The sequence below is a fragment of the Brevibacterium sp. NPDC056726 genome (assembly GCF_042790515.1).
In the GTDB taxonomy this organism is placed as follows: domain Bacteria; phylum Actinomycetota; class Actinomycetes; order Actinomycetales; family Brevibacteriaceae; genus Brevibacterium; species Brevibacterium sanguinis.
The window spans coordinates 55,964-286,649 of the sequence record NZ_JBHTYZ010000002.1 but is presented as its reverse complement, the minus strand read 5'-3'; the positions used below and the strand labels follow the sequence as shown (position 1 = coordinate 286,649).

General features: G+C 68.9%; 190 protein-coding genes and 1 pseudogene (2 of these 191 cut by a window edge). 89 read left to right on the top strand and 102 right to left on the bottom strand.

All coding sequences use genetic code 11. The annotated features are described in order from the left end of the window. Positions 1 to 252, top strand: the 3' end of a protein-coding gene (locus ACFQ91_RS04735; protein ID WP_376872427.1) for a DNA recombination protein RmuC. 915 nt of this gene lie to the left of the window's left edge; 252 of the gene's 1,167 nt are visible here — the last part of the coding sequence; its start codon lies off the left edge, out of view; its stop codon occupies positions 250 to 252. A gap of 114 nt (positions 253 to 366) precedes the next feature. On the opposite strand, the gene ACFQ91_RS04730 is transcribed toward ACFQ91_RS04735, so the two are convergent. Continuing rightward, on the bottom strand, positions 367 to 1,425 hold the full coding sequence (locus ACFQ91_RS04730; protein WP_198500938.1) for a 4-hydroxy-3-methylbut-2-enyl diphosphate reductase: 1,059 nt from the start codon (positions 1,423 to 1,425) through the stop codon (positions 367 to 369). 176 nt (positions 1,426 to 1,601) lie between these two features. On the opposite strand from ACFQ91_RS04730, the gene xseA reads away from it, so the two are divergent. Together xseA and ACFQ91_RS04720 are read left to right on the top strand one after the other, a co-directional pair. Continuing rightward, positions 1,602 to 2,903, top strand: coding sequence for an exodeoxyribonuclease VII large subunit (gene xseA, locus ACFQ91_RS04725; RefSeq protein ID WP_376872430.1), 1,302 nt, complete (start codon positions 1,602 to 1,604; stop codon positions 2,901 to 2,903). 2 nt (positions 2,904 to 2,905) lie between these two features. Further along, the gene (locus ACFQ91_RS04720; protein ID WP_344251250.1) at positions 2,906 to 3,142 is read left to right on the top strand and encodes an exodeoxyribonuclease VII small subunit; all 237 of its coding nucleotides are present in this window, start codon (positions 2,906 to 2,908) and stop codon (positions 3,140 to 3,142) included. A 28-nt stretch (positions 3,143 to 3,170) separates the two neighbouring features. Here ACFQ91_RS04720 and ACFQ91_RS04715 read toward each other — a convergent pair whose 3' ends face one another. Next, the gene (locus ACFQ91_RS04715) at positions 3,171 to 3,740 is read right to left on the bottom strand and encodes a DUF4245 family protein (RefSeq protein ID WP_137824712.1); all 570 of its coding nucleotides are present in this window, start codon (positions 3,738 to 3,740) and stop codon (positions 3,171 to 3,173) included. Positions 3,741 to 4,007: 267 nt separating this feature from the next. On the opposite strand from ACFQ91_RS04715, the gene glpX reads away from it, so the two are divergent. The 3 genes from glpX (at position 4,008) to ACFQ91_RS04700 (ending at position 7,351) form a co-directional block, all read left to right on the top strand. Further along, positions 4,008 to 5,132, top strand: a complete 1,125-nt coding sequence (glpX, locus tag ACFQ91_RS04710) for a class II fructose-bisphosphatase (RefSeq protein WP_137824713.1) — start codon at positions 4,008 to 4,010, stop codon at positions 5,130 to 5,132. Between the two features lie 108 nt (positions 5,133 to 5,240). Further along, positions 5,241 to 5,867 carry a carbonic anhydrase gene (locus tag ACFQ91_RS04705; RefSeq protein ID WP_137824714.1) on the top strand — a complete coding sequence of 209 codons (627 nt, stop codon included), beginning with the start codon at positions 5,241 to 5,243 and terminating at the stop codon, positions 5,865 to 5,867. Positions 5,868 to 5,947: 80 nt separating this feature from the next. Then, the gene (locus ACFQ91_RS04700; protein ID WP_137824715.1) at positions 5,948 to 7,351 is read left to right on the top strand and encodes a class II fumarate hydratase; all 1,404 of its coding nucleotides are present in this window, start codon (positions 5,948 to 5,950) and stop codon (positions 7,349 to 7,351) included. A gap of 77 nt (positions 7,352 to 7,428) precedes the next feature. On the opposite strand, the gene ACFQ91_RS04695 is transcribed toward ACFQ91_RS04700, so the two are convergent. Next, positions 7,429 to 8,736: a PhoH family protein gene (locus tag ACFQ91_RS04695; protein ID WP_344251252.1), complete on the bottom strand. Its 1,308-nt coding sequence runs from the start codon at positions 8,734 to 8,736 to the stop codon at positions 7,429 to 7,431. A 175-nt stretch (positions 8,737 to 8,911) separates the two neighbouring features. On the opposite strand from ACFQ91_RS04695, the gene ACFQ91_RS04690 reads away from it, so the two are divergent. After that, complete coding sequence (locus tag ACFQ91_RS04690) at positions 8,912 to 9,640, top strand: class I SAM-dependent methyltransferase (RefSeq protein ID WP_376872191.1); 729 nt, start codon at positions 8,912 to 8,914, stop codon at positions 9,638 to 9,640. A 43-nt stretch (positions 9,641 to 9,683) separates the two neighbouring features. On the opposite strand, the gene ACFQ91_RS04685 is transcribed toward ACFQ91_RS04690, so the two are convergent. After that, on the bottom strand, positions 9,684 to 10,445 hold the full coding sequence (locus ACFQ91_RS04685) for an isoprenyl transferase (RefSeq protein ID WP_269780020.1): 762 nt from the start codon (positions 10,443 to 10,445) through the stop codon (positions 9,684 to 9,686). Positions 10,446 to 10,621: 176 nt separating this feature from the next. Between ACFQ91_RS04685 and ACFQ91_RS04680 the strand changes: the two genes are divergently transcribed. Beyond that, positions 10,622 to 11,395, top strand: coding sequence for a hemolysin III family protein (locus tag ACFQ91_RS04680; protein ID WP_376872186.1), 774 nt, complete (start codon positions 10,622 to 10,624; stop codon positions 11,393 to 11,395). 149 nt (positions 11,396 to 11,544) lie between these two features. On the opposite strand, the gene ACFQ91_RS04675 is transcribed toward ACFQ91_RS04680, so the two are convergent. Together ACFQ91_RS04675 and mca are read right to left on the bottom strand one after the other, a co-directional pair. Then, positions 11,545 to 11,910: a hypothetical protein gene (locus ACFQ91_RS04675; protein ID WP_376872183.1), complete on the bottom strand. Its 366-nt coding sequence runs from the start codon at positions 11,908 to 11,910 to the stop codon at positions 11,545 to 11,547. Further along, positions 11,907 to 12,890, bottom strand: coding sequence for a mycothiol conjugate amidase Mca (mca, locus tag ACFQ91_RS04670; protein ID WP_376872180.1), 984 nt, complete (start codon positions 12,888 to 12,890; stop codon positions 11,907 to 11,909). The genes ACFQ91_RS04675 and mca overlap by 4 nt, the downstream gene beginning before the upstream one ends. 124 nt (positions 12,891 to 13,014) lie before the next feature. Here mca and ACFQ91_RS04665 point away from each other — a divergent pair, with 124 nt between their 5' ends. After that, entirely contained in the window at positions 13,015 to 13,437 is a 423-nt protein-coding gene (locus tag ACFQ91_RS04665) for a DUF4307 domain-containing protein (RefSeq protein ID WP_344251257.1), read from the top strand. A gap of 254 nt (positions 13,438 to 13,691) precedes the next feature. Next, complete coding sequence (gene greA, locus ACFQ91_RS04660) at positions 13,692 to 14,186, top strand: transcription elongation factor GreA (protein WP_137824722.1); 495 nt, start codon at positions 13,692 to 13,694, stop codon at positions 14,184 to 14,186. A 127-nt stretch (positions 14,187 to 14,313) separates the two neighbouring features. Here the strand turns inward: greA and ACFQ91_RS04655 are convergent, their stop codons facing one another. Continuing rightward, on the bottom strand, positions 14,314 to 15,726 hold the full coding sequence (locus ACFQ91_RS04655) for an AI-2E family transporter (protein WP_376872176.1): 1,413 nt from the start codon (positions 15,724 to 15,726) through the stop codon (positions 14,314 to 14,316). A gap of 66 nt (positions 15,727 to 15,792) precedes the next feature. On the opposite strand from ACFQ91_RS04655, the gene ACFQ91_RS04650 reads away from it, so the two are divergent. The 3 genes from ACFQ91_RS04650 (at position 15,793) to ACFQ91_RS04640 (ending at position 19,368) form a co-directional block, all read left to right on the top strand. Continuing rightward, positions 15,793 to 16,761, top strand: a complete 969-nt coding sequence (locus ACFQ91_RS04650) for an SGNH/GDSL hydrolase family protein (RefSeq protein WP_376872173.1) — start codon at positions 15,793 to 15,795, stop codon at positions 16,759 to 16,761. Beyond that, positions 16,758 to 17,435, top strand: a complete 678-nt coding sequence (locus tag ACFQ91_RS04645; RefSeq protein ID WP_376872170.1) for a Maf family protein — start codon at positions 16,758 to 16,760, stop codon at positions 17,433 to 17,435. The genes ACFQ91_RS04650 and ACFQ91_RS04645 overlap by 4 nt, the downstream gene beginning before the upstream one ends. Before the next feature lie 124 nt (positions 17,436 to 17,559). Continuing rightward, positions 17,560 to 19,368, top strand: a complete 1,809-nt coding sequence (locus tag ACFQ91_RS04640) for an acetyl/propionyl/methylcrotonyl-CoA carboxylase subunit alpha (RefSeq protein ID WP_376904046.1) — start codon at positions 17,560 to 17,562, stop codon at positions 19,366 to 19,368. Between the two features lie 27 nt (positions 19,369 to 19,395). On the opposite strand, the gene ACFQ91_RS04635 is transcribed toward ACFQ91_RS04640, so the two are convergent. From ACFQ91_RS04635 to ACFQ91_RS04620, 4 genes are all read right to left on the bottom strand, one after another. After that, positions 19,396 to 20,670 (bottom strand): RNA polymerase sigma factor, encoded by a 1,275-nt coding sequence (locus ACFQ91_RS04635; protein WP_376904044.1) that lies wholly within the window; start codon positions 20,668 to 20,670, stop codon positions 19,396 to 19,398. An 8-nt stretch (positions 20,671 to 20,678) separates the two neighbouring features. Then, complete coding sequence (locus ACFQ91_RS04630; RefSeq protein WP_137824726.1) at positions 20,679 to 21,020, bottom strand: YciI family protein; 342 nt, start codon at positions 21,018 to 21,020, stop codon at positions 20,679 to 20,681. A gap of 120 nt (positions 21,021 to 21,140) precedes the next feature. Continuing rightward, positions 21,141 to 22,574, bottom strand: coding sequence for an NAD(P)H-quinone dehydrogenase (locus ACFQ91_RS04625; RefSeq protein WP_198498414.1), 1,434 nt, complete (start codon positions 22,572 to 22,574; stop codon positions 21,141 to 21,143). A gap of 81 nt (positions 22,575 to 22,655) precedes the next feature. Next, positions 22,656 to 23,234 (bottom strand): gamma carbonic anhydrase family protein, encoded by a 579-nt coding sequence (locus ACFQ91_RS04620; RefSeq protein ID WP_376872160.1) that lies wholly within the window; start codon positions 23,232 to 23,234, stop codon positions 22,656 to 22,658. Positions 23,235 to 23,649: 415 nt separating this feature from the next. On the opposite strand from ACFQ91_RS04620, the gene ACFQ91_RS04615 reads away from it, so the two are divergent. Further along, a complete protein-coding gene (locus ACFQ91_RS04615; protein WP_009374875.1) occupies positions 23,650 to 23,898 on the top strand; it encodes a WhiB family transcriptional regulator in 249 nt (82 codons plus the stop codon). Positions 23,899 to 24,563: 665 nt separating this feature from the next. On the opposite strand, the gene ACFQ91_RS04610 is transcribed toward ACFQ91_RS04615, so the two are convergent. Continuing rightward, positions 24,564 to 26,078, bottom strand: coding sequence for a sensor histidine kinase (locus ACFQ91_RS04610; protein ID WP_198498412.1), 1,515 nt, complete (start codon positions 26,076 to 26,078; stop codon positions 24,564 to 24,566). 103 nt (positions 26,079 to 26,181) lie between these two features. Continuing rightward, the gene (locus ACFQ91_RS04605; RefSeq protein ID WP_198498411.1) at positions 26,182 to 31,065 is read right to left on the bottom strand and encodes an NAD-glutamate dehydrogenase; all 4,884 of its coding nucleotides are present in this window, start codon (positions 31,063 to 31,065) and stop codon (positions 26,182 to 26,184) included. Positions 31,066 to 31,208: 143 nt separating this feature from the next. On the opposite strand from ACFQ91_RS04605, the gene ACFQ91_RS04600 reads away from it, so the two are divergent. Continuing rightward, complete coding sequence (locus ACFQ91_RS04600; protein ID WP_198498410.1) at positions 31,209 to 31,673, top strand: DUF2505 domain-containing protein; 465 nt, start codon at positions 31,209 to 31,211, stop codon at positions 31,671 to 31,673. 12 nt (positions 31,674 to 31,685) lie between these two features. On the opposite strand, the gene ACFQ91_RS04595 is transcribed toward ACFQ91_RS04600, so the two are convergent. The 3 genes from ACFQ91_RS04595 to ACFQ91_RS04585 all read right to left on the bottom strand — a co-directional run bounded on the left by ACFQ91_RS04595 (position 31,686) and on the right by ACFQ91_RS04585 (position 34,097). Then, entirely contained in the window at positions 31,686 to 32,144 is a 459-nt protein-coding gene (locus ACFQ91_RS04595; RefSeq protein WP_198498409.1) for a DUF6912 family protein, read from the bottom strand. A gap of 67 nt (positions 32,145 to 32,211) precedes the next feature. Continuing rightward, entirely contained in the window at positions 32,212 to 33,462 is a 1,251-nt protein-coding gene (locus ACFQ91_RS04590) for a DNA-binding response regulator (protein ID WP_198498408.1), read from the bottom strand. 5 nt (positions 33,463 to 33,467) lie between these two features. Continuing rightward, on the bottom strand, positions 33,468 to 34,097 hold the full coding sequence (locus tag ACFQ91_RS04585; RefSeq protein WP_198498407.1) for a hypothetical protein: 630 nt from the start codon (positions 34,095 to 34,097) through the stop codon (positions 33,468 to 33,470). Between the two features lie 164 nt (positions 34,098 to 34,261). Here ACFQ91_RS04585 and ACFQ91_RS04580 point away from each other — a divergent pair, with 164 nt between their 5' ends. Continuing rightward, a complete protein-coding gene (locus ACFQ91_RS04580; RefSeq protein WP_137824735.1) occupies positions 34,262 to 34,483 on the top strand; it encodes a helix-turn-helix domain-containing protein in 222 nt (73 codons plus the stop codon). A gap of 16 nt (positions 34,484 to 34,499) precedes the next feature. Here ACFQ91_RS04580 and ACFQ91_RS04575 read toward each other — a convergent pair whose 3' ends face one another. Continuing rightward, positions 34,500 to 35,015, bottom strand: coding sequence for a hypothetical protein (locus ACFQ91_RS04575; RefSeq protein ID WP_198498406.1), 516 nt, complete (start codon positions 35,013 to 35,015; stop codon positions 34,500 to 34,502). A 138-nt stretch (positions 35,016 to 35,153) separates the two neighbouring features. Here ACFQ91_RS04575 and ACFQ91_RS04570 point away from each other — a divergent pair, with 138 nt between their 5' ends. Together ACFQ91_RS04570 and ACFQ91_RS04565 are read left to right on the top strand one after the other, a co-directional pair. Next, entirely contained in the window at positions 35,154 to 36,005 is an 852-nt protein-coding gene (locus tag ACFQ91_RS04570) for a LysM peptidoglycan-binding domain-containing protein (RefSeq protein WP_198498405.1), read from the top strand. Next, on the top strand, positions 36,002 to 36,460 hold the full coding sequence (locus ACFQ91_RS04565; RefSeq protein WP_198498404.1) for an Rv3235 family protein: 459 nt from the start codon (positions 36,002 to 36,004) through the stop codon (positions 36,458 to 36,460). The genes ACFQ91_RS04570 and ACFQ91_RS04565 overlap by 4 nt, the downstream gene beginning before the upstream one ends. Positions 36,461 to 36,466: 6 nt before the next feature. Here the strand turns inward: ACFQ91_RS04565 and secA are convergent, their stop codons facing one another. Further along, complete coding sequence (gene secA, locus ACFQ91_RS04560; protein ID WP_198498403.1) at positions 36,467 to 39,163, bottom strand: preprotein translocase subunit SecA; 2,697 nt, start codon at positions 39,161 to 39,163, stop codon at positions 36,467 to 36,469. Between the two features lie 55 nt (positions 39,164 to 39,218). Continuing rightward, positions 39,219 to 40,463, bottom strand: a complete 1,245-nt coding sequence (locus ACFQ91_RS04555; RefSeq protein ID WP_332839522.1) for a DNA glycosylase AlkZ-like family protein — start codon at positions 40,461 to 40,463, stop codon at positions 39,219 to 39,221. Positions 40,464 to 40,626: 163 nt separating this feature from the next. Here ACFQ91_RS04555 and ACFQ91_RS04550 point away from each other — a divergent pair, with 163 nt between their 5' ends. From ACFQ91_RS04550 to ACFQ91_RS04535, 4 genes are all read left to right on the top strand, one after another. After that, positions 40,627 to 41,190 carry a hypothetical protein gene (locus tag ACFQ91_RS04550; protein ID WP_198498402.1) on the top strand — a complete coding sequence of 188 codons (564 nt, stop codon included), beginning with the start codon at positions 40,627 to 40,629 and terminating at the stop codon, positions 41,188 to 41,190. A gap of 36 nt (positions 41,191 to 41,226) precedes the next feature. Beyond that, on the top strand, positions 41,227 to 42,411 hold the full coding sequence (locus ACFQ91_RS04545; protein WP_198498401.1) for a sensor histidine kinase: 1,185 nt from the start codon (positions 41,227 to 41,229) through the stop codon (positions 42,409 to 42,411). Next, positions 42,408 to 43,061, top strand: coding sequence for a response regulator transcription factor (locus ACFQ91_RS04540; protein WP_198498400.1), 654 nt, complete (start codon positions 42,408 to 42,410; stop codon positions 43,059 to 43,061). Before ACFQ91_RS04545 ends, ACFQ91_RS04540 begins: the two co-directional genes overlap by 4 nt. A gap of 67 nt (positions 43,062 to 43,128) precedes the next feature. Beyond that, positions 43,129 to 44,169 carry a DUF418 domain-containing protein gene (locus ACFQ91_RS04535; protein WP_198498399.1) on the top strand — a complete coding sequence of 347 codons (1,041 nt, stop codon included), beginning with the start codon at positions 43,129 to 43,131 and terminating at the stop codon, positions 44,167 to 44,169. A gap of 107 nt (positions 44,170 to 44,276) precedes the next feature. Here the strand turns inward: ACFQ91_RS04535 and hpf are convergent, their stop codons facing one another. The 5 genes from hpf to mtrA all read right to left on the bottom strand — a co-directional run bounded on the left by hpf (position 44,277) and on the right by mtrA (position 49,915). Then, on the bottom strand, positions 44,277 to 44,957 hold the full coding sequence (gene hpf / locus ACFQ91_RS04530) for a ribosome hibernation-promoting factor, HPF/YfiA family (protein WP_198498398.1): 681 nt from the start codon (positions 44,955 to 44,957) through the stop codon (positions 44,277 to 44,279). A 67-nt stretch (positions 44,958 to 45,024) separates the two neighbouring features. Further along, the gene (locus ACFQ91_RS04525) at positions 45,025 to 45,735 is read right to left on the bottom strand and encodes a ComF family protein (RefSeq protein WP_198498397.1); all 711 of its coding nucleotides are present in this window, start codon (positions 45,733 to 45,735) and stop codon (positions 45,025 to 45,027) included. A 9-nt stretch (positions 45,736 to 45,744) separates the two neighbouring features. Next, the gene (locus tag ACFQ91_RS04520; protein ID WP_198498396.1) at positions 45,745 to 47,469 is read right to left on the bottom strand and encodes an LpqB family beta-propeller domain-containing protein; all 1,725 of its coding nucleotides are present in this window, start codon (positions 47,467 to 47,469) and stop codon (positions 45,745 to 45,747) included. Continuing rightward, complete coding sequence (gene mtrB, locus ACFQ91_RS04515) at positions 47,466 to 49,238, bottom strand: MtrAB system histidine kinase MtrB (RefSeq protein WP_249120889.1); 1,773 nt, start codon at positions 49,236 to 49,238, stop codon at positions 47,466 to 47,468. The genes ACFQ91_RS04520 and mtrB overlap by 4 nt, the downstream gene beginning before the upstream one ends. After that, positions 49,235 to 49,915 (bottom strand): MtrAB system response regulator MtrA, encoded by a 681-nt coding sequence (gene mtrA, locus ACFQ91_RS04510; protein WP_198498395.1) that lies wholly within the window; start codon positions 49,913 to 49,915, stop codon positions 49,235 to 49,237. Before mtrA ends, mtrB begins: the two co-directional genes overlap by 4 nt. A 79-nt stretch (positions 49,916 to 49,994) precedes the next feature. Between mtrA and ACFQ91_RS04505 the strand changes: the two genes are divergently transcribed. From ACFQ91_RS04505 to ACFQ91_RS04485, 5 genes are read left to right on the top strand one after another with little or no spacing between them, the layout of a single operon-like run. Further along, positions 49,995 to 51,050, top strand: coding sequence for a hypothetical protein (locus ACFQ91_RS04505; protein ID WP_198498394.1), 1,056 nt, complete (start codon positions 49,995 to 49,997; stop codon positions 51,048 to 51,050). Next, positions 51,047 to 51,754: a DUF4129 domain-containing protein gene (locus ACFQ91_RS04500; RefSeq protein ID WP_198498393.1), complete on the top strand. Its 708-nt coding sequence runs from the start codon at positions 51,047 to 51,049 to the stop codon at positions 51,752 to 51,754. Before ACFQ91_RS04505 ends, ACFQ91_RS04500 begins: the two co-directional genes overlap by 4 nt. Continuing rightward, complete coding sequence (locus ACFQ91_RS04495; protein WP_198498392.1) at positions 51,751 to 52,986, top strand: DUF4350 domain-containing protein; 1,236 nt, start codon at positions 51,751 to 51,753, stop codon at positions 52,984 to 52,986. Before ACFQ91_RS04500 ends, ACFQ91_RS04495 begins: the two co-directional genes overlap by 4 nt. Beyond that, positions 52,983 to 54,095: a MoxR family ATPase gene (locus ACFQ91_RS04490; RefSeq protein ID WP_198498391.1), complete on the top strand. Its 1,113-nt coding sequence runs from the start codon at positions 52,983 to 52,985 to the stop codon at positions 54,093 to 54,095. The genes ACFQ91_RS04495 and ACFQ91_RS04490 overlap by 4 nt, the downstream gene beginning before the upstream one ends. Then, positions 54,096 to 55,382 (top strand): DUF58 domain-containing protein, encoded by a 1,287-nt coding sequence (locus ACFQ91_RS04485; protein WP_198498390.1) that lies wholly within the window; start codon positions 54,096 to 54,098, stop codon positions 55,380 to 55,382. Between the two features lie 108 nt (positions 55,383 to 55,490). Here ACFQ91_RS04485 and ACFQ91_RS04480 read toward each other — a convergent pair whose 3' ends face one another. Then, positions 55,491 to 56,489, bottom strand: a complete 999-nt coding sequence (locus ACFQ91_RS04480) for a stage II sporulation protein M (protein ID WP_198498389.1) — start codon at positions 56,487 to 56,489, stop codon at positions 55,491 to 55,493. Between the two features lie 75 nt (positions 56,490 to 56,564). Between ACFQ91_RS04480 and ACFQ91_RS04475 the strand changes: the two genes are divergently transcribed. Beyond that, positions 56,565 to 57,413: an RDD family protein gene (locus ACFQ91_RS04475; protein WP_198498388.1), complete on the top strand. Its 849-nt coding sequence runs from the start codon at positions 56,565 to 56,567 to the stop codon at positions 57,411 to 57,413. 80 nt (positions 57,414 to 57,493) lie between these two features. Here ACFQ91_RS04475 and ahcY read toward each other — a convergent pair whose 3' ends face one another. From ahcY to ACFQ91_RS04460, 3 genes are all read right to left on the bottom strand, one after another. Continuing rightward, a complete protein-coding gene (gene ahcY / locus ACFQ91_RS04470) occupies positions 57,494 to 58,954 on the bottom strand; it encodes an adenosylhomocysteinase (RefSeq protein ID WP_198498387.1) in 1,461 nt (486 codons plus the stop codon). A gap of 70 nt (positions 58,955 to 59,024) precedes the next feature. Further along, positions 59,025 to 60,458 (bottom strand): phosphomannomutase/phosphoglucomutase, encoded by a 1,434-nt coding sequence (gene manB, locus ACFQ91_RS04465; protein WP_198498386.1) that lies wholly within the window; start codon positions 60,456 to 60,458, stop codon positions 59,025 to 59,027. A gap of 32 nt (positions 60,459 to 60,490) precedes the next feature. Beyond that, complete coding sequence (locus ACFQ91_RS04460; protein WP_232623550.1) at positions 60,491 to 60,805, bottom strand: DUF3499 family protein; 315 nt, start codon at positions 60,803 to 60,805, stop codon at positions 60,491 to 60,493. A 163-nt stretch (positions 60,806 to 60,968) separates the two neighbouring features. On the opposite strand from ACFQ91_RS04460, the gene ACFQ91_RS04455 reads away from it, so the two are divergent. After that, a complete protein-coding gene (locus tag ACFQ91_RS04455; protein WP_198498384.1) occupies positions 60,969 to 61,337 on the top strand; it encodes a metallopeptidase family protein in 369 nt (122 codons plus the stop codon). Positions 61,338 to 61,395: 58 nt separating this feature from the next. Here ACFQ91_RS04455 and ACFQ91_RS04450 read toward each other — a convergent pair whose 3' ends face one another. From ACFQ91_RS04450 to ACFQ91_RS04440, 3 genes are read right to left on the bottom strand one after another with little or no spacing between them, the layout of a single operon-like run. Beyond that, a complete protein-coding gene (locus ACFQ91_RS04450) occupies positions 61,396 to 62,853 on the bottom strand; it encodes a DUF5719 family protein (RefSeq protein ID WP_198498383.1) in 1,458 nt (485 codons plus the stop codon). Next, positions 62,850 to 66,404, bottom strand: coding sequence for a glycosyl transferase (locus ACFQ91_RS04445; RefSeq protein ID WP_198498382.1), 3,555 nt, complete (start codon positions 66,402 to 66,404; stop codon positions 62,850 to 62,852). The genes ACFQ91_RS04450 and ACFQ91_RS04445 overlap by 4 nt, the downstream gene beginning before the upstream one ends. Then, complete coding sequence (locus tag ACFQ91_RS04440) at positions 66,401 to 66,661, bottom strand: WhiB family transcriptional regulator (RefSeq protein WP_332839545.1); 261 nt, start codon at positions 66,659 to 66,661, stop codon at positions 66,401 to 66,403. The genes ACFQ91_RS04445 and ACFQ91_RS04440 overlap by 4 nt, the downstream gene beginning before the upstream one ends. Positions 66,662 to 67,160: 499 nt before the next feature. Between ACFQ91_RS04440 and ACFQ91_RS04435 the strand changes: the two genes are divergently transcribed. From ACFQ91_RS04435 to ACFQ91_RS04420, 4 genes are read left to right on the top strand one after another with little or no spacing between them, the layout of a single operon-like run. Next, the gene (locus tag ACFQ91_RS04435) at positions 67,161 to 68,300 is read left to right on the top strand and encodes a coenzyme F420-0:L-glutamate ligase (protein ID WP_232623549.1); all 1,140 of its coding nucleotides are present in this window, start codon (positions 67,161 to 67,163) and stop codon (positions 68,298 to 68,300) included. A gap of 35 nt (positions 68,301 to 68,335) precedes the next feature. After that, on the top strand, positions 68,336 to 69,088 hold the full coding sequence (locus tag ACFQ91_RS04430) for a hypothetical protein (RefSeq protein WP_198498380.1): 753 nt from the start codon (positions 68,336 to 68,338) through the stop codon (positions 69,086 to 69,088). After that, positions 69,076 to 69,864, top strand: a complete 789-nt coding sequence (locus ACFQ91_RS04425) for a CoA transferase subunit A (protein WP_198498379.1) — start codon at positions 69,076 to 69,078, stop codon at positions 69,862 to 69,864. Before ACFQ91_RS04430 ends, ACFQ91_RS04425 begins: the two co-directional genes overlap by 13 nt. Before the next feature lie 12 nt (positions 69,865 to 69,876). Continuing rightward, positions 69,877 to 70,542, top strand: a complete 666-nt coding sequence (locus ACFQ91_RS04420) for a CoA transferase subunit B (protein WP_198498378.1) — start codon at positions 69,877 to 69,879, stop codon at positions 70,540 to 70,542. Between the two features lie 716 nt (positions 70,543 to 71,258). Here the strand turns inward: ACFQ91_RS04420 and manA are convergent. From manA to ACFQ91_RS04390, 6 genes are all read right to left on the bottom strand, one after another. Further along, on the bottom strand, positions 71,259 to 72,581 hold the full coding sequence (gene manA, locus ACFQ91_RS04415; RefSeq protein WP_232623548.1) for a mannose-6-phosphate isomerase, class I: 1,323 nt from the start codon (positions 72,579 to 72,581) through the stop codon (positions 71,259 to 71,261). Positions 72,582 to 72,796: 215 nt separating this feature from the next. Next, the gene (locus ACFQ91_RS04410) at positions 72,797 to 75,400 is read right to left on the bottom strand and encodes an NlpC/P60 family protein (protein WP_249120890.1); all 2,604 of its coding nucleotides are present in this window, start codon (positions 75,398 to 75,400) and stop codon (positions 72,797 to 72,799) included. 367 nt (positions 75,401 to 75,767) lie between these two features. Further along, positions 75,768 to 77,267 carry an LCP family protein gene (locus tag ACFQ91_RS04405; protein WP_198498376.1) on the bottom strand — a complete coding sequence of 500 codons (1,500 nt, stop codon included), beginning with the start codon at positions 77,265 to 77,267 and terminating at the stop codon, positions 75,768 to 75,770. Positions 77,268 to 77,517: 250 nt separating this feature from the next. Further along, positions 77,518 to 78,666: an acyl-CoA dehydrogenase family protein gene (locus tag ACFQ91_RS04400; RefSeq protein ID WP_198498375.1), complete on the bottom strand. Its 1,149-nt coding sequence runs from the start codon at positions 78,664 to 78,666 to the stop codon at positions 77,518 to 77,520. A 36-nt stretch (positions 78,667 to 78,702) separates the two neighbouring features. Then, positions 78,703 to 79,242, bottom strand: a complete 540-nt coding sequence (gene purE, locus ACFQ91_RS04395) for a 5-(carboxyamino)imidazole ribonucleotide mutase (RefSeq protein ID WP_198498374.1) — start codon at positions 79,240 to 79,242, stop codon at positions 78,703 to 78,705. A 1-nt stretch (position 79,243) separates the two neighbouring features. Next, entirely contained in the window at positions 79,244 to 80,419 is a 1,176-nt protein-coding gene (locus ACFQ91_RS04390; RefSeq protein WP_232623900.1) for a 5-(carboxyamino)imidazole ribonucleotide synthase, read from the bottom strand. A gap of 264 nt (positions 80,420 to 80,683) precedes the next feature. On the opposite strand from ACFQ91_RS04390, the gene ACFQ91_RS04385 reads away from it, so the two are divergent. Next, positions 80,684 to 81,277: a GtrA family protein gene (locus tag ACFQ91_RS04385; protein ID WP_198498372.1), complete on the top strand. Its 594-nt coding sequence runs from the start codon at positions 80,684 to 80,686 to the stop codon at positions 81,275 to 81,277. Here the strand turns inward: ACFQ91_RS04385 and ACFQ91_RS04380 are convergent. Together ACFQ91_RS04380 and ACFQ91_RS04375 are read right to left on the bottom strand one after the other, a co-directional pair. Further along, positions 81,237 to 82,415 (bottom strand): alkaline phosphatase family protein, encoded by a 1,179-nt coding sequence (locus ACFQ91_RS04380; protein ID WP_198498371.1) that lies wholly within the window; start codon positions 82,413 to 82,415, stop codon positions 81,237 to 81,239. The two genes, ACFQ91_RS04385 and ACFQ91_RS04380, sit on opposite strands and share 41 nt — an antisense overlap. Beyond that, positions 82,415 to 83,002, bottom strand: coding sequence for a DUF5998 family protein (locus tag ACFQ91_RS04375; protein WP_137824148.1), 588 nt, complete (start codon positions 83,000 to 83,002; stop codon positions 82,415 to 82,417). Before ACFQ91_RS04375 ends, ACFQ91_RS04380 begins: the two co-directional genes overlap by 1 nt. A gap of 73 nt (positions 83,003 to 83,075) precedes the next feature. On the opposite strand from ACFQ91_RS04375, the gene ACFQ91_RS04370 reads away from it, so the two are divergent. From ACFQ91_RS04370 to ACFQ91_RS04360, 3 genes are all read left to right on the top strand, one after another. Continuing rightward, the gene (locus ACFQ91_RS04370) at positions 83,076 to 85,748 is read left to right on the top strand and encodes a bifunctional GNAT family N-acetyltransferase/acetate--CoA ligase family protein (protein WP_198498370.1); all 2,673 of its coding nucleotides are present in this window, start codon (positions 83,076 to 83,078) and stop codon (positions 85,746 to 85,748) included. A 270-nt stretch (positions 85,749 to 86,018) separates the two neighbouring features. After that, entirely contained in the window at positions 86,019 to 86,573 is a 555-nt protein-coding gene (locus tag ACFQ91_RS04365) for a TetR/AcrR family transcriptional regulator (protein WP_198498369.1), read from the top strand. Between the two features lie 180 nt (positions 86,574 to 86,753). After that, on the top strand, positions 86,754 to 89,459 hold the full coding sequence (locus tag ACFQ91_RS04360; protein WP_198498368.1) for a DNA topoisomerase (ATP-hydrolyzing) subunit A: 2,706 nt from the start codon (positions 86,754 to 86,756) through the stop codon (positions 89,457 to 89,459). Positions 89,460 to 89,828: 369 nt separating this feature from the next. Here ACFQ91_RS04360 and ACFQ91_RS04355 read toward each other — a convergent pair whose 3' ends face one another. Together ACFQ91_RS04355 and ACFQ91_RS04350 are read right to left on the bottom strand one after the other, a co-directional pair. Next, the gene (locus tag ACFQ91_RS04355) at positions 89,829 to 91,559 is read right to left on the bottom strand and encodes an adenylate/guanylate cyclase domain-containing protein (RefSeq protein ID WP_269780018.1); all 1,731 of its coding nucleotides are present in this window, start codon (positions 91,557 to 91,559) and stop codon (positions 89,829 to 89,831) included. A gap of 458 nt (positions 91,560 to 92,017) precedes the next feature. After that, positions 92,018 to 93,031 (bottom strand): biotin--[acetyl-CoA-carboxylase] ligase, encoded by a 1,014-nt coding sequence (locus ACFQ91_RS04350; protein WP_198498367.1) that lies wholly within the window; start codon positions 93,029 to 93,031, stop codon positions 92,018 to 92,020. A 67-nt stretch (positions 93,032 to 93,098) separates the two neighbouring features. Here ACFQ91_RS04350 and ACFQ91_RS04345 point away from each other — a divergent pair, with 67 nt between their 5' ends. Both ACFQ91_RS04345 and ACFQ91_RS04340 read left to right on the top strand, forming a co-directional pair. Continuing rightward, positions 93,099 to 94,679 carry an acyl-CoA carboxylase subunit beta gene (locus tag ACFQ91_RS04345; RefSeq protein WP_198498366.1) on the top strand — a complete coding sequence of 527 codons (1,581 nt, stop codon included), beginning with the start codon at positions 93,099 to 93,101 and terminating at the stop codon, positions 94,677 to 94,679. Beyond that, positions 94,676 to 95,017 carry a hypothetical protein gene (locus ACFQ91_RS04340; RefSeq protein ID WP_232623547.1) on the top strand — a complete coding sequence of 114 codons (342 nt, stop codon included), beginning with the start codon at positions 94,676 to 94,678 and terminating at the stop codon, positions 95,015 to 95,017. Before ACFQ91_RS04345 ends, ACFQ91_RS04340 begins: the two co-directional genes overlap by 4 nt. Positions 95,018 to 95,138: 121 nt before the next feature. Here the strand turns inward: ACFQ91_RS04340 and ACFQ91_RS04335 are convergent, their stop codons facing one another. The 3 genes from ACFQ91_RS04335 to ACFQ91_RS04325 all read right to left on the bottom strand — a co-directional run bounded on the left by ACFQ91_RS04335 (position 95,139) and on the right by ACFQ91_RS04325 (position 98,121). Continuing rightward, entirely contained in the window at positions 95,139 to 95,915 is a 777-nt protein-coding gene (locus ACFQ91_RS04335; RefSeq protein ID WP_232623546.1) for a TetR/AcrR family transcriptional regulator, read from the bottom strand. 151 nt (positions 95,916 to 96,066) lie between these two features. Further along, entirely contained in the window at positions 96,067 to 96,864 is a 798-nt protein-coding gene (locus tag ACFQ91_RS04330) for a carbon-nitrogen hydrolase family protein (RefSeq protein ID WP_198498365.1), read from the bottom strand. A gap of 60 nt (positions 96,865 to 96,924) precedes the next feature. Then, entirely contained in the window at positions 96,925 to 98,121 is a 1,197-nt protein-coding gene (locus tag ACFQ91_RS04325) for an MFS transporter (protein WP_198498364.1), read from the bottom strand. Between the two features lie 161 nt (positions 98,122 to 98,282). Here ACFQ91_RS04325 and ACFQ91_RS04320 point away from each other — a divergent pair, with 161 nt between their 5' ends. Continuing rightward, positions 98,283 to 99,962 (top strand): DUF885 domain-containing protein, encoded by a 1,680-nt coding sequence (locus ACFQ91_RS04320; protein ID WP_198498363.1) that lies wholly within the window; start codon positions 98,283 to 98,285, stop codon positions 99,960 to 99,962. 93 nt (positions 99,963 to 100,055) lie between these two features. Continuing rightward, positions 100,056 to 100,751 (top strand): GntR family transcriptional regulator, encoded by a 696-nt coding sequence (locus ACFQ91_RS04315; RefSeq protein WP_198498362.1) that lies wholly within the window; start codon positions 100,056 to 100,058, stop codon positions 100,749 to 100,751. A 7-nt stretch (positions 100,752 to 100,758) separates the two neighbouring features. Here ACFQ91_RS04315 and ACFQ91_RS04310 read toward each other — a convergent pair whose 3' ends face one another. After that, positions 100,759 to 101,547 carry an aspartate/glutamate racemase family protein gene (locus ACFQ91_RS04310; protein ID WP_198498361.1) on the bottom strand — a complete coding sequence of 263 codons (789 nt, stop codon included), beginning with the start codon at positions 101,545 to 101,547 and terminating at the stop codon, positions 100,759 to 100,761. Between the two features lie 67 nt (positions 101,548 to 101,614). Then, a complete protein-coding gene (locus tag ACFQ91_RS04305; RefSeq protein WP_232623899.1) occupies positions 101,615 to 103,102 on the bottom strand; it encodes an NCS1 family nucleobase:cation symporter-1 in 1,488 nt (495 codons plus the stop codon). A gap of 368 nt (positions 103,103 to 103,470) precedes the next feature. On the opposite strand from ACFQ91_RS04305, the gene ACFQ91_RS04300 reads away from it, so the two are divergent. The 4 genes from ACFQ91_RS04300 to ACFQ91_RS04285 all read left to right on the top strand — a co-directional run bounded on the left by ACFQ91_RS04300 (position 103,471) and on the right by ACFQ91_RS04285 (position 106,971). Continuing rightward, complete coding sequence (locus tag ACFQ91_RS04300; RefSeq protein WP_232623545.1) at positions 103,471 to 104,523, top strand: Rv2578c family radical SAM protein; 1,053 nt, start codon at positions 103,471 to 103,473, stop codon at positions 104,521 to 104,523. Between the two features lie 191 nt (positions 104,524 to 104,714). Further along, positions 104,715 to 105,437, top strand: coding sequence for a DsbA family oxidoreductase (locus ACFQ91_RS04295; protein WP_198498359.1), 723 nt, complete (start codon positions 104,715 to 104,717; stop codon positions 105,435 to 105,437). A 49-nt stretch (positions 105,438 to 105,486) separates the two neighbouring features. Continuing rightward, on the top strand, positions 105,487 to 106,065 hold the full coding sequence (locus tag ACFQ91_RS04290; RefSeq protein WP_198498358.1) for an NADPH-dependent FMN reductase: 579 nt from the start codon (positions 105,487 to 105,489) through the stop codon (positions 106,063 to 106,065). A gap of 168 nt (positions 106,066 to 106,233) precedes the next feature. After that, positions 106,234 to 106,971 (top strand): MgtC/SapB family protein, encoded by a 738-nt coding sequence (locus ACFQ91_RS04285; protein ID WP_198498357.1) that lies wholly within the window; start codon positions 106,234 to 106,236, stop codon positions 106,969 to 106,971. Positions 106,972 to 107,014: 43 nt separating this feature from the next. Here ACFQ91_RS04285 and ACFQ91_RS04280 read toward each other — a convergent pair whose 3' ends face one another. The 4 genes from ACFQ91_RS04280 to ACFQ91_RS04265 all read right to left on the bottom strand — a co-directional run bounded on the left by ACFQ91_RS04280 (position 107,015) and on the right by ACFQ91_RS04265 (position 111,073). Then, positions 107,015 to 108,205 (bottom strand): M20 family metallopeptidase, encoded by a 1,191-nt coding sequence (locus tag ACFQ91_RS04280; protein WP_198498356.1) that lies wholly within the window; start codon positions 108,203 to 108,205, stop codon positions 107,015 to 107,017. Positions 108,206 to 108,317: 112 nt separating this feature from the next. Next, the gene (locus tag ACFQ91_RS04275) at positions 108,318 to 109,718 is read right to left on the bottom strand and encodes an amidohydrolase family protein (RefSeq protein ID WP_198498355.1); all 1,401 of its coding nucleotides are present in this window, start codon (positions 109,716 to 109,718) and stop codon (positions 108,318 to 108,320) included. 112 nt (positions 109,719 to 109,830) lie between these two features. Beyond that, entirely contained in the window at positions 109,831 to 110,427 is a 597-nt protein-coding gene (locus ACFQ91_RS04270; protein WP_198498354.1) for a TetR/AcrR family transcriptional regulator, read from the bottom strand. Between the two features lie 76 nt (positions 110,428 to 110,503). After that, entirely contained in the window at positions 110,504 to 111,073 is a 570-nt protein-coding gene (locus ACFQ91_RS04265; RefSeq protein ID WP_198498353.1) for a TetR/AcrR family transcriptional regulator, read from the bottom strand. Positions 111,074 to 111,196: 123 nt separating this feature from the next. Here ACFQ91_RS04265 and ACFQ91_RS04260 point away from each other — a divergent pair, with 123 nt between their 5' ends. Together ACFQ91_RS04260 and ACFQ91_RS04255 are read left to right on the top strand one after the other, a co-directional pair. Beyond that, entirely contained in the window at positions 111,197 to 112,519 is a 1,323-nt protein-coding gene (locus ACFQ91_RS04260) for an ABC transporter permease (RefSeq protein WP_232623544.1), read from the top strand. A 473-nt stretch (positions 112,520 to 112,992) separates the two neighbouring features. Further along, the gene (locus ACFQ91_RS04255; protein WP_198498352.1) at positions 112,993 to 113,694 is read left to right on the top strand and encodes a hydrolase; all 702 of its coding nucleotides are present in this window, start codon (positions 112,993 to 112,995) and stop codon (positions 113,692 to 113,694) included. A gap of 26 nt (positions 113,695 to 113,720) precedes the next feature. Here ACFQ91_RS04255 and ACFQ91_RS04250 read toward each other — a convergent pair whose 3' ends face one another. From ACFQ91_RS04250 to ACFQ91_RS04240, 3 genes are all read right to left on the bottom strand, one after another. After that, entirely contained in the window at positions 113,721 to 115,973 is a 2,253-nt protein-coding gene (locus tag ACFQ91_RS04250) for an HNH endonuclease signature motif containing protein (RefSeq protein WP_211977886.1), read from the bottom strand. A 660-nt stretch (positions 115,974 to 116,633) separates the two neighbouring features. After that, positions 116,634 to 118,022 carry a cytosine permease gene (locus tag ACFQ91_RS04245; protein ID WP_332839520.1) on the bottom strand — a complete coding sequence of 463 codons (1,389 nt, stop codon included), beginning with the start codon at positions 118,020 to 118,022 and terminating at the stop codon, positions 116,634 to 116,636. Beyond that, entirely contained in the window at positions 118,019 to 118,501 is a 483-nt protein-coding gene (locus ACFQ91_RS04240; protein WP_232623543.1) for a nuclear transport factor 2 family protein, read from the bottom strand. The genes ACFQ91_RS04245 and ACFQ91_RS04240 overlap by 4 nt, the downstream gene beginning before the upstream one ends. Before the next feature lie 323 nt (positions 118,502 to 118,824). On the opposite strand from ACFQ91_RS04240, the gene ACFQ91_RS04235 reads away from it, so the two are divergent. Then, positions 118,825 to 120,132 carry an ArgE/DapE family deacylase gene (locus ACFQ91_RS04235; RefSeq protein WP_198498349.1) on the top strand — a complete coding sequence of 436 codons (1,308 nt, stop codon included), beginning with the start codon at positions 118,825 to 118,827 and terminating at the stop codon, positions 120,130 to 120,132. On the opposite strand, the gene ACFQ91_RS04230 is transcribed toward ACFQ91_RS04235, so the two are convergent. The 6 genes from ACFQ91_RS04230 to ACFQ91_RS04205 form a co-directional block, all read right to left on the bottom strand. Next, a complete protein-coding gene (locus ACFQ91_RS04230; RefSeq protein WP_198498348.1) occupies positions 120,129 to 121,064 on the bottom strand; it encodes an SDR family oxidoreductase in 936 nt (311 codons plus the stop codon). The two genes, ACFQ91_RS04235 and ACFQ91_RS04230, sit on opposite strands and share 4 nt — an antisense overlap. A 145-nt stretch (positions 121,065 to 121,209) precedes the next feature. Continuing rightward, on the bottom strand, positions 121,210 to 122,202 hold the full coding sequence (locus tag ACFQ91_RS04225) for a hypothetical protein (protein ID WP_198498347.1): 993 nt from the start codon (positions 122,200 to 122,202) through the stop codon (positions 121,210 to 121,212). Positions 122,203 to 122,253: 51 nt separating this feature from the next. Further along, positions 122,254 to 123,228, bottom strand: a complete 975-nt coding sequence (locus ACFQ91_RS04220) for an alpha/beta hydrolase (RefSeq protein ID WP_198498346.1) — start codon at positions 123,226 to 123,228, stop codon at positions 122,254 to 122,256. A gap of 175 nt (positions 123,229 to 123,403) precedes the next feature. After that, positions 123,404 to 124,909 (bottom strand): succinate CoA transferase, encoded by a 1,506-nt coding sequence (locus tag ACFQ91_RS04215; RefSeq protein WP_198498345.1) that lies wholly within the window; start codon positions 124,907 to 124,909, stop codon positions 123,404 to 123,406. A gap of 55 nt (positions 124,910 to 124,964) precedes the next feature. Continuing rightward, entirely contained in the window at positions 124,965 to 126,284 is a 1,320-nt protein-coding gene (locus tag ACFQ91_RS04210) for an amidohydrolase (RefSeq protein WP_198498344.1), read from the bottom strand. 69 nt (positions 126,285 to 126,353) lie between these two features. Beyond that, positions 126,354 to 127,040 (bottom strand): FadR/GntR family transcriptional regulator, encoded by a 687-nt coding sequence (locus tag ACFQ91_RS04205; RefSeq protein WP_198498343.1) that lies wholly within the window; start codon positions 127,038 to 127,040, stop codon positions 126,354 to 126,356. A gap of 196 nt (positions 127,041 to 127,236) precedes the next feature. Between ACFQ91_RS04205 and ACFQ91_RS04200 the strand changes: the two genes are divergently transcribed. After that, positions 127,237 to 129,063, top strand: coding sequence for an FAD-dependent monooxygenase (locus ACFQ91_RS04200; RefSeq protein WP_198498342.1), 1,827 nt, complete (start codon positions 127,237 to 127,239; stop codon positions 129,061 to 129,063). 131 nt (positions 129,064 to 129,194) lie between these two features. Here ACFQ91_RS04200 and ACFQ91_RS04195 read toward each other — a convergent pair whose 3' ends face one another. Together ACFQ91_RS04195 and ACFQ91_RS04190 are read right to left on the bottom strand one after the other, a co-directional pair. Continuing rightward, a complete protein-coding gene (locus tag ACFQ91_RS04195; protein ID WP_009374756.1) occupies positions 129,195 to 129,341 on the bottom strand; it encodes a GPGG-motif small membrane protein in 147 nt (48 codons plus the stop codon). Between the two features lie 66 nt (positions 129,342 to 129,407). Beyond that, a complete protein-coding gene (locus ACFQ91_RS04190; protein WP_198498341.1) occupies positions 129,408 to 130,685 on the bottom strand; it encodes a hypothetical protein in 1,278 nt (425 codons plus the stop codon). 199 nt (positions 130,686 to 130,884) lie between these two features. On the opposite strand from ACFQ91_RS04190, the gene ACFQ91_RS04185 reads away from it, so the two are divergent. The 3 genes from ACFQ91_RS04185 to ACFQ91_RS04175 are packed head-to-tail and all read left to right on the top strand — an operon-like array spanning position 130,885 to position 133,137. Continuing rightward, complete coding sequence (locus ACFQ91_RS04185) at positions 130,885 to 131,787, top strand: macrolide 2'-phosphotransferase (protein WP_198498340.1); 903 nt, start codon at positions 130,885 to 130,887, stop codon at positions 131,785 to 131,787. Beyond that, complete coding sequence (locus tag ACFQ91_RS04180) at positions 131,784 to 132,317, top strand: GNAT family N-acetyltransferase (RefSeq protein WP_198498339.1); 534 nt, start codon at positions 131,784 to 131,786, stop codon at positions 132,315 to 132,317. Before ACFQ91_RS04185 ends, ACFQ91_RS04180 begins: the two co-directional genes overlap by 4 nt. A gap of 31 nt (positions 132,318 to 132,348) precedes the next feature. Next, positions 132,349 to 133,137, top strand: a complete 789-nt coding sequence (locus tag ACFQ91_RS04175) for a fructosamine kinase family protein (RefSeq protein ID WP_198498338.1) — start codon at positions 132,349 to 132,351, stop codon at positions 133,135 to 133,137. A gap of 113 nt (positions 133,138 to 133,250) precedes the next feature. Here ACFQ91_RS04175 and ACFQ91_RS04170 read toward each other — a convergent pair whose 3' ends face one another. Then, positions 133,251 to 134,168, bottom strand: coding sequence for a DUF4352 domain-containing protein (locus ACFQ91_RS04170; protein ID WP_198498337.1), 918 nt, complete (start codon positions 134,166 to 134,168; stop codon positions 133,251 to 133,253). Positions 134,169 to 134,854: 686 nt separating this feature from the next. Here ACFQ91_RS04170 and ACFQ91_RS04165 point away from each other — a divergent pair. Together ACFQ91_RS04165 and ACFQ91_RS04160 are read left to right on the top strand one after the other, a co-directional pair. Continuing rightward, a complete protein-coding gene (locus tag ACFQ91_RS04165) occupies positions 134,855 to 136,228 on the top strand; it encodes a sensor histidine kinase (protein WP_198498336.1) in 1,374 nt (457 codons plus the stop codon). A 69-nt stretch (positions 136,229 to 136,297) separates the two neighbouring features. After that, positions 136,298 to 137,002 carry a response regulator transcription factor gene (locus tag ACFQ91_RS04160; RefSeq protein ID WP_198498335.1) on the top strand — a complete coding sequence of 235 codons (705 nt, stop codon included), beginning with the start codon at positions 136,298 to 136,300 and terminating at the stop codon, positions 137,000 to 137,002. 47 nt (positions 137,003 to 137,049) lie between these two features. On the opposite strand, the gene ACFQ91_RS04155 is transcribed toward ACFQ91_RS04160, so the two are convergent. Both ACFQ91_RS04155 and ACFQ91_RS04150 read right to left on the bottom strand, forming a co-directional pair. Next, positions 137,050 to 138,402, bottom strand: a complete 1,353-nt coding sequence (locus ACFQ91_RS04155; protein WP_376870497.1) for an MFS transporter — start codon at positions 138,400 to 138,402, stop codon at positions 137,050 to 137,052. A 91-nt stretch (positions 138,403 to 138,493) separates the two neighbouring features. Beyond that, positions 138,494 to 141,547, bottom strand: coding sequence for a cytochrome P450 (locus ACFQ91_RS04150; protein WP_198498333.1), 3,054 nt, complete (start codon positions 141,545 to 141,547; stop codon positions 138,494 to 138,496). Between the two features lie 113 nt (positions 141,548 to 141,660). Here ACFQ91_RS04150 and ACFQ91_RS04145 point away from each other — a divergent pair, with 113 nt between their 5' ends. After that, positions 141,661 to 142,593: a LysR family transcriptional regulator gene (locus ACFQ91_RS04145; RefSeq protein WP_198498332.1), complete on the top strand. Its 933-nt coding sequence runs from the start codon at positions 141,661 to 141,663 to the stop codon at positions 142,591 to 142,593. A 73-nt stretch (positions 142,594 to 142,666) separates the two neighbouring features. Here the strand turns inward: ACFQ91_RS04145 and ACFQ91_RS04140 are convergent, their stop codons facing one another. The 3 genes from ACFQ91_RS04140 to ACFQ91_RS04130 are packed head-to-tail and all read right to left on the bottom strand — an operon-like array spanning position 142,667 to position 145,159. After that, entirely contained in the window at positions 142,667 to 144,133 is a 1,467-nt protein-coding gene (locus tag ACFQ91_RS04140; protein ID WP_232623542.1) for an MFS transporter, read from the bottom strand. Positions 144,134 to 144,138: 5 nt separating this feature from the next. Continuing rightward, entirely contained in the window at positions 144,139 to 144,771 is a 633-nt protein-coding gene (locus ACFQ91_RS04135; protein ID WP_344251326.1) for a hypothetical protein, read from the bottom strand. Beyond that, positions 144,728 to 145,159: an MBL fold metallo-hydrolase gene (locus tag ACFQ91_RS04130; protein ID WP_232623898.1), complete on the bottom strand. Its 432-nt coding sequence runs from the start codon at positions 145,157 to 145,159 to the stop codon at positions 144,728 to 144,730. The genes ACFQ91_RS04135 and ACFQ91_RS04130 overlap by 44 nt, the downstream gene beginning before the upstream one ends. Before the next feature lie 127 nt (positions 145,160 to 145,286). Between ACFQ91_RS04130 and ACFQ91_RS04125 the strand changes: the two genes are divergently transcribed. Together ACFQ91_RS04125 and ACFQ91_RS04120 are read left to right on the top strand one after the other, a co-directional pair. Further along, positions 145,287 to 146,231, top strand: a complete 945-nt coding sequence (locus ACFQ91_RS04125; RefSeq protein WP_198498331.1) for a LysR family transcriptional regulator — start codon at positions 145,287 to 145,289, stop codon at positions 146,229 to 146,231. Between the two features lie 112 nt (positions 146,232 to 146,343). Then, positions 146,344 to 147,957, top strand: coding sequence for a nuclease-related domain-containing DEAD/DEAH box helicase (locus ACFQ91_RS04120; RefSeq protein WP_198498330.1), 1,614 nt, complete (start codon positions 146,344 to 146,346; stop codon positions 147,955 to 147,957). 58 nt (positions 147,958 to 148,015) lie between these two features. Here the strand turns inward: ACFQ91_RS04120 and ACFQ91_RS04115 are convergent, their stop codons facing one another. The 3 genes from ACFQ91_RS04115 to ACFQ91_RS04105 all read right to left on the bottom strand — a co-directional run bounded on the left by ACFQ91_RS04115 (position 148,016) and on the right by ACFQ91_RS04105 (position 149,854). Next, positions 148,016 to 148,165: a hypothetical protein gene (locus ACFQ91_RS04115; RefSeq protein ID WP_171006942.1), complete on the bottom strand. Its 150-nt coding sequence runs from the start codon at positions 148,163 to 148,165 to the stop codon at positions 148,016 to 148,018. Positions 148,166 to 148,248: 83 nt separating this feature from the next. Next, positions 148,249 to 149,592, bottom strand: a complete 1,344-nt coding sequence (gene nhaA, locus ACFQ91_RS04110) for a Na+/H+ antiporter NhaA (RefSeq protein ID WP_198498329.1) — start codon at positions 149,590 to 149,592, stop codon at positions 148,249 to 148,251. A 100-nt stretch (positions 149,593 to 149,692) separates the two neighbouring features. After that, positions 149,693 to 149,854 (bottom strand): hypothetical protein, encoded by a 162-nt coding sequence (locus tag ACFQ91_RS04105; protein ID WP_198501040.1) that lies wholly within the window; start codon positions 149,852 to 149,854, stop codon positions 149,693 to 149,695. Positions 149,855 to 149,966: 112 nt separating this feature from the next. Between ACFQ91_RS04105 and rraA the strand changes: the two genes are divergently transcribed. From rraA to ACFQ91_RS04070, 7 genes are all read left to right on the top strand, one after another. Further along, the gene (rraA, locus tag ACFQ91_RS04100) at positions 149,967 to 150,434 is read left to right on the top strand and encodes a ribonuclease E activity regulator RraA (protein ID WP_198498328.1); all 468 of its coding nucleotides are present in this window, start codon (positions 149,967 to 149,969) and stop codon (positions 150,432 to 150,434) included. Between the two features lie 229 nt (positions 150,435 to 150,663). Continuing rightward, complete coding sequence (locus tag ACFQ91_RS04095; protein ID WP_198498327.1) at positions 150,664 to 152,004, top strand: enolase C-terminal domain-like protein; 1,341 nt, start codon at positions 150,664 to 150,666, stop codon at positions 152,002 to 152,004. A gap of 109 nt (positions 152,005 to 152,113) precedes the next feature. Then, a complete protein-coding gene (locus tag ACFQ91_RS04090) occupies positions 152,114 to 153,496 on the top strand; it encodes a sugar porter family MFS transporter (RefSeq protein WP_198498326.1) in 1,383 nt (460 codons plus the stop codon). Between the two features lie 26 nt (positions 153,497 to 153,522). Further along, the gene (locus ACFQ91_RS04085) at positions 153,523 to 153,939 is read left to right on the top strand and encodes an RbsD/FucU family protein (protein WP_198498325.1); all 417 of its coding nucleotides are present in this window, start codon (positions 153,523 to 153,525) and stop codon (positions 153,937 to 153,939) included. After that, positions 153,936 to 154,841, top strand: coding sequence for an amidohydrolase (locus ACFQ91_RS04080; protein ID WP_198498324.1), 906 nt, complete (start codon positions 153,936 to 153,938; stop codon positions 154,839 to 154,841). Before ACFQ91_RS04085 ends, ACFQ91_RS04080 begins: the two co-directional genes overlap by 4 nt. Next, on the top strand, positions 154,838 to 155,866 hold the full coding sequence (locus ACFQ91_RS04075) for an aldo/keto reductase (protein ID WP_198498323.1): 1,029 nt from the start codon (positions 154,838 to 154,840) through the stop codon (positions 155,864 to 155,866). The genes ACFQ91_RS04080 and ACFQ91_RS04075 overlap by 4 nt, the downstream gene beginning before the upstream one ends. A 60-nt stretch (positions 155,867 to 155,926) precedes the next feature. Beyond that, a complete protein-coding gene (locus ACFQ91_RS04070) occupies positions 155,927 to 156,688 on the top strand; it encodes an SDR family NAD(P)-dependent oxidoreductase (protein WP_198500928.1) in 762 nt (253 codons plus the stop codon). 3 nt (positions 156,689 to 156,691) lie between these two features. On the opposite strand, the gene ACFQ91_RS04065 is transcribed toward ACFQ91_RS04070, so the two are convergent. The 4 genes from ACFQ91_RS04065 to ACFQ91_RS04050 are packed head-to-tail and all read right to left on the bottom strand — an operon-like array spanning position 156,692 to position 161,045. Then, complete coding sequence (locus ACFQ91_RS04065) at positions 156,692 to 157,396, bottom strand: FadR/GntR family transcriptional regulator (RefSeq protein WP_198498322.1); 705 nt, start codon at positions 157,394 to 157,396, stop codon at positions 156,692 to 156,694. Positions 157,397 to 157,455: 59 nt separating this feature from the next. Next, complete coding sequence (locus tag ACFQ91_RS04060; RefSeq protein WP_198498321.1) at positions 157,456 to 158,427, bottom strand: ABC transporter substrate-binding protein; 972 nt, start codon at positions 158,425 to 158,427, stop codon at positions 157,456 to 157,458. A gap of 38 nt (positions 158,428 to 158,465) precedes the next feature. Then, positions 158,466 to 159,521 (bottom strand): ABC transporter permease, encoded by a 1,056-nt coding sequence (locus tag ACFQ91_RS04055; protein ID WP_198498320.1) that lies wholly within the window; start codon positions 159,519 to 159,521, stop codon positions 158,466 to 158,468. Then, positions 159,522 to 161,045: a sugar ABC transporter ATP-binding protein gene (locus tag ACFQ91_RS04050; RefSeq protein ID WP_198498319.1), complete on the bottom strand. Its 1,524-nt coding sequence runs from the start codon at positions 161,043 to 161,045 to the stop codon at positions 159,522 to 159,524. A gap of 288 nt (positions 161,046 to 161,333) precedes the next feature. On the opposite strand from ACFQ91_RS04050, the gene ACFQ91_RS04045 reads away from it, so the two are divergent. Continuing rightward, complete coding sequence (locus ACFQ91_RS04045; RefSeq protein ID WP_198498318.1) at positions 161,334 to 162,248, top strand: VOC family protein; 915 nt, start codon at positions 161,334 to 161,336, stop codon at positions 162,246 to 162,248. A gap of 4 nt (positions 162,249 to 162,252) precedes the next feature. On the opposite strand, the gene ACFQ91_RS04040 is transcribed toward ACFQ91_RS04045, so the two are convergent. Beyond that, complete coding sequence (locus ACFQ91_RS04040) at positions 162,253 to 164,310, bottom strand: heavy metal translocating P-type ATPase (protein ID WP_376904040.1); 2,058 nt, start codon at positions 164,308 to 164,310, stop codon at positions 162,253 to 162,255. Here ACFQ91_RS04040 and ACFQ91_RS04035 point away from each other — a divergent pair. From ACFQ91_RS04035 to ACFQ91_RS04015, 5 genes are all read left to right on the top strand, one after another. Beyond that, positions 164,302 to 164,541 (top strand): hypothetical protein, encoded by a 240-nt coding sequence (locus tag ACFQ91_RS04035; protein ID WP_376870658.1) that lies wholly within the window; start codon positions 164,302 to 164,304, stop codon positions 164,539 to 164,541. The genes ACFQ91_RS04040 and ACFQ91_RS04035 overlap by 9 nt on opposite strands. 157 nt (positions 164,542 to 164,698) lie before the next feature. Further along, positions 164,699 to 166,183 carry a GntP family permease gene (locus ACFQ91_RS04030; RefSeq protein WP_198498316.1) on the top strand — a complete coding sequence of 495 codons (1,485 nt, stop codon included), beginning with the start codon at positions 164,699 to 164,701 and terminating at the stop codon, positions 166,181 to 166,183. After that, positions 166,180 to 167,547 carry a four-carbon acid sugar kinase family protein gene (locus ACFQ91_RS04025; protein ID WP_198498315.1) on the top strand — a complete coding sequence of 456 codons (1,368 nt, stop codon included), beginning with the start codon at positions 166,180 to 166,182 and terminating at the stop codon, positions 167,545 to 167,547. Before ACFQ91_RS04030 ends, ACFQ91_RS04025 begins: the two co-directional genes overlap by 4 nt. Positions 167,548 to 167,591: 44 nt before the next feature. Then, positions 167,592 to 168,638, top strand: a complete 1,047-nt coding sequence (gene pdxA, locus ACFQ91_RS04020; RefSeq protein WP_344251329.1) for a 4-hydroxythreonine-4-phosphate dehydrogenase PdxA — start codon at positions 167,592 to 167,594, stop codon at positions 168,636 to 168,638. Beyond that, positions 168,638 to 169,360, top strand: a complete 723-nt coding sequence (locus ACFQ91_RS04015) for a DeoR/GlpR family DNA-binding transcription regulator (protein WP_198498313.1) — start codon at positions 168,638 to 168,640, stop codon at positions 169,358 to 169,360. Before pdxA ends, ACFQ91_RS04015 begins: the two co-directional genes overlap by 1 nt. Before the next feature lie 70 nt (positions 169,361 to 169,430). Here the strand turns inward: ACFQ91_RS04015 and ACFQ91_RS04010 are convergent, their stop codons facing one another. The 3 genes and pseudogenes from ACFQ91_RS04010 to ACFQ91_RS04000 form a co-directional block, all read right to left on the bottom strand. Then, positions 169,431 to 170,336 carry a dioxygenase gene (locus ACFQ91_RS04010; protein ID WP_198500927.1) on the bottom strand — a complete coding sequence of 302 codons (906 nt, stop codon included), beginning with the start codon at positions 170,334 to 170,336 and terminating at the stop codon, positions 169,431 to 169,433. Positions 170,337 to 170,429: 93 nt separating this feature from the next. Beyond that, positions 170,430 to 171,431: pseudogene (locus tag ACFQ91_RS04005) on the bottom strand (maleylacetate reductase); the annotation flags it as partial. Further along, entirely contained in the window at positions 171,428 to 173,257 is a 1,830-nt protein-coding gene (locus tag ACFQ91_RS04000) for an FAD-dependent monooxygenase (RefSeq protein ID WP_198498312.1), read from the bottom strand. The pseudogene ACFQ91_RS04005 and the gene ACFQ91_RS04000, both read right to left, overlap by 4 nt. 152 nt (positions 173,258 to 173,409) lie before the next feature. Between ACFQ91_RS04000 and ACFQ91_RS03995 the strand changes: the two genes are divergently transcribed. Next, the gene (locus ACFQ91_RS03995) at positions 173,410 to 174,381 is read left to right on the top strand and encodes a helix-turn-helix domain-containing protein (protein WP_198498311.1); all 972 of its coding nucleotides are present in this window, start codon (positions 173,410 to 173,412) and stop codon (positions 174,379 to 174,381) included. A 27-nt stretch (positions 174,382 to 174,408) separates the two neighbouring features. On the opposite strand, the gene ACFQ91_RS03990 is transcribed toward ACFQ91_RS03995, so the two are convergent. Continuing rightward, complete coding sequence (locus ACFQ91_RS03990; protein WP_198498310.1) at positions 174,409 to 175,128, bottom strand: FadR/GntR family transcriptional regulator; 720 nt, start codon at positions 175,126 to 175,128, stop codon at positions 174,409 to 174,411. Positions 175,129 to 175,225: 97 nt separating this feature from the next. On the opposite strand from ACFQ91_RS03990, the gene ACFQ91_RS03985 reads away from it, so the two are divergent. The 7 genes from ACFQ91_RS03985 (at position 175,226) to ACFQ91_RS03955 (ending at position 184,062) form a co-directional block, all read left to right on the top strand. Next, the gene (locus ACFQ91_RS03985; protein WP_198498309.1) at positions 175,226 to 176,104 is read left to right on the top strand and encodes a VOC family protein; all 879 of its coding nucleotides are present in this window, start codon (positions 175,226 to 175,228) and stop codon (positions 176,102 to 176,104) included. Between the two features lie 58 nt (positions 176,105 to 176,162). Continuing rightward, positions 176,163 to 177,005: a fumarylacetoacetate hydrolase family protein gene (locus ACFQ91_RS03980; protein WP_198498308.1), complete on the top strand. Its 843-nt coding sequence runs from the start codon at positions 176,163 to 176,165 to the stop codon at positions 177,003 to 177,005. Between the two features lie 331 nt (positions 177,006 to 177,336). After that, complete coding sequence (locus ACFQ91_RS03975) at positions 177,337 to 178,221, top strand: universal stress protein (protein ID WP_198498307.1); 885 nt, start codon at positions 177,337 to 177,339, stop codon at positions 178,219 to 178,221. A 1-nt stretch (position 178,222) separates the two neighbouring features. Further along, entirely contained in the window at positions 178,223 to 179,740 is a 1,518-nt protein-coding gene (locus tag ACFQ91_RS03970; RefSeq protein WP_198498306.1) for a PLP-dependent aminotransferase family protein, read from the top strand. A gap of 171 nt (positions 179,741 to 179,911) precedes the next feature. Further along, positions 179,912 to 181,285, top strand: coding sequence for an aspartate aminotransferase family protein (locus ACFQ91_RS03965; protein ID WP_232623541.1), 1,374 nt, complete (start codon positions 179,912 to 179,914; stop codon positions 181,283 to 181,285). A gap of 7 nt (positions 181,286 to 181,292) precedes the next feature. Then, a complete protein-coding gene (locus tag ACFQ91_RS03960; RefSeq protein ID WP_232623540.1) occupies positions 181,293 to 182,459 on the top strand; it encodes a phosphotransacetylase in 1,167 nt (388 codons plus the stop codon). Positions 182,460 to 182,475: 16 nt separating this feature from the next. Further along, on the top strand, positions 182,476 to 184,062 hold the full coding sequence (locus tag ACFQ91_RS03955) for an APC family permease (RefSeq protein WP_198498304.1): 1,587 nt from the start codon (positions 182,476 to 182,478) through the stop codon (positions 184,060 to 184,062). A gap of 53 nt (positions 184,063 to 184,115) precedes the next feature. On the opposite strand, the gene ACFQ91_RS03950 is transcribed toward ACFQ91_RS03955, so the two are convergent. The 3 genes from ACFQ91_RS03950 to ACFQ91_RS03940 all read right to left on the bottom strand — a co-directional run bounded on the left by ACFQ91_RS03950 (position 184,116) and on the right by ACFQ91_RS03940 (position 187,801). Next, positions 184,116 to 185,870: a cobalt chelatase gene (locus ACFQ91_RS03950; RefSeq protein WP_198498303.1), complete on the bottom strand. Its 1,755-nt coding sequence runs from the start codon at positions 185,868 to 185,870 to the stop codon at positions 184,116 to 184,118. 1 nt (position 185,871) lies between these two features. Then, positions 185,872 to 186,879: an AAA family ATPase gene (locus tag ACFQ91_RS03945; protein ID WP_376917324.1), complete on the bottom strand. Its 1,008-nt coding sequence runs from the start codon at positions 186,877 to 186,879 to the stop codon at positions 185,872 to 185,874. Between the two features lie 73 nt (positions 186,880 to 186,952). After that, the gene (locus tag ACFQ91_RS03940; RefSeq protein WP_232623539.1) at positions 186,953 to 187,801 is read right to left on the bottom strand and encodes an IclR family transcriptional regulator; all 849 of its coding nucleotides are present in this window, start codon (positions 187,799 to 187,801) and stop codon (positions 186,953 to 186,955) included. Positions 187,802 to 187,946: 145 nt separating this feature from the next. On the opposite strand from ACFQ91_RS03940, the gene xsc reads away from it, so the two are divergent. The 6 genes from xsc to ACFQ91_RS03910 all read left to right on the top strand — a co-directional run bounded on the left by xsc (position 187,947) and on the right by ACFQ91_RS03910 (position 197,118). Further along, entirely contained in the window at positions 187,947 to 189,767 is a 1,821-nt protein-coding gene (xsc, locus tag ACFQ91_RS03935; RefSeq protein WP_198498301.1) for a sulfoacetaldehyde acetyltransferase, read from the top strand. Between the two features lie 61 nt (positions 189,768 to 189,828). Next, positions 189,829 to 191,295 (top strand): sodium:solute symporter, encoded by a 1,467-nt coding sequence (locus ACFQ91_RS03930; RefSeq protein WP_198498300.1) that lies wholly within the window; start codon positions 189,829 to 189,831, stop codon positions 191,293 to 191,295. Next, complete coding sequence (locus ACFQ91_RS03925; RefSeq protein ID WP_198498299.1) at positions 191,285 to 192,961, top strand: amidohydrolase; 1,677 nt, start codon at positions 191,285 to 191,287, stop codon at positions 192,959 to 192,961. Before ACFQ91_RS03930 ends, ACFQ91_RS03925 begins: the two co-directional genes overlap by 11 nt. Beyond that, positions 192,961 to 193,887 carry a GTP-binding protein gene (locus ACFQ91_RS03920; protein WP_198498298.1) on the top strand — a complete coding sequence of 309 codons (927 nt, stop codon included), beginning with the start codon at positions 192,961 to 192,963 and terminating at the stop codon, positions 193,885 to 193,887. Before ACFQ91_RS03925 ends, ACFQ91_RS03920 begins: the two co-directional genes overlap by 1 nt. 144 nt (positions 193,888 to 194,031) lie before the next feature. Then, positions 194,032 to 195,198 (top strand): acyl-CoA dehydrogenase family protein, encoded by a 1,167-nt coding sequence (locus tag ACFQ91_RS03915; RefSeq protein WP_198498297.1) that lies wholly within the window; start codon positions 194,032 to 194,034, stop codon positions 195,196 to 195,198. 180 nt (positions 195,199 to 195,378) lie between these two features. Continuing rightward, on the top strand, positions 195,379 to 197,118 hold the full coding sequence (locus ACFQ91_RS03910) for a class I adenylate-forming enzyme family protein (protein WP_198498296.1): 1,740 nt from the start codon (positions 195,379 to 195,381) through the stop codon (positions 197,116 to 197,118). A 49-nt stretch (positions 197,119 to 197,167) separates the two neighbouring features. Here ACFQ91_RS03910 and ACFQ91_RS03905 read toward each other — a convergent pair whose 3' ends face one another. From ACFQ91_RS03905 to ACFQ91_RS03890, 4 genes are all read right to left on the bottom strand, one after another. After that, on the bottom strand, positions 197,168 to 199,810 hold the full coding sequence (locus ACFQ91_RS03905) for an AAA family ATPase (protein ID WP_198498295.1): 2,643 nt from the start codon (positions 199,808 to 199,810) through the stop codon (positions 197,168 to 197,170). After that, positions 199,807 to 200,940: a metallophosphoesterase gene (locus ACFQ91_RS03900; RefSeq protein ID WP_198498294.1), complete on the bottom strand. Its 1,134-nt coding sequence runs from the start codon at positions 200,938 to 200,940 to the stop codon at positions 199,807 to 199,809. The genes ACFQ91_RS03905 and ACFQ91_RS03900 overlap by 4 nt, the downstream gene beginning before the upstream one ends. Before the next feature lie 226 nt (positions 200,941 to 201,166). Continuing rightward, the gene (locus ACFQ91_RS03895; RefSeq protein WP_198498293.1) at positions 201,167 to 202,534 is read right to left on the bottom strand and encodes an SLC13 family permease; all 1,368 of its coding nucleotides are present in this window, start codon (positions 202,532 to 202,534) and stop codon (positions 201,167 to 201,169) included. A 183-nt stretch (positions 202,535 to 202,717) separates the two neighbouring features. Continuing rightward, entirely contained in the window at positions 202,718 to 203,881 is a 1,164-nt protein-coding gene (locus ACFQ91_RS03890; protein ID WP_344251333.1) for a PrpF domain-containing protein, read from the bottom strand. Positions 203,882 to 204,048: 167 nt separating this feature from the next. On the opposite strand from ACFQ91_RS03890, the gene ACFQ91_RS03885 reads away from it, so the two are divergent. Beyond that, positions 204,049 to 204,969 (top strand): LysR family transcriptional regulator, encoded by a 921-nt coding sequence (locus tag ACFQ91_RS03885; RefSeq protein ID WP_198498291.1) that lies wholly within the window; start codon positions 204,049 to 204,051, stop codon positions 204,967 to 204,969. Here ACFQ91_RS03885 and ACFQ91_RS03880 read toward each other — a convergent pair. Then, positions 204,966 to 205,886, bottom strand: a complete 921-nt coding sequence (locus ACFQ91_RS03880; protein ID WP_344251334.1) for a LysR family transcriptional regulator — start codon at positions 205,884 to 205,886, stop codon at positions 204,966 to 204,968. The two genes, ACFQ91_RS03885 and ACFQ91_RS03880, sit on opposite strands and share 4 nt — an antisense overlap. Positions 205,887 to 205,994: 108 nt before the next feature. Between ACFQ91_RS03880 and ACFQ91_RS03875 the strand changes: the two genes are divergently transcribed. Further along, a complete protein-coding gene (locus ACFQ91_RS03875) occupies positions 205,995 to 207,557 on the top strand; it encodes a malate:quinone oxidoreductase (RefSeq protein WP_198498289.1) in 1,563 nt (520 codons plus the stop codon). 2 nt (positions 207,558 to 207,559) lie between these two features. Here the strand turns inward: ACFQ91_RS03875 and ACFQ91_RS03870 are convergent, their stop codons facing one another. Next, the gene (locus ACFQ91_RS03870; RefSeq protein ID WP_232623538.1) at positions 207,560 to 208,396 is read right to left on the bottom strand and encodes a helix-turn-helix domain-containing protein; all 837 of its coding nucleotides are present in this window, start codon (positions 208,394 to 208,396) and stop codon (positions 207,560 to 207,562) included. 117 nt (positions 208,397 to 208,513) lie between these two features. On the opposite strand from ACFQ91_RS03870, the gene ACFQ91_RS03865 reads away from it, so the two are divergent. Then, positions 208,514 to 208,924 carry a VOC family protein gene (locus ACFQ91_RS03865; RefSeq protein WP_232623537.1) on the top strand — a complete coding sequence of 137 codons (411 nt, stop codon included), beginning with the start codon at positions 208,514 to 208,516 and terminating at the stop codon, positions 208,922 to 208,924. Positions 208,925 to 209,005: 81 nt separating this feature from the next. Here the strand turns inward: ACFQ91_RS03865 and ACFQ91_RS03860 are convergent, their stop codons facing one another. The 4 genes from ACFQ91_RS03860 to ACFQ91_RS03845 all read right to left on the bottom strand — a co-directional run bounded on the left by ACFQ91_RS03860 (position 209,006) and on the right by ACFQ91_RS03845 (position 212,774). Next, the gene (locus ACFQ91_RS03860) at positions 209,006 to 210,154 is read right to left on the bottom strand and encodes an ATP-binding protein (RefSeq protein WP_198498287.1); all 1,149 of its coding nucleotides are present in this window, start codon (positions 210,152 to 210,154) and stop codon (positions 209,006 to 209,008) included. A 157-nt stretch (positions 210,155 to 210,311) separates the two neighbouring features. After that, positions 210,312 to 210,749: a hypothetical protein gene (locus ACFQ91_RS03855; RefSeq protein WP_198498286.1), complete on the bottom strand. Its 438-nt coding sequence runs from the start codon at positions 210,747 to 210,749 to the stop codon at positions 210,312 to 210,314. A 205-nt stretch (positions 210,750 to 210,954) separates the two neighbouring features. Further along, complete coding sequence (locus ACFQ91_RS03850; protein ID WP_198498285.1) at positions 210,955 to 212,493, bottom strand: sodium/proline symporter; 1,539 nt, start codon at positions 212,491 to 212,493, stop codon at positions 210,955 to 210,957. Further along, complete coding sequence (locus ACFQ91_RS03845) at positions 212,490 to 212,774, bottom strand: hypothetical protein (protein ID WP_198501039.1); 285 nt, start codon at positions 212,772 to 212,774, stop codon at positions 212,490 to 212,492. Before ACFQ91_RS03845 ends, ACFQ91_RS03850 begins: the two co-directional genes overlap by 4 nt. Positions 212,775 to 212,906: 132 nt before the next feature. On the opposite strand from ACFQ91_RS03845, the gene ACFQ91_RS03840 reads away from it, so the two are divergent. Beyond that, positions 212,907 to 214,934 carry an acetoacetate--CoA ligase gene (locus ACFQ91_RS03840; RefSeq protein WP_198498284.1) on the top strand — a complete coding sequence of 676 codons (2,028 nt, stop codon included), beginning with the start codon at positions 212,907 to 212,909 and terminating at the stop codon, positions 214,932 to 214,934. Between the two features lie 4 nt (positions 214,935 to 214,938). Here ACFQ91_RS03840 and ACFQ91_RS03835 read toward each other — a convergent pair whose 3' ends face one another. From ACFQ91_RS03835 to ACFQ91_RS03810, 6 genes are all read right to left on the bottom strand, one after another. Beyond that, positions 214,939 to 216,561, bottom strand: coding sequence for a molybdopterin-dependent oxidoreductase (locus ACFQ91_RS03835; protein WP_198498283.1), 1,623 nt, complete (start codon positions 216,559 to 216,561; stop codon positions 214,939 to 214,941). A gap of 3 nt (positions 216,562 to 216,564) precedes the next feature. Next, the gene (locus tag ACFQ91_RS03830) at positions 216,565 to 216,894 is read right to left on the bottom strand and encodes a hypothetical protein (protein ID WP_198498282.1); all 330 of its coding nucleotides are present in this window, start codon (positions 216,892 to 216,894) and stop codon (positions 216,565 to 216,567) included. A 36-nt stretch (positions 216,895 to 216,930) separates the two neighbouring features. Beyond that, on the bottom strand, positions 216,931 to 217,728 hold the full coding sequence (locus tag ACFQ91_RS03825; RefSeq protein ID WP_376870695.1) for a Bax inhibitor-1/YccA family protein: 798 nt from the start codon (positions 217,726 to 217,728) through the stop codon (positions 216,931 to 216,933). A gap of 229 nt (positions 217,729 to 217,957) precedes the next feature. Beyond that, a complete protein-coding gene (locus ACFQ91_RS03820; RefSeq protein ID WP_198498281.1) occupies positions 217,958 to 219,541 on the bottom strand; it encodes an AbgT family transporter in 1,584 nt (527 codons plus the stop codon). Positions 219,542 to 219,907: 366 nt separating this feature from the next. Beyond that, positions 219,908 to 220,993: an inositol-3-phosphate synthase gene (locus ACFQ91_RS03815; protein ID WP_198498280.1), complete on the bottom strand. Its 1,086-nt coding sequence runs from the start codon at positions 220,991 to 220,993 to the stop codon at positions 219,908 to 219,910. 124 nt (positions 220,994 to 221,117) lie between these two features. Further along, positions 221,118 to 222,710, bottom strand: coding sequence for a peptide chain release factor 3 (locus ACFQ91_RS03810; protein WP_198498279.1), 1,593 nt, complete (start codon positions 222,708 to 222,710; stop codon positions 221,118 to 221,120). A 103-nt stretch (positions 222,711 to 222,813) separates the two neighbouring features. Between ACFQ91_RS03810 and ACFQ91_RS03805 the strand changes: the two genes are divergently transcribed. Continuing rightward, positions 222,814 to 223,194 (top strand): hypothetical protein, encoded by a 381-nt coding sequence (locus ACFQ91_RS03805; RefSeq protein ID WP_198498278.1) that lies wholly within the window; start codon positions 222,814 to 222,816, stop codon positions 223,192 to 223,194. 285 nt (positions 223,195 to 223,479) lie between these two features. Here the strand turns inward: ACFQ91_RS03805 and ACFQ91_RS03800 are convergent, their stop codons facing one another. The 4 genes from ACFQ91_RS03800 to ACFQ91_RS03785 form a co-directional block, all read right to left on the bottom strand. Continuing rightward, positions 223,480 to 224,517: a hypothetical protein gene (locus tag ACFQ91_RS03800; RefSeq protein WP_198498277.1), complete on the bottom strand. Its 1,038-nt coding sequence runs from the start codon at positions 224,515 to 224,517 to the stop codon at positions 223,480 to 223,482. A 239-nt stretch (positions 224,518 to 224,756) separates the two neighbouring features. Beyond that, entirely contained in the window at positions 224,757 to 229,085 is a 4,329-nt protein-coding gene (gene hrpA, locus ACFQ91_RS03795) for an ATP-dependent RNA helicase HrpA (protein ID WP_198498276.1), read from the bottom strand. Between the two features lie 100 nt (positions 229,086 to 229,185). Further along, a complete protein-coding gene (locus ACFQ91_RS03790) occupies positions 229,186 to 230,493 on the bottom strand; it encodes an Nramp family divalent metal transporter (protein WP_198498275.1) in 1,308 nt (435 codons plus the stop codon). 146 nt (positions 230,494 to 230,639) lie between these two features. Next, positions 230,640 to 230,686, bottom strand: the 3' end of a protein-coding gene (locus ACFQ91_RS03785) for a DUF4186 domain-containing protein (protein WP_198498274.1). 403 nt of this gene lie beyond the right edge of the window; 47 of the gene's 450 nt are visible here — the last part of the coding sequence; its start codon lies beyond the right edge, outside the window; the stop codon is at positions 230,640 to 230,642.

Below are 230,686 nucleotides of genomic sequence, written 5' to 3'. Positions count from 1 at the left end.
CATGTGTCGAAGTTGGGTTCGAGCCTCGACCGCTCCGTCGAGGACTACAACCGGTTCGTCTCCTCGTTCGAATCGCGCTTCCTCGTCACGGCCCGGAAGTTCCCGTCGACGGGCATCGTCAGCGAGGAACTCGACGCGGTCGCCGAACTCGACTCCCGAGCGCGTGGCGTCAGTGCTGCCGAACTCTCACGCCCGAGCTTCGGCACAGACGACCCGACACAGTTGAGAAGGAGGCACACCGGCACCGACTGAGACGAGCAGACAGTTGCGCGATTCGTCCGATCGGCGCGTCCGGAGAGGGGCGAACAGCTCACGCGTGCGGCTAAGGGTCGAACGGTGCACGCGTCGGGTGACGGGGCGAACAGCTCAGATGATGTCGTGCTGACGGTCAGCGCCGTCGCGCTTGTTCGACGTCTTCTTGCCTGCCGCCTTGAGGTCCTTGCGCAGTTCGCGCGGCAGCGAGAACATGAGATCCTCTTCGGCGGTGACGACTTCCTCGACGGACGCGAAGCCGTAGTCGGCGAGGAGTCCGAGCAGTTCCTGCACGAGGCCGTCGGGGACACTCGCACCCGAGGTGACGCCGACGGTGGCGACATCGTGGAACCACGTCTCATCGACCTCGCGGGCAAAGTCGATGCGGTGGGCCGCCTTCGCCCCGTGCTCAAGAGCGACCTCGACGAGGCGCACCGAGTTCGATGAGTTTGCCGACCCGACGACGAGCACGAGATCGGCCTGCGGGGCGATCTTCTTCACCGCGACCTGACGGTTCTGGGTGGCGTAGCAGATGTCATCGCTCGGCGGGTCCTGCAGCTGCGGGAAGCGCTGACGGAGGATGTCGACGGTCGCCATGGTCTCGTCGACGCTCAGCGTCGTCTGCGAGATCCACACGAGGTTCTCGGTGTCCTCGACCTCGACGGTCTTCGCTTCCTCCGGGTTCTGGATGAGCGTGATGTGGTCCGGAGCCTCACCCATCGTGCCTTCGACCTCTTCGTGACCGGCATGGCCGACGAGGAGGATGCGATAGCCGTCGCGAGCGAACCGGACTGCCTCCCGGTGGACCTTCGTCACCAGCGGGCACGTCGCATCGATCGTCGCGAGATCGCGGGCGGCCGCCTCGGCGTGCACGGCTGGGGAGACACCGTGAGCGGAGAACACGACTCGCGCGCCCTCGGGAACCTCATCGGTCTCATTGACGAAGATCGCGCCGCGCTCGGAGAGCGTTTCGACGACGTGCCGGTTGTGGACGATCTCCTTGCGCACATAGATGGGGGCCCCGTAGTGCTCGAGCGCGCGCTCGACCGCGATCACGGCGCGATCGACTCCGGCGCAGTAGCCGCGCGGAGCGGCGAGCAGCACCTTCTGGTCGCTGCCGGCCGGGGTCCGAATATCGTCCGGGGCGATGCGCTTGCGCGGGATCGTGGGCATGGGAACAGAAACGGCAGTCACAGGAACAGTCTAAGTGTCGCGGCTGAGCGTGAGCCACAAAGGTGAACCATTCCACAGGCAGGAGCCTTGCCCGACGGCTGCCTGGGACCCGCCTGGCGGCGCTGACCCTCCATGTCCGAGGCGTTCGTTAGGCTGGGTTGGGACAAGGAGATGACATGGCGCAACGAATATCCGGCACCCCGGGGACGCTCGGCGAGTCCGTCGACCCGCAGGAGCTGCCGGCGACGGCGGCGGAGACCACTGCGGAGAACCCGTGGCCGCTCAGTGTGCTGTCGAACAAGATGAAGTCCTACATCGACCGCATGTCGAGCGTGTGGATCGAAGGCCAGGTCGTCGAACTCAACCATCGCGGCAAGGCCAGTTACCTCACGCTGCGTGACACCGACGTCGAGATGTCTCTGCCCGTCCAGATCTGGAAGAACGTCCTCGACCGCACGGGAGCGCAGCTGTCCGAAGGCAGCCATGTCGTCGCGAACCTCAAGGCCGACTTCTGGACGAAGACCGGCCGCCTGACGATGCGCGCCAACGACATCCGCGCCGTCGGGCTCGGCGAGCTCCTCGCCCGTCTCGAACGGCTGAAGAAGCAGCTCGCCGCCGAAGGCCTGTTCGATCCCGCCCGCAAGAAGCGCCTGCCGTTCCTCCCGAATCGCATCGGGCTCATCACCGGACGCGACTCCGACGCCCAGAAGGACGTCGTGCGCAACGTCCACCTCCGCTGGCCCGCCGCCGAATTCGAGATCCGCAACACCGCAGTGCAGGGGCCCGACGCCGTGCCCGGAGTGATGAAGAACCTCGCCGAGCTCGACGCGGATCCGACGATCGACGTCATCGTCATCGCCCGCGGCGGCGGCAGCATGGAGGACCTCCTCCCGTTCTCCAACGAAGCGCTGGTGCGCGCCGTGTCCAATGCTCAGACACCGGTCGTCTCGGCGATCGGCCACGAAGCCGACCGTCCCATCCTCGACGAAGTCGCCGATCTCCGCGCCTCGACACCGACCGATGCCGCCAAGCGCATCGTCCCCGACGTCGCCGAGGAGGCCATGGGCATCCTCAATGCCCGGGCCATGCTCGATGCCGCAGTCAATCGCATCATCGACCGCGAGCAGGAGATGCTCACCGCCGTGCGCTCGCGGCCCGTCCTCGCCGAGCCCCAAACGATGGTCGATGCCCGGGAGGACGAACTCCTCATGCTCCGGCGCCGCAGCCTGCAGGCGATGTTCGGTCAGCTCAACCAGGGGCAGAACGAGATCAACCACCTGCGGTCGCAGGCCCGGTCGCTCTCGCCGCTGCGCACACTTGAACGCGGCTACGCGGTCGTGCAGACGGACAGCGGCCACGCGGTGCGCGATGCCGACGAAGTCCACACCGGATCGACCGTGCACATCAGAGTCGCCCGCGGACGCTTCGACGCCGAGGTGACGACCATCGACGATGCCACAGAAGAGACAAGGAGCTGACCATGACCGAACCCGCAACCCAGCAGAGCGAACCCGACATCAGCACGCTGAGCTACGAACAGGCACGTGAGGAGCTCGTCACCACGGTCAAGCGCCTCGAGGCCGGCAACCTGCCCCTCGAGGAGTCGCTGCGCCTCTGGGAACGCGGAGAGGCGCTGGCCGATCGGTGCCAGGCATGGCTCGACGGTGCGCGCGAACGCCTCGACAAGGCCCGCGAGGACAGCACCGACGACGAATGACGGTGCCCGCCTCAGCTGCTGTGCCGGCTCAGGCGAGGTCGGCTGACACTTGATCGGCGAAGTAGTTGACCGTGTCCGGAGTGGCGATGGCCGTGATGACGACGAAGACGTCGCCCTTCGACGTCACCCACTGCACCTTCGCATCATCGGTCCGGTACACCTGGTAGGTGTAGCCGCTGACATCGACGGTCTCGGCGGCAGTCGCATCCTTGACCCTGCCGTCGGCCCACGCCTGGGACGCCTGCGCCTGCTCGATGCTCACCCACTGGTCGTCGGGCCCGAGGAACGAGACGTACCACGAGGTGACACCGGTGTCGCCGATGCGATCGAGGTTGGCTTCATTCGACGTCCACCCCGAGGGCACATCGGGAACGACGAGGGGATAGTCCGTGTTCGACTGGGACACCTCGGCGATCGCACGGTAGTCGACGACCCGCTCGGAGTTGACCTCCGGCTGCGGGGCGAGGAGGAGGACACCGCCGACGAGAGCCAGGCAGGCCATGATCGCCACGGTCATGTTCACCCAGTTCGAGTTCTTCCGCAGCAGACGCATCTCTTCCCGCGACCCGGGAAGGACGACTCCGGACTGGTCGGACATGGAAACTCCCTCGCGGCCGGTCCCCTGCTGCTGCCGGGAACCCGTTTCGTCGGTGGTGGAACGGACATTCACTCCTCCATTGTCCCCGCGCGGCCCACCGGGGGCCAATCGGCGGTGCCCCTGACCCCGCGACGCAAGGGCGCACCGATCGGCACCTGGCGCTCAGCTGCCTGCCGCATTCCGCTGACACCTCCTCGCGCAAGGAGGTGTCAGCACTCACCGAGGAGGTGTCGGAGACCACCTGAGGAGGGTGGCACAATTGGAGGCATGAGTGACCCACAGGATTCAGTTGACGTGAAATCGCATCATGATCGGGGCCGAGTGGACGCGGAAGCGCCACCCGTCGCAGTCACCGACGCATGGTCCCAGCAGGCCCAGGTCGGAGCCGATGCTCCCGACCGCAACCTCGCCCTCGAACTCGTGCGCGTCACCGAAGCCGCCGCCATCGCCGCCGCCCCCTGGGTGGGCCGCGGGGACAAGAACGCCGCCGACGGCGCGGCCGTGGCCGCGATGCGCAATGTCATCTCCAGCGTCCGCATGGCCGGAACCGTCGTCATCGGCGAAGGCGAGAAGGACGAAGCGCCGATGCTCTTCAACGGCGAGCAGGTCGGCGACGGCGGCGGAGCCCGCTGCGATGTCGCCGTCGACCCGATCGACGGCACCCGCCTGACCGCGCTCGGCATGCCCAACGCGATCTCCGTCATGGCCGTGACCGAAGACGGCGCGATGTACGACCCGTCGGCCGTGTTCTACATGGAGAAGCTCGTCACCGGGCCAGCCGCCGCCGACGCCGTCGACCTGCGCCTGCCGATCGCGGAGAACATCCGCCGCGTCGCCAAGGCGAAGGGAACGAAGGATCCCGCCTCGGTGACGGTGATGATCCTCGACCGCCCCCGCCACGAGAAGACGATCGCGGAGATCCGCGCCGCCGGCGCGCGCATCCGCCTCATCACCGACGGCGACGTCGCCGGCGCCATCGCCGCCTGCCGACCCGACACGGGCGTCGACATGCTCATGGGCATCGGCGGCACCCCCGAGGGCATCATCACCGCGTGTGCGATCAAGGCCCTCGGCGGAGTCATCCAGGGCCGCCTGTGGCCGCAGGACGACAGCGAGCGCGAAGCCGCGGCGAAGGCCGGCCTCGACATCGACCAGGTGCTCGGCACCGATGACCTCGTGACCGGGGACAACTGCTACTTCGTCGCCACCGGCATCACCCAGGGCGACCTGCTCGACGGCGTGAAGTTCCACGGCAGCCACGTCTCGACGCATTCGCTCGTCATGCGGTCGAAGTCCGGCACCGTGCGCTCGGTCTTCGCCGAACACCAGTCGGCGAAGACCCACTCCTACGTCGAGGCCGCCGAAGAGGCCGCCCGCCGCGGACTCGTCTGACCCGAACTCCATCACCGGCGCCGGCCTCCCCGGCGCCGGTCCCAGACACAGCGGGTGCGATGCCGCTCGCTCCACCATCACCGGCCCAGGGAAGCAGGTCAGGACGCAATGCCCAATCAGGCTTGGAAGCGCTTGCAGGAAGGCAACCGCCGGTTCGTCAACGACGAACCCGAACATCCCAACCAGGACACGGCCCGCCGCGAGGCGGTGACGGCGGACCAGAAGCCGTTCGTCACCCTCTTCGGCTGCGCCGACTCCCGAGTGGCCGCGGAGATGATCTTCGACGTCGGGATCGGTGACATGTTCGTCGTGCGCAACGCCGGACAGGTCATCGACCCCGTCACCCTCGGTTCGCTCGAGTACGGGGTCGAAATGCTCGGCACTCCCCTGCTCGTCGTCCTCGGCCACGACAGCTGCGGGGCAGTGACGGCGGCCTACAACGCCTACGACACCGGGGAGACCCCGCCGGGGTTCATCTCCGACGTCGTCGCCCGCATCCTCCCGACCGTGGCCCGGGCGCGGAAGAACCACCGCACCACCGTCAATGAGACGGTCGTGCAGAACACCATCGACACGGTCGAGAAGATCATGCAGCTCTCCACGCTGATCTCCCGCGCCGTCGAGGAGGGCCGACTCATCATCGTCGGCATGACCTACCAGCTCCACGACGGTCACACGACCGTCGTCGCCCAGTACGGAGGCGACGAGGCCGCGGTCTCGACGTACGCCTCCTGACCCGCGGCCGGAACGTGAGGGCGCCGCGGCGTCCGCACGTCGCGGCCGCACACACCATCACGAAAGGACAGTGCCCAAGCATGAGCGAAGAGTTCCGCATCGAACACGACACCATGGGTGAAGTGAAGGTTCCCAAGGACGCTCTCTACAGCGCGCAGACCCAGCGGGCCGTCGAGAACTTCCCGATCTCCGGCAAGACGCTCGAATCCGCGCACATCGCCGCCCTCGCGCAGGTGAAGAAGGCAGCGGCCAAGGCCAACCGGGAGCTCGGCGTCCTCGACGCCGACCGCGCCGAGGCGATCGAGAACGCCGCCGACGAGGTCATCGCCGGCAAGCACGATGCGCAGTTCCCCATCGACGTCTTCCAGACCGGATCCGGCACCTCGTCGAACATGAACACCAACGAGGTGCTCGCGACGCTGGCGACGAAGGCCCTGGCCGACAAGGGCATCGACGTCCACCCCAACGACCACGTCAACGCCTCGCAGTCGTCGAACGACGTCTTCCCCACCTCGGTCCACGTCGCCGTGACGAAGGCCCTGGTGACGACGCTCATCCCGGCCATGGACACGCTGGCGACGTCGCTGGAGAAGAAGGCCGAGGAGTTCGCCTCGGTCGTCAAGTCCGGGCGCACCCACCTCATGGACGCCACCCCGGTCACCCTCGGCCAGGAGTTCGGTGGCTACGCCGCGCAGGTCCGCTACGGCATCGAGCGCATCGAATCGGCTCTCCCCCGCGTCGCCGAGGTGCCGCAGGGCGGAACCGCCGTGGGCACCGGCATCAACACCCCTGACGGGTTCTCCTCGCGCGTCGTCGAGATCCTCGCTGAGGAGACCGGCCTGCCGATCACCGAGGCCCGCAACCACTTCGAGGCCCAGGCCAACCGCGACGGCCTCATCGAGGCCTCGGGTCAGCTGCGCACGATCGCCTACGGCTACATGAAGATCTGCAACGACCTGCGGTGGATGGGCTCGGGACCGAACACCGGCCTCGGCGAGATCGCCATCCCCGACCTCCAGCCCGGCTCCTCGATCATGCCCGGCAAGGTCAACCCGGTCATCTGCGAGGCGACGATCCAGGTCGCAGCCCAGGTCATCGGCAACGACACGACCGTGGCCCTGTCGTCGACGAACGGCGCGTTCGAGCTCAACGTCGGCATCCCCGTCATGGCCTCGAACCTCCTCGAGTCGATCCGCCTGCTCGCCAACGCCTCGACGGTGATGGCGGAGAAGATGATCGACGGACTGACCGCGAACGTCGAGCGGGCGCGCTTCCTCGCCGAGGCGTCCCCGTCGATCGTCACCCCGCTCAACAAGGTCATCGGCTACGAGAACGCCGCGAAGATCGCCAAGCACGCGGTCGCGAACAAGATGACCGTCAAGGAGGCTACGATCGACCTCGGCTTCGTCGAGAACGGCTCGATCACCGAGGCCGACCTCGACAAGGCGCTCGACGTCATGACGATGATCGGCACCTACAAGTGAGGTGACCCGCTCACCGCACAGCGCCCGCCGCCGGTCACCACCGACCGGCGGCGGGCGCTGTCGCGTCTGAGCACACCCTAGGACCGGAACGGGTCGAACTCCTCGAGGACGTCGGTGACGAGGGCGGCGATGTCCGAGCGCTCCGAACGGGTGAGCGTGACGTGCGAGAAGAGGTCGTGGCCCTTGAGCTTCTCGATGACCGCGGCGATCCCGTCATGGCGCCCCACCCGCAGGTTGTCCCGCTGCGCGACATCGTGGGTGAGCACGACCTTCGAATTCATCCCGATGCGCGAGAGCACAGTGAGCAGCACATTGCGTTCGAGCGACTGCGCCTCATCGACGATGACGAAAGCATCGTGGAGCGACCGGCCGCGGATGTGCGTGAGCGGCAGCACCTCGAGGATCCCCCGGTTGACGACCTCGTCGATGACGTTCTTGCTCACCAGCGCGCTGAGCGTGTCGAAGACCGCCTCGGCCCAGGGGTTCATCTTCTCCCCCTCGCTGCCGGGCAGGTAGCCGAGGTTCTGGCCGCCGACGGCGTAGAGCGGGCGGAAGACCATGATCTTCGAGTGCTTGTTCTCCTCGAGCACCTTCTGCAGCCCCGCCATGAGAGCGAGCGCGGACTTCCCCGTTCCGGCTCGCCCTCCCAGCGACACGATGCCCAGCTCGTCGTCGAGCAGCATGTCGATGGCCACCCGCTGCTCGGCCGACCGCCCGTGGACGCCGAAGATGTCCCGATCCCCGCGCACGAGGCTGACCGTGTTGTTCGCCCGCACCCGGCCGAGAGCCGATCCCCGCGGTGAGGTGATGACGACGCCGGTGTTGACGACCTCGTCGGCCACCGCATCGGTCTGGATCGACCCTGAGTCGTAGAACTCCGACATCTCCTCATCGCCGAGCGCGAGTTCGCTCATCCCCGTGAAACCCGAATCAGTGGCGAGTTCGGCCAGGTACTCCTCGGCCTGGAGGCCGAGCGCTGAGGCCTTGACGCGCATCGGCACATCCTTAGTCACGACGACGACGTCGTGGCCCTCCGCGGCGAGGTTGCGCGCGACCGCGAGGATCCGCGTGTCGTTCTCCGACCGGTCGAATCCGACGGGCATCGTCGAGGCGTCGATGTGGTTGAGTTCGACGCGCACCGTGCCCCCGGCGTCGCCGACGGGGATCGGCTCGTCGAGACGGTCGTAGTCGGAGCGGAAGTCGTCGAGGATGTGGAGGGCCTTGCGGGCGGTGAACCCGAGTTCAGGATGGTGCCGTTTCGCCTCGAGCTCCGAGACCACGACGAGCGGGATGACGATGTGATGCTCTGCGAATCTCAGCAGTGCTCCCGGATCCGAGAGAAGCACCGAGGTGTCGAGAACGTATGTGTGGACCTTTTCGGCCATGAGGACCCCTGTTGCGTGCGTAGCGCCGAGGTCCAAGTCCTGACATCCCCCGAACCCCGGGTTGGTGTCGACCAACTACAGCCAACCTAACCCCGGTCTCGGGCGTGTCCCGGTACCGGCACGCGCATCCGCGTCATGAGCTTCGCATGAATGGGATGGGTGATAGTTTCGGCCCATGGCCGATGCGATCTTCGAGAACCCGCAGCTCGTCGCCGTCTACGATGCCTTCGAGGCTCCCCGCGACGATCTCGACCTCTACACCTCACTCGCCGAGGAGGTCGCGGCATCGGCGGTCATCGACCTCGGGTGCGGCACCGGTGTGCTCGCCCGCAGGCTCGCCCGCACCGGCCGCGACGTCCTCGGCATCGATCCGGCCCGGGCCTCGATCGATCTCGCGAAGGCGCACGCCGCCGAGGAGGGGCTGAGTATCGATCACCGCGTCGGCACCGCCGCGGACATCCCCACCGCTGCCGCCGATCTCGTGACGATGACCGGTAACGTCGCCCAGGTCTTCCTCGGCCTCGACGACTTGCGCGCCGCGTTCGCCGACTGCGCCCGCGGCCTGCGCTCCGGTGGTCACCTCGTCGTCGAGACCCGCGACCCCGCCGTCCGGGCCTGGGAGGCGTGGGGACGACGCCAGCCGCGCACCCTCGACGTCGACGGCATCGGCGAGGTCACCGAGACCCTGGCACTGGGCCAGGTCGACCTGCCGTTCGTCTCCTTCTCCCACCTCTACCGCTTCGCGGCCACCGGCGACGTCATCGGCTCGCGCTCCCGGCTGCGGTTCCATGAGCAGGGAGAGGTCGCCTCGGCGCTCGAGGCCGCCGGCTTCGCCGTCCGCGACATCCGGGACGCACCGGACCGTCCCGGTGCCGAATGGGTGTTTCTCGCGCAGAAGCGCTGAGCCAGGCAGTAATGGACGAGGTGTCGGGCCCGGGACTCGGCGTCTACCGGCCGAAGCGCCGCTGGCGCAGCCCGTAGTCGCGGACCGCGCGAAGGAAGTCGGTGCGCCGGAAGTCGGGCCAATAGGTTTCGCAGAAGTAGAACTCCGAGTACGCGCTCTGCCACATGAGGAATCCGGAGAGCCGCTGTTCGCCCGAGGAGCGGATGATGAGGTCCGGGTCGGGCTGGCCCTTCGTGTAGAGGTGCGCCCCGATCTGCTCGGGTGAGAGCTCGGCGATGATCGTCTCGAGGTCGACGCCGTCGTCGGTCCGGGTCCGCAGCAGGGACTTCACGGCGTTGACGATCTCCTGCCGCCCCCCGTAGCCGACGGCGACGTTGACCCGCATCCCGCGTCCGTCCGAGGACGCCGCGGCCTCGAGGCGGGCGCGCAGGTCGGGCGGCAGGATGTCGAGGTCGCCGACGAGCTGGACCCACACCCCGTCGAGCTTCGCGATCCGCTCGACCATGTCGGAGATGATCTCGATGAGCACGGCCACCTCGTCGGCCGAGCGGGCGAGGTTCTCCTTCGAGAGCACGTAGAGGGTGACGATCTCGACGTCGACCTCCGTGCACCAGCCGAGGAATTCGACGATCTTGTCGGCCCCGGCGCGGTGGCCGTCGGCGGTCGTCGCCCCGAACTCCTTCGCCCAGCGGCGGTTGCCGTCGGTGATGACCCCGACGTGCCGGGGCACGGGCACCGAGGTGTCGAGCTCGCGCAGGAGTCTCCGCTCGTAGAGGCGGTAGAGCAAGCTCAGCGGTCGTGCCACGTCGCCTTCTTTCTCCTGCAGTCCCGGTCGGTCGAACATCATCCAGAGTACTATCCTCCGACCGCCTCACCTGCGGTCGGTCTCAGCCGATGACTCTCCGAGGTCAGCGCAGAACTGCCACGACCGGCACATGAGCCGCTGGGGATCCTGCCAGGAGAAGCCAGTAGATTGAAGCCATGAACGCTCCCGTCACGGATCCGCCAGCGCTCGACCGTCCCGATTCGCCGGACCGCCAGCCCCGCTCCGGCGGCGCGTATCCCGTGCACATCGCCCGGCGCCGCACCGCGCTGCGCTCGGAGCTCGGCAAACTCGCCGGACAGGTCAAGCCGAAGCTGCGCGGCTGGTTCCATGCCGGAGCGTTCCCGCTGGCGATGATCGGCGGGTTCGCCCTCGTCATCATCTCCCCGACGATCGAATCGCGGCTGGCGGCCTCGGTCTTCGCCGTCACCGGGATGCTCCTCTTCGGCACCTCCGCGGTCTATCACCGCGGCCGCTGGCGGACCCGCGCCCGCCTCATCCTCCGCCGTCTCGACCACGCGAACATCTTCCTCATCACCGCCGGCACCTACACCCCGCTCGCCGTCCTCATGCTCCGACCGGACCAGGCGATCCTCCTGCTCTCGGTGCTCTGGGGCGCCGCGGCCCTCGGGGTGGCGTTCCGGACGATCTTCACGACCGCGCCGAGGTGGCTCTTCGTCCCCGTCTACGTCTTCTTCGGCGTCGCCGGAGTCGGCTACATCCCGCAGATCTGGGCGACGATCCCGGCCGTCGGCATCCTCATCGTCGTCGGCGGCGTCTGCTACATCGCCGGTGCCGTCATCTACGGCATCAAACGGCCCAACCCGGCACCGAGGTGGCTCGGGTTCCATGAGATCTTCCACATCCTCACGATCGCCGGCTACGGCTGTCACCTCGCCGCGCTCCTCGTCGCGGCCGTCGCCGCCTACTGAGCGCCGGCGGCCGCGCCTGCGCCGCGCCGGCCGAGCACTCAGCGCACACAACAGCGCCGGACCCGGCGACCGCCTCGGCGATCATCGGATCCGGCGCTGTGGACTGCCGGTGACGCTGGGATGGGCACTCACCCCGGCCTCTCAGCGGTTCAGCCGTCCTGCTTCCGGGTCTCCTCGGTTCCACCATCGGCATCGGCCTGGTCGGACTCGGAGGCGTCACCGGTGGCCTCGGGGGCGTTGGCCCCGGAGAGCTTCGACTGGTTGGGCACCGCGTACTTGCGCAGCGGGATCGGGTAGGCGTCGCTGGCTCGGGACCGCGCCCGCACCCGGCGGACGCGCTTGAGGGCGTCGCGGATGAGGAAGATCGCGACGACGACGATCGCGAACGTCGTGAGGAAGCCGATCGTGCCGGGCGTGACGAGGTCGGGATCGGGCCCACCCGACGGGGTCGCCGTCCCCGTCGCCGCGAGCACCGCGACCGCTGACAGGCTCGACTCGGTTGCCATGACGCTCATGCGCTCTCTCCCTGGTATTCGTCGACGGAGGGTGAGGCCGGGAGCATGCCCTCGGCCGGGACCGTGCTGCCGTCGTCGCGTCGGACGCCGGCGAAGAGATCGGACTCCTGGAAGTCGACGCCCGGCGTCAGCGGCGGCCGGTCGGTGCGGTCGACGGCGAGCTCGAACTCCTCGGTCGGCCAGTACTTCCGGGCCGCGACCCGCGAGGCGGAGAAGAACCCGCCCTCGGGATCGATCTGGGTGGCGTGGGAGAGCAGGGCGCGATCACGGGCGTCGAAGTACTCAACGCAGTCGATGCGCGTCGACAGCCAGTTGACGCGTTCGGCATCGCGCTTCCTGAAGTCCTCGATATGGTCGGCGAACGGCGACTCGAGACCGGCCTCGGTCATCTTCTCGTGGATCGTGATCCACTTCTTCGCCGAGAGGTCCTGGTTGTAGTAGACCTTCTGCACCTGCCACGGCTCGCCGAGCTCGGGGTAGGCCTGCGGATCGGCGGCGGCCTCGACGGCGGCCATCGTCACCGCGTGGTTCTTGATGTGGTCGGGGTGCGGGTAGCCGCCGAGCTCGTCGTAGGTCGTGACCACCTGGGGCCGGAACTGCCGGATGATGTGGACGAGAGGCAGCATCGCGATCTCGTCGGGCACCCGGTAGAAGCAGCCGGGCGGCGTCTGGTTCTCGAAGTCGGCGTCGGGCAGACCCGAATCGACGTGACCGACCCACACGTGCTCGGCGCCGAGCGCGGCAGCGGCGGCCGCCATCTCCTCACGGCGCAGTCCCGCGATGTCGCGGGTGGCCTTGGGCGATTGGAGGAGCGCCGGATTGAGGATGTCGCCGGCCTCTCCCCCGGTCATCGAGGCGATGAGGACGCGCGCGCCGAGATCCGCGTACTTCGCGCTCGTCGCGGCCCCCTTCGACGACTCGTCGTCGGGGTGGGCGTGAACTGCCAGCAGACGCAGACCCTCATATGGAAGCGCAGTCATTTCTCGGAAGATCCCTTTCGATTCGCCGTGAGCCGTTCCTCACTCCGCGTGCCCGTGGACATGATCGCAGAACTCGGATCGACTACTCTAGGTTAGTGCGCGAGACTGACAGATGAGGAATTCAATGACTGAGGTTACAGCCGCAGACCCCCAGAGCGACCGGTACGGCCGCAGCCGCACACCGCAGCGCCGCCTCAGCCGCCGGGCCACGATCATCGGCGCAGCGGTCATCGCCGTCGCCGTCGTCGTCATCGGCGTCATCAACTTCCAGCCGTCGCAGGAGCCCACGGACCCCCGGACGCTCAACTATGCGATCGTCGATTCCGCGACGACTGAGGTCAGCGTCGCCATCTACCCTGATCAGACCCGCAGTGTGCACTGCATCGTGCAGGCGACGAACGACCGCGAGGCGATCGTCGGCTTCACCGAGGTCAGCCTCGAGGCCGACCCGCAGGCCGACCCCACCTCGCCCAAGCAGATCGACGTCACCCTCGCGACGACGCAGCTCGCTGCCTCGGGACACGCCGACGCCTGCTGGTTCGAGTGAGCCGGCCGGCACTGAGCGCGAACGACCGGGATTCGTCCACGCCGCGCCGGAGCCGCAAGGTCACCTGTTCCCATTGATTCCTCGCCGAGGCGGTCTGACGTGGACGATCTCAGTGTCCGGATGGTGATCCAGATCATCGTATTTCGCCGCAGATGCGTTAGACTGTAGTTTCATTCACCACCCGGGCGTACCCCACGCCCGGTTTTTCGTTGCCTGACATGCCGTCAGTGCACCGAACCGAAGAAGGAGAAGTCATGACCGAGGATGTCACCCAGGAAGAGACATGGTTGACACAGGAAGCCTTCGACCGCCTGTCGAAGGAACTGGAACACCTCTCCGGACCGGGACGTGCAGAGATTGCTGAGAAAATCGAAGCCGCCCGCGACGAGGGTGACTTGAAGGAGAACGGCGGCTATCACGCGGCGCGCGAAGAGCAGGGCAAGCAGGAGGCCCGCATTCGCCAGCTCGAACAGCTGCTCCGGTCCGCGAAGGTCGGAGAGAGCGAGAGCGACGGCAAGACGGTGTCCCCCGGGTCCGTCGTGACCGCGAAGGTCGCCGGCAACGAGATGCGCTTCCTGCTCGGCAGCCGCGAGATCGCCGGCGATTCCGACATCGACGTGTTCTCGGAGAAGTCTCCGCTCGGTGCGGCCGTGCTCGGCGTCGCCGTCGGCGACAAGACGAGCTACGAGGCCCCCAACGGCAAGGAGATCTCCGTCGAGGTCGTCGACATCGAGGCCTTCTCCGGCTGAGACCGACAGCGAACCAGACAGACCGGTGGCCGGGTGCATCATGCACCCGGCCACCGGTCTGTCTGCGTCAGGACCTCGCGCGAGGACAGGGTGCGAAGCGGTCGACGCCGCTCAGCACCGGGCGGACTCAGCGCTGAGGATCGTCGCGGCCGGTCTCGCTGCGATCGCTCGGGGTCTCCGATCCGGGGAGATCCTCGGGCTCGGCCGTGTCACGGCCCTCAGCCGCACTCTTGGCCTCGGCCGCCTCGACCTTGGACTGTGCGGAGTCGAGGACGGCGTCCGCCTCGGCGGTGTCCGGTCTCTCCTCCGGGGGTGCCGCACCTCCCCGCGGACCGTTGGCGTGGACGATGTAGCTGACGACGGTGTTGAGCACGGCGACGAGCGGAACCGCGAAGAGGGCGCCGACGATGCCGAAGAGGAAGCCGCCGGCGGCCACGGCGAGGACGACGGCCAGCGGGTGGACGGAGACGGCCTTGCCCATGAGGAACGGCTGGAGGACATGGCCTTCGAGCTGTTGGACGCCGATGACGACTGCGAGCATGATGATCGCCGAGACGAGCCCGTTCGACACCAGTGCGACGACGACGGCGACGATGCCCGAGGCGACGGCACCGACGATCGGGACGAACGAGGAGAGGAAGACGAGCAGCGTCATCGGGATGACGAGCGGCACGCCGAGGATCGCGGCGCCGATGCCGATGCCGATCGCATCGACGGCGGCGACGAGGATCTGCACACGCACGTACTGCGTCAGCGTCGTCCACCCGCGACGGGCGGCGCCGATCGCGACCGGCTGGGCGGGGATCGGGAGGAGGTTCGCGACCCACCCGAAGATGCGCTTGCCGTCGTAGAGGAAGAAGAACGTCGCGAACAGGGTCATGAGGAGACCGGCGAGGAACGACCCCACCGAGGTGGTCGCCTGGACCGCTCCGCCGAGCAGCTGCGAGCCGTTGTTCTGGAGGAACTGGGTCGCCGACTGGACCGCGTCGTCGATGTAGGTCGAGATCGTTCCCGAGTCGATGCCGAACGGATTGTGCGCGAGCCAGTCGCTGATGCTCGAGAACCCGGTGATGACCTGATCGATGAGGTCGGGCATGCCGGAGTAGATCTGCTGTCCGACGAGGGTGAAGAGCCCGACGACGACGATGAAGCCGACGAAGGAGATGGTGGCGGCGAGACCGCGCGGCATCCGCTTCGCGAGCCAATCGGTGAGCGGACCGAGCAGTGCCGCCAGCAGCAGCGCGATGAGCACGGGCAGGAGGACGTCCCAGACCTTCGACAGCAGCCAGAAGGCCACGCCGATGCCGACGAGGACGACGATCGAGCGCCATGACCACGCGGCGGCGACTCGCAGGCCCGGGGAGACGTACGGTTCGGAATTGGCGTCGAGGCGAGCGTGCGCGACGTCGGTGGCGCTGACGTCCCCGGCGCGCACCGCTTCGTCGTCATTGCTCCGGCGAGAGCGGCTGCGATCTCCGCGGGCGGAGTTCCATGCCCCCTTCAACCGGAATCGGGATTCGGTGTTCTCGTTGTCTGACATGCTCCAACAATAGTTGTTGAGCATGCCTGTGAGGTGGAATGATGACAGCACAGGAAGGGATTCTTTGTGAGAAAGCGCATCTTCTACGCAGCCGCCACCATGACAGGGGCGGCTGTCGGCATCGGCGCATCGGCCGCCGGCCTGCTCCGCCACCAGGCCTCGTCCCTGCGTCGGGGGTTCGACGCCGACGCCGACCGTCGCCACATCACCGTCGCCGAGGATGTCCCTCCACCGGGCGCCGATGACGGGGATGTGGCCTCCCTCGCCGTCATCGGCGATTCGTGGCTGTGCGGCGTCGACATCGACGATCCCGCCCAGACCCCTGCCATGCTCATCGCCCGCGGTCTGGCCAGACTGCTCGGGACCACGGTCCGGGTGGAGTCGACCGCCCGCCCTTCGGCGCTGTCGGATCAGCTCTCGGCACAGGTCGATGAGATCCTCCGCTCGTCCCGACTCGCCCGGCAGGGCGCGGAGTCGTGGACCCAGGACCGCCGTTTCGCGATCATCTCGATCGGCACCGGCGACGTCATCCATCCCATCCACGGGCCGATCGGCGTGCCGGCGCTCACCCAGGCGATCAACCGGCTCCAACGCGAGGGCCGGTACACGGTGTTCGTCCTCGTCTGCCCCAACCTCGGCGGTCTTCCGGGGCTGCGCGACCCGCTGAAGACGACGCTGCGGCGCTCGTCCCGCGTGCTCGCCGGCTCGCAGTGGCTGGCGGCCCTGTCGGCCCGCGCGGTGCCGCTGCTCGCCACCGGATCGCTGACGGGCACGACCCGGAAGTCGCTGCTCAACGAGTCCGGCCGGTTCCCCAGCGCCCTCGGCTATGCCCAGCTCGCGTCGACGGTGCTCGCCGCGATCGCCGAGCGCATCGCCGCCCCCATCGCCGTCGACCGCTCGCAGGACATCCCCGACGACACGCGCGAAGAGCCTGCCGACCCTGTCCCAGGACACAGCAGCGCGGCCGACGAGGACGCGTCTGCGACCGCACCCGCCGACCCCACGCCGCCGGCCTCCGAGGGCACGGCCCCGTGATCCCGGTCGTCCTCGCCTCCCAGTCCCCCTCCCGCCGGCAGATCCTCGCCGCCTCGGGCATCGACCCCACCGTCATCGTCTCCGAGGTCGACGAGCGCGCGATCGAGGAGTCCTTCACCGGGTCCGTCGGGGACCTGACGACGGAGCTCTCCGCGGCGAAGGCCCGGGCGGTCGTCGCCCGACTCGAGACGATGCCTGCCGCCGACCTGCCCGAATCGCTGCGCGGGGCCCTGACCTGCGTCGTCATCGCCGGCGATTCCCTGCTCGAACACGACGGCGCGGCGATCGGGAAACCGGGCACACCGGAGCGCACGCGCGAGATCTGGGCGTCGATGGCCGGCGCCTGGACGACGCTGCACAGCGGTCACTCGCTTGCGCTGCTCGACCGCTCCGACCTCGCCGCGCCCTTCCGGCTCCGCGACCTCCGCTCGCAGCGGTCGGCCACCTCGGTGCTCATCGGCACCCCCACCCCGGAGGAGCTCGAGGCCTACATCGCCACGGAGGAGCCCTTCCACGTCGCCGGCGCCCTGACGATCGACGGCTTCGGCGGTGCCTTCGTCGACCGGCTCGACGGGGACCATCTCACGGTGCTCGGGCTCAGCCTGCCGGTTGTGAGGGATCTCGCGCGTGACATGGGCCTGTTCTGGCCCGATTTCTGGTCCGTCCGGGACTAGACTCGAAGCGGTCGAGCGGACACGCCCGGCGCCTTTGAAGTTTTCTCATGAGGTTTTTATCGCTGGCCTACAAACGGTTTGCGGCGATCCCTAAATTGATCTGAGATCATACAAAAGGAGCGCCATGACCACAGTTCTCCCCGACGAGACGACCGATTCGCTGTCCACCCACGTCCCCACGGCCCCCGTGCGCCGCGTCCTCATCGCCAACCGCGGTGAGATCGCCCTGCGCATCATCCGGGCGGCTCACGACCTGGGCATCAAAGCGGTCGCCGTCTACACCCGAGCCGACGCGGACGCCGAGTTCGTGTCGCTCGCCGACGACGCCTGGCTGCTCGAGGGCACCGGCGCCGGGGAGACCTACCTCGACATCGACAAGATCCTCGCCCTCGCCACCCGCTCCGGGGCCGATGCCATCCACCCCGGCTACGGCTACCTCGCCGAGAACGCGCTGTTCGCACAGGCCGTCATCGATGCCGGGCTGACGTGGGTCGGCCCTCCCCCGGCCGCCATCGAGCTCCTCGGCGACAAGTCGGGTGCCCGTGAGGTCGCCGAGGCGGTCTCCGCTCCCGTCGCACCGGGCTCAGACGGCGCCGTCGCCGATCTCGCCGAGGCCGCCGCGGTCGCCGAGCGCATCGGCTATCCCGTCGTCATCAAGGCCGTCCACGGCGGCGGCGGCCGCGGCTTCCGCGCCTGCCCGACCGCCGACGACCTCGAAGCGGCGTACACCGCGGCCACCCGCGAGGCCCTGGCGGCGTTCGGGCGCGGCGAATGCCTCATCGAGAAGCAGATCGTCCACCCCCGGCACATCGAGACGCAGTGCCTCGCCGACTCCTTTGGCAACGTCCGCGTCCTCTCGACCCGCGACTGCACGCTGCAGCGCCGTAACCAGAAGATCGTCGAAGAGGCTCCCGCCCCGTTCCTCACCGCGGAGCAGGAGCGCATCGTCACCGAGGCCTCGATCCGCGTGCTCGCCCACGTCGGCTACGTCGGCGCCGCCACGTGCGAGTTCCTCCTCGGCACCGACGGGACGATCATCTTCATGGAGGCCAACGCGCGCATCCAGGTCGAGCACACCGTCACCGAGGAGGTCACCGGCGTCGATCTCGTCGGCTGGCAGCTGCGCATCGCCTCCGGTGAGCGCCTCCCCGAGACGTTCCCCGCTGTGCGCGGACACGCGATCCAGTTCCGCATCAACGCCGAGGATCCCACGACGTTCTTCCCCGCCACCGGCACCGTGAAGAACTACCGGGCGCCGGCCGGGCCCGGGGTGCGCCTCGACTCCGGCATCGGCGAGGGCAGCGTCGTCGGCACCGACTTCGACCCGATGCTCGCCAAGCTCATCATCACCGGCGCCGACCGCGACCAGGCGCTGGCGCGCTCGCGTCGCGCCCTGAGCGAGTACCGCATCGACGGGGTCTCCACCCTGCTGCCCCTCCACCGCATCCTCGCCTCGGAACCGGCATTCGCCGGAGACTTCGCGGTGTGGACCAACTGGCTCGAAACCGCGTTCGTCAATCCGCTCGCCGCACCGACCACAGGAGATCACATGAGCACCACCGCTGACAGCTTCAGTGTCGTCGTCGAGGTCGACGGCCGCCGGATGACCGTGTCGGTTCCCAAGGACGTCATCTCCGACCTCGGTCACGTCCCGAGCCCGAGCGTGCCCCGCCGCAAGCGCAACCTGCGCCGCAAGGGCGCGCAGCTGACCGACGAGTCGAACGCGCTCAACGCCCCGATGCAGGGCACGATCGTCTCCGTCGCCGTGACCGCCGGCGACACCGTCGAGGCCGGGGACACGCTGGCCGTCATCGAGGCGATGAAGATGGAGCAGCCGCTCAAGGCGGGCCACTCGGGCACGGTCTCCGAGGTCCTCGTCGACGCCGGCACCGCCGTGAAGTCGGGAGAGCCGATCATCCGGTTCGCCGCCTGAGTCCACTGCGCTCACTCACTGCCCGAATCACCCGTTGTCGGTGATCCGGGCAGTGAGGTAGTCGGACTCGGCGTCATTGCCAGGACACGCCAGTGCACTGCGCAGCGCCGCCTCGGCGTCGTCCTCACGTCCCAGCTCACGCAGCGTGATCGCCCGGGCGATGTGATAGGGACGATGACGCTGCAGCTGCGCCTGCCCGCCGAGCGCATCGAGAGCTGAAAGCCCCGTCGCCGGACCGCTGACCTTCCCCCGCACCACCGCGATGTTGAGGGCGACGACCGGGGTCGGCTCGAACCGCTCGAGCAGCCGGTAGAGGACGAGGATCTGCGGCCAGTCGGTCTCGGCGAACGTCGGTGCTTCGGCATGGACGGCCGCGATCGCCGCCTGCACCGTGTACGGCCCCGCGCCCTGTTCACCGGCCGCTGCCTGCGCCAGCCCGAGGCCCTCGGCGATGAGCCGCGAATCCCAGCGTCGCCGGTCCTGGTGCTCGAGCGGGATCGGGCGCCCGTGCTCATCGACCCGCGCCTCTGCCCGGGCCCGGGTGAGCAGAAGCAGGGCGAGCAGACCGCGGGCCTCCGTCTTCTCCGGCAGCAGCCGCACGAGCAGGCGGGCCAACCGGATCGCCTCCTCCTGGAGGTCGGTGCGCGCATGCACCGGTCCGGCTGTCGCGGCGAACCCCTGCGTGAAGATGAGGTAGACGACGCGCAGCACCCCGGGCAGTCGGTCACCGAGGACCTCCGCGGTGGGGGTGCCGAACGGAATCCCCGTCACCGTGATCCGCTTCTTCGCCCGCACGATCCGCTGCTGCATCGTCGTCGTGTCGACGAGGAAGGCGGCAGCCACCTCGGCGGTGCTCAGTCCGGCGAGGAAGCGGAGGATGAGGGCGATCCGCTCGGGCTCTTTCAGGGTCGGATGCGCGCAGGCGAAGAAGAGACCGAGCCGATCATCGGGGATGCGGGCGGAATCGAGGACTGCGCCGAGGCGGTCGGCGTGGTCCTCGTGATCGCCGGGACGCCGCTCATCCTCGATCCGCAGCCGTGAGAGGTGCCGTGCTCTGCGGGCATCGGCGCGGATGAGGTCGATCGCGCGGTTCTTCGCCGTCGTCATCAGCCACGCCTGGGGGCTGGCGGGGACTCCCCTGTCCGGCCAGGTCTCGACCGCGCGGACGATCGCGTCGGCGAGGGCCTCCTCGGCGAGATCGAGGTCGTGGAAGGTCCGGGCCAGAGCCGCGAGCAGGCGCCCGTGGTCCTCCTCGCCGATCGCGGTGAGGGCCCGGGCGGCTGCCGCGGACTCGGTGGCCATGGCCGGACTCAGTAGTCGGCGAGCGGCCGGATCTCGATGTGCCCGAACCTCGCGCCGGGGCTGCGCTTCGCCCAGCCGATCGCATCGTCGATCGTCGGCACCTCGATGACGTAGCTGCCGCCGACGAACTCGCTCGATTCGGCGAACGGCCCCGAGGTGACCAGCGCCTGCCCCTCCGCTTCGCTCACTCTCACCCCGTGCTCGGGGCCTTCGAGGGCGAAGCCGCCGACGACGATGCCGGCGGCGCTGATCTCCTCGTCGAAGCGCATGAACTCGCTCGGGTCGGGTCCGCCGTCCTCACCGCAGTCGGCGTCGGCGGTCCTGCCCATGAGCAGCAGTGCGTATTTCATCTCTGACTCCCCTTCGCTTGCGGATGCGCCTCGCGCACCCGGTGGCGCCGGACGGGATCGTCCGACACCACTGTGACGTCCCTGGGGTCAGGATATCGACACCGGGAGGCGAAAAGATTTCTAGAGGTGCCGGTGGAGGCGCCGCGACGCCTCGGTGAGCGATCCGCTCAGCGAGGGGTAGACGACGAACGACGCCGAGAGCTGATCGACGGTCAGGCGGTTCTCCACGGCCATCGTGATGGGGAGGATGAGCTCGCTGGCGCGGGGTCCGACGACGACTCCGCCGAGGATGGAGCCCGAACCGCGACGCGCGAAGATCTTGACGAAGCCGTCCTCGATGCCGAGCATCTTCGCCCGCGGGTTGGTGTCGAGCGGCAGCATGACGGTGTCGATGTCGGTGGGGTTCTCGCGGTAGTTCTGCTGAGTGAAGCCGACGGTCGCGATCTCCGGGGCGGTGAAGACGTTCGAGGCGACGTTGCGCAGCTTGAGGGGTTGGACGGCATCGCCGAGGGCGTGGGACATCGCGATGCGCCCCTGCATCGCCGCCACCGAGGCGAGGGGCAGGACGCCGGTGCAGTCACCGGCGGCGTAGATGCCGGGGCGGTTGGTCCGGGAGACGCCGTCGACGACGATGTGCCCGGAGTCGTTGACCTTGACGCCGGCGGCGTCGAGCCCGAGGTCGGCGGTGTTGGGGATCGACCCGACGGCCATGAGGCAGTGCGAGCCCTGGACCCGGCGGCCGTCGGCGAGGGTGACCTCGACGCCGTCGTCGGTCCGCTCGACCGACTGGGCGCGGGAGCGGGAGAGCACATTCATGCCCTTGTTGCGGAAGACGAACTCGAGGACGTCGGCGGCGTCCTCGTCCTGGCCGGGCAGGACCTTCTCCCGGGAGGACACGAGGGTGACGTTGGCGCCGAGGGCGCGGTACGCCGAGGCGAACTCGGCACCGGTGACACCCGACCCGACGACGATGAGGTGCTCGGGCAGCTCCTCGAGTTCGTAGAGCTGGGTCCAGGACAGGATCCGCTCGCCGTCGGGCTTGGCGGTGTCGAGTTCGCGCGGGTGGGCGCCGACGGCGAGCAGGATCGTCGAGGCCCGCAGGGTGTATTCGGTGCCGCTCTCCTCGACGACCTCGACCCGATCGCGGTCGACGAGCTTCGCGCTGCCCTTGATGATCTTCACCCCGGCGCGGATGAGGCCGTCGTAGATGTCGTCGGACTGGGCGGTGGCGAGCGAGAGGATGCGGTCGTTGACCGCTTTGAGGTCCGCAGTCACCCGGTCGTGGTCCGGGTGCTCCTCGGTCGTCTCGTCCTTGCCGGTGATCCTGATGCCGAGACTCGACGAGCGCGTGATCTCGTCCATCATCTCCGCCGTGGCGATGAGCGACTTCGAGGGCACGACGTCGGTGACGACGGCGGCCCCGCCGGTGCGGTGGCGCTCGATGAGCATGACGTCGGCGCCCAGCTGTGCGGCGGCGAGAGCGGCTTCGTAGCCTCCCGGTCCACCGCCGATGACGACGACACGATCTGCTGCGGATTCAAATTCTTCGTTCACGGCTCAATCCTCTCAAATCGCCACCCCGGGAGCGAATGAACTCTCGGGGCGGAAAGTGCGTCGTCAGGCGGGCGGCGCCGGTCAGGAATCGGCGGGGTCGACCACCTCGGCGGTGTCCGCGAGGTCGACCACCTCGGCGGTGTCGCGGTGGAGCGCGGAGAGGGAGACATAGGCCTGCGCATTGGCTCTGACCTTCTCGACGCCGTCGTCGGTCATCTCCCGTCGCACCTTGCCCGGGACGCCTGCGACGAGGGAGCGCGGCGGGATGTCGGTGCCTTCGAGGACGACCGTGCCGGCGGCGATGAGCGACTCGGAGCCGATGTGCGCGTCGTTGAGGACCGTCGCATGCATGCCGATGAGCACATCGTCGTCGACGGTGGCCCCGTGGACGAGGGCCTGGTGGCCGATCGAGACCCGCCGGCCGACGACGACGGGTTTGCCCTCATCGGTGTGCATGACGGTGTTGTCCTGGACGTTCGAGTCCTCGCCGATGGTGATCGGGGCCTTCTCCGCCCGGAGCACACAGCCGTAGAAGATGCCGGCGCCGCGTTCGACGCGCACGTCCCCGACGAGGGTGGCACCGGCGGCGACGAAGGCCTCGGGATCGATCTGCGGGGTGTGCCCGCCGACAGAGATGATGCGTGCCTGCGATTCCGTCATGAGTCCTCCATCGGCTCTCGGTGCTGGTTCGGGTGCCTGCCAGTCTACCCACGGCGGTGGTTCCTGCGGCAGGCGTCTCACGTGCAGTTCTCCTCGCAGTGATAGTCTCCGCCCACCTCGTGGCGGTGCTCTCCGCCTGCCGCGGGATGTCCTCCTGCGGGGACGTGCGACTTCACGGTCCCTCCCCTCTCCGTTCATCCTGGCGACACCGTGCTTCTGCAGAGTGAGACGCGTTTTGGACGGATTTGCAACGAGCACGCCTTAGCAGGAAAATGGACAGAATATTTGTCAGAAACTTCACACTGCCAGACTCTTGTGTGCCTTTTGCGGTTATGTGAACCTTGACTGTGAGAGTTGCGCGCCGCTGCTGTCGTGCGCGCACACCGCTTTCACTTATCACCGTCGAAAGGCCACCATGGATTGGCGTCATCGCGCTGCATGCCTCAATGAGGACCCCGAACTGTTCTTCCCCATCGGAAACACGGGTCCGGCATTGCTTCAGATCGAAGAGGCCAAGACTGTGTGCCGTCGCTGCGAAGTGGCGGAGACCTGCCTCCAGTGGGCACTCGAATCCGGACAGGACGCCGGTGTCTGGGGCGGCCTCAGCGAAGACGAGCGCCGCGCCCTCAAGCGTCGCGCCGCCCGCGCCCGCCGCGCCGGCTGACCTCGGCTGCGTTCTGCACCACCGATACCGCAGTCCCGCCGGCGCTCTCGCTCCATCGCACTCGCAGCGCAGTTCCACAGTCCGAACCTCGCCAGAGTCCCCTGCTCGAACCACGATCTTCGCGATCCGAGCTGGGGACTTTGTCGTGCCCGCACCCGTCGCACCACCTCGGCGCGCATCTCACCCCCGCAGCCGCACGCACAACCCTGGGCCGCACGCACAACCGGCAGCCGCACGCACAACTCTGGTCCGCACGCGCAACCCTGGTCCGCACACACAACCCGCAGCTTCGCATCTCCTCCGCGCAGCGCGATAACCACCCCGTGCACGCGTAGGATATGGCGCTCCGCGTAGTGGTGCGCAATCCGTCGGGCGCAGACACTCAGTCGCACCACCTCGGCGCGCATCTCACCCCCGCAGCTGCACACACAACCGGCAGCCGCACGCACACCCTGGTCCGCACACACAACCCTGGTCCGCACACACAACCCTGGTCCGCACACACAACCCTGGTCCGCTTTCGCAACCCTGGGTCGCACGCACAACCCGCAGCTTCGCATCTCCTCCGCGGAGCCCGATAACCACCCCGTGCACGCGTAGGGTATGGCGCTCCGCGTAGGGATGCGCACCCAGCAGCCGCCGGCGCGGGGCACCGAGGCGGACCGTCAGTCGTAGGAGTCGGGGCGGAGCGGGACGTCGAGGATCGCCTCGGTGCCCCCGCCCTCACGCTCCCGCCACTGGATCGACCCGGCGAGATCCGCCGAGACGAGGGTGCGCACGATCTGCGTGCCCAGGCCGTTGCCCGGGCTTTGCTGGTCGCCCAGCCCCACGCCGTCGTCGGCGATCGTGACGTGGAGGTGGTCGCCGTCGCGATCGGGCACGACCCACACATGACCGGTGAGCGTCTCCCCCGGCGCCAGCCCCTCCTGCTCCTCGAGCGGGAAGCCGTGCTCGATCGCGTTCGTGATGAGCTCGGTGATCGCCAGCGCCAGGGACGTCGCGTCGGCAGACGAGATCGTTCCGAAGCTGCCCTGGCGCTGCAGGGAGATCTGGACGAGCGGACTCGTCAGCTCCGGAGTCAGCCGCAGGCCCTTGTCGACGACCTCGTCGAAGTCGACCTCGGACTCGACCCCCTGACTGAGCACATCGTGGACGACGGCGATGATCGACACCCGCCGCATCGCCTCCGACAGCGCCGCCTTCGCCGCGGGATTGTCGATGCGGCGCGTCTGCAGGCGCAGCAGAGCGGACACCGTCTGGAGATTGTTCTTCACCCGGTGGTGCATCTCCTTGATCATCGCGTCGCGCGAGAGCAGCTCCCGCTTGCGCCGCCGGATCTCCGAGACGTCCCTGGCCAGCACGATCGCCCCGGTACGCTCACCGTCGTCGGTGAGCGGAATCGCGCGCAGGGAGACACTCGTGCGGCCCACCTCGAGTTCGGTCCGCCACGGCGCGCGTCCGGTGAGCACGAGCGGCAGGGTCTCATCGACCTGCCGCAGCTCGGTGCTCAGGCTCGACACCACCTCGGAGAGATAGGAGCCTTCGATCTCCCCGCCGTGACCGAGGCGATTCATCAGCGACACGGCGTTCGGGGAGGCGTACTGCACCCGGGAGTCACGGTCGAGGACGAAGATGCCGTCACCGACCCGCGGCTCGCCGTGGCGCACTCCGCTCGGCGCCTCCCGATCGGGGAACGCGCCCTGGGCGATCATCGTCAGCAGCGCCTTCGCCGCGTCCCGGTAGTGCTTCTCGAGCCGCGAGGTCCCGCGCCGGCGCATCTCCTCGGAGTACCTGACCATGACGGCGAGCGTCTCACCACGGCGGACGAGCGGCACCGCCTCGGCGCTCACCTCGGTCTCCTCGGTGCCCGCGTTGACGCCGAGGTCCTTGGCCGGGGCCACCTCGGTGACGATGGTCCGGGTCTCCACCGCCGCCTCGAGGAGCTCGCGTTCGAGCCCGGTCGCCCGCGCGCCGAGGAGGTCCCGATTGAACAGCGTCGCCCCCGTCGTCGGCCTCGCGTGCGCGACGACCGTGAACGCCCCGCTCGCCGACGGCACCCAGAGGACGAGGTCGGCGAACGAGAGATCGGCGATGAGCTGCCAGTCCCCGACGAGGAGGTGAAGGTATTCGGCATCCGTCTCATCGGTGATGCCTTCGGCTGCCAGTTGTTCGTTGAGCACGGGTCCCTCTTCCGGGTGGGGAGTCTTCAGCGGGCCCGAAGGTCGTCTTCGAGCCCGCTGAGATCGACGCTATCACCGATGTCGCTCGGCCAGGCGGTGCGGATCAGGCGCTGTGCTCGGACTCCCAGGCCGAGGACCGCACGACACCGCGCATCATGCGCAGCAGCACCGACAGCGGAGCCTGTGTGACGGTGTCGAGGGCGATGACCGTCTCGATCGTCTCGAGCACCCGCGCGGCGACCGTCTCGTTGCGCTCGAGCCATTCGGTCAGCCGCTGCTTGGCGCGCTCGTCCGGAGTCCCGGAGATCGGCGAATCCGTGGCGGCGATGACGGAACCGGCGACCGAGAGGATCGCGGAGTAGAAGTCATCGCGCAGGGAGCCGCGGGCCAGTGCCGACCAGCGATCGGACCGGTCGAGGTCGCCGATGAGGGCGAGCACCTGCGACCCGGAGAACTTGTCGTTGACGGCGTAGTAGACCTCGGCGACGTCCTCGGCGGATTCGTTGGTGCGCGCCGCGAGCTGGGTGATGTCGAGGAGGGCGAACTCGTCGAGCAGCGCCGCCGCCCGCCATGCGAGCTCCTCGGGGACCCCGTCGTCGATGTACTCCTGCGCCTTGGCGGCCATCGCCTCGGCGTCGAAGCCGTCGACGAGGGCGGGCACGCGCTCGCGCAGAGCGGCGACGACCTTCCCGTAGAGCTCGATGCCCGAATCGACGTCGAGGGTGTCCGGGGCCTGCTGGACGAGCCAGCGCGAGGACCGGTCGAGCAGGCGCACGTAGTCGTGCTGGAGCTTGACCTGGACCTCCGTGGGCACCTTGTTGTCAAGTGCGGTGACCGCGTCGAAGAAGTCATCGAGGCCGAAGATCTCGGAGACGACGACGAAGACGCGGGCGATCTGCGGCACCGAGGCCGGGGTCTCCTCGAGCATCCGGTAGACGTAGGTGAGCCCACCGCGGTCGACCATCCGGTTGACGAGCTTCGCAGTGGCGATCTCCCGGTGCAGCGGGTGCTCGGCGATGTAGTCGCCGTACTGTTCGCGCAGGGCGTCCGGGAAGTAACCGGCGAGCTCCCGCTTCATCCACGGCTCATCGGGCACGACGCTGTCGAGGATCTCGTCGACGGCGTGCATCTTCGCGTACGCGAGGAGCACCGCGAGCTCCGGGGAGACGTACGAGCTGAACTCGCGCTTGGCCAGTTCCTCGGCGTTCGGCAGGAACTCGACGTGGCGGTCGAGGTCGGCGTGCTTCTCGAGGTAGGCGAGCATCCGGCCGTAGGTGCCCGACATCGCCTCGGTCTGCGAGCGCGCCTCGCCGAGGACGACGTTCTGCGCGTAGTTGTTCGCCAGCACCCGGTCGGCGACGTCGTCGGTGAAGGAGAGCAGCACCTTCTCCCGATCCTCTGCCGCGAACGCCCCCTTGTGGAGCAGGGTGCGCAGGAGGAGCTTGATGTTGACCTCGTGGTCGGAGCTGTCGACGCCGGCGGAGTTGTCGACGGCGTCGGTGTTGATCGCGACCCCGCTCAGTGCCGCTTCGACGCGTCCCAGCTGGGTGACGCCGAGGTTGCCGCCCTCCCCGATGACCCGTGCCCTGACGTCGTCGCCGTCGATCCGGATCGCATCGTTGGCCTTGTCTCCGACGTCGGCGTGGCTCTCCCCGGAGGACTTGATGTACGTGCCGATGCCGCCGTTGTAGAGGAGGTCGACGGGCGCGGCGAGGATCTCCGACATCAGCTCGGCGGGACTGCGCCGGCCGGGATCGACGCCGAGGGCCGCAGCGGCCTCCGGGCTGAGATCGATCGACTTCGCCGACCGCGGGAAGACGCCCCCGCCCTGCGAGATGAGGTCCCGGTCGTAGTCCTGCCACGACGAGCGCGGCAGGTCGAAGAGGCGCTGCCGCTCGGTGAAGCTCGTCGCCGCATCCGGGTTGGGGTCGAGGAAGATGTCGCGGTGGTCGAAGGCGGCGACGAGGCGGATGTGCTCGCTGCGGAGCATGCCGTTGCCGAAGACGTCGCCGCTCATGTCGCCGATGCCGACGACGGTGAAGTCCTCTTCGGCGGTGTTGAGGCCGAGCTCGCGGAAGTGGCGTTCGACGGACTTCCACGCACCGCGGGAGGTGATCGCCATCTTCTTGTGGTCGTAGCCGACCGAGCCGCCGGAGGCGAAGGCGTCACCGAGCCAGAATCCGCGGCGCTCGGAGATCGCGTTCGCGACGTCGGAGAAGCGCGCGGTGCCCTTGTCGGCGGCGACGACGAGGTAGTAGTCGTCGCCGTCGTGGCGGACGACGCGGTCGGGATGGACGACCTTCTGGCTGCCGTCCTCGGCGTAGACGAGGTTGTCGGCGACCTCGAGGAGGCTTTCGATGAAGACCTCGTAGGCGGCCTGACCGGCGGCCATCCACGCATCCCTGTCGCTCATCGGCGGCAGCTGCTTGGGGAAGAATCCGCCCTTGGCGCCGGTGGGCACGATGAGCGCGTTCTTGACCATCTGCGCCTTGACGAGGCCGAGGACCTCGGTGCGGAAGTCGTCACGGCGATCCGACCAGCGCAGGCCGCCGCGGGCGACGGTGCCGAAGCGCAGGTGGACGCCCTCGACCTGCGGGGAGTACACCCACATCTCGAGCGCCGGCCGGGGCTTGGGCACGAAGCTGAGCTCGGTGGGGCGGATCTTCAGGGCCAGTGCCGTCGGCAGTTCGCCGTCGGGGTTGATGAAGTAGTTCGTCCGCAGGGTTGCGCGCAGCAGTTCGAGCGAGGAGCGCAGCACGCGGTCGGCGTCGAGGCTGGCGACGTCGCCGAGGGCGGTCTCGATCCGCTCGTCGATCGCCGCGGTGGCGGCCTCGCGCCCGGCGTCGTCGGCCGCGGGGTCGAACTTCGCGAAGAAGTAGTCGACGAGGAGGCGGGAGATCTCCGGGTTGTCGCTGTAGACCTCCCCGACGTAGGCGTCGGAGTAGGTGAACCCGGCCTGGCGCAGGTACTTCCCGAGCGCCCGGATGATCGTCACCTGCCGCCAGTCGAGACCGGAGACGACGAGGCGGTCGAAGACGCCTGCCTCCTTGCGGCCGTCCCAGCCGGCGATGAACGCGTCGGCGATCCGCACGCTCGCCGCCTCGTCGAGGTCGGTGTCGAAGCGGACGCCGAAGTCGTAGATGTAACGGTGCGTGCCGTCGGCGAGGTCGAGTTCGTAGGGACGCTCGTCGAGCACCGTGGCACCGAACGCGGTGAGGTACGGCAGCACTTCGGAGAGGCCGACCCGACCGTCGCGGTAGAGGGCGAGCCGCGTCGGCGCATCGTCGGCGTCCTCCGGGGTGTAGAGGCGCACGGCCGATCCCTCACCGGTGCTCAGCGCTTCGAAGCGCTCGACATCGGCGACGGCGTCGGCGGGCGTGTGGTACTCGCCGTACCCGGGAGGGAACGCCTTCGACCACAGGTCGGCGCGTTCGATGGCGCGTCCGCTGTCGCCGCGCTCGGTCGGGGCGAGGAAGGCGTGGACGTCCTCGTTCCACGAGCGCACGGCGGCGACGATGCGCTTCTCGACGACCGCCGGATCGATCTCCGGCAGCTCCGCGTCGCGGGCGACCCGGGCGACGAAGTGGATGCGGGCCAGCGCGGACTCGGTGAGGAGGACGTCGAAGTCGACGCTCTCGGCGTTGTAGAACTCGCGCAGCACATCCTGGACGCGCTGGCGGGCCGCGGTGTCGTAGAGGTCGCGGGGCAGGTAGAGGATGACGGAGACGTAGCGCTGGTAGGGGTCCTCGCGGACGAACACCCGCGACTGGCGGCGCTCCTGCATGTCGACGATCTGCATGACGACGTCGAAGATCGACTGGGTGTCATCGTGCATGAGGTCATCGCGCGGATACGTCTCGAGGATGCCGAGGAGCTCGTTGGCCGAGTGGGATCCGGCGGGGAATCCGCTCGAGGCGAGGATCTTGCGCACCTTGCGGTTGATCACCGGGATGCTCAGCACGCTGTCGTTGTAGAACTCGGGCTTGAAGACGCCGACGAAGCGTCGCTCGCCGACGATCTCGCCGTTCTCGTCGAAGGTCTTCACCCCGATGTAGTCCATGAACGAGCCGCGGATGACCCGGGACCGTGAGTTCGCCTTCGTGAGGACGAGCACGTGGGGTTCGGCCGCCTTCGCGGCCACGGCGTTCGACAGCGGCGACTTCGCGAGCGGGCGCAGCGCGGAGATGCCCAGCGAGGTGTGCTCGATCGGTTCGAGACTGCTCGACTCGGCGTCGTGGGAGTAGTCGTACTCGCGGTAGCCGAGGAACGTGAAATGACCGTCGAGCCAGGTCAGCAGCTCGGCGGCGGCTTCCGCCTCGGAGGCGAGCTCGGGGCGGGGCGGACGCGCCTGGAGCTCACCGGCGATCTCCTTGGCCTTCGCCGACATCGCGTCGGCATCGCGCGCGGCGGCCGCGACGTAGTCGAGGACGCTGCGCAGCTGCTTCTCGAGCGCCTCGTGGTCCTCCGGCGGCACCCGGTCGACCTCGATGCGGATCCACGACTGCTGGTCGGGGGCGTCACCGGTCGGCTCCGCGGCCTCGGTGACCACAGGAATGCCCGCGGTGTCGGCGGACACGGCGGGCGCTTCGGCGGGAGAGAGGACGGTGAGGTCGGAGCCGTGCCCCTCGACGGCGAGGATGGGATGGTGGACGAGGCGGATGGCCCGCCCGCTCGTCGCGAGATCGGAGACGATCGAGGACACGAGGTGAGGCATGTCGGGCAGGACCATCGCGATGACGGTGTGGTTGTCGAGGTACTCCGGGGAGTCGACCGACGGGTTGTAGATGCGCAGAACCGGAGCGGTGCCGTCATACTCGAGGCCGAGAGCGTAGTGGGTGGCCGCCGCTGCGGCGAGACCTTCGGCGCCCGCCTCGGCGGTGCCCGGTTCGAATCGGGGATAGTACGCTTCGATGAAATTCTCCGGAGCGGCCTGCCCCTTCTGCTTCCTCCACTCTCCAGCAATGTCCGAATATGAGACCTGAGACACCTTTACACCTCTACGATCAGCGCACAAATAATGTTGTCGGCTCGACTCCGAACCGCCATCCCCCACACTATGCTCAATCGGCGAGAAAGGCACGCCGGTCAGCCTGCCGCGGCACGGCGTCGAAGGGCTGGCAGACTGAGGGCATGAGAACACTGACACTCAGCCATGACTATGCGATCGGACTCACCGATTTCCTCGCCCTGCTCGCCGATGCCGCGACGTGGGAGAAGCTCGGCTCTGCGGCGACGACTCAGCGGGTCGATCCCGACACCGAGGTGACCGTGCGCACCGCTGTGCCGGCCAGTGAGCTGCCGGCGACCCTGGCCTCGCGCCTGCCCTCGGGTGCCGAGCTCGTCGAGGTCTACATGGTTCCCGGGGACGTCATCGGCGATCGCGCCGAGGTCCGGATGACCGCCCACGCCGCCGGGGTGCCCGTCGAGATCGATTCCCTCCTCACCCTCGTCTCCGAGGGCAGCGGAACGGCGGCCACGGTGCGCTCTGAGATCAGCTCCTCGGTGCCGATGTTCGGGTCGATGATCGAGCAGGCGCTCGTGCCCATCCTCGAGACCCAACTGCGCGAGCGACTCGACCGGCTCGCCGCCGTCTGAGCCGGAGTCCGCTCAGGTGCGATCGCGCAGCAGGTCGCCCAGCTCGGTCCGGTCGTACCAGAGGAGATCGGAATCGCCGAGGCGGTCGCCGGCCGCCTCGATGCCCTGTGCCATGGCCAGCTCGAGCGCCGCGTCCCATTCGGCGGCTTCGTCGAGGTGGACGCTGACGATGCGGTCCTCGTCGACTCGGGTGAGGGTGAGCGCGTCGAATCCCGGAGCGAGCGGCTCCCGGTCGCTCGTCGCCGGCGCATCGTAGGCGACGACGGCCCGCGGGGACGCCGACTCCGCGCCGGAGCTCAGCGCCTCGTCGGCGGCGAGGGCCGCAGCGATGCTCATCGCCGTGAACTCGGCCTCGTCGAGGTCCTCACCGCGGAGCTGGGCGGCAGCGGCGTCCGGGGCGACCGCGGTCGCGGTCTGCAGTCCGGCGGCGAGGGCGGCGAGAGTGGTCGGGATGTAGCAGCGAACAGCCATGCCTCCATCCTAGGGTCAAGCGCGCCCATTGCACCGGAGTCGCTCACCGGAGGGCGACCAGCGGGGCTCAGAGTGACCGGAGCCGGGCCGCGACTCCGCGAATGCTCCCACTCCGGGCGCTGCCGGACCGGTGCCGAATCCGCCGGCGCGTGGGGAGGAGCCCGGCGGCGACCTCGGCGAACTGGCGGCTGAGCGCCGACTTCGGACTGACCTCTGCCACGGTGCGCCCCGACAGCAGCGCCGCGTCGACGGTCGCCCGATCGTCGCTGAAGACGAAGTCGGGTTCGCGTCCGGCGAAGCGTCCGAGCGCCTCCCTGATCCGCGTCTCCGCCGGGTGCCCGACCGCCGAGGCCCTCACCTTCGTGATCCCGATCCGCAGGGTCTCGCGCATCTGCTCGCAGCGTTCGGTGCCGAGGAGCCGCACGAGCTTCTGCAGGCCGATGGGATCGCCGGTCGCGAGCACGACGACATCGTCGGCCGCGTCGAGGGCCGCCCGGGTCGCGCAGTGTCGATCGTAGAAGGGATCGGCGAAGTCGTCGTCGGGATCGAGGCGGTCGGAGACGTCGACGACGACGAGATCGTAGAGTCCCGCGAGGTCGCGCAGCGCCGAGCGGAGCACGGCTCCCCGCACCTCCGGCCACCGTTCGGGCCGGGTCAGCCCGGTGATGACGTGGAAGTCGTCGCGGATCGCCGCGTGCGGCACCCCGCTGATGTCGGTGGGCGGGGACTTCTCCGCCTCGAGCCGGCACAGGCTCGCCAGGTGCGAGGACTCCTCCGTCAGGCCGAGCGTCGTGGCGACCATCGCCCCCACCGTGTCGGCATCGACGACGACGGTGCGATGTCCGAGACGGGAGGACTGATCGCCGAGGTTGACGGCGGTGAGCGTGCGCCCCGGGGACGACCCGGTCCCCCACACCGTGATGATCCGCCCGGCCGGTGCGGTGCGTCCCGGCGGGGACGCCGGGCGGGGCGGCACGACGGCGCTGCGGGTGACGTCGTCGAGGGCGCGGGCGACCCGGAGGGCATCGGCGGTGGCGGGCACCGCCGTCGTGATGCCGAGGCGTGCCAGGGCGGCCTCATCGGCCCCGACGCCGAGCACCTTCGTCCCGGTGGCGAGCACGGCCGCGATGACGTCGGCGTCGAGGCCGGGGAAGTACTCTCCGACGATCGCTATGTCGGCGCTGCCGGTCCGGCACAGGGCGAGGAGTTCGACGTCGTCGGCGGGACGGGCGACGACGTCGACGTCGTCGAGGTCGCTGAGCAGTTCGAAGAGGATGAGGTCGTACTCGAAGTCGACGGCGAGGAGCACCTGGGGCATCGCGATCAGCTCCCGCCGGGGGCGCCGACGACGGAGAGGACGCTGCGGCCGTCGAGGGCGGACAGCACCCCGGACAGCGCGGTGGCCGGGACGAAGACTTCGATCCGGGCCCCGTCGCCGACCCCGAAGCTGCCGACGTCACGGGTGATGTGGGCGACCGGGGCGCCGCTGACGATCTGCTCAGGGTCGCCGGCCTCGTCGTCGAGTCCCGTCGACTCCGGTTGGGCCCACACATCGACGAGGCTGCCCCGGTCGACGACCGAGGGCACCGATCCGGGAACGTCGATCGCGACGATCCGGCCCTCGAGTTCGGCCATCGGGGTCACCGCCGAGGCGGGCACGAGCTCCCCTTCGGCGATGACGGAGCGCACGCTCGAGTCCTGCGGCAGCGGCGTGTCGGCGGAGAGGTACTTGTCCCCGACGTCGGCGAGGTTGACCTCGGCGACGACGAGGTCGTCGGGCCCGAGTGCCTGACCGGGGACGAGGGATGCCGCGCTGGCCCAGACCCGGGTCGTCGCCGTGGCGGCGCTGACGAGGAGATAGGTGGCGACGATGGCCGCGATGACGAGGACGGCGCCGACGAGCAGCCTGGCGTCGGTCCAGCGGGGCGGGCGGAAACGTCTCGAGAGCTCCATTGCATCTCCGATTCGGGGGATTTTCCCATGACAGGAATTGCCGGTGAGTGATAGTATCGAGTATCAAATGGGGTCAAAGCAATGATTTCAGGCAAAACTGTTGTCGCTTGAGGCCCTGTCATCGCTGGGAACAATGCCGTCGCTTGGAATTGGGGAGAACCGTCATGGTCGTCGAAAACCGCTTCCTGCCACTCACCGACGTGGCCGAACTGCTCAATGTCTCGATCGCTCAGGCGCGCGCCCTCGTGCGCACCGGCGACCTGCGCGCCATCAAGGTCGGCGGCCGCGGGCAGTGGCGCGTCGAGAAGGCCGAGATCGAGGCGTACATCCAGCGGATGTACGAGCGCACCGAGCACGAGATCAAGGCCGGCCTCCTCGACGACTGATCTCCCGCGCCGCCCCTCACGCAAAGGGATTCACCCGCGCCTGCACTGCGGCGATCCGCGAGAGCGGGATGATCCGACCCGCGATCTCGACGTAGTCGGCGGCGACCATGTCGGTGCGCCCGCGGATCGTCCTGCCCGTCGCCCGCAGCTCGATGACGATCTCCTCATGCCAGGCGGCCAGACGCCGCAGCGCCGACCCCATCCCGAGCCTCTCCAGCGGACCCGCCCCGTGGTCGTGCCGGCGGGATCCGGTCCGCAGCTCGTAGAGACAGGCCAGTGACACGATCGTCACCTCCGTCCCGGCGATGACGCAGATCCCGGCACCGAGGAAGACCGCTGTCCCCGTGATCTCCCGACTCTCGGTCGTCACCCTGACCTCCTCCCCGAGGCTGCCGCGCAGGCGCTCGAGGAGAGTCCGCTCCGCGGCCTGCATCGCGAGCTCATCGGAGAACTCGCCGCGTCGGGCATGACGCTCGCGCCATGTGTGCATGGCTTCGAGGTCATCGAGGAAGGCGTCGATCCGCTCGTCCATATCGTGAAGCTTGCCCGAGTCCCGCGATGTCCGCAAGAGACCGAGCTAACTACAGTGTCGTAGTTCGATGAATCCTATTGACATCAAATACAGTCAAACTGCATGATTGCTGAACATTCACACTTAAGGATGTTCACAATGTATCTTATCGGGCTCTGTGCCATCTCCTGGCTGTCTCTGCTCGGCGGCTTCGCCTCTCTGTGGGTGGCCCTCACCCAACCGTGGACGGTCAGCGACCTCGTCGTCCTCACGCTCGCCGGCGCGGCCGTCCTCGCGTTCGCCCGCCTCGGCCTCACGGCCCTCCTCGCGCTCGTCACCGCCGTGCTGCCGACCGGTCGTCTGCGGACCCGGCTCAGTGCGGCAGCGGTGCGGCTGGCGCCCCGGATGCTCGCGTCGAGCGTGCTCACCGCCGTCGCCATCGGCTGCGCGGCCCAGAGCGCCCTCGCCGTCGGTGGCGGCTCCGGCCCGAGCCTCGAGGTCAATGCCGGTCCGAGCCTCGCCGGCAACGCCGGTCCGAGCCCCGCCGCAGTTCCGAGGGTTGCGAGCGTCACCGACAGTTCGGGTGTCGACAGCAGACCCGTGACCGCCTCGGACCTGCCCGACCCCGGATGGCCGACGACTCCCGGTGCGCCGCTCGACCCCGGATGGCCGACCACCGACCCTGCCGATCCTCCGGCGAGCCCGGATCCGCCGAACAGCACTGATCCGCCCGACGGTGCGTCCGACACCGCGAATGACCCGGACGGCGAGACGCCCGACACCGACACCCGCGACCCCGACGCCCCTGCCGCGCCCGGCCCGGACTCCTCCACACCGACGGTGCACATCGTCAGCCGTGGGGAGAGCCTGTGGTCGATCGCCTCCGAGCTCACCGATTCCGATGACGCGCGCGGGACGCTCGTGGCCGCCATCCACTCGGCCAACCGCGACGTCATCGGCGCCGACCCCGATCTCATCATGCCCGGACAGCGATTGGAGATCCCCTCATGAGCGCACCCCTCGTCCTCACGCGCCCGGCCCGCACGACTGCCCCGGCCACGCGGCTGACCCGCAGCGCCCCTGGCGCCTCTCCCCCGCGGCCGGTGCCGCCGGACGATGACGGCGAACGGATCGCCGCGACGGCGACGTCTCTGGCCATCGCGTGCCTCGAGATCTTCTCCGGGGTGCGTCGCAGCGACACGATCGCCCGCTGGGTCGACCAGGAGCTGCTCGAGAAGATCGATCGGCGCGCTCAGCTGCGAGCGGAGATCGCCCCGACGAGACCGGTCCGCGACCATGCGGCCGAACGCACGCTGACCGCCGGGCGCTCCCGCGTGTGCCGCGTCGCCGAGACCGTCGCCGAGGTCACGGTCATGGTCCGCACGCCCGCGCGCTACCGGGCCGTGGCGATCCGCCTCGAACTGCTGACGAACCGCTGGACGATGACGGCGCTGCAGACCATGTGAGACCCGTCAGCGCTTCGCCTTCTTCTTCGCCCGGCGCTGGGCGCGGTTGGCCGGAGCCGGGTCGTCCGCGCTGTCGGCGTCGTCCTCGGTCACCGAGGTGCCGCCGTCCTCCGACGGAGCCGAGAGCTGCATCTTCGGGGTGGTGTGGCGCAGCTCTGCCGCGTCGACCTCGACCTCCGAGTCGTCACCGGATTCGCCCTGCGGTCGGTTGACGGTGACCTCGAGGGTGTCGGTGAGGCGCACGACGTCCTCCTTGATCCCGTCCTGCATCGTCGTGAACATCTCGAAGCCCTCGCGCTGGTACTCCACGAGGGGGTCGCGCTGGGCCATCGCGCGCAGGCCGATGCCGTTCTTGAGGTAGTCCATCTCGTAGAGGTGCTCGCGCCAGCGCTTGTCGATGACGGAGAGGACGACACGGCGCTCGAGCTCACGGGTCGCCTCCTCACCGAGATCCTCCTCGCGCTGGGCGTAGAAGACGTCGATGTCGGACTGGATCTCCGCGTTGAGGCGGTTCTTCGTGAGGTTGCTCAGCCCGCCAACCTCCTCGGCGAGGTCCTCCTCCGTGATCGAGGGGGTGTAGATCTTGCCGAGCGCCTCGAAGAGCTCGTCGACCTTCCACTCCTCGACCGGGCCGGTCGTCGCGGCCTGGACGTACGCGTCGATGACCTGTTCGCGGAAGCTCGCGACCTGATCGGCGAGGTCCTCGCCGTCGAGGACCTTGCGGCGCTCGTCGTAGATGACGGTGCGCTGGCGGTTGAGGACGTCGTCGTACTTGAGCACGTTCTTGCGCTGCTCGGCGTTGCGCTGCTCGATCTGCGTCTGCGCCGAGAGGATCGCCCGGGTGACCATCTTCGACTCGAGCGGGACGTCGTCGGGCACATTGGCCGTGGCCATGATCCGCTCGGCGGCACCGGAGCCGAAGAGGCGCATGAGGTCGTCGGTGAGCGAGAGGTAGAAGCGGCTCTCCCCCGGGTCGCCCTGACGCCCCGAGCGTCCGCGCAGCTGGTTGTCGATGCGTCGGGACTCGTGGCGTTCGGTGCCGAGGACGTAGAGACCGCCGAGTTCGATGACCTCCTCGGCCTCCGACTCGACCTTCGCCTCCGCCTCGGCGAGGACGTCCTGCCACTGCTTCTCGTACTCCTCGGCGTCCTCGACGGGGTCGAGTCCGCGCTTCTCCATCTCGGCGACGGCGATGAACTCGGCGTTGCCGCCGAGCATGATGTCGGTGCCGCGGCCGGCCATGTTCGTCGCCACGGTGACCGCGCCCTTCCGTCCGGCGAGAGCGACGATCGCCGCCTCACGGGCGTGGTTCTTCGCGTTGAGCACCTCGTGGCGGACACCGCGCTTGGCGAGGTGCTTCGAGAGGTATTCGCTCTTCTCGACGCTCGTCGTGCCGACGAGGACCGGCTGACCGGTCTCGTGGCGCTCGACGATGTCGTCGACGACGGCATCGAACTTCGCGATCTCGTTCTTGTAGACGAAGTCGGACTGGTCGACGCGCTGCATCGGCTTGTTCGTCGGGATCGGCACGACGCCGAGCTTGTACGTCGACATGAACTCGGCAGCCTCGGTCTCGGCCGTGCCGGTCATGCCCGAGAGCTTGTCGTAGAGGCGGAAGTAGTTCTGCAGGGTGATCGTCGCCAGCGTCTGGTTCTCCGCCTGGACCTTGACGTTCTCCTTCGCCTCGATGGCCTGGTGGAGGCCCTCGTTGTAGCGACGGCCCTTGAGGACGCGACCGGTGTGCTCGTCGACGATGAGCACCTCGCCGTCGAGGAGGACGTAGTCCTTGTCCTTCTTGAACAGCTCCTTCGCGCGGATCGCGTTGTTGAGGAAGCTGATGAGCGGGGTGTTCTCCGCGTCGTAGAGGTTGCCGATGCCGAGGTAGTCCTCGACGCGTTCGATGCCGGGTTCGAGCACGCCGACGGTGCGCTTCTTCTCGTCGACCTCGTAGTCGCGGTCGGCCTTGAGTCGTTTGACGACCTTCGCGAACTCCTCGTACCAGCGGTTCGCGTCGCCTTCGGCGGGACCGGAGATGATGAGCGGGGTGCGGGCCTCGTCGATGAGGATCGAGTCGACCTCGTCGACGATCGCGAACGAGTGCCCGCGCTGGACGAGCTCCTCGGCCGTCCACGCCATGTTGTCGCGGAGGTAGTCGAAGCCGAACTCGTTGTTCGTCCCGTAGGTGATGTCGGCGGCGTACTGCTTGCGGCGCTCGTCCGAGGGCATGTTCGCCTGGATGCAGCCGGTCTCCATGCCGAGGAAGCGGAAGACGCGGCCCATGAGCTCGGACTGATAGGTCGCGAGGTAGTCGTTGACGGTGATGACGTGGACGCCGTTGCCGGTCAGCGCGTTGAGGTACGCCGGCGCGGTGGCCACGAGCGTCTTGCCCTCACCGGTCTTCATCTCCGCGATGTTGCCGAGGTGCAGGGCGGCCCCGCCCATGAGCTGGACGTCGAAGTGGCGCATGCCCAGCGTCCGTCCGGAGGCCTCGCGCACCGCGGCGAAGGCTTCGGGCAGCAGCGAATCGAGCGACTCGCCGTCGGCGACGCGCTTCTTGAACCGGTCGGTCTCCTCGCGCAGCTCGGCGTCGGACATCTCGCTGAACTCATCGGACAGCTGATTGATGGCGTCGGTGTACCGGCGGAGCTTCTTCAGCGTCCGGCCCTCACCGGTGCGCAGAAGCTTCTCGAGGATGTTAGCCACTTCTCTCCTATTCGGCGCGGGGCGCCTGACGACAACTCGAATGACTGTATAGGCCCTAGCTTAATGGCAGGTGAGTCCCGCACACATCCACCGACCCCGCCCCCAGCCACCGTCCCAGCGCGGTGAGTTCGGCGGTGAGCTCGTCCCAGTGCTCCTCCCCCGGCTCCCAGGTCACCTTGAGCGCGCGGAGCACTCCCGCCGGTCCGTCGCGGTGGACGTCGACGCGGGCGACGAGGCGGTCGCCGAGGAGGAACGGCATGACGTAGTACCCGTGCTTCCGCCGGGACGCGGGGGTGTAGATCTCGATGCGGAAGTGGAAGTCGAAAAGCCATTCGATGCGCGGGCGGTGGAAGACGAGCGGGTCGAAGGGGGCGAGCAGGGCTCTGGCCGCCGTCGCCCGCGGGGTCCTCGCCGCATGCCAGCGCAGGGCGGGCGAGCCCGCGACCTCGACCTCGACGAGTTCGCCAGAGGTGAGCAGCGTCTCGATCGCGACGTCGGTCGGGGCGCGCAGCTGTCGGAAGTAGTCGGCGAGGCAGTCCGGGCGCGCGACCCCGAGAGCCCGGGCGGCGATGCGCGTGAGGGCCAGCACGTCGTTGGCCGTCCCGGACACGCCCCGCGGGGGCTTGCCCGCGCCGCTCTGCAGCCCGAGGTCCGGGGCCTCCGGGGTGCCGTAGGCGAGGACCGGTTCGCCGAGGAGGGGGCTGACATCGCGCGGCAGCGCATAGATGCGCTCGAAATGGTCATTGCGTCCCGCGGAGCTCACCGCCCCGGAGACGAAGAGCGCTTCGAGCGCCGACTTCACCTGGCTCGGGTTCCACCCCCAGTGCCCGCGGTGGCGTTCGGGTAGGTCATGGTCGACGAGCTCGGAGACCGACCTGGCGGTCTGCGGTCCGTCCTCGAGCGCCTCGAGGAGGGACCGCTGCAGGGCCCGAAAGGCCGCCCCGGTCTCCGGGTGGCGCTGTCCGTGGTCGATGCGCCACCACTCCGCTCGGCTGCGGGCGAAGTGGCGCCACGTCTCCGGGGGCACGAAGGCCGCCGCGTGCGCCCAGTACTCGGCGCCCATCCGCGGGTCGGAGTAGAGGAGCCGGTCGAGCCGACTGCGGTCATAGGGTCCCAACCGCGAGTAGAAGGGCAGGTAGTGGGAGCGCACGACTCGGGCGACCGAGTCGATCTGCGCCAATCCCATCCGCTCGAACGTCGCCTTGAGATGGCGCGCGGTGACCTGCGGCGGGCGGGGACGGTCGAGACCGGTCGCCGCGATCGCCGTCCGCCGCGCCGCCGCCAGTGACATCGTCTGCATGGCCCCACGATAGGCCACCCCACTGACGCGACCCAGCTCTGCCCGTTCGGCCGAGTCGGATCGGCCGAACGGCTGAGGTCGCCGCCCCCTGCCGCGCGACAGGATGGAGATCCCACAGCGGACCACCCTCCGGTCCGTCCCTCGAACACAGGAAGGACCTCTCATGAAGAAGGTCATCATCGCCCTCACCTCCGTTCTCACCGCGCTGGCAGTCGGCATCGGCGCGCTCTTCTTCTGGGAGTACCGGTCGAAGGCCCAGCTCGAAGCCCAGGTCGAGGACTACCTCGGCGGCTGCGACGTCACCGCCTCGGGCATCGAGGTCCACGGGCGCCCCTACATCCTCTCGGCGATGGCCGAGCGGGCCGAGCTCACCTACGTCGATCTCGCCCCGCAGGCCGGGACGAAGAAGGACCAGCTCATCGTCCACGAGCTCAGCGACGGCCGGGCGGCCCGCGTCTCCCGCTTCGTCACCTTCGACTACCCGCAGGCGGATGCGCGCCCCGTCGAGGACGAAGCCGGGGCGTTCACCGACCAGGCGACGATGGGCGGGAAGACCGTGACGTTCTCCGGCACCGCCGGTGACGGCAAGCTCGAGGTCTTCGCCGACGACCGCAGCATCGGCAGCCTCGACCTGCCGAACGGTGCGACGCTGACCTCGGTGTTCGCCAACAACGACGGCGTCGCCGCGGAGATCGAGTACGCGGACCCGACGTGCGCTCGCGCCTGAGGACCCGACCGCTCGGCGATGACTAGACTCCGAGACATGAAGACCGTCCTGACCTGGCTGTGGCTCGTGCCGGTACCGCTCTGCCTGGGACTCGACATCCTCGCCGCGTTCGGACTGCTCACCGCGCTGACCACGGTGGCCGCCACCGTGGTCAGCGCCGTCGTCCTCATCCGCACCCGGCTGACGACCCGCACGGCAGCCGCGGTCAGCCCGGGCACGGCGCGCCTGCTGCTCATCGTCGTCGCCGTCCTCGTCGCCGCCCAGCTCGTCCTCGTCGTGGGCTCCGGCATCAGCATCACTGTGCTGTGGCTCAGCCTCGTCGTCCTCGCCGTCCTCGGTCGGGTCGCCGTCTCCCCGCTCCAGATCACCGGGCTCGTCGTCCTCGCCGTCGCCGCCGTCCTCGCACCGGGGCTCGCCGCCGGCTTCTCCGCCGGGGACGGCTTCACGTTCGCCTTCGGCGCCTCGACCGGGGTCATCGCCGCCCTCGCCCTCGGCCTGCTCCTGCGGATGGTCGACCGCTCGCTCATCGAACGTCACGCCACCGCCGTCGCCGACGAGCGCCGCCGCATCGCCACCGAACTCCACGACATGGTCGCCCACGAGGTCACCGGCATCGTCGTCCTCTCCCAGGCGGCCGCCCGCAGCGACGACGTCGGCATCCTCCACACGGCGCTGGGCAAGATCGAGGAGTCGGGCACCCGCGCGCTCGAGGAGATCCGCGCCCTCGTCTCGGCCACCCACGACGATGCCGCTGCCGCCCGGACCCCGGTGACGACCGGCCGCCAGGGACTCCTCGATCGGGTCGAGGCCTTCCGCGCGGCCGGGGGCACTGCGGTGACCGTCGACCTCGATGCCTCCCTCGCCGAGGCGGTCCCCGGCCCCGTCTGGGCCGTCCTCGACCGCGTCCTCGTCGAATCCCTGACGAACATCCGCCGGCACGCGGGCACCGCCGTGCCGGTGACGATCGGACTCACCGCCGACGACATCACCGCCGACCGCCTCGGCGCCGTGATCCTCACGATCGCCAACGCACCGGGGGCCGAGGGGATCGGACGCGGCAGCGGCTCCGGTCTCATCGGACTCCGCCACCGGGTCGAGGGCACCGGCGGCACCCTGACCGCCGGTCCCGTCGCCGGCGGCTGGGAGGTCCGCGCCCGCATCCCGCTCACTGCACCGATTCAACCGACCCCGCCGACCCACCCGAAGGAGCCCCGCCGATGATCAGAGTCGCCCTCGTCGATGACCAGGAGATGGTCCGGATGGGCTTCGCGCTCATCCTCGATGCCGACCCCGACATCACCGTCGTCGGGCAGGGTGCTGACGGGGTCGATGCGATCGAGCTGACCAAGCGGGAGCACCCCGACGTCGTCCTCCTCGACATCCGCATGCCCCGCCTCGACGGACTCTCCGCGCTGCCGCGGCTGACCCCCCTGACGAAGGTCATCATGGTGACGACGTTCGACGACGAGGAGTACGTCGATGCCGCCCTCGACCAGGGCGCGAGCGGGTTCCTCCTCAAGGACGCCGGACCCGACCTCCTCATCGCCGGGGTCAAGGCCGCCGTCGACGGGGAGGCCCTCATCTCTCCCGCCCTCACCCTCGCTCTCCTGCGCCGCCGCTCACCGGCCGCGCAGCCGCACGCCGGGCCCGGCCGCGACCGGGTGGAGAGCCTGAGCGAGCGCGAACGCGACGTCGCCGCCCTTGTCGCCACGGGACTGACGAACCAGGAGATCTGTGCCGAGCTCTACATCTCCCTCGGCACCGTCAAGACGCATCTCGGGAACATCCAGACCCGCCTCGGCGCCCGCAATCGCGTCGAGATCGCGGCCCGCATGTGGGAGTCGGGGGCGATGGATCAGCCGAACGGCTGAGGGCGGAGCCGGCGAACCGGTCGCCCGGCCGATGTCTCAGGCCGCTTCCCCGACGAGGATGGAGGCCATGAACTCACACGCACTCACCCCGCCGGTACCCGCTTCCGCGCAGCCGACCGGCGACCAGCTCACCCGTCCCCGCCGGATCGCCGCCCTCGACGTGCTGCGCGGCGTCGCCCTGTGCGGCATCATCTTCGTCAACCTGCCGCCGATGTTCGGACTCAGCTCGGTCGACGGCAGCGGCGACACGCTCCCGTTCTACGCCGCGAGCCAGGACTTCGTCCAGGGCCGGTTCTTCCCGATCTTCTCGATCCTCTTCGGCATCGGCTTCGGCATCATGTGGCACTCCGCCCGCCGACGCAGCCCCCGGCCCCGTCTCGCCCTGCTGCGCCGATTCCTCTTCCTCGGCGCCCTCGGCGCCCTCCACATGCTCCTCCAGCCCGGTGAGGCGCTCCTGCCGTACGCTCTCGCCGCGCTCGTCGTCCTCCTGCCCTCGACGTGGCTGCCCGCCCGCGTCCTCCCGGCGATCACCTCGGGTCTCGGCGCGCTCCTCCTCATCGCCGGAATGGCCACCGGCGGCGGGATGGCGATCATTCCCGGCCTCTTCCTCCTCGGCTTCGCGATCGGCTACACCGACTTCGTCCGCACGGCGCTGGCTCACCCGGGCCGCCTCGCCCTCGTCGGCGGGCTCGCCGCCGCCGTCACCGTCACCGGGTTCCTCACCACGGACTACCTCACCCGCCAGCTCGATCAGTGGATCACCGCGGGCCTGGGGATCACGATGGCTCTGTGCTATGTCATCGTCGTCCTGCTCCTCATGCGCACCCCCGCCGAGTCGGTCCTCCGGGCCGTGTTCGCGCCGCTGGGGCGGATGGCGCTGACGAACTACATCGGCGCCACGCTCCTCCTCGTCGGCGTCCGCTTCCTCGTCCCCGACCTCGCGGCCTTCGACAGCGAGGGCGGCTACGTCGCGGCTGCGGCTGTGTGCACGGCGATCCTCATCGTCCAGATCATCGCCTCCGCCGTGTGGCTGCGGTTCTTCTCGCAGGGCCCGCTCGAGCGTCTGTGGCGCATCGTCACGTGGGGCCCCTCCCGCGCCGAGCGCTGAGCCTCCCGCGCCGAACACTGAACAGCCCACCTCCCGGACATGCGCCGAGGCGGCACTCCCCTTCACGGGGTGTGCCGCCTCGGTAGCGTCGTCGGGTCAGGCGGTGCCTAGTCGGCGACCGTCTCCGGCAGCGCCTCTTCGCTGACGAGGTCCTCGTCGAGGGCGATGACACCGTAGCTCCAGCCCTTGCGGCGGTAGACGACGGAGGGCTTCGACGACTCCTCGTCGATGAAGAGGTAGAAGTCGTGGCCGACGAGCTCCATCCGGTTGAGCGCCTCCTCGATGCCGATCGGCGCCGCCGCGAACGACTTCTCCCGCAGCACCACGGGCGAATCGCCCTCTGCCTTGATCCGGCCGTTCGTCTGGTCGGGGGTCGATGCGGTCGTCTCGGCGTCGGCATCGGCCTCGGTCCCTCCGAGCGGCTCGGCGACGGGCATCTTCGCGAGCGCCTCGGCGGTCGACTCCTTGCGATGACGGCCGACGCGGGACACCTTGTTCCTGTCCCTGGCCCGCCTCAAGCGCTCGACGAGCTTGGCCCACGCGAGGTCGAGGGCGGCGTACTTGTCGCTCGCCATCGCCTCGGCGCGGATGACCGGACCCTTCGCCACCACCGTGAGTTCGACCCGCTCGCTCGTCTCGGGCTGCTTCGTGTTCTTATCGTGAGCGACGTGGACCTCGACACGCTGCGCGCGAGGCGCGAGCTGCTCGACTTTGGCGATCTTGTCTTCGATGTGCGCGCGGAAGCTGTCGGAGATGGTCAGTTGGCGTCCGGTGACAACAATGTCCATGATGGGTCCTTTGGCGACTCGTTCTTCGGATGAATCCGATCCCATTCCCTTGGATGGGTAAACACCGTTATACAGTAAAGGGAGAGACAAATCGAGTGCCCCCGCGACCGAGTCCGATGACTGCGGCAACAGCGGGTCTGACCTGCACCGATGTTAATACTCTTGCGCTTTCGGCCAAGGTCGCGCCGGTGGTCGAGAAATCGTCGACGAGAATGACCGTGGCGGTCTCCGCAGCGATTTCCCGCACCCGCCGGGAGGGCGGATTCGGGATGAGGAATTGCGAGTTCTCCGCATTGTGCGCCCGCTCGTGTGCCCCGAGTCCGACCTGGTCGTGGCGCCTGCGCGCGGCGAGGACGTCGATGACCTCGAGCGACAGGTCCGGAGCGAGCTGCCCGGCCCGCCGGGCGAGGGCGGCGGTGTGCGATCCTCCGCGGCGGCGGAGAGCTGCCTGCGAACTCGGTGCGGGCACGACGCCCACCGGTCCGCCCGGATGACCGACGAGGTCGAGGGCGGCGACGATCGCCCGTGCGAGAGCGAGGGCGAGCGGGTCGAGGACGTCCCGACGGCCGTTGTCCTTGAAATTGACCACCATATGGGACACCCGCGAGTTGTATTCCGAGACCCCGACGACGGGCAGCGTCCCGTACCGCGGCTCCATCGCGCGCGGAACGCCGCCGAGGAGCATGAGGCACGTCGTGCACAGCGAGACGGTCTCCCGCCCGCAGCCGGCGCACCGTCGCGGCAGGAAGAGATCGGAGAACTCGCTCAGCAGCCCCATCGCAGCGACTCAGCCCGGATACGCGGGATCCTTCGCCGTGACGTCGATGAGCTTCTGCCACGCGTTCGAGTTATACGAGTAGATCTCGCCGGCGGTCCCGGTCACGAGGATCGAGCGACCGTCCTCGCCGGCCGCGATCCGGTCGCCGCCGCCGGGCAGCTGGCCGAGCTGCTCGGGCGGACCCGCGACGTGGACCCGGTAGGGCTGGACGGTCTCGCCCGGCAGCTGCGCGAGCACCGCGAGCGAGGTCGACCCGCCCCACGAGATGTCCTGGATCCCGGAGAAGTACGAGCCGACCTGCAGCGGGGCGTCGGAGAGGGAGGCGGCGGGGTTGCCCGCCCGGTCGCGCGGGATGCCGACGACGTCGATGCGCTCGGGCTGATCGCCCTGCCGGCTGAGCACCGCCAGCCTGGTGCCGTCCCGGGAGACCTCGAGATCGAGCAGGGTGCGACCGGAGAGGAAGTCCGCGGCGACGGTGTAGACCTGATCGTCGCGGCCGACCGCCGTGATCTCGCCCTTGTTGTCGCGCTCGCCCGTCCAGATCGAGTTGAACCGGTCGATGCTCGGCCCGACGAGCGACGACCCGTTGAGCACGGTGCGCGACTCCGAGGAGTCCGCGCGCAGCCGCTTGAGGTGCTGCCCGTCGTCCTCGAGGTACGCGTAGATCGAGTCGTCGAAGGACACGGCCGGGTCGCTGGCCTTGGCATCGCTGAGGTCGGGGCTGTTCTCCGCCCGGGCCACCGTGGTGCCGGAGATCCGCGAGATCCGGTTGTTCGCGATGACGACCGGCGGCCCGTCGACCTGGACGGAGGAGTCCGTCTTCGGCTGCAGGCTCTCGGACACGACCTGACCGCCGATCGTCAGCTCGACGCTCGAGACCGAGGGGATGGCCCGCAGCGTCGAGGCGATCTGCTGCCGGATGAGGCCCTTCTCCCGGTCCGTCGGCGCCGGGGTGAGATTGCCGAGGGAGACGTTGGCGACGCCGTTCTCGATCGTCACGACGTTCGAGTCGTTGAGCTTCGCCCCGTCGGGGGCCGCCGTGATGACGGCCCCGGCGAGGTAGGGCGCGGGCCCGGTGAGGAGTTCGTTGATGATCGCCGTCGGGGTCGACGACGAGCGCAGGAACCACCGGGAGTCGGGCACGAGGTAGGAGAAGTCAGAGGTGAAGAACTCGAGCGAGTAGCTGAGGAAGATCGTGCGGAACGTCGTCGGGGTGACGAGCAGGCCGTCGGGGGCCGAGGAGATCCGCCATTCCCCGTTCTCCTGGCGCAGCGAGAACTCGAGGTTCGAGCGGGTGTCCGGGGTCGCCGAGGAGAAGATCCCCGAGGAGTCGACGATGCCGACGACGGGAGCTGACATCGTCAGCGTCTTCTGGTCGGAGGTGACCTCGTAGTTGAGCGAGTCGAGGTCGGTGTCGCCGGGCAGCACGGACACCGAGGCGAGCGGGTTCCACTCCTGGGCCTCCGCCTCGGTGAGGAACGACTTCGCGACGGCGAAGTTGTTGCCGGTCCCGGCGCCGGCGGCGAGGAACCCGCGGACGATCTCCCCGACGCTGTCACCGGGCTTCGGCCCGTCCGGGGTCCGCGCGCTGCCGGCGGCGGCCTCGTTCGATGCCGCCGGGAGGTGTCCGACGGGCGAGGTCGTGGGAATCGAGGAGCACGCGGTCAGGGCGAGGCTCGCGCAGACGGCGAGGACGATCGTGACCACGCGCATCCGGGCTGTCGACGGTCTCATGAGCTTCCCTTCTGCAGTTCGCTCTCCTCCGCCTCGGCGGGTTCGCTGCGGTCGGGGACCGCCTCGGCGAGATCGGCTTCGACGACGATGGGGATCGACCCGGTCTGGATCCGCACCGAGCCGTCGGAGGACATCGGGCCGGCGACGAGCGCGGAGCCGCGGATCTGCGCGTCCCGCGGCGGCAGCGGCAGCGGCGACGAGGTGATCTCCTGGTCGGGACGGCGCGGCAGCGTCAGCCGGAAGCACGAGCCCTCCCCCGGGTTGCCCCACACCTGGAGCCAGCCGCTGTGGAGGTGGGCGTCCTCGAGCGAGATCGCCAGGCCGAGGCCGGACCCGCCGAGGGTGCGCTTGCGGGCGGGGTCGGCGCGCCAGAACCGGTCGAAGACGTGCTCGACCTGCTCCTCATTCATGCCCACGCCGTGGTCGCGCACGCTCACGGCCACCGCCTCGGCGTTCGAGGCGACGTAGACGTCGATCGGCTTGCCCTCCCCGTGCTCGATGGCGTTGACGACGAGGTTGCGGATGATCCGCGTGATCCGCACCCGGTCGACCTCGGCCATGACCGGTGAGGACGGGGCATGGACGACGATGTGCGTCGACATCTGGTCGGCGATCATCGAGACGGTCTCGACGACGGAGGTGACGATCGCGCCGACGTCGACGGGTTTGGCGACCAGCGCTGCGGCCCCGGCGTCGTAGCGGGAGATCTCGAGGAGGTCGGAGAGGAGGGCGTCGAAGCGCTCGGCCTGCGAGTTGAGCAGCTCGGCGCTGCGGGCAGTCACCGGATCGAGGTCGTCGCGCGCATCGTAGATGAGGTCGGCGGCGGCGCGGATCGTCGCGAGCGGGGTCCGCAGCTCATGGGAGACGTCGGAGACGAACTGCCGCTGCAGCACCGAGAGCCGCTCCATCTGCTGGATCTGGTGCTGGAGGGTGTCGGCCATGTCGTTGAAGCTCTCCCCGAGCACCGCGATCTCGTCGTTGCCGTGGACGGGCATGCGCTCGTCGAGGTCGCCGTCGGCGATGAGGCGGGCCACCTCCGCACCGGTGCGCACCGGGGTGACGACGAGGCGGGTGACGATCCACGCGACCGCACCGACGAGGACGACGAGGACGAGGGCGGCGACGAGCATCGACCGCTGGACGAAGTCGAGGGTGTTCTGCTGTTCGGTCAGATCGCCGAGGTAGTAGAGCTGGAACTGCCCGGCGCCGGGGACCGTGAGCTCCTGCGTGATGAGCAGGCCCGGCCCCTGCCCGCCCGGCAGGCTCACCGACTGGTAGAGCATGTCATCGGTCGGCGCCTGCCCGATCGCCTCCCGCAGGTCCGAGCTCACCGGCATCTCCGCCGCCGACTCGGCTGAGGAGTCCATGCCGACGCTGATCGTCGAGAACGACGAGTTCGGGTCCCGCGGCTGCAGGGTGAGCGCGTAGACCGAACCGGTCGAGCGGTTGAAGATCGAGGAGAGCTGGGAGGACAGGTTCTCCTGGGTCACGGCCTGCCCGTCGGCGGGGGCGACGCTGCGCAGTTCGGCGACGATCGTCGCCGCCTGCTTCGACAGGGAGTCGAGCCGGTTGTCGAAGAGCCCGCGGGAGATCTGCTGGGACATGTACGTGCCGACACCGAAGATCGCCACCGAGGTGAGGATGACGGTGAGGACGACGATCCGCACCTGCAGGGAGTAGCTGAACGACCGGCGGATGAACGCCCAGAGGCTCGTGAGTCCGTTCGCTGTGGTGCGGAGGGCTCCGCGCACGGCGGAGGTGGGGTTCACGCCGCTCGGCCCGCCTTGTACCCGACCCCGCGGACGGTGACGATGATGTCCGGCTTCTCCGGATCGCGTTCGATCTTCGATCGCAGGCGCTGGACGTGGACGTTGACGAGCCGGGTGTCGGCGGCATGCCGGTAGCCCCACACCTCTTCGAGCAGGGTCTCACGCGAGAACACCTGCCAGGGCTTGCGGGCGAGGGCGACGAGAAGGTCGAATTCGAGCGGGGTCAGCGAGATCGGCGCCCCGCCCTTCGTCACGGTGTGACCGGCGACGTCGACGACGACATCGCCGACGGTGAGCAGTTCGGGGGCCTGCGGCTCGGAGATGCGCAGGCGCGCCCGCACCCGGGCGATGAGCTCCTTGGGCTTGAACGGCTTGGGCACGTAGTCGTCGGCGCCGGATTCGAGACCGAGGACGACGTCGACGGTGTCCGACTTCGCGGTGAGCATGATGATCGGCACCGAGGAGACGTCGCGGATCTCCCGGCAGACCTCGAGCCCGTCCTTGCCGGGCAGCATGAGATCGAGGAGCACGAGGTCGGGTCCCACCTTCTGGAACTCGTCGAAGGCCTGGTCGCCGGTCGCGGCGAAGAAGGGTTCGAAGCCCTCACTTTTGAGCACGATTCCGATCATCTCGGCCAGAGCCGTGTCATCATCAACTACGAGGATACGAGCGTTCATACCTCCATTGTCGCTTAAAGTCATGTGAAGTTTCGACCGGGACACCCGGTGTCGGCCATCCGTGGCAGGATTGTCTGCAATGGGACGAACGAACGCATGGACTTCGCAGGTCGACTGGCAAACCGGCCGGTGGCAGCCCCGCAGTCCGTCTCCGGGGCATTCGCCGTGGCGACCGCCGCTTCCCCGCGGCATCCTCCCCAAGCGTCCCCTGACGTTCTTCGAGGTCCTCGACACCGGCTTCCGCCTGCTCCGCTTCATCCCGTCCCTGGCCATCGGCGCCCCCCTCATCGTCGTCACCCTCGGCACGCTGGCGCTGACCGCGGCGGGCACGGCGCTGACGCTGACCTTCCTGCCGTTCCTCGCCGACGTCATGGCCGACGACGAGGCGATGTCGGGCTTCGCGCTGCTGGCGCAGCTCGGGTCGTTCGTCCTCGGCCTCCTCAGCCTCGGGTTCGTCCACTTCCTCGCCGGTCTGCTCGCCCCCGGAGCCGAGAACTCCTTCGGGGCGCGGCGGACGACGCTGACGGCGGCCTGGCGCGCCCTGACCGGACGCCGCCTCAGGCTCGTCGGGGCGGCCCTGCTCATCACCGGCATCGACACCGTGCTGCTGGCGCTGCTCGCCGGCCCCGCCGTGGCCGCCGGCCTCCTCGGCGCCCCGATCATCGGCGGTGTCATCGGACTCCTCCTCCTCGGCGTCTGGGTGCTCGCCGTCGTCTGGCTCAACCTGCGCCTGGCCTTCACCGGTGCGGCGATCGCCGCCGAGGACGCAGGCATCGGCGGCGCACTCGCCCGCTCGTGGCGGCTGACCGGCAGCGGCTTCTGGCGCACCCTCGGCCAGCTCGGACTCGGGTACCTGCTGGCCAATCAGCTCATCCAGCTCGTCATCTCGCCCTTCGTCTTCGTCGTCACCATCGTCCTCACCGCGGTCCTCTCGACCTCCGGCGGGGACCTTGCGGTGATGGCGGCGATCGCGATCACCGCAGGTGCCGTCGTCCTCGCGCTCACCGCGGTCTCCTCCGCCGTCCTCTACGGCTACTTCTCCTGCCTCGTGTGCGTGAGCTACTTCGATGCCCGGATGCGCAGCGAGGGCTTCGACCTCGTCGTCATCCGCACCGAGGAGGCGGCCGCGTCATGATCCCGCCCATCGTCGCCGCCGCCTCCGGGGTCATCGACCGTGACACCGGTCGCGAATGGCTCAACCGCGAACTCAGCCGCAGCGAGTATGCGGAGAACGACCTCACACCGCTCGAACAGCTCGGGCGCTGGCTCGGCGATGTCTGGGCCGCGCTCCTCTCCGCGGCGCTGGGAGGGAAATCGCCGTGGCTGCTCCTCCTCGTCGTCGCGGCAGTCGCGGTGCTCATCGGACTCATCGTCTGGCGGGTGCGGCGCCTCGGTCTGCGGCGGGCCCGGATGCCCTTGGCGGCCTTCGACGCCGTCGTGACCTCCCCGCGCCCCGAACCGTGGCGGGAGAGCGCCCGAGCCGCCCACGAGCGCGGCGATCATCGGACCGCGGTCATCGACGAGGCCCGGGCGATCTTCGCCGTCCTCGGCCTCAAGCACGTCATCGACCTCGAAGCCGCCCAGACGGCGAATGAGATCACCCGCGTCGCCGGCACTGCCCTGCCCGCGCACGCGACCGCCCTGCGGCGGGTCTCACGCGTCTTCGACGACCTCATGTTCGGACCCGACGACGAGCTCGGGCCGACCGACCTCGCCGGCGTCTACGCCGAGTTCCTCGCCCTCGACGCCGAGCTCGACGCCCTCCCCGCCCACCGCGGCGCACCCGCCCGGAGCGGCGACCCCTCCCGGACCCTGACCGCCGAGGCGGGACGACGATGAGCGCGGCGATCGATGTCGCCACCCGCGGCACCGTGAGCACCGCGGTCGTGCCGTTGAGCGCCCGGCTGCGCTCGGCCGGGGTGTGGATCGTCGGCGCCGTCGTCGTCCTCATCACCGTCATCGCCACGCTGCTCATGACCAGTGACCGCGCCCCGGAGGACCCGCTCCACTACGACGGGGTGGGCCGGGAGGGGATGAAGGCCCTCGTCGAGACCCTGCGCGACCACGGCACCGAGGTGGTGACGACCGAGAGCCTCGATGCCGCCCGGGAGGCGAGTGCCCGACCCGACACGACGCTGCTCATCCCCGCCGGTGCCGACGTGCTCAGTCCCGGGGACGTCGACGGGCTGACCTCGGCCCTGCGCGAGGAGGGCAACCGGCTCGTCCTCGTCGACCCCGGCATCAGCCTCGGCGCGTTCACCGATCGGCTCACCACCGCCGTCTCCGATTCCCCGCTGGCCGATCCCGATCCCGTGTCCGCGCCTGCGTGTCGGATTCCCGCAGCCGTGGCGGCCGGCGACGTGAGCACGGGTGAGAGCCTCTACGCGGCCGTCGAGCCCGGCGACCCTCAGATCCGCATCTGCTACCCGCAGACCGGACCCGGAATCATCGCGGACCCGGATGACCCCGCCGGGCAGCTCGTCGTCGACGACGGCGGCGACGTCCCCCTCACGGTCCTCGGCAACGGCAGCTGGCTGAGCAACGGCGAGATCGACGAGGACGGCAATGCGGCGCTGTCCCTCTCGACGCTGTCGCAGACTCCGAACCTCGTCGTCTACTACCCGCGGGAGGGCACCGATGTCGCTCCTCCCCCGTCGACGATCGACTTCGTGCCCAGCTGGTTCCTCGCCGGCGCAGCCTGGCTCGTCCCCTGCCTCCTCGTTCTCCTCCTCGTCCTCGGGCGCCGCTTCGGACCGCTCGCCGTCGAACGCCTGCCCGTCGTCGTGCCTGCTGTCGAGACCGTCTTCGGCCGGGCGGCACTGGCTGAGCGCAGTCGCGACCGCGCCGGGGCCCTCCATGCGCTGCGCACCGCGGCGCTGCTGCGCATCGCCGCGCGACTCGCGCTCGGTCCCGAGGTCGGCCGCGACGTCCTCCTCACCCGGGTCGCCGGCGCCACAGGTCGCGATCCCACGCAGGTGACCTGGGCGTTCGCCACCGCCGCCCCCGCCACCGACCGCGAACTCACCGAGGTCGTCGACCTCATCGACACGATCGAAAGCGAGATCCCATGACCAGCAGCCACCCTGCGCGCCCCTCGACTCCCCCGGGTGTGCCTCCGGCCGCGCCGGGGCCGGACACCCCGAACGACCACCTGGCCGCCAACGGCCAGGCCACCGCCGGCCGGGCGCCGGCGGACGCTCCTGTCGGCCGGGCACCGTCCGAGGCTCCCGCCGACCCGCTCGCGGCGGCCTTCGCCGCGGTGCGGGGTGAGATCGGCAAGGCCGTCGTCGGACAGGACGACGCGGTCACCGGTCTGCTGCTCGCCCTGCTGTGCCAGGGCCATGTGCTCCTCGAAGGCGTGCCCGGGGTGGCGAAGACCCTGCTCGTGCGCAGCTTCGCGACGGCCGTCGACCTCGACCACACGCGCATCCAGTTCACCCCCGACCTCATGCCCTCCGACGTCACCGGGTCGCTCGTCTTCGACGCGGCCACCTCGGACTTCGAGTTCCGCAGCGGGCCCGTCTTCACGAACGTCCTCATCGCCGATGAGATCAACCGGACTCCGCCGAAGACGCAGTCGGCCCTTCTCGAGGCGATGGAGGAGCATCAGGTCTCCGTCGGCGGCCGCTCCCGGGCCCTGCCCGAGCCGTTCATCGTCGCCGCCACCCAGAACCCCCTCGAGTACGAGGGGACCTACCCGCTGCCGGAGGCCCAGCTCGACCGGTTCCTCTTCAAGCTCGTCCTCACCCTGCCCGACCGCGACCGCGAGTTCGAGATCCTCGACCGGCACGCCCACGGCTTCGACGCCGGCCGCCTCGACGTCGCGGGGCTGCGCCCCGTGCTCGACCGCGACATGATCGCCCGTGCCCGGCAGGCGGTGGCGACCGTCCACATCGCACCGGAGATCATCACGTACATCGTCGATCTCGCCCGCGCCACCCGGCAGGCGCCGTCCCTGGCCCTCGGCGTCTCACCCCGCGGGGCGACGCGGATGCTCGCCGCCGCTCGCGCCCTGGCCTGGCTGGCCGGTCGCGACTACGTCACCCCCGACGATGTGAAGTTCCTCGTGCCGATGACCTTGGGCCACCGGGTCATCCTCCGCCCGGAGGCGCAGATGGACGGACTGAGCGTCGGCCAGGTCCTCGACTCGATCGTCGCGACCACTGAGGTCCCCCGCTGAATGACCTCCCGTCTGCTCCTCCTCACCCTCCTCGGGATCGTGCCGGTCATGCTCGTCCCGGGGTGGACGAGCGCGCTCATCGTCGCCGGGGTCATCGCCGTCGTCGCCTTCGTCGACTGGCGGCTCGCTCCCGCCCCGCGCCTCATCGGCCTCCAGCGCACGCCGGGGCCGATGGTCCGCCTCGGCGAGGACACCACGGCCACGCTCACCCTCGTCAACGATTCGCCCCGGCGGATCCGGCTCTCGGTGCGCGACGCGTGGGCCCCGAGCGCCGGTGCCCACAGCACCCGAACCGCGCTCACCCTCGATCCCGGTGAGACGCGGGAGATCACGACCGTCTTCACGCCCCGCAGGCGCGGTGCCCTCGCCGCCGATCAGGTGACGCTGCGCACGGCGACGGCCCTCGGCCTCGTCCGGCGGCAGCGAAGCTTCGACGTCCCCGCCGCGATCCGGGTCCTCCCGCCGTTCGTCTCCCGTCGGGAGCTGCCGTCGAAGATGCAGAAGCTGCGGGAGCTCGAAGGGCGGTCCGCGGTGATGATCCGCGGCATGGGCACCGAGTTCGACTCCCTGCGCGACTACGTCGACGGCGACGACGTCCGGTCGATCGACTGGCGGGCCAGCGCCCGCGCCCAGGACCTCATCGTCAAGACGTGGCGCCCGGAGCGCGATCGCCGGGTCGTCATCGTCGTCGACTCCTCGCGGCTCGCGGCCCGCCGCAGCGGCGCGGGCACGGTCTTCGACGCCGCCCTCGAATCCGCGCTCCTGCTCACGGCGCTGGCCGCCGGGGCCGGGGACCGCGTCGACGTCATCGTCGCCGATGCCCGGGTGCGCGCGACCGCCTCGAGCCACCGCTCCTCCGACCCGGTCCACGACCTCTCCGTCGCGCTCACTCCCGTCCACCCCGAGCTCTACGACGCCGACTGGGAGCAGATCGCCGGCAGCGTGCTCGCGACCTCGCGGCAGCACGCCCTCGTCGTCGTCATCACCGCCCTCGACGAGGCGACCGTGGCCGAGGAGATCCTCCCCGTCCTCCCGACCCTGATGAGCCGTCACCGCGTCGTCGTCGCCTCCGTCGCCGACCCCGACCTGAACGACCTCGCCGCGCGCCGCGGCGACGCCACCGAGGTCTACACCGCTGCCGCGGCCGCCGCCGAGCTCCTCACGGTGGAGGCCCTGCGTGCCCGGCTGCGCGGGATCGGCGTCGATTCGGTCGCAGCGACCCCCGAACACCTGCCCGGAGCCCTCGCCGACCTCTACATCGGACTCAAGGCCACCGGCAGGCTCTGAGCCGCAGATACACTGTTGCCCACCGCCGCGGCGCGGGGCTGCCCCATCGCCTCGGCGACTGACTGCCATGCTGCCTCGGCGCGGGACCAGCCCACCGCTGCGGCGCGGTCACCGGTCGGTGGCGACGATCGCGTAGCCGGCCTCATGGTCCTCGAGGTCCGCCGAGAGCCCCGCCCGGGCGGCCCTCCTCCCGAGCGTTCCCGCATAGACGACGATGGCGGCCGTGTAGGCGACGCCGATCGCGATCTTCAGCGCGGGCGGCAGCGGATTGGGCGTGACGAAGCCCTCGATGAGTCCCGAGAGGAAGAGCATGATGACGAGCCCCCCGGCGACGACGAGGAGGGAGCGGGCCTCCCGGGCGAGCTTCGTGCGGCGCAGCTGCGGACCGGGGATCACCCAGGCGAAGAAGAGCCGCAGGCCGGCGGCCGCGGCGAGCAGGATGCAGCTGATCTCCGGGATGCCGTGGGGAAGGATGTAGAGGAAGAAGTCGGCGCCGCGGTCGAACTCGAACATCATCGCCCCCGAGAAGCCGACGTTGACGGCGTTGAGGAACAGTCCCTGGAGGACGAAGACGCCGGTGACGCCGAGGAGGACGAACTGCACGGCGATCCACGCGTTGTTCGTCCACACGCCGATGGCGAAGAAGCCGTTGGGGTTCTCCTTGTAGTACTCGACGAAGTCCTGTTCGGCGAACTGCCGGCGGTACTCGTAGTCGCCGAACGTGTCGAGGACCTCCGGGTGGGTGCCGGCCCACACCCCGGCGAGCACCGAGGCGGCGAGGAAGGCGAGGGCGATGACGACGAAGTCCCAGCGCAGCCGGTAGATCGACAGCGGAAGTGCGATGGCGAAGTAGCGGGCGATACCGGACAGACCGCCGGCCGGCACCGACGAGAGGTGGTTCCGCGCCCGGTGGACGATCGCCGAGAGCCGGGCCGCCTCGAGCGAGTCGGGGGCGACCGTCATGATCTGGGAGAGATCCTTCGACGCCGCCCGGTAGAGGTCGAGGAAGCGCTGAGCCTGCGCCGGATCGAGCCGATTGCGCTTCGCGAGATCCGCGAGCTCCCGCCACTTCTCACCGTGCATCTCGGCCAGCAGGTTCGGATCCATGCCTCCACCCTAGACGATCGGGCCCGGCACGAGTCTGTGCCGCGGGCGACCGCCTCGGTGTGCCAGGATGGTGGGGTGAGCACTCTCGTGACCGGCGAAGCCGTCGAACTCAGCGTCCAGCCGGCGGCCCTGGCCGCCCGGGCGCTCAGCTGCGCCATCGACTGGCTCCTCTACACCCTGGTCAACATCGGTCTGCTCATCGGCATGTTCTGGCTGCTTCTGCGGATCCTCGAGGTCAACACCCTCATCCTCGGATCGGTGATGACGATCATGAGCATCAGCGTCTTCGTCCTCCTGCCGATGCTCGTCGAGGTGCTCACGAAGGGCCGGTCGGTCGGCAAGCTCATCCTCGGTCTGCGCATCGTCCGCGACGACGGCGGGGCGATCCGGGTTCGGCACGCCGTCATCCGAGCGCTCCTGTGGCCCTTCGAGGTGCTCGCGACCGGCGGCGGGCTCGCCGCGCTCTCCGGTCTCGTCTCGCCGCAGACCAAGCGCCTCGGCGACTATCTGGCCGGGACGCTCGCGGTGAGCGAGCGCACGAGCCCGCCCCCGCCGGTCACCACCCACGTCGCCCCGCAGCTCGCCCACTGGCTGAGCGAGACCGATGTCTCCGCGGTGCCGACGGGACTGCACCGGCGCATCGTCGCGTTCCTCGCGATCGCCCCGAACCTCGGGCACGAGTCACGGTGGCAGCGGGCCGTCGAACTCGCCACGGAGCTCAATCCCCATGTCGCCCCCGCCCCGCCGGAGGGCACCCTGCCCGAGCAGTTCCTCTCCGCGATCGCCCACCGGCAGCGGTTGACCGAAGCCGCGAAACAGCAGCGCCGAGGTGTCCAGGCACAGCAGTTCCGCGCCGGCATCGACCATCTGCCGCACGGCCTGCGGCTGCGGTCCGGGACCGCGCAGGGAGATCACCGCGGCTGACGACACCCCGAAGGCGGCTGACGTCCGCCCCTGAAGAGGCCGCGTCGTCGCCGCCCGGCTCCCTTCCGGTGCCCGGCGTCTCAGTACCGGTAGTGGTCGGGTTTGAAGGGTCCGGCGACGTCGACGCCGATGTACTCGGCCTGCTCCTTCGTCAGTTCGCTCAGGCGCGCACCGAGGGCGGGCAGATGGAGGCGGGCCACCTTCTCGTCGAGCTCCTTCGCCAGCCGGTGGACCGCGTTGTCGTAGTCGGAGGCCGAGGCCCACAGTTCGATCTGGGCGAGCACCTGGTTGCTGAACGAGGCGCTCATGACGAACGACGGGTGGCCCGTGGCATTGCCGAGGTTGAGCAGGCGGCCCTCGGAGAGGACGAGGATCTCCGTCGTCTCCCGGTCGAGTCCGAGCTCGGCGGGCACGGGCACCGTCCACTGGTGGACCTGCGGCTTGATCTCGATCGTCGACACCCCGGGCAGGCGGCGCAGGCCGGCGAGGTCGATCTCGTCGTCGAAGTGCCCGACGTTGCCGACGATCGCCCCGGGCTTGAGCCGCTGGAGCGTCTCGACGCCGACGACCCGGGTGTTGCCGGTCGTCGTGATGACGATGTCGGCCTCGGCGGCCACCTCGTCGAGGAGGGCGACCTGGTAGCCGTCCATCGTCGCCTGAAGAGCGCAGATGGGGTCGATCTCCGTGACGACGACACGCGCACCCTGACCGCGCAGCGCCTCGGCGGCGCCCTTGCCGACGTCGCCGTAGCCGACGACGACGGCGATCTTGCCGCCGATGAGCACGTCGGTGGCGCGGTTGAGCCCGTCGGGCAGGGAATGGCGGATGCCGTAGCGGTTGTCGAACTTCGACTTCGTCACTGAGTCGTTGACGTTGATCGCGGGGAACGGCAGCTCCCCGGCCTCGGCGAGGCGGTAGAGCCGGTTGACTCCGGTCGTCGTCTCCTCGCTCACCCCGCGGATGCCGGCGGCCAGCGCGGTGAAGCGCCCGGGTGCCGCGGTCATCGCGGATTCGAGCTGGGCGAGGAACGCCTTGTACTCCTCGGGGTCGTCCTCGTCCGCGCTCGGCACGCGCCCGGCCGCTTCGGCCGCGGCGCCCTGCAGGACGTACATCGTCGCGTCCCCGCCGTCGTCGAGGATGAGGTTGGGTCCCTCGGCGAAGTCGAAGATCCGGTCGGCGGCCCACCAGTACTCCGGCAGGGACTCGCCCTTCCACGCGAAGACGGGCACACCCTCGGGGGACTCGGGGGTGCCGTGTCCGACGACGACGGCCGCAGCGGCCTCGTCCTGGGTCGAGAAGATGTTGCAGCTCGCCCAGCGCACCTGCGCGCCGAGGGCGACGAGCGTTTCGATGAGCACGGCCGTCTGCACCGTCATGTGGAGGCTGCCGGCGATGCGGGCCCCGGCCAGCGGTGCCTGTTCCGCGTACTCCTCGCGCAGGGCCATGAGGCCGGGCATCTCGCGTTCGGCGAGCCGGATCTGATGGCGACCCGCCTCGGCGAGACTGAGATCGGCGACCTGGAAGTCGGTGGGTTCGAGCACGGGGCCTCCTTGTGCGGTGGGGTGTCGGTGCAGCTGAGAGTCGGTGCGGCTGCGGGTCGGTGCGGCAGGCTCAGGCGGCCCGGCCGGAGACGATGACGGTGGCGAGGTCGGTGAGTTCGCGCACGCGCGCCTCGTCGGGCGCTTCGACGTTGAGCCGCACGAGCGGTTCGGTGTTCGACTTGCGCAGGTTGACCCACCAGTCCTCGCCCTGCAGGCTGATCCCGTCGAGATCCTCGATGCGCCCGGGACCGAAGTCGGCGGCGGCCGCGGCGAAGGCGGCGAGGACGGCATCGGGGTCGGCGACGGTGAAGTTGATCTCCCCCGACTGGCGGTAGGTGTCGTAGGCGGCGACGAGGCTCGAGGCCTGGCCGCCGGCGGTGGCGAGAGCGGTGATGAGGTGACAGGCGGCGAGCATGCCCGAATCCGCGCCGTAGAACTCCTCGAAGTAGAAGTGCGCGGAGTGCTCGCATGCGAAGACCGCGCTCTCCTCGCGCATCAGGGTCTTGATGCCGGAGTGGCCGACCTTCGAGCGGATCGCACGACCGCCGGCGGCGGCGATCGCCTCGGGGACGCTGCGGGAGGTGATGAGGTTGTGGATGACCGCGGGCGTCTCGACGCCGGCGGCCCGGGCGCGGGCGATCTCGCGTTCGGCGACGAGGGCGCCGACGGCCGAGGCCGACAGCGTCGCCCCGGTCTCGTCGATGAAGAAGCACCGGTCGGCGTCGCCGTCGAAGGCGAGCCCGAGGTCGGCGTCGTACTCGACGACCGCCCTTTGGACGTCGACGAGGTTCTCGGGTTTGAGGGGGTTGGCCTCGTGGTTGGGGAACGTCCCGTCGAGCTCGGTGTAGAGGCCGATGACGTCGAGGTCGAGCTCGGGCAGTCCCGCGGCGGTGCCGAAGACCTCGTCGAGGAGACGACCGGCCATGCCGTTGCCGCAGTCGACGACGACGCGCAGACCGCGCACCGCGTCGACGTGGGTGAGCTCACGGATGCGCTGGGCATAGCTGCTCCGCATCGTCGCCGCCGCGCTCTCGTCGACGGGCACCTGGGCGGCGTCCGTATCGGGCGCCGGGGCGTCGGGGGCGAGGTCGCGGATCCGTCCGAGTCCGGAGTCGAGGCTGACTCCGCCGGCGCGGGGTCCGCAGATCTTGATCCCGTTGTAGTCGGCGGGATTGTGGCTGGCGGTGATCATCGCCCCGGGCAGGTCGAAGATCCCGGAGGCGTAGTAGAGCTGGTCGGTCGAGCAGAGGCCGAGGAGGACCGGGCACCGGCCCGCGGCGGCGATGCCCGCGGCGAAGGCCCCGGCGAATCCCGGGGAGCTCGGGCGCATGTCATGGCCGACGACGACCTCGGTGCTGCCGTGGATCTCCGCCATCGCGGTCGCCGTGGCCCAGCCGAGGGCGAAGAGGATGTCATCGTCGAGTTCGTCGGGGATCCTCCCGCGGATGTCGTAGGCGCCGACGGCGGTGGCCAGGGCGCGGGCACGGGAGGCGGGGAGGGTCATGGGGTGTCCTTCGTGGAGTTCGTCAGTGGCGCTCACGGGCCGATGATGCGCAGGTGTCCGTGGCGGCGGCCCTGTCCGGTGTCGGCCTCGGAATCGGCGTCGACGGCCCGCGGCCGGCTTCCGGGTGCGGGGGTCGCGGCTGCCTCGCGCACCGCGTCGGCGATCGCGAGGAGATCGTCATGGGTGCGCTCCGGCGGTTCCTCGGTCGCACCGATGCGGATGAGCTCCCAGCCCACCGGCGGGGTGAGGCGGGCGGCGTGATCGGCGCAGAGGTCGTGGGCGCCGGGTTCGGCGCGGCGGGCGAGGGGACCGACGACGACACACGCGTCCGCATGCACGTAGGTCATGGTCGCGGAGGCGCTGCGCGAGCAGCTGACTTTCGAGCACGTTCGCAAGGCTGACACAGTCGTTCACTTTACACGCTGCCGCTGCCCGTTCCCCGGTGGCCGGGCCGAGCGGCGGGCGAGTTCTGCGGGTTTCCTCACAGCGGTCTCGGTAGAATCATCGACCATGAACGTCAGACGCCGCCGGGACCGGCATGGACGGGGCCTGCGGTCCTCTCTCTTCCGCGCGGATGTGCCCGCGCGCGCGACCCGGGCGGAGTCCTTCGCGCGGGTCGCCGCCGAGGAGTTCGCCCGGCACCGCGAGCAGGAGCCCGATCTCCTCGCCGAGGTGGTCCTCGCCATCGATGTCGTCCCCCCGCCGGGGTCGACGGAGCCGAGCTTCGGTCGGGTGTTCCCCGCGACCCCGCAGCGTCGCACGCACATCGTCCTCTACCGTCGGCCCATCGAATACCACAGCCTCGGGGGGACGCGGGAGACCCTCATCGCCGAGGTGATCGCCGACCAGGTCGCGCTGCTGCGCGGCGCGCAGGGCTGAGCGCCGCAGTCTCCGGCGGAGTCGGAGCCGGATCCTCGGTCAGGTCGGAGACGGCTCCTCAGTCGAGCCGGATGTCGCGGTAGGCGACGCCGGCCGGGGCCGGCGCGGGCATGACCGCGGAGACCCCGGAATCCGAGGTCACGAGGAGGCTCGCGTGGACGCCGTCGGCCGCTGCCCCGGCAGCGCCCTGTCCGCTGATGACGAGGGCGCGCACCGCCTCGGCGGAGACCTCGGCCGGGGCCAGGGTCGTCGTCGCGGTCGGGTTGAGGTCGACGACGCGCGGGTCGGTCAGGCTGCCGTCGTCGAGCATGCCGCTGACCTGCACCTGCCCCTGCCCCGGGGAGAGGAAGAGCTGCGCGGTCCCGGTCCGCGGCAGGGCCATGAGCTGAGCGTCGGCGAGGCCTTCGGTGGCGGTGATCGTCGCGAAGTCGCCCGCTCCCCCGTCGGGGTTCGTCGCCACGGATGCGGTGGCCTGGACGGGCTGGTCGGAATCGAGGACGAGGCTCGTGGCGGCGAGCTCGCCGAGGTCGGCCTCGGCGACGCCCCCGGCGACGACGGTGAGCGCCGACCGGGGGATGTCGACCTCCCCGTCGGGACCGTAGGCCTTGAGGGCCACCTCGGCGAGGTCATCACCGGGGTTGGCCACGCGCACGCGCACGCTCCTGCCGTCGAGTCCCGTGAGGACCTGCTGGTTCGCGGCCGGCGCCCCCGGCGCGGCGAGGTCGATGCCCTGCGGGGTGAGCCCGTCGAGCTTTGTCTCCTGGATCGACCCGGCGAGGACTCCCCCGTCGACGGAGACGTCGACGGCGAGTTCGGGGGCGCCCGCGGCGAGGCCGGCGAGGCGGACGGCCCGCTGGGAGCCCGCGCGGATGCTCAGTTCGGTCGGCTCGCCCCGCGATCCCGAGGGAGTCATCACCTGGACCTGGGCCTGGACGGGGACGCTGCCGGGGTTGCTCAGGAGCAGCTGCGAGTTCGATCCCGCCTCACCCGATCCGGCGACGATCCGGAAGTTCGCCGCCGGTGCCGCGCACGTCAGCGTGGCGAGCCCCGTGAGGTCCCCGGAGGTGCCTTCGACGGTCTCGAGCGCCGTGGTCAGGGCGGGGGCACCGGGTCGGGCGAAGCCGGTGATGATCTTCGTGTTCTCGACCGGGTCGTCGCCGGAGACGAATCCTCCTGATGCGGGGTTGTCGAAGTCCGGAGACCCGCCGAGGGTGGCCACCTGGAGGCGGGAGGCGCTCACAGAGCCGTCGGCGGCGCTGATCGGGGCGGTCGCGGAGACGACGCGGGTGCTGACGTTCGAGTCGTCGACGAACTCGGCGTCGGTGCCCTCGGCGGCCTGGTCGGTGAGCAGCGGTCCGGGGCAGATCACCTGGGTGTCCGCGGTCGGCATGCGCACCTGTTCGGGGCTGCGACTGAGCGTGCCCGCGGGCAGCGGGGTGAGGAACGACGTCGTGGCGATGAGGATGCCGGGAACGGCGATCGCTGCGAATGTCACGGTGCTGCGGCCGAGCCTCATGCTCTCTCCTCCGACCTGTCCGATGCGGCACCGTCAGCCGACGAGCCGTCCCGTGCTGCGGTGTCGTCTGGGTGGGTGCCCTCAGCGTGGACGCTTTGTGCCTCGGTGTCCTGTAGCGCGGTGTTCTCTGCGCGGGTGCCCTCAGAGTCGGGGCTCTCAGCGTCCGGTGTCGACTCCCCGTGCTGCGGCGCGGTCGTCGCGCGGTTTCCTGATTCAGCGCGGCGGCCTGACTTAGCGCGGCGACCGGATTTCGCCCGCCGACCGCGCCGCGTCATGGCCGCCGGCTGCGGGTCCGCCGCAGCGCTCCCCGTGTCCGCAGCGCTCCCCGTGTCCGCGGCGCTCCCGGTGTCGGCGGCATCCGCCTCGGCGGCACCTCCCGACGGTCGCTGCGCCGACGCGGACCCGGTCTCAGCGGTCTCGGTCTCGGAGGTCGCAGAGGAGTCCCTGTTCTCCGCGCCTGCGGACGCCTCTGCAGTGTCAGACCCGTCCGCCGAGATCCCAGGTTGGTCCGCGGTCCCGGATTCCCCTCGAGCGGTCGCCGGCGCGCCGCGCCGCACGGCCCGGTTCGGGGTGGGGCGGCGACTGCCGATGGGCAGGGCGACGATGAGGCAGAGGAGTCCGAGCACCCAGCCGGCGATGACTCCCGTCGTCATCAGCGGTGACGAATCGTCGAGTTCGACGGTGCCGCCGGCAGCCGGGAGGGTGAACTCCTCATCCCATGCCTGATCCGGCTCGGCCGGACGCGGGAGGTCCTCTCCGTCGATCTTCGCCGTCATCCCGTGGGCGGTTTCGGCGACGACAAGCGTGCGACCGTCCGCGCCGGGCGCGATGTCGATCGTCTCCCCGGTGCGCGGTGCCGTCGACAGCGTGCCGTCGGGTTCGCGGACGAGGAAGCGGCCGCTGTAGGGCTTGTCGACGTTCCAGAGCACACCCGCCTCCGTCGGTCCGACCTCGACGAGGCCGGTCGCTGCGGCCACGGAGGAGCGCAGCGCGGCGTCGTCCTCGTCGACGAGGACGAAATCGACGCCGAGGCGGCCGAGCAGCTCGCGGACGTCGCCGGCGTCGTCGGCCGACAGCGCGGCCGCGGCCTGGGCGACGAGGACGTCGTCCTCACCGATGGGCAGCGGCCGGCGCTCCCACGGCGGACCGCCGACCGCCTCGGCGGAGGCCACGGTCGAGGTGCCGATGACGGTGCCGTCAGCGGTCGAGAGCAGGGTGGCGAGAACCTCGCCGTCGACGGCGTCGAGGCGCAGCGTGCGGGCTTCCGTGGGGCCGGCGGCCCGGTCGGCGGCGAGGGCGGGAACGGTGCCGTCCTCCGTCGTCGACACCGACTCGGAGGCGGGACCGGCGCCGAGCACGGCGAGGCCGACGGCGGCGACGGCGACGAGGCCGGTGAGCACGCGCAGGGGGACCCGGGACACGCTGCGCGGGGCTGCGGTGAGGCGGTCGGCGCCGAGGACGAGCAGGGCGATCGCGCCGATGCTCGTCAGCGTCACTCCGGCCGCGGGATACGACCCGATGAGCGCGAACGGGCCGACCTGGGCGGGCAGGTGCGCCTGGATGATCGAGACGACGAGGCCGGTGAGGTAGAGCCCGACAGCCCAGGTCAGCACCGTGAGCGGGATGCGGGCCTCGATGAGGGTGAGGAAGGCGAGCAGAAGCATCGGCAGGACGATGAAGAGCGCCCACAGCTGGCTGACGCCGGTCACCCCGAGAGGTTCGAGCAGCCCTGTCAGCCACGTGGGATCGAGCGGGGCGGGGAACCCGACGGCGAGGAGGTACGTCGGAGCGGTGCCCGGGGACAGTGTCTGACCGGGCATGACGAAGAGGGTGCCGGGGTGGGTGACGACCCCGACGAGCCACGGCCACGTGAGCACGAGGGTCGGGACGAGCAGCCAGAGATGACGCAGACCCCGCCGGCGGAGCACGAGGGCGATCGTGAGGACGAGGCCGACGACAAGCATGAGCGGGACGCCGGCGATGATGACGACGAGGAGCAGCCCGGCCGCCGCGGCCGCCGAGACCGAACCGGTGCGCAGACTGCGGGTGAGAGCGATGATGAACAGTGGTGCGGCGATCCACATGAGGATGACGCCGAGGCGGCCGGTCGACAGCCCCATGACGAAGAGCGGGGCGACGAGCCAGAGGAGGCCGGCGAACCCGCGGACCCACTTGCGGGACACGAGGATCCCGGCGCACGCGTAGGCGGCGATCGCCGCCGCGATCGGGGCAGCGAGGATGAGGACGCGGACCGTGACGTCGAGGTTGCCGAGGAACGGCAGACCGAGCACCGCGAGGACGAGCTGGAGCGGATCGGCCGGGGTGTCGATGCCCGTGCCGGCGTCGAGGAAGCCGCCGAGGAGCCGGGTGACGAGCTCGCCGTAGCCGATGTCGGTCGACCCCAGCGCACCCCCGACGAGGTGGCCGGGACCGAGCAGCCGGTGGGAGACGAGACCGCTGAGCAGACCGGCGGCGAGGATGAGGAAGAAGAGCGGGTGCGTGAAGATGCCGGCGCCGCCGCTGACCTCGAGGCGGGAGAACGAGTCGATGGCCTCCTCGGTGTCACCGACCTGGTTGAGGTCGGCCTCGTCGAGGGTGTCGTGGTCCCCATCGCCGGCACCGGTTCCGGTCCGGCGGGCCGCCATGCTGCGCCGGTGGACGGCGAGTTCCTCGGGGTCGGCGAACAGGGAGTTCAGGTGCGCGGTGTTCGCGCGCTTCGCCAGCCGACCGCGCCGCGCGTTGGCCCGGCGCAGGCGGGCGGTGGCGCGGACGTCGGCGGGCAGGCCGACAAGCGCGGCGAAGCGCCAGCCGGCGGTCCGGACGTCGTTGCCGAGCAGGGAGAGGAGCCCGGCGCCGAGCTGGGTGGCGGCCAGGATGATGAGCAGCCGGACGAGGCCGGGCCGGGCGAGGCTGAGCCGGTAGCGCTGTTCGGTGCGCACCTGCGCTCGCGCGGTCGGGGGCTTGGCCGAGGTGCCGAGCTGGGCCGCCTCGGCGGCGGAGATGTCGAGTCGAGCGCCGGGGGCCAGGGCCACCCGCCGGCCGAGGTCGCGGAGGCGACGGGAGTATTCGATGCCGCGGTAGGCCGGGCCGAGTCCGCGGCTGGGAGCGCCGATGCGATCGAGGTCGGCGGTGGCGATGAGCATCCCGGGCAGGTCGAGCGCGAGCGTCTCGGACTCCCCGTCCCGCTGTCCCTGGTCGAGCTCTCCCGATCCGACGGGATTGACGCGCACCCCCGCCGAGGTGGTCGTCACCCCGGCGGAGACGATCCGCTCGCCGCTGAAGAGCTTCGGCCCGACCGCCGCGACCGAGTCCGCAGCACTCATCGCGTCGAGGAGCTCGTCGAGGCACCCCGGCGCGGGGCGGGAGTCGGGAGTGAGGAACCAGAGGTAGTCGCTGCCGGCGACGGCCGGCAGGGCGAGCGCCTCGGAGACGGCAAGGCCCCCGAGATCGACGACGGGGATCTCGGGGTGGATCCTGCTCAGGGTGGTTTCGAGCTCGGCCTTGCGGGAGTCGTCGCCGGAGATGACGACGACCGTGACGGCAGGTCTCACACGACTCGCTTCTTGAGCCGACGGCGTTCGCGCTCGGACATGCCGCCCCAGATCCCGAACCGCTCATCGTTGGCCAGCGCGTAGTCGAGGCATTCGGAGCGGACCTCGCAGGACTCGCAGACGCGTTTGGCCTCGCGGGTCGATCCGCCCTTCTCCGGGAAGAACGCCTCAGGGTCGGTCTGGGCGCACAGCGCCTGGTCCTGCCACGACAGCTCGCCGTCCTCGGCGGCGCCGAGGAGGAGCGAGAGCGGCGACACTGCCGCATCGTCGACGGGCAGCGGTGTGAGATCGTTCGGATCGATCGCCAATGGGTCCGGCAGCGTGTCCGGTGTGCGGGCGCCGGGTTCGACGAACCAGTCGCCGGCGCTGCGGGAGGTCACCCCCGGTACGGAGACGAACTCCTCATCCTCTAGTCTCTTGCTCTGTGCGCTCTGCACGGTTCTCCCCTTTCTCACGCTCAGCGTGTTGTGCCATGCGAATCCGAGAATTCGTGCTAAGCGCGTTCCCCTTAGGTATAAATTACACGCGTGTCATTACCGCTGAGTCAAGCCCTCGTGCAGTAATCAAGCGGGGAGAAACCGCGTATTCGAACACATCTTCACATACACACGCGCCGCCAACACAAGATATGGGGACCGGCATGCGCACCTGCCACAATCCATGGTGTCCACCTGATGGGATCGTGAGAATTTCGGATTCGTTCGGCTGGGATGGGAATATGGAGGAATGAGCCAGGGTGACGGTCCGCGAGCAGGCATGAACGACAGACTGCTGACCGTCTACGCGCCTCCCCTCGACGACGACATCCGGCCCGGTTCGGACCTCGCGGGCATCCTCATCACCAGTCTGCGGCGCAACCGCATCGATCTCAAGGACGGCGACATCCTCGTCATCGCCTCGAAGGTCGTGTCGAAGGCCGACGGGAGACTGACCTCGGTGGCTGACCGCGCCGAGTTCGAGGACCTCGTCCGAGCGTCCTCGACCCACCTCGTGGCCGAACGCAGCTATGCGTCGGGAACGACGGTCCAGGTCGTGCGGACTCAGGCCGGCACGGTGCAGGCCGCGGCCGGTCTCGACCAGTCGAACTCCGGCGGCGACGTCGTCCTCCATCCCGCCGACGCCGACCATTCCGCCGCTCAGCTGCGCGCCCGTGTCGAGGAGGCCTTCGCGGTGCGCATCGGCGTCGTCGTCTCCGATACGACATCGCGGCCGTGGCGCGTCGGGGTCGGAGACATCGCGCTCGGCCTCTCCGGGTTCTCCGGCCTCGACGACCAGCGCGGACTGCCCGACGACGACGGGCGCGTGCAGACGGTGACCGTGCGCGCCGTCGGCGATGAGATCGCCGCCGCCGCCGACCTCGTCAAGGGGGCCGCCCGCGGTCTGCCGATGGCGCTGATCCGCGGTGCCGGCGGCTACCTCGACAACGGCGGCGGCGGAGCGAAGGCACTGTGCCGGGACCTCGGCGAAGACTGGTTCCGCTTCGGTCACGTCGAGGCGATCCAGCGCGGGCTCGGCGTCGATACCGTACCCGGCCGTGCTCCCGCCGGGGACGGCGGCGACGACATCCTCGAGCGCGTCTCCCGGGCCATCCGCGTCGTCCGCGGCGGCAACGCGCGCACCCCCGGCCATGCGGCCTGGCGGATGCGCATCGAGGGGTCGGGCTCGCGGATCATCATGAGCCCCTCGACCTCCCCGGCGACGACGCAGGCCGACGGACCTCCGATCCTCGAAGCGATGGTCGGACTCGGCTCCCTCGTCGAGCGCATGCACACCGCGCTCTTCGCCGAGGACCTCTCCGCGACGACGAAGTGGCATTGGGCCGAGGGGGACCTCGGCAGCTTCCCGCGAGGAGTGACGATCGACATCGGACTCCTCTCCCCCGACAGCACGCACTGATCCCCCGACAGCACACGCTCGAGAAAGCAGGACAGATGGATCTCACCCGCCTCGCTGGCACCGGCGGTCCCGTGCTCTTCTGGCGCGGGCCCGACTTCGACACCCTCGACCTCACCGGCCCGGTCATCGCGAACTGGGTGAATAAGGGAGTCGGTCTCTTCGGCGACTACGATCTCGGCCCCGACTTCACCCTCTTCGTCCCGCTGCCCGGCGGTCTCCACTGGCGCGAACTCGTCGCGATCCTCAGCGTCCTCCTCGCCGGTGGCCGCGTCGTCCTCGGCGAGCAGGGCGATGCCGGTGGCACCGCTTCAGCCGGCGGCAGCATCTCGGCCGTCCCGGACGGGGACTTCCACGCGCTCGTCCCGGTCGGGTTCGAGTCGGACCCGGCGATCGCCTCGGCGGAGGAGATCTTCGTCTTCAATCCCCCGGCACTGGCGCTGAGCACTCCGGTCGATGCCGACTTCATCGACGTCAACTCCGCGATCCGGGCGTATCCCGACGTCACCCCGCGCCGCCTCGACGGCTCGGGCACCCTCGCCGTCCTCGGGGCTGCGGGGACGACGGAGATCCCGTGGACCGCGGCGATGACCACCGGTTCCGCGGGTCCCCCCGCGGGGATCCTCGTCTCCCACTCGACCCCGCAGGAGGACCAGTGGCCGGACCTGCTGGGCCACCTCCTCGGCGGGGGTGAGACCGTGCTCGGCACGGGAGTCGATGAGGCTCGCATCGCGGACCTCGCACGGGAGCTCGGTGAGGTCCGTGGCAGACTGGGGACATGGACAAAGTAGTTGACACGCCCGCAGAAGCAGTGGCCGATATTGCCGATGGATCGTCGATCGCCGTGGGCGGATTCGGGGTCGTCGGAGTCCCGGAATTCCTCATCCGCGCGATCAGGGAACAGGGGACGACGGACCTCGAGGTGATCTCGAACAACGCGGGCGTCGACGGCCGCGGGCTCGGGGTGCTGCTCGCCGACCATCGGATCCGGCGGATCATCGCGTCCTATGTCGGGGAGAACAAGGAGTTCGCCCGGCAGTACCTCTCCGGTGAGCTCGAGGTCGAGCTCACCCCGCAGGGCACGCTCGCGGAGAAGCTGCGCGCCGGCGGTGCGGGCATCCCCGCGTTCTACACGATCACCGGCGCCGGCACCCAGGTCGCCGAGGGCGGCATGCCGTGGAAGTACGACGCGGACGGCAACGTCATCAAGGAGTCCCCGGCGAAGGACACCCGGGTCTTCGACACCTTCGGCGAGGAGCAGACCTACGTCCTCGAGGAGTCGCTCGCCCCCGACTACGCCCTCGTCCGCGCCGCCGTCGGCGACCGCGACGGGAATCTCGTCTTCCACTCCTCGGCCCGCAACTTCAATCCGCCGGCCGCGCAGGCCGGTCGGATCACGATCGCCGAGGTCGAGAAGCTCGTCGAACCCGGTGACATCGATCCCGACGAGGTGCATCTGCCCGGTGTCTTCGTCCACCGCGTCGTCCCGCTGACGGCGGAGCAGATCGCCGACAAGCCGATCGAGAAGCGCACCCTCCGTCCGACCCCGACCGCCGCGAACGCCTGAGGAGAGCCCACCATGGCACTGACACGCAACCAGATGGCCGCGCGCGCGGCGCAGGAGCTCGCCGACGGCAGCTACGTCAACCTCGGCATCGGCATGCCGACCCTCGTCCCGAACTACGTGCCCGACGGTGTGCGGCTCGTTCTCCAGTCGGAGAACGGCCTCCTCGGCGTCGGTCCGTACCCGACCGAGGACGAACTCGACCCCGACCTCATCAACGCGGGCAAGGAGACCGTGACGATGCTGCCGGGCGCCTCGTACTTCGATTCGGCGGCGAGCTTCGGCATGATCCGCGGCGGCAAGATCGATGCCGCGATCCTCGGCGCGATGCAGGTCGCGGTCAACGGCGACATCGCGAACTGGATGATCCCCGGCAAGATGGTCAAGGGCATGGGCGGGGCGATGGACCTCGTCCACGGCGCCAAGCGCGTCATCGTCGTCATGGACCATGTCGCAAAGGACGGCACGCACAAGCTGCTCGGCGCCTGCGACCTGCCGCTGACGGGCAAGGGCGTCGTCGAACGCGTCATCACCGACCTCGCCGTCCTCGACGTCACCGGTGATGCCTTCACCCTCGTCGAGCTCGCACCGGGAGTCACCGTCGAGGAGGTCAAGGAGAAGACCGGCGCCGAGGTGGTCGTCCCCGACGACGTCGCAACCATCACCGTCCCCGACGTCTGAGTCGCGCGCGCCGCTGCCCACTGACGCTCCTTCGGAGTGTCGGTGCGCGGCGGCCTTGTGCGCTGTCCCGCCGCAGCCCGCCACGCGCAGCCCGGACCCGTAAATCGCAGTCCGCATCCGCACCGACAACGCCGACCCTCACACGCAACTCGTGGCCTCACGCACAACCCTGGGCTCTACACACAACGCGCAGCCCCACACACAACACTGGGCTTGCCGAGAGGCACCCGCAGCCGCGAACACACCGCGTGCACGGGTAGTGAAAGCCGCTCCACAGGCGGGATGCCGGAAACGCGCTCGATCACGTGCCGCTCAGCTCGTCACGTACAACCCGGAGCCGCACCGACAACGCAACCCGTCACGAACAACCCGCAGCTTTACACACAACACTGGGCTCGCCGAGAGGCACCCACAGCCCCGAACACACCGCGTGCGCGGGTAGTGAAAGCCGCTCCACAGGCGGGATGCCGGAAACGCGCTCGATCACGCGCCGCTCAGCTCGCCACGCACAACCCGGAGCCGCCCTGACAACGCAGCACGTCACGCACAACCCTCAGCCCCACACACAACACTGGGCTCGCCGAGAGGCACCCGCAGCCCCGAACACACCGTGTGCACGGGTAGTGAAAGCCGCTCCAGGGACAGGGTTCGCCCGCGCGCTCCGCTCAGGAGCGAGGCAGCCTCAGTAGAGGGGAAACCTGAGGTGCGAGGCAGCCTCAGGCGAAGGGCAGCGCGCGATCGAGTCCGGTGGTCGCGACGAAGAGGTCTCCGTGACCGTCGGCCGTGACGGCGGGTTCGTTGGCGCCGACGAAGACGCTCTGCCCACGCGTCAGGGTCGTTGAGTTCCCCACCGACGTCAGGGTGATCGTCCCCGAGGTGCACAGCACGATGGCCGCCCCGCGCCGGTCGATGCGCTTCAGGCGCGGGCACCGCAGGGCCTGGAGAGCGAAGTCCTCGGTCGCACCGGTGAGGACGCCGTCGCGGTCGGGCTCGAGCAGCTGCGGGGGCGCGGCCGTGAACGTCGCGATCCGGGTGAGCTCGGGGATGTCGACGTGCTTGCTCGTCAGGCCCCCGCGCAGGACGTTGTCGCTCGAGGCCATGATCTCGATGCCCGTCCCGCCGAGGTAGGCGTGGAGGATCCCCGATTCCATCGCGAGCGCCTCGCCCGGCTGGAGGTGGACGCGGCAGAGCATGAGCGCGACGAGGACACCGGGATCGTCCGGATAGTCGGTGACGAGCTCGACGAAGGTCTGCATCGGGTCGACGGCCGTGCCGAGCTGGGAGGCGTGCCCGCGCGGCGGGGTCGCGAAGTCCTGGCTCGCGATCTCCGCGACGAGTCCCGGCGCGCGGTCGTCGCCGAGGATGAGCTCGACCGTCCGCGCGAACGCCTTGGCATCGCTGAGCGCCTTGAGCGACGCGAGGATCTCGCCGAGGAGGTCGAGCGAGGACGCCGACAGCGACAGGGAGAGGAACCGCTCGAAAGTCGCCCGCACGGCCTTGCGCGGGCGGAAGCCGGAGAGGGCGTGGAACTCGGTGAGGGCGTAGATGAGCTCGGGCTTCGCCGAGGCGTCCTTGTAGTTGCGGTCGGGAGCGTCGAGATCCGGCCCCGTCTCCTCCTCCCGGGTGAAGCCGGCAGCGGCCTGCTCCGGGGTGGGGTGGACCTGGATCGACAGCGCCTTCTCCGCGGAGAGGACCTTGAGGAGGAAGGGCAGACGCGGCCCGAAGACCTCGAGCGAGTCGCGTCCGAGAAGTCCCTCGGGATCACCGGCGATGTATTCGATGAGGTTGGGCCCGAGGTCGAGTCGCCCGGAGGTGCGGACATCGACGGACGAGGACGAGCCGACGTGTCCGTAGCCGACCGCCCCGTGGGTGCCCTGGGCGGCGGAGAGTTCGAGTCGTGAGGGGCTGAGCGGGTGCGCTCCCAGCCAGAGTTCGGCGCACGGCGTGCCGTCCGGGACGGTGCCGAGGATCGCGGGAATCGCGTCCGGGGTGCCCCAGTCGAAGTTCTTCACGGTGTTGTGCAGCCGACGCACTGGCATCACCTCTCCTGCGAATCGTCCGTGCGCTCTCGCGCATCCATCCCTCAACCGTAGCGTGTGCGCCTGCCGGAATTCCGCGATGACGCCGTGACTTCACTTTCTGTTCAGGCCCGGTCACACAGTGTTCACCGCACACACGCCAGCGGCCCCGAGACGCGGGTGCGTCTCGGGGCCGCTGCCGATGTGGTCACTCCCCAGTGATCACTGCGCGATGATCAGCCGATGACCCGGATGACCTTGGCGCCGCGGCTGAGCATCCACTCGTAGCTGCGCTTCGTCGTGTTCGTCCGCGTCGAACCCGCGTCGTACATCTGGCCCTTGGTCTCGGAGATGATTCCGATGTGACCGGGGATCCAGATGAGGTCGCCGGGCTTGGCGTCCTTGATCGAGATCTCCTTGCCGGCATTGCGCTGCTGGCTAGTCGTGCGCGGCAGATCGATGCCCGCCTTGCCGTAGACGTACTGGGTGTAGCCCGAGCAGTCCCAGCCGTTCGGCGTGGTCCCGCCCCAGACGTACTTGGTCCCGACGTACTTCTTCGCCTGTTCGATGACCTTGTCCCGCTGCGCCTGGATCTGCTCCTCCTTCGAGGGCTTGTCCTCCTTGGGCGGCTCAGTGGGCTTCGGCTCCTCCTTCGGAGGCTCGGTCGGCTTGGGCTCTTCCTTCGGCGGATCCGAAGGGGTGGGCTCCTGCGTCGGCTCATCGGTCGAACCGCCGTTGTCGGAGCCGTTGTCTGATCCGTTCGCGTTTCCGTCGGCTGCAGCACCTTCCCCGGAGTCTGCACCCGAACCGCCATCGGCGGCGCTGTCCCCCGGCGGGGGCGAGTCGCCCGGCGCGTTCTCATCGACTGCGGTGCCCGAGATCGAGCCCCTGGCGGAGAACTCCGTCGTGCCGTAGCCCTCGGCCCACACGAGCTTCGCTCCCTCGAAGAGCTGCTCGGCACGGCCGTCCTTGATCACCGGGTTGGACTTCGGGTAGCCGAGGTGGCCGCGCTCGTAGCCCTTGTCCTTCCAGTACTTGAGCAGGGTTCCGGTGGTGTAGGCCGCCCCGGTCTGGGGCGACCAGTGGAACGAGCCCTTCGAGAACGTCTGGTAGACGCCCCCGCCCTTGAGGCCGCCCTTCTCCGTGCTCACGGGCAGCCCCAGCTGGGTGATGGCCTCACCCTTGTACGCCGAGGCGATCGCCCCGGTGACGTGGTACGCGCCGGTCTTCTGCGACCAGTAGACGACGCCCTTCTCGTAGTTGCGGGCCTTGGCGCCGTCGACGCCCTTGACGTCGTACTCGCTGCCGGTGGCCTTGCCGAGGTTGTTGTCCGCGGCGTACTTCTCGATCGCGGTCTGCGGTGCCGGCTTCGGGGTCTCGTTCTTGCCGTCATCGCTGCTGTCCGAGGGCAGATCGCCGGACTTGAGGATGTTGTTGACGGTGTCGCGGACCTCGCCGAGCTTCGCGTAGAACGCATCGCCCGGGCAGTCGGTGCTGCCGAGGTCGCGGTGGCCGACGAGCGTCGACTTGCTCGCCGTCAGTCCGTACATCGAGAACTTCCACGCGATCGCCGAGGCGACGGCGTCGCGGGTGACCTTCGGCGGAGCCGAGCTGTTGTACGTGCCGAGCACCGAGATGCCGAAGGTGCCGGTGTTGTGACCGGAGGTGTGAGCGCCGACCACGGCCTTCGAGATGTCACCGTCACGGGCCTGCCACAGGCGACCGTACTTGTCGGCGACGACGTTGTATCCGATGTCGGACCATCCGCGTCCCTTCTGGTGGAAGGTCTGGATGCCGCGGATGATGCCGGGAACGTCCTCAGCCGAGTAGCTGTTCGATCCCGAGGTGTGGTGGACGACGGCCTGCTTGATGCTGCTCGCGTAGCTGGGGCTGCCCTTGTACGACTTCGCTCCCCACGACTTCCGCGAGGCGATGTCGGGCTTGGGCACCTTGGCCGACTTCGCGACGGTGTTGACCTGCGCGTCACCGGGCACGTAGTTCTGCGTCGTCACCGTGGCCGCACCGGTCGCCGACACCGTCGTGGCATCGGTCGCGCCGGTGTCGGTGGTGCCGGATTCGTCGACGGCGGGTGCGGTCGAGCCGGACTCGTCGGTCGAGGCGGCCGGATCGATCTGGACGGGCGCGTTGTCCGCGACCGCCTGCGCGTCGGCTTCGGAGAACTTGGGGTCGACGAGGACGAGTTCGGCATCCGTGGGCGCCTTGTCGCCGAGGATGCGCAGCTGCACGCCGCTGGCCTCGTTGACGGTGAACGGCTCGGAGCCCTCGTTCTTCGCCTCCTCCTGCTTGTCCTCGTCGAGATCCTGCCAGGATCCCCACCCGGAGTCGCTCTTGACGCGCACCTGGATGCGGATCGTGCTCGGCGCATCGGCGAAGGTGACTCCGACGAGGCTCGGGTTCTTCGTGGGCACGTCGAGGACGTCGGAGATGAGCGCGATGTTGACGCCGTCCTCGGTCTTCTGACGCACCGTGCCGGAGATGTCCTCGTCGTCCTGCGCGTCGTCGGCGGGGGTCGAGCCCTCGGTGGGCTCCTGGGCGGCCTCTCCGCCGTCACCGGCATCGCCGGACTCGGCGGGGGCGGTGCCCTCGGCCGGTGCGGGAGTCTGCGATCCCTCCGGGGAGGTCAGGCCCGCCGAGGTGGGGGCGACGGTCGCAGCGACCGGCTGAGCGCTCACGTTGACGGTCTCAGGCACCTGCGCGGCGGCCAGCGCCGACTGGGACTTGAAGATGTCGGGAAGGTTGGTCGCGCTCTGGTTGGAGACGCTCGCCTCGGCGCTGCTCGAATCGCGCGCGCCGGGGACGTCGAGTCCGTCTTCGCTCACATTGAGCGCTTCTTGGGTCACTTCCGGTTCGACGGTGGCAGCAAAGGCGTCCGTCGCCGTGACCGCTAAGGTGCCGACGAGTGCGACAGAGGCGCAGCCCGCGACTGTGGGCAGTATGTATTTCATCGTTACAGCCTTTTCGAGGAAGTCAGGGAAGTTCAGGCCCGGGAGTCCACTTCACCGTCGGCATACGGTGGGCGACCCCAACATCTCAAAATTGTTACACATTTCCGGCGTGTCAGAGTGGAAAAATAACGAATGAAGATAATTACACCGGTGTGGTTCCCAGTGTTGGCAGGCGACACACCGTGCGAAAGTTTTTTCGCCGGGACGTTCTCAGGTCGTCATCGACCGGGTCGCCGGAGCGTCACGGGACGTAGCAGATCGCCCGTGCGTCGGCCTCTTCGCCCTCGTCAGGAGTGGTGTCACCGGCCCCGGAGGCCGTCACCGAGGCACCGGTGCCGATGCCCGCGGACACGCCCGCCCCGACGCCTGCCGGCATCGCGAGCGCCTCGGTCTGCTTCTCAGCGTCCCTGGAGGCGGCATCGATCTTCTCGGCAACCAGGCGACGGGCTTCGGCGAAGTCCGGTTGTGATGGTGTCACGCGCGGCGGAGTGAGGTCAAGCGACTCGATCTTCTGGCTCTTGACCTTGAGCGCGAGATCGACGAACGAGTCGACCTGTGAGGACGGGATGTCCGTCGACAGGGCTCCGGGGGTCGCCTTCGCGATGTCCTGGTAGCGGGTGAGCACCGTGGCCGGGTCGAGCTGCTTGACCATCGCCTCCTGGACGCACCGCTGCCGGATCATCCGCTCGTAGTCGCTCGAGAACTCACGGGAACGGGCGTACCAGAGGGCGTTGAAGCCGTCGAGCTTCTGCTCCCCGGGCTCGATCCACCCCTTGACCGGCCCGTGCTTGCCCGTCGTCGGGTCGACCTTCGAGGAGATCGGGACGCGTTTGCCCGAGACGATGGTGATCCCGCCGAGGGAGTCGATGAGGTTCTCGAAGCCCTTGAGGTTGATCATCGCGTAGTACTGGACCTCAAGGCCGGTGACGGCGGACACGGCGTCCATCGTCGCCTGCTCGCCGGCCCGCTCCGGGTCCTCGAACCGGTCCTTGTACTTCTCACCCTGCTGGAACACGGCGTTGAGCAGGCATTCGCTGCCGCAGTTGAAGCCCTGCGGGTAGACCGAGGCCAGGGGTGAGCCCTCGGCGAAGGGAACGTTCTGCATGTTGCGCGGCAGGCCGATGATGACGGTCTTGCCGGTCTCCGCATCGATCGAGACAAGAGACAGCGAGTCGGGTCGGATGCCGGTCCTGCCCTTGCCGGCGTCCGAGCCGAGGAGCAGGATGTTGTAGCGCCCGTCGACGGGCTTCGCGACCTTCCCGGAGGCGAAGAGGTCGCTGACGAGTCCGCGCTGGCTGTTGAGCATGTTCGTGCCCCACGCCAGCGGCCCGACGACGATGAGGACGAGGGCGCAGAAGGCGGCGAGGAAGCGCGGACGGGCCTTCTTCGACAGCGTCACCAGCCGGATGCGGCGAATCGTGTCGACGAGGCAGACGAACCAGTTGAGCCCGACGATGGGCACCCAGAGCGTGAGGAATGTGAGGATGATCGGGTTCGTCCCGATCGTGAACGCGAACGTGCGGTTGATGAGGATCGCGATGACGGCGACGATGAAGAGCAGCCAGCTGAGCGCGGTGATCGACAGCGAGATCCGCGCCCAGCGCCGGCTGCGGAAGAGCAGCTGGACACCGCCGGGCAGGAGGATGGTGACGAGAAGCAGCAACCACGCACGGACGTCCCTCGTCGGCTGCGAGGCGTACGACGGGAAGTGAATGGGGTCGATGTATCTCGTTTCGGCCACTGCCTCACCTTCGTCTCACGCGCTTCTCGCAGCAGCCGTTCGCGGCCGCGCCAGTGACCACTCTGCCAAAGCTTCGTCAGAGTCCACTGTGTTCATCCATTGTGTCGCGTGGATGCCGTGGATTCCCGCACCTGGGATCTGCGCATGTCGCGGCGGCCGAGTGATACTCCTCACACGCTGGTGACAGCCCCCAGCGGGCACGCCGACGCCCGCCGCCGACACGTCGGGCCGACAGCGGGCGCACCGGGTCTCAGCCGAGCAGCTGGCGACCCATGACGAGGCGCTGGATCTGGTTCGTGCCCTCGTAGATCTGGGTGATCTTCGCGTCGCGCATCATCCGCTCGACGGGGTGGTCGACGACGTAGCCGGCCCCGCCGAGGAGCTGGACGGCGTCGGTCGTGATCTCCATCGCGGCATCGGAGGCGAACGCCTTCGCGGCGGCCCCGAAGTACGTGAGGTCGGCGTCGCCGCGCTCGCTCTTCGCCGCCGCGGTGTAGGTGAGCTGGCGTGCGGCCTCGAGCTTCATGCCCATGTCGGCGAGCATGAACTGGATGGCCTGGAAGTCGGCGATGCGCTTGCCGAACTGCTGGCGCTCCTTGACGTAGCCCAGCGCGTAGTCGAGGGCGCCCTGGGCGATGCCGATGGCCTGGGCGGCGATCGTCACGCGCGTGTGGTCGAGGGTGCGCAGCGCGATCTTCAGGCCCTCCCCCGGGGCGCCGACGATGCGGTCGCCGGGCAGTCGGACGTTGTCGAAGAGCAGCTCCCGGGTCGGGGAGCCTTTGATGCCGAGCTTGCGCTCCTTCTCACCGAACGTGAAGCCCTCGTCGGACTTCTCGACGACGAACGCGGAGATGTTGCGTCCGCGGGCTCCGTCGGGATCGGTCACGGCCATCACCGTGTAGTACTCGGAGACGCCGGCGTTGGTGATCCACGTCTTCACGCCGTTGAGGATCCAGTCGTCGCCGTCACGGGTCGCCCGCGTCTTCATCGAGGCGGTGTCGGAGCCGGCCTCGCGTTCGGAGAGCCCGTAGGAGAACCCGGCCTCGCCGCGGGCGACGGGGGTGAGGTACTTCTCCTTGATCGCATCGTCGCCGCCGAGCTGGACGGGCATGCTGCCGAGCTTGTTGACCGCGGGGATGAGCGAGGACGAGGCGCAGGCGCGCGCGACCTCTTCGATGATGATCGCGACCGCGAGCGCGTCGGCCCCGACTCCCCCGTACTGCTCGGGGATGTGCGCGGCGAAGAAGTCGGTCTCGACGAGCGCGTCGTGGGCTTCCTGCGGGTACCGGGACTCGGCGTCGACCTCGGCCGCGAAGGGGGCGATCCGCTTCTCGACGACGTCGCGCACCGCCGCGCGGATCTCTTCGTGCTCTTCACTGGGCTGGTAGAGGTCGAACATCGTGCTCCTTTGACTGATCGATCGTTCAGTCAATAATTATTGCCCGAGTGCCGCCCCTTTGTCGAGGGCGACCTGGCGGAGGGCGGCCCGGTAGTCGTCGAGTCGGCCGCGGAGAGCGACCGCCTCGGCGTCGGTGCCGGCTGCGAGGATCCGTGCGGCAAGCAGTCCTGCGTTCTTCGCTCCCCCGATCGAGACCGTCGCGACGGGCACGCCGCCGGGCATCTGGACGATCGAGAGGAGGGAGTCCATTCCGTCGAGGTGTTTCAGCGGCACGGGCACCCCGATGACCGGCAGGGACGTCATCGAGGCGATCATCCCCGGCAGGTGCGCCGCTCCCCCAGCCCCGGCGATGATGACGCGCAGTCCGCGCTCGGCAGCGGTCCGCGCCCACTCGACCATGTCCTCGGGCATGCGGTGGGCCGAGACCACCTCGGCGGTCGAGGCGATGCCGAGTTCGGTGAGCGCCTCGGCGGCGGCCCGCATCGTCGGCCAGTCCGAGTCGGAGCCCATGACGATCCCGACGGGGACGCTCGCCGAGGCGGCCGCCTCGTCGGTCTGCTGCGTGGAGGTGGTCATGTCAGTCCCTTTCCTCGGGTGAGGTCTGGCGGGGCGCGGTGTCCTCCGCGCCCTCCGGGGTGAGGTCGGCCGGGGTCGGCAGGCTCGGGTGCGGGTCGACGTCGACGCCGGCGATGAAGTCCGCGGCGTGCCGGGCCCGGGCGAGGACGAGCGCGCGATCGGCGCCGTACGCGTTGACGTGGCCGACCTTCCGCCCGGGGCTGACGTCCTTGCCGTAGAGGTGGACCTTGACATCGGGGTCGTGGGCCATGACGTGGAGGTAGGGGTGGTAGAGGTCCTCGTGGTCGGCGCCGAGGATGTTGACCATGACCGAGACCTCGTCGCGGGCCGCAGGGCTGCCGAGCGGCAGGTCGAGGACGGCGCGCAGGTGCTGTTCGAACTGGCTCGTCACCGAGCCGTCCTGCGTCCAGTGCCCGGTGTTGTGGGGGCGCATCGCGAATTCGTTGATGAGGAAGCCGTCCGGGGTCTCGAACATCTCCATCGCCATCACCCCGGTGACGTCGAGGGCACCGGCGACGGTGAGGACCGCCTCGGTGATCGCGGTCGCCTTCTGCCCGGGCAGCCCGGGGGCCGGGGCGATCGCCTCCTTGCACACGCCGTCCTGCTGCCACGTCTCGACGACCGGCCACACGGCGGTCTGGCCCATCGGGGACCGGCCGACCATGACGGCGAGCTCCCGGGTGAAGTCGACCTTCTCCTCGGCGAGGAGGACGGGGACCTCGGCGAGCCAATCGGTGACCTCGGCGAGGTCGGAGATGACGCGCACGCCCTTGCCGTCATAGCCCCCGCGCGGGGTCTTGAGGACGAAGGGCAGGCCCACCTCGGCGGCGAAGGCCTCGGCATCGGCGAGGCTGCCGATCTCCGCCCACCGGGGGTTGGGCAGGCCGAGGTCGTCCATCTTCCGGCGCATGAGGATCTTGTCCTGGGCGAAGATGAGCGCCCGCGGTCCCGGGCGGACGGTGTACCCGGCGGCGACGAGGGCCTCGAGGTGCTCCGGCGGGACGTGCTCGTGGTCGAAGGTGATGACGTCGACGGTCTCGGCGAAGGACTTGAGCGTCGCGAAGTCGGTGTAGTCGCCGACCGTGACGTCGTGGATGACCTGCGCGGCGGGGGCGTCAGCGGACTCGGAGAGGACGGCGAATCTCACGCCGAGGGCTTCGGCGGCGGGGGCGAGCATGCGGGCGAGCTGACCGCCGCCGATGACGCCGATGGTAGGAAAAGTCACGCCTGCCATCCTATCGCGGGGCCGCTCCGAACGGTGCGTGAGGGCAGTCCTCCGGCTCCGGTCGGCTCCCCTGTCCGCAGAGAACGTCTCTGTCTGCAGGGAGCTCTGTTGTCCGCAGGGAACACCGATCCGGCTGTCGTAGGATGACCTCGGGTCGGCGACCACGAGTCAGGGACCCCGATCCACGAGACCGCGATCCACGAGATGAGGAGGGGCATGGGACGCACCCGGTCCGAGCTCTCCCGTCTGGCGAAGTTCACCGCCGTCGGGACGATCGCGTTCCTCGTCGACCTCGGCGTCTTCAACCTCATCCTCTTCACCACCGACATCGGCCCGCTCATCCCCAAGGTCGTGTCCGTGGCGGCGGCGACGACGGTGAGCTGGCTCGGCTCCCGGCACTGGACGTTCCGCGACGGCCGCACGAGCCGGCCCTGGCGCGAGGCGATCGGCTTCTTCCTCGTCAATCTCGCCGGGCTCGGCATCGCCGGCCTCTGCCTCATCGTCAGCCATTACGTCATGGGCTGGACCTCGCCGCTGGCCGACAACATCTCCGCCAACGTCGTCGGCGTGCTGCTCGGCAACATCTTCCGCTACATCATGTACAGCCGTGTGCTCTACCGCGTCCCCGGCACCGCCTCGCTGAGGCGGGCCATCGTCCCGACCGACGACAACGACGCGATCGACGACGACGACGCGACCGACGTCAACGCCGCGACCAACGACGGCGAGAGCGCCGGCGCCACCGTCCGCCGGGTCCCGCGGACAGGCGTCAGACGACGAGGAGCGGAATCTCGAGTTCGCGTGCCGTAGTCGCCCCGTGATGGCCGATGAGCGCGAGCGCCGAGGCTGACTCCGTCTCCGAATCGACGACGGCGAAGCCGTCGGTGCAGATGACGACGACGTCCCCGATGCGCCCGATGACCCGGGGATCGACGGGACCGAAGTAGTCGCGGCGCACCGCTTCGGCCTGCGGCAGCACGAGGGCCCGGTCCCCCAGCGTCTCCGTCCACGCCGCCGCGACATCGCCGGCGGCACCGGGCTGCGCGTAGAGGTGAAGGGCCCGCGGCTCCCCGCCGAGGTGGCGCAGACCGGCCTTGAGCTCGGGAGCGTCGACGAGGTCGAGGCGCGTGTCGTGGTCGATGTCGACCATCCCGTGGTCGGCGGTGACGATCATCGCGGCATCGTGCGGCAGGTCCTGGGCGAGCCGGGACAGGGCGAGGTCGATGCGTTCGAGCTCCTCGGTCCACTGCGCCGAGTTCGAGCCGTGGACGTGCCCGGTCTTGTCGAGGCCGCCCCAGTAGAGGTAGACGAGCCGGGTGCCCGGAGCCCGCACCTCGGCGAGGGCCTGCGCACACCGCTCCTCGAGCGTCTTCGACGCCCGGAACCGGCCCCCGCGCAGGGAAGCGCGGTTGAGCCCGCGTCCGGCGAACTTCGCCTCACCGAGGCTGACGACGTCGACGTCGGCGGTCTCGAGGCGTTCGAAGAGCGTGGCATCGGGCACCCAGGTCACGGGATCGACGTCGAGATCCCAGGTCAGCTGGTTGAACACCGCGTCCTTCGCGGGATCGAGCAGCCGGTAGCCGACGACGCCGTGGGCCCCTGGCAGCCGCCCGGTGGCGAACGAGGACAGGGAGTTCGCCGTCGTCGACGGGAATCCCGTCGACACGGTCCGCCGCTGGCCGGCCAGGGACCGGAAGAAGGGGGTGTAGCCGCTGTCGCGGGACAGCAGCTGCTCACCGAGGCCGTCGATGAGGACGACGATCGCGGTGCGCACCTCGCGGTCGAACCCGAGGCGCTGCGCGCGCAGGGCCGCGGTGTCATCGAGCACGCCGCCGGCACCGAGGCTGAGCGCCGCGGCCGGGACGACATCGGAGAGGAGGGGATTGCCGTAGTCGGGAGGAGCGAGCAGGCTCGCGGTGGGGGCCTGGTCCGAGGGGAGGTCGGCCATCAGCGCCGCGACCGGAGGCGGGCGTGGAAGACGGCGGCGCGCAGGCGGTCGGCGAAGTCGGCGATGCGGTCGACGGCGGCCTGGCCTTCGGCTTCGGCGGAGACGCGGAGGAGGACATCCTCGGCGAAGATCGATCCCCCGTACCCGTGGTCGCCCATGCAGTCCGGGTCACCGCAGGTCTCGGGGAACGCCTCGATGCGCCGGGCAGCGCCCCACGACAGCGTCAGCGAGACCTCGACCGGGGCATCGCCCGGCGCATACGAGGCGGGGTCGGCGAAGGTGCGCCCGACCATGACGGTGCCGAGGCGCTCGAGTTCGATGTCCTCGCTGCTCGTCACCGCCCGCGCCTTGCCGCCGGGGGCGACGGCGGGATCATCGTCGACGTGGGCGAGGAGGAGTCGGGTCTCGGTGAGGACGAACGCCGTGACGTGCCGGTGGATCGATTCGATGTCGACGTGGGTGTCGATGTGGACGAAGTGGCTGAGCACCGGTTCGTCGTAGAGGGAGTCGGCGAGGATCCCCTCGGTGAGCTGCGGGTAGTAGCCGGCCGATTGGAGATCGCGGACGAGGACGTCGGGTAGAGACATGCCCTCCATTGTGCCGTACTCGCACACCCGATCCCAGCCGCGAACGCACCGGTCGGGCACCTATGCTTGGGGTATGGAAGACTATCCTGCCGCGTGGGAGGCCGACGTCGTTCTGCGCGACGGCGGCACCGCGCACCTGCGTCCGATCGTTCCCGACGACGCCGAGGCGCTGTCTCGGATGCACGAGGCGCAGTCGCCGGAGTCGATCTACCTCCGCTTCTTCGCGCCACTGCCCAAGCTGCCCAAACGCGATCTCGACCGCTTCGTCAACGTCGACCACCACGACCGGGTGGCGCTCGTCATGACGATCGGCGACGACATCATCGGGGTCGGCCGCTTCGACAAGATCTCCCCGGGCACCGCGGAGGTCGCGTTCAACATCGCCGACGCCCACCAGGGCCGCGGGATCGGCTCGATCCTCCTCGAGCACCTCGCCGCGGCCGCGCGCGAATCGGGCCTGCGCAAATTCACCGCCGAGGTGCTCCCCCAGAACCGCTCGATGCTCCAGGTCTTCCAGGCCGCCGGCTACGAGGTCAGCCGCGGCTTCGACGACGGGGTCGTGGCCGTGAGCTTCGACATCGACCCCACCGCGCGCTCGCTCGAGGTCCAGGCCACCCGCGAGCACCGCGCGGAGGCCAAGAGCGTGCGCACCGTCCTCCATCCCGCCTCGGTGGTCGTCATCGGCGCCAGCCGCAAGCGCAACTCCACGGGCAACCTCCTCATCCGCAACATCGTCTCCGCCGACTTCAAGGGCGAGCTGTGGGTCGTCCACCCCGAGGCCGACCAGGTCGCCGGGGTCCCGGCGTACCCGAGCCTCGGCGAGCTGCCGGGCACCGCTGACCTCGCCGTCATCGCCGTGCCCGCGGAATCCGTCACCGAGGTGGTCCAGGAGTGCGCCGCCCACGGCGCCAAGGGCGTGCTCGTCATCTCCTCGGGCTTCGCCGAGACCGGCCGCGCCGGTGCCGAACTCCAGCGCCAGGTCGTCGCGACCTCGCGGGCGTACGGCATGCGGCTCATCGGGCCGAACTCCTTCGGCATCGTCAACGAGGCCGAGGACGTCTCCCTCAACGCCTCACTCGCCCCGTTCCTCCCCGAACCGGGCACCCTCGGCCTCTTCAGCCAGTCCGGGGCCCTCGGCACGGCTCTGCTCGCGGCGGCGAAGACACGGGGCCTGGGCATCTCGACGTTCGTCTCCGCCGGCAACCGCGCCGACATGTCCGGCAACGACGTCCTCCAGTACTGGGAGGAGGATCCGGCGACGAAGACCGTCGGCCTCTACCTCGAATCGATCGGCAACCCGCGCAAGTTCTCCCGCATCGCCCGGCGCGTCTCCCGCGTCAAACCCGTCATCGTCGTCAAGTCCGATGTCACCGGCCGCGAGCTGCCGCCCGGCCACGTCGTGCGCACGTCCTCGCTCGCCCCGCACACCCTCGACCAGGTGCTCGGCCAGGCCGGGGTGATCAGGGCCGACACCGTCCACCAGCTCTTCGATCTCGCACAGGTGTTCTCGACCCAGCCGCTGCCGGCGGGGCGGCGGGTCGGCGTCATCGGGAACTCCGCGGCCCTGTCGACCCTCATCGTCCAGCGGGCCCGGGCCGAGGGGCTGAGCGTCGAGTCCGCGACCGTCTCCCTCCACCCCGAGGTCGATGCCGAGACCTTCGGCGAGAAGCTCGCCGCGATGTACGACCGGGACGACATCGATTCCGTCATCGTCAACTTCACGCCCTCGGCCGGAGCCGAGGAGAGCGAGATCGCCGCGGTGCTCGCCGAGACCGCCGCCCGGTCGTCGAAGACGACGGTGGCCTGCTTCCTCGGCATCCTCGGCGTCCAGGACGAGCTCACGAGCTTCCTCACCGACTCCGACGGCAAGCGCGTGACCCACACCGTGCCGAGCTATGTCGGCCCCGAGGACGCCGTGTGGGCGCTCGCGCGGGCGACGGACTACGCCCGGTGGCGCTCGGCCGATCACGGCAACTTCCTCGAGATCGAGGACCTCGACGACAAGGGCGTGCGCGACATCGTCGACGCCGCGCTCACCGATGCGCGGCCCGGCTGCCCCGTCGTCCTCGAGCGCGACCAGGCCAGGGCGCTGCTCGACTGCTACGGGATCGAGACGATGCCCTACATCACGGCCGCCTCGGTGGACGAGGGGCTCGCGGCGGCCGAGACGCTCGGCTACCCGGTCGCGCTCAAGGCGGTGACGAAGGCCCTGCGCCACCGCATGGAACTCGGCGGGGTGCGGCTCAACATCGACACCCCCGACGAACTCGTCGAGGACTTCACCGCCCTCCAGACCCTCATCGAATCGCTCGGCACCGACGAGGAGCCCCTCGTCGACGTCCAGGCGATGGCCCCGCCCGGGGTGCCGTGCGTGATCCGCGCCGGCGAGGACCGCCTGCTCGGGCCGATGCTCTCGTTCTCGCTGGCCGGGGACACGACCGAGCTCCTCGGCGATGTCGAGCACCGCGTCTCCCCGCTCACCGACAAGGACGCGGGAGAGATGATCCGCGCGATCAAATCCTCGCCGAGGCTGTTCGGCTACCGGGGTCTGCCCCCGGTCAACATCGATCCGCTCATCGACGTCCTCGAGCGCCTCTCCGTCCTCGTCGAGCGCCATCCGCAGATCCTCGACGTCGAGATGCACCCGATCGTCGCGACGGAGACCGACAGCTACATCCTCAGCGTGCGGATTTCGCTGCTGGCGGACGCGACGCGGATCGATACGACAAGGCGCCTGCTCAGCTGACCTTGCCGAGACGGACCTTTAACGGGACAGAACGCGTCGGACCTGCGAATTCGACCCGATAAGTGGGAACCGACTGGCAGTTTGGCGCGTCTTATACCAATTCCGGCACCGAACCTGTAGTGTCTGATTCCGTTCCTCCATGAATAGTTATCGTTTTGTGCCATTCAACGAGAAGGTGAAAACGTGACATGGCAGTGAGCAGTGTTCGTCCTTCACCGTCAGCAGGCACCCTTGATCGGGAACAGCCGCATGAGAGCGAGGCTGAGAGTATTGATTTCGCGTAAAGATGTCGTCACGGATTCCGCGATCGCCGTCGTCGCCGAACAGGGAGTCCGCGGACTCACCCATCGGGCCGTCGACGCGATGGCGGAGCTGCCGGTCGGTTCGACGTCCAACGTCTACCGCACCCGCGACGCCCTCATCACCGGGATCATGGAGAGGATCGGCGAACTCAACGCCCGTCGCCTCGAGCGACTCCTCGACACTGCAGGAAACGACGAGACCACCCAGCTCGATGCCGCGGTCAGCCTGTGCATGGAGCTGCTGACCACCGACCGCAGCCGCTTTTACACCTCGGTGATGCTCGGCCTCGATCCCGCGCTGCCGACCGAGGCCGTCGCCGCGAAGCAGGCGAACATGGACCAGGTCGACGCCTTCGTCGCCCAGCTCAGCGGCGTCGAGCCCGAGCTCGCGAAGCGGATCTCGAGTTCGGTGCTCGGCATGATGATTACCGAGCTGATCTCGGGCACCGCGAGCCGGGAGCGCGTCGAGAAGTTCATCAGCGAACTCGACAAGTGGCTGCGCGCCGAATTCGCCTCCGCCTGAGCTGAGGTCCGCCCCTCTGCCCTCGCCGCACCCGGGTCCGCCCGTCCGGCCGGCCTGTCATGGGCGGAATCCGACACGAACCGGCGGAGATGAGCCGGTGAACCCCGCGCGAACGCTAGAATCGACGGGTGCCGTCAGCGCTCGGCGGCGCAGCAGTGGTCCACGTGTCGAAGGAGTTCCATGACCGAAGGCAGAGTCATCGATGTCGACGTCTCGGCGGAGATGGAGAGTTCGTACCTCGAGTACGCCTACTCGGTCATCTACTCACGCGCACTGCCCGACGCCCGCGACGGACTCAAACCCGTGCAGCGGCGCATCGTCTACCAGATGGGCGACATGGGGCTGCGCCCCGACCGCGGCCATGTGAAGTCCTCGCGCATCGTCGGCGATGTCATGGGCAAGCTCCATCCCCACGGTGACACCGCGATCTACGACGCCCTCGTTCGGCTCAGCCAGGACTTCATCATGCGCGTCCCGCTCGTCGACGGTCACGGCAACTTCGGCACCCTCGACGACGGTCCCGCGGCCCCCCGCTACACCGAGGCGAGGCTGACGACGGCGTCGATGCAGATGATCGCCGGCCTCGACGAAGAGGTCGTCGACTTCGTCCCCAACTACGACAACACGCTCACCCAGCCCGAAGTCCTGCCGAGCGCGTTCCCCAACCTCCTCATCAACGGCGCCTCGGGCATCGCGGTGGGCATGGCGACGAACATGGCTCCGCACAATCCCGGCGAGGTCATCGCCGCGTGCTGCCACCTCATTCGCAACCCCGAGGCCGATCTCGCCGAGCTCATGCGCTTCATCCCGGGTCCCGATCTGCCCACGGGCGGGCGGATCATCGGACTCGACGGCGTCCGGGAGGCGTACGAGACGGGGCGCGGGACGTTCCGCACCCGTGCGACGGTCTCGATCGAGAACATCAACGCCCGGCGCAAGGGCATCGTCGTCACCGAGCTGCCCTATCTCGTCGGCCCGGAGAAGGTCGTCGCGAAGGTCAAGGACGCGGTCGGAGCGAAGAAGCTCACGGGAATCGCCTCGATCGACGACTACTCGGACCGGAAGAACGGTCTGCGGCTGGTCATCGGGATCAAGAACGGGTTCAACCCCGAGGCGGTGCTCGCCGAGCTCTACCGGCAGACGCCGCTCGAGGAGTCCTTCGGCATCAACAACGTGTGCCTCGTCGAGGGCCAGCCGCGCACCCTCGGGCTGCGCGACCTCCTCACCGTCTACCTCTCCCACCGCATCGACGTCGTGCGTCGGCGCACGGTGTTCCAGCTGCGCAAGGCCAAGGACCGCCTCCACCTCGTCGAGGGTCTGCTCATCGCGATCCTCGACATCGACGAGGTCATCCAGCTCATCCGCTCATCCGATGACGCCGCGACCGCGCGGACCCGGCTGATGGACGTCTTCGATCTCTCGGAGCTCCAGGCCACGTACATCCTCGACCTGCAGCTGCGGCGCCTGACGAAGTTCTCGCGCCTCGAGCTCGAGGCCGAACGCGATGAGCTCAAGAACCGCATCGAGTACCTCGAGGGTCTGCTCGCCGATGAGGCGAAGCTGCGTGAGCTCGTCGCCACCGAACTCGATGCCACCGCTGAGATCATCGGCACCCCGCGCCGGACCGTGCTCATCGAGGGGGCGATGAAGGAGCTCACGGCCAAGGGCAAGAAGGCGCCGGAGAACCTCAAGATCGCCGACGCCCCGACCCGGGTCCTCCTCTCGACCTCGGGTCGCATCGCGCGGACCTCCGATGCCGCGGTGCTCGCCCGGTCGGGCAAGCGGGCCAGCCACGATGCGCTCGTCTCGGAGATCGTGACGACGACGCAGGGCCGGATCGGTGCGGTAACCTCGACCGGTCGGCTCCACATGGTCGATGTCGTCGACCTTCCGGCGCTGCCGCCAGGGGCGGCGCGACCCAATGTCGCCGGCGGGGTGAAGATCGCCGAGTACATGGCGCTGGAGAAGGCCGAGAAGGTCATCGGGCTCATCGACCTCGACCGCGAGTTCCTCCTCGGCACCGCCGAGGGCGTCGTCAAGCGGGTGTCGGTGGCCGGACGGCCGAACAAGTCCGATTGGGATGCGATCGCCCTCAAGGGCAAGGACGCCGTCATCGGCATCGCCCAGCCGCGCGACATCGATGCGTCGCGGGCCGTGTTCGTCACCTCGAACGCCCAGCTGCTCGCCTTCGACGCCTCGGGGCTGCGGGCGCAGGGCTGGAACGCCTCCGGCGTCGCCGGCATCAAACTCGCCGCCGAGGCGACGGCGATCTTCTTCGGCGCCGTCCCCGCCGAGCCCGATGAGGAGATGGCGCTGTCGGTCGTGACGATCGCCAGCGGCGAGAACTTCTACGGTGCCCCGTCGTCGTCGATCAAGGTCAGCGAGTTCGTCGAGTTCCCGACGAAGGGTCGGGCGACCGCCGGTGTGCGGGCCCACAAGTTCCTCAAGGGCGAGACCGAACTCTCGCTTGCGTGGGTCGGCGACTCGCCGCAGGCGGCGGCCTCCGCCGGCGGTGCGCGGACGCTGCCGACCGAGATGTCGAGGCGCGACGGCTCGGGCTCCCCGCTCGAGTCGAAGATCGATGTCATCGGCACGCTCCCCCGCCTCGGCGGTCCGGATGATGTCGCTTCCGCAGGTGGCGGGGATGCCGGCGTCGGTGATGCCGGTGCAGGTTCCGCTGACACCGCGGCGGATTCCGGAGCGGCACAGGCACCGGGCACGGGAGGCCTGGCGACGAGCTTCGACGGCTTCGACCTCGACCTCGACGACGCGCGGGAGGAGATCGCCCGCGCCCGCATCGACACCGACAACGGCGTCATCGTCTCCCACGACGAAGACGACGCTGACGACGATTCAGGCGACGACGGCGACTCCGCGCTCTTCTGAGTTCCAGGGCGCTCTGAGCGCTGATCACTACCCGCAGCGTCACGCACACCGCGCAGCTTCGCGAGAGGCACCCGGAGCTTCACGCACACCGTGCAGCTTCGCGAGAGGCACCCGCAGCTCGACACACTCCACGTGCACGGGTTGTTCATGGAGCTGCGCGTGCGGGGCGCGTGCGCCAATGGCGACGGCGCACGGCGGTAGTGAAAGCGCAACCACCGCGCGTGACGTGGACACCCGACCACCGCGCGTGACGTGGACACCCGAGCCCGGCGTGTGACGTGGACACCCGAGCGGGGCGCGTGACGTGGACACCTGAGCGCGGCGCGCTCTCAACTGCGGGCTCAAGCCTCGGAACTCAGGACCCGGAACTCAGCTCTCGTCGTCGAGGTCGAGCTTCATCCGTGCCGCGGTGCCGCGCAGCATCTGGCAGATGCCCGTCTCCCCGAGACCCTGCAAGGTGAGCGATCCGCGGGGTTCGAAGACGTAGGCGTCGGAGGTCGACAGCACGCGCGCGGTCTCCTCGTCGGTGAAGATCGTTCCGGGTTCGGCGACGGCCGTCAGCCGGGCGGCGAGGTTGACGCTCGATCCGAAGATGTCGCCGAGGCGGGAGAGCACCCTCCCCCACACGAACCCGACCCGCGCCTGGGGCAGATCGGCGGCCGCGGTCACGCGCTCCATGAGGGTCATCGCGATCTCGGCGCCGGCCATCGGGGTCTCGGCGGCGAAGAACACCTCGTCGCCGACGGTCTTGATGATCCGCCCGCCGCCGGTGGCGACGATGTTGTAGCAGATGCCCTGGAACTCCTGGACCATGTTCGCCAGCTGCCTCGGCTCGAGCTTCTGCGACAGCCGCGTGTACGAGACGAGGTCGATGAACCCGACCGCCCGCGCCAGCGGCATCGACGAGTCGTACCAGCCCTGCCGGTTGTCCATCGCGAGACCGTCGGACACGTTGACGTTGAGGCGGCCCATCACCTCGGCGAGGTTGCGCCGCCACGAGTAGACGAGCATCTTCTGCATCGGATCGATGAGATCCTCGATGACCTCGAGCGCCTCCCGCCGGGCCTCGGGCTCGCTCATGCCCTTCTCCTCGGTGAGGTACTCGACGAGCGTCTCCATCTGCCACACGACGAGGCGGTCCGTCGTCTGCCCGATCGCGCGCGCCAGCGACAGCGCCGTCTCCTGATCGATGAGCCCGTCGGCCACCGGCTTCGCCCACATCCGCAGCGCATGCGCATCGCTGACCGTGTACGCCTTGTCATGCTCATCGGTCTGCGACATCCCGAGCGCCCGCCACATCTTCCGCGCCGAGACCGTCGAGATGCCGCCGAGCTTCGCCGCTTCACGACGATCGAGCACGCGCTTCCCGTCGAGGAGGATCTCCTCGAGGCGTTCGGCGGCGCTGCGGGTCTCGTAGATCGGATCGTCGTCGGTGTCCTCGTCGACGATGCTCAGCGCCGAGGTGCGCGGATCCTCGTGCAGGCCACCGAAGAAGTCGGACGACTTCGGCTTCCCGGTCGGATGTGCGGTCGTGTTCGACTCGGAGGCGTCGTCGTCTTCGCCAGACTCCGCTGACCGGATGACCGGCATCACCGAGGTGGCCGGCAGTTCGGCATCGGCCGTGGCCTGGGGTGAGCGCCCGTGATCGTGGTCCTCTGCCGCGGCCCGGTGCGCGGGCTCGTCAGCGTCGGCGGCTTGTGCCGAAGCGTCCTGTGCCGTGACATGGAGTGAGGATACGTCGTCATCGTCGCCCGTAGCCGTGGCCCCGTGCGCGGGCTCGTCAGCGTCGCCATCGGTGTTCGGTGCCGTGGCACGTGGTGCGGAGTTGTCAGCGTCGGCAGCTGATGCCGGCGCGACCGGGGCCGGCGTCGAATCACCGATCGAGGTCGCCGGTGCGGAGTCAGCGGTCGTGGCCGCGGGGGTGACCGGTTCGGGGGCGGGTGTGACCGGTTCCGGCGCGACCTCAGGTTTCGGGGGCGCCGATGCGGCCGGGGTCGGGGATTCCGACGTCGGAGAGGCTTCGGTCGCCGATGACTGTGCGGCACTAGCTTCGACCGCTGCAGTGTCGGTTCCGGTCTGCCGGCTCGGATCGGTCGACACAGGAGTAGCTGCAGACGAGGCCGTCCCGGCAGCTGACGGCGCGTCAGCCGACAGTGTCTGTGTGCGATCCTCGCTCACGGTGTCGAGAGACGCGTCGCGTTCCGCAGACGGTGCGGCACTCGGTTCGCCCGCTGCAGGGTCGGTTCCGGTCGGCCGGCTCGGATCGGTCGACGCAGGAGGCGCGGTGCCGCGGCTGTCAGCAGCGCCCGTGTCCTGGCGACGAGACGGGTCAGCGGCGTGCGAGTCACCCTTGGGTCGGGTGCCGGATGCCTGCGCAGAACCATCCTCGGGTCGAGTGCCGGTGGCCTCAGGTCGGGTGCCGGTGGGTGGCACAGACCCGTCCGCGCGGCCGTCCCCGCGCACGTGCGCGCCGCTGCTCGCCCGCACCACGGGGCGCGACTCCGGGTCGCGTTCGACGATGCCGCCCGTCCGGTCCCGACGAGCCGAGCCGTCACCGGTCATCGCTGCGTCGTCCCACTGTCGGGCGGGGTCGCACTCGCCGCACTGTCCGAGGCACTCGCGGCCCCTGCGTCCGAACCGGCCCCGCCATCCGAACCATTCCCGCTCGCCGAACCGGCCCCCTCGGCCGGTGCGGCCGGGCGCAGATGGTGGACGTCGCCGGCGCTCACGGAGACCGCATCGTCGATGACGAGGTCACCCGTCGCGTCGAGGCCGGTGGCCTCGCCGACGAGGAAGCTGCCGTCGGGTCGTTCGACCTTGACCCGCGTGCCCAGCGTCACCATTCCCGCGCGCACTCTCGCGGCGAACGGACTGCGACCGAAGTCCTCTCCATACTCTGCCAACTCCCTCAGGCCGGGAACAAGTGTGCCGAGAATCGACAGTAGCAACCGTTCATGATCGATCTCTGAACCCGCGACGCCGAGCTCGATCGCCAGTGAGCTCGCGTCCTCCCGCGGCAGGTCCGCAGGCTCGAGGCGCGTGTTCGTCCCCATCCCGAGGACGATGCGCGGACCCTCCGGCGTCGTCTCGATGCGGGCGAGGATCCCGCACAGCTTCCTACCCTCGGCGGTGAGCACATCGTTGGGCCACTTGAGCACGGCGGGCACCCCCGCCTCGGCGATCGCCGCGCGCACCGCCTCTCCGGTGATGAGCGGAATCCAGCCCCACGTGCGCACGGGCGTCGTCGGGGCCAGGAGGATCGAGAACGTCAGCGAGCGGCGCGGCGGCACGGTCCACGTGCGCCCGAGTCGGCCGTGGCCCGCACTCTGGAAATCGGTGCCGAGGATCGTCAGCTCCGCCAGCTCCGCAGCGGGGGCGTCCCCGGCGAGGCCACGGACGACACCTGAGGAGGCGGTCGCCTCGGCGGGATGGTGGACCAGGGCCGCGAGCGCATCGTTCGTCGACGGGCACGACTCGTCCCAGATGACGAGCGGAAGGTCGATTCCGATGGCCTCCGCACGGGCGCGGAGCGATTCGACATCGACGAGGAAGGGCGCGTGTTGGCTGGTCACCAGACCACTCTAGATTCTTTTGGTGGGAGTGCACAATGAACTCGGCTCCCCTCGATAGGGTGGGAGCATGACGGAAACTCCACGCACCACCGCCGATCGCATCGACGCCTTCCTGACGCGTCGCGAGGCGGCCCACACCGGCAACGAGAAGTCGGTGGAGAACCAGCACAAGCGCGGCAAGCAGACGGCCAGGGAACGCATCGACCAGCTCCTCGACGAGGGCTCGTTCCAGGAGATCGACGAATTCGCCCGGCACCACAACACCCAGTTCGGGATGGAGAAGAACCGTCCCGACGGCGACGGCGTGGTGTGCGGTCTGGGCACGATCGACGGGAAGACCGTGGCCGTGTTCGCGCACGACTTCACCGTGCTCGGCGGGTCACTCGCCGAGGCGAACGGCCGGAAGATCGTCAAGGTCCAGAAGCTCGCGCTCAAGCTCGGCTGCCCGATCATCGGCATCAACGACTCCGGCGGCGCCCGCATCCAGGAGGGCGTGGGATCGATCGCGCTGTTCGCCGAGATCTTCCGCCTCAACGTCGCCTCCTCGGGCGTCATCCCCCAGATCTCGCTCATCATGGGACCCTCGGCCGGCGGTGCGGTCTACTCCCCCGCCCTCACCGATGTCACGATCATGGTCGACAAGACCAGCCACATGTACATCACCGGTCCCGACGTCATCAAGACCGTCACCGGTGAGGAGGTCGGCCACGAGGAGCTCGGCGGCGGGCGGACGAACAACACCGTCTCCGGCAACGCCCACTACCTCGCCAGCGACGAGGAGGACGCCCTCAACTACGTCCGCGACCTCCTCTCCTTCCTCCCGCAGAACAACCTCGACCCGGCCGACGCCGACGTCTTCGAGTCCGACCTCGAGCTCACGCCTGAGGACGAGGCGCTCGACACCCTCATGCCGGACTCGCCCTCGCAGCCCTACGACATCCTCGACGTCGTCACCACCGTGCTCGACGACGGCGAATTCCTCCAGGTCTCCGAGCTCTTCGCCCCGAACGTCGTCACCGGCTTCGGCCGTGTCGAAGGGGTGAGCGTCGGCGTCATCGCCAACCAGCCCATGCAGCTGGCCGGCACCCTCGACATCGACGCCTCGGAGAAGGCGGCCCGGTTCGTCCGCCTCTGCGACGCGTTCAACCTGCCGATCCTCACCTTCGTCGACGTGCCGGGATTCCTCCCGGGCACCGACCAGGAGCTCGGCGGCATCATCCGCCGCGGGGCCAAGCTCATCTACGCCTACGGCGAGGCGACGGTTCCGCTCATCACGCTCATCACCCGCAAGGCCTACGGCGGCGCGTACTGCGTCATGGGGTCGAAGCAGCTCGGCGCCGACATCAACCTCGCGTGGCCGTCGGCGCAGATCGCGGTCATGGGCGCCCAGGGCGCGGCGAACATCGTCTACCGCCGCAGGCTCAAGGCCGCCGAGGAAGCTGGTGAGGACGTCGACGCACTCCGCGCCGACCTCATCCAGGACTACGAGGACGCCCTGCTCAACCCGTACCTCGCGGCCGAGGAGGGCTACATCGACGCCGTCATCAAGCCGAGCGAGACCCGCAACCGGATCGTCCGCGCACTGCGTGCCCTGAAGAACAAGCACGTCGACGCGCCGGCGCGCAAGCACGGTAACATCCCCCTATGAGCACGGATGCGCAGTCAGATCCCCGGAGCGCCGAGGCGGTCGGAGCCGACCCGGCGGCGACGGCCCAGGCGGGCGCGTCTGCGAGCGTGCCCTCGATCGAGGATCGCGCGCAGGTGCGCGCCGACGACGGCCAGCCGGTGAGCGACGAGATGGCCAGTGCCGCCGCGGTGGCCGCTGTCGTCGCGATCCGCCAGGTCGCCCTCGCCTATGCCGCTCACCAGGCCGAAGCCCTCGCCGAGGTGGAGACGAAGAAGCACGACCGCGCGGGCTTCAACGCTCCGCGCCGCAACGTCCGCAGGCGTCTCCCGCAGACGTGGACGCAGCCACTCGGCCGCTGAGCGCTGCCGCCTGGCGCTGAGCGCTGTCGTCTGACGCCACTGAGCACTCGCTGATAACCGCCCTCTGCGCCGCACGATTGTTCGGCGCGGAGGGCGTCACTGTTCTGCGCGGAGGGCGTCGTCAGCCGTCGTCGAAGATCGTGCGCAGTTCGTCGAAGAGGTCGTGGATGATCGGCGCCGGATCGCCCTCGACGCGACGCAGACGCACGAAGGTCGCCTTGATTGCCATCATCGCGAGCGCCGCGAGCACCTCGGCCTTCGGTGAGACCGGCGGTCCGTCGTCGACCGTGCACCGGCCGACGGCACCCGGATTCTGCCCACAGCCCGACCCCTCGGCGGCACCGACCCTGTCGAGCCGTCGCTGGATCATCTCGCGGAAGAGGCGTTCGTTCTCGCCCATCCGCGACATCTGCGCCTGCATGAGCGCCGGCTCCTGCTTGAGGATCTGATGGTACTGGTGGCGCTCCTCCCGGTGACTGAGCCGAGTGCGCACGATGCCGGCGAGCAGCCGCTCGAGGTCCTCGAGCAGCCGGCCCGTCGGTCCCCCGGCTTCGAACACGGCGATCGCCGGTTCGTCCTCGTCGTCGAAGACCGTGTCGGCCCGCCCGAGGAGAGCCTCCTCCTTGCTCGCGAAGTAGTTGAAGAAGGTCCGCCGGGAGACCCCGCAGCGCTCGCAGATGTCCTCGATCGTGATGGTCGAGAACCCCTTCTCCAAGGTCAGTTCGATCGCGGCACGACGCAGTGCGCGCTGGCGTTCGCGCTTCTTCCGCTCGCGCAGGCCCTCCTTCGGGGCAGCGCCTTCCTGCGGAGTAGCTCCCTCCCGCGGGGACATCCCCTCCTTCGGGGCGACGGAGTCCTCTCCGGAGTCGACGTGCGCAGGGCTGTCGGTGATCGCCATATCCTCATTCTCCCACTTCGCGCGGCACACCCTCAGGCACCCGGCTCACACGGACACCGGGGTCTCACGCAGGACCCGGGTCCCACACTGCCGACCGGGTCTCACGCCGGCGCTTGCACACGCACCCGGGTCCGCGGGTCCGCGGTGGGGTCTAGTACCCGAGCTTCGCATTCGCAAGGACGGGCAGCGCCTCGGCGGCCTCATCGGCGAGTCCGAGGTCGAGGTCGACGATCTCGAGGGCCTCCTGGCCGCCGAGGGCGACGATGACGTGCCCGAACGGATCGGACACGAGACTGTGCCCGACTCCCGTCGGTCCTTTCGGGGGCACGGCCACGCCGCTGACCTGCGGATCGGCCTGTCCGACGGCGACGACGAACATGTTCGAGTCGACCGCCCGCGCCCGGGCCAGCAGCTCCCACTGCTCGACCTTCCCCGGCCCCGCACCCCACGATGCGGAGACGATGGCCAGCCGCGCGCCTCGGCGGCTGAGTTCGGCGAAGAGCTTGGGGAAGCGGATGTCGTAGCAGATGGCGATGCCGACGTCCTCTCCGCTCAGGGCGACGAGCGCCGGGTCCTCGCCTGCCTCGACGGTGTCGGACTCCTTGAACCCGAACGCGTCGTAGAGGTGGATCTTCGCGTACTCGGTGCGCGTCCCGTCCGGGGCGTAGACGGCGAGGAGGTTGACGACCTTGCCGGCGGAGACTGCGAACTCCCCGACGACGATCGCCGTGTCGGTGTCGGCGGCGAGCAGGGTGAGCGCCTCGCGCCACCCCTCGGATTCGCGTTCGGCGATCTCCCGCAGACCCGACCCGAACGCCGACATCGTCGCCTCGGGGAAGATGACGACCTCGGCACCGGCGGCAGCGGCCCGACCCGTGTAGTCGCGCACCTTCTCGAGGTTGCCGGCGACATCGGTGGTCGTGTTGATCTGGGCGAGTCCGAGCTTCATCCTCATCCTCCGTGGGCAGTCGGTGACGTGCTCTCAGGCTACTCGGATCACCCGCCGAGGTCACCCGACGAATTCGCGTCCCGGCCGGCCACCGCGTCCGCGACCGTGGACGACGAGGTAGACGAGCATCGAGACGACGACGAGACCGGCGCACAGCAGGAACATCCCGCTGCCCCCGGTGATCGGCATGAGCGCGCCGAGGATGATCGGACCGATCCCCGAGCCCGCGTCGAGGAGGAGGAAGAACGAGGCCGTGGCCACCGGGACCCGGGACATCGGCACGGACTTCACGGTGATCGTCTGCGCGCTCGGCATGAGGGAGCCGAAGCCGAAGCCGATGAGGATGCCGGCGATGACGATGCCCGCCGTCGTCGGCCACAGCGCGAGGAGGACGTTGCCGAGGGCGTTGAGGATGAGCACGGGGTAGATGACGACGTTGTCGCCGTAGGCGTCCTGGATCCGCCCGATGAAGAGGCGGGCGACGAGGGAGGCCGCGGCGTAGGCGATGAAGAAGAGGGACGCGGCGCCGGGCACGCCGTTGTCGGCGGCGTAGCCGGCGAGGAAGACGAGGGCCGCAGCGAACGCGACACCGGCGATGAGCATGATGAGCCCGATGCGCAGTCCGTCCCGATCGACCATCGTGCGCGGATGGAGATGCCATTTCGTGTCCCGCTGGGCCTGAGTGAGCTCCTGCTTCGGCAGGTCGAGGAAGAAGCAGAGGACGAGGGAGATGGCCGACATGACCGCCGAGGCGATGAAGAGGACGGTGAAGTCGAATTCGGCGGGCAGGAGCACGCCGAGGTAGGGCCCGAGCGCCGTCGACAGGGTCGTCGCGGTGCCGAAGTAGCCGGTGCCCTCGCCGCGCCGCGAGGCCGGGATGACCGACTGGATGGCCGTCATGATCGCCGTGTTCCCCGCCCCGAAGGCGATGCCGTGAATGAGGCGGATGACGATGAGGAGGGTGAGGGTGTCGGCGGCGATGTAGGCGAGGGAGGCGAGGACGAAGACGGCCATCGAGATGACGAGCAGGGTGCGGCGGCCGATGAAGTCGAGGTACTTGCCGGTGAGGATGCGGGCGACGACGGCGCCGACGATGAAGCTCGAAGAGGCGAAGCCGGCTGCGGCCTGACCGGCGGAGAAGCGCGCGACCGCGTATCCGGCCATCGAGGTCATGAGCAGGTAGAAGACCATGGACATCGTGAGATTGAGGCCGATGCCCACGATGAAGTCCTTGGTCCACAGCTGTGCTCTTGCCACGTTCTCTTCTCTCGATTCACGGTTGTCCGGCGGTCGGGCTCAACCAGGGTATAGCTTCAGCGAATTCCCAGACGGCGCATTCCAGCCCGTGGCCGTGTGCCTCTCCTCATAGGCTGTCGGCCCGGTCACGGGGTGTGTCCGGCCTCATATATGGTGAGGTCATGACTGAGAAGAGAACCCCGTCGGCCGTTGACGCCGTCGCCGAAGAGTACGTCGATCGCTCCCTCGCCCTCTCCCCCTCGCTCGCCCTCTACCTGGGGATCGACGGGGCGAAAGGCTTCGACGACTTCTCCCCCGCCGGGCTCGCCGCCCACCACGAGCTCACCGTCGAGACGCTGGCCAAGCTCGACGAGGTCGAGGCGAGCGCCGACCTCGACGACATCGATCGGGTGACGATCGACGCGATGCGCGACCGCCTCGGCGTCGACCGGGACCTCTACGACGCCGGCTTCATACATGCCAGCCTCAATGTCATCGCCTCCCCCGTCCAGGACATGCGCGACATCTTCGACCTCATGCCCACGGCCACCGTCGCCGACTGGGAGACCGTCGACGAGACGCTCGCGGCGATTCCGGCCTCGGTGACCGGGTACGAGGAGTCGCTGGCTCTGGCCAAGGACCGCGGGCAGGTCGCCGCGCGCATCCAGATCGAGAAGGTCATCGACCAGGTGCAGGCGATCGCCGGGGACGAGTCCCCGTATCTCACCGTCATCGCCGGGGCCGACGACGTCGCCGAGGTGCCCCAGACCCTGCGCGATGATCTGGCCTCCCACGCCGAAGCGGCCCGCACCGCATTCGCCGGACTCGCCGATTTCCTCGCCTCCGAGCTCCTCCCGGTCGCCCCGGAGAACGAGGCGGCCGGCCGGGCCGCGTACGCCCTGCATTCGCGGGACTTCCTCGGCGCCGAGATCGACTTCGACGAGACGTATGCGTGGGGTCTGGCCGAACTCGAGCGCATCGACGCCGAGCAGCGGCGCGTCGCCGAGCAGATCATGCCCGGCGTCGACCTCTTCGACGTCATGAAGGCCCTCGACAAGGACCCCGAGCGGATGCTCGTCGGCAAGGAGGCCCTGCGCGAGTGGATGCAGGGAGTCGCCGACGAGGCGATCGCCGAACTCGGGAAGACCCACTTCGACATCCCCGAACCCGTGCGCACGATCGAGTGCATGATCGCGCCCTCGTCGACCGGCGGGATCTACTACACGGGCCCGACCGACGACTTCTCGCGGCCGGGACGGATGTGGTGGTCGGTGCCCGAGGGGGTCACCGAGTTCGCGACGTGGCAGGAGAAGACGACCGTCTACCACGAGGGAGTGCCCGGTCATCACCTCCAGGTGGGGCAGGCGACGTACGTCTCCGACACCCTCAACCGCTGGCGCCGGCTCATGTGCTGGGTCTCCGGGCACGGCGAGGGCTGGGCGCTCTACGCGGAGAAGCTCATGGCCGACCTCGGCTACCTCGACGACCCGGCCGACTACCTCGGGATGCTCGACTCGCAGCGTCTGCGGGCGGCCCGCGTCGTCCTCGACATCGGCTTCCACCTCGGTCTCGAGGCCCCCGAGAGCCTCGGCGGGGGCACGTGGGATCGGGAGAAGGCCTGGCAGTTCCTCACCGACAACGTCGCGATGGACCGCAGCTTCCTCGCGTTCGAACTCGACCGCTACCTCGGCTGGCCGGGGCAGGCGCCGAGCTACAAGATCGGCCAGCGCCTGTGGGAGCAGTTCCGCGACGAGGCGGCCGCCGAGGCGGGCGAGGACTTCGACCTCAAGGCCTTCCATTCGAAGGCGCTGGGTCTCGGATCCGTCGGTCTCGACACCCTCGGCCGGGCGATGCGGCGCTGAGGTCACGGCCCCGCCTGTCCGGCATCGGGTGCCCACCGTCCGCGCGACGGTGGGCACCCGTGTCCGTGCCCCGCGAAGTGAGAGAATGAGCGCGTGAAGAACAACGACACCCCCCGGTCGGAGACGCTGCGGGTCACCGAGGTGCTGCGCGGTGAGATCATCGACGGTCAGCGGGCGCCGGGCAGCCGCCTCGTCGAACGCAACCTCGCCTCCGAGCTCGGGGTGAGCCGGGTCCCGATCCGGGAGGCGCTCAAGCAGCTCGCGTCCGAAGGGCTCGTGACGCACCGGCCGAACACGTGGGCGACGGTGCGCGAGTTCTCTCCCAGCGATGTCGCCGACCTCGCCGAGGTGCGGCAGGCCTTCGATCTCCTCTCCTTCGAACTCGCCGCTCAGCGTCACACCCGCGAGGGGCTGGAGCGGCTCGAGGCGACGATGACGGCCGGTCGCCGCCAGGCCGAGGCCGGAGACGCCGTGGGGGCGCATCGGTCCGCCGCGGACTTCCACGCCATCGTCACCGAGCTCTCGGGCAACCGGCTCCTCGTCGAGGTCGGCGAGCTCCTCGATTCGCGGATGCGGTGGCAGCTGAGCCAGCATGACGAGCTCGACGTCGTCGCAGCTGAGCATGCCGAGCTCTTCGATGCCATCGCCCACCGCGACCTCGAACGGGTGCGCGCGCTGGCCGCCCACCATCTCGACACGAGCCGGCAGCAGCACGACAAGCACCGCGAACGTCTCGCGCACGAACCGCAGGAGATCTCCGACCCCGGCGGGGCCGCGGATTCGGACTGACCGGGCCTCAGGAGGCCCGGGTGACGGGGTCGTGCCGCGTCACGGTCTGCGGGTCCGACGGGGACGCTCCCGCTGCCGCGGCGAAGGGCCAGCCGTCGAGGCGCTTCGGGCGGGCCGGGGCGTACGTGCGCACCTTCGACGTCGTCAGCCCCAAGCCGACGAGCGCCTCGGCGAGCCTGACCGCGGCGGCCACGCCGTCGACGACGGGCACCGCGCAGCGGCCGACGATCGTCTCGGTGAGGTCGGCCATCCCGCCGCAGCCGAGGACGATGACCTCGGCACGATCGGTCTCGACGGCCTCGGCGGCCGCCTCGGCGATCGCGGCCACTGCCCGATCGGGATGGGCCTCGAGGTCGAGCACGGGCATCCCCGACGCCCGCACGGACGTGCAGTGCCGGTCGAGTCCGGCGAGCAGCAGGCGGTCCTCGATGAGGGGAACGGTGCGGTCGAGGGTGGTGACGACGGCGTACCGGCGCCCGAGCATCATCGCCAGCTGCGCCCCCGCCTCGGTGATGTCGACGACGGGGACGTCGAGGAGCTCCTGGAGGCCCTCACGTCCGTGCTCGCCGTACCCGGCCTGGATGACGGCGTCGTAGTCCCCGGCATAGCCGAGCACGGCATCCATGACGCCGAGCGCGGCGAGATGGCTCTCGACGTTGCCTTCGCAGGATTCGGCGCCGAAGGTCGGCGTGAGACCGATGATCTCGGTGCCCGCCGAGGCGGCCTCGCTGGCCGCCCGGGCGATGCCGGCGGTCATCGCCGCAGTGGTGTTGACGTTGACGACGAGGATTCTCATGGGCGAAGTCCTTCGCAGGATCGGAGGGGTGTCGGGGTGCGTGTCAGAGTGAGCGTCTGAGCGGGCCTCAGTGGGCGGTGGGCACGGCGATCTCCTCGCCGTCGACCTCGCGGAACGTGAAGTCCCGGCGGGCGATGACGAAGTAGATGACCGCGGCGATCCCTGCGCCGAGGAACCAGGAGAACTGCGAGACGCCGGAGAACGCGGGGACGAGGGCGAGGATGAGCGAGAGGATCGCGGCGGGGATGAACGCCCCGATCGCCCGCCAGTTGACGCCGTGGTGGTAGAAGTACTCGCCGTCGTGGGCCTCGGTGTAGAGCTGCGGGACGTTGACCTTCGTCTTCCGCACGAGCCAGTAGTCGACCATGATGACGCCGAACAGGGGCCCGAGCAGCGCGCCGAGGCCGCCGAGGAAGTAGACGATGACGACGGGTGAGTCGTAGAGGTTCCACGGGAGGATGACGAATCCGATGATCGCGGAGATGATCGCGGCCCGGCGGAAATTGAGATGGCGCGGGAAGAGGTTCGTCAGGGCGTAGGTCGGGGCGACGAAGTTCGCCATGAGGTTGACGGCGATCGTGAGCACGAGCAGGGAGAGCGAGGCGGCGGCGAGCAGGACCGGATTGCCGATGGCCTGGACGATGTCGGCGGGCGAGCTGATGACCGTGCCGTCGATCGAGTACTGGGCGCCGGCGAGCGAGATGACGACGAGGCCGAAGACGAGCATGTTGATGGGGATGCCCCAGAAGTTGCCGACGACGATCGAGCCCTTCTTCTTCGCCGACCGGGTGAAGTCGGAGAAGTTGAGGACGAAGGTGCCGTAGATCGCCACCCACAGAGCCCCTCCGCCGAGGATGTTCGTCCACATCTGCCACCCGGTGAGCGGGTCGTCGATCGACCACGCGATGCGGAAGTCGACGCGGACGAGCATCCAGATCGCCAGGGCGAGGAAGGTGACGAGGATGATCGGGCCGGCGATCGCCTCGTAGCGCCGGATCATCTCCATCCCGTAGCTGACGATGATGACCTGGACGATCCACAGCAGGGTGAAGGAGAACCAGCCGAGGCCGCTCAGTCCGAGGAACTCGACCTCAGTCCACGCCTGGAGGCCGGGGATGAGGGTGATGGGGAGGACGTTGAGGACGTTCGCGGCGAGGTAGGTCTGGATCCCGAACCAGGCGATCGCGACGATCCCCCGCACCGAGGCGGCCAGCTGGGCCCCGTGGATGCCGAAGGCGATGCGGCACATCACCGGATAGGGAACGCCGGTCTTGTGACCCATGAACCCTGAGAGGGTGAGGAGGACGAAGAGCAGGGCCGCACCGACGAGGAGGGCGACGAGGATCTGCCACGCGCCGAGGCCGAGGGCGAAGAGGCCGAGGGCGAACCCGTAGTTGCCGAGCGAGTGGACGTCGTTGGCCCAGAGCGAGAAGACGCTGTACGCCGTCCAGCTGCGGCCCTCCTTCCTGCTCGGCGCGAGATCGGCGTTGTAGAAGCGCGGGCTGATCCGGTGCGCGGCGAGCTGTTCCGGGCTCGGTCCGAGCCGGTGCGGCATGGTGCTCGACTGCGGGTCGGGCACGGACTGGTCGGACGTCACGGTGTGGGCCATGGGAGTTCTCGAATCAGACGGGCGCGGCGCTGGAATACCAAAGTCGTTCTTCCCGGCGTCGCGGCGGTGAGAGCTGACCTCGTGAGCGTAACCTGGGTCACAGTGATTCCGCAATGGGGTCATCGCCGTCAGTCCAGCAGTGACAACGCCTGGTGTGCGCGAGTCAGACTGCCGGACCTGGGATGATGCCGGCGGATCGGCGGCGCTCGGTAGTGGAATATTTGGCATACCATTTAATCGGATCACCGTCGGCGGTCACGGCCGGCGCACGGGCCGCCCTTGACTTCGACTCGAACACGTGTTCGAATGCCGGTGTGAGATGGAATGACACGGAACCGACAGCCGGGCTCTTCGGAGTCACCGGGCTCATCCGCACCGTGCGCGCCCCGGAGTTCGCGGGGATGACGTTCCACGAGGTCCTCGCGAAGTCCGCGCTCAACCGTGTCCCGCAATCGAGTGCGATGCCGTTCTCGTGGACGATCAACCCGTATCGGGGCTGCTCCCACGCGTGCGTCTACTGCTTCGCCCGGAGCACCCACCGGTATCTCGACCTCGACTCCGGCGGCGACTTCGACCGGCAGGTCATCGTCAAGGTCAACACTCCGGAGGTGCTCGCCGCGGAGGTCGCCAAGCCCCGCTGGTCACGCGACCTCGTCGCCCTCGGGACGAACACCGACCCCTATCAGCGAGCCGAGGGCCGCTACCGCCTCATGCCCGGGATCATCACCGCCCTCGCCGAACACGGCACACCGCTGTCGATCCTCACGAAGGGCACCCTGCTGCGTCGCGACCTCCCGCTGCTCGCCGAGGCCGCCCGCGACGTGCCCGTCGAGATCAGCATGTCGATCGCCGTGTACGACGACGAGCTCCAGCAGGCGATCGAACCCGGGACGCCGACGACCGCGGCGCGGTTGGCGACGGTGCGCGCGGCTGCCGAACTGGGCTTCCGAGTCACCGTGTTCATCATGCCGGTGCTGCCCAAGCTCACCGATTCGCGCGAGCATCTCGAAACGGCGCTCGCGGCGATCAGGGACGCCGGTGCGAGCAGGGTCGTCTACGGCGCCCTTCACCTGCGCCCGGGCGCTCGCGAGTGGTTCTTCGCCTGGCTCGACCGCGAGCACCCCGAGCTTCTCCCCCGCTACCGGCGCATGTATGCGAACTCGGCGTATGCCTCGAAGGAGTACCGGACCTGGTTGGCGGCGCGGATCAATCCGCTCATCGACCGCTACGAGCTGCGCGGGACCAGCGACGACGACTATCCCGCGACGAAGCGGTGGACCCGGCGCGGCACCACCGGCGGCGGGCAATCGTCACCGAACGCCGCTGCCGAGTCCGCCCTGCTCGATCCCCAGGCGGCACTGTTCTGACAGCACTGTTCTGACGCCGCTGCTGTGACGGCACTGTTCTGACGGCGTCGCCTCCCCATCGTCCGCGACGGTCGGGTCCTCCAGGTCGAGACAAACACCTCGGCGGGTCGCGCCTCCGGGTCGAATGTGACGACGGTCGCACCCGGCCCCGCGGCGGGAATAACCTCCATGGGCAGGTAGTTGAAAAGTGTATGAAAATTGAGATCTGGTCGGACATCGCCTGTCCGTGGTGCTACATCGGCAAACGTCGCTTCGAAACCGCGCTCGAGGGTTTCCCGCACAAGGATGACGTGGAGGTCGAGTGGCGCAGCTTCCAGCTCGATCCCACCCTTCCCGCCCATGTCGAGGAGTCGGAAGCGAATTACCTCAGCCGGTCGAAGGGCATGCCCGCCGAACAGGTGCGGCAGATGTTCGCCCAGGTGAGCGAGCAGGCGGCGCGCGAGGGCCTCAACTACGACTTCGATTCCGTCGTCGTCGCGAACAGCTTCACCGCCCACCGCTTCCTCCACTTCGCCAAGAGCCACGGTGTCATGGCGGCCGCCGAGGAGGCGCTGATGTCCGGGCATTTCGAGTCCGGTCGTGACATCGGAAGCATCGACTACCTCGCCGAGGTGGGTGAGTCGCTCGGGCTCGATCCCGCCGAGACCCGTCGGGTCCTCGAATCCGACGCGTACACCGACGCTGTCGAGGCCGATGTCGCTCAGGCCCGGATGCTCGGCGCCAATGGGGTGCCGTTCTTCGTCATCGACCGCAAATACGGAATCTCCGGCGCGCAGAAGCCGCCGGTCTTCACCCAGGCGCTCGAGACCGCGTGGGACGAGAGCCGGAAGCTCACCGTGCTCACCGGCACCGGCACCGACGGCGCCGACGACTACCCCGAGGGTGCCGTCTGCGGCCCCGAGGGCTGCAACTGACACAGCTCCATCCCCATCACCTCCACAGACGTCGAAAGGACCACCACCCATGACTGAGACCCCGTCCACCCCGCTCATCCGCATCATCGTCGGCAGCGTCCGACCGGTGCGCGTCGGCGACCAGATCGCCTCCGCCGTCGCCGAGATCATCTCCGATGCCGCCGATGCGCGCACCGAGATCATCGACCTCGCCGATCTTGACCTGCCGCTGCTCGACGAGCCGCGGATGCCGGCGCTCGGCGACTACCAGAATGCGCACACGAAGGAATGGGCGCGGATCATCGACGAGTCCGACGCGGTCGTCTTCGTCACCCCGCAGTACAACGCCGGCTACCCGGCGTCGCTGAAGAACGCCATCGACTACCTCTTCGCCGAGTGGAAGGACAAGCCGTCGCTCATCATCAGCTACGGCGGCCACGGCGGTGGGATGTCCGGCGCGCAGCTGCGTGCCGTGCTCGAGTTCATCGGTCTCGACCTCGTCGGCGACAACGTCGAGATCACTCTGCCGCGCGACTCCTACGGCCCGGACTGGCGACTCACCGACGCCGAGGAGGTCGTCGCCGGCTACGCCGATGAGCTCCGCACCGCGGCGCGGGCGCTCGATCGCAGCCTCGTCCCCCAGTCCTGATCGCTCCGGGCTCCGGCCCGGCCAGCCTTCCTCTTCGAACTCCGCGGATGACATCATCCGCGGAGTTCTCCGTGTCCCGGCTGTCCCACTCGTCTTGTCCCGGCTGTCCCACCCGGCGATGACCGGAACCGTGCTCTCGACGGGGCAACCGGACTAAGGTGAGCGACTATGGGCTCATTCGGCGACATCTTCGGTTCGAACATCCTCCTCGAGGGCACCCTGCTGTTGGCGAGCTTCGTGCTCTGCTCGCTCATCGGCTTCGAACGGCAGTTCCGGCAGAAGAGCGCCGGCTATCGCACGCACGTCCTCGTCGGGATCGGCACGTGCGCGTTCACCCTCGTCTCCGCCTACGGGTTCGCCGGGGTCCTCGACAGCGACGTCCAGCTCGACCCTTCGCGGATCGCAGCCCAGATCGTCTCCGGCATCGGCTTCCTCGGCGCCGGAGTGATCTTCAAGGGCCGGAACATGGTGCGCGGGCTGACCACCGCAGCCTCGATCTGGGTGTGCGCCGCCGTCGGCATGGCGTGCGGGGCGGGAATGCTCGCCCTGGCCACGATGCTCACCGGCCTGCACCTGCTCACGCTCTTCGTCGTCGCCCCGCTCATCCGCAGGATCCCCGACCGCAACCGCGGCAAACTGCTGCGCATCGTCTACCGCGACGGCGGCGGGGTGCTGCGGGAGATCCTCGGGGTGGCGAGCACGATGGGCTTCTCGAACACGATCCTCGATTCCCAGCGCTTCGAGGCCGAAGACGGTGCGAAGATGGTGCGCATCGACGTGAAGTTCGAGGGCAAGCGCCCCCTCGACCACCTCGTTCCGCTGCTCATGGAGCTCGACGGGGTCGACAAGGTGGCCCTGCGCGAGGACCGCGTCCACTCCGTCGATGCCGACGGCGACACCGTCTGAGGCCGCAGCCTGACCCTTCAGCCTGCTTCCTCGGCCTGACCCCTCAGCCGCGCTGCGACCGCTTCCAGGCCAGGGTGGCCAGAGCGGCGGCCTGATCGGCGAGGTGTCGGTCGTCGAAGAGGACCTCTGGTGAGTGGTTGACCGCCGCGGTGTCGGGGTCGACGCCCTCGGGGGTGACGAAGAGGAAGACGAACGCGCCGGGAACCTCCTCGAGGACGTAGGAGAAGTCCTCGGAGCCCATGACGGGGTCGGGGGCGTTGACGACGCGGTCGGCGCCGAAGGTCTCGGTGAGCGTCTCAAGGGTGAACGCGGCCTCCGCGGCGTCGTTGACGGTCACGGGGTACTGCTCGTTCCACACCACCTCGGCGGTGCATCGGTGAGCTGCGGCGATCGAGTCGGCCAGGCGGGTCGCGAGCTCGGGGAACCGCTGCGTCGTCTCCGGGGACAGGGTGCGCACGGACATGCCCAGCGTCGCCGTCGACGGGATGATGTTGACGGCGCTGCCGGCGTCAAGGAGGGTCACCTCGGCGACGATGGGGTCGAAGACGCTGAAGGACCCGGTGATCATCGAGTACACCGCCTGCCCGAACTCGAGGAGGGGACGGACGGGATCGACCGCGTCCTGCGGTCGGGAGCTGTGGCCGCCCTTGCCGTGCATTGTCAGGTGGAAGGTGTTGGCGCCGGCCATGATCGAGCCGGGGCGGGTGACGAACGTGCCGGGGACGCCGGGGGCGACGTGGATCGCGTAGGCGGCGTCGGGCATCTGGCCGGCGAGGTCGAACATGCCCTCGTCGATCATGATCTTCGCTCCGCCCTGCCCCTCTTCGCCGGGCTGGAACATGAAGACGACGGTGCCGGCGAGCTCGTCCTGGTGCGCGGCGAGGAGTGTGGCGGCGCCGACGAGGCCGGAGACGTGGAGGTCGTGGCCGCACGCGTGCATGTTCCCGTTCGTCGAGGCGAAGTCGAGGCCGGTGGCCTCGACGACGGGCAGGGCGTCCATGTCGCCGCGCAGGAGGATCGTCGGACCGGGCCGGCCGCCGCGGAGCACGGCGACGACAGAGCTGAGCTCACGGCCCAGGGTGATCTCGAGCGGCAGGCCCTCGAGCGCGTCGAGGATGCGCTGCTGGGTGAAGGGCAGATCGAGTCCGAGTTCCGGATTCCGGTGGAGGTCCCGGCGGAGGGCGGTGAGTTCAGCGCCGATCGCGGCGGCCTCGGCGGTGAAGTCGATCGTCATGGTGGGGTGGTTCCTTTCGCGGTGGGTGCTCTGGTCGGTGATTGGTCGGGTCGGTGGTTGATCGGTGCTCGGGTCGGTGGGTGGTCGGGTCAAATGCTTCCGGTCGGGCGGATCAGCGTGCGAGCAGCGGCGGGACGGGGGCGTCGGTGAGGCGCGCATCGATGTCCTTGACGACGGTCCCGCCCTGCATGACGACCCTGATGCTGTCGGGATCGGCGAGCGGGGTGATGTCGGCGAGCGGATCGACATCGACGACGAGGAGGTCGGCGAGGCGGCCGGCTTCGATCGTGCCGACCTCGTCGTCGAGGCGCAGCAGCTGCGCTGCCGTCTGTGTTCCGGCGACGATCGCCTGCATCGGAGTGAGGCCGAGTTCGACGGCGTGGACGGGTTCGCGGAGGTTCTCACCGTGCGGGCAGACTCCGGCATCGGTGCCGAGTGCCACCTTCACTCCGGCGGCGAGTGCGGCGGCGACGCGTTCGCGGGCGATCGCCGACCAGCGCACCTTCTTCTCGTAGAGGTACGCGGGCACGACGGCGGGGTCGGGTACGCGCAGTGCGCTGCTGAGTGTAGGCACGAGGAATGTGCCGCTGGTGAGCATGAGGTCGATGCCCTCATCGTCGATGCCGTAGCCGTGTTCGACCGAGCGGACGCCCCCGCGGATCGCCGCCTTGATCCCGGCGGCGCCCTGGGCGTGGGCGGCAACGGGCTGACCTGCACGTTTGGCGGTCTCGGCGACGATGAGACGAACGTGTTCCTCAGGGACGCCGAGGTCGTCGGGAGTGTCGGAGGGACTCGAGACGCCGCCGGTCGTGCAGACCTTGATGACATCGGCACCGGAGCGGACGAGGAGTCGGACGGTGCGCCGCACCTCGTCGTCGGTGTCGATGATCGGGTCGACGGGCAGGTGCATAGGCACTTCGCGGCCGTTGGGCAGCGTGAAGTCGGTGTGACCGCCGGTCGGTGAGAGGGCGGAGATCGCCAGATGCAGGCGCGGGCCCTGGATGAGGCCGTACCCGATGGCGTCGCGGAACCCGCGGTCGATGCCGCCGAGGTCGCGTGCCGTGGTCACTCCTGCCATGAGGGTGCGGCGGGCGTTGAGGGCGGTGCGCAGGGTGCGCTCGGTGGCGAAGCGGTCGGCGTCGGCGGTCTGGTCTTCGATGGAGAGACCGAGATGGACGTGGCAGTCGATGAAACCGGGCAGAACGGTGGCCCCGCGCAGATCGATCGTGCGTGCGCCCGTGCGGGGACGATGGGCGCTGGGGCCGACGCTCGCCGAGGCGGTTCCCGGTTCTCCGGTCATCGGCTGCGGCTCAGGCTCGCCGGGCACAGCTCCCGACTCCCGCGGTCCGGACCGTTCACGGCGTGCCGGTCCCGCGTAGACGATGCGATCGCCGTCGATCTCGATCTCGGCGTCGAGGACGGGGTCCCGTCCGGTGCCGTCGATGAGTCGAGCCCCCGTGAGCAGCAGGTGCTCGGTGCCCGGAACGGTGGCGGGCAGGTGGGCCGCGGCCATGGTGATCCTTTCGGGTCGTATCGAGTGGTGGTCGTATCGCCGGGTGGCCAGCCGTGTGGCGGCCAGCCGTGTGGCGGTCAATCGCGCGGTGGTCTCGCCGGCACGGCCGGTCTCAGTGCTCCGCGCCGACGAGGGATCTCGCCAGGGTGCGGTATCTGTCCGTGAGCGCAGCGTCGTCCGGCAGTGGACTCTCGGTACGGAGTGTCATCGTGAAGAGGGTGAGTCCGGCGAGCGTGTCGAGGATGAGATCGTGGTCGAGCGCGGCGCTCATCTGTCCGCGATCGACGGCGCGGGCAAGGATCGCCCGGCCCCTGGCATGGCGCTCCTCCATGAAGTCGGCGGAGATGAGGGGGATGACGTCCATGTTGAACATCGCGAGCAGGAGGCCGTTTCCGTGCGTGCGGACGCCGAGCGAGCGGCGGAAGTTCTCGATGTTCTGCCACGCATGCGCGACGAGATCGTCGACGACGTCGCCGGTGTCGGGCATCTCGCCGAGTTCGAGGGTGTCGAGGATGGCGGCGGCGACGAGTTCGGGTTTGGTGGGCCAGCGGCGGTAGATCGCCGTCTTCCCGCAGCCGACGGTGGTGGCGATGCTCTCGATGCGCAGGTTCATGAAGCCGTGCTCCGCGACCTCGGCGCGCACAGCGGCGAGCACGCGGTCGGTGAGCTCGGGGTCGAGCGGTCGACCCTTCGGTGTGGCCTGCGTCATGGGCCGAGCCTTTCACGCAGGTCTCTCGTTCCGCAACACTGCGTATCGTTTGTCTCGGATCGTGGTGACCGCGGGATCAGCTCTCGAGCTCGGCGAGGAGCGCGGCCATCGACCCGGTGACGCGCGGTCGGACCGCCGGACCGAGCACGGCAGTCTGGACGATGCCGCCCTGGACCATCGCGAGTGCCGCCGGTGACGTCTCGCGTGCACGCGCCTGCGCCACCATTTCGTCGAGACCGGCAGTGCGGTGGAAATAGGCGGCGAGGTAGGTCTCGAAGCGGGCCTGCACCTCGGCGAAGATCTTCTCGGCGATCGCCGCGAACTCAGGCACGCGGGCGGCTTCGCCCCAGACTTGGAGGACGAGAGAGGGGAACGGGGTGTCGTCGAGAATCGCATCGAGCAGCCGCGGGAAGACGACGCTGGGCGGCGGCACCGCCTCGGTGTCATCGAGATCGCCGAGCACGGTGATGCGCTCCTCCATGATCCGCTGACCGGCGGCGACCATGAGTTCGGACTTCGAGGAGTAGTAGAGGTAGACGGCCCCCGCCGACAGGTCGGCCTCCTTGACGATGTCGGCCATCGACGCCGCCGCGAAGCCCTTGCGCGCGAAGCATGCGAGCGCGGCGTCCTGGATGCGCGTGCGCATCGCAGCCTTGTGTTCCTCTGTGACCTTCGGCACCGATCCCCCAAAAACGAATGTTCATTCTTGATTAATTGTAGACCACGGCGTAAAAATGAACGTGCATTCGTTTTCGAGGATTGGACGACCATGACCACGAGACTTCTCAGGACCTCTTCCGACTCCGGAAGCGGTGCTCCGGGGACCGACGGCGACGACGACCACCTCGGCGCCGACTCCGCGGACCAAGCCGCTGATCAGGGCGGGGATCGAGGCAGAGCCGCTGGTGCGAGCGGGGACCAGGCAGCGGATCCCGCCCCCGGCGCGATCGGCGATGAGCTGCCGAAGCACAGTGTCGGACGCGCGATCCTCGTCGCCCTGTTCGCGGCGGCGATCGTCAGCATCGTCCTTCTGGCATTCAGCTGGCCGACGGTGACGGCCGACCCGAAGGACCTGCCCATGGCCGCCGTCGGCGACAGCGCTCAGGTCGAGCAGATCACGAGCAGTGCACCGGAGGGAATGCTCGATCTCGAGCGCGTGAACACCCGCGCCGAGGCGGAGCAGATGATCCGGGAGCGCGAGGTCTACGGGGCATTCGTCCTCGGTGGCGAGGACCCGGAAATCCTCGTCTCCTCGGCGGCGTCGCCGGCGGTGGCTCAACAGCTGAGAGGCCTCGCCGCGCAGATGCAGCAGTCCATCGACTCCCAGGCGATCTCGGGGATGCAGGACGGCATGGAGCAGATGCAGGAGGCACTCGAGGCGGCTGCTCGGGCGGCCGAGAACCCGCAGGCGCCGGGTCAGGCTCCCAGCGTCGCCGGTGGAGGAGAGGGTGCGGGCACGCTGCCGGATGCCTCGGCGATGGACGTCCCGCAGGTCACGGTCACCGATGTCGTGCCGCTCTCCGACGACGATGCGACAGGGGCCGGGCTGGCGATCGCGGGACTGCCGCTGTCGATCGGCGGCATCGTCGGTGGTGTTCTCACCAGCACTCTTGTGCATTCGCGGCGGATGAGAGCCGTCGCGGTCGTCGCCTATGGGGCCTTCGGTGGAATTGCGCTCTCCCTCATCCTCCAGACGTGGTTCGGCATCCTGCAGGGAGAGTTCTGGCTGAATGCGCTCGCAGCCGGGCTGGCGGTGGCGTCGACGGCGGCGATCATCAACGGCTTCGTGTCGCTCATGGGTCCGGGCGGCATCGCGATCGGTGCCGTGCTCACGATGTTCATCGGCAATCCGATCTCCTCGCTCACTCAACCGAAGGAGTTCCTCGCCGGGGCCTGGGGCGACATCGGCCAGTTCTTCGTGCCGGGCGCGGCGGGCACACTGCTCCGCGACATCTCGTACTTCCCCGATGCGCCGATGGCGATGTCGTGGTGGGTGCTCGTCGCGTGGTTCGTCCTCGGCATCGCCCTCATCCTCATCGGCCACCTGCGTGCGCATGCGAAGCTCGTCGCCGCGCAAGCCGGGAAGGGCTGAGCCCTCGCGGCTTGAGGGACAGACATTCGCCTGCCCGGATGCGGTGACCCACCGCATCGGGGCCGGCACTCCACTTCCGGGGATGACTCACCGCGACCGGGCAGGCTGGGGGTAGGAGGTTCGGGCACTGACGGCATAGGCTCGAATGAATGACGAAGTCGTCGGCATGCGAACCTCGCTGCAGGGTCGGCACCGACACCGGAACCGGCTCCGCAGCGAACTGGTGCCACAGCGAACCGCGACTTCAGACACTCAGCGAGGAGGGTGAGACAGTGACCGATCCCGCGTCGGAGAACGCACGCGATCCACGCGACGAGGCAACAGAACGAGACTCACCCGCGCCCGGCGGACCCAGTGACCCCGGCGTGATGATCTGCCGCAACTGCGGAGTGGAGACCAGTCCTCCTCCCTCGGCGGTGTGCCCGATCTGTGCCGATGAACGCCAGTGGGTGCCGCGCTCGGGCCAGGAGTGGGTGAGCCGAGATGACCTCGAGGCCGAGGGCCACCGTGTCGTCATCGACGAGCGCGAACCTGGGCTTCATGCTCTGCGCGTCGAACCGAGGCTCGGCATCGGGCAGACGTGCTATCTCGCCCAGACGTCGGAGGGCAACCTTCTCTTCGACGTGCCGCCATACATCGACGCCGAAGCAGTGGCGGCCGTGGCCGCGTTCGGTGGAGTCGCAGCGATCGTCCCGAGTCATCCGCACATGTTCGGCATGCAGCTCGCGTGGAGCGCCGCGTTCGATGATGCCTCGGTGCACGTCTGCGCTCGAGATCGCGAATGGCTGCAGAGACAAGGTCCCGCCATCGAGTTCTTCGACGACGGCACCGAGCCGCTCCCCCAGGTCTCGGTGCACCGAGTCGGCGGTCATTTCCCCGGCAGTGTGCTTGCCCTGTGGGAAGGAGGAGACGGTAGCGGCGTCATGCTCGCTGGCGATTCGATCGGGCCGGTCGTGCGCGACGGGTGGGTGACGTTCATGCGCAGCTTCCCCAACTACCTGCCGCTCTCCGCTGCGGTCGTGCAGCGCATCGCCGCCTCGGTGTCGGATCTCGATTTCGACCGCATGTACGGCAACTTCGGTCAGACGATCACCGGAGGAGCCCACGCGGCAGTGCAGTCTTCGGCCGACCGTTATGCCCGGTGGGTCTCCGGCGAGTACGACGATCTCACCTGACTTCGCAGAGGACGACGTCACGACTGTCAGAACGGCGGAGGATCATCGCGGTTGTCCTGATGCCATGTGATCGGCACGCTCCAGAACTGGTCGAGCGGCTCCACCCAGGTATCACCGGCGTCTTCTCGACGCCGCCGGGCATCGCTCACCGACAGTCGGCGGCCGGGCATCAGTCTCTTCATCGTCACCGGGTCGGATCCTCGCGGCAGGCACGGCGGGAACACCTCGTTGCGCCAGTTGAGCAGCTGGGCAAGCCTCTTCCGACGGGCGAAATCACGAGCGCGTTCGTAGTTCTCCTGGATCCTGCGCTTGCGTTCGGTCTCCTCGGCGGATTTCCGCATCGCTTCGCGGCGCTGTCTGACCAGCTGTTCGTTCGGTTCGAGCTCGATGATGTACTTCGGCGGTGGGACCGGATGCTTCGGCTTCCACACCACGTGGGGTCTCATCCCACTGAGCGCAGCGAGCTCCATCGCCTGGGCCACCTCGATCGGCTGGTCAGGAGCACGTGAGGTCGCCGTCACTCCGTGTCGGAACTCGTACTCGACACAGCCCGGTTCCGTCATCCGCACCCGCAGCAGGCATGCGGTCTTGAGGGCATGGTGCTTCCTGCACAGCGGATGGAGATTGCCGAACCGAGTGAGACCGCCTTTGAGCGGATCGAGCTTGAAGAACGGAACGATATGGTCGATCTCGGCCTTGACGGCAGCGCGAGCGCACCCGGGGACGCTGCAGCACTCCCACTGGGCGATGAGTGTCTTGCGCACATCATTGGGAATTCGGTACGTCGTGGCCTTGGCATCGATCGGGGTGCCCGTCGCCGGGTCGGTGAGGATCCTCGTCACGGTGGAGCAGTGTCCGGCGATGCGCCGCGCGGTTTCGGCGGGGATCGGTGAACCGTCGGGCAGCGTGCCCGGCAGGTTCGATTCGCCGAGGAGGGACATCACGGGAACGGTGGTGACCATCGTCGCCTGAAGCGCGATCCACCACGAGTGCATCGGCATCTCCGCGGCGATCCAGCTCTCAACGGTCTGCGTCTCATCGCCACCGGCCCTGCCGAACGCGCTTCCCCGATCGGCCGCATCGGCCGCCTCGGTGCCGTGCCCGGGAAGGGGCAGTCCCTCCACGCCTGCACTGTTCGCCGAGAAGCTGTTCGTCGCGGTGCCGTCCGCTGGGGCCCTGACCGCTGAGGCGTCGCTCACCGAGGTGGCGTTCTTCATGATGATGGTGCCGTCGGGTCCGAGGTCGAAGAGCAGGTTTCCGTCGTTGTCGAGCAGCGGTTCCTCCTCGACCGACTGGACCCCGGTCACGGGGTCGATGCGGCGCACCTTGATGCTCAGCTTCGGCTGCGGTCGGGTGACGATGTCGTACATGAGGTTGTCGAAGGCGCGATCATCGATGATCTCGACTCCGGGAGGCAGGTCGAATGCCGCACCTCTGCGCGAGTGGATGGCGCGCGCCATCGCTTCGACTCGCAGGTAGCACGCATGGAGTTCCTCGGCCGGCCCTGTCAGGGACATGCAGGCCGAGCCGTTCTTGTACGTGTGCAGATCGACGCGGCGACGCTCCTTGGCTGTCTGCGATCGGTCGTCAGCCGGTTCGAGCACGGCGATGAACTTCCGCAGGGCCGTCCGGAGCCGGTCGCTCGTGACATCGGCCCGGCGCTCGGCGAGGTGTTCGTCGATCTCCGGGAGGTACCTGAGGGCCACTGTTCGGCAGAGGTCGCCGACGACCTGGACATGGGCGATCGTGAACTCGCCTGCACGGACGCGATCGGCGAAGCGCGGCAGCCCGTGGATGATCGTCATCGCCGTGCGCAGGTGCCGATAGGTGCGGGCGATCGACTGACCGAGGATGGTCGCGGTTTCGATGACGTCCTCGTCGGCAACGTTGTCCTGCACCCATTCGCAGACAGTGGTGTCGAGGCGGAAGCCCGGGAAATCGGGGGCTTCGGACGCGTCGTCTGATTCCGCGGTCTCGGCCGAGACGATTTCCGTCGACGGCGGAGCGAGAGCCGCTTCGCACCGCCGCCGCCACGCCAGCAGTGCAGGGTCGCGGAGAGCCACGGTCGTCGACGTGCGCGGCACCCTCACGAGCTCAGTCGATGCGGTCACGTCGTCATCGGCTGCCATCGCGTCGAATGCGGCGGCGAAGGGAGTCGAGGGCGCCGGTTTCCGTCGCGGCCCGAGAGATCCCTTCGCGGACGTGCCCTTCGCTGCGGTTCCCTGTGCCGCTGCGTCCTCGCCGGTCTCGTCGGTCGGCGTGGCGGGATCGGAATCCATAGCCGCCTCGTCAACTTCGTGCCGGAGCACGGATGCGGCGATCGTGGCAAAGCGATACGGTGCGTCGCCGTCGGGCAGGGGGACGTCGAGATGCCGGACGACGCGCTCCAACGTGATGCCTGCCGTGACGTCGAGCGTGCGGAGCTGGATCTGATCGGATTGTGCGGAGATCTCCGCGAGTTCGCTGATCCTCGACCCGAGTCGAATCGTCGGTCGAGCGGAATCAGAATCAACGGGAGAGAGGCCGTCGGTGCTGCACCGTTCACCGGGACCGCGCCCAGTGGTCGCAGCCGAATCGCGCGCGTCGCGCCACCGAGGACCGGCTTCTGCACCAGCTGCGTCGAACCGCGAGCCCGAGGCACGACCGGGCCGCCGTCCGTCTCCACCGGGGAGGTCTTTCACGCTGGCTCACCTGCCTCTGACAACAGCGTCGGGGAAGCGATCTGTGAATCATAGTGCGTCGTACGTCAATGATAAACTATTCGAACATAAAATGGAATAGCCCGATTGCAATTCATGAGAAAAAGATCATGATCTCTTTCCCGCTGATATTTCCTTGTGCGATCCATTGTTGCACTCGGCACTGACACGACCTCGGACGTCACTGATGACCTGCGATGATTCCCGTTTCACCACATCTGCCCGTTCGACTGTCCCTTCTCAGCCGCTCAGACCACCCACGGAACCGCGGGAAGGTGCGTCACGCAGCGCCGCCTCGGCGAAGCGGTGCCGCGTCGACCACGACAGGGCCAGGTAGAGGAGGAACGAGATGACGAACGACGGAATCGTCGCGCCCACGGGGCTCGCCCACACATAGGTGAGCAGGTAGGAGGCGAACGCCCCGACGATCCACACGATGACCGCCGCCCAGTTCACCCCGCGGACGTACGCGTACATGCCGCCCTCGTCACGGAGGATGTCCTTCGAGTAGAACCCCCGTTTGACGATGTAGTAGTCGGCGATGACGATCGCGAAGACGGGCACGAAGAACGCCCCGATGACGGTGAGGAACGCGGTGTACTGGTCGAGCAGCGCAAGCCACGTCGACCCGATGATCGAGATCGCCCCGAGGACGAGCGCCACCGGCAGGAAGCGGAGCCGGGACTGCTTCCTGGCGCCGATGACGGAGTTGACCATGCCGTAGACGACCATCGTGTTCGTCGCCATGACGGAGAGGAAGATGACGATCGCGAGGGGCCAGCCGAAGCGGTCGGCGAGCGCGGTGGGGTCGAAGGGCTCGGCCGCTCCCCCGTCGAGGAGGATGAAGCTGAAGGCGGTGAGCCCGAGCAGCATCGCCAGCACCGTCGAGGTGATGTATCCCAGCCCCGAACCGACGATGCCGGCGCGCTGGCTTCCGGCGAGCCGATTGAGGTCGGCGGAGAGCACGGTCCACGAGATCGCCGTCGCGATGACGATGTCGAGCGCGAGGACCGGGGTGAAGCCGAGGCTCTCATCGGCGGGAATGGTGAGGTATTCGCTCGGTGCGTGGCCGATGAACGCGGTGACGAAGATGTAGGCCATGACGACGAGGATGAGGAGTGCGAACCACGGCTCGGCCTTCTCGATGCCCTCATGGCCGAGGATCGCGAGACCGACGACGAGCGCCTGGCAGAGGACGGAGAAGAGGACCGGGTTGGAGAAGCCCGTGGTCTGCTCGACGACGTAGTTGACGCTGATGCCGGCGAGCATCGCCTGCACCCAGCTCCAGCCCATGAGGATGATGACGTTGGCCGCGACCGGCAGGAAGCTGCCCTTCGCCCCGAACGCTCCGCGTGTCACGGCCATCGTCGCGAGCCCCGTCCGGGTGCCGATGTTGCCGATGAGCACGAGGACGATCGTGCCGATCACCGTGCCCGCCGCGATCATCAGCGCCGCCGTGCCGTAGTCGATGCCCGGCACGAAGAGGGTTCCCGTGAGCATCGTCGTCACGACGAGGTTGGCCGCGAGCCAGATCATGAACATCCGTCCGGTGCCGAGCCTGCCCTGCACGACTCCCGAATCGTCCGAATCCGCAGCCAACCGGGCGTCGAGTCGGCGATACCAGTTCACGGTGCGACCTCCTCGGCGGTGGTGGTGTCCGTTTCGGCGGCGACTCCGGCCCCCTCCGGAGGGATATCGGCGGTGTCCGGGACCGGGGACAGATGTTCGTGGATTGCGATGAGGTCACCATCGCCGAGGTGGCGGAACACTATGCTCTCGCGTTCCCGATACGATTCCCGGCCTTCCCCGGTCTCGACGGTCGTGTCGACCGTGTGCGAGAAGACGGCGCCGCCCGGGAACGTCTGGATGAGCGGATCGCTGGAGACGCAGTCGATGACGGACCAGCCGTCGGCGAGCCAGCCGTTCCATATCTCCTCGTACTCGGCGCGCGAGTTCAGCCGGTGGTTCTCCGGGTGGAAGACGAACGAGGCGTCCGCGGCGAATCCGGCGAAGTACGCGGCGGTGTCGGTGGCGGCGAAGGCGCGCACGATGGCTGCGGCGGCGCGTTCGACGGCCTCGGCGCTGGGCGCGGAGGGGTCTGAGGGCACAGGGATCGACTTCTCTGTCATGATGCTCGGCAACTCTCTGTTGATGGTTGTTGAGCAACTCTAATGACGGAGATTCAGGACGCACTATCCGCCCTGGACAAGTTTTCCTGGTCACGCGCCAGCGTGGATACGTGCGGGGTCATCGGGGTCGGGCCGGGGGCAGCGGTGCGGGGTCGGCAGGCGACCGTGGGTCCGGGCGGCGCCGGTGCCGCCGGCTTCCTCGCCTCCCCACAGTCTCGACAGGTGGTTCGGCCCTCGACGCCGAGGCGCTTCCGGGCCCACCCTGGAAAGGGACACCCATCACGACTCACCGCGGAGGAGACATGGGCACAGACGACGCGACGGACCGGATCAGAGCGGCCGTCGACGCCAACTTCGCCGAACAGCTGGCGGTGACGGCCGAACTCGTCGGGCTCCCGACCACTCGCGGTGACGAGGAACCCGGGCAGGATCTCATCGAACGCGCCCTGCGCGGCCTCCGCCTCGACGTCGACCGCTGGACGATCGACTCGGCCGAGCTGCGCGACCATCCCGGATTCGGTCCGACCACGGTCGACTACGCGCGGATGACGAATGTCGTCGGAACCTATCGCCCCGAACGCGACCGGGGCCGCTCCCTTATCCTCAACGGTCATATCGACGTCGTCCCCGCAGGACCGACCGGCCGTTGGTCGCGGTCACCGTGGGACGCCGAGGTCCGCGACGGGTGGATGTACGGGCGCGGAGCAGGCGACATGAAGGCCGGGCTCATGGCGAATCTCTTCGCGTTCACCGCCGTCCGAGATGCGGGGCTCGACCTCACCGGACGGGTGCACATCGAGTCCGTCGTCGAGGAGGAGTGCACCGGCAACGGCTCGCTGGCGGCCCTGCTGCGCGGATACACCGCCGATGCCGTCATCATTCCCGAACCGGAGGAGGATGCACTCGTCCGGGCGAATGTCGGCGTCATCTGGTTCACGGTCCTCGTCAGCGGAGAACCCACTCACCCGCGGGAGATGGCCAGCGGCTTCAACGCCATCGACGCCGCCTACCACGTGATCGGCGCGCTGCGCGGGCTCGAGGAGAGGTGGAACGAGCGGAAGGCCGACCACCCGCACTTCGCCGACCTCGACCATCCCATCAACGTCAACTTCGGCGGCATCCGCGGCGGCGACTGGCCCTCAAGCGTCCCGGCCTGGTGCGAACTCCAGGTCCGCGTCGCCATCTACCCCGGCACTGATCCCGACGACGCATGGGCGGAGATCGTCGACTGTGTCACCGAGGCGGCCCGCGGCACCGACCGACCGCTGAGCGGCCCGCCGGTGCCCGCGTTCACCGCGGAGCTCACGCCGAACGGGTTCTATGCGCGGGGGTACGTGCTCGAGCCCGGAAGCGATGCGGAGGCTGTGCTCGCCTCAGCGCACGCCTCGGTCGCCGGCGAGGAGCTGACCGCGTTCACCACCCCCGGTTACCTCGACGCCCAGGTGTTCGCGAACTTCGCGAACATGCCGGCGCTCGTCTACGGACCGGTGACGGAGGACATCCACGGCTTCGACGAACGGGTGAGCGTGGAGTCGATCCGCCGCTGCACGACGACGATCGCCCTGTTCCTCGCACAGTGGTGCGGAATCGACGAGCGTCGACAGGCCTAGGAGCTGACCGGGTTCACGCCCTGGACCAGGAGCGCGGCGGCCGGATCGCTGCCGTGGCGCCCGTCGAACTCCGCGAACGCGGTTTCCACTTCGGCATGGACAGCGCGCACGAGCGGCAGCCATTCCCCGTGGGTGACGATGAGGAACTGGCCGGCCCTCATCGCCTCAACGACCTGTTGCCCGACAGCGTCGGGGTCGGCACCCTCAGCGAGCATCGCCGAATTCGCCGCGACCGCCTCGGCGTTCGCCTCCTCCCCGAGCAGCTCCGCCTGCCCCGCTGCCGCGGTCTCGGCGATCCGGGTCGACACGCTTCCCGGTGCGAGCACGGAGACTCCGATGCCGCTGCCGGCGAGTTCGCTGCGCAGCACCATCGAGAAGCCGACGCTCGCGAACTTCGAGGAGGCGTAGGCGGCGACGTCGGCCATCGGGATGATGCCCGCGAGCGACGCGGTGTTGAGGATGTGCGCGGGCCTGCCCAGGCGGCGGAACCGCGGCAGGAACGTCGAGGCGCCGAGGTACTGTGCGTCGATGTTGATCGTGTGCACCCGGCGCCACACCTCCCACGGGGTGGCCTCCGCCGAGCTGCCGCCGTTGACACCGGCGTTGCTGCAGAGGATCGTCACCGGACCGAGCTCGGCCTCGACGGCATCTGCGGCGGCCTCCCAGGCATCCGGGTCGCCGACGTCGAAGCGCACCGTGGTCACGGTGCCTCCGGCCGCCCGCAGCTCCTCCGCCACCTGGGCGAGGCGGGCGTCGTCGATGTCGACGAGTCCAACCCGGGCCCCGGCCGCGACGAAGGCGCGGGAGAGTCCGAGGCCGATGCCGGAGGCCGCGCCGGTGACGAAGGCGACCTCCCCGCGCGGCCATTCCTCGGTGTGGGCGGTCGCGCTCGCGGTGCCGGGGGTCGCTGTGCTGCTCGTGTTTTCGGGCATGATTCTTACCGCTTTCTCTCGGTGATCTCTCTTCGTGACGGCCGCAGGTTGTTCGGCCGCCGGTGCGGGCACCGCTGGGTCAGCGCGTGCCTTCCGGTGCGGGCACCGCCGGGTCAGCCGGTGCCTGCCGGTGGGGCGGGGCCGGCTACCCGCCGAGGCGGCGCAGGAACTCCGCGCTCATGTAGCGCAGTCGACCGACGGTCGTGCGCGGGTCGTAGCCGAGCCGTGTCGTGATCGACTCGTGCCGGGCCTGCAGGGTCGAATGGTGCATCGCCAGCCTCCCCGCAGCCGCGCGCAGACTGTCGGCGTCGACGAGTTCGCGCAGGATCTCCGTGGTCACCGCGTCGAGGGATTCCAGGGCTGTGACGTCCGGGTGAGGGGTGGTGGGATCATAGGCGCGGGCGAGGATGAGCATCGACCCCAGATCTACTGCGTCGAGCACGGTTCCCGGTCCCTCGCCGAGGAGGCGGTGGGCGATGAGCGCAGCCTCCCACGAGTCCGGGGCCGAGTCCGCTCGGGTCCACGTGCCGATGCCGACGCGGGAGTGACCGTCCCAGGCATGGTCAGCGGGTGCGACTCCGCCGGGGCGCACCTCGAGGGTCGCATGGAGAACGCCGAGCGGAGTCGGGACCGGGGCGGTCTTCGTCCAGCGCGGTCCCGGGTCGTCATCGCTGAGGATGACCCTCACAGAGGCGCCGGGATCGATCCCGAGCCGCACGAGCGCCGTCCTCCTCTCGGCCACCGCCCGTTCGGCATCGACAACCACTTCGATCTCCCGCGTCGGTGAGTGCTGGGACGTCAGTCCCTCGACGGCGACGCCGAGACGATCGGTGATCATCGCATCGTTGGCGTGCGGGGTGCCCTCGCGGACCAGCCACACCGCACCCGACCGGAAGGCGACTGCGGATCCGCGGGGACGGTCGGCCGCCTCGGCGAGGCGCCTGCCAGAGGGATCGTACGCGGTCACCCTGCCGTCCACCTCGGCGACGGCCGGACAGCCGGCGAGCGCCGCAGCGGCACGCAGCAGACTCCCGAGCCCCGCCCCACGGGAGGTCAGGGCGTCGAAGTACCCGACGACCTTGAGCGTTTCGCTCGCCTCCGGGTCGAGGGCGGTGAGTTTTCCGAGGAGATCGCGCATATCAACTCCGCTGTCCGATGACCCCATGGTAGGGCGCGAATCGCTGGGACCTCAACGGTCGCCGATCGTCCTCGCCACCCAGGAATCCCGCGCGGCAAGCGACGCCTGGCTCACCGCAGCGTGCGGGGCGAGCATCTCGAAACCGTGGAACCCACCCGCCCACACGTGGAGTTCGGCATCGACGCCCGCCTCCCACAGCCGCAGCGCATAGGCGACGTCCTCATCGCGGAAGACCTCCGCGCTGCCGCAGTCGATGTACGTCGGCGGCAGGCCGGACAGGTCCGTCGCCCGCGCGGGTGCGGCATAGATCGAGACGTCCTCGGTGCCGACCCGATCGCCGAGGAGGCTCGACCAGCCGTAGCGGTTGCTCTCCCGCGTCCACGTCGTCCGCTCCGTGATCTGCGCTGCCGACGCTGTGGCGTCACGGTCGTCGATCATCGGGCAGATGAGCACCTGCCCGGCCAGCCGCGGTCCCGACCGATCGCGTGCCAGCAGCGCAGTGCCCGCGGCGATGCCACCACCGGCGCTCGCACCGACGATGATCATGCGATCGGGATCGACGCCGAGGTCAGCGGCGTGCTCGGCCATCCACACGAGACCCGCATACGAGTCCTCGACCGGGTAGGGGTCGGGATGCTCGGGAGCGAGCCGGTAGTCGACGGTGAGGACGACGGCATCGTGGTCGACGATCCACGGCAGAGTCTGCTGCACGCCGAGGAGGCGGTGGCCGGTGACCATCCCGCCGCCGTGGACGTGGTAGATCCCCGGGCCGGTTCCGGTGTGATCGGCACGGGAGAAGATCGTCCCGGCGAGCTCGGCGCCGTCGGAGACGGGGATGACGACGTCTCGACTGATGACTCCGAGGGCCGCGAGGTCATCGGGGTCGAGACCGGGCAGCTGCGCCCCGTCAGCATCGCGCATCGCGGCGGCGGTCTCGGCATTCATCGTCCCTGCGGGCAGGGACTCGAGCATCACCTCGAGCGCCGCATCGAGCTCGGGGTCGTGAGGTGGTCGGGTCACGGTCATGGTTCCTCCTCGGTGAGTGAGTGGTCTCATCCATCCTCACCGCGGAAGGGAGCGGGCCGGAACCGCCGGATGCGGCAGATCCGACCGACCCTCCCCGCCGATCGCGCGGTCCCCGCCCTGGACGCGCGGCTCCCCCGCCGCTTGCGCAACCACTTTCACCCCCGACGGCAGAGCCTCACATCTGCCCGGTCGCATGGAACCTCTCGTGCCAGGACAGCGCCTCGGCGAGGAGGTGCGGGGTGTGCCGACCGTGCGGGTTCGCAGCGATCGCCCGGTCGAGGTAGTCGGTGAGCCGGTCGCGGAAGTCCGGGTGGGCGCAGCTGGCGATGATCCGGCGGGCCCTGGCCACCGGTGAGAGTCCGCGCAGGTCCGCCAGTCCCTGTTCGGTGACGAGGACCTGCGTGTCGTGCTCGGTGTGGTCGATGTGGCTGGCGAAGGGCACGATCGAGGAGATCGCCCCGCCCTTGGCCCGCGAGTTCGAGACGAAGAAGTTGAGGTAGGCGTTGCGGGCGAAGTCCCCGGAGCCGCCGATGCCGTTGATGATCGAGGACCCCATGACGTGGGTCGAGTTGACGTTGCCGTAGATGTCGGCCTCAACCATCCCGTTGATCGCGACGACGCCGAGGCGGCGGACGGCTTCGGGATGGTTCGACATCTCCTGGGTCCGCAGGAGGATCCGCCCCTTGTACGACTCGATGTTCGCGTTGAACGCCTCGGCCCGCTCGGCCGAGAGCGAGAACGCCGTCGCCGACACCGAGGTGAGCTTGCCCGAGTCGATGAGGTCGAGCATGCCGTCCTGGATCACCTCGGTGTAGGCGCGCAGGCCCTCGAACTCGCTGTCGGCGAGGTTGGCCATGACCGCGTTGGCGACGTTGCCGACGCCCGACTGCAGCGGCAGCAGGGACGGCGGGAGGCGATCGACGCGGATCTCGTGGCGGAGGAAGTCGACGAGGTGGGCGGCGATCGCCTGCGAATCCGCATCGGCCGGTTTGAACGGCAGGTTCCGGTCCGGGTGGTTCGTCTCGACGATCGCGACGACCTTCTCCGGGTCGACCCGCAGGTAGGGATCGCCGATGCGCTGCATCGACTCGAGGAGCTGGATCGGGAGCCGCTCGGGCGGCCGCCTGGTCCCGTAGTAGACGTCGTGGAAGCCCTCGTACGCCCGCGGATGCCATTCATTGACCTCGAGGATGACTCTGTCGGCGAGGTCGAGCCACGTCTTCGAGTTCCCCACCGAGCTGCCGGGCACGAGCAGCCCGTTGGGCAGGATCGCCGCGACCTCGACGACCGCGACGTCGAGGTTCCCGTAGAAGCCGAACCACGCCTGCTGCGCCGAGTGGCTCAGGTGCGTGTCGATGTACTCCGTCTGCCCGTCGTTGATCGCCTGCCGCATGCGCGGATCGGACTGGAACGGCAGACGCCTGCTCACCGCCCCCGCCTCGGCGAGGATCCCGTCGAGCTCCGGAGCCGTCGAGGCACCCGTCCACAGTTCGACGGCGAAATCCCGGCCTGCGGCATGCTCGGCCTTCGCGTGCGCCGCGAGCGCCGGCGGCACGAGCTTCGGGTATCCGGACCCGGTGAAGCCGCTCGTGGCGACCCGGTCGCCGTTCCTGATGTGCGCGGCCGCCTCAGCGGCGGTGACGACGCGGGGACGCAGGGTGGGGCAGGTGATCCTCGACATGTCCGGCAGTCTATCGAGGCCCCCGGCGTCCGAGATGAGCGGGTGGACCGCCGGCTCAGGCCCGCCCGAGGCCGGCGAGGAACTCCGGGGCGTCGAGGGCGATCCGCGCCTCGGCCGCGACACCGACGGCGAGCATGTCCTCATCGACGTCGAAGCGCTCCGTGTGATGGCCCCACGAGGTCTCCATACCGATCTGGACGTACGTGGCCAGTCCCCCGCGCTCCGTGACCCGCTTCATCATCGCCGTCGCGTCCTCGGATCCGCCCAAACCGCCGGTGTCCCGGATCTCGGCGACCCCGGGCACCCCGGTGAAGGAGGCGCGGATGAATGGCAGCAGCTCCGGACTCGGGGACGCCGTGTCGGCACGTCCGACGACGGTGACCTTGTGGTCGACGCCGTGCATGAGGGCGGCACCGGCGACGACGTCGGCGGCGCGGGCGACCATGAAGTCGTTGATCTCGCTCGTCTCCCCGCGGGTCTCGACGGCGATGCGGGCGGTGCGCGGCACGACGTTGCGGCCCTCCCCGGCGGTGAACGTGCCGACGTTGATCCGGCTCGCACCCGCCGAATGGCGCGGGATCGCGTGGAGCCCTAAGGTCGCCGAGGCGGCCGCCAGCAGCGCGTTGCGTCCCTTCTCCGGGTCGCCTCCGGCGTGGGCGCCGACCCCGGAGAACTCCACGTCGAACTTCGTCGAGGCGAGGTACCCGTCGACGCCGGTGAGGACGCCGCCCTTGGCGTCGTCGGACTTCAGGTGAGTGGCGACGAAGAGGTCGACATCGTCGAACCACCCGGCCGCGACGATCGAATGCGCGCCCCTCACCCCCTCCTCGGCGGGTTGGAAGATGATCTTCACGGTGCCCGTCAGGTCTGCGACCATGCCGGTGAGCACGCTCGCCAGCCCCAGCCCCATCGCCGCATGCCCGTCGTGCCCGCAGCCGTGCATCGCGCCGTCGTTGACCGAGGCGAACCCCTCGGCGAACGGCCGGTGGCTGTCGTCGGCGAGCTCATTGAGGTCATTGGCGTCGATGTCGAAGCGGAAGCACACGACCGGGCCGGGTCGTCCCGTCTCGAGGACGCCGAGGACCCCGGTGAAGCCCTCCCCCATCGCCTCGACGAGCTCCGCATCCGCTCCCTGGTCGACGGCCCGTGCGCGGGCCCCGGCGAGGACGTCGGTCGTCGGCACCCCGAGGCGGGCCGAGGCCTCGTGGAGGTCGGGTCCGAAGATCGTCGCCCAGCCGAGGTCCCGGAGTGCTCCGATGATCGCCGAGGTGGTCCGAAACTCCGTCCACGCCGTCTCCGCATGCCGGTGGAAGTCCCGGCGCCAGCGGGTGAGATTCGTCCGCAGCTCCGCGGAGAGCGTCGGGGCAGGTGTCATCAGGAGGTCTCCTTCGCATCGGGGCGGGCGGTCAGCGGTGGACGCTGTGGTCTGGGCCGTCAGCAGGGTTCAGTGGACGTTGTGGGCGCGCATGAGCTCGGCTGTTCGGGCGTGGTCGCGGGCTTCGATGGCCGCGACGATGTCGATGTGGAGCTGGAGGCGCTCGTCGATGTAGTCATCCAGCGGCACCTCGGGGCCGGGCAGCACATCGACGGTGTGGTCGTCCATGATCGCCATGATGTTGAGGTAGACCTGGCGCAGCAGCTGGTTCGGGGTGATCTCGGCGATGCGCCGGTGCAGGCACCAGTTGGCCGCGAGGAACTCCTGGGGGTCGCCGGCGGCGACGGCGGCGCGCATGTCGTCGATGAGGAGCCAGAGCTCGCGGATGTCGGTGAGCGAGCCGTGGTCGACCGCCTCGGCGGCGATGAGGGGCTCAAGCGAGTCGCGCACCTGCATGGCATCGGCGACCGTCGACGAGTCCGCGTCGAGGGCGAGGAGCGAGCTGCCGAGCTTCGCCATCGGAGTCGGCGCGGCCGCGAAGAGTCCGCCGCCGGGTCCCGGTCGCAGGGTGATGATCCCGCGCAGCTGCAGCAGGCGCAGGGCCTCGTTGAAGGTGCCCTTCGAGACACCGCATTCGGCCTGGATCGCTCCCTTCGTCCCCAGCCGCTGACCGGGTTCGAGACCCTCGGCGAGGGCGGCGACGATGTCGACGGCGCGATCGACCGACGAGGATGATCCCCGCGATGTCGTGACCATGCCATCCTCCCCTCACCGGTGTGCTCCGCCAGTCCCGAGGGTACCCGACCGCCATGCTTGACAGCATGACGATCCGCGCGGCATCCTGGTTCCCAACAATTAATCATGATTAATTATGCTGAATTGCGAGACGTGCTTTCGCACCTCGGCGCTGAGACGGTCATGATCGGCATTCTCGTCCGAAGGAGAACGACGAATGAGCACTCGTACCACGCCTCCCGTCCGCACCGATGTCCTCGTCGTCGGGGCCGGCCCGACCGGGCTGACGCTCGCGGCGATCCTCGCCCGTGACGGCGTCGACGCGCTGACGATCACCCGGTACCCGACGACAGCGCACTCGCCGCGGGCCCACATCACGAATCAGCGCACGATGGAGGTCTTCCGCGACCTCGGCTGCGAGGACGCCGTCATCGCCGCGGCCACCCCGAACCCGTACATGCGCAACAACGTGTGGGCGACGAGCTTCGCCGGTCAGGAGATCGCACGGCTCGAGACGTGGGGCACCGGCAGCGCGCGCTCCGGCGACTACGAGGTCGCGAGCCCCAGCGCGATGTGCAACATCCCCCAGCACATCCTCGAACCCGTCATCGCCGAGGCGGCCCGCGACTTCGGCGCCGACATCCGCTTCTCCACCGAACTCGTCTCCGCCGTCGAGACCGCCGACGGCGTCGAGGCGACGGTGCGGAACCGGGACACCGGGGAGGAGTCGACGATCCTGGCAACGTACATCGTCGGCGCCGACGGCGGCCGGTCGACCGTCGCCGAGGAGTTCGGCTTCACCTTCACCGGCGAGTCCAACCTCGGCGCCGCGCTCAACGTCTGGCTCGAGGCCGATCTCACGAAGTACTGCGACTACCGTCCCGGCACGCTCTACTGGATGGCGCAGCCGGGCAACGACTACTGGGTGGGGTCGGGCACGTGGATCTGCGTGAAGCCGTTCACCGAATGGGTGCTGCTGGCGATGTACGACCCGGCCGAGGGCGAACCGGACACCGACACGGAGGCCCTCATCGCCCGGGCGCACGCGACGATCGGGGATCCCGACGTCGAGGTGACGATCAAGCAGGTCTCGAAGTGGCAGATCAACCACGTCGTCGCCGACGCCTACCGGCGGGGCCGGGCGTTCCTCGCCGGTGACGCCGCGCATCGGCACCCGCCGGCCAACGGCTTGGGCACGAACACGTCGATCCAGGACGCCTTCAACCTCGGGTGGAAGCTCAGCGCCGTCCTCAGGGGTGAGGCCGACGAGGCTCTGCTCGACACGTACGACCAGGAGCGGCAGCCGGTGGGCAGGCGCGTCGTCGACCGGGCGATGAAGAGCGTCGTCGACATGGGTCCGATCTCGAAGGCGCTCGGCTTCGCCCCCGGGCAGTCGGCCGAGGACGGGTGGGCGAGCCTCGAGTCCCTCTTCGACGACCCGGTCCGCCGGCAGGAGCTCACCGAGGCGATCGAGCTGCAGAACTACCAGTTCAACGCCCACGGCATCGAGCTCGGTCAGCTCTACGAGTCCGACGCCATCGTCCCGGCGGCGGGAGCGGGGGCAGAACCGGCGGCGGGCCCTGACGTCGACGTCGATCTCGACCATGTGCCGTCGACGCGACCGGGCGCGCCGCTCCCCCACGCCTGGGTCGACCATGACCGTCAGCGGCTGTCCACCCTCGATCTCGTCGGGCGCAGCGGATGGACGCTCATCACCGGCCAGGCCGATGATGGCTGGGCCGAGGCCGCGGCGGCGGTCTCCGCCGACCTCGGCGTCGAGGTGAGGACGGCACAGGTGAGCATGGGCGGGGACTACAACGACGTCCTGCGCCGGTGGGCGGCGGTCAGCGATGTCGACGATTCGGGAGCGCTGCTCGTCCGGCCCGACCGGATCATCGCCTGGAACAGTCGTACCCGACCGGCCGACCCGGAAGCCGCGCTGCGGGAGGCGCTGACGACGGCGCTCGGTCGGGGGTCGTCGGAGTTGACGTCGGAGGCGAACCGCGCTGCCGGAGAGGATTCCGTCGCCGAGGCGCGACTCTGACCCGCGCCGACTGCGGAGGGACTCGGGCTCGGGTCGGTCCACCTCCACGGTGTGGCAGCGGCGATCGCCGTCACGCGACGGCGCCCCGATCCGGGTGCGGATCGGGGCGCCGTGCTGCGGAGATCGGTGCGCTAGGCGAAGATGCTCACGCCTCCGGGACCGACGAGGAGGCCGACGACGATGAGGATGACTCCCCAGAGGATCTGCTTCCGGAAGATGGCGAAGATGCCGGAGATGACGAGGATCGCGGCGATGATCCAGAGGATGGTGGCGAGCATGATGTGTCCTTTCCTAGGGGTGGAGCATGGGGTTGGGGTTTGCTGTGGTCTCAGTGACTCGGTGACTCAGTGCCTCGGTGCGCCGTTGCCGGAACCCGAGTCGTCGGTGAAGTCGGTACGGGGGTCGACGCGGTTGCCGTCGCCGCTTCCGCGGCTGCGGGAGAGACGGTACTGGTCGGGGTCGACTCCGTTCGGGTCTCCGCGACGCTGGTCTGCCCCGTTCACTCCCCTGCCGTCAGCGGTGTCGGAGCCCGAACCGTCGGCGGGGTCGAACGTCCGCTGTTCGGTGACCTCGTATTCGACCCCGTCGGCGCTGTCGTAGGCGCGGGTGTCGGATTCGGCGTAGCCGCGGCCATCGGCGTCGTCGAAGGTGCGGCGTTGCGTGGTCTCGTAGCCGACCCCGTCAGCACCCTCGTAGGCACGAGTGTCGGATTCGGCATAGCCGCGGCCGTCAGCGTCATCGAAGGTGCGGCGCTCCGTGGTCTCGTAGCCGACCCCGTCGGCACCGTCGTAGGCGCGGGTGTCGGATTCGGCATAGCCGCGGCCATCGGCGTCATCGAAGGTGCGGCGCTCCGTGGTCTCGTAGCCGACCCCGTCGGCACCGTCGTAGGCGCGGGTGTCGGATTCGGCATAGCCGCGGCCGTCGGTCGTCTCGAACGTCCGCTGCTCGGTGCCGGTGTAGCCGCGTCCGTCGGCGGTCTCGAACCCACGGGCGTCTGCCGATTCCGAGGCGACGCCATCAGCGGTGTCATAGGTGCGGCTCTCGGACGCCGCATAGCCGGTTCCCGCTGCCGCAGCATAGCCGCTGTCACGATCGCGGCCGTCACGATCGCGGCCATCGCGATCACGATCGGTGTTGTCCCAGTCCCCATCGCGGCGACCATCGACATCCCCATCACGGCGGCGATCGGCGTCGCCATCGTCACGGCGGTCAGCGTCGGTGTTCGTGTCCGGATCGAGCTCATCGGCGCGCTGCAGGAAGCGCTCCTGCTCGAGCCGGGACTTCTCCGCGGAATCCTCGAGCTGGTTGGCCGCGGTCTCGTACTCGTCGGCACGGGCTGCGGCCTTGAGGGATTCGACCTCGGCCTGGCGGGCCGCCTCGGCCTTCGCGTCGGCTTCGGCCTGGGCATCGAGGGCGCGGGACCGAGCGGCCTCTGCCTCCGATTCGTAGGCCGCCGTCGTCGGAGCGGCTGCGGCGACCTCCTCGCGGATCTGCGCGGCCTGCTGGCGGCGCTCCTCCATCTTCTTGGCGCGAGCCCGCCGAGCCAGCGCGACGATGACGATGATGGCGATGATGACGACGACGGCTGCGACGACGATCCAGATGATGGTGGTGCCGTTCATGTCTCTTCCCTTTCAGCCCGCTCGATCGACATCGATCGAGGTGAGGTAAACACCAGCGTCGTCTCATCGTGGCACGGATGCAGTTTTCCAGCAAGCATTATTGCGCATATGTCTTGCCGAATGACACAAGTTCGTCACAAGCTGGACGACTGGCCCGAGTCGGCTGTACTTCGCTTCCCTGCTGGGCAACAGTGGAGGGATGGACCAGTCACCCCGCAGTCCCCTCGCCATCAGCGAACTGGCCGCCGAGCACGGCCTCACGCTCGTTCCCGAGTCGGTCTCCATCGATGAGATCGGCCTGGACTTCCGAGTCGCCTTCGCCGAGGCGGCCGACGGCTCAGCGTGGGTGCTGCGCATTCCGCGGCGTCCGGATGTCACCGAGCGCGCCGACGTCGAGGGACGGTTCCTCGGCAGCGTCGCCCCGCACCTGAGCGTCGACGTCCCGGACTGGCAGATCCACACCGACCGACTCATCGCCTATCCCCTGCTGCCGGGCAGTCCGGGGCTCACCCTCGATGAGGATGCGCAGCCTCGGTGGCATTTCGATGTCGAAGCCACCGATTATGCGCACTCGCTCGGAGATGTCCTCGCTGAACTCCACGCCGTCGATCCGGCGGTGGTGCGCGATTCGGGAATTCCCATCCTCTCCCCCGCCGAGGTGAGGCAGCAGAAGCGCGAGGACATCGCTGCCGTGGTCAGGGAGTTCGAGGTCGCAGAGGATCTGCGGGAGCGCTGGGCGGCGTGGCTCGACGACGATCGATACTGGCCGACGTGGTCGACGGTGACGCACGGGGAGATCTACCCCGCGCATCAGCTCATGGAGGGAACCCGCATCGTCGGCCTGCTCGACTGGACGACGGCGGCGGTCGGCGATCCCGCGCGGGACTTCATGTTCCACCAGATGAGCGTGTCCCCCGAGGCGTTCGACCTGACTGTCGAGCGCTATGTCGAACGCGGCGGGAGGGTGTGGCCCAAGCTCGCCGAGCACTGTGCGGAGATGTTCTCGACCGCGGCGGTCGACCTGGGTCTCTACGCCCTCGACACCGGCGACGTCGGCCATCTCGAGGCCGCGCGCGAACAGCTCAATCCCGTCGCAGGGTGAGGATCGGCCCCGACCTCGTCACTGCACGGCTGCGTTTGCGTCCTCTCGTCACTGCCGACGCCGAGGCGGTGCGGCGACTGTGGATCGAGCGCGATCCGCGGGTGCCCGCGGCACGCCGCATCGACGAAGACGGTCGACCGACCGTCGAGGATCTGGCGCAGTCCCTGGCCGAACAGCGCGCCGAGGCCGACGCTGCCGGATTCGGTCTGATGGCTGTCGAGAGCAGAGACTCCGTCGAGTTCCTCGGGTACTGCGGGCTCATCGTCGGCGGCGCGAGCGCGGCGGAACCGGAGATCGCCTTCGAGCTCTGTTCCCAGGCGCATGGTGTCGGCTATGCCACCGAGGCGGCGCGCGCGGTCACGACCGCGGCGCAGAGCGCCGGGCTGCCGCGGCTGTGGGCGTCGGTCCGCGAATGGAACGCACCTTCGTTCCGGGTGCTCGAGAAGGTCGGATTCTCCGACAGCGGTCTGCGCGACCCCGACCCCGTCCACGGCGATACCGTGTGGATGCGGAAGCACCTTCAGCCCTGATTCGACGGGTCGTCCCCGATAGCCTGGTGGCATGGGTGATTTCGTCAAGCAGCGGGCCGGTGCCCCACGGGGATTCTTCGCGGCCGAAGCGGCCGGACTCGAGTGGCTAGCCGCACGGGGAGTCGTGCCCGTCGTCGGCGTGCGCGGGGTCGACGAGGATTCGCTGCGCCTTACCCGGCTTGAGACGATCAGCCCGAATGCCGGTGATGCGGCCGAATTCGGTCGCAGGCTCGCGCGACTGCACGACTCGGGCGCTGCGGCATTCGGTTGGGCACCGGCCGACAAGGCATGGTTCGGTCCGCTCGATTCGCCCTTCGAGGTGCCCGTGACCGCCGACTCGTCCTTCTCCGACTTCTGGGTGCGCACGCGCCTGGCACCCACGGCCTCGGCCATCGCCGGTGAGCTGACGATCGAGGAGAACTCAGCGATCACCTCGGCGATCGAGGCAATCGAGTCCGGAGCCTTCGACGGAATCGCCGGCACCGGAACCGAGCCGCCATCACGCGTGCACGGCGACCTGTGGGCAGGCAATCTCATGTGGACTCCCGACGGCGGCACACTCATCGATCCCGCCGCGCACGGCGGCCACCGCCTCGAGGACCTCGCCCTCCTCGCGCTCTTCGGCACGCCGTTCCTCGAGGAGATCTTCTCCGGCTACGAGGCCGAGCACCCGCTGCCCCGCGGATGGCGGGCCGACCTGCCGGCGCATTCGTTCTTCGCCCTGCTCGCTCACGTCCGCCTGTTCGGCCGGGGATTCCTCGGACAGACGCTGGCGGCCGCGCGGGCCGTCGTCGATCGCAGAGACGAACTCGACGGCTGAGCCTCAGCGGCCTGAGCCTCCTGCACACCGACCCGAGCAGACGGCACCGGTCCGGCCCGACGAACGGACCGGACCAGTGCCGCGATTGCAGCGCGGTCACCTCGGCGAGGTCATCACTTCAGGGAGATCTCCACGGGATCGGAGAAGATCCCGCCTTCGAATGTGAGCCGGTCGGGGCTGACGTCCTTGGGCACATCGAAGACGAGGACGCCTTCGGCGGTGTTGCCGGGGTTGATCTCCTCGAGGAAGAGGATCGAGTCCTCATCGGCGTAGAGCCCGGCCTCCGAATCGGAGGAGTACGCGTTGCCCTTGTCGTCGCCGAGCTTGATGTTGTCCTCGTAGAAGAACGCCGGCTCCGACGTCGTGTTCTTCACGGCCACCGACACCTTGACGAACTGCCCCTGAGCCTGCGTGTTGAGGAATTCGGACCCGACCGTCGAGATGCCGTCCTCGACCTTGTCGACGGTGATCTCCCAGCCGTCGGCGGCCACAGCGTCACCCATGCCGTATTCGGCCGGCGCGGCCTTGTCCTCGGCGGGCTGTTCCTCGGCTTTGTTCTCCTTGGCAGGCTGCTCCTCAGCGTTGTTCTCCTCGGCAGAGCCGGCCTCGCCGCCTTCCTGCGAACTCGTCGACCCGGTGTCCTCGGTGGTGTCGCCGCCTCCGCCGTTGATGGCGTTGATGAGCATGATGACGACGACGATGACGATGAGCCAGAACCACCAGCGCTTGAGCAGCGGCTTCTTCTGCTTCGCGGGCTTCTGGCCGTTCGGCGACCCGGGCTGCCCGAACGCCGGGGCGTAGGCGGGCTGGCCGTATTGCGCCGGCTGCTGGGAGCCGGCGCCCGCGGGAGCGTATCCGCCCTGGCCGTTCGGGTACGGCGAGGCATACTGCGGTTGCATGGGCTGCCCGGCCTGCGGGTGACCCTGGTGGGATGGCGGGCCGGGCTGCTGGGGATGCGGCTGCTGGGGTCCGGGCTGCTGGGATCCGGGCTGCTGGGGTCCAGGCTGCTGAGGGTTCTGCGGGTTCGACATGGTGCTCCTTGATCGGCTGAGGCGGCCGTGACCGGTGTCGTTCGACACCGGATGTTCGGCGGGCGCTTCGCCGCTCGAGGCGAGCGGCGAAGCGAGTGCTTGTGACCCACCCAGCTTCGAGCAGCGCCGCACCGGGCGCGTCCGCCCATCGGCTCGATCGGGTTAGCCGATCGGTGGAGGCCGCTCGACCCGATCGGTGGACTACGCGTGTCAGACCGTGCCGATACGATTCTTCTGTGTCAGGTCATCCACTCCCGCCGCAGCGCGGGCCTCAACCGCCTCGGCGCGACGGGCAGCCGACTGCCGGCGGGTCGCAGCCGCCGGAGCACGGTGCTCTCTCACCCGAACGCGGCGCCCTCCCGCCCCGGCGCGGACGGTCGCAGCACCCCGATCCGCTGTCGGCCGGCGACGGGTCGGCACGGACGCCGCATCCCGAGGCGCCGAGGCGTCCCGGCCTCAGCGTCCCGCCGCGGCCCGGTCAGCAGCCGAGCATGCCGCCGACCTCTCTCAACGGTCCCGGCCTGCACGCCGCTCAGCCGCTCCCGGCCGCACAACCGCTCCCGGCCCGGCCTCAGCAGGCGGCCCCAGCTCAGCAGTTGCCCCGCGCCCAGCCGCACGACCGGGCCGCGCAGCCGACAAACGAACACGAGATCGGACCGGCATTCGCTCCGGGACAACGGACACGGATGCCCCGCTGGCTGTCGGTGACCCTGAGCATCCTTGTCGGCGTCGTACTCTTCGCCATCGGCTACCTGCAGTCGGTGATGGCTCTCGTCGCGAACACGTGGGCGTTCGAGGCCGGCGTCGTCAGCGTCATCGGCGTGCTCGTCGTCCTCTTCCTGCTCCCCCTGTGGGGCGCGGTGTTCGTGCGCCGGAGGTGGCCGTGGGTGCCTTTCGCGGTCGGGCTCGGACTGGCGTTGGCCTGGGGCGACTGCCTGCTCATGCTCATCGGCATGTTCCACCTCATCATCCGCGGCACCCGCCGCGCGGCAGCGACCGCAGCGATCGTCGGATCCGGCGTCGCGGTCCTCGCGATCGTGCGCATGTGCCTGATGCCGACCGCGCTCAACCCGTTCAGCTTCCTCTTCATCACCTCCGGCTCCACCCCCGGCAACGTCACGACGCCGGCCCCGCCACGCGATCTGGGGCTGGCTGTCGACGGGGTGACGATCGCGGTCGGCCTGCTCGCTCTCGGCATCAGCCTCGGAGTCGGCTTCCTCCTGCGCCGCACCCGGCGGATGAAGTCCGTCGAGGCATTCGCCTCGCACGAGGCGCAGCGCAATGAGGCACTGAGCGCAGAGCTCGCCCGGCAGTCCGAGCGTGAGCTGCTCGCCCGCGAGCTCCACGACACGCTCTCCCACCGGCTCTCGGTCATCTCCCTGCACAGTGGTGCCCTCGAGGTCGGCGGGAAGGGCGATTCGGATGTCGCGTCGACCGCCTCGGCGCTGCGTCAGGAGGCGCACGCCTCACTCGAGGACCTGCGGCATCTGGTCGGCGGGGTGCGGGAGGGAACGCTCACGGGCACCGGTCCGAAGAAGGAGCAGTCCACTCCCCCGAGCCTGGCGTCCATGCAGTCGATTCCGCAGCTCGTCGCCTCGGTGCAGGCGACCGGAACGGTCATTCGGCCCTCGATCATCATCCAGGACATCGAGGCCGCGTCGACGGTCTTCGACCGGGCGGTCTACCGGATCGTCCAGGAGTCCCTGACGAACGCGATCAAGCACGCCCCGGGCGCTCCGGTCACCGTCGACGTCGGTGTGTCGGCCGACCGCGGCGCCCGGATCGTCATCGCCAATCCCGCCCCGCAGGCCGGTCGACCGGGTGAGCGCCGTGATCCCCGCGCCGAGGAGGTTCCGCCCCGACCGTCGACCCGGCCGTTCACCCACGGCGATGTCCCGTCAGCGATGGGCCGGCACGGCCTGTCCTCAACGGGCTCGGGGGCCGGGCTCGAAGGGATTCGGGAGCGGGCGGCGATGCTCGACGGCACCGCGGACATCGGCGTCCGGGACGGCCAGTTCGTCGTCGACGTCTCGCTGCCGCCGTTCCCCCGTCGGGGGTGAGTCCGGGGCGGCGGGAGACGGTGCGGCACCGGACTCGCGGTGTCCGGGGCCTCGGGTAGTGTTGCGCTCATGACCGAGACCGCCGCACCCATCCGCGTCATCGTCGTCGACGACGATCAGATGGTCGTCACCGGGATCAGGGGGATCCTCGACGCGGCCCCGGACATCGACGTCGTCGGATCGGCCCACAGCGGAGAAGAGGCGCTGGAGAAGGTCGCACTCCACTTCCCCGATCTCGTCCTCATGGACATCCGCATGCCCGGCATCGGCGGCATCGAGGCCATGGAGCGCCTGACCAACGGGGTGCGCCCGCCGAAGGTCGTGGCGCTGACGAGCTTCGACACCGACGACTACCTCTTCCGCGCCCTCGATGCCGGCGCCGTCGGGTACATCCTCAAGGACATCGGTCCCACCGCCCTCGCCGAGGCGATCCGCCGTGTCCATGACGGAGAGTCCTTCCTCTCCCCGCAGGCGACGAAGATGATGATCAGGAAGGTCACGGCCAATCCCGACCAGCGCAGCCAGCGCCTGGCCGAAGAGCAGCTCGCCACCCTCACCGAACGCGAGCTTCAGATCGCCGTGCTCGTCGCCGACGGACTGTCGAACCAGGAGATCGCCGAGGCGACGTTCATGAGTCCGGCCACGGTGAAGACCCACCTCAACCGGATCAACTTCAAGCTCGACACGAACAATCGCGTGCGCATCGCCGTGCTCGTCGAGCGGGCTCGAGTGACACGGCCCGTGCCGCCCCACCTCGGCGACCATCCGCACTGACCGACCACCGAGGCGACCGCCCATCCCGGACGGCCGCCTCGGCGGTGTCAGCGGCGACGCCACACTCCGGTCGCCTGCTCCTCTTCGTTGCCCACGGACAGGTCGATGCCGCGACGGTCGCGGACGACGGAGACGGCGAGCAGCGAGATCGCCGCCATGATGACGAGGTAGAGCGAGACCGAAGCCGTCGTTCCCGTCGCCTGCAGCAGCGCCTGCGCGATCGTCGGGGCGAAGGCCCCGCCGAGGACGGCGCCGAGCGCATAGGAGATCGCCACGCCGCTGAAGCGGATCGAGGCGGGGAAGAGCTCGACGTAGAGCGCGGCCTGCGGACCGTAGGAGAGGCCGAGCCCGATGGAGAACACGCCGAGGGCGAGGTAGAGCAGACCGAGGTTGCCGGTGTCGATGAGCCAGAACAGCGGGAACGCCGTGACGATGAGGATGATGAACCCCATGACGTACGTCTTCACGCGCCCGATCCGATCGGCCAGCACGCCGGAGACCGCGGTGGAGATGAGCCAGACGAACGACCCGAAGGTGATCGCCAGCAGCACCTGGGTCGGTTCGAAGCCGACGGGATCGGTCGCGTACTTCGTGACGAATCCGCCGGTGGTCATGTAGCCGCTGGCATTGTTGCCGGCGAAGATCAGGGCGGCGACGATGACGAGCAGCCAGTGCTTGCGGAACAGGTCGATGATCGGAGCCCTGCGCTTGGCCGCTTCGACCTGGATCTCCTTGAACACGGGCGTGTCCTCGACCGAGCGGCGCACCCAGTAGCCGACGCCGATGAGCACGACGGACAGGAGGAACGGAATCCTCCAGCCCCATTCCATGAACGCGTCACCCGGTGAGATGACTCCGGTCATGAGCGCGATGACGCCCGAGGACAGCAGCATGCCCAGCGGCACACCCAGCTGCGGGTAGCATCCGGCCCGCCCCCGCTTGTCGGCGTCGGCGTGCTCGACGGCGAGCAGCGCCGCCCCACCCCATTCGCCGCCGGCGGACAGGCCCTGGATGATGCGCAGGAGGATGAGGAGGATCGGTGCGGTGACGCCGATCGTCTCGTATGTGGGGATGAGACCGATGAGCGCGGTCGCCACACCCATCGTCACAAGCGTGACGACGAGGATGAAGCGGCGCCCCAGTTTGTCGCCGAAGTGCCCGGAGAGGAACGCCCCGAGCGGGCGGAAGAGGAACGAGATGCCGATCGTCGCGAAGGCGAGCATCTGTCCGATCGCCTCCCCGGCGGGGGCGAAGTAGAGCTGGGCGAAGACGAGGGCGGCCGCCGTCGAGTACGTGAAGTAGTCGTACCACTCGATCGTCGTGCCGATGACCGCGGCGAACGCGACCTTCCGCTGGTTTCGCTTCTGGGCAGGGGTGGTGAGTGCGGGTGTCGCAGTCATGTGAACGTCCTTGTTCAGGTGATGGTCGGGAAACGCCCGCCCCACATTCGGGGCGGGCTGACAGCCGGGGTGGGCTGGGCTGTGCGGCAGATCAGGCCGGGGAGAGTTCTGTCGTGAGGTTCGTCAGCACTCCTTCCGCCCATTCGCAGGCCGCCTCGGCCGCCGGCACGGTTCCCCCGGCATCGTGGCGTCCGTACTCGCCGACCCGGACCCCGCCCTTGGCCTCGAGGGCCTCGGTGAGGCGCTCGCTGCCCCGCGAATAGGTCTTCGTGTAGCTGGCATCGCCCATCCCGAAGACCGCGAAGCGCACTCCGGCACAGTCGACGTCGTCATCGTGGAGGCGGGCGAAGAAGTCCGCCGCCGAGCTCGGGACGTCACCGTCGCCGTACGTCGAGCACACGATGAGGTGGAACCGCGTGGGGTCGAGTTCAGTCGGATCGACCGCGGCGAGGTCGGAGATGACGAGATCGTCGCGCTGGCCGAGGAACGATCCGAGCTCCTCGGCGACGAGTTCGGCGTTGCCCGACTCCGTTCCGAAGAGGATCGTCAGCGGCACGTCGGGGGCCAGATCGCTGCTCGTGCTCGCCGAGGCGGCCGTCAGCTGCCCGTCGAGGCTGGCGTCCCGGGCCACCTCGAGCAGCTCGTCACGCGCGGTGATCTTCGACCGGCACCGTCCGAGGCCGGCACCGAGGCGCTCGCGCAGGTCGATGCGACGCCACCCGTCGAAGTCGGTCGCCCCTTCCCGGGGGTCGAGGCCGGTGGCGCCGACCGTGATCGTCCCGGCGTCGACCTCGGCGGAGATGAGCGCGGCGAGAGCCTTCGCCTCGGTGCGCTGGTCGGGGATCGTCCCCCGACCGTTGCCCTTGAGCCAGCCGATCGCGAAGAGCCGGTCATCGATCCTGCCGTCTCCGGGGATCGGCGAGACCGGGCAGATGCCGAGCTGCCCGATCGTAGGGATGTCGCGGACGAATCCGATCGCCGAGATCACCGAGTCGACGTCGAGGTGGACGGCGGAACCGGCGACGTCGAGGTCGATGCCGGCGACGCTGGTGTCTCCGGTGATCGCCTGCGGAATCGCTCCGAACCACCAGTGGACCTCGATCGCCGCGGCGCCGCCGTCGGCGGCGACGAGATCGCGGAGGGCGTCGAGCTTCGCGTCCTTGCCCGGTGCCGTGGAATCGAGATCGACGCCGTGGAGGACATGGCGGAGGCCGCGGGTCCGGGCGAGTTCGCGGATCATCACGGGGTCGAACTTCGCCGCCGTCGCGCCCGAGCGGCCGACGACGTCTATGCGGGAGACGTCCTCGCGCATTCGGGAGTGGATGCGGTCGTCGATGTCGCTGCCTTCGAGTGCTGTGGACTCGCAGGTGAGCAGGCGGATGATGTCGACGGCGACGTTGCCCTGGCCGACGACGGCGATCCGCGCCCCGAGCCGTGGGAGGACCGCGTCAGCGAAGTCCTCGTCGGGATGACCGTTGAGCAGGCGCGTGATCCGGCCGGCTCCGTAGACGCCGTCGAGCTCGGCACCGGGGACCTCGAGCGCCCGATCGTGGGAGAGTCCGCTGGCGAGCACGACGGAGTCGTAGTTCGCCTTGAGCTCGTCGAGGCTGACGTCCCGACCGAGTTCGGTGTTGCCGATGAACCGGGCCCGCGGGTCGGCGAAGAGCTTGTCGAACTGCGTCTCGACGGACTTCGTGCCCTGGTGGTCGGCAGCGACTCCGTAGCGGAGGAGGCCGTAGGGCACGGGGAGCCGGTCGTAGACGTCGACCGCGGAGCCGGGCACCCGGCGGATGATCTCCTTCGCGCTGAAGCAGCCGGAGGGCCCCGAGCCGACGATCGCGATCCGCGGGCCCGGGCCCTTGTCCTTCTCCGTCGCCGAGGCGGTGGCGCCGGTGTGGGCGGCACCGTAGTCGGGGGCGTCGCTGGCCGAGGTCCACGTGATCGGCAGGGAGAGCATTCCGCGGAACACCCAGCCGCCGATGCGGGTCTCCCGGCTCTCGTCGATGTCGAGCCCTTTCAGGCTGTTGAAGAGCAGGGGAAGGGCCACCTCGGCGATCTCCGACCGGGCCGCCCAGTTGCCCAGGCACACGTGCACGCCCTTGCTGAAGGCGAGGTGCGGCTTGACCTCCCGGTGGATGTTGAAGGTGTGGGCGTCGGTCCAGATGCTCTCGTCCCGGTTCGCCGACAGCACGCAGATGCCCAGCTGGGCACCGGCGGGCAGCGGGGTGCCGGCGAGGACGGTGTCGTGGGTGACCTGGCGCGAGTACATGCCGATGGGGGCGATCCAGCGAATGGTCTCCTCGAACACCGTCGGCCACAGGGAGGGATCGGCCATCGCCGCGGCCCGCTGTTCGGGGTGGGTGAACATCGCGTAGGCGGCGACCCCGAGGGCGTCGCGCGGTTCGTTGAGCCCACCGCCGATGGTCATCTTGATGTTCGCGCGGATCTTCTCGATCGGCATCGTCTCCCCCGGCATCGAGAGCAGACCCGACAGCAGGGAGTCGTCCCGATGGGTGAGGTGGTATTCGAGCATCTCGTCGAGCGCGTCGTCGACCTCGTTGAACGAGCGCTCCGACTTCGCCCACACCTCAGGGTCGTCGGCGTAGTTGCCGACCCCGTCGATGAGGGTCTGCGACCAGCGCTGCATGTCGGCCTGGTCGACGTTGTAGAGGCCGATCATCCGGCGCAGGGTCTCTGCGGCGTAGGGTGCGGCGAAGTCCCAGATGAGGTCCGCTCCCGTGCCCTTGTTTTTGAGGTCGGCGAGGAGGCCTTCGGCGACCTCGCGGTACATCTGCGTCCACACCCGCTTGACGTAGCCGGGCTTGAGGACGGTCTGCCAGGCACGGCGCTCGGGGTAGTGCTCGGGATCGTCGCGGCGGAGCATCGAGTGGCCCATCGCGCGGATCTGCAGCGAGCCCTTCTCGTTCGCGGAGTAGGTCTCCTGGTCGTGCTCGGTCTCACTGACCGCCTCGTAGCTCGTGATGAGGTAGCGGTTGACCGAGGGCACCCAGTGGACTCCGCCTTCGGCCCGCAGACGATCGTAGATGGGGAACGGATCGGCGTAGAGCTCCGGGATCGTCACCCAATCGGCAACCGGTGCGGTCTCGATTCCGGTCGGAGAACCGGTGTGGATCTGAGAAGTCATCGTCGTCTTCCCCCTCGACTGTGAGATGTGATGGCGTTCACTGACCAGTATGTGGAGAATGGAAGCAAAGGAAAAGCGGAATTATCCGCACATCATATTCAGGAAAAACGGAAATGCATTCTGATCAGCCCCCACGGTTCAGCCTCCGCCAGCTCTCCTACCTCCTCACTGCGGCGAGACTGGGCACGATCTCCGCCGCCGCGGCCGAGCTCCACGTGTCCTCCTCGGCGATCTCCGATGCGATCACGGCGCTCGAACATCAGCTCGACGCCCATCTGTGCATCCGGAAGAAGGCTCACGGCCTCGTCCTCACGGCCGCCGGCCGCCAGGTCGCCGCCCGCGCTCAGACGCTGCTCGCCGAGGCGAACGAACTCGAACGCGAGCTCACCCCCGTCGACGGCGAGCTCGTCGGTCCCATCACGATCGGGTGCTATCCGACGCTGGCTCCGATGATCCTGCCCGTCCTCCTCGCCGACTTCGGCCAGCAGCATCCCCGGGTGAGTCTCGAGATCGTCGAGACGCCGCAGGACCGGCTGGCGGGAAAGCTCGAGTCGGGAGAGATCGACGTCGCCTTCGTCTACGAGACCCTGGTGCCCGGCACCCCGAACCGGGCCCGGCTCTTCGCCCAACCGGCCCATGTCATCCTCTCCCCCGACGATCCCTTCGCCGAGGCGGAGACGGTGCGTCTCGAGGACCTCGTCGACCGGGACATGATCCTCCTGGACTCCCCTCCCTCGAGCCAGCACACGCTGACGATGTTCCATGACCGCGGGCTCGATCCCCATGTCCGCTACCGGACGACGAGCTACGAGGTCGTGCGCACACTCGTCGCCCGCGGACTCGGCTACGGCGTCCTCGTCCAGCGGCAGAAGAACCCGGCCAGCTACGAGGGCTATCCGCTGGTGGTCAAAGAGATCGAACCGGCCGTCGAGCCCGTCGCCGTCGAGGTCATCTGGCCCTCCGGCGTCGAGGTGTCGGCACGGGTTCAGGCCCTCATCGACTTCGCGCTCGACGTCGACTGGGATCGACGGCAGAACGGAGACTGACCCCTGCCTCAGGTGCAGGGAAACAACACCTGAGGCAGGGGTCTGTCGGGGTTGGGACTGTGGAAGCCACCGTTCAGGTGACCGGACGCCTGGTCACGGCGTGCCGGTTCGGCGCGGACGTTCCGGAAGGCTCCAACGAGGCGGTGAGGCGGTCAACCGTCGCGGTGCTCGGCTGGTGACCGCCGTCGAGGTCCGCATTCCGCGGATGTTCTCCGTCGTCGGATTGCTCGCCGTCGTCCACCGGGCGACTTGCGACGACAGCAATGATGCCGATGATCGCACAGAGCGCCCACACTCCGGCGATGAGGAACGGACCGGCCCCGGGGACGAGAATGAACGCCGATGCGACGACCGGCATCAATCCCGAGCCCAACGCTGCCGCCATCTGATATCCGAGAGAGGCACCCGAATAGCGAACCTGGGGAGGGAAGAGCTCTGAGACGAAAGCCGCGATGGGGCCGAACAGCATACCCTGCACGAGGCCATTGCCGACGACGATCGCCACGGCAAAGGGTCCGATCTCGCCCATGACGAGGAGGAGCGTGAGCGGCAGCGCCATGATCACGGCGATGCTGTGTGCGAATATCAGAGTCCGTTTGCGCCCGAGCTTGTCGCTCAACCGGGCAACGATGAGGGTGACGATGACCGTGATGATTGCACCCGTAGCCTTCCAATTGAGCACTTCAGAGTTGTTCTCTCCGGCGGCGACCGCAACAGAGACGCCCCATACCGTGGTCAGCCCCGATGTCACGTACATCGTCGCTGTTGCAGCCATTCCGATGAGCAGCTGCTTCTTATATCGTCCGAAGATGGTGACCAGCGGCACCCTCCGCTTCTCGCTCTCCTCTTCGAGTCGTTTGAAAGCGGGAGTCTCACTGACCTTGAGTCGGATGAAGAGTCCCAGCGCGATCAGTGCCGCGGAGAAGAGGAACGGAATGCGCCATCCCCAGTCCGTGAAGGCGTCTCCCGTCAGCGCCGCTGTCAGTGAGAGTGCCAGTGTGGCGAGCACGGCGCCGGCGGGTCCGCCCGCATTGGCGAATCCGGCTGCGAACCCTCGGCGATTCTTGGGAGCGTGTTCCAGCGCCATCAGTGCCGCTCCACCCCATTCACCGCCGACCGCCACACCCTGGATGATGCGAAGTACGAAGAGCGTGATCGGAGCGATCACGCCGATAGTCGCTGTCGGCGGGAGGAGGCCGATGATGACGGTCACCCCACCCATCATGACCATCGAGACGACCAGGGCGATCTTGCGTCCGACCTTGTCGCCGAAATGCCCGAAGATCACTCCGCCGAGCGGTCGAGCGAAGTATCCGGCAGCCAATGTGCTGAAGGAGGCCAGCAAGGACAGCCCAGGACCGAGGTCGGCGAAATAGAGCTGTGCGAAGACGATCGAGGACGCCGTCGCGTAGAGCATGAAATCGTAGAACTCGATCGCCGAACCGATGAAACTGGACGCGAGAATCCTCTTCATCTCAGGCGTGCGCAGAGATGTCTGCAGGCCTTCGGAATCGACAACGCCGTTGTTGTGATTGACCACGGTGTTCAGCTCCTGTGCGAAAGATCGGCGTGCGACTTGACCGGGATCACGTCAAGATCGTCGGGAACGAGGAACTGTCCGTTGAAGAGTTCCTGACCGTGCGCCCAACTGCCCTCATCGGCAGCGCCCGGCACGAGATGGTGGAGAGCCAAAGTCTTCGCTCCTGCCGCATTTCCGATCCTGACGGCTCCGTCGAACGAGGTGTGCGACTTGTAGTGGTGGTCGCGCGAGGCGCGGCCCTCCTCATCGGTGCGATGCTCATACATTCCGTCGACCCACGAGAAGTCAATCGCTTCGTGGAGGAGGATGTCGGTATCGTGCGCAAGACGAACGAGATTCGCAGCTTCGCGGGTGTCGCCGGAGACGGTGACCGATCCGAACTCGCTGTCGAACCGGAAGGCGAATGCCGGGGCGATCGGCGGATGCTCGACGAGGGTCGCCGTGACCGTGACGCAGTCGTCTTCGAAGACGACGAACGGCTCCATATCAGGGTGCGGATTCGTGTTCGGATGAAAGCCGATGGTCTCTGGGACAGTGATGTCGCGCGGGTCGAACAGCACTTCGGGCGACGTTCGCAGTGAGTCGAGCACCCGATCATTGATATCGGTCGCATACGCCGCGACAATGCTGTTGAACATCCCGACCACACCCGGCGTCGGATTCGCCGGGGCCACGGGCCGTGGAGTCACGATCGCTCGCGGCGAGACGGGGGGGAAGGGCTCCGCGCTGTCCCGGGCCGACAATGGGCACCGGATGGTCAGCACGATGCTGCAATTCGTGCATGCCGAACACGATGAGCGCTGGAAGATCGATCGTGTGATCGGAGTGGAGGTGGGTGATGAACACGCCTCCGAGGTCACTGAGCTCAAGGCCCGCCTGGCGGATCCGGCGTCCGACCCCATGGCCGGCATCGACGAGGTAGAACCGATCTCCGACGACGATCGCCGTGGCGATCCCAGAACGGTCGCGAAGGTTCCCTTTCCACCACCGCGGTCCCCCGGAAGTCCCCAGGGTGATGACTTTCATCTTCGATTCATCCATATCGTGGCGCGCCCTTCTGCCTCATTGCGATGTCGGGTTGACGTGACCAGTCTTTCGCAGGATCATCAAAAGAAAAAGCAAAATTAATACGTGAACAACATAGGAAGACTCGATGAATGATTTCACGCTCCGCCAGGTCGAGTACTTCCTTGCCGTCCTTGACCACGGGTCGGTGAGCGCAGCAGCGAAAGCGTGCCGGGTCTCCCAAGCGACGGTCTCCGCAGCACTCGGTCAGCTTGAGAAGCGGCTCGGAGTCACACTTCTTGCGCGCGGACCGGCCCGCAGCGCACGCCCGACCAGCGAAGGGCGCGAGTTCGCTTTCCATGCCAGAGCGATCCTCGCGACCGTCACCGAGGCGGTCGAATCGATCGGCGACGTGGCAACTCTGCAAGGCAACCTCCGTATCGGCTGCATCCCCACCGCGGCACCGCGCATTTTCCCCGGCGTGGCGGCCGCGTTCAGCCGCGAGTATCCAGCCCTCGACATCTCCTTCCACGAGGCGGCCCCTGTCGAATGCCAGCGCCGCGTCCTCGACGGGGAGATCGACATTGCCGTGATGTATCTCCGGCAGCTGCAATTCGCCGGGCTACAGAAACATGAACTCATGGCCGTGCAATCCCATGCGGTGATCGCCGCCGATCACCCTCTCGCAGGTCAGGCAGAACTGGACCTTCGCGCCCTGCGCAATGACTCGTTCATTCTTCTCGATTCACCGCCCACAGCTGATCTCGTCGTTGCACAGATGCGCACCCTCGGTCTCGAACCTCAGGTGCGCTGGCTCATTCCCGATGCGGAGACGATCCGCTCGATGGTGGCCATGGGACTGGGGGTGTCGATCGCCAATGCTGTCCCGCACCCGACCACACGGTCGTTCCACGGGCTGCCGGTGAACTACGTTCCGCTGATCAATCCGGAGGTCTCGAACACGATCATTGCGGTGACTAGAGCAGAGACGCGGATGTCGAAGAAGCTCACAACTGCACTGTCCACGCTGCGGGCCACAGCTGAGGAGACCAACCCTCTCGGTTGGCACGCGGGGCACCAGGTGCAGCCCTGATCGCACCGACCTGGCGGACGTGACGACCGTCAGCGGTTCTCCGGATAATCGCCACCGACAGATCCCACTACCCCAGTCGTGACATCCGGTTTCCAGCCGGTAGGCTCACGACATGGTGACGTTGATCCCGGAGGAACCGGATTTCGGAAAGTCGAGCGCCGAGGCAGCGGTGTGGAAGGCGCTGAAACGGCAGCTGCCCGACACTGTCACCCTCATCCACGGCCAACGCGTGACGACCGCGACGAAGGACGTCGAAATCGACGTCCTCGTCCTCTGGCCCGGACTCGGCATCGCCGTCATCGAGGTCAAGGGCGGGCGGATCGACGTCGTCGACGGCACCTGGTACACCCACGACGCGAAGAAGCAGCGCCACCGGCTCAACCAGTCCCCGATCGACCAGGCGATGGTCGCCAAACACGGACTCCGCCGCTTCCTGCAGCCTCGACTCTCCCGCATGCCCGGGCCCTTCATCCACTTCGCCGTTCTCCCCTACACCGAGCTCCCGGCCGATTGGGACCTGCCCGACGCGCCACGGCACTTCCTCGCAGACGCCACCGATATGCACCGATTGGCCGAGGCGATCGCCGCGGCCCTCCGTCACGCCCGCATCCCCGAGCGGGATGACCCGAGCGTTCCGCTGGATGCGGTGACGAAGAATCTGCGACGCACCCATCTGGCGGTCGCCAACCTCCGCGTGCGCGCTCAGGCCATCGAAGACCGCGCCAGCCAGCTCTCCCAGGAGCAGGCGCGACTCATCCGCGTCCTCCGCCATCAGACCCGCGCCGAGATCAGCGGCGGCGCCGGCTCCGGCAAGACCTACCTCGCCCTCCGGAAGGCGCAGGCCCTGACCCAGGAGGGCAAGTCGGTCGCGCTCATGTGCTATTCGCGGGGCCTGGGCCGATTCCTCCAGCTCGTCACCTCGGCGTGGCCCGAGGCGGATCGACCCGCCTACGTCGGTCTCTTCCACGACCTGCCGGTCAGCTGGGGCGCTGAGGAGGGCAGCGACGACGACTCCGCCTACTGGGAGGAGGAGCTGCCGCGCCGCCTCCGGGAGCTCGCCGACGACCGTCCCCGCCGTCAGCTCTTCGACGCGATCATCATCGACGAGGGCCAGGACTTCAGTCCCCTGTGGTGGGAGGCCGTGGCATCGTGCCTGCGCAACCAGGCCGAGGGCACCCTCTACGTGTTCACCGACGAGCGCCAGCGCGTCTTCGGCAGGCACGGCACCTCACCGATCACGATGAATCCCATCCAGCTCGACGAGAACCTCCGGAACTCCGAACAGATCGTCACCGCGTTCTCCGGCTTCGCCACCGACCCTCCGATCAGCCGAAACGGCCCCGCGGAGGACATCGACGTCATCCCCGTCCCCGCAGATGAGGCCCTCGCCGAGGCGGACGGACAGGTCGAAGCGCTGATGGACGCCGGATGGCAGCCCGGTGACATCGCCCTCCTCACCACAGGCAGCCGACATCCGGTGCAGCGGGAGATCGTCGAGGAGGAGGGCTACCAGGCGTACTGGGATCAGTTCTTCTCCGCCGAGGAGGTCTTCTACGGGCACGTCCTCGGGTTCAAGGGACTCGAACGTCCCGCCGTCGTCCTCTGCCTCAACGGATTCCGCGACGAGTCGCGAGCCGCGGACATGATCTACGTCGGAATGTCGCGCGCGACGACGAAGCTCGTCATCGTCGGCGAGACCGGCCGCATCGACGAACTCCGCCAGTGAGCGCGCCGACGACCGGACTCCTGCTCTTCCGGATCAGGAGCCTCGGTCGCGCGTCAGCTCAGTAGTTCTCCGGCGGGTCGCTGGCCGGGAACGATTCGTCGCCCCACTCCTCGACGAGCTGGTCATCATGCTCACGAGCCGCGTCGCGGGCGTCCTTCTGCGCGGACGACTCCTCGGTCGCCTCGGTGGGTTCCGGTGTCTCGGACATGATCAGTGACCTCCAATGCCAGCGAACGGATCTGCTATCTCCATCTTGCCCGGTCAGAACGGATCTGGGTACCGTGACCCCGCTCAGTCCTGCGCCGCGGTCGTTCGCGTGCCCGCGTCGACGTGGGCGGCGAGGATCCTGTAGTGCCGGTTGCGCACCGACAGCCAGACCGCTCCGAGCAGCGCGGCGAGCAGTGAGCCGAAGAGCACCCCGACCTTGACGACCTGCGCCCGCGGGTCATCGGCACCGAAGCTGAGGTCGCCGATGAGCAGGGAGACGGTGAAGCCGACACCGGCGAGGCACGAGACTCCGACGACGTCGACCCACTGCATCGTCCGGTCGAGGGAGAATCCGCGGACTCGGGTGATGAGGAAGGTCGCCAGCGTGATGCCCAGCGGCTTGCCGACGACGAGTCCGAGCATGATCCCCAGGGCGACCGGACTGCCCAGGGACTCCGCGAGTCCCGACAGTCCCCCGACGTTGACGCCGGCGGCGAAGAACGCGAAGATCGGCACCGCGATCACCGCCGAGGGGATGCTCCACTTGTCGGCGAACTGCGCCGCCGGACCGTGGCCCTCGGTGCCGTGGATGCCGTCGTGCGCGTGGAAGCCGCGCTGGTCCCCGGTCCGTCGACCGCCGTGGCGCTTAGCGGCCACCGGCACCATGAACCCGAGGAGGACCCCGGCGATCGTCGCGTGGATCCCCGCAGCGTGGACGAGCGTCCAGGTGGCGAACGCCAGCGGGAAGAGCAGCCACCAGGCGTGGATGCCCCGCTGCACGGCGACGGCGAACGCGAGCAGGGGAAGCAGCGCCAAGCCCAGCGGCAGCCAGGAGAGGTCGTCGGTGTAGAAGATCGCGATGATGGCGATCGCCAGCAGATCGTCGACGACGGCGAGCGTGAGCAGGAACGTCCGCAGCGACGGCGGCAGGAACTTGCCGACCATCGCGATGATCGCCACGGCGAAGGCGATGTCGGTCGCGGCAGGGATCGCCCAGCCGCTCAACGCGCTGCCGCCGGAGTTGAGGTTGACGAGGACGTAGAGGAGCGAGGGGATCGCGACGCCGCCCACGGCCGCCGCGACGGGCACTGCGGCGGTCTTCGGGTTGCGCAGCTTGCCGGCGACGAACTCCTCCTTGAGCTCGAGGCCGACGACGAAGAAGAAGATCGCGAGGAGGCCGTCGGAGGCCCAGCTGCTCGCCGAGAGGTTGAGCTTGAGGGCCTCGGGGCCGAACTTCGTCGACCGCACGGTCTCATACCAGTCGGCGGCCGGTGAGTTCGCGATGATGAGCGCCGCAGCCGTCGCCGCGAGCAGGAGGATGCCGCCGACGGCATCGTGCTTGAGCACGCGGGCGAGGCGCTCCCGCGCCGGCCGTGCGGTGAGGGTGGAGGGGGTCGGATCAGTGGGGTTCGGGACAGCCGAAGACATCGGTGGGGTCGCTTTCGCAGAGGTGAGAAGTGAACGCGAGTGCGCGACGATCCGGTGTGCGGTCAGCCCTGCTGACCGGCAGAGATGCGGATGCGCGCAGTCAGCGCCGTGGCGGCGGGCAGCCGGCGATCTCACCGTGGGCGTTCGTGCCCCACGAGCTCATCCACCCGTTCGTGCCGTTCGACAGCGTCGTCACGATCTTCGCCTTCGGGAAATCGGCAGCACGAGCTGCTTCGAGACGGGACGCGACGGAGTAGGGCACCGTTCCACCCTAGCGAGTCGCCCGACCCGGTTCCAAACGGTTCGGCATCTGGACTCGTCCTCGTGCTAGCGTGCTGGCATACCTCCAGCGCCCACGAGAACAGGGAGAATCGATGACGGTCTCAAACGCCGACCTCTGGGATGAACGAGGTCCCGAGCTCTACTCGATCGCACTGAACTTCACCGACTTCGGGGACAAGGTCGCGTTCTCCGGTCCGGCCCGGACCGTGCGGTGCTTCGAGGACAACGCCCTCGTCAAGACGGTGCTCTCCCAGCCCGGCGACGGCGCGGTCCTCGTCGTCGACGGCGGCGGCTCGATCGCCACGGCGCTCATGGGCGACATGATCGCCGGGCTCGCGATCGACAACGGCTGGGCCGGCGTCGTCATCAACGGCGCCGTGCGCGATCGCGAGGTCCTCTCGACCCTCGACATCGGCATCAAGGCGCTGGCGAGCAATCCTCGCAAGAGCGGCAAGACGGGCGCGGGCGACCACGACGTCACCGTCGAGTTCGGCGGTGCGACGATCCGCCCCGGCGCCATGGTCTTCGCCGACGCCGACGGAGTCGTCGTCGACCGCTGACGACCAGACATCCGATCTCAGCCCCCGCACTGCCCTCGAGCATCTCCGGCGCTGCGCGCCTCGCGCACTCCCACCTCGGCGACGCATTCCGCCCAGCACACCCTTGACCACTCAAACATCCTATGTTTAGACTCAGGTCAGCGAAACGATTCCCTGAACCGACCGATCGCTCCCAGGACCGGCCGTTCAGACATCCGATCACAACGCTGCTGTTGTGCGAAAGGACGAAATGTCTCAGATCACTGCGATCGACGTCGTCGACCTGCGATTCCCCACCTCGGCGAGTCTCGACGGTTCGGATGCGATGAACCCCGACCCCGACTACTCCGCCGCCTACCTCATCGTCTCCACCGATGCCGGCGACGCCGGCCACGGCTTCGTCTTCACGATCGGCCGCGGCAACGACATCCAGACCGAGGCCGTGCGCGTCATCGCCGAGACCCTCGTCGGACGTGAGGTCGAACCGATCCTCACCGACATGGGCGGCTTCTGGCGCGACCTCGTCCACGACTCCCAGCTGCGCTGGCTCGGCCCGGAGAAGGGCGTGAGCCACATGGCCATCGGCGCGATCGTCAACGCGATGTGGGATCTCAAAGCCAAACGCGCGGGACTGCCCCTCTGGGAGCTCCTCGCCGGGATGAGTCCCGAGGAGATCCTCGACCTCCTCGACTTCCGCTACCTCAGCGACTTCATGACCCGCGACGACGCCCGCGCCATCCTCGATGCCGCCGAGCCCGGGAAGGCCGAGCGGATCGCCGAGCTCCGCGAGACCGGATACATGGCCTACACGACGACGCCCGGTTGGCTCGGCTACTCCGATGAGAAGCTCGCCCGCCTGTGCCGAGAGGCCATCGACGAGGGCTTCTCCCAGATCAAGCTCAAGGTCGGCGCGAACCGCGACGACGACATCCGCCGCCTCGGCATCGCCCGAGAGATCTGCGGACCCGGGTTCCCCATCGCCATCGACGCCAACCAGCACTGGGGCACCGCCGAAGCGATCGACTGGATCGGCGACCTCGCCCGGTTCGATCTCCGCTGGGTCGAGGAGCCGACCTCGCCCGATGACATCCTCGCCCACGCGGCCATCCAGCAGGGCATCGCCCCGGTTCCGGTGGCCACCGGCGAACACTGCCAGAACCGGATCGTCTTCAAGCAGATGCTCGAAGCCGACGGCCTGCGCGTCATGCAGATCGACGCCACCCGGGTCGCCGGGGTCAACGAGAACATCACCAACCTCCTCCTCGCCGCCCACGCGGGAGTGCCCGTGTGCCCGCACGCCGGCGGCGTGGGACTGTGCGAACTCGTCCAGCACCTCTCGCTGTTCGACTTCGTCGCGGTCTCGGCGACGATGGACGACCGCTGCATCGAATACGTCGATCATCTCCACGAGCACTTCGTCACCCCTGTCGACGTCCACGACGGCAGATACTGGCCGCCCTCGGCACCGGGCGCCGGCGCCGAGATCCTGCCCCGGACGCTCACCGACTTCGCCTACCCCGACGGCCCCGAATGGGCAGCGCGCACCGCCTCGGCGACCACTTCGGCGACACCCGTCCCCGAGTCCGCCTGAACCCCGCCTCCTGCCCCCGGCCGCCGTAGCACCGCTCGACGCAGCGCGCCCCTGCGCAAGGCACCCCAGCATGATGACCATCACCTCGTGAGAAACCAGGTTCCCTGCTGTGACTGACCACACGACCTCCGACACCGGACTCGCCCGCAACCACGCGAACGAGCCCATCCCGACCAAGATCATCTTCATCGCCATCCTCGCCGGCTTCTCCGGACTCCTCTACGGCTACGATTCGGGAGCGATCTCCGGAGCCCTGCCCCTGCTCACCGAGCAGATGGGCCTTGATGCCGGGCAGCAGGGACTCATCACCTCCCTCCTGCTCTGGGGAGCACTCCCCTCGATCATCGGCGCCACCCTCGCCGCCCGCCGCTTCGACCGTCGTCACCTCCTCATCGTCGCCGCGGTGATCTTCTTCCTCGGATCCCTCGCCTGCGCGTTCGCCCCGACCCCCGAGGTCCTCGGCGCCGCCCGCTTCTTCCTCGGCCTCGGCGTCGGCATCGCCAACATGTTCGGACTCATCTACCTCTCCGAACTCTCCCCCACCCGCATCCGCGGCCTGCTCACCGGCCTCTACCAACTCGCCGTCAACTTCGGCATCCTCGCCGCCTACATCGTCGGCGACGCCTTCCAGGCCTCGGGTCTGTGGGAGTGGATACTCGGCATCGGCGCGATTCCCGCCGCCGTGTTCTTCGTCGGCATGATCCTCTCCCCGGCCAGCCCCCGCTGGCTCATCACCCGCGGACGCGACGACGACGCCCTGGCCGTGCTCACCTCCCTGCGCGGGACCCAGGAGATCGCCCGCCTCGAATTCGACGACATCAAGTCGAGCCTCGCCCAGCAGGACAGCGGCCTGACCGCCCTGACCCATTCGGCGAGGCGGCCGATGACCGTCCTCCTCGTCCTCACGTTCTTCCAGGTCTTCACCGGCATCAACGCCGTCGTCTACTATGCGCCGATCATCTTCGCGCAGTCGGGCATGGGCGACCGGGCCGGCAGCTACGCGAACTACGGGGTCGGCATCGCCCTCGTCGTCTCCACGGCGATCGCCCTGCCGATCATCGACCGGCTCGGCCGGGTCCGGCTGCTCGCGATCTCGATGCTCGGTCAGACGATCGCCATGCTCGCCCTCTGGCTGCTGCCCGACGCGGGCTGGATCAGCATCGCCGCCGTCTTCGCCTACACCTTCGCCTTCGGCATCGGCATGGGTCCGGTGTTCTGGCTCCTCGTGCCCGAGGTCCTGCCCCTGTCCGTGCGGGCGATCGGCACCGGCGTCATCACCTTCGCCCAGTACCTCTTCAACGCGATCTTCGCGTGGGCGTTCCCCGTCGCCCTCGATGCGATCGGACCGCTCGTCTTCCTCCTCTTCGCCCTCCTCTCGGCCGCGGCCCTGTGGTTCGTCCTCACCCGCGTCCCCGAGACCTCGGGCCGCTCGCTCGAGGAGATCGAAGCATACTGGAGAACGTCGGCTGCCTCGGCGACGAAGCAGAGCTGAACCCGGCACCCACGAGAGGAGCCACAATGCTCACCACCCCGCTCACCCACCCCGAACTCCTCGCCGCGCTCGCCCGGTGCGGTCACGGCACGAAGATCCTCATCGCCGACGGCAACTACCCGCATCTCACCGGGGTGCCCGCCGGCACCACCCGCATCGCGCTCAACGTCACCCCCGGGCTGCTCACCGTCGATCAGGTCCTCGAGCCGCTCGCCCGGACGATCCCGCTCGAGGCCTGCGAGTTCATGCTCACCGCCGAGGCCGGGACCGCACCGGCGGTCGACGGGTACGCCGCACTGCTACCCGGTGTGCCGTTCACCGGTCATGAGCGCTTCGCCTTCTACGACACCGCACGGCTGCCCGATGTCGGGCTCATCATCGCCACCGGCGATCAGCGCCAGTACGCGAACCTCCTGATCACCGTCGGAGTCGTGACCCCATGACCGGTGCCCCGCCGCAGGTCGTCGACTCCCACCTCCACCTGTGGGACCGGCGCCGCTTCTCCTACCCGTGGATGACGGAGCTGCCCGCCCTCCCGGAGACGAGCCTGCCGATTCAGAGAACAGCGTCCGCGACCGCGGCGATCGTCGTCGAAGCCGGCATCAGTCCTGATCAGCGAACCGCAGAGGTCGAATGGCTGACCGCCCTCGCGGCGGAGGAACCGCTCATCCGCGGCATCGTCGCCGCCGTCGACTTCACCGACCCCCACCTCGCCGAGGTGGTCGCCCGGCTCGCCGACACCCCACTCGTCGTCGGGGTGCGCGACAACTTCGAGTCCCGCCCCGCCGGGGACCTCGACCCCCGCACCTCGCCGACAGCCGGGGCGCTGCTGCGCGGACTCGACTGCGCGCGCCGGGTCGGGCTGACCGTCGACCTCTGCGTCCGCGCCGGCCAGCTGGCCGAGCTCGACGCGCTGCTCACCTCGGTCGTCGCGGTGACCGGCTCGGCCGACGGGCTCGTCCTCGACCATCTCGGCAAACCCCTGCCCGCCGATCCCGACTTCTCCTTCGAGGAATGGGCGGAGGCGATGAGCGCCCTGGCCGCCCATGCCGGCCTCCACGTGAAGTTCTCCGGACTGCCCGGCCAGATGCCCGGTGCCGTCGACCCTGAGGCGGCCCGGGAGCTCGCAGACCGCTTCATCGGCGAGGTGCTCACGGCCTTCGGTCCGGAGCGCACGATGTACGGGTCCGATCACCCCGTCTCGACGACCGGCCACGGTCTCGGGGACGGCGAGTGGGAGCAGGCGGCGGCCGCAGCGCTGCACCACGTCGTCGACGACACCGACTTCGCCGCCGTCATGGGCACCACCGCAGCGGACTTCTATCTGACGAGGAGGACTCAGTGACTGAGAAGAACCCCGTCGTGCAGCGCCTGCACGACCTGCACACCCTCGGCTTCGGGGGCGCCCCGATCGGCAATCTCTACCGCGTCATCGACGACGCGACCGCGACCACGGCAGTGGCCACGGCCTGGGATCTGGGCATCCGCTATTTCGACACCGCACCCCATTACGGTCTCGGGCTCAGTGAGCGCCGCCTCGGCGAGATCCTCTCCGACCGACCCCGCGAGGACTTCCTCCTCTCGACGAAGGTCGGCCGGCTCATCCGCCCCGCCGACGCACCCCGGGACTGGGACGACGAGGGCTTCGCCGTCCCCGGTGACCTCCACCGGGTGCGCGACTACTCTGCCTCCGGGGTGCGCCGGTCGATCGAGGAGTCGCTGACGCGCCTGCGCCTTGACCGCGTCGACATCGTCTACATCCACGACCCCGACGACTACTGGCAGGAGGCCCTCGACGGTGCGGTTCCCGAGCTCAACCGACTGCGCGACGAAGGCGTCATCGGGGCGTGGGGCGCGGGGATGAACCAGGCGGAGATGCTCACCCGCTTCGTCCGCGACACCGACATCGACGTCGTCATGCAGGCCGGCCGCTACACCCTCCTCGAACAGGGCGGGCGGGACGAGCTCATCCCCGCGGCCGCGTCCCGTGGGGTCGGCGTCGTCAACGTCGGCGTCTTCAACTCCGGCATCCTCGCCAACACCGACCCCCGGCAGCAGGCGAAGTACAACTACGAGGACGCGCCGCGGGAGGTGCTTAACAAGGCGGAGAAGCTCGCGGCACTGGCGACCGCGCACGGCACGAGCCTGCCGGCCGCCGCCGTCCAATTCAGCCTCCGCGATCCCGCGATCACCAATGTCACCCTGGGCATGCGCACGGCTGAGCAGGTCGAACGCAACGTCGCCCTCGCCCACGCCGAGGTCCCCGAAGCGTTCTGGGCCGCCGCTGTGGCCGATGGTCTGCTCGCCGTCGACCCGCGCACCTACGCAGACCGCCCGGGCACTGTCGACCCGGGCGCAGGCGACCAGTAGAGCACGAGCCTATTCCCCGCACTCTCCGCACCACACCGACCGGAAGGAACCATGACCGCCATGACCACCGCTGAAGAATTCGCCGGCCTCACCGCCCTCGTCACGGGAGGCGCCTCGGGCATCGGCGCCGCCGTCACCGAACAGTTCCTGGCAGCCGGGGCGAACGTCGCCGTCCTCGACCTCGATCCCTCAGGCTCCCCCGCCGGTGCCCTGGCGCTGCAGTGCGACGTCTCCGACCGGGACTCCGTCGAGTCAGCCGTCGCCGCGGCAGCATCCGAGTACGGCGGCATCGACATCGTCGTCAACAACGCCGGCATCGGGGCGCAGGGGCAGGTCGATGCCAACGACGACGCCGAATGGAATCGCGTGCTCGGCGTCAACGTCATCTCCGTCGCCCGCGTCACCGCGGCCGCACTGCCCCACCTGCGCCGGTCCGAGCACGCCGCGGTCGTCAACACCTCGTCGATCGCCGCGACAGCGGGGCTGCCCGACCGCGTCCTCTATTCCGCCTCGAAGGGGGCGATCTACTCGATGACGCTCGCGATGGCCGCCGACCACGTCCGCGAGGGCATCCGCGTCAACGCCGTGTGCCCGGGCACCGCGAACACCCCGTGGGTGATGAAGGGCCTGATGTCGAAGGCGGAGAACCCCGAGGAGGAGCTGCGCCAGCTCAATGCGCGCCAACCCCACGGTCGTCTCGTCGAACCCGCCGAGGTGGCCCGGACGATCCTCTTCCTCGCCAGCCCGCTCCAGGGCTCGACGACCGGCACGGCGATCGCCGTCGACGGCGGCATGCAGGGACTGCGACTGCGCGCAGAGTGAGGCTCAGTCCGCGCCCGGTCCGGGGGCGTCGTCGGCGACGACGTCGACCTCGTCGACCCAGCGCTGCACGCCGGTGACGTGGAGGATCATCATCGACTGCGCCAGACGCGCGTCTCCGGCGGCGAGGGCGTCGATGATCGCCCGGTGCTCATCGAGGGTGCGCTCGATGGCGCCGGGATCGGTCATGCCCCGCCAGGTCCGCGCCCGCGTCGTCTTCATCGACACGGCTTCGAGCATCGCGGCGAGGTAGTCGTTGCCCGCGTGCTTGGCGATCGTCGCATGGAAGTCGAAGTCGTGGGAGACGAGGGATTCGACCGAGTCGGGGTCGGTGTCCCTGATCGTCTGCCGCAGATCCTCGAGCCCGGCCGCGTCGATGCGGGTCGCCGCGCGGTACGCGGTCTCGGCTTCGAAGATGCGCCTGACCTCGAGGATCTCCCGCAGCGACCCCGAGGCGTGGACGTCGACGAGGAAGGACACCGCCTCGGTGAGGTCCTCGGCCGAGAGCGAGGTGACGTAGGTTCCCGACCCGCGTCGCACGTCGAGGACGTTGATGAAGTCGAGGGCCTTGACCGCCTCCCGCAGGGAGTTGCGGGAGAGGCCGAGCCGCTCGGAGAGCTCGGCCTCCGGGGGCAGACGGTCCCCCGGTCTGAGCTCACCGGTGACGATGAGGTCCTTGATCTTGTCGAGCGCGTCATCCGTCAGTGCCATGGCTCCCACCTTATGTCCTCACCGGGCATGATCGTCGCCAGCACCGCGGTCGCCGATCCTCACTCGTAGAGGAGCTCGGCGATCTTCGGGTCCTCGATGTTGTTCTTGTCGTACCAGTAGAACGCGGTCGGGATCTGCTTCTCGAGGTCCTTCCCGTCGATCGCGTCAACGGCGGCCTGCACGGTCTGGCTGCCGATGTCGAGCGGGCTCTGCGTGACCGCGCCGAGCATCGACCCGTCCTTGATCGCGTCGAGCTGGGCCTTGCCCGAGTCGAAGCCGACGATCGTCGCGTCGGTGTTGCCGAGCTCCTTGGCTCCTTGGACGACGCCGATCGCCGCACCTTCGTTCGTGCCGTAGAGACCGGCGAGGTCGGGATTGGCCTGGAGCATCGCCTTCGTCGCGTCCGCGGACTTCGCCTGATCGCCGTCGGCGTTCTGCTCGGCGACGATCTCGATGTTCGGCTCGTTCTGCTCGAGGTACTCGACGAAGCCATCGCGGCGTTCGACCCCGGTCTGGGCCGTCTCCGAATGGGTGACGATCCCGACCTTGCCCTCCCCGCCGAGGGCTTCGGCGAGCTTCTTCGCGTCCTCGGCGGCAGCGGCCTTGTTGTCGGTGGCCACGGTGGTCAGCGGGATGTCGCTGTCGACGCCGGAGTCGAAGGCGATGACGGGGATGTCGTTCGACTGCGCCTGCTGGAGCAGCGGGATGACGGCCTTGCTGTCGAGCGCGGCGATCGCGACTGCGTCGGGCTGCTTGTCGAGCGCCGTCTGCAGCTGGGTGACCTGCTGTTCGACGTCGGTCTCGCTGTCGGGGCCCTCGAAGGTCACGGTGACGCCGAGTTCCTTCGCCTTCTCCTCGGCTCCCGTCTTCACCGTCTGCCAGAACTGGTGCTGATAGCCCTTCGAGATGATCGCGATCGTCCGCTCTCCGTCCCCGCCGCTCGATCCGGTGTCGGCCGAACCGCAGCCGGTGGCGATGAGGGCGATGGACGACAGTGCCGCGAGCGAGGTGAGCAGCTTTCCTATCCTCATGGTGATCTCCTTCGATTCTTCGTGAGGGCGATGGTGGGTCAGAGTGGTGCGGATCCGGTGGAGGAGTTCTTCTTGCGCACGATGTCGAGGTAGACGGCGAGCAGCACGACGACGCCGATGGCCACCTGCTGCCATTCCTGGGCGACGCCGGCCATACGCAGACCGTTGTCGAGGACGGCCATGATGAGGGCGCCGATGACGGTGCCGACCATCGACCCGCGGCCTCCGGCGAGCGAGGTGCCGCCGATGATCACCGCGGCGATCGCCTGGAGCTCGATGCCGGCGCCGCCGGTCGGCTGCGCGGAACTGAGACGGGAGGCCGAGAGCACCCCGGCGAGGCCGACGAAGAGTCCGCAGAGGACGTAGACGGAGATCAGCCAGCCGCGGACGTTGACGCCCGAGAGCCTCGTGGCCTTCTCGTTCGAGCCGATCGCGAACGCCGTGCGGCCGATGAGGGTGCGCTGGAGGACGATGACCGAGACGACGATGAGGATGAGGAAGAGCACGGTGCCCAGCGGCAGCCGCATCCCGGGGATGAGCGAGACATTCATGATCGCCCCGAAGCCGGGGCTGTCGGTGAAGTAGATCGGCTTGGTCCCGCTGACGACGAGCGACAGTCCCTGGGTGATCATCATCATGCCGAGCGTGGCGATGAACGGCGGCAGCCCGAGGACGGCGACGTTGAAGCCGTTGACGAGGCCGATGAGGCCGCCGAAGGCGATCGTCAGGGCGATCCCGACGATGAGCGGCAGACCCAGGTTCGTGATGAAGACCCCGGCCATGACACCGCAGAGGATCATCCCCGTGCCCACGGACAGGTCGATGCCGCCGGTGATGATGATGAACGTGACGCCGAGGGCGAGCAGCCCGACGGTCGTCACCGTGGTGAGGATCGTCGAGAGGTTCGTGACGGTGAGGAACGAATCGGGGTTGATGATCGCGAAGACGATGATGATGACGATGAGGCTCGCCACAGCGAGGAGCTGCTGCAGCGAGTTGCGCCAGAAGCTGCGCGTCCCGGCGGGACGACCGGTGTCGGCGGCCGGGGCATCAGAGGTCTGCGGGCGGGCGGCGGAAGCGGTTTCGGCATTCATTCAGGCGACGATTCCCATCGATTCGGTGTGCTGCGTGGCCAGGGCCATGACGGAGTCCTGCGTGGCATCGGCGGCGGTGAGGATGCCGGTGAGGTGGCCTTCGCTGAGCACGGCGATGCGGTGTGAGAGCAGGAGGACTTCGGGCAGTTCGGAGGAGATGACGATGATCGACTTGCCCTGCGCGCTGAGCTCGCGCAGCAGGGCGTAGATCTCGGCCTTCGCGCCGACGTCGATGCCCCGGGTGGGTTCGTCGAAGATGAAGACGTCACAGTCCTTGACGAGCCATTTCGCGATGGCGACCTTCTGCTGGTTGCCGCCGGAGAGCTTCTCGAGCACCTGCGTGATCGACGGCGTGCGGATCCGCAGCCGTGACACGAGGTCACGGGCGGTGGTGTCGATGGCCGTCTCGTCGGTGAACCCGAAGCGGCTGAAGCGCCGCAGGCTCGGCAGGGCGATGTTGTCGCGGACGCTCTGCCCCACGAGCACGCCGAGCTGCTTGCGGTCCTCGGACAGGTAGCAGATCCCCAGCCGCGCGGCCGCCGCCGGACTGCCGATCGTCACCGCTCGGCCGTTGACGGTGACCGTCCCGGCGGTCAGGGGGTCGGCGCCGATGATCGCGCGGGCGGTCTCCGTGCGGCCGGCTCCCATGAGACCGGCGAGTCCGAGGATCTCGCCGCGGCGGAGGTCGAAGCTGATGCCGCGCAGCTTCGCCTTCGTCTGCAGGTCCGTCACGGCGAGGACCACCTCGGCGGTGTCGTCATGGGCGGGTGCGTCGGCGACGGCGGCGAGTTCGCGTCCGACCATCATGCGGATGACCTCGGGCATCTCGGTCGTCGCGGTCGGCACGGTGCCGATCTTCTCGCCGTCGCGGATGACGGTGATCCGCTCCGTGATGGCCTTGAGCTCCGGCATCCGGTGCGAGATGTAGATGACGCCGGTCTCCGGGGTGATGAAGCGGCGGATGAGCCCGTGGAGGACCTCGACCTCCTCATCGTTGAGGGCGGCGGTGGGTTCGTCCATGATGAGGATCCGCGCATCCTGGTTGAGCGCCTTCGCGATCTCGACCATCTGCTGCGCGGCGACGGTGAGCCGCCCGACGACGGCGCGCGGGTCGAGCGCGAGACCGAGCCGGGTGAAGAGGGCCTGCGCATCCCGGTTGAGCTGACGTTCGCTGATGAAGGGACCGATGCGCGGTTCGCGGCCGAGATAGATGTTCTGGGCCACTGTGAGATCCTCGACGAGGTTGAACTCCTGGTGGATGATGGCGATGCCGAGGCGCTCGGCGTCGGTCGTCGACCCGATCGTCACCGGGGTGCCGTCGATGCGGAACTCCCCGGCGTCCGGGGTGTAGACGCCCGAGAGCAGCTTCATCAGCGTCGACTTCCCGGCTCCGTTCTCCCCGACGAGGCCGAGGACCTCTCCGGGATACAGGTCGAGGTCGACGTCGGAGAGGGCTCTGACGCCGGGGAAGGATTTGGCGGCGCCGCGGATGTCGAGCAGCGGAGTGCTCGTCGTCTCTGACATGTGGCGGTGACTCCTCGTTGAATACCGTGTCCCACGTCATCACGCGAGACATCCTATGTCTGTTGCTCAGACTAGAGGCACAGTCGAGCAAAGACAAGATCTCGCCGGGATTATTTGTCGAAACGCAATGGATGGATTGTCAATACATTGGATGACTGACGGGAGTTTTGCCGGTCCCGCTTGAGCGTCGGGTGCGCACGGCAGGGCTCTTCCGTCCCGCCGGGCATGGCCACCGCGCTCCACCGCGGATATACTTCAATATTCAACCATCTTGATCTGGAGCGCCCGATGACCTCTGCCCCCAGCACCGTCCTCCCACCCGATGCCGGAATGGACGCCGTGACCCTGCGCGTCGGCGACCTCGACCTCATGACCGACTACTACCGGAATGCGCTCGCCCTCGAACCGCTCGAGGAGGCTTCCCGGGGGCGCGAGGTCCACCGCGTCCTCGGGCGCGGCACGACGCCGATGGTGAAGTTCGTCTCGACCCCGGACCTGCCGGTCGGCAGCCGCCGGAGCGCCGGACTCTTCCACACCGCCTTCCTCTTCGAGACTCCCGAATCCCTGGCCGCGACCGTCGCACATGCCGCGGCGAACACCCGCAGCCGGTTCCTCGCCGCTCAGGATCACCTCGTGTCGCAGGCGTTCTACTTCTCCGACCCCGAGGGCAACGGCATCGAACTCTACGTCGATCGGGACCGCGCGCAGTGGGGCCACTCCCCCGCCGGTGAGATCGAGATGGACTCGATCGGCTTCGACCCCAACGCCTTCCTCCGCGAGCATCTCGACAGCGGCACGCTGACGAGCGCATCGGAGCTGCCCGGCACCGTCGGCCATGTTCACCTGCAGGTCGGCGATCTCGACGCCGCCCGCGAGTTCTACGTCGGCGCGCTCGGCTTCGAACCGACGAACTCGACGATGCCCGGGGCCGTCTTCGCCTCGGCCGGCGGCTACCACCATCACGTCGCGATGAACACGTGGAACAGCCTCGGCGCGGGACCGCGGGCCGCGAGCCTCGGCCTCGGCGATCTCGCGATCACGGTGCCGGCCCGCGAGGACCTCGATGCCCTCGTCGAGAGGCTGACGGCGCGGTCGCTGCCGTTCGCCGACGAGGAGCGTTCGGTGCGCCTGGCCGACCCGTGGGGCACGCAGGTGACCGTCGGGGTCGGCGGCAGCACGCTCGAGGAGACCCTCGAGCGCTGAGGACTCAGCGCTCGGCGGGATGGCGCTCGGCCGCGGCGACGACGGCCTCGGGCCGCAGGTCGAGGCGGCGCAGGAGCTGCGCGTTGAGGGCGACGACGACCGTCGAGGCCGACATGAGGATCGCACCGACGCTCATCGGCAGGACGAACCCGATCGGCGCGAGGATGCCCGCGGCCAGGGGGACGGCGAGGAGGTTGTAGCCGGCGGCCCACCAGAGGTTCTGCTTCATCTTCCGGTAGCTGGCCCGCGAGAGCTCGAGGACGGAGAGCACCGAACGGGGATCGTCGGAGGCGAGGATGACTCCCGCCGAGCCGATCGCGACATCGGTGCCCGCACCGATCGCGATGCCGACATCGGCCTGCGCGAGGGCGGGGGCGTCGTTGACGCCGTCGCCGACCATCGCGACCGTCTTCCCCTCGGCCTGGAGTTCGGCGACCTTCGCCGCCTTGTCCGCCGGGCGCACGCCGGCGAAGACCCGGTCGATGCCGAGGTCAGCGGCCACGGATCGGGCGACCGCCTCGGCGTCGCCGGTGATCATGACGACCTCGATGTCCTGGGCGTGGAGGGCCTCGACGGCCTGCCGGGACTCGGCCCTGATCTCATCGGCGAGGCGCAGCGCGCCGACGACCTGCCCGGCGACGAGGACGTGGAGGATGATCGCTCCCTCGGCCCGCCAGGTCTCGGCGATCGGGGCCTCGACGGCCCCGCGGGCACTGAGGAGGTGGGGTCCTCCGACCTCGACCTCGGTGCCGTCGACCTCGGCGCGCACTCCGACGGCCGGTGAGGACGAGAAGTTCTGTGCCGTCGGCACGGTCAGTCCCCGCTCGTCGGCGGCGCGGACGATCGCTCGGGCGAGCGGGTGCTCGCTGTCGGTCTCGGCCGCGGCGGCGAGAGCGAGCACCTCGTCGTCGCTGCGCGTCCCGGTCGTCTCGACGGCGGTGACGGTCGGCTCGCCCTTCGTCAGGGTTCCCGTCTTGTCGAAGAGCACGGCGTCGACGGTGCGCATCGTCTCGAGCGCGAGTCGGTCCTTGATGAGGACCCCGGCGCGTGCGGCGCGTTCCGTGGCGATCGAGACGACGAGCGGGATCGCCAGTCCCAGGGCATGGGGGCAGGCGATGACGAGGACGGTGATCGTGCGCACGACCGCCGTGTCGGGCATGCCGACGAGCGTCCAGACGATCGCGGTGATGACGGCGGCGCCGAGGGCGAACCAGAACAGCCACGCCGCGGCGCGGTCGGCCAGGCGCTGGGCGCGTGAGGAGGAGTTCTGGGCGTCGGCGACGAGTTTGCGGATGCCGGCCAGCGCGGTGTCGTCACCGGTCGCGGTGATCTCGATCCGCAGGCCCGAGTCCGTGGCGACGGTGCCCGCGACGACGGTGTCGCCGACGCTGCGGCGCACCGGTCGGGACTCCCCGGTGATCATCGATTCGTCCATCTCCGCGGTGCCGTCGACGATGCGCCCGTCCGCCGGCACGGCGGAGCCGGGGCGGACGAGGACGACATCGCCGACGACGAGGTCGGCGGGTGCGACCGTCACGGTGGTGCCGTCGACGATCTTCACCGCCTCATCGGGCAGGAGGGCGGCGAGGCTGTCGAGCGCCGAGGTGGTCTGCGCGAGCGAGCGCATCTCCAGCCAATGGCCGGCGAGCATGATGACGATGAGGAGTGCGAGCTCCCACCAGAAGTCGAGTTCGGCGTCGAGGATCCCCAGCGAGGCGCCCCACGAGGCGACGAAGGCGACGGTGATCGCGAGCGCGATGAGGAGCATCATCCCCGGCTTGCGGGCCTTGAGCTCGCTCCACCCGCCGGTGAGGAACGGCTTGCCGCCCCACACGTACATGACCGTGCCGAGCACCGGAGCGATCCAGCGCACCCAGCCCCACGGCCCCGATTCGGGCACCATGTAGCCGACGAGGTGGCCGAACATCGGGCTGAAGGCGATGACCGGCACCGCGATGACCGCCATGATCCCGAAGAGCCGGCCGAACACCGCGGCATGCCCGCCGTGGCCCCCGTGGCCGGAGTGGTCCATGCCCGAGTGGTCCATCCCCGAATGATCCATGCCGGAGTGATCCATTCCCGAGTGATCCATCGCCCCGTGCCCCGCGAGATCGTGGCCCGCGTGATCGTGGCCCGAATGATCATGGCCCGAATGTTCGTGGCCCGCGTGATCGGCCCCGGGCTGCTGGTGTCCGGCATGGTCATGGCCCGCGTGGCTCTGCTCGAGTTCCGTCGCTCTCTGGTGATCCCGTTCCGTGTCCATATCGTCAACCTATACCCCCTAGGGGTATGAATCAAGCTCGATCCGCAGGAATCTGCGAGAAATTTCTTTGCACTTCTGAGCAGTTATGGCACATACTTGCTCATGCTGTGCATAACGGTGCGTCGCTGACCGCCCGCACCGCGCACCTCTGGCCGGACCGACCGGTCAGCCTCAATGTGGAGGACCCATGGACCTGCAGCTCATCCTCGCCCTCGTCGCCGGGATCGCGACGATCGTCGTCATCGTCCTGGCCACGCGCCTCGACGCCTTCATCGCTCTCCTCCTGGCAGCGATCGTCACCGGCATCGTCGCCGGTGAGGATCTGCTCTCGATCGTCGACGCCGTGACCACCGGGTTCGGCAACACCCTCGCGAGCATCGGAATCGTCATCGGCCTCGGCGTGGGCATCGGCAAGATCCTCGAGGTCTCCGGCGCCGCCGACTCGCTCGCCCGCGCCTTCCTCCGCGCCTTCGGCAAGGGCCGTGAGCCCTGGGCGATGGGCACCGTCGGGTCCCTCGTCTCGATTCCCGTGTTCTGCGACTCCGGGTACGTCATCATGAACCCGCTCGCCCGCTCGATCGCCCGCGTCAAGCGCGGCGGCTACATCACGCTCGCCCTCGCCCTCGGCGCCGGCATGACGCTGACCCACCACATGGTCCCGCCGACTCCGGGCCCGCTCGCGGCCACCGGCATCCTCGGCGCCGATCTCGGTGCCGTCATCCTCACCGGTCTCGTCTTCACCGTCATCCTCCTGCCGGTCGTCGTCATCTACGCCCGCTGGATCGGACCGAAGCTCGAACCCTTCCTCAACGTCACAGTCAAGCACGACGTCTATACGACGGTGACCGCGGGAGCACCGGAGACCGCAGGGGCAGCGGAGACCGCGGCGCCGGTCTCGCCGACCACGGAGACGACGACCGCCGGAGGCGCAGCGGACACCGGAGACGGCACCGGAAGCCCGCGGACCGCCGGTGGCAGGCAGCCGGGCGCGGTCCTCGGCTTCCTCCCGCTCATCATCCCGCTGCTCCTCATCGTCGCGAACACCGTGTCGACGGCGATCGACCGCAACGCCCAGGGGATGCTCGCCGGCGACGACTACGAACCGTCCGCGTGGGTCGCTCCCATCGCCTTCCTCGGCAACCCCGTCGTCGCGCTCATCATCGGCCTCGTCCTCGCCGTCTACACCCTCCTGCCGCGCCTGACCCCGCGCACCCAGGTCCAGGCCTGGCTCGCCGACGGCGCCGCCTCGGCCGGACTCATCCTCCTCATCACCGGCGCCGGCGGCAGCTTCGGCATGGTGCTGCGCGAATCCGGGGTCGGAGACGCCCTCGCCGAGGCGATCGCCTCGATCAGCCTGCCCGCCCTCCTCGTGCCGTTCATCATCGCCTCCCTCGTGCGCATCGCGCAGGGTTCGGGCACGGTCGCCATGATCACCGCCGCCTCGGTGACGGCCCCGCTCATCGCCCCGCTCGGGCTCAGCCCGCTCGTCGCGGTCATGGCCTGCACCGCGGGATCGATGGTCTTCTCCTACTTCAACGACTCGTACTTCTGGGTCGTCACCCGCTTCGCCGGCCTCGACGGGGTGCAGGCGATCAAGGGCTGGTCGGGGATCACGACCGCCGTGTGGCTGGGTTCCATTCCGCTCCTCTTCGTGCTCGACTTGGTCGTATGAGCAGTGCAGACGGCGACGCGGAGACGTCGCGCATCCTCATCATCGCCGACGACCTCACCGGCGGAAACGCGTGCGGGGCCCTCTTCGCCGAGGCGGGTCTGCGGACGATCACCGTGACGTCCACGAGTGCGACGGAGACGGTCGACCTCGACGTCCTCCTCGACGACTACGACGCCGTCGTCCTCAATGCCGACTCCCGGCACCTGCCCGCCGCCACCGCGGCCGAGCTCACCGCACAGCTCGTGGCGAGCGCCGGGAACATCGACCTCGTCGCGTGCCGGATCGACACGACGCTGCGGGGCAATGTCGGGGTGAGCGCCGAGGCGGCGCTGACCGCCCGACGCCGGCTCGCCGCCCGCGCGGACGGCCCGGCGAAGAGGGTCATCGGCCTCTGCATCCCCGCCTTCCCGGCCGCCGGACGCACGACGGTCGAGGGCCTGCAGCTGCTCGACGGGCGGCTGCTCGAGCACACGGAGCTGCGCCGCGACGTCCGCTCCCCCATGCACACCTCCGATGTCGCGCAGATCCTTCGCGACGGCACCGACCTCGACTGCCATCTCATCGACATCTCCCAGGTGCTCGCCGGTCGCCATGCCGTCCGGGAGGCGGTGCTCGCCGGGATCGCCTCGGGCGCCGACGTCATCATCGTCGATGCGCTGACCACCGAGCACATCGAACTCGTCGGCTCGGTCGTCGCCGCAGTGACCCGGGAGATCGCCGCGGAAGCACCCGATGCAGGGGCGGACCCGCCCGGCGGTGAGACCCTCGACTGGGTGACGATCGATCCCGGTCCCGGCAGCCTCGCCCTCGCCCTGCCGCTGCTCCCGACGCGGCCGAACGGGATCATCCTCGGGATCTCCGGATCGGCCACCGAGGTCACCCGCGCGCAGCTGGCCACACTGTCCGAAGACCCCCGCAACGCCGTCGTCCGCGTCGTCCTCGACGAGGACGGCCTGCCCGCTGTCGAGGCCACGATCGCCCGGGTCGAGGGCGTCACCTCGGCGAAGGCGATCATCATCGCCACCGTCGTCGACGCCTCCGATCTGCGCAGTCTCAGCGCCGCGGCCGCGGAGGAGACGACCCGCCGGCTCGCCGCCATCGCCGAGCTCATCATGACCTCCCCGGCCGTCACCGGCCTCTACACCACCGGCGGGGACATCACCGCAGCGGTGATGCGCGCGGTGGGCGCCGTCGGGATGGAACTCGAGCGGGAGATCATCCCGCTCGCCGTCGGCGGTCGCCTCGTCGGCGGACGCGCCGACGGCCTGCCCATCGTCACGAAGGGCGGTCTCATCGGCGACTCCGACACGGCAGCCCTCTGCCTCGACTACCTCATGGCGACCTCCCGGGTCGGGCAGGGATGAGCCCGATGCCGACCACCGAGACCGCACCACCGAAGGAGTATGACATGACCGCACCCATCCTCGCCGTGACCGTGGGAGACCCCGTCGGGATCGGCCCGGAGATCACCGCCCAGGTGCTCGCGGAGTTCTCCGCCCGCGACGACCAGCACGGCGTCGCCGTCGCCGATCTCGCCGTGATGAGACGCGCCGTCGACGTCCTCGGCCTCGACGTCGAACTCCGCCCGATCACCGACTTCGCGACCGCCTCGGCGGGAGAGGGCGTCATCGACGTCTTCGACATCGGCGTGCTCGGTGACGACCTGCCCGACTGGGGCGTCGTCGACGCGCGCGCCGGCCGTGCCGCGGTCACGGCCATCGAAGTCGCGACCAGGGCGGCGATGGATGAGGAGATCGCCGGCATCGTCACCGGACCGATCAACAAGGAGGCCGTGTGGCAGTCCGGCTCTGAGCACCTCGGGCACACGGAGATGCTCGGCGAGCTCACCGGGGTGACGAAGCAGGACACGATGTTCGTCGTCGAGAACGCGAAGGTCCCCGACCACAAGCTCCAGATCTTCTTCGCCACGCGGCACATGTCGCTGCGGAAGGCGATCGACGCGCTGTCCGTCGAGACGCAGATCGATTCGATCGAACGCGCCCATCGCGCCCTGCAGCTCTACGGGGTCACTGCGCCGCGGCTCGCCGTCGCCGCCCTCAATCCGCACGGCGGGGAGAACGGGGCGTTCGGGGACGAGGAGATCGAGATCCTCCGCCCCGCCGTCGAGGCCGTCAACGCCGCCGGTCGCTTCGACGTCGCCGGACCCATCCCCGCCGACTCCGTCTTCCACCAGGGGCTGACCGGGCGTTTCGACGGGATCCTCTCGCAGTACCACGACCAGGGGCACATCGCCTCGAAGACGTACGACTTCGACGGCACGATCTCCGTGACCGTGGGCCTGCCGATCCTGCGCACCTCCGTCGACCACGGCACGGCATTCGACATCGCCGGACAGGGACTCGCCGATGCCGGCACGATGCGCTCGGCCTACCGTGCGGCGATCGGCTATGCGCCCTTCGTCGACGGCATCCGCGCGGAGTACCTGCCGCGGTGATGGCCGTCCGCAGCAGCACGGCCAAGCGCCGCGACGACATCCGGTCCCGGCTGAAGTCGGGGGCGTGGTCGATCCCGCGCCTGGCCGCCGAGCTCGGAACCTCGGAGTCGACGATCCGGCGGGACCTGCGGGAGCTGGCCGACGCCGGTGAAGTCATCCGCACGATCGGCGGGGCGACCGCCGCCGGGTACGTCGAACCCCCACTCGGTCAGCGGATGGAGCAGCAGGCCGAGGCGAAGGACGCGATCGCCGCCCACGCCCTGAGCCACGTAAGCGCGCAGGTGCGCACGATCTTCCTCGACGCCGGATCGACGACCGTGCGGGTGGCCGAGCGTCTCCGCGACCGCGACGACCTCACCGTCATCACCCGGGGACTCGAGATCGCGCTGACGCTCGCGCACCCGAACGGTCCGCGTGTGACCATGGTCGGCGGTGAGGTCTCGACCCTCTCGCACGGGACGACGGGGGCGCTGAGCGACCATGCGCTCGCACGCGTCCACGTCGACGTCGCGTTCCTCGGCGCCGACGCCGTCGACCCGGACGTCGGCATCGGGGAGCCGACGCTCGCCGAGGCCAGGACGAAGGAGCTCATCGCCGAGCGCGCCCGCAGCGTCGTCGTCCTCGCCGACTCCTCGAAGTCCGGTCGCGAGGTCGCGGCCTGGGCGCCGCTGCCCGACGGGTGGATCTGGATCGACGAGACCGGCACGCGAGCCACCGGGTGAGCAGCGGCGGCGCCTGACGCCCCGGCGTCGTCACTCGACGATCTGCCCGGTCGTCGTCGCCCGGTCGTCGTCAGACGCCTGCGGGAGCGAGCACGATGTCGAAGCGCGTGCGCGACCACGGCAGGTCACCGAGGTCGCGGCCGTCGGGGGTCGGGGTGCCCGCCGGCTGCTGCGCGAAGTCCTTGATGAGGGAGTCCTTGACGCCGAAGACCGAATCGCTGGTGAGCAGTTCGTCTCCGGAGACGAAGATGTGGGTGACGAGCGTGCGCAGGCCCGGGGCCGTGACCATGAAGTGGAGGTGGCTCGCCCGCATCGGCGAGCGCCCCGTCGCCGCCAGCAGCCGCCCCACCGGTCCGTCGTCGGGAATCGGGTACGGAGTGGGGGTGAGCCCCCAGAACCGGAACGACCCGTCGTCGTCGGAGAACAGATGCGCCCGCCCGTAGACGCGGTCGTCATCGTGCTGGACGTCGTAGAGGCCGTCCTCGTCGGCTTCCCAGACCTCGATGCGGGCCCCGGGCACGGGAGCCCCGTCGGTGTCGCGGACGACGCCTTCGACCCAGCACGGCTCTCCCACTCCTCCCCCGGCGATGTCCCCGCCGGCGGGGATGAGCGGGGCGTCGTCGACGAAGAACGGTCCGAACACCGTCGCCTCGGTGGCGTCACGGTAGGGCTGGTTGCTCACGTTGATCGTCTGCATCGATGCGCCGAGGACGTCGGAGAGGAGGATGAACTCCTGCCGGCGGTCGTCGGTGATGTGTCCGACGTCGGTGAGGAAGCCGATCGCCCGGTTCCATTCGTCCTCGGTCAGCCGCACGTCGCGGATGAGTCCGTGGAGGTGGGTGACGACCGCGGTCATCAGCTGCCGGAGGCGGTCATCGGGGGTGCCCGAGAACGAGGCGATGACCGTGTCGATGAGCCGCTCCTCGACCTCGGCCGGGGTGAGCCCGGCAGCGTCCTCGGCCGCCTCGGCGGCGATGCCGGTCCCGCCCGGCGACCCCTGCGGGGCGACGGTCTGGGGCTCATCGCCGCGCCGGGCGGCGGTGAGCAGCGCCGTGAGGTTCTCCCGCGTCACCGGCTGGGGGTTGTCGCCGGGGATCGCTTCGAGGGCGAGGTCGACCGCCTCGGCGATGTCACCGGATGCGAATCCGAGCTCCGACAGTGCCCGCGGGGCGCCGACGGCCTCGCGCAGCCGCTGGAGTCCGGCGACCGCGGTCTCGGCTCCGAACGCCTCCGCCATCCGCGCCTCGGCCTCGGGCACGGCGGGGGCGTTGAAGGCGAGGACGTAGGGCAGGACGATCGCATGGGTCTGGGCGTGCGGGAGGTCGAAGGTGCCGCCGAGGACGTGGGCGATCTTGTGGTGCATGCCCGATCCCGCCGAGGCGAAGGCGACGGCGGCGAGGTAGGCGCCGTAGAGCGTGGACTCGAGCCCCGTCAGTGCGGAGGATTCCGCGCCGAGCTGCGGCAGACCCTCGCGCAGCGCCCGGATGCCTTCGAGGGCGAGCGCCCGGTTGATCGGGTCGGCGGCCGGGGCCCACAGCGAGTCGATGCAGTGGGCGAGGGCGTTGAGGCCCGAGGCGACGGCGAGGTCGTGGGGCAGGTCGCGCAGGAGGTCGGCGTCGTAGATGACCGTGCGCGGCAGCACCGCATCATCGACCCCGGTGCGCTTGCGGCCGTTCTCGGTGCGCCCCCACACGTTCGTCGCCTCGGAGCCGGAGAACGTCGTGGGCACGGCGATGACCGGGATCCGCGTCTGCAGCGCGACCGCCTTCGCCAGCCCCGTTGCCGAACCGCCACCGACGCTGACGACGAGGTCGATGTCGCCGACCTCGGCGGCGGCCACGGCACGATCGGCCACCTCGGCGGGCACGTGCATGACGACCTCCCGGTGCCACAGGGCGACCGGGAAGTGGTCGGCGAAGTCGGTGACCTTGTCCGCGGCGGATCCGGAGACGATGACCATGACCCGTTCGGCCCCGAGGCGCTCGACCTCCGCGGCGACTGCGGCAGCGGCCTGCCCGGTGCCTAAGACGACGCGCTGGCCGAGGGTGGTGTGCGTGAAATCGAAGGTCATGCGATGTCACCGAGCCTTTCGTTCGAGTCTGCCGGTCCCGTCGCCAGGATAGCGGCGAGAGCTGAGGTGAGCTGGTCGGCGGCGTCGTCGGGCAGGGACGGCACCCGCCACGCGACATGCTTGTCGGGACGGACGAGGATCGCACCGTCCTCGGCGACGTCGCGGAGGCGATCCCAGTCGAAGTAGAGGTCGGTGACGTCGCGGTCGGGGCCGATGACGACGGTGCCGATGTCGACGCCGAGGCGCTGCCCGGCCGCCTGCGCCGCCTCCTCCCAGCCGGCGCCGGTCGTCCCGGTGATGAGGGTGAACCGGGTGTACGGGGCGAGGTCGTGGGTGGAGAGCTTCTCCCGCGAGTTGCCGACCCAGGCATGGGGCAGGCGCACGCCGGGATCCGTGCCGGCCTGGTAGTAGAGCTCGGGGTCGCGCGGGTTCTCCGTCGGGTCCCGGTCGTCGGCGACGACGGCCGTGGAGACGTAGCGCTGTCCGAGTTCGACGCCGTGGGCGTTGAACTCGTAGTTCTTCACCTCCATCGCCTCCCTCACCTTCGTCCGCACGGCCGCGCCGTCTGCGGTGGCGTCCTTGCGGGCGGCGATCGCCTCGTTCATCTCCTCCTCGGTCTGGTCGGGGGTGAGCCCGAGGGCGTCGAAGAGCTGGGCGAACTCACGACCGGACTTGTTCGCGCGGGTGACGATCTGCTCGGCGACCGGGGCGCGTTCGGCGCTGTAGGTCTCGAGCAGGTCCTCTCCGGCCTCTCCGCGGAGGACGGCCGCGATCTTCCACGCGAGGTTGTAGGAGTCCTGGATCGAGGTGTTCGATCCCAGTCCGTTCGACGGCGGGTGCTTGTGCACGGCGTCCCCCGCGCAGAACACCCGGCCCGACTGGAGTCGGCTCGCATACTGTTCGTTGTTGCCCCACAGGGAGATCCCGGTGATCGTCGCCTCGAGGTCGGGGTCGCCGATGAGGTTGCGCACGATCTGCAGCGCGTCGGCCTCGGTGACCTCCGGCGGTCCCTGCGCGATGTCGAAGCCCCAGACGATGAGCCACTCGTTCCACGGTCTGACCATGCGAACGAGTCCCGCGCCGATGCCGCCGATGTTCGATCCCGGCTGGATGACCCAGTAGAGGACCGAGGGCCGGTGCCCGACGAGCGTCTCGAGGTCGGCGGTGAAGGTGATGTTCATCGATCCGGCGATGTCCATGTCCCCGACCATGGGCAGGTCGATGTCGGCGGCGACCTTCGACCGGGCGCCGTCGGCGCCGATGAGGTACTTCGCGCGGATCGTCAGCTCCCGGCCGGTCAGGCGGTCGAGGACCTGGACGTCGACGTGGTCGGGATGCTGGGTGTGGGAGAGGTATTCGGCGGAGAAGCGGGCCTGCGTGCCCCGCATCGTCGCATTCCTCACGAGGATCGGCTCGAGGTGGGTCTGCGGGATGTCGCAGTTGAGCGATGGGGAGGCGAGTTCGTAGTCGGCGTGCCGGGCCGGGTGGTTTCCCCAGGTGAGGATCCGTCCGATCTCCTCACCGGCGAGGGACGTGCAGAAGACGGTGTCGCCGATCATCTCGTGCGGGGTCGCCTCGGCGAGGACCTGGTCCTCGATGCCGACGTCGCGGAAGATCTCCATCGTCCGCTGGTTCGTGATGTGCGCCCGCGGGGTGTTCGCCGTCCACCGGTACTTCGTGATCATGATGTTGGGGATCCCGAGGGTCGAGAGGAACAGGGCCGCTGACGCCCCCGCCGGACCCGAACCGACGATGAGGACGTCGGTGTCGACGATGTCCCCCTCCGGGGTGGCTGTCTCTGCGACTCCGTCGTCGAAGATGACCATGGTGACTCTCCTTGTCGTGTGGTGCGGTGGTTTCCGCGTGGCCTCGAGGGTGGCACGGGCCGGTGCGCGGGGTCATCTCGCCGAGGTGATCGTGGCCGAAATCGTCAAAAAGCTGAGATCCGGCTCACGCCGTCACGGCTACGATGAGAGGCATGATCGCCAGCGCGGGAGACCCACCGGTGCGCGCGCGGTTCTCCACCGACGCCGCGCCTCCCGCGCGCCGCGTCGAGGACTGGGAGGCCTACCATGCCGCGGCCCTCGTGGGCCTGCGCACCGTCTCCGCCGGCGGCGCCGCCTTCCGCGCGGTGACCTCGACCCTCGACCTCCCGCAGGTGCGCATCGCCAAGGTCACGGGCACCCCGCATGCCGTGCGGCGCGGGCCTGCCGAGATCGCCGGCCACCCGGCGTCCGGGGCCCTGCTCTATCTGCCGCTGCGGGGTGCGAGCACGTTCGCCCATCGGGCGGGACAGCTGACGCTGGGACCCGGCCGGGGCATCGTCGTCGACGGTGACACCGCGTTCGCGCGCGGCCTCGGGGCCGGGGTCGACGAGCTCGTCGTCCGCCTTCCCCGCCGCACGCTCACCGATCTCACCGGCCGGTCCTCGTGGCCGACCCCGACCGCCCTCGACCTCGACGACTCCGCGAGCCCGACCGCACCGGGCAGGGCTTTCGCCGAGGTGGCCGAGGGCCTCATCGACCGACGCCTCGGCGGGGGTGCGCCGCTTGAGGGGCGGCTCCTCGACCTGCTCGGCAGCGTGCTCACCGCGGCCTCCCCCGGCGGGAGCATCGTCGAGGAGGCGCTCACCGTCATCGCCGATCATCACCGCGAGCCCGATCTCGGTGCCGCGCGCATCGCCGGGCACCTCGGGGTCTCGGAGCGGCAGCTGACCCGCATCCTCGCCGAGGCGGGGCTGAGCGTGCCCCGCGCCGTGCTCGGTGCCCGCCTCGACACGGCGGCCGGGCTGCTCGCCGATCCGCGCGCCGCGGGCCTGAGCATGGCCGAGGTCGCTGCGGCCAGCGGCTTCCGGTCGGCGGCGCAGTTCTCCCGCACCTACCGCGACCGCTTCGGCATCAGCCCGCTGCGCCACCGCCGACAGCTCGCAGCCGAGCTGCCCGGCAGCTGACCAGGGACCCGGCCGGTGAGCGAGGTGTCATCCGTTGAGGTTGTGGAGGGCGATGAGCTCGCGGGCGCGCTCACCGTCGCGCGCCGCGATCGCGTCGACGATCTCGACGTGGAGGTCGTAGCGGGACCGCACGTACTCCGGCAGCGGGGCGTCAGCGCTGCCGGCGATGCTCACCGCGTGGTCCTCGAGCAGCCCGAGGACGCCGAGGTAGACGGATCGCAGCATCTGGCTCGGCGACGCCTCGGCGATGACGCGGTGGAGCGCCCAGTTGGCCCGGGCGAACTCGAGGTGCTCGCCGGCGTCGAGGGCCGCGCGCATCCTCTCCAGCTGCCCGCGCATGCCGGCGATGTCGGCCGGCTGCGCGGAGGTCACGGCGTCGTCGATGAGCAGCGGGTCGAGCGCGTCGCGGATGCGGATGGCGTCGGGGACGGAGGGCTCGGCGGTGTCGAGGGCGAGCATCGCGTTGCCGAGGCGGGCGATCGCGGACTGCTCGTCGACGAAGATGCCGCCCCCGGGTCCGGGCTTCATCGTCACGTATCCGCGTGCCTGGGCGAGCGCGAGCGCCTCGTTGAAGGTGCCGACGGACACCCCGCATTCGGTGCGCAGCGTCTCCTTCGTCCCCAGCCGCGTGCCCGCCGCATGGCGCTGGGCGATCGCGATGATCATCGCCGTCGCGGTCTCCGTGCGGCTCGCCGCTGTCCCGGCGGACGTCGCCGCCGCCTCGGCGATCTGCTTCGTCGCAGGCATCGCCACCTCCTTGTCACGTCACCCTTGATTATCCACGATTCACTGCTATCGTAATCATCATAATCATTATATCGATTAGCTCAATGAGGAGTACGGCATGACCGCACAAGGATCCATCTCGGAAATCGGCTACGTCTCCCTGCTCACCAGGGACCTCCACGCCTCGATCTCCAACGCCGTCGACGTCTTCGGTCTCGTCGAGACGGAGTCGACGGCGAAGAAGGCGTTCCTCACCGCGCAGAACAAGCACCACGAGCTCGTCTACACGCAGTCCGACCAGGACGCCGTGGACCACCAGGGGCTCGTCGTCGAGAACTCCGCGGAGCTCGAGGCGATCCGTGCGAAGGTCGACCGCGGCGGGTACACGATCGTCTCCGAGCAGCCGATCGAGGACCACATCGAGGAGGGCTTCGCCTTCGTCGGCCCCGAGGGCTTCACCTGGCAGATCTACACCGAGAAGCTCGACTACAGCATGCTCAAGCGGGGCACGACCGCTCCTGATCGCCTCGGGCACACGAACATCCAGGTCCTCGACGCCCCGGCGCAGACGGAGTTCTTCAAGGACGTCTTCAACTTCGCCGTCTCCGACCAGATCGGCAACGAGCACTTCTTCCTGCGGTGCAACAACGATCACCACGGGGTCGCGATCTTCACGTCGAACAAGACCGGAATCCACCACCACGCATGGCAGGCCGGGAACGTCTACGATCTCGTCCGCCTCGGCGACCGCCTCGCCCGGCGGGGTGCGCGCCTGGCGTGGGGACCGGTGCGCCACGGGGCCGGCGACAACGTCGCCGTCTACTACGTCGAACCGACCGGTGCGGTCATCGAGTACTACTGCGACATGGAGACGATCCGCGACAAGGACCGTCCCGCCCGGCACTGGGACCCCGACGACCTCTACTGGATCAACCAATGGGACGGTCAGGTGCCCGCCGACATCCTCGACCACGGGATCCCCAACCGGCAGCGCTGACCGCCGCCCCATCCACCCTGTCATCAGCTCAACCTGTCACCAACAGAGAAGGACACCCATGAAACTCGCCAACCACAACTCCCGCGCCGTCATCGTCACCGGCGACAACCAGGGCATCGATGTCGCCGCGGCCAGCGACGGCCGGTTCGGCCCCGAGATCCAGGATGTCTACGATCAGTGGGACGACTTCCTCGCCTGGGCGCCCGAGGCGACCGGTGAGACGGTGACCATCGACCCGCAGCAGCTCGGCGCGGTCTCCCCGCGTCCGCTGCAGTCGATGGGCGTGGGACTCAACTACGCCGAGCACGTCACCGAGAGCGGTTTCGACACCCCGGAGAAGCTGCCGCCGGTGTTCCCGAAGTTCCAGTCCTCGCTCACCGGTCCGTTCACGACCGTCAAGCTCGTCGCCGACGGACGGAACGACTGGGAGGCCGAGCTCGTCATCGTCATCGGACGCGAAGCCCACGACATCGCCGAGGGCACCGGATGGGACTACGTCGCCGGCGTCACCGTCGGCCAGGACCTCTCCGAGCGCGCGATCCAGCTCGACGGACCGGCCCCGCAGTTCGGCCTCGGGAAGTCCTACCCCGGCTACTCGCCGACGGGTCCGTGGCTCGTCACCCCCGACGAGCTGCCCAACCGCGACGACCTCGCGATCTCCGATAAGCTCGACGACGAGGTCGTCCAGGACGGTCGCACGAGCCAGATGCTCTTCGACGTGCCCTCGCTCGTCGAGAAGCTCTCGGAGATCCTCACCCTCCATCCCGGCGATGTCATCTTCTCCGGCACCCCGTCGGGCGTGGGCTTCACGCGCGAACCGCCGAAGCTCATCCAGCCGGGGCAGGTCCTCGAGACGACGATCGAGGGCATCGGCACGATCCGCCAGGAGTTCGTCGGCTGAGTCCCGGGTCCGATCGGGTCGGGGCACCGGGTTCGTCCTGATACGAGACGATCGTCCTGACTCCAGAGGTTCGTCCTGACATGAGAGGGGGCGGAGGCGCAGGCCTCCGCCCCCTTCTGCGTGCTCTCTCGACAAACCTGTGCGTGCTCTCTCGAAAAACTGGAACGCTGCGAGGAGAATCTCCGCAGAATTCGAAACCAAGTTGCCTTTGCTCATCTCTCATGCCGAACGAGGTTGTGATCGCTTCGCCCTCGCCCCTATAGTGACGAGCATCGGCGCGAACACCGACGTTCTCGATGCCGACTCGTTTCGACCTGCCGGAGGGTGAGCCATGCGCTATGTAGTCGGACTGACGAAGGACAGCCGGGGCCGCGACGCGATCTCGCTGGCGACGACCCTGGCGCAGTCGCTGGACGACCCCGGTGCGGTCGAGATCGATCTCGTCCACGTCATCAGCGGCGCACACCCGGACGATGCCGCCACTCCTCAGGAGCGGGAGTACCAGCGCCTCAAGGCCGACGAGGCCGAGGAGTGGATGGCGAAGTCCCTCTTCCTCATCCCGAAGACCCTGCGGGCGCGCGCGACGATCCACTTCGCCGACTCGATGGCGGAGGGGATCCTCGAGGTGGCCGCTGTCAGGCGCACCGATCTCATCATCGTCGGAGCGGCCAGTCACGGACCGTTCCGCCGCTTCACCGTGGGATCCGTCGCCAATGCGCTTCTCCACACCGCCACCGCCCCGGTGGCCCTCGCTCCGGCAGGCTACCTGCCGCCCAGCGATCTCACCCGCATCACGTGTGCGCTGGGCACGCGGACCGGCGCCGAGGCGGTGCTCCAGGTGGCCGTCGACTCCGCCGTCCTCCATCGCGTCCCTCTGCGGATCATCTCGCTCGTCTCCCTCGACGCCGTCCCCGCGGCGAACGCCCCCGACAAGCACGCCGAACGCGTGCTCGAGGAGGCATCGGCCAGCGTCGACGGCGCCGTCGACGTCTCCGTCGACATCGCTCGCGGGCGCTCGACGGAGGCCGCGATCGAGAGCCTCGACTGGAGCGAGGGAGAGATCGTCCTCATCGGATCGAGCCGACTGGCGCAGCGCCACACGATCTTCCTCGGCACCACTGCCAACAAGATGCTCCGCAGTCTGCCCGTGCCCATGGTCGTCATCCCCCGGTACCATCCCCTCGACGGTGCGGACAGTCCGTCCCAGCCGATCTGAGATGAGCGCGACTTCCGACGATCAGCACGACCGTCGCCGGACCGAGATCCGATCGCCGATCGAGATCAGCGCCGCTGCCGATGAACCCCTCTACCGGCAGCTGCGAAAAGCTCTCGAGCATCAGATCATGTCCGGAGCGTTCAACCTCGACACTCCCCTGCCGTCGTCCCGGACGCTGGCGCGCGAGATCGGAGTCTCCCGCAACACCGTCAACGCCGCGATCCAGGAACTCGTCGCCAGCGGGCTCGTCGAAGCCCGGTCGCGCAGCGGCCACTTCGTCAATCGCGAGCTCGTCGAGGGAGAGACGGACGCGACCGAGCCGGTGCCGGATCGAGCGGAGTCGATCGACTGGGCCGCGAAGGTGCGCGTGGGGGCGGACGCCGCACTGCCGGAGATCGTCAAGCCCAAGGACTGGCGCTCCCGCCCGTACCCCTTCGTGGCGGGCCAGATCGATCCCGAGGAGTTTCCCCGCCTCGCCTGGGCGAAGGCGCTGCGCACCGCGATGGATCCCGAACATCTCTGGCACTCCGTGCGCGATGCCGTCGACGAGGACGATCCGATGCTCGTCGACATGCTGTGCCAGCGGATCCTGCCGGCGCGCGGCATCCACGTCGGCGCGGAGAACGTCCTCATCACCGCCGGCTCGCAGCAGGGGCTCGATCTCCTCGCGCAGATGCTCATCCACCCCGGGATGCGAGTCGGAGTCGAAGACCCCGGCTACCCGGATGCCAAGCACTCCTTCGCCCGGATGGGAGGCAGCCTCGAGGGCATCCCCGTCGACCGCCGGGGAATGGTCGTGCCCGACAGCCCGCCCGATCTCCTCTACGTCACACCCAGCCATCACTGCCCGAGCAACGTCACCCTCGACTCGGCACGGCGCCGACACCTCCTCGCGCAGACGCGCACCGCCGATTCGCTCATCATCGAGGACGACTACGATTCGGAGTTCCGCTACCGCGGCAAGCCCACCCCTGCACTCAAAGCACTGTCGGGATCCGATCACGTCATCTACCTCGGATCGTTCTCCAAGTTCCTCGCCCCCGGTCTGCGGCTGGGCTACATCGTCGCCGATTCCGGGCTCATCCGACGGCTGCGCACCCACCGCCGCTATTCCATCCGCCACGTCTCCGGGCACACCCAGCGCGCCATGGGTCTGCTCATCGAATCCGGGCAGTACCAGCGCACCGTCGTCCGCCGCCGCACCCACCTGCGGCAGAAATGGCTGCGCCTGACCGAGGCGCTGACGGCCGAGCTGCCGTGGACGATCCCCTTCCCGGCCGGCGGGGTGAGCGTCTGGATCGCCGGTCCGCCCGAGCTCGACGCCCGCGACCTCGCCGCCGAATGCCTGCGCCGCGGGGTCGTCATCGAAGGCGGTGACGCGTTCTTCCTCGATCCGCAGGGCTCGCGCAACCACTTCCGCCTCGGCTTCTCCGTCATCGGACTGGAGGCGATCCCCGCCGGTGTCAAGGAGCTGAGATTCGCGCTCGAATCCCTGCTCGGCAGTCCTCTGACCAGCTGAGATGCCGATCCCCGCGCTGGTACCAAAGAAATGCCACCGGATTGGGGCTTCAGCCGCGGGCCCGTCGACACCAGAGTGAGACCAGGATCACTTCCATCGATGATCCCGGCCGCACACACCGTCGTGGCGGCCACGACTGCAGGATTGGAGAGTCGCGTGACGAACTCGGATATGAGAAGCCGTGCACAGAAGCACCTGTTCCCCCACTTCACCACCGGGAAGGTGTGGAACGACGACAGTCTGCCGATCATCGTCGGCGGTGAGGGAAGCTATCTCACCGACGAGAACGGCGACCGCTACCTCGACGGCCTGGCCGGCCTCTTCTGCGTCAACATCGGACACGGGCGCACGGACATCCCGCAGGCCGCGTTCGAGCAGATGAGCCGGCTCGCCTACTGGACGAACTGGGGCTCGGCCCACCCGGCAGCCATCGACGCGGCGACCTTCATCGCCGAGCACGCCCCGGGCGACCTCGAGACCGTGTTCTTCGTCAACTCGGGGTCCGAAGCCGTCGAGTCAGCCGTGAAGTTCGCGCGCCAGTACCACGTCGCGCAGGGTGAACCGCAGCGCACGAAGATCATCGCCCGCGACATGGCCTACCACGGGACGACTCTCGGGGCCCTCGCCGTCACGGGGATCCCGGCCTACAAGGCACCCTTCGGCGATCTCATGCCGGGCGTCTTCCACGTCCCCAACACCCTCGGCGAGACGATCCCCGAGGGCGGCACCGCCGCGGATCTTCCCTCGATCCGCGCCATCCGCGAGCTCATCGAGGCTGAGGGAGGCGACACCTTCGCCGCGCTCTTCGCCGAGCCCGTGCAGAACTCCCGCGGCGCTCTCGTTCCTCCCGACGGCTACTGGCAGGAGCTGCGCAGGATCTGCGACGAACACGGGATCCTGCTTGTCGCCGACGAGGTGATCACCGGATTCGGGCGCCTCGGCGAGTGGTTCGGCTCGATCAAGTTCGACGTCGTCCCCGATCTCATCACCTTCGCCAAGGGCTCCACCTCCGGCTACGCGCCCCTGGGCGGGGTCATCATCCGCAGACCGCTGGCCGAAGCCGTGCTGTCCTCACCGCAGGCGGGCCTGTTCACGCACGGCGCCACCTGGGGCGGACACCCCGTGAGCACCGCGGTCGCCGTGGCGAATCTGACGGCCGTGGAGAACGAGAACGTGCTCGGCAATGTCCGCAGCCTCGAACCCTACTTCCAGAACGGCCTCGACCGGATCGTCGAGGACCATCGCAGCATCAGGGAGTATCGGGGGGCCGGATTCTTCTATGCCATCGAGATGATGGGCGATCGGGAGACCGGTCGCGAACTCACCCCGGAGGAGTCGAAGACCGTCCTCACCGAGGTGATCCCCGCGGCGATGAGAGAGGTTCAGCTCATCACGCGGCCGGACAACCGCGGAGCGACGATGCTCGTGCTCTCCCCGCCGCTGACTGCCGACCAGGACGTCCTCGACGACCTGCTGACGAAGGTCGACCACGTCATGAGCGCAGTCGACGCCCACCTCGGCGCCTCACTCCTCACCGCGGTCTGAGGCAGCGATGAGCAGCTCACCGGTCGCCGACGCCGCGCCCGACCTCGCCGGGGAGCCGACCGCGATGCCGGACGGCATCGACGATCTGCTCGTGACGCGAGTGCGCGAGGAGGGTGCGGGGATGCCCGCACCCCGGATCATCCTTCCCGAGGGGGACGATGAGCGGGTGGTGCGTGCGGCCGGTGTGCTCGCCGACCTCGGCTTGGCCCCCGTGCTCATCGGCGATGCGGGCACCGTCGGCGCCCTCCGCGCAGACGGTCCGCGTCGGCCGGTCCTCCCGACGGTCGAGGCGGCCGACCTCGCCCACGGTGCGGCCGGCGCCGTCATCCGGGCGAAGGCGGTGGGACGCCATGCGGGAGCGGCCGACACCTGGCTGAGCGATCCCGTCCACCTGGGAATGGCCGCAGCGGCGGCCGGCATCGGGGACGTCGTCGTCGCCGGTGCGACCCGCCCCACGGCCGACGTCATCCGCTCGGCGCTGCGCATCCTCGGTCTGGCACCGGGCACCGCGCTGCTGAGCTCATCGTTCCTCATGAAGCTCGCCGACGGCCGGTATCTCGGGTTCGGCGACTGCGCCGTGGTGCCGAACCCGGATGCTGCCCAGCTCGCCGCGATCGCCCGCGCCACCGCGGACACCTTCACCTCGATCACCGGGGAGTCGCCGGCAGTGGCGATGCTCTCGTTCTCCACCGCCGGCTCGGCCGATCACCCCGACCTCGAGATCATCCGCTCGGCGACAGCCGCTCTGAGCGCCGCGCACCCCGATCTCGAGGTCGACGGGGAGCTCCAGTTCGACGCTGCGCTCATCGACTCCGTGGCGCGCGCCAAGGCGCCCGAGTCGACGGTGGCGGGGCACGCCAATGTGCTCATCTTCCCCAATCTCGCCGCCGGCAACATCGGCTACAAGATCGCCGAGCGCCTCGCCCATGCGCAGGCCTTCGGGCCGCTGCTCCAGGGCCTGGCCTCGCCTGTCAACGACCTGTCCCGCGGGGCGAGCGCAACCGACATCGTCAATGTCGCCCTCATCACCGCCCTCCAGCATCTGACGACGCAGAGCCGCGATCGGCGCTCCGTCGCAGATCCCACTCAACGTGCGGCCGCGCGGCGCACCGGCGCCACGGGCACCCGCCCTCAGCGCTCCCATTCACCGCGCCGAACGATCACACGTTCGTGATTGAAGAAGAGGTTCCATGTCCGAGTCAACAGAGCATTCGACCCCGCAGACAGCACCTGCCGTGACCGCACACCACGATCAGCCCGAGCGGCTCGCGAAGACGCTCAAACCGCAATGGGTCTTCGCCATCGCCCTCGGCTCGGCGGTCGGGTGGGGAGCGTTCATCCTTCCCACGGACTGGCTCGCCACCGGAGGACCGCTGGGCGTGCTCTCCGGCTTCGGCATCGGTGCGGCGCTGATGATCGTCATCGCGGTCAGCTACGGCTTCCTCATCCGCACCTTCCCGGTCTCCGGCGGCGAACTCGCCTACGCGCTCATCGGCTTCGGTCGCGTGCAGGCGTTCTTCGCAGGATGGTTCCTCACCTTGGGCTACATCTGCATCGTCGCCCTCAACGCCTCGGCGCTGGCTCTCCTCTTCCGCACGCTCATGCCCTCGATCATCGAAACCGGATATCTCTACACGGTCGCCGGATGGGACGTCTACCTGCCGGAGGTCCTCATCTCGATCACCGCGCTCGTCGTGTTCGCCCTGCTCAACATCCGCGGCAGCGCGATCTCCGGCCGCATCCAGTTCTGGGCCTGCGTGATCATGATGGTCGCCGTCGCCGCGATCCTCATCGCCGTGCTCGCCAGTCCGGTCTCCGTCATGGCGAACATGTCGCCGAGCCTGCCCGACGGTGTCAACCCGTCGGCGGCGATCTTCGCCATCGTCGCCATCGCCCCGTGGGCCTTCATCGGATTCGACAACGTCCCCCAAGCCGCAGAGGAGTTCGACTTCTCCCCGAGCAAGGCGATGCGGCTGATCATCCTCGCCATCCTCGCCGCCGCGGCCCTCTACATGGCGATGGTCTTCGCCGTGGCGGTCGCCGAACCGTGGCAGGAGCTCGCGACGTCCGGATCGGCGTGGGGCACCGCCGAGGCGGTCACCGGAATCATGGGCGGCTCCGGTCTGTTCCTGTTGGCCGTGGCCATCACGATGGGGGTGAGCACCGGCCTCAACGGCTTCTACGTCTCCGCCAGTCGCATCCTCCTGGCGATGGGCCGGGCACAGATGATTCCGCCGGTCTTCGCCCGTCTCCACCCGAAGTACAAGACCCCGCACATCGGGATCCTCGCCGTCATGCTCATCTGCCTCATCAGCCCATGGTTCGGCCGTGCCGCACTCACGTGGGTCGTCGACATGTCCTCGATCGGCGTGACGATCGCCTACCTCTACACCTGTCTGTGCGCCTTCCGGATCTTCCGCCCCAGCAGCGAGACTCCGGCCGCGGATGCTCTGCCGGGCACCTACTCGACGGTGAAAAAGGTCCTCAGCGGTCTCGGAGCCGTCATCGCGGTCTTCTTCATGGGCCTGCTCCTCATTCCGGGGTCACCCGGAGCCCTGGGCAGGGAGTCCCTCATCGCGCTGGCCGTCTGGATCGTCATCGGCATCGTCTTCTTCGTCTCCCGAATCCGGCACAACCGCCGCCTCACCGACGCTCAGGTCGACATGCTCGTCCTCGGCAACGAGCGTCCGGCACCGACCCGCTTCAGGGAACGCGCGCAGCTGCGCCGTGAGGGTGCACTGCCGCAGCCCGACGACGAGACCTCACGCGAGGGCTGAGAGTCCGCACGCCACGGCGGTCATGCCTGAGCACCCGGTCAGCCGGGGAACGCTCAGACATGACCGCCGTGGCGTCCCAGCGCGGTCCTCAGGGCCTCGACGACCGCGCGGGTCGAGGCGCGATCGCCGAGAGTCTCCGGCTCAAGGGCGATCGCCGACTGGTAGAAGTCGGAGACGTCGCATCCGAGGCCGACTCCGATGAGGTGACGGTCCGGACGCGCCGCCGCCGCGATCGTCGCAGCGAGGTCCCTCGCCAGATAGTCCTCGTCGTTGGCCTCCGCGGTCGCCCCGTCTGCCGGACTGCCGTCGCTGACGACGACGAGCACGGTGCGCGCGGCATCGACCCGGTCGAGGCGCGTGAGCGCCCAGCGCACCGCTTCCCCGTCGACGCCTTCCCGGTAGAGCGAGAGCTTGAGCAGGCCGGCGAGAGCGAAGCGGGCCCGGCGGGCAGTGGTGGCGGAGTCCTTGAAGACGAGGTGGTCGACCTCGTTGAGTCGACCGATGCCGGCCGGGGACCCGGACCTCTGCCAGGACCTCTTCGGTCGTCCGCCGTTCCACGCGCCGGTGGTGAAGCCGAGGACCTCGGTGACGACATCGAGACGGTCGAGGGCCGTGACGAGACCATCGAGGAGAGCGGCGAGTCCGGCGGCGTGGGGCTTCATCGACCCCGAGCAGTCGAGCAGGAACGTCACCGCGGTGTCCGGCTGACCCGTCGTCGTCACATCCCTGAAGACACGGCGCTCCCCCGGTGAGGTGATGAGGCGGGAGAGTCGGCGCGGATCGAGGACTCCGGATTCACCGTCCTCGAGGTCGCAGACCTCGACCGGAGCGGCGACGACGGGCTGGAGTCGGCTGATGATCGGCGCCACCGGCGCTCGCCGGTCCTGCGTCTGCTCATCGAGCTGCCGACGCAGATCGCGCAGCTGCGCCGGGCGGACGACGTCACAGATGTGACGGGTGCTGTCGAAGCTCGCGTCCCAGATCGCATAGCCGCGGCCGGCCGATCCCGGCGACTCCGGCGACCCGCCGGGAGCGGCGAAGGGACTCTCGGAGACATCGAGCACGAGTGAGAACGCCGAGGCGGTACCCCTGCGGCGCGGTCGGGTGCCCTGGCCCCACTGCTCCTCGTTCTCGGCCATGCGCGCCGCGACGAACGCGGCGAAGTCGAGCGCGGCGGGAAGGAACGCCGACTGGGACGTCCGCGTCCGTCGCAGGCGGACCAGCAGCTCACCCATGTCCGCGGCGAGATCGGCTCGGGTCGCCTCGATGAGGTCGACGCAGTCCTCGCTGATCGGCTCTCCGGTGAGCGTCGAGCGCGCGACCACCGTGATCGTGAGCAGAAGGATCCCCTGGTGGGTCTCGTGCAGGCGCGAGCCGAGGAACTCCCGGCACCACTCGGTGTGCCGCTGCGCGAGATTCTGTCGCACCCCGGGCAGGTCCGCCAGCGCCTCGCATCGGAACTGCTCGAGGACCTCGACGACGAGCCGCTCCGCCGTCGAGTCCGGAAGGGCTGACCTGTGATCGCCGAGGTCGCTGTGGCGCATCCGCAGCGCCATCGCATCGGCGGCTCCGCGCAGGGAGGAGAGGCCGGCATCGGCCAAGGAGGGATAGAGGTGCGGAGCGTTGAGAGGAAGTCTCCCGTGGGTGTCGATCGGACGGGCGCCCCAGCGGTCGAGGTCGGAGTCTCCCGACAGCGCCCGCAGCACTCCTGCCAATGTCCGGTCGATGCGTCGCTGCTCGTCGGCGCCCCGCGAGCGGGACCGGTCGGCAACATCGCGGTGTCCCCGCGGTCGGGTCGACGGGTCCATCTCAGTCCACCGACAGCGAGGTCAGCACTGCGGGATCGGTGCCGAAGCCGCGTTGGAGGAATTCGCCGAGGAGAACGTGCTCGGACGGGTCGCAGCGGTTGGCGAAGGAGAACTTGAAGGCGAGTTCGACGTCGTTGAAGATCAGGGCATTCTGCGCCCAGGAGATGACGGTGCGCGGAGACATGAGCGCGGAGAGATCGCCGGCGGCGAAACCTGTCCGGGTCATGTTCGCCACGGACACCATGGTCTCCGCCGTCTCCCTCCCGAACCGCTCGACGAACCCGGGCACTTGGCCGGTGACGACCTCGTACTCACGCTGCGGTGTCAGATAGTCGAGCTTCGCGACGATGCCCCACCGGTCCAGCTGGGCCTGGTTGAGTCGCTTGACGCCGCTGTAGAGGCCGTTGAGGTTGCCCAGTCCGACGGTGTTCGCCGTCGCGAAGAGCCGGAACTGGGAGTGCGGACGGATGACGCGGTTCTGTTCGGTGAGCGTGAAGAGACCCTCCCGCTCGAGCAGCCGCTGGATGATGAACATCACCTCGGGCCTGCCTGCGTCGTACTCGTCGAAGATCAGCGCCATCGGTCGGCCGAGGGCGAACGGGACGATGCCGTCCTCGAAGCGGGTGCGCGGATGGCCGTCTTCGATGACGACCTGGTCCTTGCCGACGAGATCGGTGCGGGAGATCTGACCGTCGAGGTTGATCCGCATGACCGGCCAGTTGAGCCGTGCCGCGACCTGTTCGATGTGCGTGGACTTTCCCGTGCCGTGCAGACCCTGGATGAGGACGCGCGAATTGTGGATGAACCCCGCGAGGACGGCCCGGGTCACCTCCGGGTCGAAGCGGTAGTTCGGATCGATGTCCGGGACGAGGCTGTCGTCGCCGGTCAGCCGCGGCACCTGCAGGTCGCTGTCGAGGCCGAAGAGCCGACGGGCGGATTCCCAGGTGATCGAGTCCCCGGCCGGCGTGGGGTCGGACATGGTGCTGAGCGGATCCGTGGCGGTGCGCATGGTCGGCGCTCCCTTCGTCTGGCGTTCCCCGAGGCGAGAGGCGGTCCGCTCCGGCGACGCATTCGTGGTCGTATCAGGCGATCTCGGTGCTGCGGTCGATGTCGTCGATGCGGGAGATCTTCTCGGCTGCGGCCTGCACCAGCGGCAGGAGAGCGACGAGATCGTCCTCGGACTTCCGCAGCACCGGGGCCTGAATGGCCACGCACTGATTCGACCTCCCCGCTTCTCCGGGGACGAGCACGGCCAGGCACACGAGTCCGTCGAGGTACTCCTGGCGGTCGACGGCGAATCCCTGCTCCCTGATCTCGGTGAGCTCCGCGTCGATGCGGTCCGGATCGGTCATCGTGTGTGGGGTGAAGGCCGGCAGCTGCGACCCGGCCAGCAGACGGCGGCGCTGAGTCTCACCGTACTGGGACATGATCATCTTCCCGCTGGCCGATGCGTGGATCGGCACGCGGGCTCCCGCTTCGAGGTGGACCCGCAGGGGGTGCTGAGTCTCGACGCGGTCGAGGTAGATGACGTCGCTGCCGGCGACCGTCGTGAGGTTGCAGCTCTCCTCGACATCCTCGGCGAGCTGGGCCAGGATCGCGCGACGAGCCCCGTGCCGTGTGTCGTTGAGCAGAATGTCCTCGGCCATGCGCCGCAGGCGCGCACCCGTTCCATAATGCCGGCCGTCGCTGTGCCGGGTGATGAGACCGGCGCCCTCGAGCTGCTGGAGCATGCGGTGAAGCGTGGGCTTGGGCAGTCCGGTCTGCACGACGAGGGACTGCAGGGTGAAGATCTCGTCGCGCGTCGAGATCAGCTCGAGCAGCGAGATGAGGCGCAGCGCCGGCGTCTCCCCGACGAGCGAGAGTTCGGCGCCGAGGCCCGGTTCCGCGAGATTGTCCATGAGCACGCCCTCCTTGGTGTCTCGGAAAATCATACCAAACAGAATAATAACCGGAACACGTATTGACGCGGTCGCCCGCCACCGCCTAGTGTTCTAAGTGTTCAACTTTTTCATCCGAATTGAACGAATAAACGAGACCTCGAAGACGTGGTCTTCCCAACCTCAAGGAGGAGTTGGCATGACAGAACTCGCTGATCGGACCGAGGTCGACGCACCCGAACACGCTCCGAAACCGCAGAAGATCACCTCCTCGGAGGCATTCGTCGAGACCATGGTGGCCAACGGCGTCACCGATGTGTTCGGCATCATGGGATCGGCATTCATGGACGCGATGGACATCTTCGCGCCGGCCGGCATCGACTTCGTTCCGGTCGTCCACGAACAGGGCGCGGCCCACATGGCCGACGGATACGCTCGGGCATCCGGCCGCCACGGAGTGGTCATCGGGCAGAACGGGCCCGGCATCTCGAACTGCGTGACCGCGATCGCGGCGGCCTTCTGGGCGCACTCCCCGGTCGTCATCGTCACGCCCGAAGCGGGCACTAACTCGATCGGGCTCGGTGGATTCCAGGAAGCCAATCAGCTGCCGATGTTCCAGGAGTTCACGAAGTACCAGGGCCACGTGACGAACCCCGCGCGGATGGCCGAGTTCACCGCCCGCTGCTTCGACCGGGCCCAGTCGGAGATCGGGCCCACCCAGCTCAACATCCCCCGTGACTACTTCTACGGCGAGGCGGCCCCCGACATCCCGCAGCCCCAGCGCATCGATCGCGGTGCGGGCGGCGAACAGAGCCTCAACGATGCCGCAGAGCTGCTGGCCCAGGCGAAGAACCCGGTGATCATCTCCGGCGGCGGAGTCGTCATGGCCGACGGAGTCGAGGAGTGCATCGCCCTGGCCGAGCGCCTCGGCGCACCCGTGGTCAACAGCTACCAGCACAACGATTCGTTCCCCGCCAGCCATCCGCTGTGGGCGGGCCCTCTGGGCTACCAGGGGTCGAAGGCGGGAATGACCCTGCTCAATCAGGCCGACGTCGTCCTCGCGCTCGGCACCCGCCTCGGACCGTTCGGCACGCTCCCGCAGTACCAGTTCGAGTACTGGCCCACGGAGGCGAAGATCATCCAGGTCGACGCCGACCACAAGATGCTCGGACTGGTGAAGAAGATCGACGTCGGCATCTGCGGCGATGCCAAGGCCGTGGCCGCCGAGCTCCTCGGGCGCCTCAACGAGAAGACCGTCATCAGCGACGCCACCAAGGACGAGCGGGCGAATCTCATCCGCGCGGAGAAGGAGGCCTGGGAGGCCGAACTCGATTCCTGGACCCATGAGAAGGACGAGTTCTCCCTCGACGTCATCGACGAAGCGGAGAAGGAGGAGGGCAACTGGCTCCATCCGCGTCAGGTGCTGCGTGAGCTCGAGAAGGCGATGCCCGCCGACGTCATGGTCTCCACGGACATCGGCAACATCAACTCGGTGGCGCACAGCTACCTGCGGTTCGAGCGTCCGCGCAGCTTCTTCGCCCCGATGAGCTTCGGCAACTGCGGCTATGCGCTGCCGACGATCATCGGCGCGAAGCGAGCCGCTCCGGAGCGCCCGGCCATCGCATATGCCGGTGACGGCGCTTGGGCGATGAGCATGGTCGAGGTCCTCACCGCCGTCCGCCATGACATCCCCGTCACCGCGGTCGTCTTCCGCAACCGCCAGTGGGGTGCGGAGAAGAAGAACCAGGTCGAGTTCTACGGTCGCCGCTTCATCGCCGGTGAGCTCGACAACGGGGAGAGCTTCGCGGCGATGGCAGAGAGCATGGGCGCCGATGGGATCGTCGTCGACAGGCTCGAGGACGTCGGCCCTGCACTGCAGCGGGCCGTCGATGCGCAGATGAACGAGGGCAGGACCACGGTCATCGAGATCATGTGCACGAAGGAGCTCGGCGATCCGTTCCGGCGCGACGCACTGCGGATGCCGGTCCGCACACTCGACAAATACAAGGACTTCGTCTGAGGAAGAGGATCAGGGGCGCGCGGCAGCAAGCCGTGCGCCCCTTCGCCGTAGGGAGACTCCGTTGAACTGGTACATCGTCTGGATACTCGCGTTCCTCGCCCTGCTCTTCGCCGTCAGCCTCCGCTCCTCGAAGACGGTCAAGACGGCCGACAACTACGTCATGGGCGACTTCAGCCTCGGCTTCTTCCCCATCTGCGGATCGGTGATCGCCACCGTCACCGGTTCCGCGGCCCTCATCGGCGCCGCCGGCAAGGGATTCACCCTGGGTGTCTCCTACCTCATCACCAGCCTCGCCTTCGTCGGCTTCACCATCGCCACCGTCATCGTCCTCGGCCCGACGATCCGCAGGCTCCGGCTCTACACGCTGCCGGAGCTCTTCGCCCGCAGGTTCGGCAGAGCCGCAGCCCTCATCCCCGCCCTCATCACCGGACTGCTCTACATGACCCCGACCTTCGGGATGCAGCTGGTCGGCATGGCGGCCCTGCTGTCGTCGGTGACACCGATCCCGACGTTCTGGGGAGTGCTCCTCGGCTTCCTCGTCACGCTCGCCTTCACCATGATCGGCGGACTGCCGAGTGTGGCCTGGACGGACGCGATCCAGACCGTCGTCATCCTCGCCGGCGTGGTCCTCGCTCTCGTCGTCGGCATCGCCGCGCTCGGCGGTCCGGCAGAGGTCGTGGCAGCCACTCCCCCACAGCTGCTCGAGTTCGACAGCATCGGCGGCATGGAACTCCTCAACTGGTTCCTCATCTTCGGGCCCTTCTACATCGTCTGGCAGACCACCTGGCAGCGGCTGACCGCCGCGAGTACGCCGAAGATCGGATACTCGGCCGTGACGATCGGCTTCATCGTGTCCGGACTCGTCAGCGTCGTCGCCGTCCTCATCGGCATCGCCGCCCTCCAGCGATTTCCCGCCGACACCAAACCCGACCTCGTCTACACGAGCTTCATCTCCGAGATCTTCCCGCCGTGGCTCGGAGGCCTGCTCATGGTCTCCCTCGTCGCCGCCCTGCTCACCGGCGCCACCTCGTTTCTCCTCAGCGGGGCCATCAACATCTCCAAGGACATCTATCAGGGGTGGGTCAACCCCGGTGCCGGGGACCAGCGGATCCTCGTCGTCTCGCGGCTGTCGGTCGGTGCGATGGCGGTGCTCGGACTGGTCATCGCCCTGCTCATCGACGACATCATCGCGATCTACGAGCTGGCGCTGACGTTCACCGCGTCGACGCTCGTCATGCCCGTCCTCGCGGCGATGTTCTGGCGCCGAGCCACGACGACCGGGGTCATCGTCAGCATGGTGGCGGCTGCCGCCGCAGCCGTGCTGTGGAGGCTGGCAGGCACTCCCTTCGGTCTGCACGAGATCGCCCCCGGACTTCTCGTCTCAGCGATTACCCTGGTGATCGTCAGCCTTGTGTCTCGGCACTCCGCCAACGAGACCGTCACCGCCTACGCGCTGGAGGGACGCGGGACCCCGACCGGCGAATCGACCGACGCCCACGAATCGAGGACACTGAGCAATGAATCCTGAGGACACCATCGTCTACCCCGCGCGGCGGATCCGCACCGGTGATCCGTCGTTCCCCGTCGCTGAGGCCGTGGCCGTGCGCGGTGACCGGATCCGCGCGGTCGGCATCGTCGAGGAGCTGCTCACCTACCCGGGTGCCGTCCTCGACGAGCGCTACGGGGATGCCGTCATCCTCCCGGGATTCGTCGAAGCGCACACCCATGCCGGCACCGGCAATGTGTGGAAGCAGACCTACGTCGGATTCCTCGACCGCACCGAGCCCAGCGGGCGCCACTGGCCCGGCTGCACGAGCATCGACGAGGTCGTCGAACGGCTCAGAGTCGCCGAAGCTGAGCTCGACGATCCGCAGCAGCCGCTGCTCGCGTGGGGATTCGACCCCATCTACTTCCCCGGGGAGGCATTCACCGCAGCCGACCTCGACGCCGTGTCGCCGCACCGACCGATCCATGTCATCCACACGAGCGTGCACGCGTGCGTGGTCAACTCCGCGGTCATGTCGCGCTACGGCATCAGCGCAGACACGATGGTGCCGGGCGTGGTCAAGGACTCGTCAGGAGCACCGACGGGCGAACTGCGGGAATTCACCGCGATGGCGCTGGTCAGCGACCTGACCGAGGGCACCGGTCCGCTGAGCATCGACGCCGCGGCGCTGCGGGCCTTCGGACAGGAGGGGGTGAACACCGGGACGACGACGCTGACCGATCTCGGGTCGCTGACGCTGATGGATGATGCCGGCGTCGACCTCTATCGCAGCGTCGTCGACGAGACCTTTCCGGCCCGCCTCAATGTCTTCCATTTCGGTGCGGGCGTCGGAGCGCCGCGGCCGTCACTGAGCGATGATGCCGCGCGCCTCGTCGACCTCGCAGGACAGTCATCGGCGCACCTGCGCCTGGGCAACGTCAAACTCATGCTCGACGGGTCGATCCAGGGGTTCACCGCCCGACTCGAGGCGCCGGGCTATTTCGGGGACGAGCCCAACGGGCTGTGGAACGTCACCCCCGAGGAGTTCTATGCGGCGTTCAGCGTCTTCCACCGCGCAGGACTGCTCATCCACGTGCACTGCAACGGCGACCAGGCCACAGAGCTGTTCCTCCAGACCCTGCAGCGCGTCCTCACCGAAGCCCCCAGGCCGGACCACCGGCACACGTGCACGCACTCCCAGCTGACGACGGCCGCCCAGTACCGGCGCCTGGCAGCGCTGGGCGCCTGCGCGAACATCTTCGCCAATCACATCTTCGCGTGGGGCGATCAGCACATGGACATCACCCTCGGTCCCGACCGCGCCCGACGCATGGACGCCGCCGCCACCGCACTGCGGGAGGGCGTCCCGATCTCCCTGCACTCGGACTCGCCGGTCACCCCGTTGGGACCGCTGCGCACGATCACGCACGCCGTGACGCGCAAGAGCCAGACCGGACGGGTGGTCGGCGACGGCGAGGCGATCAGCGTCGACGAGGCCGTGCGGGCGATGACGCTGGGCGCGGCCCATATGCTCCACATGGACCACGAGGTGGGTTCGCTCGAGGCAGGCAAGTATGCCGACTTCGCCATCCTCGCTGACGACCCGTACGAGGTCGACCCCGACCGGATCGGCGATATCCACGTCCGCGGCACCGTCGTCGGCGGCCGCCATTTCGACTCCCGCATCGCCGCCCCTGCAGACAGCTGATGAGCGCACGCCTGAGCATCATCGGCGGCTACCTCGGCTCCGGCAAGACGACGCTCATCAATGCCCTCCTGGCGGCGGGGACCCTCGGACGCACGGCCGTGCTCGTCAATGATTTCGGGGAGATCAGCATCGATGCCTCCCTCGTGGCATCACAGACCGAGGACACCGTCGAACTGACCAACGGCTGCATCTGCTGTCAGATCACCGATGACCTCGGCCGCGCGATGCGCGCCTTCTCCGACCGTGACGATGTCGACCACGTCCTCGTCGAGGTCAGTGGGGTCGGCGATCCCACCGTGCTCGGAGCCTGGCGGCGCTTTCCCGGCTTCGCACCGGGTCCGATCATCGTCTGCGCCGATGCGACGAATCTCCGCACACTGCTGTCCGATCGGTTCGTCTCCGATCTCGTCGAACGCCAGATCGGCGGGGCCGACATCGTCCTCGTGACCAAAGCGGACCGTGCCTCCGCCGCGGACATCGCATGGACCCGACAGGCGAGTCTGCGGTTGGCTCCGAACGCCGAGATCCTCGATGCCGATCCTTCGCACCTCCCTGCTCGGCTCTGCGGAACCGAGGTCAGTCCCCGGGCGGGCACGCTCCCCGGCGCCCCAGCGCCGGCACCCGATGCAGGTGGAGTCCACTGTTCGCGCACGGTCGACGGACTCGACACCGTGGATCCGGCCGCGATCCTCTCGATCCTCTCCGACCACCGTGCCCTCCTCGCCCGCGCCAAGGGCTTCATCGGCGACGGTCACGGACGCTGGCACGAGGTGCATCTGGCGTCCGGGCGCATTGAGTCACGCCCCCTGCCGCGATCATCTGCGCCGCCGGGCACGGCACTCGGCACCATCGTGCTCATCGCCGCCGGAGACAACGCGCAGAGGACCGTGGAGACGGTCGCGTCTGCGCTGGCGGCGGTGCGCTGACGGATTCACCCGGCCGGCGACGCGCCCCTGCTTGACCGCCCTCGCGGCGAGTGCCAAACTGAACGAACGATCAGTGACTGTGGTCACGAGCTCCGCGACGAGGCGGAGGCGGCCCGCTCACGGCACCAATGGAGGACGAACCCTGTGAAGCGCAACCTGTACGACGACGACCATGAAGCCTTCCGCGACACCGTCGGCGCCTTCCTCGACCGGGAGGTCGTGCCGCACGTCGAGGAGTGGGAGGAGAACCACCTCGTCGACAGGGGCATGTGGGAGAAGGCCGCGGCGGCCGGCATCATCGGGCTCGCGATCCCCGAGGAGTTCGGCGGCGCCGGCGTCGACGACTTCCGCTTCGAGATGGTCCGGTCGGAGGAGATCGCGCGCCGAGGCGTCGGCGGAGTGACCGCGGGGTGGGGCGTGTCCGACGGCATCGTCCCCGGCTACCTCATGGCCTTCGGCACGCAGGCGCAGAAGGAGAAGTACCTCACCGGCCTCGCGACCGGTGAGATGATCGGCGCGATCGCGATGACCGAGCCGAATGCCGGTTCGGACCTCCAGGGCATCACGACGAAGGCCGTGCGCGATGGCGACGAGTGGGTCATCAACGGCGCGAAGACCTTCATCACCAACGGCATCCACGCCGACTTCGTCATCGTCGTCGCCCGGACGAACCCCGAGGCCAAGGCCGCCCGCGGGACATCGCTCTTCATCGTCGACGCCGACGCTCCGGGCTTCGAGCGCGGACGCAAGCTCAAGAAGCTCGGGATGGAGGCGCAGGACACCGCGGAGCTCTCGTTCACCGACGTCCGCGTTCCGGCCGACGCCCTCCTCGGCGAACTCGACAACGGCTTCATCCACCTCATGGTCAACCTCCCCACCGAGCGCCTCCTCATCGGCTCGGGGACCTTGGCCGCAGCGCGCGCCGCCCTGACATGGACGGCGGACTACGTGTTCGACCGCCCGGCGTTCGGTCAGACGATCGGGGACTTCCAGAACACCCGCTTCGAACTCGCCGAGCTCGAGACCCGTGTCGACGCGCTCGAGGCGTTCATCGACCGATGCGCGCTGGCCCTCAACGCCGGCGAACTCACCGCAGTCGACGCCGCCAAGGCGAAATACCTCGGCTCCGACCTCGAGATCGAAGTCGTCAACCGCTGCCTCCAGCTCTTCGGCGGCTACGGCTACATGCTCGAGTACCCCATCGCGCGCGTGTTCAAAGACAACCGGATCCAGGCGATCTTCGGCGGAGCCAACGAAGTGATGAAGGAGCTCATCGGCCGCGACATCGCTCAGCGCCACCGCACACGCTGAGGCCGTGACACCGGGACCCGGCCATCCTGTGATGCCGATCACAGAAAATCATTGACGCACCCCGGTCGACGTCAATAGGGTGAAGAGCACTGAACGAATGTTCACTCGGAGGGTCGACGCGGACTTCATCACCGACGATGCGCGTGCGCGGCCGCCGACGACGCTGGAGGCGATGACGCGATGAGCTCTTGGTTCGATACCCGACCGTGGATGGCGACGTGGGGCGACATCGCCCCGACACCGCACGTCCTCGAGACGTCGACGACGCTGCGGGACCTCGCGGCGACCGTCGAGGCGCACGGCGACGAGGTGGCGCTGACGTACTTCGGGTTCGCACCGACATGGGCGGAGTTCGACCGGTATTCGACGGCGTTCGCCGCCTACCTCAGCGACCAAGGCATCACACCCGGTGACCGGGTGGGCATCTACGACCAGAACACGCCGGCGTTCATGATCGCGACCTACGGGATCTGGAAGGCCGGCGGTGTCGTCGTCCCCCTCAATCCGATGTACCGCGGAGAACTCGAGCACGTGTTCTCCGACGCCGAGGTCAGAGCGCTCGTCGTGTCGAAAGCGGCCTATCTCGATCGCGTCAGGCCCTTTGCCGCGGACATTCCCACCATCGTGCTCGCCGATGACCGCAGCTACCAGGTCGACGGACCCGAGAAGCTCTTCGCGTTGTTCGACGCCCTTCCCGGCACCCCCGGGGTCAGCCCGGAACCGGGTGCGCCGGACCACCTCGGCGGGCCGGACTTCCAAGCCGTCGTCGACGCCTATCTCGATGCGGACTTCACGCCCGTCGACGTCGCGCCCGAGGATGAAGCGCTCGTCGTCTACACCTCCGGAACCTCGGGTCGGTCGAAGGGAGCGTCGGGCACGCATGCGGCGGTCTCGAGCAACTCCCGCTACAACATGCGCAATTCGTGGTTCGAGCCCGGCGACGGCTACCTCACGCTCGCCCCGATCTTCCACATCACCGGGTTCATCTGCCAGTTCATCGCCGCGGTCTCCGGTGGCGCGCGCCTCATCCTCAACTACCGGTTCGAACCGGAGTCGTTCCTCGGGCTCATCGTCAGGGAGCGGCCGACGTACATGGCGGGTCCGGCCACCGTCTACACGGCGATGCTCGCCCATCCCGCCGTCACCGCCGACCACTTCTCCTCGTTCAAGCGCGTCATGTCCGGTGGCGCGCCCCTGCCCGAGGGACTCGTCACGAAGTTCAAGGAGAAGCTCGGCATCGACATCGGCCAGGGGTACGGACTGACGGAGACGATGGGGCAGGCGGTCAGCGTCCCGTTCGGGCTGCAGGCACCGGTCGATCCCGACAGTGGCAACCTCTCGTGCGGGCTCCCCCAGCCGGACACGATGGTGCGGATCCTCGATGACTCCGGTGAGCCGGTGGGCCCGGGCGAACTCGGCGAGGTCGCGATCTCAGGCCCCGAGGTGGCCTCGGAGTACATCAACAACCCCACGGCCACGTCCGATCAGATCCCCGCCGGAGAGCTGCGCACCGGGGATGTCGGCTACATGAATGAGGACGGGTGGCTCTTCATCGTCGACCGGAAGAAGGACATGATCAACGCCTCCGGCTACAAGGTGTGGCCGCGTGAGGTCGAGGATGTCCTCTACACCCATCCGGCGGTTCAGGAGGCTGCCGTCGTCGGTGTTCCCGACGAGTACCGCGGTGAGGATGTCGCCGCGTTCGTCACCTTGCAGCCCGGCGCCGAGGCGACCCCTGAGGAGATCATCGCCTACTGCCGTGACCGTCTCGCCTCGTTCAAGGCCCCTCACCAGGTGACGTTCATCGACGAGCTGCCGAAGACGAGTTCGGGCAAGATCCTGCGCCGCACGATCCGCGCCGATGCCGCCGCGGCTGCCACGGCAGCAGCCTCAGGCGACCGCGGAGCCGCCACCGGGTGATCCCCGGTCCGGCCCGACCATAAGATCGCACCGCCCCGGGCGCACCGACCTACCCCAGGCTCACCCGGGAGGCCCCGCCGACACGGGCGAAACGGTCGGGCTGACAGGTGAGCAGCACGACCTGCGCGGTCTCGCCGATCCGGCCGAGGATGACGTTGAGGGCGGCGAGGCGCTTGGGATCGGCGAATCCGAAGGCATCGTCGAGGATGACCGGGGCGCCGGTCTGCGGGTCGACGAGGGCGGCCACGGCGAGGCGCCCGATGAGGGAGAGCTGCTCCTTCGTTCCGCCCGAGAGCGAATCGAAGGGCACAGTCGTGCCGTCGAGCGTCCGTGAGGCGATCTCGAGATCCTCGGAGACCTCGACGGCGAACGTCGGACCGAAGACCATTCGGCCCAGCCGCTCGATCTGCTCCTTGAAGGGCGCCACATACTTCCGCTGAGCTTCGGCCTTGTGCGCGTAGACCGTCGAGCGCAGCAGCGCGATCGCCTGCGCGCTCCGCTCGACCCTCGCGAGTCTCGCCTCCGCCGTCTCGAGCGTTTCCCGTGCCGCCCCGACCTTCTCGAAGATGCCCTCGCTGAGGCGATCGTCGATGAGCGCCGTGAGCTGGTCGACCTCCTGCCGGTCCGCAGTCTGCTGCGCCTCGTTGTCGGCGACGACCTTGCGGGCGTTGTCCCGCCTGGCCTCAAGCGTCTCGGGGTCGGCCGCCTCATAGGCGGCTCTCGCCTTGCCGAGCGCCGCCTCGGCCTCCTCGGCCCGTGCCCGAGCCGCGTCGAGGGCTGCGGCGAGACTCTCATCGGAGTGGTCGGCCTGCGCGGCGGCCACCGCCGCCTGCAACCGCTCCGACTGCGTCCGAGCCTCCTGCAGGGTCGTCTGAGCGCGCACCGTGTCGACTCGCGATTCGTCGCGGACGGCGCGGGTGCGCTCGAGGTCGGCTTCGGCTTCGGTGACGGCGGTCTGGGCTGCGTCGGCTGCCGCGTCGGCCTCCGCGACGATCTCCTCGAGTTCATCGACCGATGCGGCGTCCTCGGCAGTCCGCTCCTCGCGGGCGGACTCGGCCTGGGCATCCTCTGCCGAGCCGTCACCGGCGATGAGCGCCTCGGCGCGCGCGAGCTTCGCGTCGAGGTCGTCGCGTTTGTCCCGTCCGAGCAGCGCCGTCAGCGTCGCCGTCGTCTCGGTGACGACCGCCTCGGCATCCGCCCGGCGATTCGCCTGCTCGCGCGCCTGGTCGAGCGACTCGACACCGAGACGCTCCATCTCTGCGGTGAGCGCGCGCTCGGCAGTCGTCACGGCACGATCGAGGTCGACCGGCGACGCTCCCGGGCTCACGGTGATGTCGGCGATGCCCGTGATGGCGATGCGCACGTCGTCGACGACGGCGACCTCGCCCGTCTCCTCGGCGGCGATGTCGGCGCCGTCGACGGCGATGGGGGTCTCACCGAGGCGGGTGACCCGCACCTGCGCAGCGGCCGACCGCTTCGCACCGCTCGCGATGCGCACCTCGGTGTCGAGTCCGACGAGCCGGTCGACGTCGGCGGTCGTAACCGCGATCGATCCGACGACGGCGCGTGCCCGGTTCCGGGTGTCCTCGAGCGTCCGGATCTCGTCGAGTCGTGCCCGCAGGGAGGTGACCTCACCGCGAGCCCTCGCACGTGCCACATCGCGGGAGGCACGCTTCGTCCGCTCCCGGGCATCGTCCAGCGCGGTCCGCCGCTCACCGAGGAGCTGCTGGGCGGCCTCGAACGCCGCATCGCGCTGCGCGTGCGAGGATTCGAGATCGCTCGCAGCGGTCTGCGCTGTCTCGACCGCTGTCTCGGCGGCGGTGGCCTCGGCGAGGAGAGTCGTGCGCCGCTCCACCGCATCGGCGGCGAGCGCGGCCTCCCGACGAGCCGCCTCGGTGCGCTCCTCGGCCGCGTCGACCGCGGTGCGCAGCTCGGCGACAGCGGCGAACGCGGCGTCGGCGTCCTCACGCTCACTCAGCGCCCGGGCCAGACCATCGCGGACGGACTCGAGTCGGGCCGTTGCCCGCGCATGCCGGTCGACGAGCGCGTCAAGGTTCTCGCTGCGGTCGACGAGGGACGCGAGTGCTTCGGCCGCCAGGGGCACCGCCTTCTGCAGCTCACCGTACTCCCCCGTCGGTCGGCCCGACTTCGTGAAGTGCTTCGCGTATTCGACGTCGACCCTCTCGAGGAACGCATCGTGGTCGGCGACCTCGACGCCCGTCTCTCCGAGCGCCGACTGCAGGGCACTGATCTGGGCCATCGGCGCCTGTGCGAGGCTCTCTCCCTGCGCGACGTCGAGGGCGACGAGGAGGTCGACGTCGACGGTGTCGGCGAGGATCGCCGCGAAGCGCTCATGGGCCTCATCGCCGGAGAGCTGCTCGGGGTGCGGCCGGAGGATCGACAGCGTCGTCGACGGGCCGCGCAGCCACCGCTTCGCGTACGTCATCTCGATGTCGCCGCTGGTCAGGTGGAGTTCGACCTCGGGACCGGCGTCGACGCCGATGGGCTGGAGGTCTTTGATGCTCGCCTTCTTCGAACTCGCCTTGTCCTCCCGCAGGTGGGTGATCGCCTCGTGGATCGAGGACTTGCCCACTTCGTTGGGGCCCTCGACGATCGTCACACCGGCAGAGAACTCCACGGTCGCGTCGGTGATGCCGCGATAGTTCTGCAGTCTGATCGAGTGCAGTCTCATGCTCCGCTCCTCGCGAATCGGTAGAGGAGGCCCAGAGCGTCCTGCGCCGTGGCCGCCGCGGGGTCCTCCGCGGTGGCGCGTGCGGCGAGCTCGTCGAGCGAATCCTCAAGGTACCCGCTCAGCCCGAGACCGGCGAAGTCCTCATCGGCGGCGACCACGGCGATGTCCGAATGCCGCTCCCACACGGACACGAGCGCGAAGAGATCCCCGGCATGGTCGAGCACCTCGTCGAGCCGGGCCTTCGCCGCCGTCGACAGGGTGCCGCGGAGGATGAGCCACACCGCGGTGCGATCCTTCTCCGGGATCTCCCCGAGGCGGGTCTCCAGGGCCGCGACATCATCATCGGAGTCGACGTCGGCCTCGATGACCGTGAACGCCCACTGCCCGACGGGGATCTTCTCGACGTCGACGGCGTGCGTCTGGGCGTCGATGTCGACGAGGAGGACGTTGCCGGGATCGTCCTCACGCCGCGAGGTGACCTCGGGCGACCCGGGGTACCAGATCCGCTCGGCTGCGGAGTAGGTGGCGTGCCGGTCGCCGAGGGCGACGAACTGCGCGCGGTCCTCTCCCAGCAGCCGCTCCAGCCCCGCCTCGTCGATGGTCGCCAGCGAATCGCGGTCGGGGTCGAGCGAACTCACGGCACCGTGGCCGGCGATGATGCGCACCTGCCCGGCGGGCACCTCGGCGAGGTCCTCCGTGGCAGCGGCGACGAGATCATTCAGCGGTCGCTTCGAGAACCACGGGGCGCCGACGACCTCGACGCCGGGGACCACCTCGGTGGGGGTGGAGTCCCGGAGCACCCGGACCACGGCCGGCTGCCGGGAGACGAACGACGGGGAGTCGTAGATCGAGGACGCGTCGAGGGGATCGTGGTTGCCGGGCAGGAGGACGACGGGGACCGTGAAGCCGGCGAGGACGTCGAAGGTGCGGGAGACGATGGCCCGGTCGAGCTGGTTGGATTCGAAGACGTCTCCGCAGACGAGGACGAAGTCGACGTCGCGCTCGGCTGCGAGCTCACCGATCCGGCGGATCGCGTCGAGCCGGGCGCGCTGGTAGCGGGGGCGCGCCTCGGCGCTGAGGAAGTGGGCAGTCATGCCCAGCTGCCAGTCCCCGGTGGCGATGAATCTCATCGGTCCCCTCCTCACGTTCGCCTCAATCCTATGTACGCTCACGAGGCTACGGGACGGGCCTGACACGGACAGTGACGCACGTCATGACGGACGCGACTCATGTCCCGCCGCCTCGGCGAACACCGGTGCGATGGCCGAGGTGGTTGGACGCGAGGAGGGGCCCGACCGTTCGGTCGGACCCCTCCGGTGCGCTGCGCTGTCCGCGGGGGACGGCGCTGGCCGCGCGTCACATGATGCCGGTGACGACGAGGAGCAGCCACGTGAGCAGCGGGGCGAGGGCGACGACGATCGCCCCGTAGATGATGAGGTCGCGCCAGATCGTCTTCGCCGCCGTGCCCTTCGCATTGGCGATGACGAGGGCGCCGTTGGTCGAGAACGGGGAGACGTCGACGATCGTCGCGGAGATCGCCAGGGCCGCCATCACCGCGGTCGCGCTGAGATCGCTCTGCTCGAGCAACGGGATCGAGAGCGGGATGAACGCGGTGAGCAGGGCCGTCGAGGAGGCGAACGCCGAGCTGATGCCGATGACGTAGCAGAGGACGACGGCGACGAGCAGCGGCACGCCGAGCGCGACCGCCATCGTCGACAGCGAGTCGATGACTCCGGCCTTGGTCAGGAGGCTGATGTAGACGATCATTCCCGACACGAGGAGCACCGTCGACCACGAGATCCCGGAGACGAACGTGTCCGCGTGGTGCATCGAGGTGAACGCGAGGACGAGACCGCACGTGAGCCCGAGGAAGCCGATGGGCAGTTCGAAGCCGACCGCGCCGATGACCATGACGCCGATGAGGCCGAGGGTCAGCCACACCTGCGGGGTCAGCGTCGAGGTGCGCACCCGCTCCGGTGCCTTGAGGGCGAGACCGCCGCCCCCGTCGGTCCGCTCGGGACCGGCGCTGCCGTCGCGTCCCGTGCCGGGTGCGCTGCTTCCGGCGCCGAGGTTGTCGTCCGTGCCGTCGGTGACGGCCTCGGGTTCGGGGGTGGTGCGCAGCCGGCCGAGGGCCTTCATGACGACGACGGTGAGGATCGTGACGATGACGTTGATGACATAGGAGGCGAGGAAGAGGGCGCCGGTGTTGATCTCGAACCCGTTCTCCATCGCGATGTCGCGGACGATGATGCCCGAGACCGAGATCGGCGAGAAGGCCCCGGCGTGGGCGCCGTTGATGATCATCGCGCCCATGACGACTCCGCTGTAGCCCGAGGCCGCGCTGAATCCCATGGCGGCGGGGGCGAGCAGGGCGACGGCGGCCGGGGAGAACGTGCCGAGCGAGGTGAGGATCGAGGCGATGCCGAAGAAGATCCACGGCACGATGCCGAGCCGTCCGCGCACCGCCCTGACCGCGAGGTCGACGAGGATCTTGATGGTCCCGTTGCGCTGGGCCATGCTGAAGAAGAACGTCACGCCGACGATCGTGAGGACGATGCTCGCCGGGAACTCTTCGAGGATCTCCTTGTCGTCCATCCCGAAGACGAAGGTGCCGAAGACGAAGGCGCCGACGAACCCCATGATCCCGATGTTGATCGGCCATTTCGTGGCGGCGATGAACATCACCACCAGTACCACAAGGATGAGAATCTGGACGAGGGTCATGAGGTGTCCTCCAACTTCATTGTCAGTGTGATCGTGCCTGAAAACGCTGGGTGCCGCCCGAACAGTCCGGGCTCTGGGCACCGAGGTGACCGTGGCGGTCACCGTGTGTGCGACGGGTGTCGATGGTGCTGGTGCGGAGGTGTCGTGCGGGTTTCGGTGGCCCGCCCGCCGCCGGTGCTCCGCTCAGCCGACGAGCGGCAGGGCGATGTCGACGTCGGGCAGGTCGATGGCCGCGTTGGCGATCCGCCGGGCCACGCGCCGCACGCCGAGGCGCGTGACTCGGCCGTCTGCGTCGAGCTGGACGCGGCAGGTGACGACACCGGCCGGGGTGCCGATGCGGATGCTCACCTCCTGGTCGTCGTCGGTGGGGGTGTCGTGCGCGGGGTGGTCGGCGCCGAGGATGTCGTGGACGAGGCTGCCCTCGACGAAGGCGTCGCGGGCGATGGCGATCGCCGAGGTGATGCCGATCGCCGGGTGCGGATCGAACATCGAGACCATCCGCACGAGGATGTCGCAGTCGCCGGCGGCGATCCGCTCCCCCGTCGTCGTCACGTAGTCCTGCGGGGCGGCGACGATGCCGATCTTCGGCACGGCCGGACTCGCCTCCTCTCCTTCGATGCTCAGCCCCATCGCCGGGGAGGCCGCGGTGCGCACGGCGAGCAGCTCCGGCAGGCGCAGACGCACCTCGGGCAGGGTCTCGATGCCGGTCATCCCCAGCGATTCTGCCGCGATGAAGCAGGCCGGCGCCCCGGCGTCGATCGCACTGACCGTCACCGTGCGGGTGCCGACGTCGAGCCTCGACGTCGCCTGGCCGAGCGGCAGGAGCTCCCCGGTCGAGACGCCGTCGACGTTCTCGAAGAAGACGTTGACGGGCACGCCCGGCATCGCGCTGCCGGGAATGGTCTCGAGTCCGTCGGTGGGGATCCGGCGGTCGGGGGTGGCCACCTCGGCGACGAGCACCGACCGGGTGTTCTCGTTGATCATGCGCACGCTCGTGCGGTCCCCGGTGGGGCGGACGAGTCCGTTCTGGATCGCGTAGAGCGCGACGGCGGAGGCGCAGTTGCCGCAGTTCGAGGTGAATTCGACGGCGGTCGCCCCGATGCCGACCTGCGCGAAGAGGTAGCTGATGTCGATGCCGGGGATCGCCGAGGGCGAGATGATCGCCGCCTTCGACGTCGTCGAGGAGGCCCCGCCGATGCCGTTGAGCTGGCGGTCGTCACCGGAGCCGAAGGCCGCGGTGAGGGCGAGTGCGATCTGCGCGCGGTCGGCCGGCATCTCGTCGCCGGAGAAGAGCCAGCACTTCGATGTGCCGCCTCGGTACCACTGTCCGTGGAGTTGGCTGTCCACCTGGATGTCCTCGATTCGTCTTGACCCGGCTGCGGTGCCGGCAACTGTCTGTTCGGCTGTTCGTCTGCAGTGCGGGGACTGCAGCGGTGCATGGGAATCAAGGTGTCACGGGTGCTGATTAAGTTCAATCAATACTTAGTTCACTTGATCTAAGCTACGCTTAAACCATGAGTTCAGCGCCGTACAACGTCGACCGGCTCCTCCTCCTGCTTCTCGTCTATCGGACAGGCAGCCTCTCCGCGGCCGCCGACGAGCTGGCCCTGTCGACCTCGGCGGTCTCCCAGCAGATGAGCAAACTCGAACGCGAGGTCGGGCTTCCGCTCGTCGTCCGGCACCCCAAGGGCATGCGGCTCACCGACGCCGGCATCAAGCTCTGCGCGCATGCGATGACGATCGACAATGCGCTCGCCGCGGCGAAGAACGATATGGCGGCGTTCGCGCAGCTCGATCGCGGTGAGGTGAGGATCGCGACGTTCCCGACGTTCGCCGCCTCGATCATGCCGAAGGTCCTCCTCCACTTCCATGACCTCCATCCCGACATCGAGGTGACCGTCAAGAGCTACCGACTCGACCGGATCGCCGAGGCGCTCGAGCGGCGGGAGGTCGACCTCGCGACGCTGTGGGACTATCCGTGGGCGCCGATCAGCGCCGACATCCCCGTCCAGACGACGCTGGTCCAGGAGCCGACGATGCTTCTGCTGCCGGCCACCCACCGACTCGCGCGCCGCCGCATCGTCGAGCTCGAGGAGGTGGCGAGCGATCCGTGGATCACCCGCTCGTCGCATCCGGTCGCCTCGGTGCTCAGTCGGATCTGCCGAGACGCCGGGTTCGAGCCGCGCGTCGTCTTCGAGGCCTATGACTACCCCGAGCTCCTCGGAATGGTCGCCGCCGGGCTCGGCGTCGCGATCGCCCCGCGCCTGGCTGTGCGCTCGCATGGGCCCGACGTCAAGGTCGTCGCCCTGCGCGGCAACCCGGCTCCGCGGCGGATCCTGCTCGCCAAGCTCGCTGAACGCGTTCAGTCTCCGGCGACGCTCGCTCTCGTCCGCTCGTTCCGCGCGGTGAGCGGGTCGAAGGAGTGGCGCAGCTAGGAGCTCGCGCGGATCCCGTCGGCGGCCGTCCACTCCCCTGCGCGGTCGACGATGAAGTCGTGGAGCCGTTGGACGACCCGACTGGGTCGGCGCACCGCGGTGACGAGGGCGACCTCGCGCACATAGCCGGAACCGCGCAGGGCCACCTCGGCGAGGCCGTCGACGGGGCGGACGCTGCGCGGCAGGAGAGCCACGCCCATGCCCCTGCTGACGAACTCGCGGATCGTCGAGAACTCGGTGACCTCGGTCTTCACCTGGGGTGCGAAGCCGGCCTGCAGGCACCACGCATCGGTGAGGGTGCGGAGGTTGTAGGACTCGGGATTCGCGATGAAGCGCTCCTCGGCCAGCTCGGTCAGCGACACGGTGCTCCGGTGCGCCAGGCGGTGTCCGGCCGGGACGACAGCGACGATGAGCTGATTCGCGAGCACCACATGGGGCAGCTGCCGCGGCGGCGGAATGATGATCGCAGCGTCGAGCAGTCCACCGCGCAGATCGTCGACGAGAACGGCGCCGTGGGCCTGCTTGAGGTCGAGGCGGATGCCGGGATGCTCGGCGCTGAAGGCCGCGAGCAGGTCGGGGATGACCCCGGCGCCCATCGTCAGCGGGAAGCCGAACCGGATGACGCCGCGGTCGGGATCGGCCGCCTCGGCGAGGTCGGTGACAGCCCCTCCGATCTCCGCCAGGGGCCCGCGGATCTCTGCGACAAGGGTCCGCGCCTGCTCAGTGAGGACGACCGCGCGCCCCGCGGGCACGATGAGCGGCACGCCGAGGTGGCGCTCGAGACCGTGGATGCGCCGGCTCATCGTCGACTGGGGAACCCCGAGCGCGGCAGCGGCATCGGTCATATGGCCGTCCTGATCGGCGAGTTCGACGAGGGCCCGCAGCTGCGGGACGAGCGCATCGACCAATTCATCCATATTCGGATCATACCCATCGATCTGCTCATTGGACGGATGATTCTGCCGGAGCGCATCGTGGAGGAGAACCCACCGCCCGTTCTCACACTCGACCATGAGGAGACCACGATGACCACCCGCCCACGGTCGGACTCGACCGCCGATCTCGCCGCTGCCGACGTCGTCCTCATCGGCGGCGGCATCATGTCCGCGACACTCGGATCGATGCTCGCCGTCCTCGAACCGACGTGGCGCATCGTCATGCTCGAGAAAGCCTCCGACATCGCCGCGGAGAGCAGCGATCCGTGGAACAACGCCGGGACCGGGCACTCAGGCTTCTGCGAGCTCAACTACATGCCCGATCCGCAGGACGGCACTAGGCCCGCGGCGATCGCCGAGCAGTTCCAGCTCAGCCGCCAGTGGTGGTCCTCCCTCGCCGAGGCGGGTCTCATCGATCCGCGGGACTTCATCCACTCCGCGGCCCACGTCAATCTCGTCTTCGGCCGCCGCGACGTCGACTACCTGCGCACGCGCGTGGCGACGCTGCGCACCGATCCCCTCTTCGCCGACATGGAGTACACCGAGGACCCCGCGGTCATCGCCGACTGGGCGCCGCTGACGATGGACGGCAGAGGGGTCGGGGACGAGCCGATGGCCGCGGCCCGGTCACCGCGGGGCACTGACATCGACTTCGGAGCGCTGACGACGGCGCTGACGACGGTGATCACCGGGGCCGGTGGGACTGAGCGGGACCGCGACGACGCGGCGAGCGAGGTGCTCACCGGGCACGAGGTCACCGGGCTGCGTCGCGACGGCGATGGCTGGGTCGTCACGGGCACTGCGCGCCCGACGGACTCCGATGGAGGTTCGCGTCGCTTCTCGCTGCGCGCCGGCACGGTGTTCGTCGGGGCCGGCGGGTACGCTCTGCGCCTGTTGCAGAAGGCGAGGATCCCCGAGGTCAGAGGGTATGCGGTGCTGCCGGTTGGGGCCGCGTTCTACCGCTGTTCGACGCCGGCCGTCGTCCGCCGCCACGACGCGAAGGTCTACGGTCAGGCCGAAGTCGGCGCCCCGCCGATGTCCGTGCCGCACCTCGACAAGCGCATCATCGACGGCGAGGAGCACCTGCTGTTCGGACCGTTCGCGACCTTCAGCACGAAACTGCTGAAGAACGGCCGGCTCAGTGACTTCTTCACGACGCTGCGTCCCGACAACCTCCCTGTCATCGCCGCTGCCGGTCTGCAGAACCTCGGCCTCGTCCGATACCTCATCGGGCAGCTCGCCGCGAGTCCGGCGCGGAAGTTCGCGCAGGTGCGCCGCTACTATCCGCGGGCGAGGCAGAACGAGTGGGAGCTCGTCCCCGCCGGCCAGCGCGCCCAGCTCGTCACCCCGGACCCGCAGCGGATCGGTGTGCTCCAGCAGGGCACCGAGCTCGTCGTGACCGCCGACGGGTCGATCGCCGGCCTCCTCGGCGCCTCGCCCGGCGCGTCGACGGCGGTGCCGATCATGGTCGACCTGCTTCGCCGCGCGTTCCCGGCCGCATGGCACCGCCGGTGGAAGGCGACGATGGGACGGGCGATTCCCGATCTCGACCGAGATTCCTGGGACGCCGAGGCGGTGGCGTCGAGCACTGCCGCCACGAATCGGGCGCTCGGGTTGGGGTCGCCGTCGCGGGCGGTCGGGTCAGAGCGCTGAGCTCACGGGCGGACCTCCTCACCTCTGCCGACCTCAGACTGTGGTGCGTGACGCGGGGACGCCGCCGCGTACTCGGCGGGCCGGCAGCCGGTGTGGCGGAGGAAGTCGGTGGTGAAGTGCGACTGGTCGAACCAGCCCAACTCGTTCGCCAGGTCACCGAGCGGTCCGTCCCAACCGCGATCGAGCGCGGCCACCGCGTCGCTGACCCGCGCCCTGATGAGGATCCGCTTGACGCCGACCCCGCAGTGGTCGAGGAAGAGACGCTGCAGGCTGCGCTCGCTCATCGCCATACCCGCGGCGAGCCTGCCGAGGTTCGTCGTCGCGGGGTCGGCCATGAGGGCGAGCGCGCGACGCACCCGGGAGTACCCGTCGGTGAGCACGGGAGCGCGCGCGAGCAGCCAGCGGTCGAGCACCTCGGCGGCAGACCGAAGATCCTGCGGCACCTCAAGGTCCTCATCGATGCTGGGAAACCACTGTGCCGCGGGGACCGTCGTGTCGCGGATGCTCGCCGGTCGCTCCCGGGCGAAGGCGAGCGTCCCACCGAGGCGGAACTTCACTCCGACGACCCCACCGGTGCCGGACAGTCCGACGTCGAAGCGCGTGCGCGTCACCGGACCGGTCACCCACATCCCCGGCCCCGGTGTGTCGGCCCGCCGCAGCCGACCCCACTCGGAGGTGAGGTTGATCGCCGGTTCCGACACCGTCGTCGCACGGTACCGCTCCCCCGGCCCGAGGTCCCAGGTCACCGACCAGTAGCGCTCCACCCAGGGGCTGAGCGCCTCGTCGGGCACCGCGGAGGCGTAGCGCGCGTGGTCGAGGAGCTCCCTCGGACGCAGCACCCGTCCCAGCCAGTGATCCGGCGGTCGGGTCGCGGGCCCGCACGCGAGCGCGCCGGACGCCGCACTTGGCGGATTTTTCCTAGCGACGCCGTCGTCCATGACACAAGAATGGCAGACATGACTGACACAGAGACGAACTCGACCCCGACCGACACCTCCCAGGCCCCCGTCGCGGCGCTCGCGATGGTCACCCTCGACGCTCCGGACGCCGCGTCACTCGGCGAATTCTGGTCGGCGGTCCTCGGCTGGCCGATCTCCTATTCCGACGAGAACTACGCGATGCTCACCGGACCTTCGAATGCGCTCGGCATCGGGACGATCCCCGACTACCAGCGACCGGACTGGCCCGACGACGGACGCAAGCAGTTCCACTTCGACCTCGCCGCCGACGACGTCGAGGCGGCGGCCGCGAAGATCGTCGAGCTCGGTGCCACCCGGGCCGATCCGCAGCCCGGGGACACGTGGGTCGTCCTCCTCGACCCCGCCGGTCATCCGTTCTGCGTCACGGACGCCAAGGCCTGGGGCTGAGTGCCGGCCGCCTCGGTGACGGGGCATCACCAGGTGCTCGCACCGGCCGGCACATCGAGGGCCCGATGCGGGCCCCGGCGGTCAGCGGTCCCCGGTGCGGTCGCGCACGTACTCCCGGAAGTGCGGAATGACGATGCGCACGACCCCGTGCGCCGGCGCCTCGATGACCCCGTGGGCGAGGAGCATGCGGCGGTAGTCGTTGGCGGTCTGCTTCTTCGCGCCGAGGCGGTCGGCGATCTCCCCGGTGTGCGAGATGTCCTCGTCGTCGGCCATCGCCGCCAGGTACTTCCGCGCCCCGGGCGTCAGTGCGGCGAGCGTCGGTTCGTAGATCTGCTGGATGAGGATCTGCTTGGCCTCGTCGACGACCGATTCGACGTCGGTGCGGGCGATGCGGTCAGCCTCTCCCGCCGCGCGCCAGGCCAGATCCCCGATGATCTGGACCATGTACGGGTAGCCGAGCGAGACTTGCGCCCCGAGGTCGAGGGCCGCCTCGTCGAAGCCCTTCCCCGCTTCCTCCGCGGGAAGCCGGAGAGCGAGCTTCGTGTCCTCAGCGGAGAAGCTGCCGAGGTTGATCCGGTCGGCCCGGCGGAGGAAGGTCGAGACCTCGTCGTTGACGATCGTGTCGATGCTCGCCGGCAGCCCCGCGGCGACGAACGCGAGCGGCGCCTCCTGGGACATCGCGTACGCCACGGCGTCGGTGACGGCCCGGAACTCGTCGATGTTCGACCGGTGCACCTCGTCGAGGGCGATGACGAGCCCGGTGCCGTGGGCATCGAGGATCTCGAGGACGGACATGAGGTGGTGCCGGAAGTCCGGCTGCAGCGCGCTCGTCGTCTCCGTCCGGGTGGTCAGACCTCCGGCGCCGCCGGGCAGCGTGAAGCCGACGATCTTCGACTTCGTCGTCTCATGGGCGTCGTGGGCCTCGAGCACTTCGGGCAGTCGGGCCTGCGTGAGCCGGTCGACGAATCCCGGCGACGCCTGCTCCCGGACGGTCAGCCACTGCCGTGACTCCGCGACGTCTTCGAAGATGTTGAGCAGCACCGTCTTGCCGACACCGCGCTGACCGGTGACGAACACGGTCCGTCCCGTGCCGCCGCGCTGATCGAGCGCCCGCGCGAACGCGTTGACCTCCGGTTGGCGACCGACCGCCACAGGCGGTGTCGTGCCGAATCCGGGCCGATACGGCGACTCCTCGTTGGCCGCCGACGACGGCGGGATGACAATGGTCATCGGGACCCCCAGGTGCGTGTGACGATGCGGTCTTCACTCTCGACCGTACATTACCGTATATTCCGTATTTGCCGTAGGTATATGCCGACATCACGGGTGCTCCCGATTCCGCGCACCTCACTACCGGTGAGCGTCGCGACGATCAGCGCTCCCGCGATCACCGCTTCGCAACCCGCACGATGTAGTGCGACCCGTCGAGACCATCGACGAGAAACGTCGCGCTGTGCGTCGAGTTCGCGCCTGTGACCACCCAATTCGGCTTGAGCACGAACTTGGCCTGTCCCGCCTGTTCGAGGTCGATGCGCATGCCCAGCTTGACGGTCCGCGTCACGCTGGTGCGCACCAGGTTGCGCGCCGCGCGCTCGGCGTCGGTCCGACCAGCGTCGTCTCCGACGAGGTGGGCCCAGGCTGAAGCGCTGTGCCGATCCGAACTCGTCAACGGTTCGGTCCGCGGACTGAAGTCGGCAATTGCGGCGCTCCCCGTCGTGGCGTTGACGAGGACGTGGACGGTGCCACCGTGGGCTGACTTTCCCTGCCGAGAGAAAACGCCTCGAGTCCGCACGTCGATCGCAATCGACCAGAACGGGTGGGCCACGGCTCTGGCCTCAGCCTCAGCACCCGGGAGCTTGCGCCGGAACACCGCGACCGCCTCGGCGGCGGTGACCGGGGCCGTCAGCCGGAGGATTCGAGCGGACCGACGACCGTCACCCGACTCGGGCGCGTCGGACCTGACCTCATCGAGATCGGGCCGCCACCCAGTGTCGGGTGGCCGGTCGGCGGAGTCGGCAGACGACATCGGATCACGCATCCTTGGGCACCTGGGAGGAGAGCGCAGCGTTCTGCCCGGTGAGCATCCGTGCGGGAATCGGACCGATCTTCGCGGTCTCCTCGAGCTCTTCGACGATGTGCGCAGGCACCGGATGAGACCGCTGCGTGGCCAGGGAGACGACGATGATCGCCAGCGTCGAGGTCACGATCCCGACACCCATCGGGTCGATGCCGGTGACGTCGACGAGTCCGCTGAGCTGCCACCCCACCGAGGACACAGTCCCTGCGACCATCGAGGCGATCGCCCCGGGCACATTGGCCTTCCTCCACCACGCGGCGGCGACGTAGACGGGGACGAACGCGGCACCGAGCACGGTCGTGGAGAAGATGACCACCTCGGCGACTGCGGGCGGATCGCCCACCGCCACAACGTAGCCGCCCGCGGCGAGGATGAGGACTGTGAAGCGTGAGACCCACACGGAGGCACGCTCGCTCATGTCCCGTTTGATGAAGCGCTGGAAGAGGTCCTGACTGGCGATCGTCCCGGACTGCAGCAAAAGGGCATCAGCGGTCGACATGATCGCGGCCATGATGCCTGCCATGACGATGCCGACGGCGAAGCTCGGCAGCACGGCGTCGGCGACCTGGAACACGGCGAGTTCCGGATTGTCGAGGCCCGGCAGGATGATGAGCGCCATGATGCCGACGATGTAGGGCGCAGGGATGAAGAGCAGGTTGAATCCGGTCGCGTAGAGGCTCGCGGCCCTTGCCACCGACGGCTTCTTCATCGCCATGTGGCTGACGTTGACGTGCGGCCACCCCATGTACCCGATCGAGAAGACGAGCACAGCGCCGACGATGACGCCCCATTGGACATCGGCGTAGCCGCCGGGGCCCCACATCGTGAGCAGATTCGGGTTGATCTCGCCGACCGCCTCATTGCCGGCGGTGAACCCGCCGACGGCCTGGAGCGTGCCGATGAGGATCCACACCATGCCCACGCACATGATGATCGCCTGGACGAAGTCCGTATAGGCGACCGCGAGGTACCCGCCGAGGAAGGTGTAGAAGACGATGACGCCGACGGCGACGAGGAGGGCCCACGCGTACGGAATCCCAGTGACCATCTCGAGGCCGCGACCGCCGGCGATGAACTGGCTCATGACGTAGAAGAAGATGCAGAACAGGGCGATGGGGGCGGCGATCGCCCGGATCCACTTCGACGGGTACCTCTGTTCGAGATAGCCGATCGACGTCAGCGACCCGAGGATCTGGGAGAGCTTGCGCATCCGCCGGCCGAGGATCGAGAGGTTGAGCACCCCGCCGCCGATGTCCCCCATCGCGTACCACAGCGAGAAGTACCCCTGCGTGTAGCCGAGGGACCCGGCGCCGAGGAACATGTACCCCGACATCGATGAGGACTGGAGTCGCAGAGCCGTGACCGCCGGTCCCAGGCTGCGTCCACCGAGGAGGTACCCCTCCGAACCCTGGGACCCGATCCGCATCGTCCACACGCCGATTCCGGCCATGGCGATGAAGTAGATGATGAGGAACCACGTCTCGATATTCATGACCGGTCTCCGGATCCATGCGTCGGGGTGACCGTGCCGGTGGGTCCGCCCGGTCCGTCGGTGAGGGGACCGGGTGCGCCGTCGGCAGCGTCCTCAGCACCCCAGCGGCGTGAGAGGAACACGAAGACGAGGGTGTAGATCACCCAGAGCGCGGGGATGCCGAAGATGATGACGACGGTCGTCGTCGGCAGACCGAACACGAGAACCACCTCTTTGTGATGCGGGACGGAGCGCAGCAGGTGGAGACCGTGCTCCGCGCTGCGCGTCTGTGTCTGCGACACTACCGCGCAACCCGAGCATGCGTCTCACCCGCCCCCTCGTCGTGACAAGATAGGACGAGCTCAGCGCGGTGCGACGGCCTCTGCGGTCGGGGACCGTGCACGACCGTCTTCACCGACCGATGGGAGTCACGCATGGACAGGACCGAACTCTGGCAGCCGAGCCCGCAGCGCATCGAGGGCTCGCAGCTCCGGGCGTTCATGGCCCGGCTCGCCGACACCCACGGGGTTCAGACGCGCGACTACGCCGACCTCCACGCATGGAGCGTCTCCCACCTCGATGAGTTCTGGGAGGCCATCTGGTCCCACTTCGACGTCATCGGCGAGCGCGGCACCGGTCCCGTCCGGGAGGGCGATTCGATCTCCGCGACCCGCTGGTTCCCCGGCGCCGCCCTCAACTACGCGGAGAACCTGCTCCGGCAGGCCGAGGCGACCCCGGACGCCGAGGCGGTCGTCGGCCTCCACGAAACCGGTGCTCGGGAGACCCTGACGTGGGCGCAGCTGCGCGCCCAAGTCGCCTCGCTCGCCGCCCATCTGCGCCGCCTCGGCGTCGGTCCCGGCGACACCGTGTGCGCGGTGCTGCCCGCCATCGTCCAGACCCCGGTCGCCCTGCTCGCGACGGCGAGCCTCGGCGCGATCTGGTCGGTCGTCAACACCGACTTCGGGGTCGACGGCATCGCCGACCGCTTCGCCCAGATCGAACCGCGCGTCCTCTTCACCGTCGACTCCCATGAGTTCGGCGGCACCCACCGCGACCAGCTGGCCCAGCTGCCGGCCGTCCTCGAGGCCCTGCCGACCGTGCGCCACCACATCCTCGTCGACACCCTCACACAGCAGGCTGCCGGCGACCACGAAGCCAGCGGAGTCACCGGCAGCGACGCAGATGCCGCCTCCCTCACGGTGCCGAGCGCACGCTGGAGCGAGATCATCGCCGAGGAGGCGCAGCCGCAGTACGAGCGGGTCGACTTCTCCCATCCGCTCTGGGTGCTCTACTCCTCCGGCACGACCGGCCGGCCCAAGGGCATCGTCCACTCCCACGGCGGGGTCGTCCTCGAATCGCTCAAGGCCAATGCCCTCCAGTACGACGTCCGCCCCGGCGACCGCGTCCACTTCGCGGTCTCGACGACGTGGATGGTCTGGAACCTCATGATCGACGCGATGATGCGCGGGGCGACGATCATCACCTACGACGGCGCCCCGACCTGGCAGCGACCGGATCGACATCTGGCGATCTGCAGCGCGGAGCGTGCGACCCTCTTCTGCGCGGGGGCCGCGGTCCTCTCGATCGGTGCCCGCGCCGGGGCGGTGCCGAAGGACGACCTCGACTTCACATCCCTGCGCACGATCATCTCGACCGGCTCTCCCCTGCCGGCGGAGACCTGGACGTGGGCGTACGAGGCGATCAGAGCCGACATGCTCGTCGGCTCCGACTCCGGCGGCACGGACGTCGCCTCGGGCATCCTCGGGTCGAACCCGCTCGGTGCCGTGTGGCTCGGCGAGCTGCAGGGCCCCTACCTCGGCGTCGACGCCCGCATCGTCGACGGCGACGGGCAGAGCGTCGAGGGAGAGGTCGGCGAGCTCGTCATCGCCGCCCCGATGCCCTCGATGCCCGTGATGTTCTGGAACGACCCGGACGGGTCGAAGTACCGGGCGGCGTACTTCGACGACTTCGCGGGCCTGTGGCGGCAGGGCGATTGGGCGACGAAGATCCCCGGCGGCGGATACGTCATCCACGGCCGGTCGGACGCGACGATCAATCGGGGCGGCATCCGCATGGGCTCGGCCGACATCACCCACGTCGTCGATCAGGTGCCCGGTGTCGCCGAATCGATGGTCCTCGGTGCCGAACTGCCCGGCGGCGGGTACTTCATGCCGCTGTTCGTCGTGCCCGACCCGGGCACGGAGGTCGACGCTGACCTGAGATCCGCGATCACCGAGGCGATCCGCTCCCGCCTGTCCCCGCGCTACGTGCCCGATGAGATCATCGCGGCCCCCGGCATCCCGAAGACGCGGACGGGCAAGACGATGGAGGTGCCGATCAAACGCGTCATCCAGGGCGGTGATCCGGCGGCCGTCAATCGCACGACCGCGGTCGACCCGACGATCGTCGACTGGTACGTCGACGTCGCCCGCGACGTCGCGCAGCGCCACCCCACCGGCTGATGTCCTAGTCGACGCGGAAGTCCCGGTCGTGCAGACCCGTCGCACTGCCGGGGATCGCCGGCCTGCGGTCGGAGATCTGGACGTTGCCGTCCTTGTCCGTCGCCCGCACAGTCACCGTGTGCGACCCGGGTGCGACTCCGGTGAAGACGAACCGCCACTGCCGCCACGTGTCGACGGTGAGCTCCTCGCTGAGTTCGGCGGTGTTCCAGTCGCCGTTGTCGATGCGCACCTGCACCTGCTCGATCCCGGAATGCTGCGCCCACGCCATGCCCGCGGTCACGACTCGCCCGTCCTGTGCCGCCACGGTCGACCCGGCCCGGGGCACGTCGACGCGGGAGGCCACGAGCACGGGTCCGTGGGTCGACCAGCCGCGCGTCGTCCAGTACGCCTGCTTGTCGGCGAACCGAGTGACCTCGAGACTCGTCACCCATTTCGTCGCAGACACGAACCCGTAGAGCCCGGGCACGACGAGGCGGGCGGGAAAGCCGTGGTCGCGCGGCAGGGGCTCACCATTCATCCCCACGGCCAGCAGGGCGGCGCGGTCGTCGGTGAGGACCTCGAGCGGCGTCGAGGCGGTGAAGCCGTCATCGGATCCCGACAGCACCATGTCCGCGCCTGCCTGCGGACCGGCCCGGGCGAGGAGTTCGCGGATCGGGTAGCCCAGCCATTTCGCGTTCCCGATGAGGTCGCCGCCGACCTCGTTCGACACGCAGGTCAGCGTCACATAGTGCTCTTCGAGCGGGAGGCCGAGGAGCTCCTCCATCGTCACCGTCACCTCCCGGTCGACCATGCCGTGGATGCGCAGCGACCACGAATCCGCGGCGACCGCGGGCGGGACGAGGGCCGTGTCGATGCGGTAGAACTCCGCATTCGGGGTGACGATCGGCGCGAGGTCCTCGATGTCGAGCTCGGCACCGTCCGGGACCGGAGGCGCCGAGGAGGCCGGGCGCGGCAGGACGAGCCGGGTGACCGTGCCTGCCGCATTCCGTGCGAGCACCGCCGCCGACTGCCCGGCGGCGATCGCGGCGATGCCGAGGGCGCTCAGACCCGCGGCGATGCCGAAGAACATCCGCCGATCCGGCCCGGCGTCGGTCGGCGGGGCGCCGGCAGGTGGAACCGCGTCGGACAGACCGGTCCCGCCGGGACCGACCCCGACGAGGTGCGTCTGCTCCGGCGCGGCCGCGACCAGGGCCGGCTCCGGAGCGCCGAGGCGCAGCAGCCCGAGGTAGACGGCGCAGCCGAGCAGCACGCCGCCGAGCGCGGGAGCGAAGTCGAGCAGCGTTCCGCCCGTCGTGAAGAGCAGCACGATCGGGAGGACCCCGAGACCGGCGAGGAGGACGAGTGAGAGTCCCCGCCGGGTGCGCCCGAGCAGACCGATGAGGCCGCCGACGATGACGCCGACGGCGGCGATCGTGATGATGAGGGCGAGTTTGTCATGCGTCCCGAACACCGCGATGGCGGCCTTGATGAGCACCGTCGGCATGAGCGGGATGAGCGTCTGCCCGAAGACGAGCAGCGGCGCCGAGGCGGTCGAGAGCACCCCGGCGAGGAACTCGGAGGCGCCGAAGTAGACGAGGGCGGCGACCGCGCCGGCGGTGGCGAAGACGAGCGTGCGGCGGCCGGCCATGGTCTAGGCCAGGTTCCGACGGAGGTCGACGGCGGCGGTGTGGAGACGCTCGAGCATCTCCTGCCCCCGTGCGGGCGGCAGGGTCTTCGCGGCGGCGATCCCGGTGTCGATGAGGACGACGACCTGATCGGCGAGACTGTGGTCGCCGATATCGGGCACCGGGCGCCCCGCCGAGCCGATCCGCGAGAACTCCGCGAGCGCCTCGGCGATGGTCTGCCTCCGCGTCCCCGCCGCGGACTCCCCGACCTGCACGAGCTGGGTGGGGGTGAGGCCGATGATGCGGATACGCAGACGGCGGACCTCGGTGTCGAGGTCCGCCGTCGTGTCGTTCATGTGCTCATCCTACGCGCCGGATTCGGCGCGCAGGCCTCAGTTCCTGAAGTAGGAGAGGAGGCGCAGGATTTCGATGTAGAGCCAGACGAGCGTGGTCATGAGCGAGAACGCGCACAGCCACGAGAAGCGCTCGGGAATGCGCTGCTTGACGCCTTCCTCGATCATCTGGAAGTCCATGATCAGGGTCATCGCGGCGAGCACGGTCGCGACGATGCCGATGACGATGCCCAGCGGGATGCCGAAGATCTCGATCGAGCGGGCGCCGCCGGTGCCGGTGAAGAGGGCGAAGCCGAAGTTGATGAGCGAGAACACGGCGTAGCCGCCGACGGCGATGAGCATGAACTTCATCATCTTCGAGCCGTAGCGCACACCCTTGAACTTGAAGAGGGCGAGCATGACACCGAAGACGGACAGCGTCGCGAGCACGGCCTGGAGGACGATGCCGTCCCACTGGGCTTCGAAGATCGCGGAGATGCCGCCGAGGAACACGCCCTGGAACGCGGCGTAGCCGATGATGAGGCCCTTGTTCGGTTCGCGCTTGAACGCGTTGACGAGACCGAGGACGAGGCCGATGAGCATCGCCGGGAAGGCGAGCACGGGCACGAACCATCCGAGGACGGCGCCGGCGAGGAGGATCGCGAAGAGGATGCCCGTCTTCATCATGACGTCGTCGTACGTCATCGCCCGGTCGTCGACGGGACGACCGGTGTTGCGCTCCTGCGCTGCCGGCTGGTTGAACAGGTCGTTGAGCTGCTGGTCGGACATGACCGGCTGCTGGTTGCGTCCGGCTTGGACGCCTTCTCTGATGGTGCGGTCCATCATGGGGTTACTCACGGTCGAGATCCTTTCGATCTGAGTAGTGGTCTCGCCGTCTGGCGAGTCGAACGTCGCTTGCCAGTCTAGCCGGATCACCTGGACGGTCACTGAGGACTGCGGGGTCCGGGGACAGAGCGTTGCATGATTGCAACACTTCTGCCGACCCGGGTATTCCGCTGCCGGTACGACGCCCGGCCGTCCCCGGCGCGCGAATGGCTGCGGTGGACCGCCTCGGCGAGGTGGGGGCTCAGTTCATCGAGTAGTCCATGGCCGCGCCGGGACCCCACGGGATGCCGGTGAACCACCAGATGAAGAAGAGCAGACCCCAGAAGAGGAACATCGTGAACGAGAGCGGGATCGTGAACGACAGCAGCGTGCCGATGCCCGCGTCCTTCTTGTACCGCTGGATGAAGCCGAGGACGACGACGAAGTACGGCGACATCGGGGAGATGATGTTCGTCGTCGAATCGCCGATCCGGTAGAGCGCCTGCGTCGTCTCCGGGGAGATCGACAGGAGCATGAACATCGGCACGAGGACCGGGGCCATGAGCGTCCACAGACCCGACCCGGAGGTGAGGAAGAGCGCGCCGAGGGCGACGAGCAGCCAGCCGCCGAGCAGGATGACGAAGGTGCTCGTCTCGAGCGAGCCGAAGAGGTCGGCTCCCCGGATCGCGAGGATCTCACCGAGGCTCGACATCTTGAAGAGGGCGAGGAACTGGCTGGCGGCGAAGAAGAGGACGATGACGGGCACGAACGGCAGCAGCCCCTTGCCCATCATCTCCGGGATGTCGGAGACCTTCGTGATCGACCCGGTCGCGTACCCGTAGACGATGCCGACGATGAAGAAGCCGAAGCCGATGATCGCGGCGATGCCGGCCATGAGGCCGGATTCGGGTCCGAAGCCGCCGGCTTCGTCGCGGAGGAACGAATCGGCGGGCAGGGCGAGGAGGAAGAGGATGACCGCGCAGACGACGATCGTGATGACGGCGAAGAGGACGCCGCGCTTCTCCTTGGCGTCGAGTGCCATCTTGACGTCGAAGACGTCCGGATCGTTCTCATCGGGCTCGTCGAGGACCATCGCGTCGGCGCGCTTGGACAGGAGGAGTTCGGTGACGAGGGTGATGGCACCGGCGACGACGAACATCGAGACGAAGTTGAAGTAGAAGTTCGCGACGGGGCTGACGACGTATTCGGGGTCGATGATCTGCGCCGCCGAGGTGGAGAGACCACCGAGGACGGTGTCCATCGCGTTGACCATCGGTGCGGCCGAGTACCCGCCGGAGGTCGCTGCGTAGGCGACGATGCAGCCGAGCAGCGGGTTGCGGCCCACGGCCCGGAACGCGAGTCCGCCGAGCGGGATCATGATCATGTATGAGGCGTCGGAGGCGATCGACGAGGCGGTGCCGGCGAGGGCGACGATGAAGGTGATCCACTTCGGCGAGGCCCCGGCGATCGTGCCGCGCAGCATCGCCGGGATGAGACCGGACTGTTCGGCCACGGCGACGCCGAGGAGGACGATGATGACGAGCCCGAGGGGCGGGAACGTCACGAAGTTCATCACGGCCCCGCCGACGATCTCCCGCAGGGATTCCGTCGTGAAGAGGTTCGTCACCGACACCGTCTCCCCCGTGGCCGGGTTGACGGCGCTGAGCCCGGTGGCCGAGAAGATCGCCGAGAGGATCATGACGACGACGGCGAGGGAGAGGAAGAGCCAGAAGGGATGCGGCAGCTTGTTGCCGGCCTTCTCGATGACGACGAGCACGCGCATCAGCCAGCTCAGTCGGTCGGGGCTCTGCGCCTGGGTGTCGGTGTCGGCTGTTCTCGTCGACATGGTGTCTCCTGGTTCGGGTCGGCGGTGCGCGCGGCGGCACTCTGCGGCCGACTGCACTCGGCGGATGACGTCATCCTGTGAGCGCAGTCACTGAGACAAGATACCAGGATTCGGTTGACTGCCGGGACGCATGCGGTCGGATCCGCCCGCTCGGCCGGGGTCGTGCCGGAGGAGGTGGGGACGTCGGGCGCCAGGCGTCGTGCGGGAGACGGTGGGGACGTCGGGCGCCAGGCGTCGTGCCGGAGCGGGCGGGACGCCGGGCGCCGGATGTCGGACGCTGTCGAGCAGATGCACGGATGCCGGCCACCCTGGCGGGGTAGCCGGCATCCGTGCTGTACGACGCGACGCGGTGCGGCGCCGGGACGGTCAGCGCTCGATGTCTCCGCGGATGAAGGCTTCGACGGCCTCATGCGCCGCGTCGTCGCTCTTCTGCTCCGGCGGGGACTTCATGAAGTACGACGAGGCTGAGATCAGCGCACCGCCGACACCGCGGTCGAGGCCGATCTTCGCGGCGCGCACGGCGTCGATGATGACGCCGGCGGAGTTCGGGGAGTCCCAGACCTCGAGCTTGTATTCGAGGGAGACGGGGGCGTCGCCGAAGTTGCGGCCCTCGAGGCGGACGAACGCCCACTTGCGGTCATCGAGCCATTCGACGTAGTCGCTGGGGCCGATGTGGACGTCGCGGGCGGAGAGCTCGGCCTGGGTGTTCGAGGTCACGGCCTGGGTCTTCGAGATCTTCTTCGACTCGAGGCGCTGGCGTTCGAGCATGTTCTTGAAGTCCATGTTGCCGCCGACGTTGAGCTGGTAGGTCCGGTCGAGGACGACGCCGCGGTCCTCGAAGAGCTTCGCCATGACGCGGTGGGTGATCGTCGCACCGATCTGGGACTTGATGTCGTCACCGACGATCGGCACCCCGGCGGCGCGGAACTTCTCGTCCCATTCCTTCGTCCCGGCGATGAAGACGGGCAGGGCGTTGACGAAGGCAACCTTCGCGTCGATCGCGGCCTGGGCGTAGTACTCGGTGGCTTCCTGGGAGCCGACGGGCAGGTAGCAGACGAGGACGTCGGCCTCGGCGTCGCGCAGGGCCTGGGCGACATCGACGGGGTCGGTGTCGGACTCGACGATCGTCTCGCGGTAGTACTGTCCGAGGCCGTCGAGCGTGGGACCGCGCTGGACGGTCACACCGGTCGGGGGCACCTCGGCGATGGTGATCGTGTTGTTCTCACTCGCGGTGATCGCCTCGGCGATGTCGGTGCCGACCTTCTTGCCGTCGACGTCGAACGCGGCGACGAAGTCGAGATCACCGACGTGATAGTCGCCGAATTCCACGTGCATGAGTCCGGGAACCTTCGTGCCGGGGGCAGCATCCCGGTAGTACTCGACACCCTGGATCAGCGACGACGCACAGTTGCCGAGACCGGCGATGGCGACTCGAATCTTCTTCGTTCCCACGAACTCTCCTTCTGTCCTCTCGGGTCTCCCCGCAGTCCGGGCTGCTGCGCGTGCGCGCGAACCCGAATATCCATCTTAGTGATCACGTCAAAACCGCGGAGCACCCGTCCGCGCCGGGGCCTCGTCAGCTGACGACGAGCGGTTCGAGCACGAGGTCGGGGTGGTTCTTCTGCACACCCTGCAGGCGCCAGCGGTCGGAGAACAGCGCGAGCAGCTCGCCGTCGGAGCGGCTGAGCACCTCGACGTTGCGCTCCCGGGCCAGGGTCGGCACGCACTCAGGGGTGGTGCGCCGGGCGAGGGAGAAGTTGAGGCGTTCGAGCGAGCACGGGGCGTTGAACTCGTTGTTCATCCGGTCCTCGGCGACTTCGAACTGCATCGGACCGACGGCCCCGAGGACCGGTGCCTGGTCGCCGCGCAGGTCCGAGCGCAGCACCTGGATGACGCCTTCGTGGTCGAGCTGTTCGATGCCGCGCCGGAACTGCTTGTACTTCGAGGAGTCCTTGGCGCGGATGACCATGAAGTGCTCGGGCGAGAACGTCGGGATGCCGGGGAACTCGACCTTCTTGTCGAGGTAGAGCGAATCGCCGACGCGCAGCGCGCTGGCGTTGACGAGGCCGACGACATCCCCGGGGAACGCTTCGTCGACGACGTCGCGGTCACGGCCGAAGACCTGCTGCGCGTACTTCGTCGCGAACGGCTTGCCGGTGGCCGAATGTGTGAGCACGCTGCCGCGTTCGAACACGCCCGAGCACACCCGGATGTAGGCGAGACGGTCGCGGTGGTTGGAATCCATGCCGGCCTGCACCTTGAAGACGAACCCGGAGAAGGGGGCGTCGACGTCACGGGGGTTGTCGTCCTTGTCCTCGCGCGCCTCGGCGGCCGGAGCGAGATCGACGAGCATGTCGAGGAGCTTGTGGATGCCGAAGTTGAGCACCGCCGAGGCGAACATCACCGGCGTCGACTTGCCGGCGAGGAACGTCGCCTGGTCGTGGTTCTGGTCCTCCATGTCGAGGAGCTCGGATTCGTCGACCGCCGTCGTCCACGCATCGCCTTCGAGCTCAGCGGCGGCGTCTGCCGACAGGGTCTCCTCACCGGCGATCGTCGCGCCGCCGTCGGTGCGCGTGTACTTCGTGTACTCGCCGGTGACACGGTCGAGGACGCCGCGGAAGTCACCGGAATGGCCGACCGGCCAGGTGATCGGCGTCGGCAGGAGGCCGGTGCGCTCGTGGACCTCGTCCATGAGGGCGAGCGGGTCGAGGCCCGGGCGGTCCCACTTGTTGACGACGGTGATGATCGGGATGTTGCGGTGGGCGCAGACTTCGAAGAGCTTCATCGTCTGCGACTCGAGGCCCTTCGCGGCGTCGATGAGCATGACCGCGCAGTCGACGGCGGAGAGGACGCGGTAGGTGTCCTCGGAGAAGTCCGCGTGGCCGGGGGTGTCGACGAGGTTGAAGACCGCGTCGCGATACTCGAACTGGAGGGCGGCCGAGGAGATCGAGATGCCGCGGTCCTGCTCCATCTGCATCCAGTCGGAGACGGTCGCGCGGCGGCCCGCCTTGCCGTGGGTGGCTCCGGCCTGACCGATCGCCTTCGCGTGGAGGGCGAGCGCCTCGGTGGTCGTCGATTTGCCGGCGTCCGGGTGCGAGATCACTGCGAAGGTGCGGCGACGCGCCGCCTGCGTGCGGATCTCTTTGTCAGAATATTGGCCAGAAGTCACCAAAATATCCTACCGCCGATCGGGCTGGGAGTCCCTGTCCGATCAGTCACAGTCGACCGTGATCCCAGGCTCCTTTCGGAGAGTCCGCTTAGGCTGAGTGGCGATGACTGAGGAATACGTTGACTACGCCGGCCGGTCGGAGCCGAAGGAGCGGTGGCTCAAGGCCTCCCCGCTCATCATCGCCGGCGTCCTCGGAGTCCCGCTGCTCGCGCTGGCGGTGCTCTTCTCCCTGTCGATCGCGCAGATCGCGAAGTTCATGTTCGATCTCGGCACCACAGGGTGGGACGTCGTCGGAATCGTCTTCCTCAGCCTCTCGGGTGCCCTCTGCGTGCTGCTGTGGATCGCGTTCCTCTTCATCGGTTCGCGCCGCCGCACCTGGCGCTGGCGGATCTCCTGGGCGGCCGCAGCGCTCCTCGTCGCCGCGGCACTGCCCCTGTGGTGGCTGTTCGCCGGATACCTCACCGGCAACCCCGCCCCGATGTAGCTCCGGCGGACCGCCGGAGGCCTCGCGACGTCGGGATCGTTGCGGCGCTCGGACCCCGGCGGCGTCCGGACGCCTGCGGCGCACTGCGCACTACCCGAAGCGTCACACGCCACCCGGAGCTCCACTCCCGCCTCGGCGCGCGATGCACACCGCTGAGCACCACACACACCGCGCGGCTTCACGAGAACTACCCTGAGCACGACACGCACCCCGTGCACGCGGTGTGCATGCAACTCCACGTGCGTGATGGGTCGATCGCACCGACGCAACAGGCCACCTGCGGCTTCACCAGCGCGTCGCCCGGGTCGTTCGGCCGTAGTCTGTCGCGGTCACATCGACGACCAGAGCGTCGTACATGTCCGTCATGGCGACAACAGTGTGTGCATGGTCCATCAGGAGCCCCGCGCTGTCGCCGAGCGCCTCGCGCACCGGGTCGGGCACGATCTGCCGAGAACCGTTCGCAAATGACCGCAGAAGCTTCAACCTCTGCTCCCGCGATTCAAATCCCATTTCATAGAGCAGCCAGTGGAACAGGTGCATGAGGGCGGTGTCACGATCAAAGTCGCCATGCGCGGACATCGCGTTCTCTTCTGCGGAGCTGAGAACGAAGGATGAGTGAAGAGCCAATCCGAAATCGCTGAATAGCAGCGTGCCATCGCGAACCAGAATGTTGCCCGGATGCAGATCGAAGTGCTGGAAATGTCGCGACTTCATCCACGTCGTCGCCTCGAGGATTTGGGCGACGGCGTCGGAGAATATGGTTCCTGCTCGCCGGGAGGCGACGCTGCTGCGCAGCCACGATGCCAACGTCTCTGGAACATATTCGAGCACGAGCAGCAGGCTGCTGCGTGACGCTCGGAGGGAATCGATCTCTCTTCGGATCTTCGGCCAATATCTCCCCCACCGTTGACGGACCTCTGCGACATCGAACTCACTGAAGTCGACATCGCAAGTGACATCCGCAATGCGCCAGTCCAGCAGCAGCGGGAAGAAGTCGGCCTCGCGTTCCCACACCCAAGCAGAGGTGAGCTGATGAGCAGCCAGCTCTCTTCCGACGCCGTGCGAAGGACTGACGAGACCGTAGTGACTGGTGACAGGCAGATCGAGCCAGCTCCGTGTCGCAGTGGGAGCGAGATTCTGCTCAGCGGTGAGCGGCATCTGCTTGATGAAAACCTTCGACCCTCGAAACTGCGCAACCCTTGTCGTGCCTCCGATGCCGACACCGACCACTCGTGAACCGTAGAGGAGGTCCATCGTTTCCTCGTCGTCCAGCGCAGCCAGTTCATCGGCGATTGCCTTCGCTCGAGTCAAACGATCGCTCACGACTTCACTCTAACGCCACACCCACCTCGGCGCGCGATGCACACCGCTGAGCTCCGCACACACCGCGCAGCTTCGCGAGAACTACCCGGAGCACGACACACACCCCGTGCACGCGGTGTGTGTGCAACTCCACGTGCGGGATGGGTCGCTCGCACCGGGGCCAGAGGACCCCGAGACGCACGACCACCGAAGCGCCGTCGCTCACTGAGGCCGACCCGCGAACGACGAACGGCGACCGGCTACAGCAGGGCCAGGGCCTTCGCGATGCGCTTCTCCGAGACCGGCTGCGGGGTGCCCAAGCCGTTCGCGTAGAGGCTGACGCGCAGCTCCTCGAGCTGGACGAGCACCGCTCGCCACTCACTCGGCACCGCGACGAGCCACCGGTTCCACGGCTCGGATCCCAGTCCCGGGAAACGGGTCGCGAGCTTCTTCGCGACCGCCTCGGCGCTGCCGGTCACCCGATCCATGAGCTGACGATCACGCATCGGAGAGTCCTGCATGGCGCCGATGCGGACCGTCTCCGCCTCGACCCACCGCGGCAGAGCGCTCACCATCGCCGGTGTCATCGCCGCGATCGCCGCCGCACTGACCCGTGATCCGGTCCAGGCCTGGACATCGGCGAGATTGGCGAGGATCGTCAGCGACGACGCCGACGACATCAGCTTCTCGAGCTCGGTGGCGCGGCGCAGCGCCGTGATGACCGCAGGCAGCAGCGTCGCCGTGACCTCGGTGATCTGCGCATTCACCGCAGTCCGCAGCCGGGAGAATGCCGCCTCATCGCCGACCCACGACGTCTCGGCAGGTCCGAGCTCGGACTCGACGATGCCGCGCACGCCGGCGCGCACGATGGCGGCGAGCAGCTCATCGGAGCGCTTCTGATGCCCGGCGAGGACGAGCTTCTCCTCCGTCGTCAGCCCGTCCCGCAGATAGTTCAGCGCCTCACCCGCACCCAGGCTGAGCAGGGTGATGACCGCCTCCCGGCTGGCCAGGCGCGCCTGGACCGCGGTGTCGAAGGCGACGAGGTCGACGCTCTCTCCGCGATCGGCGAGCCCGGGCACGACACCGGCATCGGCGGTGTCCGGATCCGCCAGCTGCCCGATGCTCCACGAGGTCAGCCCCCGCTTCTCGGTGAATGCCGAGGCCTTCACGCGCGCCTTCTTCACCTGCGGCTTCGCGGTCTTCGTCAGCACGCTGAGGTCCTCACCGAGGCCGACGGTCCTCGTCCCGTCGACGAGGCGGAAGCGGATGCGCAGATGCGCGGGAATCCGCTCCCGATCGAAGTCGTCGGCCGACACGGTGATCGGCACGAGGTCCTGGAGGCCTCCGCCGCCCGCGCGGTCACTGAGGTGGGCGGCGAGCACCTCGGGAAGGCTCCCCTGATACGGGGTGAGGGCGGGCAGGATCTCCCGCGCGACGTCCGGGGCGGGAACGAAGTAGCGTCGCTTGTTCTTCGGCAGCGACCGGATGTAGGCGGCGACGAGCTCCTCGCGCAGACCCGGCACCTGCCAGCTGAACTCGTTGGGATCGACGAGCGGGACCGCCGCTGCCGGGATCTCGACGGTGACCCCGTCCTCCGTCGATCCGGGGTCGAACGAGTAGCGCAGCTTCGCCGCCGTCCCGTCGGCGAGCTCCCATTCCATGGGATAGTCCTCAGCCACCGAGGCGGTCAGCGACTCGCTGTCTTCGCTGAGCAGCACCGCGGTCGTGAGGTCGAGCAGGTGCGGATCGCGCCGCTTCTGCCCCTTCCACCACGACCGGAGATCCGCCGCCGAGGTGACCGTGGCGGGAATCCTGGCATCGTAGAAGTCGAAGAGGGCGTCGTCCTGGTCGAGGACCCGACGGTTCCTGGTCCGCGAGGCGAGTTCCTCCGCCTCCTCGACGACGGCGGCATTGTGGTCGAGGAAGCCGAACCGCTCACGCCAGTCACCGTCGATGAGGCCGTTGCGGATGAGCATGTCCCTGGCCGCGGCCGCATCGATCGTGCCGTAGCCGACCCGTCTGTCGCTGGCGAGCGTGACGCCGTAGAGCGCGATCTTCTCGTGCACCATCGCCGCCCCCGCCGTCCGCGACCAGTGCGGTTCCGAATGCTGCCGGGTCACGAGGTCGCCAGCGGCGTCGATGACCCAGTCGGGGTCGATCGCCGCGACCGTGCGCGCCCACAGCCGCGAGGTCTCGACGAGCTCGGCGGCCATGACGAAGTCGGGATTGACCTTGAACAGCCCCGATCCCGGGAAGATCGCGAACCGCGTGCCGCGCGCCCCCTGGTAGTCCTTGTGCTTCTCCGAGCGCGACCCGATCATCGACAGCAGCCCGGTGAGCAGCGCCCGGTGGATCGCCACGGCTCGCAGGTCGAGCTTCATCGCCGCGGCGTCGGCTCCGCGGCCCGGCTCGACTCCCCCGCGGGCCTTCTTCGCCTGCTTCTTCGCCGCCGTGAGCTCGGCGAACCCGATTTTGCCCTGTCCGCTTCGGTTCTCAGACGATGTCCTCGCCGAGGCGACCGCCCCCTGACCGCGGCCCTGAACTCGGCGGTTCGCCCCCTGGTGTCCGGCACCGTCTCGTCCGGCACGGCTGTCATCTCCGCCGGCAGCCGCCTCGGTGTCGCCCTGACGCCAGGTCGGACGGTCGACCCGGATGCCCGCGGACCCGAGCAGGGAGCGGAGCTGGCCGACGAGGTCCTGCCATTCGCGGATCCGGACGAAGTTGAGGAACTCGGCCTTCATCTGCCGACGGAACTTCGACGACGACATCGACGCCTGCGCGTCCTCGAGGTAGTTCCACAGGTTGAGGTAGGAGAGGAAGTCGCTGCCGCGATGGACGAACCGGGCGTGCTTCTCATCGGCGGCGGCCCGCACCTCGGTGGGGCGCTCGCGCGGATCCTGGATCGACAGGGCGGCGACGATGACGAGGACCTCTCCCCCTACCCCGGCCTCGGCACCGGCGATGACCATCCGCGCCAGCCTGGGGTCGATGGGGAGGACGGAGAGCTTCCTGCCGGTCGGGGTCACCGTGATGGCGCCCGACTTGTCACTCGTCAGTGCCCCGAGTTCGGCGAGGAGCGTGCGCCCGTCACGGACTGCCTTGGCATCGGGCGGGGTGAGGAACGGGAAGCCGAGGATCTCCTCGTCGGATGAGGCGAACCCGAGGTCGGCCATCTGGAGGATGACGCTGGCGAGGTTGGTCCGCAGGATCTCAGGGTCGGTGAACTCCGGCCGGGACTCGAAGTCGGCCTCCGAGTAGAGACGGATTGTGATGCCCTCGCTCGTCCGTCCGGAGCGGCCCTTGCGCTGGTTCGCGCTGGCCTGCGAGATCCGCTCGATCGGCAGCCGCTGGACTCGGGTCCGGTTGGAGTAGCGGGAGATGCGGGCGGTGCCGACGTCGATGACGTATTTGATGCCCGGCACCGTCAGGGACGTCTCGGCGACGTTCGTGGCGAGGACGATGCGCGGACGCGAATGGGGTCGGAAGACCTTCTGCTGCTCACCGGCCGAGAGCCGGGCGAAGAGCGGGATGACCTCCCACTGGCGCATCCGCGGGTTCTTCCGCACATGCGCCTCGAGGGCGTCAGCGGTGTCGCGGATCTCGCGCTCTCCGGAGAGGAAGACGAGGATGTCGCCCGGTTCTTCGGCGCTGAGTTCGTCGACAGCGGCGATGATGCCGTCGATCTGGTCCTCGACCCCGGTCTCGTAGTCCCCGGATTCGCCGGGTCCATCGACGTCATCGTCGGCGGTGTCGTCGGTCAGGGGCCGGTAGCGGACCTCGACCGGATAGGTTCGGCCCTCGACTTCGATGATCGGGGCGTCGTCGAAGTGCTGCGAGAAGGATTCGGGGTCGATCGTCGCCGAGGTGATGATGATCTTGAGATCGGGCCGCTGCCGGCGCACCTCTTTGAGGTAGCCGAGGAGGAAGTCGATGTTGAGGCTGCGTTCGTGCGCCTCGTCGATGATGATGACCTCGTAGTCGCGCAGCAGTTTGTCGCGGGAGAGCTCGGAGAGGAGGATGCCGTCGGTCATCACCTTGATCCGGGTCTCGTCGGCGACCTGCGCGGTGAACCGCACCTGATAGCCGACGGTGCCCCCGAGGTCCTCGCCGAGTTCGTCGGCGATGCGTTCGGCCACGGTGCGCGCGGCGATGCGCCGCGGCTGGGTGTGACCGATCATGCCCTCGACGCCGAGGCCGAGGTCGAGGCAGATCTTCGGCAGCTGCGTCGTCTTGCCCGACCCGGTCTCACCGGCGATGATGACGACCTGGTTGTCGCGGATCGCCTCGGCGATCTCATCCTTCGCCGCACTGACCGGAAGTTCCTCCGGGTATGTCACCGCCACGGGGTGGGCGGCCCGCGACTCCCGCAGGCGGGCACGGCGCTCGCGGTGCTCGGCCCCGGTCATGCCCCGGCGGCCGCGGCGCTTCGCCGACCCGCCTCGGCGGGATCCTCTTCTGCCGCGGGACCGCTCGCTGGGAGTGCGCTCATCGGCCGGGCGCTCGCTGCTCACCGGGCGCTCATCGGTACGGCGCTCGTCGTTCCGGGAGGTGTTCTGGTGCTCGGGTGCTGCCGAGTTCTCGTCTGCCATCTCACCTCCCAGCTTATCGTCCGCCTGCCCTCCCTCAGCGCAGCCGGTGAGCGGCCGGGCCGGCAGCGTCAGCGCCGCTGCCGCGCCTCAGCACGGCATCTCAGCTCCACAGCGGGGAAAGGGCATCGATGAGCTGTTGGACGCCGAGGATGAGGAAGAGGAGTGCGGTGATCCCGAGCGCAAGGTTCGTGTGCCACCGGTTCGCCCATTCCTTCGGCACGCGCTTGCCGTTGAGCAGGCCGAGGAGGGTGAGGGCGAGGAACGGCATGAACAGCGCCCCGAGCACGCCGTAGGTCAGGATGAGCCCGATCGGCCGGTCGAGGAGGAAGAGGATCATCGGCGGGAACGTCAGCCACAGGAGGTAGAACTTGAAGTACTTGCCGCCGGTCAGCGTGTCCGGGTGCCCGGCGGGCTTCTTGCGCATGTGGCCCCAGAAGTCGGCGAACATCAGCGAGACGCCGTTCCACACTCCGATGATCGAGGAGAACGATGCCGCCCAGAATCCGACGAGGAAGCCGACGCCGACGACGTCGCCGTAGCGGGCCTTGAGGACATCGGTGAGGTCGAGGAGTCCCTCATCCCCGGCGGAGAGGGCGACGCCGGCGGAGCGGACCACCTCGGCGCCGACGATGAGCATCGCGATGACGAAGATGCCGGTCATGACGTAGGCCATCGTGTTGTCGATGCGCATCACGCGCATCCACTTGGGCGTGATCCACCCCTTCTCCCGCAGCCAGTACCCGTAGGCGGCCAGGGTGATCGTGCCGCCGACGCCACCGGCGAGCGCGAGCGTGTAGACGACCCCGCCGTCGGGGATGAGCGGGATGAGGCCGCGGAGCATCTCCGGCACATTGGGCACGGCGATGACGGCGAGGCCGACGACGGTGACGAACATGATCCCGACGAGGACCGCGGTGATCCTCTCGAACACCGTGTACCGGCCCAGCCACACCATCGTGAAGCCGGCGAGCCCCATGAGGACGGCCCACACCGTCAGCGGCACCATGGGGAAGAGCGCGGCCAGCGGCAAGGCCGCCGAACTCATCGCCGTCGCACCGTAGACGAAGCCCCAGATGATGATGTAGGGGCCGAAGTACCAGGTCGTCCACCGGCCCAGTGACCGCCAGCCCTCGAAGATCGTCTTGCCGGTGGCCAGGGTGTAGCGTCCGGCGCCTTCGACGAGGATGATCTTGAGGAGGACGCCGACGATGACGGCCCACAGCAGCGCATAGCCGTACCGGCTGCCGGCGACGAGCGTGGCGACCATGTCGGCGGCACCGACACCGGTGGCCGCCACGACGAGGCCCGGGCCGATGACCTTCCACTTCGGTCTGCCCTCGGCCTCACCGACGGTGCCGTGACCGGAGTCCTGCGGCGGTGCTGGCGGTTGGCTCGGTCCGTCGGTCATACGTCTCCTTCGTCGTCTCCGGCACTGCCGACGCGAACGTCACCGGTCCGGTCGGCAGGGTCTGCGTTCATGCTACGTCAGCACGGAGGCACGACCGCGTGCTGCCTCACAGGGTGGGACACGGGTGCAGAGACGCAGGCGATGGATCAGAAGAGGGCGGGCTGCCTCACCGTCCTCTGCGATCTCCTCGACG

Bases quoted from the DNA above. Each gene is read 5' to 3' on its own strand.
- ACFQ91_RS04730 (WP_198500938.1), bottom strand. From the start codon at position 1,425: ATGCCCACGATCCCGCGCAAGCGCATCGCCCCGGACGATATTCGGACC.
- xseA (WP_376872430.1), top strand. From the start codon at position 1,602: ATGGCGCAACGAATATCCGGCACCCCGGGGACGCTCGGCGAGTCCGTC.
- ACFQ91_RS04720 (WP_344251250.1), top strand. From the start codon at position 2,906: ATGACCGAACCCGCAACCCAGCAGAGCGAACCCGACATCAGCACGCTG.
- ACFQ91_RS04715 (WP_137824712.1), bottom strand. From the start codon at position 3,740: ATGTCCGACCAGTCCGGAGTCGTCCTTCCCGGGTCGCGGGAAGAGATG.
- glpX (WP_137824713.1), top strand. From the start codon at position 4,008: ATGAGTGACCCACAGGATTCAGTTGACGTGAAATCGCATCATGATCGG.
- ACFQ91_RS04705 (WP_137824714.1), top strand. From the start codon at position 5,241: ATGCCCAATCAGGCTTGGAAGCGCTTGCAGGAAGGCAACCGCCGGTTC.
- ACFQ91_RS04700 (WP_137824715.1), top strand. From the start codon at position 5,948: ATGAGCGAAGAGTTCCGCATCGAACACGACACCATGGGTGAAGTGAAG.
- ACFQ91_RS04695 (WP_344251252.1), bottom strand. From the start codon at position 8,736: ATGGCCGAAAAGGTCCACACATACGTTCTCGACACCTCGGTGCTTCTC.
- ACFQ91_RS04690 (WP_376872191.1), top strand. From the start codon at position 8,912: ATGGCCGATGCGATCTTCGAGAACCCGCAGCTCGTCGCCGTCTACGAT.
- ACFQ91_RS04680 (WP_376872186.1), top strand. From the start codon at position 10,622: ATGAACGCTCCCGTCACGGATCCGCCAGCGCTCGACCGTCCCGATTCG.
- ACFQ91_RS04675 (WP_376872183.1), bottom strand. From the start codon at position 11,910: ATGAGCGTCATGGCAACCGAGTCGAGCCTGTCAGCGGTCGCGGTGCTC.
- mca (WP_376872180.1), bottom strand. From the start codon at position 12,890: ATGACTGCGCTTCCATATGAGGGTCTGCGTCTGCTGGCAGTTCACGCC.
- ACFQ91_RS04665 (WP_344251257.1), top strand. From the start codon at position 13,015: ATGACTGAGGTTACAGCCGCAGACCCCCAGAGCGACCGGTACGGCCGC.
- greA (WP_137824722.1), top strand. From the start codon at position 13,692: ATGACCGAGGATGTCACCCAGGAAGAGACATGGTTGACACAGGAAGCC.
- ACFQ91_RS04655 (WP_376872176.1), bottom strand. From the start codon at position 15,726: ATGTCAGACAACGAGAACACCGAATCCCGATTCCGGTTGAAGGGGGCA.
- ACFQ91_RS04640 (WP_376904046.1), top strand. From the start codon at position 17,560: ATGACCACAGTTCTCCCCGACGAGACGACCGATTCGCTGTCCACCCAC.
- ACFQ91_RS04635 (WP_376904044.1), bottom strand. From the start codon at position 20,670: ATGGCCACCGAGTCCGCGGCAGCCGCCCGGGCCCTCACCGCGATCGGC.
- ACFQ91_RS04630 (WP_137824726.1), bottom strand. From the start codon at position 21,020: ATGAAATACGCACTGCTGCTCATGGGCAGGACCGCCGACGCCGACTGC.
- ACFQ91_RS04620 (WP_376872160.1), bottom strand. From the start codon at position 23,234: ATGACGGAATCGCAGGCACGCATCATCTCTGTCGGCGGGCACACCCCG.
- ACFQ91_RS04615 (WP_009374875.1), top strand. From the start codon at position 23,650: ATGGATTGGCGTCATCGCGCTGCATGCCTCAATGAGGACCCCGAACTG.
- ACFQ91_RS04600 (WP_198498410.1), top strand. From the start codon at position 31,209: ATGAGAACACTGACACTCAGCCATGACTATGCGATCGGACTCACCGAT.
- ACFQ91_RS04595 (WP_198498409.1), bottom strand. From the start codon at position 32,144: ATGGCTGTTCGCTGCTACATCCCGACCACTCTCGCCGCCCTCGCCGCC.
- ACFQ91_RS04590 (WP_198498408.1), bottom strand. From the start codon at position 33,462: ATGCCCCAGGTGCTCCTCGCCGTCGACTTCGAGTACGACCTCATCCTC.
- ACFQ91_RS04585 (WP_198498407.1), bottom strand. From the start codon at position 34,097: ATGGAGCTCTCGAGACGTTTCCGCCCGCCCCGCTGGACCGACGCCAGG.
- ACFQ91_RS04580 (WP_137824735.1), top strand. From the start codon at position 34,262: ATGGTCGTCGAAAACCGCTTCCTGCCACTCACCGACGTGGCCGAACTG.
- ACFQ91_RS04575 (WP_198498406.1), bottom strand. From the start codon at position 35,015: ATGGACGAGCGGATCGACGCCTTCCTCGATGACCTCGAAGCCATGCAC.
- ACFQ91_RS04570 (WP_198498405.1), top strand. From the start codon at position 35,154: ATGTATCTTATCGGGCTCTGTGCCATCTCCTGGCTGTCTCTGCTCGGC.
- ACFQ91_RS04565 (WP_198498404.1), top strand. From the start codon at position 36,002: ATGAGCGCACCCCTCGTCCTCACGCGCCCGGCCCGCACGACTGCCCCG.
- ACFQ91_RS04555 (WP_332839522.1), bottom strand. From the start codon at position 40,463: ATGCAGACGATGTCACTGGCGGCGGCGCGGCGGACGGCGATCGCGGCG.
- ACFQ91_RS04550 (WP_198498402.1), top strand. From the start codon at position 40,627: ATGAAGAAGGTCATCATCGCCCTCACCTCCGTTCTCACCGCGCTGGCA.
- ACFQ91_RS04545 (WP_198498401.1), top strand. From the start codon at position 41,227: ATGAAGACCGTCCTGACCTGGCTGTGGCTCGTGCCGGTACCGCTCTGC.
- ACFQ91_RS04540 (WP_198498400.1), top strand. From the start codon at position 42,408: ATGATCAGAGTCGCCCTCGTCGATGACCAGGAGATGGTCCGGATGGGC.
- ACFQ91_RS04535 (WP_198498399.1), top strand. From the start codon at position 43,129: ATGAACTCACACGCACTCACCCCGCCGGTACCCGCTTCCGCGCAGCCG.
- hpf (WP_198498398.1), bottom strand. From the start codon at position 44,957: ATGGACATTGTTGTCACCGGACGCCAACTGACCATCTCCGACAGCTTC.
- ACFQ91_RS04525 (WP_198498397.1), bottom strand. From the start codon at position 45,735: ATGGGGCTGCTGAGCGAGTTCTCCGATCTCTTCCTGCCGCGACGGTGC.
- ACFQ91_RS04520 (WP_198498396.1), bottom strand. From the start codon at position 47,469: ATGAGACCGTCGACAGCCCGGATGCGCGTGGTCACGATCGTCCTCGCC.
- mtrA (WP_198498395.1), bottom strand. From the start codon at position 49,915: ATGAACGCTCGTATCCTCGTAGTTGATGATGACACGGCTCTGGCCGAG.
- ACFQ91_RS04505 (WP_198498394.1), top strand. From the start codon at position 49,995: ATGGGACGAACGAACGCATGGACTTCGCAGGTCGACTGGCAAACCGGC.
- ACFQ91_RS04500 (WP_198498393.1), top strand. From the start codon at position 51,047: ATGATCCCGCCCATCGTCGCCGCCGCCTCCGGGGTCATCGACCGTGAC.
- ACFQ91_RS04495 (WP_198498392.1), top strand. From the start codon at position 51,751: ATGAGCGCGGCGATCGATGTCGCCACCCGCGGCACCGTGAGCACCGCG.
- ACFQ91_RS04490 (WP_198498391.1), top strand. From the start codon at position 52,983: ATGACCAGCAGCCACCCTGCGCGCCCCTCGACTCCCCCGGGTGTGCCT.
- ACFQ91_RS04485 (WP_198498390.1), top strand. From the start codon at position 54,096: ATGACCTCCCGTCTGCTCCTCCTCACCCTCCTCGGGATCGTGCCGGTC.
- ACFQ91_RS04480 (WP_198498389.1), bottom strand. From the start codon at position 56,489: ATGGATCCGAACCTGCTGGCCGAGATGCACGGTGAGAAGTGGCGGGAG.
- manB (WP_198498386.1), bottom strand. From the start codon at position 60,458: ATGACCCTCCCCGCCTCCCGTGCCCGCGCCCTGGCCACCGCCGTCGGC.
- ACFQ91_RS04460 (WP_232623550.1), bottom strand. From the start codon at position 60,805: ATGACCTACGTGCATGCGGACGCGTGTGTCGTCGTCGGTCCCCTCGCC.
- ACFQ91_RS04455 (WP_198498384.1), top strand. From the start codon at position 60,969: ATGAACGTCAGACGCCGCCGGGACCGGCATGGACGGGGCCTGCGGTCC.
- ACFQ91_RS04450 (WP_198498383.1), bottom strand. From the start codon at position 62,853: ATGAGGCTCGGCCGCAGCACCGTGACATTCGCAGCGATCGCCGTTCCC.
- ACFQ91_RS04435 (WP_232623549.1), top strand. From the start codon at position 67,161: ATGAACGACAGACTGCTGACCGTCTACGCGCCTCCCCTCGACGACGAC.
- ACFQ91_RS04430 (WP_198498380.1), top strand. From the start codon at position 68,336: ATGGATCTCACCCGCCTCGCTGGCACCGGCGGTCCCGTGCTCTTCTGG.
- ACFQ91_RS04425 (WP_198498379.1), top strand. From the start codon at position 69,076: ATGGACAAAGTAGTTGACACGCCCGCAGAAGCAGTGGCCGATATTGCC.
- ACFQ91_RS04420 (WP_198498378.1), top strand. From the start codon at position 69,877: ATGGCACTGACACGCAACCAGATGGCCGCGCGCGCGGCGCAGGAGCTC.
- manA (WP_232623548.1), bottom strand. From the start codon at position 72,581: ATGCCAGTGCGTCGGCTGCACAACACCGTGAAGAACTTCGACTGGGGC.
- ACFQ91_RS04400 (WP_198498375.1), bottom strand. From the start codon at position 78,666: ATGTTCGACCTCTACCAGCCCAGTGAAGAGCACGAAGAGATCCGCGCG.
- purE (WP_198498374.1), bottom strand. From the start codon at position 79,242: ATGACCACCTCCACGCAGCAGACCGACGAGGCGGCCGCCTCGGCGAGC.
- ACFQ91_RS04390 (WP_232623900.1), bottom strand. From the start codon at position 80,419: ATGCTCGCCCCCGCCGCCGAAGCCCTCGGCGTGAGATTCGCCGTCCTC.
- ACFQ91_RS04385 (WP_198498372.1), top strand. From the start codon at position 80,684: ATGGGACGCACCCGGTCCGAGCTCTCCCGTCTGGCGAAGTTCACCGCC.
- ACFQ91_RS04380 (WP_198498371.1), bottom strand. From the start codon at position 82,415: ATGGCCGACCTCCCCTCGGACCAGGCCCCCACCGCGAGCCTGCTCGCT.
- ACFQ91_RS04375 (WP_137824148.1), bottom strand. From the start codon at position 83,002: ATGTCTCTACCCGACGTCCTCGTCCGCGATCTCCAATCGGCCGGCTAC.
- ACFQ91_RS04370 (WP_198498370.1), top strand. From the start codon at position 83,076: ATGGAAGACTATCCTGCCGCGTGGGAGGCCGACGTCGTTCTGCGCGAC.
- ACFQ91_RS04360 (WP_198498368.1), top strand. From the start codon at position 86,754: ATGACCGAAGGCAGAGTCATCGATGTCGACGTCTCGGCGGAGATGGAG.
- ACFQ91_RS04345 (WP_198498366.1), top strand. From the start codon at position 93,099: ATGACGGAAACTCCACGCACCACCGCCGATCGCATCGACGCCTTCCTG.
- ACFQ91_RS04340 (WP_232623547.1), top strand. From the start codon at position 94,676: ATGAGCACGGATGCGCAGTCAGATCCCCGGAGCGCCGAGGCGGTCGGA.
- ACFQ91_RS04335 (WP_232623546.1), bottom strand. From the start codon at position 95,915: ATGGCGATCACCGACAGCCCTGCGCACGTCGACTCCGGAGAGGACTCC.
- ACFQ91_RS04330 (WP_198498365.1), bottom strand. From the start codon at position 96,864: ATGAAGCTCGGACTCGCCCAGATCAACACGACCACCGATGTCGCCGGC.
- ACFQ91_RS04320 (WP_198498363.1), top strand. From the start codon at position 98,283: ATGACTGAGAAGAGAACCCCGTCGGCCGTTGACGCCGTCGCCGAAGAG.
- ACFQ91_RS04310 (WP_198498361.1), bottom strand. From the start codon at position 101,547: ATGAGAATCCTCGTCGTCAACGTCAACACCACTGCGGCGATGACCGCC.
- ACFQ91_RS04305 (WP_232623899.1), bottom strand. From the start codon at position 103,102: ATGCCGCACCGGCTCGGACCGAGCCCGGAACAGCTCGCCGCGCACCGG.
- ACFQ91_RS04295 (WP_198498359.1), top strand. From the start codon at position 104,715: ATGAAAATTGAGATCTGGTCGGACATCGCCTGTCCGTGGTGCTACATC.
- ACFQ91_RS04290 (WP_198498358.1), top strand. From the start codon at position 105,487: ATGACTGAGACCCCGTCCACCCCGCTCATCCGCATCATCGTCGGCAGC.
- ACFQ91_RS04285 (WP_198498357.1), top strand. From the start codon at position 106,234: ATGGGCTCATTCGGCGACATCTTCGGTTCGAACATCCTCCTCGAGGGC.
- ACFQ91_RS04280 (WP_198498356.1), bottom strand. From the start codon at position 108,205: ATGACGATCGACTTCACCGCCGAGGCCGCCGCGATCGGCGCTGAACTC.
- ACFQ91_RS04275 (WP_198498355.1), bottom strand. From the start codon at position 109,718: ATGGCCGCGGCCCACCTGCCCGCCACCGTTCCGGGCACCGAGCACCTG.
- ACFQ91_RS04270 (WP_198498354.1), bottom strand. From the start codon at position 110,427: ATGACGCAGGCCACACCGAAGGGTCGACCGCTCGACCCCGAGCTCACC.
- ACFQ91_RS04265 (WP_198498353.1), bottom strand. From the start codon at position 111,073: ATGCGCACGCGCATCCAGGACGCCGCGCTCGCATGCTTCGCGCGCAAG.
- ACFQ91_RS04260 (WP_232623544.1), top strand. From the start codon at position 111,197: ATGACCACGAGACTTCTCAGGACCTCTTCCGACTCCGGAAGCGGTGCT.
- ACFQ91_RS04250 (WP_211977886.1), bottom strand. From the start codon at position 115,973: ATGGATTCCGATCCCGCCACGCCGACCGACGAGACCGGCGAGGACGCA.
- ACFQ91_RS04235 (WP_198498349.1), top strand. From the start codon at position 118,825: ATGGGCACAGACGACGCGACGGACCGGATCAGAGCGGCCGTCGACGCC.
- ACFQ91_RS04230 (WP_198498348.1), bottom strand. From the start codon at position 121,064: ATGCCCGAAAACACGAGCAGCACAGCGACCCCCGGCACCGCGAGCGCG.
- ACFQ91_RS04225 (WP_198498347.1), bottom strand. From the start codon at position 122,202: ATGCGCGATCTCCTCGGAAAACTCACCGCCCTCGACCCGGAGGCGAGC.
- ACFQ91_RS04220 (WP_198498346.1), bottom strand. From the start codon at position 123,228: ATGACCGTGACCCGACCACCTCACGACCCCGAGCTCGATGCGGCGCTC.
- ACFQ91_RS04215 (WP_198498345.1), bottom strand. From the start codon at position 124,909: ATGTCGAGGATCACCTGCCCCACCCTGCGTCCCCGCGTCGTCACCGCC.
- ACFQ91_RS04210 (WP_198498344.1), bottom strand. From the start codon at position 126,284: ATGACACCTGCCCCGACGCTCTCCGCGGAGCTGCGGACGAATCTCACC.
- ACFQ91_RS04205 (WP_198498343.1), bottom strand. From the start codon at position 127,040: ATGGTCACGACATCGCGGGGATCATCCTCGTCGGTCGATCGCGCCGTC.
- ACFQ91_RS04200 (WP_198498342.1), top strand. From the start codon at position 127,237: ATGAGCACTCGTACCACGCCTCCCGTCCGCACCGATGTCCTCGTCGTC.
- ACFQ91_RS04195 (WP_009374756.1), bottom strand. From the start codon at position 129,341: ATGCTCGCCACCATCCTCTGGATCATCGCCGCGATCCTCGTCATCTCC.
- ACFQ91_RS04190 (WP_198498341.1), bottom strand. From the start codon at position 130,685: ATGAACGGCACCACCATCATCTGGATCGTCGTCGCAGCCGTCGTCGTC.
- ACFQ91_RS04185 (WP_198498340.1), top strand. From the start codon at position 130,885: ATGGACCAGTCACCCCGCAGTCCCCTCGCCATCAGCGAACTGGCCGCC.
- ACFQ91_RS04175 (WP_198498338.1), top strand. From the start codon at position 132,349: ATGGGTGATTTCGTCAAGCAGCGGGCCGGTGCCCCACGGGGATTCTTC.
- ACFQ91_RS04170 (WP_198498337.1), bottom strand. From the start codon at position 134,168: ATGTCGAACCCGCAGAACCCTCAGCAGCCTGGACCCCAGCAGCCCGGA.
- ACFQ91_RS04165 (WP_198498336.1), top strand. From the start codon at position 134,855: ATGCCCCGCTGGCTGTCGGTGACCCTGAGCATCCTTGTCGGCGTCGTA.
- ACFQ91_RS04160 (WP_198498335.1), top strand. From the start codon at position 136,298: ATGACCGAGACCGCCGCACCCATCCGCGTCATCGTCGTCGACGACGAT.
- ACFQ91_RS04155 (WP_376870497.1), bottom strand. From the start codon at position 138,402: ATGACTGCGACACCCGCACTCACCACCCCTGCCCAGAAGCGAAACCAG.
- ACFQ91_RS04150 (WP_198498333.1), bottom strand. From the start codon at position 141,547: ATGACTTCTCAGATCCACACCGGTTCTCCGACCGGAATCGAGACCGCA.
- ACFQ91_RS04145 (WP_198498332.1), top strand. From the start codon at position 141,661: ATGCATTCTGATCAGCCCCCACGGTTCAGCCTCCGCCAGCTCTCCTAC.
- ACFQ91_RS04135 (WP_344251326.1), bottom strand. From the start codon at position 144,771: ATGTTCAACAGCATTGTCGCGGCGTATGCGACCGATATCAATGATCGG.
- ACFQ91_RS04130 (WP_232623898.1), bottom strand. From the start codon at position 145,159: ATGAAAGTCATCACCCTGGGGACTTCCGGGGGACCGCGGTGGTGGAAA.
- ACFQ91_RS04125 (WP_198498331.1), top strand. From the start codon at position 145,287: ATGAATGATTTCACGCTCCGCCAGGTCGAGTACTTCCTTGCCGTCCTT.
- ACFQ91_RS04120 (WP_198498330.1), top strand. From the start codon at position 146,344: ATGGTGACGTTGATCCCGGAGGAACCGGATTTCGGAAAGTCGAGCGCC.
- ACFQ91_RS04115 (WP_171006942.1), bottom strand. From the start codon at position 148,165: ATGTCCGAGACACCGGAACCCACCGAGGCGACCGAGGAGTCGTCCGCG.
- nhaA (WP_198498329.1), bottom strand. From the start codon at position 149,592: ATGTCTTCGGCTGTCCCGAACCCCACTGATCCGACCCCCTCCACCCTC.
- rraA (WP_198498328.1), top strand. From the start codon at position 149,967: ATGACGGTCTCAAACGCCGACCTCTGGGATGAACGAGGTCCCGAGCTC.
- ACFQ91_RS04095 (WP_198498327.1), top strand. From the start codon at position 150,664: ATGTCTCAGATCACTGCGATCGACGTCGTCGACCTGCGATTCCCCACC.
- ACFQ91_RS04085 (WP_198498325.1), top strand. From the start codon at position 153,523: ATGCTCACCACCCCGCTCACCCACCCCGAACTCCTCGCCGCGCTCGCC.
- ACFQ91_RS04080 (WP_198498324.1), top strand. From the start codon at position 153,936: ATGACCGGTGCCCCGCCGCAGGTCGTCGACTCCCACCTCCACCTGTGG.
- ACFQ91_RS04070 (WP_198500928.1), top strand. From the start codon at position 155,927: ATGACCACCGCTGAAGAATTCGCCGGCCTCACCGCCCTCGTCACGGGA.
- ACFQ91_RS04065 (WP_198498322.1), bottom strand. From the start codon at position 157,396: ATGGCACTGACGGATGACGCGCTCGACAAGATCAAGGACCTCATCGTC.
- ACFQ91_RS04060 (WP_198498321.1), bottom strand. From the start codon at position 158,427: ATGAGGATAGGAAAGCTGCTCACCTCGCTCGCGGCACTGTCGTCCATC.
- ACFQ91_RS04055 (WP_198498320.1), bottom strand. From the start codon at position 159,521: ATGAATGCCGAAACCGCTTCCGCCGCCCGCCCGCAGACCTCTGATGCC.
- ACFQ91_RS04050 (WP_198498319.1), bottom strand. From the start codon at position 161,045: ATGTCAGAGACGACGAGCACTCCGCTGCTCGACATCCGCGGCGCCGCC.
- ACFQ91_RS04045 (WP_198498318.1), top strand. From the start codon at position 161,334: ATGACCTCTGCCCCCAGCACCGTCCTCCCACCCGATGCCGGAATGGAC.
- ACFQ91_RS04035 (WP_376870658.1), top strand. From the start codon at position 164,302: ATGATCCATGCCGGAGTGATCCATTCCCGAGTGATCCATCGCCCCGTG.
- ACFQ91_RS04040 (WP_376904040.1), bottom strand. From the start codon at position 164,310: ATGGATCATTCGGGGATGGACCACTCGGGCATGGACCACTCCGGCCAC.
- ACFQ91_RS04030 (WP_198498316.1), top strand. From the start codon at position 164,699: ATGGACCTGCAGCTCATCCTCGCCCTCGTCGCCGGGATCGCGACGATC.
- ACFQ91_RS04025 (WP_198498315.1), top strand. From the start codon at position 166,180: ATGAGCAGTGCAGACGGCGACGCGGAGACGTCGCGCATCCTCATCATC.
- pdxA (WP_344251329.1), top strand. From the start codon at position 167,592: ATGACCGCACCCATCCTCGCCGTGACCGTGGGAGACCCCGTCGGGATC.
- ACFQ91_RS04015 (WP_198498313.1), top strand. From the start codon at position 168,638: ATGGCCGTCCGCAGCAGCACGGCCAAGCGCCGCGACGACATCCGGTCC.
- ACFQ91_RS04000 (WP_198498312.1), bottom strand. From the start codon at position 173,257: ATGGTCATCTTCGACGACGGAGTCGCAGAGACAGCCACCCCGGAGGGG.
- ACFQ91_RS03995 (WP_198498311.1), top strand. From the start codon at position 173,410: ATGATCGCCAGCGCGGGAGACCCACCGGTGCGCGCGCGGTTCTCCACC.
- ACFQ91_RS03990 (WP_198498310.1), bottom strand. From the start codon at position 175,128: ATGCCTGCGACGAAGCAGATCGCCGAGGCGGCGGCGACGTCCGCCGGG.
- ACFQ91_RS03985 (WP_198498309.1), top strand. From the start codon at position 175,226: ATGACCGCACAAGGATCCATCTCGGAAATCGGCTACGTCTCCCTGCTC.
- ACFQ91_RS03980 (WP_198498308.1), top strand. From the start codon at position 176,163: ATGAAACTCGCCAACCACAACTCCCGCGCCGTCATCGTCACCGGCGAC.
- ACFQ91_RS03975 (WP_198498307.1), top strand. From the start codon at position 177,337: ATGCGCTATGTAGTCGGACTGACGAAGGACAGCCGGGGCCGCGACGCG.
- ACFQ91_RS03970 (WP_198498306.1), top strand. From the start codon at position 178,223: ATGAGCGCGACTTCCGACGATCAGCACGACCGTCGCCGGACCGAGATC.
- ACFQ91_RS03965 (WP_232623541.1), top strand. From the start codon at position 179,912: ATGAGAAGCCGTGCACAGAAGCACCTGTTCCCCCACTTCACCACCGGG.
- ACFQ91_RS03960 (WP_232623540.1), top strand. From the start codon at position 181,293: ATGAGCAGCTCACCGGTCGCCGACGCCGCGCCCGACCTCGCCGGGGAG.
- ACFQ91_RS03955 (WP_198498304.1), top strand. From the start codon at position 182,476: ATGTCCGAGTCAACAGAGCATTCGACCCCGCAGACAGCACCTGCCGTG.
- ACFQ91_RS03950 (WP_198498303.1), bottom strand. From the start codon at position 185,870: ATGGACCCGTCGACCCGACCGCGGGGACACCGCGATGTTGCCGACCGG.
- ACFQ91_RS03945 (WP_376917324.1), bottom strand. From the start codon at position 186,879: ATGCGCACCGCCACGGATCCGCTCAGCACCATGTCCGACCCCACGCCG.
- ACFQ91_RS03940 (WP_232623539.1), bottom strand. From the start codon at position 187,801: ATGATTTTCCGAGACACCAAGGAGGGCGTGCTCATGGACAATCTCGCG.
- xsc (WP_198498301.1), top strand. From the start codon at position 187,947: ATGACAGAACTCGCTGATCGGACCGAGGTCGACGCACCCGAACACGCT.
- ACFQ91_RS03925 (WP_198498299.1), top strand. From the start codon at position 191,285: ATGAATCCTGAGGACACCATCGTCTACCCCGCGCGGCGGATCCGCACC.
- ACFQ91_RS03920 (WP_198498298.1), top strand. From the start codon at position 192,961: ATGAGCGCACGCCTGAGCATCATCGGCGGCTACCTCGGCTCCGGCAAG.
- ACFQ91_RS03910 (WP_198498296.1), top strand. From the start codon at position 195,379: ATGAGCTCTTGGTTCGATACCCGACCGTGGATGGCGACGTGGGGCGAC.
- ACFQ91_RS03905 (WP_198498295.1), bottom strand. From the start codon at position 199,810: ATGAGACTGCACTCGATCAGACTGCAGAACTATCGCGGCATCACCGAC.
- ACFQ91_RS03900 (WP_198498294.1), bottom strand. From the start codon at position 200,940: ATGAGATTCATCGCCACCGGGGACTGGCAGCTGGGCATGACTGCCCAC.
- ACFQ91_RS03895 (WP_198498293.1), bottom strand. From the start codon at position 202,534: ATGACCCTCGTCCAGATTCTCATCCTTGTGGTACTGGTGGTGATGTTC.
- ACFQ91_RS03885 (WP_198498291.1), top strand. From the start codon at position 204,049: ATGAGTTCAGCGCCGTACAACGTCGACCGGCTCCTCCTCCTGCTTCTC.
- ACFQ91_RS03880 (WP_344251334.1), bottom strand. From the start codon at position 205,886: ATGGATGAATTGGTCGATGCGCTCGTCCCGCAGCTGCGGGCCCTCGTC.
- ACFQ91_RS03875 (WP_198498289.1), top strand. From the start codon at position 205,995: ATGACCACCCGCCCACGGTCGGACTCGACCGCCGATCTCGCCGCTGCC.
- ACFQ91_RS03865 (WP_232623537.1), top strand. From the start codon at position 208,514: ATGACTGACACAGAGACGAACTCGACCCCGACCGACACCTCCCAGGCC.
- ACFQ91_RS03860 (WP_198498287.1), bottom strand. From the start codon at position 210,154: ATGACCATTGTCATCCCGCCGTCGTCGGCGGCCAACGAGGAGTCGCCG.
- ACFQ91_RS03850 (WP_198498285.1), bottom strand. From the start codon at position 212,493: ATGAATATCGAGACGTGGTTCCTCATCATCTACTTCATCGCCATGGCC.
- ACFQ91_RS03840 (WP_198498284.1), top strand. From the start codon at position 212,907: ATGGACAGGACCGAACTCTGGCAGCCGAGCCCGCAGCGCATCGAGGGC.
- ACFQ91_RS03835 (WP_198498283.1), bottom strand. From the start codon at position 216,561: ATGGCCGGCCGCCGCACGCTCGTCTTCGCCACCGCCGGCGCGGTCGCC.
- ACFQ91_RS03830 (WP_198498282.1), bottom strand. From the start codon at position 216,894: ATGAACGACACGACGGCGGACCTCGACACCGAGGTCCGCCGTCTGCGT.
- ACFQ91_RS03820 (WP_198498281.1), bottom strand. From the start codon at position 219,541: ATGTCGACGAGAACAGCCGACACCGACACCCAGGCGCAGAGCCCCGAC.
- ACFQ91_RS03805 (WP_198498278.1), top strand. From the start codon at position 222,814: ATGACTGAGGAATACGTTGACTACGCCGGCCGGTCGGAGCCGAAGGAG.
- hrpA (WP_198498276.1), bottom strand. From the start codon at position 229,085: ATGGCAGACGAGAACTCGGCAGCACCCGAGCACCAGAACACCTCCCGG.
- ACFQ91_RS03790 (WP_198498275.1), bottom strand. From the start codon at position 230,493: ATGACCGACGGACCGAGCCAACCGCCAGCACCGCCGCAGGACTCCGGT.